The following is a 228,732-nucleotide window of genomic DNA, read 5'->3' on the forward strand; positions in this document are numbered from 1 at the left end:
CCTGGTACCACAGCGGCAGCTTGCGGTTCAGGACGATGGAGTCCGGGGCGAAGGAGGTCACGCCGCTATCCGTACCCGGCGGGCGACCTCCCGCGCAACGCCGGGCGTCACCCGCGGAAGTGCCGTTCGAGTCCCTGCCACACATCGTCGTAGCGCTGCTGGAGGTGGTCCGCCCCGGCCGCGTGCGGGGTCAGCGTCACCGGCCAGCGGGTCTCGAACATGAAGGCCAGCCCGTCGTCGACCTTGTGCGGCCGCAGCTCCGCCGCGCTCGCCCGGTCGAACGTCTCCCGGTCCGGGCCGTGCGCCGACATCATGTTGTGCAGCGAGCCGCCGCCGGGCACGAAGCCCTCCGCCTTGGCGTCGTAGGCGCCCTCGATCAGGCCCATGTACTCGCTCATCACGTTCCGGTGGAAGTACGGCGGCCGGAAGGTGTCCTCGCCCACCAGCCAGCGCGGCGCGAAGACCACGAAGTCCACACCGGCCAGGCCCGGGGTGTCCGACGGAGAGGTCAGGACCGTGAAGACGGACGGGTCGGGATGGTCGTAGGAGATGGTGCCGATCACATTGAACCGGCGCAGGTCATAGACGTACGGCACATGGTTGCCGTGCCAGGCGACCACATCCAGCGGGCTGTGGTCGTAGGTGGCCGTCCACAGGTTGCCGCAGAACTTGTTCACCACCTCCACCGGGCCCTCGACGTCCTCGTAGGCGGCGACCGGCGCCTGGAAGTCCCGGGGATTGGCGAGGCCGTTGGCGCCGATGGGCCCGAGGTCGGGCAGCCGGAACGGCGCGCCGTAGTTCTCGCACACATAACCGCGCGCGGAGTCGTCCAGCAGCTCCACACGGAAGCGCACCCCACGGGGAATCAGCGCCACATGGGCCGGCTCCACATGCAGGCGGCCGAACTCGGTGTGCAGCAGCAGCCCGCCGCGCTCGGGCACGATCAGCAGCTCGCCGTCGGCGTCGGAGAAGACCCGCTCCATCGAGGCGTCGGCGTGGTACAGGTGCACGGCCATGCCGGTGCGCTGGGTGGCGTCGCCGTTGCCGCCCAGCGTCCACAGGCCGCCGAGGAAGTCGGTGCCGGCCGGAGGCTGGGGCAGCGGGTTCCAGCGCAGCCGGTTGGGGTCGGGCACCGTCTCGGTGAACGGCGCCGTGCGCAGCGCGCCGTTGCCGGTGCGGGTGAACGGCGGATGGGCGGCCGAGGGGCGGATGCGGTAGAGCCACGAACGCCGGTTGTGCGCGCGCGGTTCGGTGAACGCCGTCCCGCTCAGCTGCTCGGCGTACAGGCCGAGCGGTGCGCGCTGCGGCGAGTTGCGGCCCTCGGGCAGGGCGCCCGGCACCGCCTCCGAGGCGTGTTCATTGCCGAACCCGGTGAGATACGGCAGCCCCTCGGCGGCCTTCCGTGCTCCCCCGCGCTCGAACACGCTCGCGCGGGAGGTGCCCCCATCGCTCATGATCGCTCCTTGTGCTCCCGATTCCTATGCATCACCGTAGGAATCGGCGGGGGCCCGCGCAAGAGGGATCCCGGTCTCCCTCTCCGGTAGGGCGCGAACCAGACTTGAGGCGGATTCGGGAGGTGGCGGCGCTGTTCTACGCTCCGGATCATGTCGTGGAAGAAATGGACGCGCGGGCGGCTCACCGCGCTCGCGGTGTGTGTCCTGCTGCCATGGGGAGCGGCGGCCTGCGCAACCGGTGAGGCGCACGAGGGCACGGTCTCGCCGTCGCCCGTGGGAAAGGTGCTGGACACCACCGACGAGACCGGCCGCAACCTGCGAGAGGTGCCCGCGCGGAACGCGCCCGCGGTCGCCGTCGAGGTCACGCCGGACCCGGCCGGCGGCTGGGACGTCCGGCTGGACCTGCGTCACTTCCGCTGTTCCGCGCCGGACGCCCGGCCGGCCGCGGTCCTCGGGCGCGGGGTGGTCCACCTCCTCGTCGACGGCCGCCGGGTCGCCCGGCTGCACACCCCCACCCACCACCTGGCCGCCGGCCGTGTCCCGCACGGCACCCACCAGATCACCGCCCGGCTGTACGCCGACGACGGCACGGTGTGGGCCGTCCACGGCAAGCCGATCGAGAACACCGCCGACATCACGGTCTCCGACGCGGAAACGACCGAGCACCCCCCGCGCACCGGGACCCCACCGACCACCCGGGGCACATGAGCCGGCCGCCCGGGCACGCGCCCGGGCGGCGAGCGGTCGGCCCCGTCGGCCCGGTGGCTGGATGGCCGGGGCCGGCCCGTCGGCCGCAGGGCACGGCGGCTGGGCAGGCCGCGTCCGTTGCCCCGTTGGCCCCGCGGCCGAAGGCGGCGTTCGTGTGTGTTCGCTTCGGCGTATGAGTGGGGCGGGCGTCCGTCTCCGTACCCTGAGGCAAGGTTCACCTGATCCCGGCGGAAAGGCATCATGAAGCCCGTGCCCCACGCGACATCGCTCCGTCGCGCGCCCGTTCAGCGGCGCAGCGCCGAGCGGCTCACCAGGATCCTGGACGCCTGTGCCGGCCTCCTCGACGAGGTCGGCTACGACGCCCTGAGCACCCGCGCCGTCGCCCAGCGCGCCGGTGTCCCCATCGGCTCGGTCTACCGGTTCTTCGGCAACAAACGCGAGATGGCCGACGCCCTCGCCCAGCGCAACCTGGAGCGGTACGCCGAGCGCGTCACCGCGCGGCTGGACAAGGCCCGTACGGGGGACTGGCGGGCCGCCATGGACGCCGTCCTGGACGAGTACCTCGCCATGAAGCGCACCGCGCCCGGCTTCTCCCTGGTCGACTTCGGCAACCAGATCCCGGTCGGCTCCCGCCACGACGAGCCCAACACCCGCGTCTCCGACCGGCTCACCGAACTGCTCGCCGGCTATCTCGGCCGCACTCCGGACGCGGAACTGCGAAGGGTCTTCCTGGTCGCCGTGGAGAGCGCCGACACCCTCGTGCAACTCGCCTTCCGGATCGACCCGCAGGGCGACGAGGCGGTCATCGCCGAGACCCGGGAGCTGCTGAGGGCCTACCTGGCACGCGTACTCGACTGAACGGCCCCATCCCTGACCTGGACTTTTGCGCTTATTGCTCGCGCGTCAACATCTTGTTAACGCCGGTTGAACGGACCTAACGTCATCGCACCGCCGACCCTCAGGTGGGATGTTCAAGGGCGAACGTTAGGTATCCACTCATGCTGACCATCCTCGGCTTCGCCATGATCGCGACCTTCCTGGTCCTGATCATGCTGAAGAAGATGTCGCCGATCGCGGCGCTCGTGCTCATCCCCGCCTTGTTCTGCGTGTTCGTGGGCAAGGGCGGCAAGCTCGGCGACTACGTCATCGACGGCGTCACCGGCCTCGCGCCCACCGCGGCGATGCTCATGTTCGCGATCGTCTACTTCGGTGTGATGATCGACGTCGGCCTCTTCGACCCCGTCGTCCGGGGCATCCTGAGGTTCTGCAAGGCCGATCCGCTGCGGATCGTGGTCGGCACGGCGGTCCTCGCCGCGATCGTCTCCCTGGACGGCGACGGCTCCACCACCTTCATGATCACCGTCTCGGCGATGTATCCCCTCTACAAGCGCCTGAAGATGTCCCTGGTCGTGATGACCGGCGTCGCCGCCATGGCCAACGGCGTGATGAACACGCTCCCCTGGGGCGGCCCCACCGCCCGCGCCGCCACCGCGCTGAAGGTGGACGCGAGCGACATCTTCGTCCCGATGATCCCGGCCCTCGCCATGGGCCTGCTGTTCGTCATGGTCCTCGCCTACGTCCTCGGCCGCCGCGAACGGGCGCGGCTCGGCGTGCTCACGCTGGACGAGGTGCTGGTGGAGGAGACCGAGACGGTGCTGGTCGGCGCCGGTGCCACCGCACGGGCCGAGGGTTCCGGCACCGGCGGTGACCCCGCCGACGAGGCAGCCGGCGACGGCTTCCAGGGCCTGGACCCGGACCGCCCCACCCTGCGCCCGAAGCTGTACTGGTTCAACGCGCTGCTCACGGTCGTCCTGCTGACCGCCATGATCATGGAGTGGCTGCCGATCCCGGTGCTGTTCCTGCTCGGCGCGGCCCTCGCCCTGACCGTCAACTTCCCGCACATGCCGGACCAGAAGGCCCGGATCGCCGCCCACGCGGAGAACGTCCTCAACGTCTCCGGCATGGTCTTCGCCGCCGCCGTCTTCACCGGCGTCCTGCAAGGCACCGGCATGGTCGACCACATGGCCGAGTGGCTGGTGGACAACGTCCCCGACGGCATGGGCCCGCACATGGCCCTGGTCACCGGCGTGCTGAGCATCCCGCTCACCTACTTCATGTCCAACGACGGCTTCTACTTCGGCGTCCTGCCGGTGCTCGCCGAGGCGGGCCACGCGCACGGCGTCTCCTCGCTGGAGATCGCCCGCGCCTCGATCGCCGGCCAGCCGCTGCACATGTCCAGCCCGCTCGTCCCGGCCGTCTACGTCCTGGTCGGCATGGCCAAGGTGGAGTTCGGCGACCACACCCGGTTCGTGGTCAAGTGGGCCGCGCTCACCTCCCTGGTGGTGCTCGGCTCGGCGCTCCTGTTCGGCATCGTCTGATCACCCGGGAAGGACCGCGCTCATGGCGCCCGGTGAAAACCGCGGCTGGCTGCTCCGCCTCGTCATCGCCTTCGGCTGCGCGCAGGGGGCGGTGTCGATGGCCCGCCCCGCCGTCTCCTACCGGGCCCTCGCGCTGGGCGCCGACGAACGGGCGGTCGGCGTCATCGCCGGTGTCTACGCGCTGCTGCCGCTGTTCGCCGCCGTACCGCTCGGCCGCCGTACCGACCACGGCCGCTGCGCGCCCCTGCTGCCCGCGGGCGTGGTCCTCATCGCGGGCGGCTGCGTCCTGAGCGGGCTGGCCGGCTCCCTGTGGGCGATGGCCCTGTGGAGCGGGGTGATGGGCCTCGGCCACCTGTGTTTCGTGATCGGCGCCCAGTCGCTGGTGGCCCGCCAGTCCGCGCCCCGCGAACAGGACCGCAACTTCGGCCACTTCACCATCGGCGCCTCCCTCGGCCAGCTCGTCGGCCCGCTCGCCGCGGGCGCCCTCGTCGGCGGCCCGGACCTGGCGCGCAGCAGCGCGCTCGCCCTGCTCACGGCGGGCGCGGGCGCCGCCGTCGCGTTCACCGCGCTGTGGCGGATCGAGGACCGTACGGCCGTCACGGCGCGTGCGCCGCGCGCCGGGCGGGTGCCGGTCGCGGGCATCCTGCGCGCCCGGGGCGTGCCCGCGGGCATTGTGATCAGCCTCTCGGTGCTGTCCGCGACCGACATCCTCACCGCCTATCTGCCGGTGGTCGGCGAGCACCGGGGCATCGCGCCCGCGGTGATCGGTGTCCTGCTCGGCCTGCGGGCCGGCGCCACCATCGCCTGCCGGCTCGTCCTCACCCCGCTGCTGCGGCTGCTCGGCAGGCCCGCGCTGCTCACCGTGACCTGTCTGCTGGCGGCCCTGCTGTGCGCGGGGGTCGCGCTGCCGGTGCCGGTGTGGGCGCTCGGCGTCATGCTCACGCTCCTCGGCTTCTGCCTGGGCGTGGGCCAGCCGCTGTCGATGACGACGGTGGTGCGGGCCGCGCCCGAGGAGGCGCGTTCCACCGCGCTCGCCCTGCGGCTGACCGGCAACCGGCTCGGCCAGGTCGCCGCCCCGGCCGCCGCGGGCCTGGTGGCCGGGATGGCGGGGGTGGCGGCGCCGTTCGTGATGCTCGGCGGGCTGCTGCTGGTCTCCTCGGGCATCGCGCTGCGCTCGCCCGGAGAGTCCCGGGAGGGGGCCGGACGGGTGGCGCGGGAGCGGCGCGAGCGCCCGGGACTGCGCCGGACGAGCGATATCTGACGGCACGCCCGGCGCCGTTGCCGGGGTTCGCGCGGGTCATGAGGCAGTGTCCAGGCGAAAGAGCGATTTGTATGAAAATCGTCTGAATCCGGAGGATCGCGCATGCCCACCCTGACACTCCCCCGTGCAGCAGGCTCCCGCGCCGGTGCCACCGTCATCCTCGCCGCCCTCGCCGCGGCGGGCGCGTCGTGGGTGGCGGCGCCGGATGCGGCGGCCCAGGGGGAGAACGGCGACATCAGGATCCACAACGCCCGCTCGACCAACCCTCCGTCGTTCATCGGCTCGGCCAAGGACGACCCCGTGGTCTGCAAGTTCTTCCTCGAGGCCGTCAACTTCGACACCCTGACCAGCATCGCGTACACGATCACGCCGCAGCCCCCGCTGCCCACCGCCGCCACCGTGACCGGCATCATCCAGCTCGCCGGCGGTGCCGGGCACACCGATCCGCTGGGACTGGCGGACGGGCAGTACAAGATCAGCTGGACCGTGGGGGCGCCCCCGGCCCTGAAGGAGAAGGTCTTCCGCGTCAACTGCCACGACGGCAAGGTGGAGGGCGCGCCCGGCGGCCAGATCGAGGACCACCAGCAGAACAACGGGGAGCACCAGGACAACGGGTCCTGGGGGCAGGGCGACCACGACGGCCCGAGAGGCGGTGTGCACGCGGGCGGCGGCGGTCTCATCGACACGGCCGCCGCGTACTCCCCGGTGGCCGCCGCCGCGGCCGTGGGCCTGGTCGCGGTCAGCGCCGCCGTGTACGTCCGGCTGATCCGCCGCCGTCCCCATGGCGCCGCGTAGACGGCGCAGGCCCTGGTACCGGACCCGCGCCTACCGGCTGGCGAGGACGGCCGTGCTGGTGGTCGTCCTGGTGACGGTCGGTTCGCGCTGCGGGGGACACGACAGACCGGCCGTGGCGGGCCGGGCGGGCGGCGCGGACGAGGAGGCGGTCCCGGCCGCGCCCGCCGCCCCGCCGCCCCGCCCGCTGTCCAGGTCCCGGCCCACCTCCTTTCGGGTGCCGTCGCTGGGCATCGCCGCCCCGATCGTCCCCCTCCGCCTGGACGCCAACCGGGAACTGGAGACGCCGCCGGTGGACCGGCCCCGGCTGGTCGGCTGGTACGAGGGCGGGCCCACGCCGGGCGAGGCCGGCACCGCGATCGCCGTCGGCCACCGGGACACCCGCAGCGGACCCGCCGTCTTCGCCGGGCTCGCCCAGGTCGCGCCCGGCAAGGCCGTCGAGGTGCGGAGGGCGGACGGTCGCACCGCCGTCTACTCCGTGGACCGGGTGAAGGTCTACGACAAGGCCGGCTTCCCCGACAAGGAGGTCTACGGCGCGACCGGGCGCCCGGAGCTGCGGGTCATCACCTGCGGCGGCCTGTTCAGCAGGCGCACCGGCTACACCAGCAACGTGGTGGTCTTCGCCCATCTGACCGCGGCGAAGTGACCGGCGGACATCCCTGAACGACCGGCTGACGTCCCGGAACGGCCGGCGGTCGCCTCCCGATGACCGGCGGACGGCCTCGAACGACCGGCGCCCGGCCCCGGACGACCGGTGGGTACGGCAGCGACCGACGGCCCGGCCGCCGCGGACTCGGCGTCCGCGGCGGCCGGGCCGTCGGCGATGATGTCCCGGTGGGGCCCATGGCCCGGGAATGTCTGGCGCAACAAAACTATCACCGCTAGTTTGTGTGCCGGACGACGCGGACCCGCCGGGAGGACACAGCATGAAGGCACACGACGCCCTGTACATCGACGGCGCCTGGCGCCCCGCCGAGAGCCGGGACCTGATCGAGGTCGTCAACCCCGCCGACGAGCAGGTCATCGGAAAGGTCCCGGCGGGCGGCGCGCTGGACGTCGACACCGCCGTACGGGCCGCGCGCGCCGCCCTGCCCGCCTGGGCCGCCACACCCCCGGCCGAACGCGCCGCACGCCTCGCCGCCCTGCACCACGCCCTCGCCGCGCGCAAGGACGAGATCGCCGAGACGGTCACCGCCGAGCTGGGCTCACCGCTGAAGTTCTCCGAGGCCGTGCACGCGGCCGTGCCCCTCGCGGTCGCGGCCTCCTTCGCCGAACTGGCCGCGCGGCACTCCTTCGAGGAGAAGGTCGGCAACTCCACGGTCCTGCACGAGCCCATCGGCGTGGTCGGCGCCATCACCCCCTGGAACTACCCGCTCCACCAGATCGTCGCCAAGGTCGCCCCGGCCCTCGCCGCCGGCTGCACGGTCGTCCTCAAGCCCGCCGAGGACACCCCGCTCACCGCCCAGCTGTTCGCCGAGGCGGTGCACGAGGCGGGCGTGCCCGCGGGAGTGTTCAACCTGGTCACCGGCCTCGGCCCGGTCGCCGGACAGGCCCTCGCCGAGCACCCCGGCGTCGACCTGGTCTCCTTCACCGGCTCCACCGCGATCGGCCGGCAGATCGGCGCGGTGGCCGGCGCGGCCGTGAAGAAGGTCGCCCTGGAACTCGGCGGCAAGTCCGCCAACGTCATCCTGCCGAGCGCCGACCTCGCCCGTGCCGTGAACGTCGGCGTCGCCAACGTGATGTCCAACTCCGGCCAGACGTGCAGCGCCTGGACCCGCATGCTGGTCCACCGCGACCAGTACGCCGAGGCCGTCGAGCTGGCCGCCACCGCCGCCGCCAAGTACGGCGACCGCATCGGCCCGGTGGTCAGCGCCAGGCAGCAGGAACGGGTGCGCGGGTACATCGAGAAGGGCATCGCCGAGGGCGCCCGGCTGGTCGCCGGCGGCCCCGACGCCCCGCGCGAACGCGGCTACTTCGTCAGCCCCACCGTCTTCGCCGACGTCACCCCCGAGATGACGATCGCCCAGGAGGAGATCTTCGGCCCGGTCCTCACCGTCCTGCGCTACGAGGACGAGGAGGACGCCCTGCGCATCGCCAACGGCACCGTGTACGGCCTCGCCGGCGCGGTCTGGGCCGCCGACGAGACCGAGGCGGCGGCCTTCGCCCGCCGCATGGACACCGGCCAGGTCGACATTAACGGCGGCCGGTTCAACCCCCTCGCGCCCTTCGGCGGTTACAAGCAGTCCGGTGTCGGCCGGGAGCTCGGCAGCCACGGACTCGCCGAGTACCTGCAGACCAAGTCCCTCCAGTTCTAAGGAAGTCTCGCGACCATGGCCGTACGAGCCGCCGTCCTGCCCGCCGTCGGCGCCCCGCTGGAGATCACCGGCATCGAGCTGCCCGACCCCGGGCCCGGACAGGTCCGGGTCCGCCTCGCCGCCGCCGGCGTGTGCCACTCCGACCTGTCCCTGTCCAACGGCACCATGCGGGTGCCGGTCCCGGCCGTCCTCGGCCACGAGGGCGCCGGCACGGTCGTCGCCGTCGGCGAGGGCGTCACCCATGTCGCGCCCGGCAGCCCCGTGGTCCTCAACTGGGCGCCCTCCTGCGGCACCTGCCACGCCTGCGCGCTCGGCGAGGTCTGGCTCTGCGCCAACGCGCTGAACGGCTCCGCCGAGGTCTACGCCCGCACCACCGACGGCACCGAACTGCACCCGGGCCTGAACGTGGCCGCGTTCGCCGAGGAGACGGTGGTCCCAGCGTCCTGCGCGCTGCCGGTGCCGGACGGGGTGGCGCCGGCCGACGCGGCCCTCCTGGGCTGCGCGGTGCTCACCGGCTACGGCGCCGTGCACTACTCGGCGCGGGTGCGGCCCGGCGAGACGGTCGCCGTGTTCGGTGTCGGCGGGGTGGGCCTCGCCGCGCTCCAGTCGGCCCGGATCGCCGGCGCGGCCCGGATCATCGCCGTCGACGTCTCGCCCGCGAAGGAGGAACTGGCCCGCGCGGCCGGCGCCACCGACTACGTCCTCGCCTCCGACACCACGCCGCGCGAGATCCGCGCCCTGACCGGCAAGCAGGGCGTCGACGTGTCCGTGGAGTGCGTGGGCCGCGCGGTCTCCATCCGCGCCGCCTGGGAGTCCACCCGCCGGGGCGGCCGGACGACGGTCGTCGGCATCGGCGGCAAGGACCAGCAGGTCACCTTCAACGCCCTGGAACTCTTCCACTGGGGCCGCACCCTGTCGGGCTGCGTCTACGGCAACAGCGACCCGTCCCGCGACGTGCCGATCCTCGCCGACCACGTCAGGAACGGCCGCCTCGACCTCTCCGTCCTGGTCACCGACCGCATCACCCTGGAGGACATCCCGGCGGCCTTCGACAACATGCTGGCGGGGAAGGGCGGCCGGGCGGTGGTGATGTTCTGAGGACGCCTCACCTCACCGCAGCGCACCGGACGGGATGCCGAGCAGGTCGGACATGACCTGCTCTCCCACGGGAGTGATCTTCACGGCCCGCCCGCTCCCGACCCGCACACACCACCCCGCCTCCAGCGCCCGCCGGCACAGCGCCGCCCCCGCCGTCCCGGCGAGATGCGGCCGGCGTTCGGTCCAGTCGAGACAGCCGCGGGCGAGCGGGCGGCGGCCGGAGAGGTCGAGCGGGATGCCGGCCGCGCCGAACCACTCCACCCCGGCGTCGGTCAGCGCGAACCCGGTGTCCTGCCGCAGCAGCCCGCGCTCGGTCAGCGCGTCGGTGACCACGATGCCCAGCCGCCCGGCGAGATGGTCGTAACACGTCCGTCCCCGGGCCATGGCGGCCCCGGCGCTCGCCTCGCGCAGCCCCCGCGGCGCACGCCGTACCTCCGCCGGAGACACCTGCGCGGCGAGATCCTCCACCAGCTGCGCCACCCGCGCGTCGGCCAGCCGTACATACCGGTGCCGCCCCTGCCGTTCCTCGGCGAGCAGCCCGCCGGCCACCAGCCGGCCCAGGTGCTCGCTCAGCGTGGAGGGAGCCACTCCGGCGTGCCGGGCCAGCTCGCCCGCCGTCCACGCCCGCCCGTCCAGCAGCGCCAGCAGGCACGCGGCCCGCGTGCGGTCGGCGATCAGTGCGGCCAGTGCGGCGAGGCCGGCGGCCCGGGGGTCTGTGGTGCTCATGGTCCCAGCATGGTGCACCGGTGTTTCGGCGGTCGCCGAAGCGTCACACCCGCGCCCGCTCGTACTGCTGCGCCAGCCCGTCCAGCAACGCGCCGAGCCCCGCCTCGAAGGCCCGCTCGTCGATCTTCTCCTGCTGCTCGGCGAGCAGATGGGCCTGCCCGAGGTGGGGATAGTCGGCCGGGTCGTACGCGCTCGCGTCGTCCACGAAGCCGCCGGCGAACGAACCGAGCGCCGAGCCCATGATGAAGTACCGCATCAGCGCGCCGATGGACGTGGCCTGCGCCGGCGGCCAGCCCGCGTCGACCATCGCGCCGTAGACCGCGTCGGCCAGCCGCAGCGCGGCCGGGCGGCGGCCGGGGCCCCGGGCGAGCACCGGGACGATGTTGGGATGGTCGCGCAGGGCGGCCCGGTAGGAGACGGCCCAGTCGTGCAGCGCGGTCCGCCAGTCGCGGCCGTCCTCGAACATCGACAGGTCGACCTGGGCGCTCACCGAGTCCGCGACGGCCTCCAGGATCTCGTCCTTGGTCCGGAAGTGGTTGTAGAGCGAGGGCCCGCTCACCCCCAGCTCGGCCGCGAGGCGCCGGGTGGAGACGGCCGCCAGGCCCTCCCGGTCCACGAGGTCCCGGGCCGTTTCGACGATCCGGTCGGGGCTGAGGAGGGGCTTGCGCGGTCGGGCCATGGCGCACATAGTAGGGCTGCGACCAGAAACTAGCAGTGCTAATTTAAATGTACGGCTTTCAAGATCCGTCGACGGATCCGTTCGGTGTGGGGTGATCTCGTGGTGAACCTGGGGCTCAGCGAGGAGCAGGCGGCCGTACGGCAGCTCGCGCGGGACTTCGTGGAGCGCGAGATCGCCCCGCACGTGGTCGCCTGGGACCGCGCCGAGGAGGTCGACCGGGGCATCGTCGAGAAGCTCGGCGACGTCGGCTTCCTGGGCCTGACCATCGACGAGGAGTACGGCGGCTCGGGCGGCGACCACCTCGCGTACTGCCTGGTCACCGAGGAGCTGGGCCGCGGCGACTCCTCCGTGCGCGGCATCGTGTCCGTCTCCCTCGGCCTCGTCGCCAAGACGATCGCGGCCTGGGGCACCGAGGAGCAGAAGCGGCGCTGGCTGCCCGGGCTGACCGCGGGCGAGTACGTCGGCTGCTTCGGCCTCACCGAGCCCGGCACCGGCTCCGACGCGGGCAGCCTCACCACCCGAGCCGTGCGCGACGGCGACGACTACGTGGTCAACGGCACCAAGATGTTCATCACCAACGGCACCTGGGCGGACGTCGTCCTGCTCTTCGCCCGCTCCACCGACGCCCCGGGCCACAAGGGCGTCTCCGCCTTCCTGATCCCGACCGACACGCCCGGCCTGACCCGCCGCACCGTCCACGGCAAGCTGGGCCTGCGCGGCCAGGCCACCGCCGAACTGGTCCTGGAGGACGTACGGGTGCCCGCGTCGGCCATGCTCGGCGCGGAGGGCAAGGGCTTCTCCGTCGCCATGTCGGCCCTCGCCAAGGGCCGGATGTCCGTGGCCGCCGGCTGTGTCGGGATAGCCCAGGCCGCGCTGGAGGCGGCCGTGGCGTACGCGGGCGAACGCGAGCAGTTCGGCACCTCCATCGCCCGCCACCAGCTGGTGCAGGAGCTGCTCAGCGACATCGCCGTGGACGTCGACGCGGCCCGGCTGCTGACCTGGCGGGTCGCCGATCTGATCGACCGCGGCGAGCCGTTCGCCGTGGAGTCCTCCAAGGCCAAGCTGTTCGCCTCCGAGGCCGCCGTCCGCGCCGCCAACAACGCCCTCCAGGTCTTCGGCGGCTACGGCTACATCGACGAGTACCCGGTCGGCAAACTCCTGCGCGACGCCCGCGTGATGACCCTCTACGAAGGCACCAGCCAGATCCAGAAGCTGCTCATCGGGCGGGCCCTGACCGGGGTCTCGGCGTTCTGAGTACCGTCTGAGTAGTTCGGCGGATGTGCCGCGGGACGCGTCCGCCGATGCTGGGGCCATGAGCGACACACCGGTCAGACAGCAGAGTACGACCGCCTTCTACGGCCAGGCCGTGGCCTCCTTCGCGGTCGCCATGGCGGCCACCGGCATCGGCATCCTCCGGCTGGAGGCGAGTGCCTGGGTCCGCGGCTTCCTGGCGATCGCCGTCCTGTACCTCGTCACCTCCGCCTTCACCCTCGCCAAGGTGATCCGCGACCGGCAGGAGGCCGGGCAGCTCGTCAGCCGGGTCGACCAGGCCCGGCTGGAGAAGCTGCTCGCCGAGCACGACCCCTTCGACAAGGTCTGAGCGGCCACGCTAAGCGCCCGCTCACCGTCGGCGGTATGGTGGTGCTCCTGTCACCGAGAGGGGCGAGCGAGCGATGAGTACGGCGGAGGAGACGACCGGCGGCGAAGTGGAGCCGTGGGAAGAGGTCACCCCGGACGCGGCCCGGCGGCTGCTCGTCGCCGCCGTGGAGGCCTTCGCCGAGCGCGGCTACCACGCGACGACGACCCGTGACATCGCGGGCCGCGCCGGCATGAGCCCGGCCGCGCTGTACATCCACTACAAGACCAAGGAAGAGCTGCTCCACCGGATCAGCCGGATCGGCCACGACAAGGCCCTCGGCATCCTGCGCACCGCGGCCCGCCGCGAGGGCACCGCCAAGGAGCGGCTGGCCGACGCGGTCGGCTCCTTCGTCCGCTGGCACGCGGGACGGCGCACCACCGCCCGGGTCGTGCAGTACGAGCTGGACGCCCTCGGCCCCGACGCCCGCGCGGAGATCGTCGCGCTGCGCCGCCAGGTGGACGCCGAGGTGCGGCGGATCATCGAGGAGGGCGTGGCCGCCGGCGAGTTCGACGTCCTGGACGTCAAGGGCACCACGCTCGCCGTGCTGTCGCTGTGCATCGACGTGGCCCGCTGGTTCAACGTGGACGGCCCGCGCACCCCCGAGGAGGTCGGCGCGCTCTACGCCGACCTCGTCCTGCGCATGGTCGGGGCCCGCTAGGGCCTGCGGGCTACAGGTAGTAGCGGGACACCGACTCCGCGACGCACACCGGCTTGTCGCCGCCCTCGCGCTCCACGGTGAACGCGACCGTCACCTGCACACCGCCGGTGACGTCCTCGACACCGGTGATCGTCGCGGTGGCGCGCAGCCGGGAGCCGACGGGGACGGGGGAGGGGAAACGGACCTTGTTCGTCCCGTAGTTGACGCCCATCTTCACGCCCTCGACCCGGATGAGCTGCGGCCCGAACAACGGCAGCAGCGACAGGGTGAGATAGCCGTGCGCGATGGTGGTCCCGAACGGCCCGGCGGCGGCCTTCTCCGGGTCCACGTGAATCCACTGGTGGTCCCCGGTCGCCTCGGCGAACAGGTCGATCCGCTTCTGGTCGACGTCCAGCCAGTCGGTGTACCCCAGCTGCTCGCCCACGGCCGCCCGCAGCTCGTCGGGGGAGGTGAAGGTCCTCGGTTCTGCCATGTTCCCGGCCTCTCGCTCGCATCTCTAAGCAACTGCTTAGCATGGTCGGGCGGCGGAGCGATGTCAACGGACGCGCGGCCGGTGGGACGGAGGGTCTCTGTAATCTCTGAGGGGTGCCCCAGATTCCCGAGAAGATCCACGAGCTGACCGTCGGCCAACTGTCCGCGCGCAGCGGAGCCGCGGTGTCCGCGCTGCACTTCTACGAGTCCAAAGGCCTGATCTCCAGCCGGCGCACCTCCGGCAACCAGCGCCGGTACAGCCGCGACACCCTGCGCCGGGTCGCCTTCGTCCGCGCGGCGCAGCGGGTCGGCATCCCCCTGGCCACGATCCGCGAGGCCCTGGCCGAACTCCCGGAGGGGCGCACGCCGACCAGGGAGGACTGGGCACGGCTGTCGGAGAAGTGGCGCGCGGAGCTGGAGGCGCGGATCCAGCAGCTGAACCGGCTGCGCGACCAGCTCACCGACTGCATCGGATGCGGCTGCCTGTCGCTGAAGACCTGCGCCCTTTCCAACCCGGACGACGTGTTCGGCGACCGGCTGACGGGGTCCCGGCTCATGGCGGAACGCCGCTGACGCGCCGCGCGCCCGTCAGCCAGTCCTCCGTACGGCCACGCCCTCCCGCGGACGCGGCCCGCGTCCGGACATCGACCCCGCGTACCCGAAGGCACGGCACTCCCGGGATCACGAGCCGGGTCTCGTCGCTCTCGGCTCTCCGCACGGGAAACGCTGGTTGCCGTCGTCCTCTCCGCCGCCGGTCCCGGCCCCGGCCCGGGACGCGCGCCGGAGCCGGGCCGCTTCGGCCGTCGCCTCCGCCACCAGCCGGGCGTTGGTCCCGGCCCGCCGTCCGTCGGGCAGCAGCAAGGTGTCCTCCAGGCCGATCCGGGTGGCCAGGCCCCGCCGCAGCGCGAGCCGCAGCACCGGCCAGGTGCCGCCCTCCTCGCCGTGCAGCAGCACCGGACGGCCGTGCGCCGGCCCCAGCTCCGCCAGCAGCGCCCGCGCCGACGCCTCGGCGGTCGCCGGGTCCGGGTCGGTCACCTCGGCCAGCACCCGCAGCACCGCCGGTCCGAGCGGCGAGACCGCGAACCGGCCCGCTCCTCCGGTACCGGACCAGAGGCCCGCCTCCACGCCCACGCCCCGGGCGAGCAGTTCCGCCGCGACCTCCTCGGCGCCCGGTTCATGCCAGTTGACCGAGGCGAAGTCGGGCAGCACCGACCAGGAGCGCACCCGGTCGAGCCGGGCCGCCGGACCGGGCTCCGTCCAGGCGCCGGTGGTCACCCCGACCGGCACCGCCACCCGCGCCCGTATCGCCTCCAGTGCCGGGCCGACGACGCGCGGCGAGAGACTCTCGCGCCCGCACGGTGTCCTGGGATGGACATGCACCGAGGTGGCGCCCGCCGCCACGGCCTCGGCGGCGGAACGGGCCAGCTCCGGCGGGGACATGGGGACGCCCGTGCCGTCGGCGGCCGACCGGCGTCCGTTGAGACACACCTGCACCATGACCCGATGGTGCCAGGCGTCACCGACAACGGTCCGAGGACGCTTCCCGGCTTCCGGCCGGGCCTCGCGCGGAAGGGGTGCGGCATCCCCTGCGCACCCCCGCGCACCGCCGCTGCCGGCGGTCAGGCCGGTGTCAGCTGGCGGCCCCGGCCCGCGTGCCGCACGGCCCGGGGAGTGAGGACGGGAGAGGGGACCAGGATGCCGCAGTCCGTGCAGACCGGGCCGGACGACGGCTCGTGGTCCAGGCCGTACCTCCAGACCAGGCGCTGCCCGCCGCACACCGGGCACGACGACCCCGGCTCCCGCTCCAGCGCGGCGATCAGCCGCCGCAGCACCTCCGCCAGCGGCGCCCGCGGGTGCACGCTGGGATCGTCGCACCAGGCGACCCCGAACCCGCCCCAGGTCAGCCGGTGCCAGTCGTCCACGCTGCCCGGCCGGCGCAGCCCGTCGTGCTTCTCTCTCCTGCGGCGCTCGGTGAAGTCCGTCTCATAGGCGAGCCAGACGTCACGAGCCTCCTCCAGCTCCTCCAGCGCGGCCACCAGCCGCGCCGGATCGGGGGAGCGGTCCTCCGGGCCGAAGCCCGCCCGGGAACACAGATGGTCCCAGGTCGCCCGATGCCCGTAAGGGGCGAACTTCTCCAGGCACTTGCGCAGCGAGTACCGCCGCAGTGCCAGATCACAGTCCGGGTCGCGTACCTGTCTTGCCAGACTCCGGAAACCGGCCATCGCCCTGCACCTCCGTCACACCTGCACCTGCACTCCGGTCACTTCGGCGTCGTCGCACGGACGTCGCCGAATAGACGTATCGACAGGCGATTCGGCTCCATCTCTTCTCCGGTTCTCCCTGCGGACTCCAGAAAGTGACGCATGTTCACCTTTAAACGTGGGGATAACCGGCGGTAACGTTCGGCCACCCCAGTCGCTAGGAGCCGCCATGCCACGGCGTACCCCACGCACCGCCCCTGACGGACTGAGAACGTCCCGCCGACTTCCCGGGTTCCTGAAGACGGCGTCCATATGCGTCCTCGTCGCCGGTCTTCTCACACCCCTCACAAGGACCGCGGTGGCGGCGACCGGCGCGACGGCCCCCAACGACTACTGCGGCGGCCGGTGTTCGGACATCCTGCCGCCCGGCGAGAACGGCAACGCCACCCTCGCGCAGATCCTGCTCAACCAGGCCTTCGGCACCCAGCCCGCGCACGCCGAGGACCAGCTCGGCCCGTATGCGGGCCTCGCCACCGGCTACAAGACCCTGACCGACGCCACGGTCGACACCTTCTTCAACGACGCCTCCTTCGGCGTCCCCGCCGACCAGGTCGCCTCCGCCGAGAAGCCGGCCGGCCGCGGCGACGTGACCATCGTCCGCGACAAGAAGACCGGCGTCCCGCACGTCACCGGCACCACCCGCTACGGCACCGAGTTCGGCGCCGGATACGCGGCGGCCGAGGACCGCCTCTGGCTGATGGACGTCTTCCGGCACGTCGGACGCGGGCAGCTCACCGGCTTCGCGGGCGGCGCGCCCGCCAACCAGGGCCTGGAGCAGCAGTTCTACCGCAACGCGCCCTACACCGAGGCCGACCTCCAGGCGCAGATCGACAACGCCACCGCGCACAACGGCGCCCGCGGCCAGCAGGCCCTCGCCGACGTCAAGGCCTACCTCGACGGCATCAACGCCTACATCGACGCCTCCGACAGCGGCCGTTACTTCCCCGGCGAATACGTCCTGACCGGCCACAAGGACTCCATCACCAACGCCGGCACCATAGACCACTTCAAGCTCACCGACCTGGTGGCGCTCGCCTCCGTCATCGGCACCCTGTTCGGCTCCGGCGGCGGCGGAGAGGTCGACAACGCCCTCTCGCTGCTCGCCGCCCAGGCCCGGTACGGCGTCGAGGAGGGCACGAGGGTCTGGGAGTCCTTCCGCGAGCGCGACGACCCCGAGGCCGTCCTCACCGTGCACAACGGCGAGAGCTTCCCCTACGGCGCCAAGCCCGCCGATCCGCAGGGCGCGGCCCTGCCCGACGCCGGCTCGGTGACCGCCGAACCACTCGTGTACGACCGCACCGGCAGCGCCGCCACCGCGAGCGCCGCGCGGACCTCGGCCACCGCGGCCGGGACCGGGCTTGGCTCCGCCCGGCGCGGCATGTCCAACGCCCTGGTGGTGAGCGGCAAGCACACCGCGAGCGGCCACCCGATCGCCGTCTTCGGCCCGCAGACCGGCTACTTCGCCCCGCAGCTGCTGCTGCTCCAGGAGATCCAGGGCCCCGGCATCAGCGCCCGCGGCGCCTCCTTCGCCGGCCTGAGCATGTACGTCGAACTCGGCCGCGGCCAGGACTACGCCTGGAGCGCCACCACCTCCGGCCAGGACATCATCGACACCTACGCGGTCGAGCTGTGCCAGGACGACTATCACTACCTGCTCCGCGGCACCTGCACCGCCATGGAGAAGGTCGAGCAGAAGAACGCCTGGAAGCCCACCGTGGCCGACGGCACGGCCGCCGGGTCGTACACCATGCGCGTCTGGCGCACCGCGTACGGACCGGTGGCCTACCGGGCGACGGTCGGCGGCAAGAAGGTCGCCTACGCCACCCTGCGCTCCTCCTACCTGCACGAGGCCGACTCCATCATCGGCTTCCAGATGCTCAACGACCCCGACTACGTCAAGGGCCCGCAGGACTTCCAGAGCGCGGCCCAGCACATCAACTACACCTTCAACTGGTTCTACGCCGACTCCGCGCACACCGCGTACTACAACAGCGGGGACAACCCGGTCCGGGCCGCCGGGGTCGACGCCGACTTCCCGGTGTGGGCGCGACCCGCCTACGAGTGGCGCGGCTGGAACCCGGCCGGCAACACCGCCGACTACACCCCGGCCTCCGCCCACCCGAACTCCGTCGACCAGGACTACTACATCTCCTGGAACAACAAGCAGGCGAAGGACTACGCCGCCGCGCCCTGGGGCGAGGGCTCGGTGCACCGCGGCAACCTGCTGGAGGACCGGGTGAAGAAGCTCGTCGCGGCCGGCGGGGTGACCCGGGCCGGGCTCACCGGGGCCATGGCCGACGCGGGCCTCGCCGACCTGCGCGCCGAGGACGTCCTGCCCAGGCTGCTCAAGGTCGTCACCTCCGCGCCGGTCACCGACCCCGCGGCCGCCGCGGCGGTGAACAAGCTCCAGGCGTGGGTGACCGCGGGCGCCCGGCGCGCCGAGACCTCGGCCGGCTCGAAGACCTACGCCGACGCCGACGCGATCCGCGTCCTGGACGCCTGGTGGCCGCTGCTGGTCAAGGCCGAGTTCGAACCCGGCCTCGGCACCGGCCTGTACACCGCGTTCACCCGCAACCTGCCCGTGGACGAGGCCCCGTCCGCCGGACACGGCCCGACCGGCTCGCACGCCGGCAGCGCCTTCCAGTACGGCTGGTGGTCCTACGTCGACAAGGACATCCGGGCGGTGCTCGGGGAGCCCGTACGGGGCCCGCTGGCGCGCACGTACTGCGGTGACGGCAGCCTCGCCGCCTGCCGCGACCTGCTGACCGGCACCCTGAAGCAGGCGGCCGCACTGACCGCCGCCCAGGTCTACCCCGGCGACGACCAGTGCGCGGCGGGCGACCAGTGGTGCGCCGACTCCATCGTCCAGCGCACCCTGGGCGGCATCAAGCACGGCCGGATCGGCTGGCAGAACCGGCCGACCTACCAGCAGGTCGTGGAGTTCGCCTCCCACCGCTGAGCCGGCCGGGACGCCGGAGGCGGCGGGTCAGGCGATCCGGCCCGCCGCCAGCACCAGCCGCGCCAGTTCGGGGTGCACGATGTCGCTGTGCGCCCCGACCGGCGCGCCTCCGCGCCGGACCACGGCCGACGCGTCCACGTTCACACAGCCCGACGCCGGCAGCTCCCCGCCGAGGGCCGCCGCCAGGTCCAACCGGGCGGTGTCCGGCACCGCCTGCACCCCGTCGTGCCCCAGGGCGCCCCAGCGCCGGCCCAGCACGGCCGCGATCTCGTTCCCGGTGCAGGAGCGGTCGTCCCCGGCGAGCCGCGAGGCCAGCGGATAGATCGTGCCGAGGGCCGTGTCGAAGTGCGAGTGGCTGCACACCACGGGTCCGTCGACGCGCCGCTGAGCGTCCTTCAGCGCCCCCGACCGGTCCGCCGCGTGCGGCAGCCGGGCCGCGAACACATAGTGCGAGAACGCCCCTTGGAGCACGGTCACCGACTTCACCGTGCGCACCGGTCCGGGCAGCCCGCGCAGCGCGAACGCCACCAGCCGGCCGCCGAAGCTGTGCCCCACCAGATGCACCCGCACCCCGGGCGCCGCCTTCGCCAGCCGCCCGAGCAGCGGCCCGAGCCCGTGCTCGCCGACCGTGCCGGCCCGCCGCTTCATCTGGTAGTACGTCGCCTGCCGCAGCAGCTCCTTCGCCCCGTCCCACGGGTCCGGCAGACCGAACGCGGCGCTGTCCGCGGCCGGTTCGAGCGCGGCCAGCGCCTCGGCGAACTGCTCGCAGGCGGTCACCGGATCGCAGGTGAACACGGCGGGCTCGCCGGCCTCGTCCGTGTCGGCCACCGTCTGCCGTCCGTCCGGCTCCGGCAGCAGCCGCACCAGCCGCCCGAACTCCGCCGTGCCCTCGTCGCCGGCCGGCCGCTCGTCCAGCAGCCGGGCCAGCCGGTCCAGCACGGCCGTCCGGCCCGGGAAGGTCTTCGACAGCGCGCGCCGGGTCTCCTCGTCCAGTGCCGAGCGGGGCGCCGCCCCGGCCGCCGGGGACCGCGGGAAGTCGGGGATCGGCTCGTCGCCGAACCGCATCGACGGCCAGATCACCCCGGCGTACCCGATCCGGGCCTTCGGCGCCAGCTTCGGGACGGGCGCGAAGAACCGCCGGTACAGCGCGGTCGCGTCCGAACGGTCGTTGTTCCAGCCGTGCGAGAAGACGATCAGGTCCCGGACGCCGCGCTCGGCGACCTGCGTCAGCAGCCGGTCGCGTTCGGAGCCGTCCACGTCCCCGTCGGCGTCGAAGGTCAGCTCCCAGTAGGGAGTCACGCTCATCCCAGGATCCGCCATGCCGGGCTCCCTCGCCCCGAAAAACGTGCTACTTGTACAGGAGATACCCCTTTCGCACCCGCCGGAACGCGGCCAGCTCCTCCTGCCAGGCGCCCGTCACCTCGTCGGTGTCCGCCCCCGCGTCGATCATCGTGCGCACCCGGTCCGAGCCGGTGAGCCTGTCGATCCAGTGGTCGGACCGCCAGGCGAACCCGTCCCACGCCTTCCTGGCCGTCACCAGCAGCGCGATCCCGGTGCGTACGGGGTCGAAGGCGGCCCGGTCGGTCACGTGGATCTGCACCCCGCCGACGGTCTTCCCCTGGAACTTGGAGAACGTGGGCGCGAAATACGCCTCCCGGAACCGCACGCCCGGCAGCCCCAGCCCGTTCACGGCGGCGGCCCAGCGCCCGTCCACGCCCTCGGCGCCGAGCAGTTCGAAGGGCCGGGTCGTGCCGCGCCCCTCGGAGAGGTTGGTGCCCTCGAACAGACACGTCCCCGAGTACACCAACGCCGTGTCCGGTGTCGGCATGTTGGGGCTCGGCGGCACCCAGGGCAGGCCCGAGGCGTCGTGGAACGCGGTCCGTCTCCAGCCCGTCATGCGTACGGTCTCCAGCTCGACCGGTGTGTCCAGGAACTCGCCGTTGAACAGGCCGGCCAGCTCCGCGACCGTCATGCCGTGCGCCTGCGCGATCGGGCGCCGGCCGACGAAGCTGGCGAACTCCTCGTGCAGCACCGGGCCCTCGGCCGCGCGGCCGGTCACCGGGTTCGGGCGGTCCAGCACGACGAAGCGCTTGCCGGCGAGCGCCGCCGCCTCCATGCAGTCGTACAGGGTCCAGATGTACGTGTAGAAGCGGGCGCCGACGTCCTGGATGTCGAAGACGACCGTGTCCACGCCGGACGCGGTGAAGATGTCGGCGAGCGACCGGCCGCTCTTCAGGTACGTGTCGTACACCGGCAGGCCGGTCGCCGGGTCGTCGTGGCGTCCCTCCGAGCCGCCGGCCTGCGCGGTGCCGCGGAAGCCGTGCTCCGGGCCGAAGACCGCGGTCAGCTCGACCCGGGGGTCCCGGTGCATCACGTCGACGATGTGCTCGGTGGTCCTGGTGATGCCGGTGGGATTGGTGACGATGCCCGCCTTCCGGCCGGAGAGGAGCGCGTAGCCGTCGGCGGCGAGGTTCTCGAAGCCGGTGCGGACAGGGCCGCGGTGGTGGTGTCGCATCGGAGTGGCCGCCAGTGCGGTCGAGGCGAGCAGGTTTCTTCGGGACAGGTCCATGAGTCCTCCAGTCACCTAGAGGTTGGCGCGGTCACCCTTTCTTTTACACATACCGACTGGTTAGTCTGGCGTCGCTGAGCCGAGTCGCGTCGTGTCGTGCCGAAGGAGACCGAGGGTGGAAGCCGTGCGGGATGCGGGAGTGGTGGTCACCGGAGCCGGTGGGGGGATCGGGGCCGCGCTGGCCCGGCGGTTCGCCGCCGGGGGGGCCCGGGTCGTGGTGAACGACCTGGACGCGGCGAAGGCGAAGGCGGTGGCCGACGAGATCGGCGGCATCGCCGTGCCCGGCGACGCCTCCGGCGTCGTCACCGAGGCGCGGGACGCCCTCGGCGGCACGGTGGACGTCTACTGCGCCAACGCCGGCGTCGCCTTCGAGGACGGCGACCTCACCGCCCTGGACGAGCACACCTGGGCGACGTCCTGGGAGGTCAACCTGATGGCCCACGTCCGCGCCGCCCACGCGCTGCTGCCCGGCTGGCTGGAGCGCGGCGCCGGACGGTTCGTCTCCACCGTCTCCGCCGCCGGACTGCTCACCATGATCGGCGCCCCCTCCTACAGCGTGACCAAGCACGGCGCCTACTCCTTCGCCGAGTGGCTGTCCCTGACCTACCGCCACCGGGGCGTCAAGGTGCACGCCATCTGCCCGCAGGGCGTCCGCACCGACATGCTGGCCGCCACCGGCAGCGCGGGCGACCTGGTGCTGCGGCCCACCGCCATCGAACCGGAGGCCGTGGCCGACGCACTGCTGAAGGGCATCGAGGAGGACCGCTTCCTGATCCTGCCGCACCCCGAGGTCGCCGGTTTCTACCAGGCGCGGGCCGGCGAGCCCGAACGCTGGCTCGCCACCATGAACCACATCCAGCAGAAGTGGGAGGCCGCCCGGTGACCGCCTCCCCCTACGCCGCCCGTCCCTGGCTCGCGCTGCTGACCGACGCCCAGCGCGCCCCGCTCGACCCCGCCGACTCCCTCGTGCACGCCCTCGGCACCGCCGTCGCCGAGCATCCGGGCCGCACCTTCCTGACCTACTTCGACGGCCGCCTGAGCTACCGCGAGACCGACGAGCTGACCGACTCCGTCGCCGCCCACCTCGCCGCGCGCGGACTCCGGCGCGGCGACCGGGTGGCCGTACTGCTGCAGAACTCGCCGCACTTCGTGCTGGCCGTGCTCGGGGCCTGGAAGGCGGGCGGCACCGTCGTCCCGGTCAACCCCATGTACAAGTCGGCCGAGGTCGCGCACGTCCTGCGGGACGGCGAGGTGACCGCGCTGATCTGCTCCGACCGGGCCTGGGAGACGTACCTGCGGCAGACCGCCGACGGCTCTCCGGTGCGGATCGTGCTCACCGCCTGCGAGCGGGACCTCCAGACCCGGGACGACCCGCGCGTGCTGGCCTTCGAGCGGCTGCCCCAGCCCCCGGACGCCGACGACCTGACGGCCGTCGCCCGGCAGGGCGGCCGGGCCCCCGAGGGCCGGCTGCCGCGCCCGCAGGACATCGCGCTGATCAGCTACACCTCCGGCACCAGCGGCACCCCCAAGGGCGCCACCAACACCCACGCCAACATCATGTACAACGCCGAGCGGCAGAGCACCGGCCTCCCGCTGCCCGACGCGCCCGTCTACTACGCGCTCGCCCCGCTGTTCCACATCACCGGCATGGTCTGCCAGCTCGGCGCCTGCCTGAACAGCGCCGGCACCCTGGTGCTCACCTACCGCTTCGACCCCGGCGTCGTTCTGGACGCCTTCGCCGAGCACCGCCCGCACTACACCGTCGGCCCCGCCACCGCCTACATGGCGCTCGCCGCCCACCCGGACGTCACCCGCGACCACTTCGCCTCCTTCACCCAGCTGTCCTCCGGCGGCGCCCCGGTGCCGCCGGCCCTGGTGGAGCGGTTCCGCGAGCGCTTCGGGCCGTACCTGTGCGTCGGCTACGGCCTCACCGAGTGCACCGCCCCCTGCGCGTCCGTCCCGCCCCACCTCGAAGCGCCCGTGGACCCGGTCTCCGGCACCCTCTCCGTCGGCCTGCCCGGCGCCGACACCCTCGTGCGGATCCTGGACGACCAGGGCGCCGAGGTGCCCATCGGGGAGCACGGGGAGATCGCCGTACGCGGGCCGCAGGTGGTGCCCGGCTACTGGCGGCGGCCCGACGCCACCGCCGAGACCTTCCCGGACGGCGAACTGCGCACCGGCGACATCGGCTTCATGGACGAGCAGGGCTGGCTGTACGTCGTGGACCGCAAGAAGGACATGATCAACGCGTCCGGCTTCAAGGTGTGGCCGCGCGAGGTCGAGGACGTCCTCTACACGCACCCGGCGGTGCGGGAGGCGGCCGTCGTCGGAGTGCCCGACGGATACCGCGGCGAGACCGTCAAGGCCTACATCAGCCTCCGTCCGGGCGCCGAGGCGGCCCCGGGTGACCTGGCCGCGTACTGCAAGGAGAGACTGGCCGCCTACAAGTACCCGCGTCAGGTGGAGATCCTGCCCGAGTTGCCCAAGACGGCGAGTGGGAAGATCCTCCGTCGGGAACTGCGTTCCCGGAACACCGACTGAACATCACGGAAAGGCAGGTGGCGGCAGTGCCCAGGACCACGGACGGAGACGGTACGCCCGTCCCGCAGCGGCTGCTGGCCGCCGCCACCCGGCTCTTCGCCGAGCAGGGATACGACCGCACCTCCGTCCAGGAGATCGTGGAGGCGGCCGGCGTCACCAAGGGCGCGCTGTACCACTACTTCGGCTCCAAGGACGATCTGCTGCACGAGGTGTACGCGCGGGTGCTGCGCCTCCAGCAGGAGCGGCTGGACACCTACGCGAACGCCGACGAGCCGGTGGAGAAGCGGCTCAGGGACGCGGCGGCCGACGTGGTCGTCACCACGATCGAGAACCTCGACGACGCGTCGATCTTCTTCCGGTCCATGCACCACCTCAGCCCGGAGAAGAACAAGCAGGTCCGCGCCGAGCGCCGGCGCTACCACGAACGCTTCCGCGCGCTCGTCGAGGAAGGCCAGAAAGAGGGCGTCTTCTCCACGGCGACCCCGGCCGACCTGGTGGTGGACTACCACTTCGGCTCCGTCCACCACCTGTCGACGTGGTACCGCCCCAACGGCCCCCTCACCCCCCAGCAGGTCGCCGACCACCTCGCCGACCTGCTGCTGCGGGCCCTGCGGCCCTGAGACCGGGCGCCCGGGGCCGGCGCCTAACCGATGATCTCCTTGAAGAACAGCACCCCGGAGACGGCGGCGCCGGCGCCCGCGCTCACCGCGACCGGCCAGGCGCTGCCGGCCAGCGCGGCCAGGACGGCCGCCCCGACGCCGGCCAGCGCGGCCAGCAGGAACACGATGGCGGCGCGCTGGGTCAGGAGCGGCCCGTCCCCGCCGGGCCGCCCGGGATCGGCCTGGGACACCGCGCCACTCCTCACCGGGCCTTGCCGGCCGGGACCGGCTCCTGCTCCGGCTCCTGCTCCACCACGCCGTCCCGGTCCGTCAGCCGCCACGGGTCCTCGGCGGCCCGCACGGGCGTGAACTCCACCCGGCCGGCCGCGTCCGTCCGGACGCCGTGCACGGCCGGCTCGGGCAGGCTGTTGTAGCGGAACGGCGTGGAGAAGTAGTAGGCGCCGGTGTCCGGCACCACGACCAGGTCGCCCGGCCGCAGCGGCGGCAGCGCCCGGTCCCGGGCCAGCAGGTCGCCCGCGAAGCAGGCCGGGCCGGCGATGTCCTGCCGGACGGGCCGTCCGCGCAGGGCGGCTCCGTCCGGGTCGTGCGCCTCGATGCGCAGCGGCCAGGCGTCGGGGCCGAACACCGTCCGGGTGGCGACCTGCACCCCGGCGTGCGTCACGGCGATCGGCCGGCCCCCGGCGCTCTTGGTGTACTCGACGTACGCGGCGAGGAACCCGTTCTTCGCCAGCACCGAGCGGCCGAACTCGGTGACCACCCGGTACCGGCCCGCGAACAGCCCCGGCGCGTGCGCCCGCAACTGCGCGACATAGTCGGCGAAGGCCGGGGAGACCTCGTCGTCGGCGAAATTCACGGGCAGTCCGCCGCCGATGTCGACGCCCTCCACCCGGCCCGCGCCGAACACGGCCGTCACCTGGTCGGCGAACTCCACCGCCTGCGCCACCCCGCGCGCCATGAGGTCCAGGGGGCAGCCCTGCGACCCGGTGTGGGTGTGCACCCAGGTCAGCCACGGATACGCGGCGAACGCCCGCAGCAACCGTTCCCGGTTGCCGGGGTCCGTCAGCGGCACACCGAACTTGGAGGTGCTCGTGGCGGTGCTCATCGCGGCGATGGCCCCGCCGCCGACCTGGCAGTTCAGCCGCACCCCGATCCGGGACGCGGAAGGGCGGTCCGCCAGCAGGGCGGCGATCCGCTCCAGCTCCTGGAAGCTGTCGGCGTTGACGGCCACGCCCAGTTCCAGCGCCAGCGCCAGCTCGGCGCGGGTCTTGGCCGGGGAGTCGAAGACGATCCGGTCGGCCGGGAACCCCGCCGCCCGCGCCCGGGCCAGCTCCCCTCCGGTCGCGACCTCGCAGCCCATCCCGAGCCGCTCCAGCTCCCGCAGCACGGGCACGAGACAGTTGGCCTTCGCGGCGAAGGCATGGGTGATGCCGGGCAGTTCGGGGGCGCCGGGAAACGCCTCGCGCAGGGCCCGGACCGTGGCCGCGACACCGTCGAGGTCCACGAAGGCGGCCAGCGGGGCCTGTTCCGGGTCGAGCAGGCCCCGCCGCACGGCCTCCCTCAGGACGTCTTCGCGGCGCGCGGCGGCACGGGACACAGCGGTCATGGTGCACCTTCCGGTGTGGGACGGCGACCCGGGGCCGTTTCCCCGGGCACACGACCAGGCTGCTCGCCGCAGCCGGGGGCCGTCTTCGTCGGTTCCGCACACGCATACCCGCCGCGACCGGGACCGCACCGGCGCGGCACACCCCCGCGCGCGGTCCCTTCGTGCGCGGCGACGAGGAACGGCCCCTTCGGTGGTGCGGGCGCACGAACGGCCGTCAGGCCCCGCCGCCCCGCCCCTGCTCCGGGTCCCCGAGAGCCAGCCGCAATTGCAGCTGCGCCAGCAGCCGCGCGTCCGGGCTGGCGAGGTCCAGCCCGGACACCGCGGTGATCCGGCCCAGCCGGTACCGCATGCTGTTGGGATGCAGCGAGAGGCTGCGCGCGGCGGCCGGCACGTCGCCGAAGTGGTCCAGGTACGCCCGCAGGGTCTCCACGAGGCGGCTGCCGGCGTGCTCGGCGTCGAACGCGGCCAGCCGCGCCACCGAGGTCCCCGGCGGCAGCTCCGCCTCCCGCAGCGCCTCCAGCACCTGGAGCACACCGATCGTGTCGGCCACGTCCTCCACCCACGCCACCGTGCGCGCGCCCCCGGTCCGGGTGAGCGCCTTCAGCGCCTGCTCGGCGCTGCGGCGCGACCGCGCGGCCCGCGCCAGCGCCGGCACCACCTCGCCCAGCCCGGCCCGCACGGGTGCGCCGGTGGCCGCCGTGAGCCGGGTGGCCAGCGCGGTGCCGAGCGCCGTGACCTGCTCGCGGGCCCGGTCCGCGTCCCGGTCCAGCGCGCTGACCAGCACCAGCGCCCGGCCGCCGGCCGGCACCACCACGATCCGGTGGCCCAGGGCCGCGCAGTGCAGGGCCAGCAGGGCGTACATCCGGGACGCTTCACCGGCCGGCTCCGGCCCGGCCGCGCCGGCCCCGGCGCCCACCGCCAGCACCGCGCAGGGCTCCCGCGCCGGCAGCGCGGCCCGCTCGGCCAGCACCTCGGCCGAACCGCGCTCCTCCAGCAGGGCGCGCGCCGCGTCCTCCACCAGCCGGCTGTCGGCGCCGCGCGTGCGGTGGTGCAGCAGATGCGGGGCGGCGGCCCGGGACGCGGCGCGCAGCGCCTCCGCCGCGTTCGGCGACAGCGGCCGGCCCGCGACCGCCGCCACCCAGACCGAGCCCAGCACCTCGCCGCCCGCGCGGACGGCGCACACCAGCCGCTCGGGGTTGTCCCCCTGGGCGCGCCGGTGCAGCACGTCGTCCGTGGTCCACAGGGCGCGGAAGAAGCCGGCGTCGCGCATCGCGGCCACCCGCCAGGCCGGCACGCGCCGCCCGAGGATCGTCAGCCGGCGCATCTCGTCCACGTTCTCCTCCGTCGAGGAGTACGCCAGTACCCGCGACTCGGTGTCCTCGATGGTCACCGAGCCGCCGACCAGGGCGGCCACCGCGTCGGCCAGCCCGTCGAGATCGCCCAGGACCAGGCCCCGGGCGGCCGGTAACGGCGGCACTCCCGCCGCGGCGAGCCCGGCCCGGAGCACCGCCACCAGCTCCTCCCACCGGTACCAGGTGCGGAACAGCACCGCCGTACCGGCCTCGTGGGCCGCCGACCGCAGGGCGCCGAGGGACCCCTCGGGGCGTTCCGGTCCGAAGACCACCCCGCAGGCCCCGGCGGCACCGGCCCGGCGCACCACGTCCACCGCCTGGGCCGACCCGGCCGCGACACCGACCGCCAGCACCAGTTCCCGGGGCCGGATCTCGGGGGCCAGCACATCGAGCACGGTGGCGCCGCCGACGGCCACGGCCGGGCCGCCGGGCGCCGTGTCCAGCTCCAGCGCCCCCGAGCCCACCACCGACAGCAGCCGTTCCAGGGTCACCCTGGGCCCGCCGGCCGCCTCCCACTCCGCGTGGTCCCGCGCCTCGGTCACGCTTCCCCCTCGTCCCGCCGGCGGCCCGGTCCCCGGCCGCTCCCGGAAGAGGTACGACACCACACACCGGGCGCGCGCTCAATGGGCTACGGCGCCACGCCCGGTGCGGGGGTCAGAGGTACTTCTTCAGCTCGCGGCGCGCCAGCGACCGCTGGTGCACCTCGTCCGGGCCGTCGGCGAGCATCAGCGTGCGGGCACTCGCGTACAGCTCGGCCAGCGGGAAGTCCTGGCTCACCCCGCCCGCGCCGTGCAGCTGGATCGCCCGGTCCAGGATGCCCACCACCGCGCGCGGAGTGGCGATCTTGATGGCCTGGATCTCGGTGTGCGCGCCCTTGTTGCCGACGGTGTCCATCAGCCAGGCCGTCTTCAGCACCAGCAGCCGCAGCTGCTCGACGGTGACCCGGGCGTCGGCGATCCAGTTCTGTACGACGCCCTGCTGGGCCAGCGCCTTGCCGAACGCCGTACGGGACACCGCCCGCCGGCACATCAGCTCGATCGCCCGCTCGGCCATGCCGATCAGCCGCATGCAGTGGTGGATCCGGCCGGGACCGAGCCGGGCCTGCGCGATGGCGAAGCCGCCGCCCTCCTCGCCGACGAGGTTCGTCACCGGCACGCGCGCGTGGTCGAAGACCACCTCGGCGTGGCCGCCGTGCGAGTGGTCCTCGTAGCCGAACACCCGCATCGCGCGCTGGACGGTGACGCCCGGGGTGTCGCGGGGGACCAGGACCATGGACTGCTGGCGGCGGATGTCGGCGCCGTCCGGGTCCGTCTTGCCCATCACGATGAAGACCGCGCAGTCCGGGTTCATCGCGCCGGAGATGTACCACTTGCGGCCGGTGACGACGTACTCGTCGCCGTCCCGCTCGATGTGCGTGGTGATGTTCGTGGCGTCGGAGGAGGCCACCTCCGGCTCGGTCATCGCGAACGCCGAGCGGATCTCGCCGGCCAGCAGCGGCTGGAGCCACCGCTTCTTCTGCTCCTCGGTGCCGAACTGCGCCAGCACCTCCATGTTCCCGGTGTCGGGCGCCGCGCAGTTGGTCGCGGTGGGCGCGAGGTGCGGTGAGCGGCCGGTGATCTCGGCGAGCGGGGCGTACTGGAGGTTGGTCAGCCCGGCGCCGTACTCGGCGTCCGGCAGGAAGAGGTTCCACAGGCCCTGCCGGCGCGCCTCGGCCTTCAGCTCCTCCACCACGGCCGGGGTGTCCCACGGCGAGGCGAGCGCGGCCCGCTGCTCCTCGGCGACCGCCTCGGCCGGATAGACGTGCTCGTCCATGAAGGCGAGCAGCCGGGCGCGCAGCTCTTCCGTACGCGCGTCGAACGCGAAGTCCATGGGGTCAGCCTTCCTGAAGGGTGGTCAGTCCGTGGTGGATGAAGACGGGAACGAGGTCGCCGATGCGGTCGAAGCCACGGCCGACCGTCTGGCCGAGCGTGTAGCGGTAGTGGATGCCCTCCAGGATCACGGCGAGCTTGAACCAGGCGAACGCCTCGTACCAGGAGACGGCCGACACGTCCCGTCCCGAGCGCTCGGCGTACCGCTCGACCAGCTCCCGGGGCGAGGGGTGTCCGGGCGCCTCGGCGGTCGTGGAGACGGGGGAGTCGGGCATGCCCAGCGGACGGCTGTACATCACCAGCAGGCCGAGGTCGGTCAGCGGGTCGCCGAGCGTGGACATCTCCCAGTCGAGGACCGCCTTGATCCTGTCGTCGTCGCCGATCAGGACGTTGTCCAGGCGGTAGTCGCCGTGCACGACGGCCGGGGCGGGGGAGGCGGGCAGGGCGCGGCCGAGCGCCGCGTGCAGCTCGTCGATGCCCGCCAGGTCGCGGTTGCGGGAGGCGTCCAGCTGCTTGCCCCAGCGGCGCAGCTGCCGGTCCAGGAAGCCCTCCGGGCGGCCGAAGTCGGCGAGCCGCACCTCCGCCGGGTCCACGGCGTGCAGGTCGACCAGCGTGTCCACCAGGGACAGCACCGCGTCGCGGGTGCGCTCCGGGCCGAGCGGGACGAGCTGGTCGGCGGTGCGGTACGGGGTGCCCTCGACGAACTCCATCACGTAGAAGGGAGCCCCGAGCACCTCCTCGTCCTCGCACAGCAGCACCGGACGCGGCACCGGCACCCGGGTGGGGTACAGGGCGCTGATCACCCGGTGTTCGCGTCTCATGTCGTGCGCGGTGGCCAGCACGTGGCCGAGCGGAGGGCGGCGGACGACCCACCGCGAGCGGGCGTCGGAGAGCGCGTAGGTGAGGTTCGACCGTCCGCCCTCGATCAGCCGTCCGGTCAGCGGACCGTGCACCAGACCGGGGCGCTCGCGGTCGAGCAGGGCGCGCAGCCGGTCCAGGTCCAGCCCGGGCGGGTGGTCGGCGCTCATACATCACTCCTAGGGACGGGTGAACAGGACCAGACTCATGATGCCGACCGGTCGGTATGCCGTCCAGTGCAGGAGGGAAGATCGCGCCCGACGTGACACGGCCCACGATAAGCCCGCGGGCTGGCGGAGGGTGGTCATGGCGCTCATCTGAGGGGGTACGGGGTGGGGACGAACGACGGCCGCGCGCCGGACGGTCCCGGTTGCGTGGCGGACGAGTACCCCGGAGGGTCGAGGGCATGAAGGGCATCAGCTACCGCCGCTACGGCGGACCCGAGGTGTTGGAGTACGGCGAGCTGCGCGACCCGAAGGTGGGTCCCGACCAGGTGCTGGTCGAGGTGCGCGCGGCGGCCGTCAACCCGGTCGACTGGAAGTGCCGCGAGGGCTACCTGGACCCGGTGCTGGACGCCGTCTTCCCGGTGGTCCCCGGCTGGGACGTCAGCGGGGTCGTGGTCCGGCCCGGCCCCTCGGTCACCGAGTTCTCGCCCGGCGACGAGGTCATCGGCTACGTCCGCGAGGACTTCCTCTCCCGGGGCACCTGCGCCGAGTACGTGGCCGCACCCGTGCGCACCCTGGCCCGCAAGCCGCGGTCGCTGTCCTTCGAGGAGGCCGCCGGACTCCCGCTGGCCGGCCTCACCGCCTACCAGGTGCTGGTCAAGGCCCTGGAGGTCAAGCGGGGCGAGACCGTCCTGGTGCACGCGGCGGCCGGCGGCGTCGGCTCGCTCGCCGTCCAGATCGCCGCCCACCTCGGCGCCCGGGTCCTCGGCACGGCGGGCGAGGCCAACCACGACTACGTCCGCTCCCTGGGCGGCGAGCCCGTGGCCTACGGCGAGGGCCTGACGGAACGGGTGCGGGGGCTCGCGCCGGAAGGGGTGGACGCGGTCTTCGACACCGTCGGCGGCGACACGCTGAAGGTCTCGGCCAACCTGCTCGCCCCGGAGGGCCGGCTCGCCTCGATCGCCGACCAGGAGGTGCGGGAGTACGGCGGCCGGTACGTCTTCGTCCGCCCGGACCCCGAGGACCTCGCGTGCCTGTCGGAGTGGGCCGACCAGGGCGTCCTGTCCGTCCACGTCCAGGAGACGTTCCCCCTGGACCGCACGGCGGACGCCCACCGCCTGAACCAGGAGGGCCACACCCGCGGCAAGATCGTGGTCACGGTGGAACGGGAACCGGGGCGGGGCTAGAGCACCAGCACCGCCGCGCACACCGCGAGCGCGACCGCGCACAGGACCGCCGCCGTCGCCTGCCGGGGGGTCAGCGCGGGCGGGCGGGGCGTCGTGGACAGGGCGCGCAGGCGGGAGTGGGCCACCGCGAGGAAGCCCAGCCACAGCGCGCAGCACACCGCGCACGCGAGGACGCCGGCCGCCGACGGCCCGCCGTGCAGCGCGGTCTTCAGGGCCAGCACCGTGGCCACGGCGGACGACAGTGTCGTACGCCGCCAGGCCAGCCGGGTGCGTTCGGGCTGGAGCCCGGGATCCCGGACCACCGCCTCCGGGGCCGCCGTCACCCCTCCCACCCCACCAGCACCACCACGACCATCGCGACCGCCACCGCCGCCACGACCAGGCTCAGCAGCACCGGGAACCGGGAGGCGGGCAGGTCCTCGCCGCGCCGCATCGCCCGCTCGCAGCGCACCCAGTGGTTCACCGCCCGAAGAGAGCACAGCACCCCGGCGGCGAGCAGCGCGAGCGCCAGCCCGGCCCGCCAGGCCCAGCGCAGGTCGGGCAGGAACTGGTCCACCGCGAATCCGCCGCCGATCAGCGCCAGCGCGGTGCGCAGCCAGGCGAGGAAGGTCCGCTCGTTGGCGAGCGAGAACCGGTAGTCGGGCGTGCCGCCTTCCTCCCGCACCCGCTCCGGCGCGAACCACAGCCGGATGTTCCGTACGAATCCGCTCACCAGGCCGACCTTACCGGTCGGTCACCCGGCCGCCCGGAACGCCCGCAGCCGCTCGTACGCCGCCAGTCCGTCCGGCACCCACTCCCAGCTGCCGAGCCGCCGCTCGACCTCCTCCTCGGGCAGGAAGGCGTGCCACTGGACCTCCTCCGCCTGCGGGCGCACGGGCAGGTCGCAGCGCACCTCGTACACCGCCGACCACCAGCTGTTCCCGGCGCCGTCGTCGTAGAGGAACTTGAACAGGTACGCCGGCCGCGGCAGCCCGCCGACGCCCAGCTCCTCCTCGGCCTCGCGCAGCGCCGCCTCGTCGTAGGACTCGCCCGCGCCGACGACTCCGCCGACGAACATGTCGTACAGGGAGGGGAACACCAGCTTGGTCGCCGTGCGCCGGTGCACGAAGAGCCGGCCGGCCGCGTCCCGGGCCTGGACGAACACGCAGCGGTGGCGCAGCCCGCGGGCGTACACCTCGCCGCGCGGACGCCGGTCGACGACCCGGTCGTGCTCGTCGACGATGTCGAGGATCTCATCAGCAGGATTCACACCCGCCATCCAAGCAGGGCTGCCGAGGAAGGGCGGGACGTGTTCGGGCAGGGGGGCGGGTCAGCGCCGTTGGAGGTCGGGGGTCTCCGGTTCCGGCTCGCCCGTGCCGCACGGCATCGCCGGATGCAGGCCGAGCAGCACGATGCCGGCCACCACGGCCGCGAGCCCGGCCGCCTCCCAGGCCAGCGCCCCGGTGTCGGTGCGCAGCCGGTCCCCGAGGAAGCCCACTCCGCACAGGATGCCGGCCAGCGGCTCCGCCGCGGTGAGCGCGGGCAGCGACATGCGCAGCGGGGCCGTCTCGAACGCGCTCTGCACCAGCACCAGCCCGGTGACCCCGCAGGCCACCACGCCGTACGGCTGCCAGCCGGTGAGCAGCCCGGTCAGGCCGCCGTCGGAGAAGCGGGTGCCGCTCACCCGGGTGAGCGCGTCCTGGACGCCGTACAGCAGCCCGGCCGCCAGCGCCAGCAGCACCGGGCCGCCGCTCAGCCGGGAGCGTTTGCCGTACGTCGTCAGGAGCAGGGCCGTACCCACCACCACGCCGATGATCAGCCAGTGCCGCAGCGGATCGGTGACGGCCGTGCCGGAGCGCGGCTCGCCCGCCATGATGAACGCGCTGACCCCGCCCGCGAGCAGCAGCAGACCGGCCCAGCCCTGGCGGCCGAGCGGCTGTCCGCTCTGGTGCCGGGAGAGCGCGAGGGCGAACAGCAGGTTGGTCGCGAGCAGCGGCTCCACCAGCGAGATCTCGCCCTTGCCGAGGGCGACGGCACCCAGCACCATGCCGGCCACCATCAGCGCGAGGCCGCCCAGCCAGCGCGGTATCCGCATCAGGTCGAGCAGCAGCCGGAAGGAGAGGAAGTCGTTGAGCGGCGCCCGCTGCGCCGCGTTCTGCTGGAGTACGAATCCGAAGCCCAGGCAGCAGGCCGCGCTCACGGCGAGAAGCAGAACCAGAACGGACACGCTGTGTACCTCGATCATCCGGCCGGACCACGGGCGGGTAGTGGCCGACTGTAGCGGTAAGGGGACAGCAATGCCCCGGAAGTACCCGGAACCGGGCGGTTGCACGCCATGGTCCGCAACCCGGGCGCGGAGCGCCATGGCGCACGCCACATCCGCGCCACCGATCCCGGGGCGCGCGGCCCGGTACGGCGGGGCGCGAGGGCATGGCATACGCCACAGGGAATTCCCCGCGTTCACACCCGTGACGGGGCCCACCTGCGCGGGAGGGTCCAAGTGGCCCTCCGGTCAGGGAAGTTGAAGGTGTTACCAGCCTCGTTCCGCTTGACGCGACCCTTGGTGGGGGGTTTGCTGTGCGTGATCGGTCGATGGCAGCCCGAGAAACAGGAAGCCCGCGGTGCCCCCTTCCCCGCCTCTGCTCGGCGCACGCCGGGCCGCAACGGTCCCGTCCGGCGACGGTGTCCCCGGCGCCCGCGATGCCTTCGACGCCGCCCTCGACGACGCCGAACTGCGCACCGCCCGCGCGGCCCTCGCCCAGGGCCGCCGGCAGGCCGCCCGCTCCCTGCTGGTGCACACCGGCGACGACTGGGACCGCCGCGGCCACCGCCTCACCGTCCTCGCCCGGGACCCCCGGGCCACCGCCTGGGCGGACGACTGGCTGGCCGCCGAGCCCGGCTGCGCCGACGCCGCCGCCCTGAGGGCCCTGGCCCTGGTCCACCGGGCCGTACGCGGCGAGGAGGACCCCGGCCGGGCCCGCGACTCCTGCGCCACGGCCGCCGCGCTCGCCCCCGCCGACCCCACCCCCTGGTTAGGGCTGCTCCTGCTCGCCCGCGCCGTCGGCCCGGAGAGCGCCCTGCTCGGCGCGTTCGCCGAGCTGCGCCACCGCCACCCCGAGCACCACCACGCCCACCACCTGCTGATCGCCTGCCTCGCCGAACGGCCCGGGTGCGACGCCCGCGCCGAGGCCCACGAGGTGTACGACGCCGCCGAACTGGCCGCCGCCGAGGCCCCCGCCGACTCCCCGCTGGCCGTCCTGCCGGTGATCGCCTACGCCGAGCGGTACCGGGTCCTCGCCGCCACCGGCCTGGCCCCCGCCGACCCGGCCGCCTCCCGGCACTGGTGCGGCCCGAGGGCCCGGAGCGTGCTGTGCGCCTCCTTCGACTGGTGGCTGGAGTGGGAGCACGACGAGCACCCGCGCCGCCTCATCGACCTCAACCACCTGGCCTTCGCCCTGTCCTGCGCCGGCCGCCCGGCCGAGGCGGCGGCCCTGTTCCAGCGCATCGGCGACCACGCCACCCCGGCCCCCTGGTCCTATGCCCACCGGGACCCGCTGACGGCCTTCCGCACCGCCCGCGCCCACGCGCTCGGCCACCGCTGACGAAGCGGAGAGCGCGAGCGCGGACGACGAGGCGGAAAGCGCGAAGGCCGGCCCGCCGGCCGCGGGGAAGCCCCGCGGCCGGCGAGCCGGCACTCCGTGGCGCGCCCGGCCGGCGGGCGCCGTGGCGACCCGGACCGACGCGCTTCTGGACGATCGCGTCCCTAGACGATCAGGGACAGCAGCAGCACCAGACCGCCCGCGACCACCGAGATGATCGTCTCCATCAGCGACCAGGTCTTGACGGTCTGCCCGACCTTCAGCCCGAAGTACTCCTTCACCAGCCAGAAACCGGCGTCGTTGACATGGCTGAAGAAGAGCGAGCCCGCGCCGATGGCGAGGACCAGCAGGGCCGTGTGGGCGGTCGACATGTCGGCCGCGAGCGGTGCCACCAGGCCGGCCGCCGAGACCGTCGCCACCGTCGCCGAGCCGGTCGCCAGCCGGATCGCCACCGCGATCAGCCAGGCCAGCAGCAGTGCCGGGATCGACCAGTCCCGCGAGATGTCCAGGATCATCTGGCCCACGCCGGAGTCGATCAGCGTCTGCTTGAAGCCGCCGCCCGCGCCGACGATCAGCAGGATGCCGGCGATGGGCATCAGGCCCTTCTCCACGGTCTGCTGGAGCCGGTCCCGGGTGAACCCGGCGGGCCGGCCCAGCGTGAAGAAGCCGACGATCACGGCGGCGAGCAGGGCGATCAGCGGGGAGCCGACGACGTCGAAGACGCGCTGGGTGTGGTCCGCGGGGTCGTCGACGACGATGTCCACCAGCGCCTTGGCCAGCATCAGCACCACCGGCAGCAGCATGGTGGCGAGCGTCGGACCGAAGCCCGGACGGCGCTCCACCTGCTCCGAGGCGCGCTGCGGCAGCATCCGGTCGGGGGCGGGCACGTCCACCCAGCGGGCCGCGACCTTGGAGAACAGCGGGCCGGCGATGATCACGGTCGGGACGGCGACCACGATGCCGAGCGCCAGGGTCACGCCCAGGTTGGCCTTCACCGCGTCGATGGCGACCAGCGGACCGGGGTGCGGCGGGATCAGGCCGTGCATCACGGACAGACCGGCCAGCGCCGGGATGCCGATGCGCATCAGGGAGTAGTTGCCGCGCTTGGCGACCATCAGCACCACCGGGATCAGCAGCACGATGCCGACCTCGAAGAACAGCGGCAGGCCGACCACGGAGGCGATCAGCACCATCGCCCACGGCATCGCCCGCCCGCCGGCCCTGGCCAGGATCGTGTCGACGATCTGGTCCGCGCCGCCGGAGTCGGCGAGCAGCTTGCCCAGGATCGCCCCGAGCGCGATCAGGACGCCCACGCCGGCCACCGTGGAGCCGAGCCCGGTGGTGAAGCTGGTGATGGCCTTGTCGAGCGGTGCCCCGGCGACCGCCCCGAGCGCCAGCGACCCGATGGTCAGCGCCAGGAAGGCGTGGAGCTTGAACTTGGTGATGAGCAGGACGATGAGGGCGATGCCCACCAGGACGGCGATGCCCAGCTGGGCGTGTCCGGCGGAGGTGATCGGCGGAGGGGCGTCCGCTGCCAGCATCTCGACGCTGAGTCTGGTCACGGGGGTTTCCTTGCGGTTACAGGGGTTTCTGAGGGTGCTACTTGGAGCTGCCCGCGGGGTCGGGAAGCGTCGCGAGGGCCCGTACGGCGCGCTCGGTGATCTCCTCGGGGCCGCCGGCGACGTCCACGGCGACTCCCGCCTCGTCCGCCTGGAGCGGCTGGAGGGTGGCGAACTGCGAGTCCAGCAGCGCGGTCGGCATGAAGTGGCCCTGGCGCCGGGACATGCGTTCCTCGATCAGCCGCCGGTCGCCCGTCAGGTGCAGGAACACGATCCCGGGCGCCACGGCCCGCAGCCGGTCGCGGTACGACCGCTTCAGCGCGGAGCTGCTGACCACTCCGCCCAGGCCGGCCCTGCCGTGCGCCCAGTGCCCGATGGCGTCCAGCCACGGCCACCGGTCGGCGTCGTCGAGCGGGATCCCGGCCGACATCTTGTCGATGTTGGCCTGCGGGTGGAAGTCGTCGCCCTCGGCGTACGGGACACCCAGCCGCGCGGCGAGCAAGGGACCGATCGTGGTCTTGCCCGTCCCCGCGACGCCCATCACGACGACGACCTGGGGGGTTCGCATCACTGCCTCGCTGTCTTCCTCGACATCCGACGCCACTGCGGCGTCGCCACACTGAAACCCATTAGGTACGACGAATTCAAGAGACTGTGATGTATAAGTCTGACTTTTTATCTCTGTGATCCAAGTCGTACGCTGAGTGCATGAGCACACCGGGCCGGGGGCTGCACGGCCATGTACTGGACACCCTCGGCCCCGCGATCACGTCCGGCGCATACCCGCCGGGCAGCGTGCTGCGGACCGACGAACTGGCCCAGCACTTCGAGGTGTCCCGCTCCGTGATGCGCGAGGCGGTCCGCGTGCTGGAGTCCATGCACCTGGTCGAGTCCCGCCGCCGGGTGGGCGTCACCGTCCGCCCCAAGGCCGAGTGGAACGTCTACGACCCGCAGGTCATCCGCTGGCGCCTGGCCGGCGCCGACCGCCCGCACCAGCTGCGCTCGCTCACCGTGCTGCGCTCCGCCGTCGAACCCGTCGCGGCGGGCCTGGCCGCCCGGCACGCCACGGCCGAGCAGTGTGCCGAACTCACCGAGTGCGCGCTCGGCATGGTCGCCAACTCGCGTGGCCACCGGCTCCAGGAGTACCTGCTGCACGACGTGGCCTTCCACCGGGTCATCCTCAACGCCTCCGGCAACGAGATGTTCGCCCGCCTCGGCGACGTCGTCGCGGAGGTGCTGACCGGCCGCACCCGGCACGAGGTCATGTTCGAGGACCCCGACCCGGCCGCCGTCACCCTGCACGTCCGGCTCGCCGAGGCCGTCCGCGCCCGGGACGCGGCCCGCGCCGAGGACCTCACCCGGGAGATCACCGCGGGCGCCCTCCAGGAGCTGGAGATCCTGGTGCCCTGAACGACGGCCGGGCGCCGTGGGCCCTAGTCCTGCGGGAACTCCCCGTCCACGTACACCCACGCCCCGTCCACCCGCTCGAACCGGCTCCGCTCGCGCAGCGCGCCGCCCCGGTAGGAGGCGCGGAACTCCACCGTGCCCGTGGTGTGGAACGCCGACCCGCCGGCCGTGTCCAGGATCTCCAGCCCCGTCCACCGCATCCGCGGGTCCAGGTCCAGCCGCTCCGGCCGGGTCCGCGGATGCCAGGTGCGCAGCAGATACCCCGCGTCCCCCGTGACGAACGCGCTGTACCGCGAGCGCATCAGCGACTCCGCGGTCGGCGCGGCGGCCCGCCCCGTGTGGAAGCGCCCGCAGCAGGCGTCGTAGGTCGCGGGGAGTCCGCAGGGGCAGGTGCGCGAGGTCATGGCGCCCATTGTGCCCGCCGGCAGCGGAGGCGTCCGGCACGGGCCGGGTGCACAGTGGAAGAGCTGGACCGCACGCCGGCACAGGGAGGAGAGGTCGAGAATGACCGGACCGTTGAGCAGCCGGCCTCCCGCCGTCAAGGAGTGGCGGCTGAACCTGTACCTGTCCGAGCACGATCCGGACACCACGGCCCGGATCGTCCTGGACACCGGGGACAACGTCCTGGAGAGCCACGCCGAGGCCCGCCGCAACCCCTACGACCGGGCGATGCCGGACATCGGCGACGAACTCGCCGCCGGGCGCGCCCTCATCGCCATGGGACGCCTGCTGCTGCGCGCCGCCGACGGCGACATGAGGGCCACCGGAGCGGCCGGCACGGACGGCCCGGCCCCGCTCTGGCTGTCCCGCGAGTGAAGGAGTGCCGCCGTGCGTTTCGCGAACCGTCTGCAAGCCGGACGGCGGCTGGGCGAGCGCCTGGAGTACCTCCGGGGCCAGGACGTGGTGGTGCTCGGACTGCCCCGCGGCGGGGTTCCGGTCGCCGCGGCGGTCGCCGAGGCGCTCGACGCGCCGCTGGACGTCCTCCTGGTGCGCAAACTCGGCGTCCCCTACCAGCCCGAGCTGGGCATGGGCGCGATCGGCGAGGACGGCGTCCGTGTGATCAACCAGGAGGTGCTGCGCGCCACCGGCGTCGGCCCGGACGATCTCGCGGCGGTCGAGGAGCACGAGCGTCGGGTCCTCGCCGAGCGCGGCGCGCGCTACCGCGGCGCGGCACCCCCGGCCTCCGTCGCCGGCCGGACCGCCGTGGTGGTGGACGACGGCGTGGCCACCGGCTCCACCGCCCGGGTCGCCTGCCGCATCGCGCGTGCCCGGGGCGCGGCCCGCATCGTGCTCGCCGTCCCGGTCGCCCCGCGCGACTTCGCCCGCCGCCTCGGCGAGGACGCCGACGACCTGGTGTCCTTGGACACCCCCTGGGACTTCGCCGCCGTGGGCCAGTTCTACGCCGACTTCACCCAGATCCGGGACGAGGAGGTCACCGCCTGTCTGCGGCGGGCCACCGAACGCCACCGGCACACCGCCGGCGCCGCGTCCGGCGCCCGGGAGGTCACGGTGACCGCCGGCGGCGTCCGGCTCGGCGGCCGGCTCACCGTGCCCGACGGCGCCACCGGCGTCGTGGTCTTCGCCCACGGCAGCGGCAGCAGCCGGCACAGCCCGCGCAACCGGTTCGTCGCCGAAGGACTGCACCGCGCCGGGCTCGGCACACTGCTGTTCGACCTGCTCACCGACGCGGAGGAGGCCGACCGCGGCAACGTCTTCGACATCGGACTGCTGGCCGGCCGGCTGCTGGACGCCACCGCCTGGCTGCGCGAGGAACCCGACGTCGAAGGGCTCGCCCTCGGCTACTTCGGCGCCAGCACCGGTGCCGCGGCCGCCCTGTGGGCCGCCGCCGACCCCGCCGCGCGACCCGCCGCCGTCGTCTCCCGCGGCGGCCGGCCCGACCTCGCCGGCGCCCGGCTGCCCGACGTGACGGCACCCACCCTGCTCATCGTCGGCGGCGCCGACCCGGTGGTCCTCGACCTCAACCGCGACGCGCAGGCCCGGCTGCGCTGCGAGAACCGGCTCGCGGTCGTCCCGCGCGCCACCCACCTCTTCGAGGAGCCCGGCACCCTGGAGCGGGTCACCGAACTGGCGTGCGCCTGGTTCACCGACCACATGGCACCCGCGCACGTATAGGCCGCCGCCGTGCCCGAGGCGCCCGTCACCCTGTTCCTCGCCGGGGACGTCATGCTCGCCCGGGGCATCGACCAGATCCTCCCGCACCCCGGCGACCCGGCGCTGCGGGAGACCTGCGTCCACGACGCCCGGGACTACGTCGCCCTGGCCGAGGCCGTGAACGGCCCGGTGCCCCGGCCCGTGGACCCCGCCTGGCCCTGGGGCGCGGCCCTGCCCGTCCTGGAGCGGGCCGCGCCGGACGCCCGGGTGGTCAACCTGGAGACCGCCGTCACCGCCGACGGCGACTTCGCGCCCGGCAAGGGCATCCACTACCGGATGCACCCGGCCAACCTGCCCTGCCTCACCGCCGCCCGCCCCGACGTCTGCGTCCTCGCCAACAACCACGTCCTCGACTTCGGTCCCGCCGGCCTCGCCGAGACCCTTCGCCGGCTGGCCGCGGCCGGGCTGCGCACCGCCGGGGCCGGCCCGGACGCGCGTGCCGCCTGGCGCCCGGCGGCCGTCCCGCTGCGCACCGGCGGACGCGTCCTGGTCCTCGCCTTCGGCATGCCCTCCAGCGGCATCCCGCACGGCTGGGCCGCCACCGCCGAACGCCCCGGCGTGGCCCTCGTCACCGGTCCGACCACGGCCGCCGCCGCGGACGTCGCCGACCGCCTGCGGCAGGCCCGGCGGCCCGGCGACATCGTCGTCGCCTCCGTCCACTGGGGCCCCAACCACGGCTACGCCGTCACCCGCGACGAGGCCCGCTTCGCCCACGCGCTCGTCGACGCGGGCGCCGACATCGTCCACGGCCACTCCTCGCACCACCCGCGCCCGCCGGAGGTCTACCGCGGCCGGCTCGTCCTGTACGGCTGCGGCGACCTCGTCAACGACTACGAGGGCATCGACGGCCACGAGAGCTACCGCGACGACCTCAGGCTGCTGTACCTGGTCCGCGTCGAGCCCGGCACCGGCCGGCTGACCGGACTGCGGATGGTCCCGCTGCGGCCCCGCCGGATGCGCCTGGAACCCGCCGCGCCCGAGGACACCGCCTGGCTGCGCGCCACCCTGGACACCCACGCCCGCCGGCACGCCACCCGCGTCGACGCCGCGCCCGACGGCACACTCACGGCACGGCCCCTGTCCTGAGACGGCCGGCCTTCCGCAGGACGCCTCGCAGCCGGGCCGGCGGCCAGGCGCCGATCACCTCGTCCACCGGCGCACTCCCGCGGCAACGCCCCGGCCTCGCCGTCGCCCCGGGCCACGCCTCCAGCCCGGAAACCGCCCCGGAGCACGCGAAAGGCCCCTGCGGAGCAGGGGCCTTGCTGGTGTCCGAGGGGGGACTTGAACTCTCCTCTCGGGCACCAGCCCATAACTACTCTGACCTGGGGAAACGCCCGTCGATCGGCTTCATTTCGGCGGGCGCTTCTCCTCTTCTTTCCTGCCGTTTCAGGCCCTCTCGGGCGCCTGTTGGTCATGCGTTGGTCACGTGACCAACCCTCGGGCCCTGGCCCTGATCAGGACTTTTCGATGACCTCGAAGATATCGGCGTCCGTCTCCTGCTGCCATGCCGGGAGGTCGGGCCAGTCGGCGACGTACCCCGGCTTGGGGCTCTCGAAGTGCTTGAACATCTGCGCCGTCCAGCACACCGCCACGAACCGGCCCTTCTGCTCACGAGACAGCTTCGCCGTGTGACCGTCACTGATCTCGATGAACCGGCGGACCTGGTCATACACGGCGCCTGCGGCCTCGCGCTCCCACTGGGGCGTGTCCTCCCAGGGAGTGACGTAGCCGGGCTTCGGCTCCCCCGGGAAGTGGCGGTGCACTCCTTCGATCCAGGCTTCCCGGAACACTCGTGCGCCTTCGACCTGCGACATGCCAACCCCTTCTCGTCACGGCGTGCTCAGCGTGGCGATCTCCGCCCCCAGCTCCGCTACCCGGCGGTCCCTGCCTAGGGGGCCGAGCTCATCACACAGGGCTTGGAGTCTACGGGCGACGAACCCGGACGATGATGCTTGGGCCAACCGGATGGCCTCCCGTCCGTACGCGACGACTTGTTCTGGGTCACGCCGCTTAGCCCCGACGGCGGCCAGGTCGGCCAGTACGGCGCCCCTGCGCCGGTACGACTGACCGGAGGCAAGGGCGGTCTGGGCCAGTGCCTGCTTCAAGGCTTCCTCTGCCAGATCGAGGCGGCCAAGCTGTACGTAGCGCGCGCCCCGTTCCTCGGCCAACCGCGTGCCATCGAAGCGCAGCCAGCCCCCGTTGGCGCTGTCCGTGCCCAGTTCCAACACCCGCTCCGCCTCGTCCAGTGCGCGCTCACACGAGGCCAGGTCGCCAATGCCGGCGTACGCCTCGGCCTGGACAGCGGCGACCCAATGACGGGTGGCGAGGCTGCTGTCTCCGCGCTGGGCCAGTCTCTCCGCCGCTTCCAGGATCTGCGCGGCCTGCTCGTATCGGTGCTCGTACACGTCCACGTAGGCGTGCCGCACGAGGGCGCACGCCCACAGGTCGAAGGCTCGGGCGTCCTTACTGACGGACGCCGCCAGGGAGTAGGACGCTGCCGCGTCGGTGTATCGGTTGGCGTCGAAGGCGACTTCCCCCGCGAGCTGGAAGAGGTCGGCTGCCGCGTTCAGGAGAGGGCGGGAGTTGCCTCGGGTGTCCGCCAGGGCTTCGTTCAGTGTCGAGAGCTGGTCGCGGACGATGGGGTAGACGGAGCCCTTGGAGCGGGCTAGCTGGTAGACCTGCCACAGGTGGCTGTTCATCCGCATGAAGTCGGCAGGTGCGCCCCTGCGTACTCCGTCGGTGAGGGCTTCCGCCTCATCCAAGGGCAGCGTGGTCAAGGCTCCGCTGACGGTGAGTATGCGGAGGAATTCGCGGCGAATCATTTCGTCAGGGTCTCCCGCGCCAGGATGGTCATCGGACTGCTGCCCTGGAATTCCCTGGCTGACTCCTCGTGACTGCGCCAGGAGGGCGTCAAGCTCGGTGAGGCTGACTTCGAGGGCATCGGCCAAGCTCGGTCGCTGGGGCGGCTGAGGGGTGCTTCTGCCGCTCTCCCAACGCCCGATGGTCGTGCGGTCCACTCCGAGTAACTCGGCCAGTTGCTCCTGACTGTAGCCCAGAGCTTTACGCCGTTCGGCCATGCTCATGGCTGCCCCTCTCCGTGACCCGCGCCGCCCTGCCCCGTGCACGGAAGTGCATCAAGACTGCCCCATTGATGCCGTGGGATGAACGGCCCTCCGGCGCTTTTCTTGGAGTTGTTGCCGAACGGCAGTCGCCCCTGGCTGACCGCTCGGCGCCGGACCAGGAAGCGACCGACTGACGAGCGCGGATCACCTAGTGATCCGCCCCAAGCCCACCCGGAACGGAGACACAGGTGACCAACGTCGACACCGCGACGATCACGGTCGAACTGCCCGACGCGTTCGACCCGCGCTGGAACCGCCTGCCCGGCATCACCGTGGACGGCAAGAAGATCACCCTCGACCCGGCCGAGTACTTCTTCCGGTTCGAGGCCAACACCTGGCTGGTCATCGACTGGCAGACCGTGACGGACGGCCTGCTGAACGCGGACGAGACCGAGACCGCCACCGTCGAACAGATGGCGCTGGAGTTCGTGAAGGCCCACGGCCGCTCGACCAGCGACGCGGGCGAGGTCCTGGCCATCGCCTACCAGGTGTACTCGTACCTGTTCCGAGACGAGCACCTCGCCACGCTCGGCCTGCCGGACGTCACGGCCGAGCACCTGAAGATGCTCCGCGAGGCGGCCACGTTCATGGCCCTGAACAAGGTCGAGCTCGACGGCCACATCTCCAACGTGGGCCCGTGCTGGTTCTTCCCCTCCGCGACCGGCGTGGTCTTCGACCTCTCCGACGAGGGCGGCCAGATGCTGGACGAGGTCTACCACGGCGGGTGGTTCAACGAGCACCGCCGCATCGAGGGCATCAAGGCCCACGCCGCGCTCGGCGGGCGACTGGTTCACGGCTGCCAGTCCAAGCCCGACCAGACCGGCGGCGTCGTCGCCCCCTACGGCGCGTCGATGGCCACGTTCGGCAAGGAGCTCGCCGAGATGAAGGCCGAGTGGATCGAGCAGGTCAACTCCTACCGGGTGACCGCCGCCTGATCCCACCGTTGATCCACGGCCCGGGGCGGCAAGCGCGCTGTCGCCCCGGGCCTGGCCCCCGACCCACCCCTGAACGAACGGAACCGCCCCCGTGGACAGCAAGCTCACCGCCGCCATCCTCGCCGACATCTGCGCCCGCACCGGCCAGCCGATCCCCGCCCGCGAGGAGATGCGGGTGTGGGACATGTCGGGTGTCGAGCGCTTGCGCTTCCCCCCGCACATGCGCACCGCGATCTACAAGTACGCCGTCGAACCGTTCGCCAACGAGGACGAGATCCTTCGGGCCGCCCGCCTGTCCGGCATCCCCGTGCCGGAGGTCATCGGCTCCATCGTCCGAGACGGAACCCTCGGCATGGTCATCGAGGACCTGGGCGAAGAGGTCCGCGAGGCACAGGACACGGATGGCATCGTGGCCGCTGCCGCCCTGCACCAAGCGCCCGCCGCCCCGTCGCTCCGGGAGATGGACGAGGACGCGCTTGCCGCCCTGCCCGAGCTGGCGCTCGGTCATCTGCGCCGCCTGCGTGATGCCGGCCGCTGGAACGAGGACACCGCCGAGCTGTCGTTTGCGCTTGGCTCCCTCGCAGCGTCGGCGGAGAAGCGGGCAACTGGTGCTGAGCTGGCCCCGTACGGCTGGGTGCACTCGGAGTTCCACCCGACCAGCCTCCACATCGGCGAGGACGGCTGGCGCTTGCTCGACTTCGCCCGCGCGTTCACCGGTCCCGGCCTGCTCGACCTCGCGTCCTGGCACGGCACCACTGGTGACCCGGACCCAGCGAGGCTGCGCGCCTTCATCGAGGCGTACGTGAACGCTGGCGGTGACAAGGACGCGCTTGCCGAGCGCGGCGGCTTGCCTGCGGAACGGTGGGCGCTGGGCTGGCATCGGGTGTGGGCGAGTGAGTGGTTCATGGAGCAGTCGCTTCGCTGGATCAACAACCCCGAGGATGACCCGCTCTACATCAAGGTCGTCCGTAAGCACCTCCTCGCGGCCGTCAGGCTGCTGGAGGCGTGACGTGGATGCCTGGGATGCCCACGCTGCCCAACGCTTGGCAGAGGGCCCGCTACGCCCCCTCGAAGCGCCCGCTCGGATGGAGTGGACACAGCGCCCCGGCATCGGTCCTAGCGCCGAGATCCTCGGCGACGAACTGGCAGGGCGACGGGTCATGGAATTGGGCTGCGGACCCGGCCACAACGCCGCCCACCTGACCAGCCTCGGCGCGAAGGTCACTGGAGTGGACCGCTCGGAGGGGCAGATCCAACGAGCGCTCGCCCACTACGGACACCACGGAACCGAGTTCGTTCACTCCCGAGCGCTGGGCTACCTCACCCGCGAGAACGGGCGCCTGGACGCCATCGTCTCGGTCTTCGGAGCGATCGGCCTGGACGAACCGTCGAAGCTGCTCAGCGCCTGCTCCCGCCGCCTCGGGCGCAAGGGCGTGCTCGCCTTCTCGGTACCGCACCCGCAGCGAACCGGCACCATCCCCGTCAGCCCTCGCACGCGTGACCGGATGACTCTGCCGGACGGCACCGCCACCACGGTGGACCGATGGGACATCGACCCGGCCGCGTGGGTGCGGGCACTCAACCGCGCCGGACTGCTGATCACCGGCGTGCAAAACCTGTTCGCCCCGGCTGATGCCCGCTGGCCGACCACCTTGCTCATCACCGCACGGAAGCCCTGACACCCGACCGAACCCGGGAGGCACCGATGCACCAAGCCCCGTTCCTGCTGTTGGACATAGACGGCGTCTTCATCCCGTTCCCCGGACCGGACGGCGCCACCCCGGCTACTCACCCCCGCCACACGGTGAGCACTGACGACGTGGCCAAGCCCTTCGATGTCTGGCTCAACCCGGACCACGGCAAGCTCATCATCGACGCCATCGGCACCGGACTGGTCCGCCCCGTGTGGTGCACGAGCTGGCGACGCGACGCCCGCCGCATCATCTCCCCGCTCATGGGGTTGCCCGACTTCGATCACATCGAGCTGCCCAACCTGCCCATCAAGACCAGCCACCCCGACGGCTACCTGTGGAAGCGCAACCACGTCGCGGACTGGCTGGCCACCGCTCCGGCCGTGTGGATCGACGACGACTTCACCCGCCTCGATCACCAGTGGGCGGCCGACCGTACCGCGTTCGGAAACCCGACGCTGTTGATCGAGCCCGACCCGCACGAGGGCATCCAGCCCGAGCACATCGCGGCTGCGCTGGAGTGGGCCGCCGACCACGTGACCATGAAGGAGGCGGCTTGATGTCGGCTCGACATGCGGCCCCACCGGACCGTGACCGACTCGGCACGGTGCTCACCGCGAGTTGGGCCGTGCTCCACCTGCTCGGATTCGCCACGCTCGGCCTGCTATTCCATGAGCGTCCGGCTGTCGCCGACCATCGGGCGACTCCTGCCGATTCCGTCCCGGACTCGGAGCCTGCGCCCGCCTGACCTGCTGTGCGCCCCTGTGCTTGCCTCTCTCGGTCCTCGCGTGGGCTGGGCGGCCGGGGGCCGTCCGAGCCTCTCAGGTAGGTGCACAGGCCCGTGCATGACAGCGGCCCCCAACTGTTGCTGGGGGCCTGTCTGTGTCCGTGTGCGCCTGTCTCAGGCGCTCTCACCGATGTGCCGGTACAAGGTGGCCCGAGAGATCCCCAGCGCCTTGGCGATGGCGGTGACGCTCTCTCCCTTGGCGTGCCGGGCACGGGCCACGGCTAGCTTGTCGTCGTCCACGACGGAGGGGCGTCCACCGTGGTTGCCCTTGCGGGCCGCAGTGTCCAGCCCCTCCAACGTCTTCTCCCGGATGCCTTCCCGCTCTACCTCTGCGGCCACGGCCAGGACGGCGAACACGATCGCGCCTGCCCCGTTCGGGTCGTACACACCCTGCAAGGGGCCGGAGAGGAGTTCCAGTTGGATGCCGTCCGCTTGCAAGGTGGACGACAAGGTCATGAGCTCTGCCGCGTTGCGGGCAAGGCGCTTCATCTCGACCACGGTCAGGATGACGGGCTGGTTGGGTGCGGCTGTCCTGATCTCCCGAGCGAGGGTGAGTGCCTTGTCCAGTTCCGGCCGTTCCTTCACGCGGGTACTGATCTTCTCGGAGAAGACGCGGTGACAGTCGGCACGGGCCAACAGGTCCAACTGGCTGTCTAGTTCCTGCCCGACCGTGGAGCAACGGGCGTAGCCGATTCGTATTGCTGCGCCCGGTATCGCCTCGGGTGCCTGCACCACAGGGGCGCCTTGCGTCCATGCCTTGCCGGGGTTGCGGTCGGCCGGAGTCTTCACGGCGAGTTCCGCCTTCAAAGACGGCACGAGGGCGAAGCGGCCCGTGTGGTAGCTCGCTGCCACCTTGCCCGCACTCGTACGGCAGGGGCTACCGGCAGGGGCTTCGCACTTCGGGCAGGGGTGACGCTCGACCTGATCGGCCGGGGTGTTCGTGATCATGACCAGACAGTCTCATAAACGCGTCTCGAAAGCCAGTCGCGAGACGAATCTTTTGAGACGGGTTTCGAGACGCTGGAGTGAGGGCGAAACGGACACACCCCGGAGTCCGGCGGATCGTCTCACTATCGAAGGTTATTGAGACACCCTGTCGTGATCACTCTCCGCGTTGCCCGTGGTCCTGGTGCTCATGCTCGCGACCCCGGACAGTGGGGCGCTGCCGCGCCCCGGCTCGCGCTTGCTCTCTGCCCTGACTGCCTGCCCTGTCGTGAGGCTGTGCGCCTGCCTGAGCGCCCGCCGCTTCGCTCTCGTCACCTCGGGAGTCGTGCGGCCTGTCGGCCGCTCACAGAAGCGCACGGCCGTTCGCCTGCCATACGGCACGGGCAAGCCTGCCAACGACGGAGGGAAGGGCAGGGCTCACACCTGCCAGGGCGACGGCGAGACGGAACAGCCGAGACGTACGAGGCGACGGCGAAGGGGGTGGGGTATGACCCCTAGAGCGGAAAGTCGAGGACCGCCATGTCTTAGCCGCTCAGATCCTGCCACGGTTCCAGACCTCGTCAGGGCTGCGGCGACCGTAGGCAGCGGCGGAGAAGTAGCAGGTGGGAGCGCTGCGCCTAGCCTGGCCGGCACTCGGAGCCTGCATGAGAATGACGGCTTTCGAGGCTTACCGTAAGTGGCTTGGCTCTTTGGCCGCGTGAGCGGCCCACGTCCCTTGCCGCAAGTCGGAGGGGGCTTCCCGCTGCGGGGGCGCGCAGCGCCCCACCTGGCTGGCTTCTTGGCCTTCCTGATGTGCGGCCGGAGGCCGCCCCTGTCGCCTACCTGTTCGCCGTCGCGCTTGCCGTTTGATGGGGGCGCTGCGCGCCCTACTTCCCTTCGCCGCTGCACGTGAGTGCGTACTTGGCTTCCCGCTGTCGGCCCCCTTGGGGCCGCCTTGTCGAAGCGGCTTTCGACTGTGCGGCCGGAGGCCGCGACTACTGCTTACCTCTTCGCCGCTGAACGTACGTAAGTGTCTTCGTCCGTCGGCCCCGAGAGGGGCACAGGCTCGTAGGGCTTTGAACCTACTGAGATAGATAAAGAGGAGACGAACGTTTGCCCAGGTCAAGGCATAGACCACGACACGCGGGGCGTGTCCCTCCGCCACGCCTGACGTGTACTTTTCGGGAGTTTGTACACGTGGCGCGTGTCGGCCTGCGCGGGCGCTCGCTCAGGCCGCGCGTGTCCAAGGTCTGGCGTCGCCGTGCACGCTGCACCTGCGGCCCCCTCGGCCGCCCTTCTGGAAGTGGTGATGGGGCAGGGTGAGGCACCGGACAGTTGAGTCGTGCCCGACGAGGGTCAGCGCTTTCGCTCGGCCGACCGCGTTCGTGACGCTCTGCCTGGACGGAATGACCCCGTCATCACTGGCGAGGATTCCGGCTAGCTCACCGATGCGGAACTCGGCGTGACCTATCTGGTTCGCCCTCCACAGGGCGGCGAAGTAGACGCGGTAGGTCAGGGGGTGCCGATCGTCCCTGGCCATGCATTCGCACTGCGCCTGAGAGAGGCCGCCCCACTCGATGCCGGGTCCGAAGTCGATGCGCACTGAGTCGTGGTCCTTCCCGTGTGGCGCGGTGTGCGCCGGTAGTCGGTGGTTCGCATGTGCTCCCTTCTGGTAGGCACGGCCAGCCGTCAGGCTGGCTTGGGAGTGGGACTCAGGTCAGGCGGCTTCCCGGCAGTCCCGCTCGATCCAGCGGTCTACGTCGGCGGGCCGGAAGCGGAGGTGTCCGCCGATCTTGCAGGCGGGGATGTTGAGCGCTCGGTGGTTGTTGTAGACCCACGCGGGCGTCACGCCCAGGTACTCGGCCAGGTCGGCGACGCTCATCAGGCGGGCGTTCTGCAAAGGACGGCTCCTCGGTTAACGGAGGGGAGGGTTCCCCTCGGGCTGCTCATCCTGAGCTATCAGTCTGGTTCAGTCAAACCCGGATGCGTCACACCTTGACTTGCCTGATGCGGTTCAGTTCCGTACGTTGTCGACCATGACGAAACCCAACGACCACGAGGGCGGCGCTGCGCCCCGTCCGGGCCTCACGCATGTCCAGCGCATCGGGGCGTGGAAGGTCACCATGTGGCTTCCGCTCGACTCCACATCGGCCAACCCCCGCGACATCCGGATCGAGCCGCACGAGGATGCCGACCTGCAAGAGGTGGCGCGCGGCATCACCAGCACGATCCTGCGGCAGATCGACACGACCGCCTTCGCGGAAGAGGTGGGGCCGCTGGCGGAGCTGGCCCGTGCTGGCCAACGGGAGGCCGAGAAGTTCCGGCGGGAGCTGGCCGGCCTGCCCAAGGGGGTGTCGGACGAGTACCTCGCGGTGATCTCCGCCCTCTACGTGCGCTTCGTGAACGCCGGGCGGACCGCTCCCGCCCAAGACCTTGAGTGGTGGACGAGGACGAAGCAGGCCACGTTGAAGGGCCACCTCCGGGCAGCGCGACAGCGCGGCTTCCTGACCAAGGTCGAAGGCAAGGCGGGCGGGCAGCTCACCGACAAGGCGATCGAGATTCTGAAGAGGACCAGTGTCAGTAACGTGCGACTGCCGTAGCGGACAGGGCAGAGGGAGGGGGAACTAGCCGGGTGGCAAAGCGCGGCAACGGGCTCGGTGGGACTCCGGTGGAGATCCCGCGTACGGGCCGACCGAACACCTGGGGCGTGCGTACGCCCCTGCACTTCAATCCGGCAACAGGTAAGAGGGAGCGCTACTGGATAGGCCGGGAGTACAAGAACAAGACCGAGGCGGAACGGGCGCTGCGCAAGTGGCACACCGACCACGAGGCAGGCACCCTCACGCCCCGCTCCGACATGACCATGGGACAGCTCATGGACGGCTGGCTTGCCAAGCATCGGGGCGAGGACACCACGAAGGAGGGGTACGAGCCGAAGATCCGGCTGCACATCAAGCCGCACATCGGCAGGGCGAAGGTGGTGGAGGTGACGGACGAGCGGCTGGACGAGCTGTACCGGCTCCTGGAGAGCACGCCCATCGAGGCGAACGGCAACAAGCCGCTCGGACCCAAGAGCGTCCGCCACATCCACAACATCATCTCGGCCGCGCTGGACTCGGTGACCGGACCGAGGAAGCTCCTCGCGGTCAACCCCGCCCACACTGCCAATCCGCCCACGGAACGGCAGATCAAAGCGGCACAGCCGGACTTCCCCACGCTCAACGATCACGAGACGGGGCGGTTCCTGGCGGACATCTGGAAGCCATGCGGCAACCGGGCCTGTGACGGCGGGCTGACTCACCACTGCCTTCGGGACGCCCCGCTGTGGACCTCGTACGCGGCCACCTCATGCCGACGCAGCGAAGTGCTGGGGTGGAAGTGGTCGCTCATCCACTGGGATGAGTGCGCCATCGAACTGGCCTGGGTCGTAGTCGAAGAGGGCAACACCTACCGGCTGCGCAAGCTCACCAAGGATGGAGACGACAACGCGATCATCTACGTAGACCAAGCCCTGATGAACGTCCTCAAGTGGCAGAAGGAACGCCAGGACGCGGAGCGGGAACGCCTCGGGGATCTCTGGGTGGACCATGATCTCGTCTTCGCCCGCGACGGCTTCAAGCTGTACCGGGGCGAAGCAGGCGGACCACAGGACCCCGAGAAGGTGTCGGCCCGCTGGCGGACGGCACGCAACCGTCTGCACCTGCCGGAGAACTTCCGGCTGCACGACTGGCGGGCATCGAAGATCACGAACGATCTCGACAATCACGAGAACCCGGTAGAGGTCTCGGCCAACGCCCGGCACCACTCGCCGGGCTACACCATGGCGCGCTACGGCAGGCGTCGCGCCGAAGGGGCGAAGAAGCTGGCCGCTTCCAGCGCTGCCCGAATCGGCCTGTCATCCCTGGTCTGACCAGGAAGTTCGCTCGGCTGTTGGTCACGTGGTTGGTCACGCCACAGCCGGAGAAACAGAAAAACCCCAGATCAACTGGGGTCTCTGCTGGTGTCCGAGGGGGGACTTGAACCCCCACGCCCGATAAAGGGCACTAGCACCTCAAGCTAGCGCGTCTGCCATTCCGCCACCCGGACAAGGTGTCTGTCGTGCGAGATCTTCCCTTTCGGCGGGGTTTCCCTCGCGGCGACGAAGGAAACATTACCAGGCTTTCGAGGGTGTCCGATCACCCCCTGTCCCCGCGGCCGGCGCACGTGAACGGCGTGTCACAGGCCGGGTCCGGTCTTGGGTACCGGGCGGGGCCGGAGAGAGGATGAGGGGGACCACCAGCAGCGACAGCGGGAGGAAGCATCGTGAGCGAGACGGGCGCGGCCAGGACCGTCACCGGCGAGGACGAGGTCGTGGACCTCTGCCGCGAGCTGATCCGGTTCGACACCAGCAACTACGGCGACCATTCCGGCCCCGGCGAGCGCAAGGCCGCCGAGTGGGTCGCCGAGAAGCTCGCCGAGGTCGGGCTGGAACCGAAGATCTACGAGTCGCATCCCGGCCGCGCCTCCACGGTGGCCCGGATCGAGGGCGAGGACCCGTCCCGGCCCGCCCTGCTCATCCACGGCCACCTGGACGTCGTACCGGCCAACGCGGTCGACTGGACCCACGACCCGTTCTCCGGGGAGATCGCCGACGGGTGCGTGTGGGGACGCGGCGCCGTCGACATGAAGGACATGGACGCCATGACCCTCGCGGTCGTCCGCGACCGGCTGCGCAGCGGGCGCCGGCCCCCGCGGGACATCGTGGTCGCCTTCCTCGCCGACGAGGAGGCGGGCGGCACGTACGGCGCCCGCCACCTCGTCGACCACCATCCCGAGCTGTTCGAAGGCGTCACCGAGGCCATCAGCGAGGTCGGCGGCTTCTCCTTCACCATCGACGACCAGCGGCGGCTGTACCTGATCCAGACGGCCGAGAAGGGCATGCACTGGATGAAGCTGACCGTGGCCGGCACCGCCGGGCACGGGTCGATGATCCACCGCGACAACGCCATCACCGAGCTGTCCGAGGCGGTCGCCCGGGTCGGCCGGCACACGTTCCCGGTGCGGGTGACCAAGACCACCCGGGCCTTCCTCGACGAGCTGGGCGACGCGCTCGGCACCGAGCTGGACCCGGAGGACATGCAGGCCACCATCGCCAAGCTCGGCGGCATCGCCAAGCTGATCGGCGCGACCCTGAGCAACACCGCCAACCCCACCCAGCTGAACGCCGGCTACAAGGTCAACGTCATCCCGGGCGAGGCCACCGCGCACATCGACGGACGGTTCCTGCCCGGTCACGAGGAGGAGTTCCTCGCCGACCTGGACCGGCTGCTCGGCCCGCACGTCCGCCGCGAGGACGTGCACTCCGACAAGGCGCTGGAGACCGGCTTCGACGGCCCCCTGGTGGAGGCCATGCAGGCCGCGCTGCTCGCCGAGGACCCGACCGCCAAGGCGATCCCGTACATGCTCTCCGGCGGCACCGACGCCAAGTCCTTCGACGACCTCGGCATCCGGGGCTTCGGCTTCGCCCCGCTGAAGCTGCCGCCGGAGCTGGACTTCGCCGGCATGTTCCACGGCGTGGACGAGCGGGTGCCGGTCGACGGGCTCCGGTTCGGGGTGCGGGTGCTGGACCGGTTCATCGACGCGTCGTGAACACCGGGCGCATGGCCTGATATTCGGGCAGTCGTACGAGACGCGCTGAGACGAGTGAATGCGACGATCAGTTCGTAGCTTCATTGGTTCCTCCTCGTTGCATCTGATGTGATCCCGCGCCTTGGGGTCGCCTTGCCAACTAGGAGGAACAATGTTCAAGAAGGTCGTCGCCGCTGCGGCCGCCACCGGTGGTCTGGTCCTCGCGGGTGCGGGTCTCGCCGTCGCCGACTCCGGCGCCCAGGGTGCCGCCGTGAACTCCCCGGGCGTCGTGTCCGGCAACGTCATCCAGGCGCCCATCCACGTCCCGGTGAACGTGTGCGGCAACACGATCGACGTGGTCGGCGTGCTCAACCCCGCCTTCGGCAACGCCTGCGTCAACAAGTGACGCCGGCTCCCTGAGGGGCGTCCTTTTACGAGCCGTCGGCCCCGGAACGCGCGCCGCGCGCTCCGGGGCCGACCGGCTTTTCCGAGAACGAAAGCACGGAAGGCAGGGGGGAATCCAGCATGCGACAGGGCACGCGCAAGGGCCTGATGACCATGGCCGCCGCGACCGGCGTGATCGCCGCCGCGAGCGGCTACGCACACGCCGACTCGGGCGCGACGGGCATCGCCGGGGGCTCACCGGGCGTACTGTCCGGCAACACGGTGCAGGCGCCGGTGCACGCTCCGGTGAACATCTGCGGCAACACGGTGAGCGTCGTCGGACTGCTCAACCCGTCGGCGGGCAACAGCTGCGGCCACCACGCCGGCACCCCGGCGGACCGGCCCGGCGGCACCGGCGGCTCGCGCGCGCACGGCCACACCGGCGGCTCGCCGGGCGTCGGCTCCGGCAACACCGTCCAGGTGCCGGTCGACGTCCCGGTGAACGTGTGCGGCAACAGCGTCGACGTCATCGGCGTGGGCAACGCCACGACGGGCAACGACTGCGCCGACGACGGGGGCTACGGCAACCCGCCCGGCAGGCCGGGCGGACCGGGAGAGCCGGGGCGTCCCGGACAGCCGGGCCGGCCCGGTCAGCCCGGCAAGCCCGGAGAACCGGGCCACCCCGGCCTGCCGGGAAAGCCCGGCAACCCCGGTCACCCCGGCGAGCCGGGTCACCCGGTCGAGCCCGGACAGCCCGCTCACCCCGGCCCGGCCACCCCGCCCCGCGACCACGCCCCCGCTCACCACGGCGGGTCCCGGGTGACGGCTCACGCGAGCCACTCCGCGCAGCCGGTGGCCGACGGTCGGCTCGCGCACACGGGCGGTGACGTGCCGCTCGGCATCGCGCTGCCGGCCGGCGCGGGCGCGCTGCTCGCGGGCACCGTCCTCTACCGCAAGGCCCGCGCCACGCGCTGAGGCACGGCGCCGAGCGGACGGACGTGAGCGGAAAACGGAGCGGGCCCTGCCATGCCGGCGGGGCCCGCTCCGTTCGTGCCCGATCACATCCCCGGGCTCACCATGTGGCTCGCACCTGGCGGATGATCCGCCGGCGCAACCGCACCCTGCGACTGCCGTCGCGCAACAGACTCAGTCGGTCCAACTCCCAGTGTCCGTACTCGGCATGATCCGTCAGCAGACGTGTCGCCTCCTTGCGGGAGACCCCGCGCGGCACGTACACGTCGACAAATTCGTATTCCGGCATCGCATCTATTGTGCGGGCTGGTGCCTGGTACGGATAGCGTCTGCACTATGTCTGATGCTGCGCAGCCCACCGCTGCCGAGGTACGCGCCGCCGCCGAGGCGGTCAAGACCGCGCTCGACCGTCATCTCGCTGCGATCGAACGCAGGTCGGGGGAGGACGATCCGGCCGTCTCCGAGGCGTTCAACCAGTTGGCCGCAGCCGCCGAGGCGTACGACGAGCTGCTCTACGACCGTTTCGACGAGGTCACGCCCTTCGAGATCCCCGGCGCGGAGGACACGCTGCCGCCGTACGCCGGGCCCGAGGAACCCCATGCGATCAGTGTGCTGATCCGCCGCGACTACACCGTGGCGGAGCCCCACCGGCTGCTGGCGCAGGCCCAGCGGGTCGAGGCGGCGGACTACGACGACGGCGGGGACGACGAGGCCGCCGGGTCCGTCCCCGGCGCGCTGGGCATCCTGTTCGGCGAGTTCGAGCCGGACGAGATCGCCTCCCGGCACAAGGAATTCGGCTTGGAGGAGGGCGACTCCACGCTCTGGGTCACGGCGACGGAGGAACCGCCCGAGGCCGGGGAGTGGCTCGCGGCTCCCTTCGAGCACATCGATCCGCAGGCGGTGGTGTGCCGCTTCGACGTGAGCGCGGTCTTCGACGACGACGCGACCTCCGACGACGAGGACGACGACGAGCTGGACTTCGTCGAGGACGACGAAGAGGAGCTGGAGCCGCTCGACGCCGACAAGTGAGGCGGGCCCGGCGGTGCCGTGCGGGCCGGGCCCGGTACGGCACCGCCGGGCCCGGCCGACGGAGGACGGGGTCAGCTCGCCGGGACCTGCGGGCGCAGCAGGGTCTCCAGACGCGTGGTCCGGGGCTTGGCCGGGACCTCCGCGACCGCCCTCGGCAGGGCCTGCTCCACGCCGTGGACCACGGACAGATGCCGTTCCGCCCGGCCGAACGCCGTGTACACCCACGGCCGGCTGAGCGCCTGGCCGGCGTCGCCGGGCAGCACCACGACCGCCGCCGGCCAGCGGGCGCCCACCGCCTGGTGCGCGGTCAGCGCCCAGCCGTGCCGCACCCCGCCCTCCACCCGCTCGCGCGGTACGACGACGGGCGCGCCGGCGCACGACAGGTGCAGCCCCTCGGCGTCGGCCTTCACCACCACGCCCGGCACCGCGCGCCCCGGCGCCGGGGAGTAGACGATCCGGTCGCCGGGGTCGAAGCCGCCGAACCGGCCGGGGCCGGGGTTGAGGCGTTCCTTCAGGGCGGCGTTCAGCGCGCGGGTGCCCGCGGCGCCGCCGTGGCCCGGGGTGATCACCACGGTCTGGTCGGCCGGGACGCCGAGCGCCCGCGGCACCGAGTCCGCCACCAGCTGCACCGTCCGGTGCACGGCCTCGCCCGCGTCCCGCACCGGCACGATGACGATCTCCTTGCCGGGCGCCGCGACCTGGTTCAGCTCGCCGACACCGATACCGGAGACCAGCTCGCCGAGGGGACCGGGGTCGGGGACGCGGGAGACGGCCTGCGGGCAGACGCGGGCCGCGAGCACGTCGGCGAAGACCCGGCCCGGCCCGGCCGACCACAACACCCCCGGATCACCGCTGAGCACCAGCCGGGCGCCGTCGGGCAGCGACTCCACCAGCATCGCGGCACTCTCCACGTCGAGCTGCGGCGCGTCCAGCACGATCAGCAGATCGAGCTCCAGAGCCCCGTCGGCGTCCCGCCCGGGCCCCTCCGCCCCGGCCAGCAGCCCGGCCACGGTGACGACACCTCGCGCGGCGGGGCCGACGGCCGGCCACGCGGGCTCCGCGACCGGCCGCTCGGCGGTGTCCGTGGGGTGTCCGCCGTGCGGCGCGGGCTCCGTGTCCTGGTCAGCGGAGGCTTCGCCGGGCCACCCGGCGTCCGTGCCCCGCCGTACGGGCCCTTCCTCCTGCCGACCGCTGTCTCCGCCCGGCCGGCGCGGGTCTCCGTCCTGTCGCCCGGCGGCTTCGTCCACGTAGGCGGTCAGGCGGTGGCGGCCGTCCGGTGTGTGGCAGGCGGCATAGGCCCGCAGGCCCGCCGCGCGGGCGGCGGCGAGCAGCGCGGCCGGTTCGGCGCGGGCCGCCTCGCCGCCGATGTGCAGCACCAGGCCGTGTCCGGCGACCGCGCGGGCCAGCTCGCCCGCGCCGCCGGACAGTTCGGCCGCGACCGCCTCCCACGCCTGTCCGGCCTCCTCGGGCACGGAGCCGGCCAGCCGGGCCAGACCGTCGGCGAGACTCTCCTCGGCCAGGGCGTACCGCTCCAGACCGACCAGGACCCGGACCGGCCGCTCCTGCTCCTCGCCGGTGTCCTCGGGCGCCGGCGCGCCGGGCTCCTCCAGGGCGTCCTGGAACGCCAGCGCCTCGCCCTCGGCGAGCGCGCCCTGCACCGCCGCGTCCGGGTCCGGCACGCTCTGCCGGCCGAGCGCCGCGATGAGCGCGGGCAGCTCCAGCGCGGTGTGCCCGGCGACGGCCGCCTGCTCCAGCAGCCAGACCGTCAGCGCGCGGCCCCGCCGCTCGTCGCCCGGGCCGCACTCCGCTCCGAGCAGCGCCCGCGCGAAGCCGTCGGCCTGCTCCGGCCGCACGCCGCCGACCCGGAGCAGCTGCCAGGGGTCCTCCCGGAGCGCGGTGCCGGCGGCCTCGCCGAGCACCGCCGCCACCTGCGGGGCCATGCTGTCCGGCGCGCCGCCCTCGGCCAGCACCCGGCGCACGGCGTCGACGGTCTCCGGCGCGGGGCGCCGGGCGCGACCGGGGCGGGGGCGGGCCGGGGACGGCGTACCGGCTCCGGGGCGGGACGGCGCGGTGCCGGCGCCGGCTCGGCGAACACCGCGGCCGGCGGCTTCTCGCCGCTCTCCACCGCCCGGACCGCCGCGAGCAGGTCGGCCGCCTTGCCGCTGAGCTTGGCGCCGCTGGTGATGGGGGCCTTCTTTTCGGCCTTGCGCCGCTCGATCCGCTCCCGCTCGATCCGCTGCGCGGCCAGCTCGGCCTCCACCTCGGACAGCCCGGCCGCACCACCTTCGCCGACGACGTCCCCGGCCTCCTCCGAGGCGTCCGTACCCTCGGCAGCCTCCGTACCCTCGGCCGTATCCGCACCGTCGGCCGTCTCCGTACCCGTCTCCGGGCCCTCGGCCGTCACGTCCTCGGTACCCGTGCCGGTGTCCCCCTCGTGTGTCTCACGGGTGTCCGGCGTCCCCGGCCCGGCTTCCTCCGTGGTCTCCGGCTCCGTGCTCACAGCGTGCTCCAGTCGTGATCGGGATAGCGGTGCACGGGCGCCGACACATCGTCCAGCGCCCGGCAGATCTCGTCAGGAAGACTAAGGGTCTCCACTGACAATGCCGCCGTGAGCTGCTGCGCCGTGCGCGCGCCCACGATCGGCGCGGCCACCCCGGGCCGGTCCCGCACCCACGCCAGGGCCACCTGGAGCGGGGTCACCGCGAGCCCGTCGGCCGCCGTCGTCACCGCGTCCACGATGCGCGTCGCGGTGTCGTCCAGATACGGCTCGACGAACAGGGCGAGGTGCTCGGAGGCGCCGCGCGAGTCCGGGGGAGTGGTGTGCCGGTACTTGCCGGTCAGCACGCCCCGGCCGAGCGGGGAGGACGGCAGCAGGCCCACGCCGAGGTCGAGCGCGGCCGGCAGCACCTCGCGCTCCACACCGCGCTGGAGCAGCGAGTACTCCATCTGGGTGCTGGCCAGCCGGGTACGGGTGCCCGGCGCCGCGAGCTGCCAGGTGGCCGCCTTGGCCAGCTGCCAGCCGCAGAAGTTGGAGACGCCCGCGTACCGGGCCCGGCCGCTGCTCACCGCGAGGTCGAGGGCCTGGAGCGTCTCCTCCAGCGGGGTCCCGGGGTCGTAGGCGTGGACGTGCCACACGTCGACGTACTCCGTGCCCAGGCGGGCCAGGGAGGCGTCGAGCGCGGCCAGCAGATGGCCCCGGGAGCCGTCGAAGCGGCGGTCGGGGTCGGGCACGCTGCCGGCCTTGGTGGAGATGACCAGATCCCGGCGGGGCACCAGCCCGTCCATGAGCCGGCCGAGCAGATACTCCGCCTCACCGTCGCCGTACACGTCGGCGGTGTCGACGAGGGTGCCGCCGGCCTCCCAGAACGTCTTCAGCATGTCAGCGGCGTCGTGCTCGTCGGTGTCCCGCCCCCAGGTGAGGGTGCCGAGTCCGATCCTGGACACGCGCAGGCCGGTACGGCCGAGATGCCTCTGCTCCATGCGGGCGAGATTACTGGCCGGAACCGGTGTGGTGGGTGGCCTGTGGACAACCGCGCCCGAAGGGGCACGGGGCCGCGTTCTCCACAGGGCCCACGCGGGAGCGGAACCAGCCGCCGCTCTGCCGTCTCCCGCCGTCCCCGCGCTAAGGTCTGCCCCACAGGCACGTTACTCACGGGTAAGGGGAATCGCGCATGCAGCTCGGGATCAACCTCGGTTACTGGGGTGCCGGAATGGACGGCGACAACCTGGCCGTGGCACAGGAGGCCGACCGGCTCGGCTACGCGGTGTGCTGGGCCGCCGAGGCCTACGGCTCCGACGCGGCCACCGTGCTCAGCTGGGTCGCCGCGCAGACCGAGCGCATCGACGTCGGATCGGCCATCTTCCAGATCCCCGCCCGCCAGCCCGCGATGACGGCGATGACCGCGGCCACGCTCGACTCGCTCTCCGGCGGCCGGTTCCGGCTCGGCCTCGGCGTCTCCGGCCCGCAGGTGTCCGAGGGCTGGTACGGCGTCACGTTCGACAAGCCGCTGGCCCGCACCCGCGAGTACGTGGAGATCGTCCGCAAGGCGATGACCCGGGAGCGGCTGACGTACGACGGCGAGCACTGGACGCTGCCGCTGCCCGGCGGCCCCGGCAAGCCGATCAAGCTGACCGTGCACCCGCAGCGCGAGCACATCCCGCTCTACATCGCGGCCATCGGCCCGAAGAACCTGGAGCAGACCGGTGAGATCGCCGACGGCGCGCTGCTGATCTTCCCCTCCGCCGAGCACCTGGAGGAGACCACCGTCAGGCACCTGCGGGCCGGCCGGGAGAAGGCGGGCCTGACGCTGGACGGGTTCGACGTGTGCCCGACGCTGCCGATCGCCGTCGGCGACGACCGGGACGTGGCCCGGCTCGCCGACACCTTCCGCCCCTACACCGCCCTGTACGTGGGCGGCATGGGCAGCGCCAAGCAGAACTTCTACAACCGGCTCGCCCAGCGCATGGGCTACGAGGAGGAAGCCGCCGAGATCCAGCGGAAGTACCTCTCCGGGGACAAGCAGGGCGCCGCCGCCGCGATCCCGCAGGACCTCATCGACCAGACCACCCTGCTCGGCTCCGTCGACCGCATCGCCGACCGGATGCGGGCCTACGCCGCCGCCGGCGTCACCACCCTCAGCCTGTCCCCGGCCGGCTTCACACTGGAGGAGCGGCTCGCCTCGCTGCGGGCCGGCAGCGAGGCCCTGGAGCGCGCCGGGCTGGCGTAAGGAGAGTTCCACGGCCGTGGTGGGGGCTCGGGGGTCTTCCCCGCCACGGCCGTCACCGGGAACAACGCGCCCGGCGCCGCACGGTTACGACCCCCGGCGCCCTTCTTCCGCACCGCCGCACCCGTCCGTCCGAGCCGGCCCACGGCCCCGCCGCGGCCGGCCCCGCACGACCGCCCTCCGCGTGCCCGGACGCCGCGACACCCACGGCGGCGCGCACCCGGCCGCCGGGCCCAGCGGCGCCCCTCACAACCAGCCGCGCCGTTTGAACAGCCCGTACAACAGCACCTCCAGCACGGCCATCAGCACGATCACCACCGGATACGACCACAGCCAGTGCAGCTCGGGCATGTGGTCGAAGTTCATGCCGTAGATCCCCGCGATCATCGTGGGCACCGCGGCCATCGCCGCCCACGCGGAGATCTTCCGCATGTCGTCGTTCTGCCGGACGCTCATCTGCGCCAGATGGGCCGACAGGATGTCCGACACCAGCCGGTCCAGGGCCTCCACGGACTCGTTCACACGCGTGAGGTGGTCGCCCACGTCCCGGAAGAAGGGCCGCGACTTGTCGTGCACGAACGGCACCGTCGTGCCCAGCGGACCGTTTCCCGCCAGCCGGGTCAGCGGCAGTGTCAGCGGCCCGGTGGCCCGGCGGAACTCCAGGATCTGCCGCTTGAAGGTGTAGATCCGGGACGCGGTGTTGCGGGAACCGCCGGAGTCCGGCCGGAACACCTCCGCCTCCAGCTCGTCCAGGTCGTTCTGCAACTCCGTCGCCACCTCCAGATAGTGGTCGACGGTGGCGTCGGCGATCGCGTACAGCACGGAGGTGGGGCCCTTGCCGAGCATCTCCGGCTCCTCCTCCAGCCGCTGCCGCACGGCCTTCAGCGGCGCACCCTCGCCGTGGCGGACCGTCACCACGAAACTCTCACCGACGAAGACCATCACCTCGCCGGCCGAGACCGCGTCGCTCTCCGGCTCGTACACCACCGGTTTCAGCACCATGAACAGCGAGTCGTCGTACACCTCCAGCTTGGGCCGTTGATGTGCCTTCAGGGCGTCCTCCACCGCCAGCGGATGCAGTCCGAACTCCTGGGTGACCAGGTCGAACTCCCGCTCGGAGGGCTCATGCAGGCCGATCCACACAAAGCCGCCCCCGGCCCGCGCCCCGGCGAGCGCGTCGGACAGGTCCGAGGGCCCCTCGGTGCGGTGCCCGTGCCGGTAGACGGCGCAGTCGACGATCACGGAGCGCATTCTCCCTTCGACCGGTCATCGGCGCACTTCCCGATGCGCCTACCCTTGCCGCATGCCCACGCTGATCCTCGTAAGGCACGGACGTTCCACCGCCAACACCTCGGGACTGCTCGCCGGCCGCACGCCCGGCGTCGCCCTGGACGAGCGCGGCGCCGCGCAGGCCGCCGCCCTGCCCGGCCGGCTCGCCGGACTGCCGATCTCCGAGGTCGTCACCAGCCCCCTCCAGCGCTGCCGGGAGACCGTGGCCCCGCTGCTGCGGGACCGCCCCGGCCTGCGCTCCCACACCGACGAGCGGATCGAGGAGTGCGACTACGGCGACTGGTCCGGCCGCAAGCTCGCCGAGCTGAACGACGAGCCGCTGATGGAGGTCGTACAGGCCCACCCGTCCGCCGCGGCCTTTCCCGGCGGCGAGTCCATGCGGGCCATGCAGACCCGCGCCGCCGAGGCCGTACGCGAGTGGAACGCGCGCGTGGAGCGCGACCACGGCGCCGACGCCGTCTACCTGATGTGCTCCCACGGCGACATCATCAAGTCCCTCGTCGCCGAGGCCCTCGGCCTGCACCTCGACCTCTTCCAGCGGATCTCCGTCGAGCCGTGCTCCGTCACCGCGATCCGCTACACCCGGCTCAGGCCGTACCTCGTCCGGCTCGGCGACACCGGCGATTTCGCTTCGCTCGCGCCGCGCGAGGAACCCGGCGAGGGCGACGCACCGGTCGGAGGCGGTGCGGGCGCACCGTGATCGTCGGCCGCAGTAGGGTGAAGCGACCCTTCCCGTTCGCTTTCCCGTACGGCCAACCGCCGAACCTCTGGAAACCACGACTCAATGGAGACAGGACGTGTCCCGTCAGGTGTTCCTCTACGACCAGCCGGACCGCTTCGTGGCCGGCACGGTCGGACTGCCCGGGCGCCGTACGTTCTTCCTCCAGGCCATCGCAGGCTCCCGGGTGACCAGCGTGGCCCTGGAGAAGACCCAGGTGGCCGCGCTCGCCGAGCGCATGGACGAACTGCTGGACGAGGTCGTACGGCGTAGTGGCGGCAGCGCCGCCGTCCCCGCCGTCGCACCCGCCGAGATCAGCGACACCGCACCGCTCGACACTCCCATCGAGGAGGAGTTCCGCGTCGGCACCATGGCCCTGGCCTGGGACGGCGAGGACCAGCGCATGATCGTCGAGGCGCAGGCACTGGTCGAGCTGGACGCGGACACCGAGGAAGACCTCGCCGAGGCCGAGGAGCGCCTGCTCCAGGACGAGGAGAACGGACCCCCGATGCTGCGGGTCCGGCTGACCGGCGCGCAGGCCCGGGCCTTCGCCAAGCGCGCCCTCGACGTCGTCAACGCCGGGCGGCCGCCGTGCCCGCTGTGCAGCCTCCCGCTCGATCCGGAAGGACACGTATGTCCGCGCCAGAACGGATACCGCCGCGGAGCGTGACGGCCGATCCGAACCCGGCCGAGCTGCTCGCGCACGGTGAGCTGACCGTACGCGGGCGGATCCGCGAGGCGTCCAACGCGGCCCTGTTCTGCACGGTCGCCCTCGACGGCCGCCAGGCCTCCTGCGTGTACAAGCCGGTCGCCGGGGAGCGCCCCTTGTGGGACTTCCCCGACGGCACCCTGGCCGGCCGCGAGGTGGCCGCCTACGAGGTCTCCGAGGCGACCGGCTGGGGGCTGGTGCCGCCCACCGTGCTGCGCGAGGGGCCGTACGGCGAGGGCATGTGCCAGCTGTGGATCGACGTCCACGCGGAGGCCGAGCTGCTCGCCCTGGTCGACGGCGAGGAGCCGGAGCCGGGCTGGAAGGCGGTCGGGCTCGCCGACGTCGGCGAGGGCCGCACCGCGCTGCTGGTGCACGCCGACGACGAGCGGCTGCGCCGGCTCGCCGTCCTGGACGCGGTCATCAACAACGCCGACCGCAAGGGCGGCCATCTGCTGCCCACCGCCGACGGCCGGCTCTACGGCATCGACCACGGCGTCACCTTCAACGTCGAGAACAAACTGCGCACCCTGCTGTGGGGCTGGGCCGGCGAACCCCTCCCGGACCAGGCCGTCGGCGTCCTCAAGAGGCTGCGGGACGCCCTGGACGGCCCGCTGGGCGCGCGGCTGGCCGCACTGATCACGGCGGCCGAGATCGACGCCACGCGCGCGCGGGTCGACGCGCTGCTCGCCTCCGGCCGGCACCCGGAGCCCGGCGGCGACTGGCCGGCCATCCCCTGGCCACCCGTGTAGACCCGTCCGGCACCCGGGCGCGTCCGGCCTCCCAGCACATCCGGCGCCGATGTTCAAGAACGCCGAACCGGTCATCCGGCCCGATCCCGTTCGTATACGCGGCCGGGTGCCGGTTAGGCTCATGTACATGCATGCCTGGCCCGCTTCCGAGGTCCCCGCCCTGCCTGGTCAGGGCCGCGACCTGAGGATCCACGACACCGCGACCGGCGGTCTGGTCACCCTCGACCCCGGTCCCGTCGCCCGTCTGTACGTCTGCGGCATCACGCCGTACGACGCGACCCACATGGGTCACGCGGCGACCTACAACGCGTTCGACCTCGTCCAGCGCGTGTGGCTCGACACCAAGCGGCAGGTTCACTACGTCCAGAACGTCACCGACGTCGACGATCCGCTGCTGGAGCGGGCCGTGCGGGACGACCTCGACTGGACCGCCCTCGCCGAGCGCGAGACGGCCCTCTTCCGCGAGGACATGACCGCCCTGCGAATGCTCCCGCCCCGGCACTACATAGGCGCGGTCGAGGCCATACCCGGCATCGTCCCGCTCGTGGAGCGGCTGCGCGACCTCGGCGCGGCGTACGAACTGGACGGCGACATCTACTTCTCCGTCGAGTCCGACCCGGACTTCGGCAAGGTCTCGCACCTGGACGCCGCCGCCATGCGGCTGCTGTCGGCCGAACGCGGCGGCGACCCGGACCGCCCGGGCAAGAAGAACCCGCTGGACCCGATGCTGTGGATGGCGGCCCGCGAGGGCGAGCCCAGCTGGGACGGCGCCTCGCTCGGCCCGGGCCGGCCCGGCTGGCACATCGAGTGCGTGGCCATCGCCCTGGACCACCTCGGCATGGGCTTCGACGTCCAGGGCGGCGGCTCGGACCTCGCCTTCCCGCACCACGAGATGGGCGCCTCGCACGCCCAGGTGCTCACCGGCGAGTTCCCGATGGCCAAGGCGTACGTCCACGCCGGCATGGTCGCCCTGGACGGCGAGAAGATGTCCAAGTCCAAGGGCAACCTCGTCTTCGTCTCGCGGCTGCGCCGCGACGGCGTCGACCCGGCCGCGATCCGCCTCGCCCTGCTGGCCCACCACTACCGGGCCGACTGGGAGTGGACCGACCAGGTCCTCCAGGACGCCGTGGCCCGCCTCGGGCGCTGGCGCGCGGCGGTCTCCCGCCCCGACGGCCCCTCCGCCGACGCCCTGGTCGAGGAGATCCGCGAGGCCCTCTCCCACGACCTGGACGCCCCCACGGCCCTCGCGGCCGTGGACCGCTGGGCGGCCCGGCAGGAGGAAGAGGGGGGCACGGACACGGGCGCACCCGGCCTGGTCACCAGGGCGGTGGACGCTCTGCTGGGCGTGGCCCTGTAAACACCCCGAGCAGAGCAGCCTCGGCGCGACGGTCCAACGCGGCAGTCGCTCGAACGGAAGAAGAGGGGCGGTTCCCGTGAAAGGGAACCGCCCCTCTTCCGTGCCGGTCCTCAGTCCTCCGGACCGTCCTCGTCCTCCTCCTTGCCCCCGCCGCCGGAGGCGGGCGGCCTGGGCTTCCCGCCCGGAGGGCCCACGTCCCGGCGCCGCAGATACCGCTCGAACTCCCGGGCGATCGCCTCGCCGGACGCCTCCGGCAGCTCCGCGGTGTCCCGCGCCTCCTCCAGCGTCTGGACGTACTCGGCGACCTCGCTGTCCTCGGCCGCCAGCTGGTCCACGCCCACCTGCCAGGCCCGCGCGTCCTCCGGCAGCTCACCCTGCGGGATCCGCAGGTCCAGCAGATCCTCCAGGCGGTTGAGCAGCGCCAGCGTGGCCTTCGGGTTCGGCGGCTGGGAGACGTAGTGCGGCACGGCCGCCCACAGCGAGACCGCCGGGACGCCCGCGTGCGTGCACGCCTCCTGGAGGACGCCGACGATGCCCGTCGGACCCTCGTACTTGGTCTCCTCCAGGTCCATGCGGCGGGCCAGGTCAGGGTCGGACGTGACCCCGCTGACCGGGACCGGCCGCGTGTGCGGGGTGTCACCGAGCAGGGCACCCAGGACGACCACCAGTTCCACGCCCAGCTCGTGTGCGAAGCCGAGCAGTTCGTTGCAGAACGAACGCCACCGCATGGACGGCTCGATGCCGCGGACCAGCACCAGATCGCGCGGCTTGTCGCCGCCGACCCGGACCACCGACAACCTGGTCGTCGGCCACGTGATCTTGCGCACACCGCCGTCCATGAACACCGTGGGACGGTTCACCTGGAAGTCGTAGTAGTCCTCGGCGTCGAGCGCCGCGAACACCTCGCCCTTCCATTCGCGTTCCAGATGCGCGACCGCCGTGGAGGCGGCGTCGCCGGCATCGTTCCAGCCCTCGAACGCGGCCACCATGACTGGGTCGATCAGCTCGGGAACCCCCTCCAGCTCGATCACCCAGTGCCTCCTTCCGACGTGCCCTCGCTTGACCCACCAACCTTACGGCGTCCCGCGGGGGCGCCCGCAGCCCCCTTGCACGGGGGAGTGAACGGATCACTGCCCCGTTCGCCGCCGTGGGACACGCGCGCGGCACGGACTCACAGCGTGGAGCGCAGCCACTGCTCCACGCTCGCGATGTGCACGGTCGCCCAGGACCGCGCCGCCTCCGCGTCCCGGTCGCGCAGCGCGCCCAGGATCGCCCGGTGTTCGCGCAGGGTGCGGCCGACCGCGTCCTCCTGGGTGAGACCCCGCCAGATCCGGGCCCGCGTGGTGGGCCCGGACAGCCCGTCGAGCAGCGAGCACAGCACGGAGTTCCCGGCGCGGCGCACGATGCTCCGGTGGAACTCCAGGTCCGCCGCGACCAGTTCCTCCACCGACGGCGCCTCGCCCAGGGCGTCCAGCCCGGCCGACAGCGCGTCCAGTTCCGCCTCGCCGATCCGGAAGGCCGCCATCGCCGTCGCGGCCGGCTCCAGGATCCGGCGCACCGCGAGGAACTCCAGCACCGTGTCGTCGCGGTGGAAGTCCACGACGAAGCTCAGGGCCTCGAGCAGCAGTTGTGGATCGAGACTGCTGACGTAGGTTCCGTCGCCCTGCCGCACGTCGAGGATGCGGATCAGCGACAGCGCCCGTACGGCCTCCCGCAGCGAGTTGCGCGAGAGCCCCAGCCCGGCGGCCAGCTCGCTCTCCCTGGGCAGCCGGTCGCCCGGGCGCAGCGCACCGGAGACGATCATGTCCTTGATCTTCTCGATCGCCTCGTCGGTGACTGCCATCAACCGGCCTCCCGTCGCCCGGACATCGGATGTCCCGGCACATTATGCGGGCGCGCGAAGGGGACGCCCGCCCGCGGGCGGCGGCGCCCCCTTCCTGCGCGGTCCTTGCGGTACCGGCCTACTTCTCGTCCAGGACCTCCTGGACCTTCGTCCGGACCTCGTCCGTGGCCAGGCCCCGGATGGTCAGCGTGGTGCGGCGGCGCAGCACGTCGTCCGCCGTCTCGGCCCACTCGTGGTCACGGGCCCAGACCACCTGCGCCCAGATCTCGGGGGCGTCGGGGTGGACCCGCTCGCCCAGCTCCGGGTTCTCGTTCGCCAGACGGGCGATGTCGAAGGCCAGGGAGCCGTAGTGGGTGGCCAGGTGCCTGGCGGTGTCGGCGGCCATGCGCGGGCCGGGCGCCGGGCCGTCGGACAGCAGCCGGTGGGCGACCGCGCGCGGGTTGGCGACACCGGGCAGCGGCAGCTTCTTCGGCAGCGAGGAGATCGGCTCGAAGTCGTCACCGAGCGGGTGGCCCGGCAGCGCCTCCAGCTTCTTCATGATGGTGCGGCCGATGTGGCGGAACGTCGTCCACTTGCCGCCGGCGACGGACAGCATGCCGCCCCTGCCCTCGGTGACCACGGTCTCCCGCTTGGCCTTGGCGGTGTCCCCGGGGCCGCCCGGCAGCACCCGCAGACCGGCGAACGCGTAGGTGATCAGGTCGCGCCGGAGCTGCTGGTCCCGGACGGAGAACGCGGCCTCGTCCAGGATCTGGGCTATGTCCTTGTCGTTGACGGACACGTCCGCCGGGTCGCCCTCGTACTCCTCGTCGGTGGTGCCGAGCAGCAGCATGTCCTCCCAGGGGAGGGCGAAGGTGATGCGGTACTTGTCGATGGGCGTGGCGAGCGCGGCCTTCCACGGAGAGGTGCGCTTCAGGACCAGGTGCGCGCCCTTGGACAGGCGGATGGACGGCGCCGCGTTCGGGTCCTCCATCCTGCGCAGGTGGTCGACCCACGGGCCGGTCGCGTTCAGCACCAGACGGGCGCTGACGCCGAACTCCTCGCCGGACAGGCGGTCCTTCAGCTCCGCGCCGGTCACCCGGCCCCGGGTGAAGCGCAGCCCGGTGACCTCGGCGTGGTTCAGGACGACCGCGCCCGCCTCGACGGCCGCGCGGACCGTCATCAGCGCCATGCGCGCGTCGTTCATCTGGTCGTCGCCGTACACGGCCACGGCCTTGAGGTTCTCGGTGCGCAGCTCGGGCACGTCCTGCGCCGCCTTGGCCGGCGACAGCAGGTGGCCGACGCCGTCGCCGAACGCCGACAGCGCGGAGTAGGCGAAGACACCCGCGCCGAGCTTGGCCGCGCCGTGCGGGCCGCCCTTGTACACGGGGAGGTAGAAGGTGAGCGGGTTCGCCAGGTGAGGGGCCACCTGGCGGGAGACCGCACGGCGCTCGAAGTGGTTCTCCGCCACCAGCTTCACCGCGCCCGTCTGCAGGTAGCGCAGACCGCCGTGGAGCAGCTTGGAGGAGGCGGAGGAGGTGGCACCGGCGAAGTCGCCGGCGTCGACCAGCGCCACCCTGAGCCCGGACTGCGCGGCGTGCCAGGCGGTGGAGATGCCCAGGATGCCGCCGCCGATCACAAGAAGGTCGTACGACGCCTTGGCGAGCTGCTCCCTGGTCTCGGCCCGGCTCGGGTTCGAGCCGGAGGCCGGGTGCGTCCCCAGGGCAGGTACGGACTGCAGGGTGGACTGACTGGTCATGTGGGGTACTTACTCCTCGTCAGAGCTGACTGAGCCGGTCGGACCGCTCAGCTCTCGTCCTCGAGCCAGCCCATGGTCCGGTCGACGGCCTTGAGCCAGTTCTTGTACTCACGGGCGCGGGTCTCCGCGTCCATGCGGGGGGTCCACTCGGCGGCCCGGCGCCAGTTGGCGCGCAGGTCGTCGGTGCTGGACCAGAAGCCGACGGCGAGACCGGCGGCGTAGGCGGCGCCGAGGCAGGTGGTCTCGGCGACCATCGGCCGCACCACCGGTGCGTCCAGGACGTCGGCCAGGGTCTGCATCAGCAGGTTGTTGGCGGTCATGCCGCCGTCGACCTTGAGGGTCACCAGCTCGTCGCCGGAGTCCTTCACCATGGCGTCGGCGATCTCCCGCGTCTGCCAGGCGGTGGCCTCAAGGACGGCGCGCGCGAGGTGCGCCTTGGTGACGTACCGGGTCAGGCCGGCGATCACCCCGCGCGCGTCGGAGCGCCAGTGCGGGGCGAACAGGCCGGAGAAGGCCGGCACGAAGTAGGCGCCGCCGTTGTCCTCGACCGAGAGCGCGAGCGTCTCGATCTCGGCGGCGGTGGAGATCAGGCCCATCTGGTCGCGCATCCACTGCACCAGCGAGCCGGTGACGGCGATCGAGCCCTCCAGGGCGTACACGGTCGGCTGGTCGCCGATCTTGTAGCCGACGGTGGTGAGCAGACCGGCGTAGGAGTTGATGATCTTCTCGCCGGTGTTCATCACCATGAAGGTGCCGGTGCCGTAGGTCGACTTGGTCTCGCCCTCGGAGAAACAGCACTGGCCGAACAGGGCCGCCTGCTGGTCGCCGAGCGCGGAGGCGACCGGGATGCCGCCGAGCAGCTCGCCCAGCCGGCCGCCGGTGATCTCGCCGTAGACCTCGGCGGAGGAACGGATCTCGGGCAGGATCTGCTCCGGCACGCCGATGGACTCGCAGATCTTGTCGTCCCACCGCATCGTGTGCAGGTTCATCAGCAGGGTGCGGGAGGCGTTGGTGACGTCGGTGACGTGCCGGCCGCCGTCGACACCGCCGGTCAGGTTCCAGATGACCCAGGTGTCCATGGTGCCGAAGAGGATGTCGCCGGCCTCGGCGCGCTCGCGCAGGCCCTCGACGTTGTCGAGCAGCCAGCGGGCCTTGGGCCCGGCGAAGTACGACGCGAGCGGCAGGCCGGTCTCCCGGCGGAAGCGGTCCTGGCCGACGTTGCGGCCCAGCTCCCGGCACAGGGCGTCGGTGCGGGTGTCCTGCCAGACGATGGCGTTGTGGACGGGCTCACCGGTGTTCTTGTCCCACAGCACGGTGGTCTCGCGCTGGTTGGTGATGCCGATGGCCTTGATGTCGTCCCGGGTGATGCCGGCCTTGGCGATGGCACCGGCGACGACCTCCTGGACGTTGGTCCAGATCTCGTTCGCGTCGTGCTCGACCCAGCCCGGCTTGGGGAAGATCTGCTCGTGTTCCTTCTGGTCGACGGCGACGATCCGGCCGTCCCGGTCGAAGACGATGCAGCGGGAGGAGGTCGTGCCCTGGTCGATCGCCGCGATGAAGGGGCCTGCGGTGTGGGCGTCGGTCACTGTGTGCTCCTGGAAGTCCGTGGTGAGGGGGCTGTGCGTACGGCGTGTGCGCGAAGACTCGGTGCTTTCCGCACGCTTCCTAGGCGAAGGCGAGGTTGTAGACGCCTGCTGCGATCGCGCCGCCGGCCAGCGGGCCGACCACCGGGATCCAGGCGTAGGACCAGTCGGAACCGCCCTTGTTGGGCAGCGGCAGCAGGGCGTGCACGATGCGCGGGCCCAGGTCGCGGGCCGGGTTGATCGCATAGCCCGTCGGACCGCCCAGCGACAGACCGATCGACACCACCACGAGCGCCGTGATCAGACCGCCGAGGACGCCGAGGCCGTTGCCCTGGTCGTTCAGGCCCTGGGTGAGGATGGCGAGGACCAGCACGAAGGTGCCGATGATCTCCGTGGCGAGGTTCTGCGCCACGTTGCGGATCTCCGGACCGGTGGAGAAGATCCCGAGGACCGGTCCGGCCCCCTTCTCCTGGGCCTCGACGGCCTTGGCCGAGGTGGCCTGCGCGCCCGGACCGCCGACGATCTCCTTGTCGGTCAGGTGGGCGAGGAACTGGCCGTAGTAGGTGACCCAGACCAGGACCGCGCCGATGAGGGCGCCCAGCAGCTGGCCGGCGAAGTAGGTCGGAACGTTGCTCCAGTGGCCGTCCTTGATGGCCAGGGCGACGGTGAGGGCCGGGTTGAGGTGCGCGCCGGACAGCGGTCCGGAGAGGTACGCGGCCGTCATGACGGCGAAGCCCCACCCGAAGGCGATGGCGAGCCAGCCGGCGTTACGGGCCTTGGAGGCCTTCAGCGTGACGGCGGCGCAGACACCGCCGCCGAGCAGGATGAGTATGGCGGTACCGATGGTCTCGCCGATGAAGATGTCGGAGCTGGACACCCGCGACTCCTTTGTCCTTCGTCCAGGGGTAGCCGAACCCCGGGTCCCTCCGGTGGTTCTGGCGCCCTCGTGGGTGAGAGCGATGCCGGCCCTTGGCGTTGTCACACTCTAGCGCGTATTGCCGGTAGGTGTTCGACAATGCCGACCGATGGACGGGAGTCTCGCTTCGGCGTTACGCGTGCGTCAAGAGTTCTTCTATCCAAAACAGGATCGTTATTGATCGCTGCGGGTTATCGACCTTCGTGGCTGGACGTACGATATCGAGATTTTTGTCCGTTTTAGGGTAGGTCGGCAGCCGGAACGCCGCCCGGCGCTCCGGCTGTTTTCCGTCGTCCTGTCACTCGTCCCGGCCACGACCCGCCGCGGTGCCTGCGGAGGTGCGCGGGGCGCTGCCCGCGGGGCGCCTGCCGCGCTTGCCTGCCGGATGCGACGCCTGCCGGCGGCGCCTCAGAACCGCCCGGCGCCCAGGTCCCGGGAGACCGCGCGGGCACAGTCCCGCACCGCCGCGATCAGCTCCGGACGCAGCTCGCCCTCCCGGCACAGCCGTTCCACCGCGCCGGTGATCCCGACCGCGCCCACCGGCATGCGGCGCCGGTCGTGGATCGGCGCGGCGATCGACGCCACGCCCTCCCAGGTCTCCTCCACGTCGGCCGCGTAGCCCCGCGCGCGCGTGAGGTCGAGAAGGCGCTCGAAGCCGGCGGCGTCGCACACCGTACGGTCGGTGAACGGCTTCCGCTCGGCCTCCAGCGCCTCGCTGTGCGCCACCGGGTCGTACGCGGAGAGCACCTTGCCCAGCGCCGTGGAGTGCAACGGCTGCATGACCCCGATCTCCAGCACCTGGCGGCTGTCGTCGGGCCGGAAGACGTGGTGCACGATCAGCACCCCCTGCTGGTGCAGCACCCCCAGGTGCACGCTCTCCCCGCTGGAGCGGGCCAGGTCGTCCGTCCACACCAGGGCCCGCGCGCGCAACTCGTGCACATCGAGATAGGTGGTGCCCAGGCGCAGCAGCTCCGCGCCCAGCTGATAGCGGCCGGAGGTGTCGTCCTGCTCCACGAACCCCTCCTGCTGGAGAGTGCGCAGGATGCCGTGGGCGGTGCCCTTGGCGAGGCCCAGCGACGAGGCGATGTCCGACAGCCCCAGCCGCCGCTCGCCGCCCGCGAGCAGCCGCAGCATCGCCGCCGCCCGTTCGAGCGACTGGATGTTCCGTGCCATCGCCGTCCTGCCTCCGTCCCCTTCGACTGCGTACACAGCAGTCACCGTTCGGCAATGCCGAACACTACCGGTCCATGCCGACCTCCCGCTAATGGTCGGACGGCACCTGTTACATCACACGAGGTCCAGGCGTCGCACCAAGGCCACGCACGTCCGTCTCGTGGACGTGGTGCCCATCCAAGCCCACTCCCGGTTACCCTGACGCCGTGCGGCAAGCCCCGCCCGTCGGGGGAAGCTGCATAGCCGACAGCCGTCGCATCCCAGGGAGCCCTTACATGGCCTCGTCGCCAACGTCCCCTTCCGCCGACAGCCGGGCCCGTGTGTCCGCGCTCCGTGAGGCGCTCGCCACTCGTGTGGTGGTCGCCGATGGAGCCATGGGCACGATGCTCCAGGCCCAGGAGCCCACTCTTGAGGACTTCGAGAACCTCGAGGGCTGCAACGAGATCCTGAACGTCACCCGTCCCGACATCGTCCGTTCCGTGCACGAGGCGTACTTCGCCGTGGGTGTGGACTGCGTGGAGACCAACACCTTCGGGGCGAACCATTCCGCGCTCGGTGAGTACGACATCGCCGGGCGGGTGCACGAGCTGTCGGAGGCGGGTGCCCGGGTGGCGCGTGAGACCGCCGACGCGTTCACCGCGCGGGACGGCCGGCCGCGCTGGGTGCTGGGCTCCATGGGCCCGGGCACCAAGCTGCCCACCCTCGGCCACGCCCCCTACACCACCTTGCGCGATGCCTACCAGCGCAACGCCGAGGGCCTGCTCGCGGGCGGTGCCGACGCGCTGCTGGTGGAGACCACGCAGGATCTCCTCCAGACCAAGGCGGCCGTCCTGGGTGCCCGGCGCGGTCTGCAAGCCCTGGGCCTGGATCTGCCGGTGATCGTGTCCGTGACGGTGGAGACCACCGGCACGATGCTGCTGGGGTCGGAGATCGGTGCGGCGCTGACCGCGCTGGAGCCGCTGGGTATCGACATGATCGGGCTGAACTGTGCCACCGGTCCGGCGGAGATGAGCGAGCACCTGCGCTACCTGGCCCGCAACGCGCGTGTCCCGTTGTCCTGCATGCCCAACGCGGGCCTGCCGGTCCTGGGCAAGGACGGCGCGCATTATCCGCTGTCGGCGCCGGAGCTGGCCGACGCGCAGGAGACCTTCGTGCGCGAGTACGGCCTTTCCCTCGTCGGCGGCTGCTGCGGCACCACCCCGGAGCATCTGCGCCGGGTCGTGGAGCGTGTGCGGGGTCTGACGCCGCCGGAGCGTGATCCGCGTCCCGAGGCCGGTGCCGCTTCCCTGTACCAGTCGGTGCCGTTCCGTCAGGACACCTCCTACCTGGCCATCGGCGAGCGCACCAATGCCAACGGGTCGAAGAAGTTCCGTGAGGCGATGCTGGAGGGCCGCTGGGAGGACTGTGTGGAGCTGGCGCGGGAGCAGATCCGCGAGGGCGCGCACATGCTGGATCTGTGTGTGGATTACGTGGGCCGTGACGGTGTGGCGGACATGGAGGAGCTGGCGGGCCGTTTCGCGACCGCTTCCACGCTGCCGGTCGTGCTGGACTCCACCGAGGTGGAGGTGATCCGGGCGGGCCTGGAACGGCTGGGCGGCCGTGCGGTGATCAACTCGGTGAACTACGAGGACGGCGACGGGGCGGACTCGCGGTTCGCCCGGGTCGCCGGGCTGGCGCGGGAGCACGGTGCGGCGCTGATCGCGCTGACCATCGACGAGGAGGGCCAGGCCCGCACCCCGCAGAAGAAGGTCGCAATCGCCGAGCGGCTGATCGCGGACCTGACGGGGAACTGGGGCATCCGCGAGGAGGACATCCTCATCGACACCCTCACCTTCACGATCTGCACGGGCCAGGAGGAGTCCCGCAAGGACGGTGTCGCCACGATCGAGGCGATCCGCGAGCTGAAGCGGCGGCATCCGGCGGTGCAGACCACGCTGGGCTTGTCGAACATCTCCTTCGGCCTGAACCCGGCCGCGCGGATCCTGCTGAACTCGGTGTTTTTGGACGAGTGCGTGAAGGCGGGACTGGACTCGGCGATCGTGCACGCGAGCAAGATCCTGCCGATCGCCCGGTTCAGCGAGGAGGAGGTCACCACCGCCCTCGATCTGATCTACGACCGCCGCTCGGAGGGCTATGACCCGCTGCAGAAGCTGATGCGGCTGTTCGAGGGTGCCACGGCGAAGTCGCTGAAGGCGGGCAAGGCCGAGGAACTGGCGGCGCTGCCGCTGCGGGAGCGGCTCAAGCGGCGGATCATCGACGGTGAGCGCAACGGCCTGGAGGCCGACCTCGACGCGGCGCTCGAGGACCGGCCGGCGCTGGACATCGTCAACGACACCCTGCTGGACGGCATGAAGGTCGTCGGTGAGCTGTTCGGCTCCGGGCAGATGCAGCTGCCGTTCGTGCTGCAGTCGGCGGAGGTGATGAAGAGCGCGGTGGCCTATCTGGAGCCGCACATGGAGAAGTCGGACGCCGAGGGCAAGGGCACGATCGTGCTGGCCACCGTGCGCGGGGACGTGCACGACATCGGCAAGAACCTGGTCGACATCATCCTGTCCAACAACGGCTACAACGTGGTCAACCTCGGGATCAAGCAGCCGGTCTCGGCGATCCTGGAGGCCGCCGAGGAACACCGCGCGGACGTCATCGGCATGTCCGGCCTGCTGGTGAAATCCACCGTGATCATGAAGGAGAACCTCCAGGAACTCAACCAGCGCAACCTGGCCGCCCGCTTCCCCGTCATCCTCGGCGGCGCCGCACTGACCCGCGCCTACGTCGAACAGGACCTGCACGAAATCTACGACGGCGAGGTCCGCTACGCCCGCGACGCCTTCGAGGGCCTGCACCTGATGGACGCCCTCATCGGCGTCAAACGCGGCGTCCCCGGCGCGAAACTCCCCGAACTACGCCCCCGCCGGGTCCGCGCCACGGCCGTCGTCGAAGCCGAGGAGAGCCCGCGGCAGGGCGCCGTCCGCTCCGACGTCGCCACCGACAACCCGGTACCGGAGCCTCCCTTCTGGGGATCTCGCGTGAGCAAGGGCATCCAGCTGAAGGAGTACGCGAGCTGGCTGGACGAAGGCGCGCTGTTCAAGGGCCAGTGGGGGCTGAAGCAGGCCCGCACCGGGCAGGGCCCGAGCTATGAGGAACTGGTGGAGAGCGAGGGCCGGCCCCGGCTGCGGGGCCTGCTGGACCGCCTCCAGAGCGAGAGCCTCCTCGAAGCGGCCGTGGTCTACGGCTACTTCCCGTGCGTGTCCAAGGACGACGACCTGATCATCCTGGACGAGCACGGCAACGAACGCACCCGCTTCACCTTCCCGCGCCAGCGCCGGGGCCGGCGGCTGTGTCTGGCCGACTTCTTCCGCCCCCAGGAGTCCGGCGAGAGGGACGTCGTCGGTTTCCAGGTCGTCACCGTCGGCTCGCGCATCGGCGAGGAGACCGCGAAACTGTTCCAGGCCAACGCCTACCGCGACTACCTCGAACTGCACGGCCTGTCCGTGCAGCTGGCGGAGGCACTGGCGGAGTACTGGCACGCGCGGGTACGGGCCGAACTCGGCTTCGCCGGCGAGGACCCCGCCGGCATCGAGGACATGTTCGCCCTGAAATACCGCGGCGCCCGGTTCTCCCTCGGCTACGGCGCCTGTCCCGACCTGGAGGACCGCGCCAAGATCGCCGCCCTCCTCCAGCCCGAACGCATCGGCGTCCACCTCTCCGAGGAATTCCAGCTCCACCCCGAACAGTCCACCGACGCCATCGTGATCCACCACCCCGAAGCGAAGTACTTCAACGCACGGTGAGGCACGTCTCACTCGGCACACTGATCGGATAAGTCGTAGACTGGTCGGTCCACCGCAGGCCGGTTCCCCGCCGGGGAACCGGCCTGGCCGTCCCTCAAGGAGGTGCGCCCGGATGACCAGTACGGTCCCCGCGCCAGGAACCCGTACGGCCGAAGGATCCGCCCTGCAGGCGGTGCTGCTCGACATGGACGGCACCCTGGTGGACACCGAAGGCTTCTGGTGGGACGTCGAGGTGGAGGTCTTCGCCTCCCTCGGGCACACCCTGGACGACACCTGGCGCCATGTCGTGGTCGGCGGTCCCATGACCCGCAGCGCCGGCTTCCTCATCGAGGCGACCGGCGCCGACATCGGCCTCGCCGAACTCACCGTGCTGCTCAACGAGGGCTTCGAGAGCCGGATCGACCGGGCGCTGCCGCTGATGCCGGGCGCCGCCCGGCTGCTCGCCGAACTGCACCGGCACGAGGTCCCCACCGCCCTGGTCTCCGCCTCCCACCGGCGCATCATCGACCGCGTGCTGTCCGTCCTCGGCCCGCACCACTTCGCCCTGTCCATCGCCGGCGACGAGGTCTCCCGCACCAAGCCCTTCCCGGACCCGTATCTGCTCGCCGCCGCCGGACTCGGCGCGGAACCCGCCCGCTGCGCCGTGGTCGAGGACACCGCGACCGGGGTCGCCGCGGCCGAGGCCGCGGGCTGCCGGGTGGTCGCCGTCCCCTCCGTCGCCCCCATCGGCCCGGCCCTGGGACGCACCGTCGTCTCCTCGCTGGAAGAGATCGACCTGGCATTTCTGCGCGGCATGATGACGGCAGCGCGCTAGCCCTTCACCCCAGGTGTTCCCCGCCCGCGGAACCCGGCGAGCGCGAAGCGCGCCGACCGCCCGGACACAATTCCCGGGAACGTACACCCGGACGGAATGCGCCCGGCGCCGTCCGGCCGAATTCAATCGCCCGGCACCACCGCCGCAAGTGTGACGTTCGACACTCCAAAGGGTCTCGACAACGTTGACCACACGTGCTGACCGGCCCCGGTCGAGCGGTCCGGGCGGGACCTTGTGTCCCGATTGATGGGAAGCTGCACTAATCCTGCCGCTGTCGGGTTTTCGGTGTGTCCGCGACCGGCTCCCCTGCGTGATGACGGGTCAACTCACGCGGCCGTGAACCCCCCTGCGGGTGCGGACTAATCTCATCGCGAGAACACCGCCGAGAACCCCCGTGATCCCTCGCACCACCCCTGCATGCGGGATACACGGACCCCGAACAGCTCTGGAGAAACTCCCGCATGAACCGCAAGACTTTGGTGCTGCCGGCGGTGGCCGGCCTGCTCACCCCGGTTCTCGCCGCGTGCGGCGGATCCGACAGCGGGAGCAAGAGCGGTGACGCCATCGTCGTCGGTACCACGGACCAGTTCACGGCCACCCAGGCGGCCCCCGCGCCCCTCGACCCGGCCTACGCCTACGACGTCGGCACCTGGAACATCCTGCGCCAGTCCGTGCAGACCCTGATGGCGCAGCCCAAGGGCGAGGGCGAGCCCGTCCCGGACGCCGCCGAGAGCTGCTCCTTCACCGACAGCGGCAGCGAGCGCTACGCCTGCAAGCTGCGCGAGGGCCTGAAGTTCGCGAGCGGCGACCCGGTGACCGCCGAGGACGTGAAGTACTCCATCGAGCGTGCGCTGCGCATCGACGCCGACAGCGGTGTGTCCGCCCTGCTGAACACCATCGACACCATCGAGACGCAGGGCGACCGTGACGTCGTCTTCCACCTGAAGACCGCCGACGCCACCTTCCCCTACAAGCTGTCCACTCCGGTCGCGGGCATCATCAACCCGAAGGACTACCCGAAGGACAAGCTCCGCGAGGGCTTCGAGATCGACGGTTCCGGCCCGTACACCTTCAAGGCCGACGTCAAGGACGACGCCATCGCGACGGCCACCTTCACCAAGAACCCTTCGTACAAGGGCAATGTGACGGTGAACAACAGCCAGGTCGAGCTGCGCTCCTTCGCCGATGCCGACGCCATGGGCGACGCGATCGACAAGGGTGACATCGACGTCATGACCCGCACCATGTCGCCCGCGCAGATCCAGAAGCTGGACACCGGCGACGACGGCAAGGTCGACCTGGTCGACATGCCCGGCCTGGAAATCCGCTACCTGGCCTTCAACACCGACGCCACCAGCGTCAAGTCCAAGGCCGTACGCCAGGCCATGGCCCAGCTCATCAACCGCGGCGAACTGGTCTCCAAGGTCTACGGCACCCAGGCCGAGCCGCTGTACTCGATGGTCCCGGCCACCGTCACCGGCCACTCCAACTCGTTCTTCAACAAGTACGGCAACCCCAGCGTCGCCAAGGCCAAGGACCTGCTCGAGAAGGCCGGCATCTCCACCCCGGTGAAGCTGACCCTGCACTACACCACCGACCACTACGGTTCGGCCACCAAGCAGGAGTTCGAGATCCTGCAGAAGCAGCTCAACGACAGCGGCCTGTTCGACGCCACCATCGAGGGCCACCCCTGGAAGACCTTCCGGCCCGCCGAGCAGAAGGGTGCGTACGACGTCTACGGCATGGGCTGGTTCCCCGACTTCCCCGACGCCGACAACTTCCTCGCGCCCTTCCTGGACAAGGACAACTTCCTCGGCTCGCCGTACAACAACAACACCGTCCAGCGCTCGCTGATCCCGCAGTCCCGCCGTGAGGCCGACCGGCTCGGCGCTTCCAAGAGCCTGACCGAGATCCAGGACCGCGTCGCCGACGACGTTCCGATCCTGCCGCTGTGGCAGGGCAAGCAGTACGTCGCCGCGCGCGACGACATCACGGGCGCCGCCTACGCCCTCAACTCCTCCTCGACGCTTCAGCTGTGGGAGCTCGGCCGCGGCGTGAGCGGCTGACGGCTCCCGACACCCGGGGCCGCGGAGCACGCGGCCCCGAGGCCCGGGACCAGGGACGGACGGACCCGGGCTGACGAACCGACGACAAGGCACTTCGAGTGAACCTGCGCAACCAGTGGCCGGTCCTGCCCCTCGCGGCGGGGCTGGCCTCCGGCCTGTTGACCGGCTGCGGATCCGAGACCGGTGACTCCGGGGGCACCGGCGCCTCCGTGGTGGTGGGGATGTCCGACGACGTCCTCGCCACGGACCCGGCGGCCGGCTACGACCCCGGCTCATGGCTGTTGTTCAACAACGTCTTCCAGTCGCTGCTCGGCTTCCCCAAGGGCGCGACCGAACCCGAGCCCGAACTGGCGAAGCAGTGCGGCTTCACCGACACCCGGGCCATGGTCTACAAGTGCGAGCTGAAGGACGGCCTGAAGTTCAGCAACGGTGACGACCTCACCTCCGCGGACGTGAAGTTCTCCTTCGACCGCATGCTGAAGATCGACGACCCGGCCGGTCCCGCCCTGATGTTCCCGATGCTCGACAAAGTCGAGACACCGGACGCCCGGACGGCCGTCTTCCACCTGAAGGTGCCCGACGCCACCTTCCCCAGCAAGATCGCCTCCGGCGCCGGCTCCATCGTGGACCACCGCCAGTACGACGCGAACGCCCTGCGCACCGACCACCAGGCGGTCGGCTCCGGCCCCTACAAGCTGGACTCCTTCGACAAGGACCAGGCCGTCTTCTCCGTGAACGGCAACTACCAGGGCACCGCCAAGATCAACAACTCCGGCGTCACCCTGAAGTTCTTCCACGGCGACCGCACCGCGCTGAAGGACTCCCTCCTCGACGGCGGCGTCGACATCGCCTACCGAGGCCTGACCGCCACCGACATCGCCCAGCTCGACCAGCAGGACGACAGCAAGGGCGTCGAGGTCATCGAGGGCACCAGCGCCGAGGTGCAGCACCTGGTCTTCAACATGAAGGACCCGGTGGCCGGCAAGCTCGGCGTCCGCAAGGCCATCGCCTACCTCATCGACCGCGACGCCCTGATCAAGGACGTCTACCAGGGCACCGCCACCCCGCTGTACTCGATCGTCCCGGCCGGTGTCGCGGGCCACAACACCGCCTTCTTCGACACCTACGGCGCCCGCCCCTCCCAGGCCAAGGCCGCCGCCGCGCTGCGGGCCGACAACATCACCGGCAAGGTGAAGCTCACCCTGTGGTCCACGCCGTCCCGCTACGGCCCCGCCACCGACGAGGAGCTGAAGGCCATCGCCGAACAGCTCAACGCCAGCGGCCTCTTCGACGCCGACGTCAAGTCCGTCGCCTTCGACCAGTACGAGAAGGACATCGCCGCCGGCAAGTACGGCGTGTACGTGAAGGGCTGGGTGCCGGACTACCCGGACGCCGACAACTTCACCGCCCCCTTCTTCGGCAAGGGCAACGTGCTGGACAACCACTACGACAACCGCGCCATCACCGGCTCCCTGCTGCCCGGCACCGCCGCTCAGAGCGACCGCTCGGCCACCGACAAGGACTTCGGCAGGCTCCAGGACATCGTCGCCGACGAGCTGCCCGTCCTGCCGGTCTGGCAGGCCAAGCAGTACGCGGTCGTCCACGACGGCGTCTACGGCCTGGAGTACTGCCTGGACGCCTCCACGGTGTTCCGGTTCTGGGAACTCAGCAAGAGCAGCTGACACCCCACACGACGAGGGCGCCCCGCTCCAGCAGGAGAGGGGCGCCCTTCAGTCGTTTCCGCCGGCATTTCCGTCGTCCGCCGGCTCTTCCGGCGTCTACTGCGCGCCGGGGCGCACCAGTCCGCTCTCGTACGCGTACACCGCCGCCTGCACGCGGTCCCGGAGCCCCAGCTTGGTCAGCACATGACCCACATGCGTCTTCACCGTCGTCTCACTGACGAACAGGTCCGCCGCGATCTCCGCGTTGGACAGCCCGCGCGCCACCAGCTTCAGCACCTCCACCTCACGGTCCGTGAGCGTGTGCAGGGTGTCCGGCACCGGCTCCTCACCGGACGGCAGATGCGTCGCGTACTTGTCCAGCAGCCGCCGGGTGATGCTCGGCGCGAGCATCGCCTCGCCGTTCGCCACCACCCGGATCGCCTGCACCAGCTCGTTGGCGGGCGCGTCCTTCAGCAGGAAGCCGCTCGCCCCGGCGCGCAGCGCCTCCACCACGTACTCGTCCAGGTCGAACGTGGTCAGCACCAGCACCTTGGCCGGACCGTCCCGGCCGGGCCCGGTGATCTGCCGGGTGGCCTCCACCCCGTCCATCCGCGGCATCCGGATGTCCATGAGCACCACATCCGGCTGCAGCGCTCGCACCTGGTCGAGGGCCTGGAGACCGTCACCGGCCTCGCCGACGACCGCGATGTCCTGCTCGGCCTCCAGGATCATCCGGAAACCCGTACGCAGCAGGGGCTGGTCGTCGACCAGTAGGACACGGATGGCCACCTGACACTCCTTCGCTAGTCCGGGCCCATTCTGCCCTGCCCCCGTTTCCCGCTTCACCCCGCCCGGGACCCCGCCGCGCGGACCGGCAGCGGATAGGGCGGGGGAGTGCCGCCGAACTCCGGGCAGTGCGCCCGGTGGTCGCACCAGCCGCACAGCTTGGTCGGCCGGGGCCGCCAGTCCCCGCTCTCCGTCGCCTGCCTGATGGCCTCCCACAGCGCGTGCAGCCTGCGCTCCACCCGCTCCAGATCGGCCGGCACCGGGTCGTACGTCAGCACGTCCCCGCTGCCGAGATACACCAGCTGGAGCCGGCGCGGCACGACGCCCTTCAGCCGCCAGACGACCAGGGCGTAGAACTTCATCTGGAAGAGCGCGCCCTCGGCGTACTCCGGGCGCGGGGCCTTGCCCGTCTTGTAGTCGACGATCCGCACCTCGCCGGTCGGCGCCACGTCCACCCGGTCGATGATTCCGCGCAGCCGCAGCCCCGAGTCCAGCTCGGTCTCCACGAACAGCTCCCGTTCGGCCGGCTCCAGCCGCGTGGGGTCCTCCAGCGTGAACCAGCGCTCCACCAGCCGCTCCGCCTCGGCGAGCCAGCCGGCCAGCCGCTCGCCGTCCGGATCGTCGGCGAACAGCTCGGTCAGCTCCGGCCGGCTCTCCCGCAGCCGTTCCCACTGCCCCGGGACCAGCGCCTTCGCCCGCGGCGCGGTCCGCTCCCCGGCGGGCGCGTCGAACAGCCGCTCCAGCACGGCGTGCACCAGCGTGCCCCGGGTCGCCGCCTCGCTCGGCTTCTCCGGCAGCCGGTCGATCACCCGGAACCGGTACAGCAGCGGACACTGCATGAAGTCGCCGGCCCGGGACGGCGACAGCGAGACCGGCGCGGCGGCGCTCCGCCCCCCGGCGGCCCCGCCCGGGCCACCACTCGCCGCGGGGCCGGCCCCGGCCCCGTCTCCCGCGTCCGACGTCACTGCCTCGTCGATGCTGCTGTCCATGTCCCAGACCATACGGCCCACCACTGACAGTGACCCAGTCGCGGCCCCCGCCACGGGGCGTCCGCCAGGCGAACACAAGGGGTGCCGGGGCGGAACGCGCCACCACGGGCGCATACCATCGACCAGAGACCTTCCGTCCGGCAGGTGCGGAAGACGCTTCGAACGAGGGGACACCGTGGACGTGAGCGGCGGGAGCGGGCAGCCGCGGTCCGGCAACGACAGGCCGGCGGCCGGGGCCTCCGCGGATCCTACGACCCCGGCGGCCGGACCCACCGATCCCCCGGGGAACACGTTCGACGACGACCGGACCGAGCACGAGGCCGAGAGCCGGCCCGGGACGACGGCGGAGGAGAAGGCGGAACACGGGGCGGAGAACACGGCCGGGGAAGAGGCCGAGGACTCCGCCCCGACCACAGCCCGCCCGACCCCGCCGCCCGCCCCGGCACCGACCGCCGACGCGAACGGCACGCCCACCGAAGACGGCCGATCCGACGCCGACGCCGAGGCCACGCACCGCCGGCCCGCCGGCCCCGGCACGGACGCCTCCGGCTCCCGGCCCGCCGGACACGGCACACCCCCCGCCGCGCACACCCCGACCGAGCCGCCCCAGAGCCCCGCCGCATCACAGCAGAGCCCCGCCGAGCCGTCGTCCCCGGTTCCCGCCGAGCAGCACCCGGCCCCGGCCCGCCCCGACCAGCGCGCCCCCGGCCCCGGCACCGGCCCCCACGCCGCCCCCGACCAGCACCGCCCGTTCGCCCACTCCGGCATCGCCAAGGGCCGGCCGCCCGGGCCGCGACCCAAGGAGCCCGGTCCCGGCGGAGGCATCCTCATGGGCCGGCCCTTCGGCGTGCCCGTCTACGTCGCGCCGAGCTGGTTCCTCGTCGCCGCCCTGATCACCTGGGTCTTCGGCGGACAGCTCGACCGCGTGCTGCCCGAGCTGGGCGCCGCCCGCTACCTGGTCTCCCTCTTCTTCGCGGTCGCCTTCTACGCCTCCGTACTGGTCCACGAACTGGCCCACACGGTCGCCGCGATCCGCTTCAAGCTCCCGGTCCGCCGCATCCAGCTGCAGTTCTTCGGCGGCGTCTCGGAGATCGAGAAGGAGGCCGAGACCCCGGGCCGGGAGTTCGTGCTCGCCTTCGTCGGCCCGCTGCTGTCCCTGGTGCTGGCCGGCGTCTTCTACCTCGCCATGAAACCGGTCGAGCCCGGCACCGTACCGGGCGTCCTGCTGGCCGGGCTGATGATCTCCAACCTCATCGTGGCCATCTTCAACTTCCTCCCGGGCCTGCCCCTGGACGGCGGCCGCATGCTCCGCGCCGTCGTCTGGAAACTCACCGGCAAGCCGATGAGCGGCACCGTCGCCGCCGCCTGGGTGGGCCGCGCCCTCGCCGTCTCCGTCCTGATCGGCCTGCCGCTGCTGAACTCCTCCGGCAGCCTCGGCGGCGGCGGAGAGGAGGTCGGCGGCATGGACACCGTCACCGACGCCCTGCTCGCCGCCATCCTCGCCGCGATCATCTGGACCGGCGCCGGCAACAGCCTGCGCATGGCCCGGCTGCGCGAACACCTCCCCGAACTGCGCGCCCGCACCCTCACCCGGCGCGCCGTACCCGTCGAGAACGACACCCCGCTCTCCGAGGCGCTGCGCCGCGCAAACGCCGCCGGTGCCCGCGCCCTGGTCGTGGTCGACCCCGACGGCACCCCGCTCTCCCTCGTCCGCGAGGCCGCCATCGTCGGCGTACCCGAGCACCGCCGCCCCTGGGTCGCCGTCAGCGGCCTCGCCCAGGACCTGACCGACGGCATGCGGGTCTCCGCCGAGCTGGCCGGCGAGGAACTCCTGGACGTCCTGCGCGCCACCCCGGCCACCGAGTACCTCGTGGTCGAGGAGACCGGCGAGATCTACGGCGTCCTGTCGGCGGCCGACGTCGAGCGGGCCTTCGTCAGAGCGATGGCCAGGCCGGCGCCCTAACGCCCCGAAGGGCCCCGGCCCCGCCCCCGCCCCCGCCCCTCCGTCGGTCAAGCCCTCCGCGGAGACCCGGTAGGCTGGTCACATGTCCGAACCGACCGGTGCCGCCCGCAGGCGCGGGCCCTTCAAGGTCGGGGACCAGGTACAGCTGACCGACCCCAAGGGTCGCCACTACACGTTCACGCTCGAAGCCGGAAAGAACTTCCACACCCACAAGGGTTCCTTCCCGCACGACGAACTGATCGGCGCTCCCGAGGGCAGCGTTGTCCGGACCACCGGCAACGTGGCCTACCTCGCGCTGCGCCCCCTGCTCCCCGACTACGTCCTCTCCATGCCCCGCGGGGCAGCCGTCGTCTACCCGAAGGACGCGGGGCAGATCCTCGCCTTCGCCGACATCTTCCCCGGCGCCCGCGTCGTGGAGGCCGGCGTCGGCTCCGGTTCGCTCAGCAGCTTCCTGCTGCGGGCCATCGGCGACCAGGGCATGCTGCACTCCTACGAGCGCCGCGAGGACTTCGCGGAGATCGCCAAGCAGAACGTGGAGCGCTACTTCGGCGGCCCGCACCCCGCCTGGCAGCTCACCGTCGGCGACCTCCAGGACAACCTGTCCGACACCGACGTCGACCGCGTCATCCTCGACATGCTCGCCCCCTGGGAGTGCCTGGAGGCCGTCTCCAAGGCGCTCGTCCCCGGCGGCATCCTCTGCTGCTACGTGGCCACCACCACCCAGCTCGCCCGGACCGTGGAGTCCATCCGGGAGATCGGCTGCTTCAACGAGCCGACCGCCTGGGAGACCATGATCCGCAACTGGCACATCGAGGGCCTGGCCGTCCGCCCGGACCACCGGATGATCGGCCACACCGGCTTCCTGCTCACCGCCCGCCGCCTCGCGGACGGCGTCGAGCCGCCCATGCGCCGCCGCCGCCCCGCCAAGGGCGCCTACGGCGAGGACTACGCCGGCCCCAACGCCGACGGCGGCGCCGGCCGCTGACCGGCCCCGCCTCCCCGCAACGCGAGGGCGCCGTGCCCGAGTTCCCCTCCACCACGGGAACTCGGGCACGGCGCCCGTCCGTTGACCCGGCACCGGCACAGGTGCCTCCCGCGCGGACGGACCGCCGGCGGACCCCGCCGTTCCCCCGCACTGTGACGTGTGGCACGATGCAGGCCATCCCACCGGCACCGCCCTCGCAGGAGACACTCCTCGTGCAGCAATCCGCCGTTCCGGAACTCGCGCACACCCGGACCCGGCCCATCCACTGGGTCGCCACCGCCACGGCCCTCGCGGGCGTCGTGGCGCTCTCCTCCGTCGTCCGGCCCGGACCGGCCACGGCCGCCCAGCCCGTCCCCGGCACCCGCACCGGGCCCGCCGCCGCGGCGCCGAGCACCACCGGCGTCGACTTCCCCCTGGACTGCGGTCCGGTCAAAGCCGTGGTCGTCAAGAAGTCCACCGGCGACCTGGACGGCGACGGAAGGCCGGAAACCGTCGCCGTGGTCCACTGCGACGCCCCCATGGGCACCCCGCCCGACGGGGTCTACGTCCTCACCCGAGGCGCCGGCGGCCGCACCGCACGCGTGGTCGCCACCCTGGTCCAGCCCAGGGAACGGCTCACCGTCACGGAATTCGGCATACGCGAACGCGGCGTTTCCGCCACCCTGCTCGGCTACTCCTCGGACGCCGTGCCCAGTTGCTGCCCCGACACGCGCACCCCGGCCACCTGGCGGTGGAACGGCAAGGCCTTCCTCCGCTCCACCCCGGCCGGGGCGCACAGCGTCTGAACCGGACTCACTCCGCCTCGGGGCCGTACACCTCGACCTTGTCCGAAACCCGGCGGACGTGGATGCACTCGCCGGGACACTCCTTGGCGGAGTCCACCACGTCCGTCAGGAGCGGCAGCGGCACCGGCACGGTCGCCCCCGGGGCCTGGAGCAGTTCGTCGTCCGCGCCCTTCACATACGCCAGCCCGTCGATGTCCAGCTCGAACACCTCCGGGGCGTACTGGGCACAGATCCCGTCGCCGGTACACAGGTCCTGGTCGATCCAGACCTCCAGTGCCTCGCCGCCCGGGGCCTCCTGCTGCACGGTCATCTCTCCTGCCTTCGGTTCGCCGGACGTCCCGGCGCCCCGAGGGCCGGCCGGGTCCGCACCAGCGGTCGTTGAACACCCCCGACCCTACCTCCGCCCGGTTCCCGGCCACGGGGCCCCGTCCCGGGTTTCCGGCCCGGCCCGCCCGGGTACCAGCGCCGGACCGGGAGAGGCAGGCACCGGCGGCCGGACCGATCGTCCCCAACCGCCGCGGCAGTGACACCGTCCGTTTGAACCATCGCTCTGCGTGATGATCGTACGAGCGCTCCGAGTGCTGCCCGCATCCCGGCCGAACGATCCCCATACGGACAACTCCGGCCAGTCACGGAGGGTTTCGACCACAGCATGCGTGGAACAAGCTGCTTTCCCCTCACGTTGAGTGGGTATCCCCTCCGTGCGAGGGAGTGTGCAGCGGGTGACCGACGACACACCTTGACAGTCTTTGTGATCTAGGGGTTTCAATCGACACCCACCCAGGTAGGGTCTGGAAGCGTCCAGCTCCCCTTGGAGGAGGTGAGGACCGTGGCAGCCCACGACGACGACATGAACCGCGGCATCCGCCCGGGACGCGGGTCCGACGACCCGGCCGGGCAGATCGCCTACCTTGAGCAGGAGATCGCCGTCCTGCGCCGCAAGCTCGCCGACTCTCCGCGTCACACGAGGATTCTCGAAGAGCGGATCGTCGAGCTGCAGACCAACCTGGCCGGCGTATCCGCCCAGAACGAACGGCTGGCCAACACCCTGCGCGAGGCCCGCGACCAGATCGTGGCCCTCAAGGAGGAGGTCGACCGGCTCGCCCAGCCGCCGGCCGGCTTCGGTGTCTTCCTGCAAGCCAACGAGGACGGCACCGCCGACATCTTCACCGGCGGCCGCAAACTCCGGGTGAACGTCAGCCCCAGCGTCGAACTCGACGTGCTCAGGCGCGGCCAGGAGGTCATGCTCAACGAAGCGCTCAACGTGGTCGAGGCCATGGCATTCGAGCGCGTCGGCGACATCGTCACCCTCAAGGAAATCCTCGAGGACGGCGAGCGCGCCCTCGTACTGGGGCACACCGACGAGGAGCGGGTGGTCCGGCTCGCCGAGCCACTGCTCGGCACCACCATCCGCGCCGGTGACGCCCTCCTGCTCGAACCCCGCTCCGGATACGTCTACGAGGTCGTGCCCAAGAGCGAGGTCGAGGAACTGGTCCTCGAAGAGGTCCCCGACATCGGCTACGAGCAGATCGGCGGCCTCGGCAACCAGATCGAGGCCATCCGCGACGCGGTCGAGCTGCCCTACCTCTACCCCGACCTCTTCAAGGAGCACGAGCTGCGCCCGCCCAAGGGCGTCCTGCTCTACGGCCCGCCCGGCTGCGGCAAGACACTCATCGCCAAGGCCGTCGCGAACTCGCTCGCCAAGAAGGTCGCCGAAGTCACCGGCCAGGCCGCCGGCAAGAGCTTCTTCCTGAACATCAAGGGCCCCGAGCTGCTCAACAAGTACGTCGGCGAGACCGAGCGGCAGATCCGCCTGGTCTTCCAGCGGGCCCGTGAGAAAGCCAGCGAGGGCACCCCCGTCATCGTCTTCTTCGACGAGATGGAATCCCTCTTCCGCACCCGTGGCTCCGGTGTCAGCTCGGACGTGGAGAACACCATCGTCCCCCAGCTGCTCGCCGAGATCGACGGTGTCGAAGGCCTGCAGAACGTGGTCGTCATCGGCGCCTCCAACCGCGAGGACATGATCGACCCCGCCATCCTGCGCCCCGGCCGGCTCGACGTGAAGATCAAGATCGAGCGTCCCGACGCCGAGGCCGCCAAGGACATCTTCGGCAAGTACCTCACCGAACGCCTCCCGCTGCACGCCGACGACCTCACCGAACACGGCGGGGACAAGGGCGCCACGGTCCAGGGCATGATCCAGACCGCGGTCGAGCACATGTACGCGGAATCCGAGGAGAACCGCTTCCTGGAGGTCACCTACGCCAACGGTGACAAGGAAGTCCTCTACTTCAAGGACTTCAACTCCGGCGCCATGATCGAGAACATCGTGGGCCGCGCCAAGAAGATGGCGATCAAGGACTTCCTGGAAAAGAGCCAGAAAGGCCTCCGCGTCTCCCACCTCCTCCAGGCCTGCGTGGACGAGTTCAAGGAGAACGAGGACCTGCCCAACACCACCAACCCGGACGACTGGGCCCGCATCTCCGGAAAGAAGGGCGAACGGATCGTGTACATCCGTACCCTCATCACCGGAAAGCAGGGCGCGGACACCGGACGCTCCATCGACACGGTGGCGAACACCGGTCAGTACCTGTAACGGCAGGGCGGCTGCGGGTGCCCTCGACGGGTACCCGCAGCCGCCTGTTTTTCCGGCCACGACCGGAGCAGCCAATGACGCAAATGATCTCCCCACCAGCGCAAAGGCGTTCTAGGCTCGTTCCTGCCGCCGAGTCGCGCCGTGCGGGGACGGGCACCGCACACGCACCGGAGCGCCAGCGCACTTGAGCGGCGCCCATGACCGAGGGTGCCGCCGGGCAAGGAGGGCCGCATGACCGTACGGCGAGTAATGGGCATCGAGACGGAGTACGGGATCTCCGTCCCCGGCCACCCCAACGCCAATGCCATGCTCACCTCGTCCCAGATCGTCAACGCCTACGCGGCGGCGATGCACCGGGCCCGCCGGGCCCGCTGGGACTTCGAGGAGGAGAACCCGCTGCGGGACGCGCGAGGCTTCGACCTCGCCCGGGAGGTCGCCGACTCCAGCCAGCTCACCGACGAGGACATCGGCTTGGCCAATGTGATCCTCACCAATGGCGCGCGCCTGTACGTCGACCACGCCCACCCCGAATACAGCGCCCCCGAGGTCACCAACCCCCGCGACGCCGTCCTCTGGGACAAGGCCGGCGAGCGGATCATGGCCGAGGCCGCCGAGCGGGCCGCACAGCTCCCCGGCGCCCAGCCGATCCACCTCTACAAGAACAACACCGACAACAAGGGCGCCTCCTACGGCACGCACGAGAACTACCTGATGAAGCGGGAGACCCCCTTCTCGGACATCGTGCGCCACCTGACGCCCTTCTTCGTCTCCCGCCAGGTCTTCACCGGCGCCGGCCGCGTCGGCATCGGCCAGGACGGACACGAACACGGCTTCCAGATCAGTCAGCGCGCGGACTACTTCGAGGTCGAGGTCGGCCTGGAGACCACGCTCAAGCGCCCCATCATCAACACCCGCGACGAGCCGCACTCGGACGCCGAGAAGTACCGCCGCCTCCATGTGATCATCGGCGACGCGAACCTCTCCGAGATCTCGACGTACCTCAAGCTGGGCACCACGGCCCTGGTCCTGTCCATGATCGAGGACGGCTTCATCGCCGTCGACCTCGCCGTGGACCAGCCCGTCCGCACCCTGCACCAGGTCTCCCACGACCCCTCGCTGAAGCGGCTGGTCACCCTCCGCAGCGGACGCACACTCACCGCCGTCCAACTGCAGATGGAGTACTACGAACTGGCCCGCAAGTATGTCGAGGAGCGCTACGGCGCCGACGCCGACGACCAGACCAAGGACGTCCTCAGCCGCTGGGAGGACACCCTCACCCGGCTGGAGAACGACCCCATGAGCCTGGCCGGCGAACTGGACTGGGTCGCCAAGCGCGAGCTGATGGAGGGCTACCGCCGCCGCGACGACCTCGACTGGGACGCCGCCCGGCTGCACCTGGTCGACCTCCAGTACGCCGACGTACGCCCCGAGAAGGGCCTCTACAACCGTCTGGTGGCCCGCGGACGCATCAAGCGCCTCCTGGACGAGTCCGAGGTCGACAGGGCCCGTACGAAGCCGCCGGAGGACACGCGGGCGTACTTCCGCGGCCGGTGCCTGGAGCAGTACGCCGACGACGTCGCGGCCGCCTCCTGGGACTCGGTCATCTTCGATCTCCCGGGCCGCGACTCCCTCCAGCGCGTCCCAACCCTGGAACCACTACGCGGAACGCGAAATCACGTCAAGGAGCTGCTGGACCGCTGCCGGACGGCGGAAGACCTGGTCAGGGTCCTGTCCGGGAACTGAGCACGGTCAGCGGGCACTGGTACGGCCCCGGGCGGGCGGGGTGGAAACCCCACCGCCCGGGAATCATCGAGGTGGGCCCCGCACGTTGTGGAAACTGCGGGGCCGATGTCGGACCCGGCCTATAGGGTCTGATCATCACCGATCGGCAGGCGAACTGAGCGGGGTGAGGTTATGGCGACCAAGGACACCGGCGGCGGCCAGCAGAAGGCCACCCGGTCCACCGAGGAGGTCGAGGAGCAGGCGCAGGACGCGCAGGCTTCCGAGGACCTCAAGGAACGACACGAGAAGCTGTCGGACGACGTGGACTCGGTACTGGACGAGATCGACGACGTACTCGAGGAGAACGCCGAGGATTTCGTGCGCTCCTTCGTGCAAAAAGGCGGAGAATAAAGGCGGAATGGTCACTCTGCCTTCGAAGTGAAGGTTGCGGGGGAACTCGGTGGCTGAGGAGCCGAACGCGAAGGAATGCAGGAAGTGCGGGCGTGAACTGCCCCTCGCCTCCTTCGCCAGGGACAGGCACAGGCGTGACGGCCTCCAGGTGCACTGCCGGGAGTGTGTGGCGCGGTACAGCGCCGCGCACTACCGGCGTCGCCGGGAGGCGGAGGGCAAGCCGGTCCGGGAGAAGGCGGATGTTCCGGTCGGGCACAAGCTCTGCCGGACGTGCGGGGAGGTCGGACCGCACAGCGAATGGCATCGCAACGCCACCGCTTCCGACGGACTGTCCACGCGCTGCAAAGTGTGCCGGGCGGCGCTCGGGCGGGAGGACCACCTGAGGCGCAGGTACGGCCTTACCAGAGCCGAGCGTGACGAGTTGATCGCCTCCCAGGGGGGCGTCTGCTGTATCTGCCTGGCCGCCGTGCCGGCGCATGTGGATCACTGCCATCAGACGGGTAGGGTCCGTGGCGTACTGTGCTTCAGCTGCAATGCCGCACTGGGGCAGTTCAAGGATCAGCCCGAGGTCATGAGGCGGGCTGCTGCTTATGTGGAAGGAATCGCGTGGAAGCCAACACTCGTAGCACCGGGCGTCTACCAGCTGCCTTCCTGACGCCAGGATCCTCTTCGTTCATGGACTTCCTCTCCGAGCACCAGCCCGAGCTGCTGCCCGGCAACCGGCAGCTGCCGCCCACACAGGGCGTGATCGAGGCGCCGCACGGCACGACCATCGTGGCCGTGACGTTCCCCGGCGGGGTCGTGCTCGCCGGTGACCGCCGGGCCACGATGGGCAATGTGATCGCCCAGCGGGACATCGAGAAGGTGTTCCCGGCCGACGAGTACTCGGCGGTCGGCATCGCCGGCACCGCCGGCCTGGCCGTGGAGATGGTCAAGCTCTTCCAGCTGGAGCTGGAGCACTTCGAGAAGGTCGAGGGCGCCCAGCTGTCGCTGGAGGGCAAGGCGAACCGGCTGTCGACGATGATCCGTTCCAACCTCGGCATGGCCATGCAGGGCCTGGCCGTGGTCCCCCTGTTCGCGGGGTACGACGTGGACCGCGAGAAGGGGCGCATCTTCTCCTACGACGTCACGGGCGGCCGTTCCGAGGAGCACAACTTCGCGGCGACGGGTTCGGGCTCGGTCTTCGCCCGGGGCGCGATGAAGAAGCTGTTCCGGGCCGACCTGACCGAGGAGCAGGCCACCACACTGGTGGTGCAGGCCCTGTACGACGCGGCTGACGACGACTCGGCGACCGGTGGTCCCGATGTCGCCCGCCGGATCTACCCGATCATCACCGTGATCACCGAGGACGGCTACCGGCGGCTCACCGAGGAGGAGTCCTCGCAGCTCGCCCGCGCGGTGCTGCAGAAGCGTCTGGAGGAGCCGGACGGCCCGAAGGCCGCTCTGCTCTGAGCGCGGGCCCGGTTCTTATCAAGGTGATCCAGTGACCATGACAGAAAGGGACGGATAACCGGTGTCGACGCCGTTCTATGTCTCACCCCAGCAGGCCATGGCCGACCGGGCGGAGTACGCCCGCAAGGGCATCGCCCGTGGCCGCAGCCTGGTCGTGCTGCAGTACGCCGACGGCATCGTGTTCGTCGGCGAGAACCCGTCCCGCGCGCTGCACAAGTTCAGCGAGATCTACGACCGGATCGGCTTCGCGGCGGCCGGCAAGTACAACGAGTACGAGAACCTGCGGATCGGCGGTGTGCGCTACGCCGACCTGCGCGGTTACACCTATGACCGCGACGACGTCACCGCGCGCGGCCTGGCCAACGTCTACGCGCAGACGCTGGGCACGATCTTCTCCTCGGCGGCCGAGAAGCCGTACGAGGTGGAGCTGGTGGTGGCCGAGGTCGGGGAGACCCCGGAGGGCGACCAGATCTACCGGCTGCCGCACGACGGCTCGATCGTGGACGAGCACGGCTCGGTCGCGGTGGGCGGCAACGCGGAGCAGATCAGCAGCTTCCTGGACCAGCGGCACCGCGACGGCATGAGCCTGGCGGAGGCCCTGAAGCTGGCGGTACAGGCGCTGTCCCGGGACACCAACGGCAGCGAGCGGGAGATCCCCGCCGAGCGGCTGGAGGTGGCGGTGCTGGACCGTACGCGTCCGCAGAAGCGGAAGTTCAAGCGGATCGTCGGCCGGCAGCTGGACCGGTTGCTCGCGGTGGACGGTGCGAGCACGGAGGCGGAGAGCTCCGCGGAGGAGGGCTCCGAGGAGGACTGATCCTCCTTCCGCGCACGACGGAGAACGCCCCGGCCCGGCATGGGCCGGGGCGTCGCGCGTCCTAGGAGGTGCGGGGCGGGGCCGTGGAGCCGCGGACGACGAGGTGGACGGGGATGTCGCCGCTCTCCGGCCGGCGGCCCTCCAGGACGGCCAGCAGGGCCCGCATGCCGCGTTCGCCGAACAGTTCGGCGTCCAGTCGGACCGTCGTCAGCTCGGGGTCGATGGCGGTGGCGAGGGCCAGGTCGTCGAGGCCGGTGACGGAGATGTCGTCGGGGATGCGCAGGCCGAGGCGGCGCAGGGCCTTGTAGGCGCCGGCGGCGAGTTTGTCGTCGTCGCAGACGATGGCGGTGGGCCGGGGGCCGGCCGCGGTGAGGGCGGTCTCGGTGGCGGCGAGCGCGCCGTCGATGGAGATCGGGGCGCGTGCGGTGCGGACCTCGGTGCCGGGGACGGCGGCCATGCGGGCGGCGAGTTCCGCCGCGCGGATCTCGAAGGTCCAGGAGGGTACGTCGGCGGCCAGGTGGAGCACGCGGCGGTGGCCGAGGCCGAGGAGGTGTTCGGCGACCTGGCGGACGCCGTCGGTGATGTCGAGGTTGACGGTGGCGGCGCCGAGGCTGCCGGCCGGGTCGCTGTCGAGCATGACGAGGGGGAGCTGGTCGCCGCGGATGGCGGTGAGGGCGTCGGCGGCCATGGAGGAGGCGATGACGCCGTCGAGGGCGGCCTGGGCGGAGGCGAAGGGGTCGCGGGCGGGGCCGATGCCCTCGGGGGAGGGGTAGAGGACGACGCCGAAGCCGTGCGCGGCGGCCACGCGGGCGGCGCCGGTGTAGACGCCGGCGAAGAACTCGGTGGTGAGGGCGGGCACCACGAGCAGGACGGTGCGGGTGCGGCCGAGGCGGAGGTTGCGGGCGGCGAGGTTGGGGCGGTAGCCCAGTTCGCGGGCGGCCTGGCGGACGCGTTCGGCGGTGGTCTCGGAGACCCGGCCGCGCCATTTGTCGCCCAGCACGAGGGAGACGGCCGCCTGGGAGACCCCGGCCGCGTGGGCGACGTCCCGGCTGGTCGGGCGCGTGCTGCTGCGTGCCACGGTGGGCGTGCTCCTTCGTGTGGACGTGCGAACAGCGCTCATGGTACGTATGAAGAGAGACGTTATACGTAACACTTGGAGGCAGGCATGGCCGCGGGATACGTGGAGATCCTGAGGGCGAGGCATGCGCTGCGGCTGCTCGCCGGGACCTTGGTGGGCCGGCTGCCGAACGCGACCGCGGCCATCGCCCTGGTGCTCTTCGTCCGCGCCGAGGGCGGCAGCTACAGCCTGGCCGGCGGCCTCGCGGCCGTGTACGGCGTCGCGAACGCCGTGGGCCAGCCGGTGCTGGGCCGGCTCGTGGACCTGTACGGCCAGCCGCGCGTGCAGCTGCCCGCGGCCGTCCTGGCGGCCCTGGCGATGACGGTCTTCGCGTTCTGCGGCACCGACCCGCTGCCGCTGGCGTACGCGGCGGTCGCGGTGTCCGGCCTGTTCGCGCCGCCGCTGGAGGGCGGCCTGCGGGCCCTGTGGCCGTCCGTGCTGCGCCGTGAGGACCAGGTGCACACCGCGTACGCCATGGACGCCATCGCGCAGGAGGTCATGTTCACCGTCGGCCCGCTGCTGGTGACCTTGTGCGTGTCCGTGTGGGACGAGCGGGCCGCCCTGCTGGTGCTGAACCTGCTGGGTGTGCTGGGTGCCCTGTCCGTGGTCGTCTCGCCGCCCTCGCGCGCGTGGCGCTCGGCCCCGCGCGAGGCGCACTGGCTGGGCGCGCTGCGCTCGCCCGGCCTGCTCGCGCTGCTCGCCGCGTTCCTGTTCGTCGGCATCGCGCTGGGCTCCATCACGGTCGCCGCGGTGTCGTACGCGGACGGTCACGGCGGCGACGCGGTCTACGGCTGGCTGATGGCCGGGCTCGGTCTCGGCGCGCTGGCCGGCGGCACGGTGTACGGCGCCCGCCGGTGGGCCGGCCCGCCCGAGCGGCGACTGCGGGTCCTGGTGGCTCTGCTGGCGGTGTGTTACCTGCCGCTCACGCTGACGCCGGGCACGGTCGCCATGGTGCTGCTCAGCGTGGTCTCCGGCGTCTTCCTGGCACCTTGCATCGCCTGCGCGTTCATCATCGTGGACCGGCACGCCCCGCGCGGCACGGTCACGGAGGCGTTCTCCTGGCTCGTGACGACGTTCACCGTGGGCGCGTCGGTGGGAACGGGCCTGGCGGGGCCGGTGGTGCAGGTCGGCGGAACCGTGTGGGGCTTCGGCCTGCCGAGCGTGGCCGGAGCGGTGTCGTTGCTGGTCCTGCTCGCCACCGGAGGGGTCCTCGCGGCTCCCGCGCGGGGCGCGGTCGTTGCGGCTTCATCGGAAAATGATCCAGATCGTGCCGCCGAACCCCGTTTCAGCTCGGGGGATCGGGCGTAATGTTCCTTCATGGACCGCCGCATTTTCGGGCTGGAGAACGAGTACGGCGTCACGTGCACGTTCAGGGGACAGCGCCGCCTGTCTCCTGACGAGGTGGCGCGATACCTCTTCCGCCGTGTCGTGTCATGGGGCCGCAGCAGCAATGTCTTTCTGCGAAACGGCGCCCGGCTCTATCTCGACGTGGGCTCACATCCGGAATACGCCACACCCGAATGTGACAACGTGATCGAACTGGTCACCCACGACAAGGCCGGCGAGCGCATTCTCGAAGGACTCCTGGTGGACGCGGAACGACGCCTGCACGAGGAGGGAATCGCGGGCGACGTCTACCTCTTCAAGAACAACACCGACTCGGCGGGCAACTCCTACGGCTGCCACGAGAACTACCTCGTGGCCCGGCACGGGGAGTTCTCCCGGCTCGCGGACATCCTCATCCCCTTCCTGGTCACCCGGCAGCTGCTGTGCGGCGCCGGCAAGGTGCTCCAGACCCCGCGCGGGGCCGTCTACTGCGTCAGCCAGCGCGCGGAGCACATCTGGGAGGGCGTCTCCTCGGCGACGACCCGCTCCCGGCCCATCATCAACACCCGCGACGAACCGCACGCGGACGCGGAGCGTTACCGCCGGCTGCACGTCATCGTCGGCGACTCGAACATGTCCGAGACCACCATGCTGCTGAAGGTCGGCGCCACCGACCTGGTGCTGCGCATGATCGAGGCGGGCACGGTGATGCGCGACCTCACCCTGGAGAACCCGATCCGGGCGATCCGCGAGGTCAGCCACGACATCACCGGCCGACGCAAGGTGCGCCTGGCCAGCGGCCGGGAGGCCTCCGCGCTGGAGGTGCAGCGCGAGTACTTCGACAAGGCGCTGGACTTCTGCGACCGCCGGGGCATCCGCACCGGCACGGTGGCGCGGGTCCTGGAGCTGTGGGGCCGCACGCTGGAGGCCATCGAGACCGAGGAACTGGACCGGGTCGAGACCGAGATCGACTGGGTCATGAAGTACAAGCTCATCGAGCGGTACCGGGCCAAGCACAACATGACGATGTCGCATCCGCGGGTCGCCCAGATAGACCTCGCCTACCACGACATCCACCGTCGTCGTGGTCTGTACTACCTGCTGGAGAGGAAGGGCCAAGCCGCCCGGATCTGCAACGACTTGAAGATCTTCGAGGGCAAGTCGGTTCCTCCGCAGACCACTCGGGCCCGACTGCGCGGCGACTTCATCCGGCGGGCGCAGGAACAGCGCCGGGACTTCACGGTCGACTGGGTGCACCTGAAGCTCAACGACCAGGCGCAGCGCACCGTCCTGTGCAAGGACCCGTTCCGTTCGGTGGACGACCGGGTGGAGAAGCTGATCGCGGGTATGTAGCGGCACCGGGCGGATCGTCCGTCCGCCGCGACATGCCGGGACGCCACACGGGCGCCGTACGTTTTCCGTACGGCGCCCTTCCCGCGTCGTAGAGTTGCGCGCACGTCCTCCGCAAGATCGACCGATTACGAGGCTCTTCCGTGCGCCGACGCTCGCTTCTCCTCGCCGCCGTACCCGCAGGACTTCTCACGCTCGCCGGCTGCGGTGACGACTCGTCCGACTCCGGCGGGACAGGCCCCTCGCCATCGGGTTCGGCGTCCTCCGCGCCGCCGCCGAAGCTGGTGCGGGGGCCGTTGCCGGCGGTCACGGCGGGCGAGAGGTTCGGCGAGAAGCCCACGGTCGCCAAGGGGCCGGGCGAGCCGTCGAAGAACATCGCGGTCCGGACGCTGATCGCGGGCGGCGGGCGGACGGTCGCGGAGAACGACTTCATCCGCGCGGACTATCTCGGACAGATCTGGGACACCGGCAAGGTGTTCGACAACTCCTACGACCGCAAGCGCCCGCTGGTCATCCAGCTCGCCCAGGGCAGCATCGTCGACGGCTGGCGGTACGCCCTGCAGGGCAAGAAGGCCGGCTCACGGGTGCAGATCGCCGTCCCGCCGGCCTGGGGTTACGGCAAGGGCGGCAACCCGCAGGCGGGCATCAAGGGCACCGACACCCTGGTCTTCGTCATCGACCTGATCGAGTCCTTCAACTCCGGCAGTTCCGCCAAGGGCACCGCGGTCCCGCAGGACGACGCCGCCCTGCCGAAGGTGGGCACCAACACCGACGGCAAGCCGCCGAAGGTGACCGTGCCCAGGACGGACCCGCCGAAGAAGCTCGTGTCGCAGTACGTCCTGGAGGGCGACGGGCCCGGGCTGAAGGCGGACCAGACGGTGCTGTGCCAGTTCCAGGGCCTGGTGTGGGACGGCGGCAAGACGTTCGAGCGGACGTACGGCTCGAACCGGCTCAGCCAGTTCTCGCTGAAGCAGATGCAGGAGGTGGTGAAGGGCCTGGCGCAGGGACTGACCGGCAAGAAGGTGGGCAGCAGGGTCCTGATCGTCGTCCCGCCGGAGCTGGGCTACGGCGACAAGCCGCCGGGCGGCGGGGTCATCGAGAAGGGCTCCACTCTGGTGTTCACGGTGGACATCCTCGCGGCGATGTAGCCGGGGCCCGGGGCGGGCGGGGGACCGGCGGGGATGAAAGACTGTCGGCGATTCCATGCCGTACACACGCAGGAGCTTTTGACGTGAGCATCGAGAAGCCCGAGATCGACTTCCCTGAGGGCCCGCCGCCGGCGGACCTCGAGATCAAGGACATCTGGGAGGGCGACGGGCCGGTCGCGCAGGCGGGCCAGACGGTCACCGTCCACTACGTGGGCGTCGCCTTCAGCACCGGCGAGGAGTTCGACGCCAGCTGGAACCGCAACTCTCCGTTCCGCTTCCCGCTGGGTGCCGGCCGTGTCATCGCGGGCTGGGACCGCGGCGTGCAGGGCATGAAGGTCGGCGGCCGCCGCCGGCTGACCATCCCGGCCCACCTCGCCTACGGCGACCAGAGCCCGACCCCGGCGATCAAGCCCGGCGAGACCCTCATCTTCGTGGTGGACCTCCTCGGCGTCTGATCCCCACCGGGGCGTCCGGAACTGACCGGACGTGATCACCTGGGGCCCATGCCTGTCCGGGCATGGGCCCTCGGCTTTTGCCCGCGCCCCGCGGAGCGGTACGGTCATCGGTCGGAAGCACCATAGGGAAGGCGAAGGGCGTCGATGGCCATTGCCAAGGCCGAGCGGCTGATGAACCTCGCGCTGTGTCTGCTCGGCGCACGCCGGCCGCTCAGCAAGCGCGAGCTGCGCGAGTCCATCGAGGCCTATCTGGAAGCGGGCTCCGACGACTCCTTCAACCGCATGTTCGAGCGGGACAAGGACGATCTGCGCGAGCTGGGGCTGGTCATCGCGACCGTCGAGAACCTCGACGGCGAGGTCGGCTACCTCGCCCGCCGCGACAGCAACCGGCTGCCCCCCATCACCCTGGACGCCGAGGAGGCCGCCGCCCTCGGTCTCGCCGCCAAGGTCTGGCAGCAGGCCCGGCTGGCCGGCGCGGCCAGCGGGGCCCTGCAGAAGCTGCGCGCCGCCGGCCTGCCCGAGGACGTCGACCCGTACGAGGCGCACGGCGCCCTGGAACCGCGCATCCCGGTGCACGAGGCCGCCTTCGAACCGCTGATGCTGGCCTGCCGCGACCGCCGCCCGGTCCTCTTCGACTACCGCAAGGCGAACGCCGCCCGCCCCGAGCCCCGGCACGTCGAGCCGTGGGCACTGGAATGCTGGCGCGGCCACTGGTACCTGGCCGGTTTCGACCGTGACCGGGGCGCCGAACGCGTCTTCCGGCTGTCCCGGATCACCGGCAAGGTCCGCTCCCGGGGCACGGGCTTCACCGCGCCGGTGCCGGACGTCGTCACCGTGCGCGAGACCGTCGCGAGCTGGGCCGGCGAGATCGCCGACCGCTCGGCGCTGATCCGGCTGCGTTCCGGCGCCGGCTACCCCCTTCGGGCGAAGGCCGCCAAGGTCCGGGAACTGGGTGACGGCTGGGACGAGCTGGAGATTCCGTACGGGCACGGCCTGGACGCCTGGCTGGTGGAGTTCGGACCGGACGTGGTGGTCCTGGAGCCGGCCGAGCTGCGGGCCGACGTGGTGGACCGGCTGCGCGCCGTGGCGAAGGACTGAGGGGGAGCGGGACAGTGGCAGGCAGACCGGCCAGGACCGGCAACGCGATCGACCAGACCCGGCGGATGCTCTCCCTGGTGACGTATCTGCGCGAGCGCCCCGGCGCCCGGATCGCCGACGTCGCGCGCGCCTTCGGCATCAGCGAGGACGAGCTGGTCGCCGACCTCGATGTGCTGCCCATGTGCGGCACCAGCTTCCGCGGCGGCGATCTGCTGGACATCGACACCGACGGCGAGCGCATCTGGTGGCACAACCCGGCCGCGCTCGGCGAGGAGGCGGCCGAACCGCTCCGGCTGGCCGCCGACGAGGCCACCGCCCTGCTGGTCGCCGCCCGCGCCGTGGCCACCCTGCCCGGCCTGCGGGAGAGCGACCGCCAGGCCCTGCTGCGCGCCACCGCCAAGGTGGAGACCGCGGCCGGGGAGGCGGCCGGCGCCAGCTCCCGGCTGTCGGTGACCTTCGAGTCCGAGGGCGGTGTCTTCGCCGACGTCGACCGGGCGATCTCCGAGCGCCGCCGGCTGTGGATCCGCTACTACTCACCGGCCCGCGACGAGGTCACCGAGCGTGAGATCGACCCCATCCGGCTGGTCAGCGTCGGTCACACCTACGTCGAGGCGTGGTGCCGCCGCTCCGAGGCCCGGCGCACCTTCCGGCTGGACCGGGTCGCCGAGATCAAGATCCTCGACGCGCCGTCGGCCCCGCCCGAGATAGAACTGCGCGACCTCTCCGAGGGCCTGGTGCAGCCGGCCGCCGAGGACCCGGAGGTCGTGGTCGAGGTCGGCCCCGGCGGTCGCTGGGTCGCCGAGTACTACCCGCACGACAGCGCCGAGGAACTGCCCGACGGCGGGCTGCGCATCACGCTGCGCACCCCGGACCCGGCCTCGCTGCGCCGGCTGGCGCTGCGGCTCGGCCGCGACGGCCGGATCGTCTCGCCGCCCGAGCTGGCCGAGAGCGCCCGCCGTGCGGCCCGCGAGGCCCTGGCGGCGTACGACGTCCCGGCCGGCGCGGCGCGGCTGTCGTAGGCGGCGGGGGCCGAGCGGCCCGCGGGACCGGGGCCGTACGGCCCTGACCGTGAACGACCAGGTGTGATCGGCTACGACCAGAGGATTCGGCGGCACCGGAAAAACGACCAGAGGAACGACCAGAGGAAGAGGGAGCGAGGGCCTGTGAGCGAGTTTCCGGTATCCGGTGCGGGTGAGATGACGGTGGCGACCGCCTTCGCGGGGATGAGAAGGGTGGCTCCCGTGGTGTTCAAGGCCGGCTGCCCGGACTGCCGGGGCCGCTTCGAGCTCGCCGCGAGCGCGCTGCGGCTCGCCATCGGTGCCAGCAGCAGGACGACGTTCTACTCCTTCACCTGCCCCGACTGCGGCGCCGCGGTCCGCAAACCGGCCGGGGCGCGGATCGTGGAACTCCTCACCGGCGGCGGCGTGCGGACCCTGCGCCTGCACTCCAGGGTGTAGCGGGCGGGCCGGCCGGTGAGGGGCCGGCGCGAGGCAGGGTGCGGACCGCGGCGGGCGACCGTCTAGTCTCGTCGTCATGTTCTGGCCGATGTTCGCCGTAGCCATGGGATTCCTGGGTCTTGCCGTGCTGGGGGTGCTCGCCGTCCGGGTGTTCGTGGCGGCCCGTCGCCTCGGACAGCAGGTGACGGACTCGGCACGCCGTATCAACCGGGCCGCCGAGGACCTGGAGCGGGCGACCGCGAGCGCGGCCCGCGCCGTGGACACGCTGTGAGCCGCGCCCGGCGGTGGGCGTGAGACCAGCGATACAAGCGATTTGAGTCGCTTCGCCCTGTCATGCTGCCCTGCCGGACAGGTACCCTGCTGGTCGCGGTGCGGAGAACGAGGCCCGCATCGTGGACCGGGAGTACGCACGGGGATTGCCTCACGTTTACCCCTGAGCGTTACGATCGCTGCCAGCACGACCATCGGACACATGTCCGACTGGTCGGACAGCACCCCACCCAGCCGCCTCGGTGAGAAGGTAAAGATTCATGTTCGGTGGAAAAATCGGAGCTCCCGAGATCATTCTGATCCTCGTCGTCATCATCCTGCTGTTCGGCGCGAAGAAGCTTCCGGACATGGCCCGCTCGCTCGGCAAGTCCGCCCGCATCCTCAAGAGCGAGGCGAAGGCGATGAAGGAAGAGGGCAAGACCTCCACCCCGGCGCCCGGTACCACCGACCAGTCCTCGGCCCAGCGCACCATCCAGGCGGCCCCCGGTGACGTGAACAGCTCGCGGCCGGTCAACGAGCCGACGGATTCCACCCAGCGCTGACACAAGGCCGGAAAGCCCCGGCCTGCCGCACGAGATGAGGACGTGGGTTGCTCAAGCCTGCCCGCAAGAAGGAGAGAGATCCCGAGGGGCGGATGCCTCTCGCGGATCACCTTCGTGAGCTCCGCAACCGGCTCGCGAAGGCGATGCTGGCCATCGTCATCGTGACGATCGTCGCGGCCTTCTACTACAACGACATCATCAACTTCCTGACGGAGCCGATCCTGGATTCGGTCGGCTGCCGGGAGACCTTCGCTGAGCTGGCCAAGTCCAATGGCAAGACCCAGTGCGCGGAGATCACGATCAATGGTCTTCTCGCGCCGTTCACGCTGGCCCTCCAGGTCTCGCTGATGGCCGGCGTCGTGGCCGCCTCGCCGATCTGGCTCTACCAGCTCTGGGCGTTCGTCGCGCCGGGTCTGCACAGGCACGAGAAGAAGTACGCCTACGCCTTCGTCTTCACCGGCGCCCCGCTGTTCTTCGGCGGCGCCTTCTTCGCGTACAAGCTGCTGCCGACCACGGCCAAGGTGCTGATCGACTTCACACCGAACGGCAACATCAAGAACCTGCTGCCGCTCGACGACCTGCTCCAGCTGGTCACCCGCATGGTGATCGTCTTCGGCCTCTCCTTCGAGCTGCCGCTGCTGCTGGTCATGCTCAACCTCACCGGAGTACTGACCGGCAAGCGCATGCTGAGCTGGTGGCGTGCCATGATCCTCGGCATCACGGTCTTCGCGGCCGTGGCCACCCCGAGCACCGACCCGCTGTCCATGCTGGCCCTGGCCGGGCCGATCTGGGTGCTGTACTTCGCGGCGGTCGCGTTCTCGCTCCTCAACGACAAGCGCCGGCGCGTCCGCGAGGCCGCGGGCCCCGACGACGACGAGGCCTCCGAGCTGGACCTCACGCCCGAGGAGATCGACGAGGTCGAGCCGGTCGCGGCCAGCCGCGCCCTGCCCGAGCAGAAGAGCACCGACCGGGTCAACGGCTACGACGACGTGACCTGACCGGTCCGCCCCGGCCCCGAGGGGCCCGGCCGGCACCGAGCCGCTGGACGTCCTGCCCCCGCCTCCTGAATCCGCTCAGGGGCGGGGGCATCCGTCTGTGCCGCCGCAGGACCCGGTACGGCCGGGGCCACGGTCCGCCCGTCCGCCGCCCGCCCGTCCGCGATCCGGATAATGATCGTCCTGTTGTCAGTGGGGCCCGGTACGCTCGAAAGTACGATGACAGAGGATCTCTCACCGGCCGAGCGGTACGCGGCAGCCCGCAGGCGGGCAGCCGAGCAGGCCACCGCACTCGCCTCCTTCCGCGAGATGTACGACTTCGGCCTCGACCCCTTCCAGATCGAGGCCTGTCAGGCACTCGAAGCGGGCAAGGGCGTGCTGGTGGCCGCCCCCACCGGCTCGGGCAAGACGATCGTGGGCGAGTTCGCCGTCCACCTCGCCCTGCGGCAGGGCAAGAAGTGCTTCTACACGACACCCATCAAGGCGCTGTCGAACCAGAAGTACGCCGACCTGTGCCGTCGCTACGGCACCGACAAGGTCGGCCTGCTCACCGGCGACAACAGCGTGAATTCCGACGCCCCGGTGGTCGTGATGACCACCGAGGTGCTGCGGAACATGCTCTACGCCGGCTCGCAGACCCTCCTCGGCCTCGGTTATGTGGTCATGGACGAGGTGCACTACCTCTCCGACCGCTTCCGCGGCGCCGTCTGGGAGGAAGTGATCATCCACCTCCCGGAGTCGGTGACCCTGGTCTCGCTCTCCGCGACCGTGTCCAACGCCGAGGAGTTCGGCGACTGGCTGGACACCGTCCGCGGCGACACCGAGGTGATCGTCTCCGAGCACCGGCCCGTGCCGCTGTTCCAGCACGTGCTCGCCGGCCGGCGGATGTACGACCTGTTCGAGGAGGGCGAGGGCCACAAGAAGGCCGTCAACCCCGACCTGGCCCGCCTCGCCCGCATGGAGGCCACCAGACCGTCGTACCAGGACCGCAGGCGCGGCCGGGCGATGCGCGAGGCCGACCGGGAGCGGGAGCGCAGGCAGCGCTCGCGGGCGTGGACGCCGGGCCGCCCCGAGGTCATCGAGCGCCTGGACTCCGAGGGCCTGCTGCCCGCCATCACCTTCATCTTCAGCCGCGCCGCCTGCGAGGCCGCCGTCCAGCAGTGCCTGTACGCGGGCCTCAGGCTCAATGACGAGGAGGCGCGGGAACAGGTCCGCGCGCTGGTCGAGGAGCGCACCGCCCACATCGCCCACGAGGACCTGCACGTCCTCGGCTACTACGAGTGGCTGGAGGGTCTGGAGCGGGGCATCGCCGCCCACCACGCGGGCATGCTGCCGACCTTCAAGGAGGTCGTGGAGGATCTGTTCGTCCGCGGCCTGGTCAAGGCGGTGTTCGCCACCGAGACGCTCGCGCTCGGCATCAACATGCCGGCCCGCTCGGTGGTGCTGGAGAAGCTCGTCAAGTGGAACGGCGAGCAGCACGCCGACATCACGCCCGGCGAGTACACCCAGCTCACCGGCCGTGCCGGCCGCCGGGGCATCGACGTCGAGGGCCACGCCGTGGTCCTGTGGCAGCGCGGCATGAGCCCCGAGCACCTGGCGGGTCTCGCGGGCACGCGCACGTACCCGCTGCGCTCCAGCTTCAAGCCGTCGTACAACATGGCGGTCAACCTGGTCGAGCAGTTCGGCCGGCACCGCTCGCGCGAGCTGCTGGAGACCTCCTTCGCGCAGTTCCAGGCCGACAAGTCGGTCGTCGGCATCTCCCGCCAGGTGCAGCGCAACGAGGAGGGCCTGGCCGGCTACAAGGCGTCCATGACCTGCCACCTCGGCGACTTCGACGAGTACGCGCGGCTGCGCCGGGAGCTGAAGGACCGGGAGACCGAGCTGGCCCGGCAGGGCGCCTCCGAGCGCCGGGCGGAGGCCGCCGTCGCCTTGGAGAAGCTGAAGCCGGGCGATGTCATCCACGTGCCCACGGGCAAGTACGCGGGCCTCGCGCTGGTGCTGGACCCGGGCCTGCCCGCGGGCCGCTCCGGCGGACACCGCGCCTTCGACCACCACGACGGTCCGCGCCCGCTGGTGCTGACCGCCGAACGGCAGGTCAAGCGGCTGGCGACGATGGACTTCCCGGTGCCGGTGGAGCCGCTGGACCGGATGCGGATCCCGAAGTCCTTCAACCCGCGCTCGCCGCAGTCCCGCCGGGACCTCGCCTCCGCGCTGCGCACGAAGGCCGGGCACATCCCGCCGGAGCGGGCCCGCAAGAAGCGCTCGCAGGCCGCCGACGACCGCGAGATCGCGCGGCTGCGCACGGCGATCCGGGCGCACCCCTGCCACGGCTGCGACGACCGTGAGGACCACGCCCGCTGGGCCGAGCGCTACCACCGGCTGCTGCGCGACACCTCGCAGCTGGAGCGGCGCATCGAGGGGCGTACGAACACCATCGCGCGCACCTTCGACCGGATCGTGGCGCTGCTGACCGAGCTGGACTATCTGCGGGGCAACGAGGTCACCGAGCACGGCAAGCGGCTGGCGCGGCTGTACGGCGAACTGGACCTGCTGGCCAGTGAGTGCCTGCGGGAGCGCGTCTGGGAAGGGCTGAGCCCGGCCGAACTCGCCGCGTGCGTCTCGGCGCTGGTGTACGAGGCGCGGGCCGCGGACGACGCCATGGCGCCGAAGCTGCCCTCGGGCAAGGCCAAGGCGGCGCTCGGCGAGATGGTCCGGATCTGGGGCCGGCTCGACGCCCTGGAGGAGGACTTCCGGATCAGGCAGACCGAGGGCGTCGGCCAGCGCGAGCCCGACCTCGGCTTCGCCTGGGCCGCCTATATGTGGGCCTCCGGCAAGGGGCTGGACGAGGTGCTGCGCGAGGCGGACATGCCGGCCGGTGACTTCGTGCGCTGGTGCAAGCAGGTCATCGACGTGCTCGGGCAGGTCTCGGCGGCCGCGCCCGCGGAGGGCTCGACCGTGGCCAAGGCCGCGCGGAAGGCCGTCGACCAACTGCTGCGGGGAGTCGTGGCCTACTCGTCCGTGGGCTGAGCCGCCCGAGGACCGCGAAGACCGCTCGCCGGGGGAAACCGAGGCCGCACCTGTCCGGGTGCGGCCTCGCGTGCTATATCACTCGTTACGGTGAGTGACATTCGCACGCCTGTACGTCGATACTTTCTGTGTGCGAATGACAGCGGAACGTGTGAAGAGAGTCGAGCGTACTCCTGTCGCCGGGTCGATTTCAGGTGCTTGCCGAAGATGACACGGCGTTGATCCGCTCGGGCTAAGCTCGCCCGCGGCGCACCGAGTTGAGGCAATTCGCGCGCCTGTTCCCTTGTGGGAAGTACGTCCTGACAGTTCCCCATATCTTCCCCCGCAAGCCCCGCCCCACACCCAGCCGATTCGTCACAGAAGGCATCCATGGTGAGTGTTCAGAAGCCTCCAGGCCGCCGTGAACGTCCCTATGCGCGCGTGCTGTTGCCGCCGACCATAGTGATGGCCGCCGCGGCCGGAGCCGCCGTCGCCCTGGTACCGCCCGCGGCCCGGACGGCCGTCGGCGTCTGCGGAGCACTGGCCGTGCTGCTGGTCCTCTGCACCGCCGGGGAGGCAGCCCGGCGCGGCCGGCTGCTGCGCGAGGCCCGGGCCGAACACTCCCGCCACGCCGCCTCTCTGCACCAGCAGATCGCGCTGCACCACCACCTGATGGAGCGCTTCGCCAAGGACGTGCTGCCCCTCGGCTTCATCCGGCTGCGCCGCGGCGAGGCGCTCCGGGACACCGTGCGCTACGTCTTCGACGAGGACCCGGAACTGCACGGCCTGCCCGACGGTTACCGCGAGCTGGTACGCGTCTCGCTGACCGGCGCCGACCACGAGATCTCGATGCGCGACGCCACCGAGCGCTCCTACGTGAGCATCGCCCGCCGCGTCCAGGCCATCGTCCACCAGCAGGCCAAGGAACTGCGGGAGATGGAGGAGGACCACGGGCGCAACCCCGAGGTCTTCGACGACCTGCTGCGCATCGACCACGGCACCTCGCTGATCGGCCGCCTCGCCGACACCATCTCCGTCCTCGGCGGCGGCCGGCCCGGCCGCCAGTGGCCCCTGCCGGTCTCCCTGTACAGCACGCTGCGCGGCGCGATGTCCCGCATCCTGGAGTACCGCCGCATCGAACTGAGTTCCATCGTCAACATCAACATCAAGGGCACCGCGGTCGAGCCGGTCATCCACGCCGCCGCCGAACTCCTCGACAACGCCACCCGCTACTCGCCGCCCACGACCAAGGTGCACGTCACCGCCTCCGAGGTGCAGGCCGGCATCGCCATCGAGATCGAGGACGCGGGCGTCAGCCTCAGCGAGGAGTCCCGCGCCCGGATCGAGAAGGCCATCGAGGACGCCAGGAACCTCGACGACGCGGACAACCTCGGCGAGAACCCGCGCCTCGGCCTCGCCGTCGTCGGCCGGCTCTGCAAGCAGTTCGACATGGAGGTCTCGCTGCGCTCCTCCGCCTACGGCGGTGTCCGCGCGATCCTCATCGTGCCGCGCGTCATGACGACCACCGAGCCCGGTGTCGGCGTCGCCCACGGCATCGGCGCCACCGGAATCCCCAAGCCCGAACTGGGCGCCGTGGAGGGCCCCAAGCGCCCGCCCAAGACCCGCCGCCCCACCAGCCCCAAGATCCCCGCCGGAATCTCCCTGGAGGACGACATCCCGGAGGTCACCGAGTGGACCGCGACCGGGCTGCCGCAGCGCCGCAGCCGGGTGAAGGTCCCGCTCAGCCAGCGGATCGCGGAACAGGCCGCCATCGAGCGGGCCGAGCGCGAGGGCAGGCCCACCATCTGGTCCCGGACCCGGTCCGAACCGGAACCCGCGCCCGAGATCGACCCCGAGCGGCAGAAGCTCCTGGACCGGCCGATCGGCTCCGGGATCGAGGCCTTCTGGAAGGGCCTCAGGGAGGGCATGCCCCCGGACGCCACCGGCCCCGAGCTGACCGACTTCACCCGTAACCCGACCAAGTACCTGCATCTGCTCAAAGATCCGGCCGAATACGCCCAGGGTGCCATCGGGGCCGACGACGAGGGGGACCTCAAGTGATCCAGCAGCGAGCGAACCTGGACTGGATGCTCAAGCAGCTCAACGACGGCGTCCCGGGTATCGAGATGATCGTGGTCCTGTCCGCCGACGGCCTGCGCATCGCCCGCTACGGCGGCGACCCCGACGCCGCCGACCGGGTGGCCGCCGCCTGCGCGGGCGTACAGAGCCTGGCCGGCGCCATCATCCAGGAACTGCCGGGCGCCGGCGCCATGAAGCTCGTCGTGTTCGAGATCGAGGGCGGCTACTTCTACCTGATGAACGCCGGCCCCAACGCCTTCCTCGCCGTGCTCGCCGACGTCACCTGCGAACCCGGCCGGATGAGCGGCATGATGCGCGACCTCGTCGTCCGGATCGGCGCCCACCTCACCAGTCCGCCCCGGCGGAACGGGCAGACCGTATGACCCCTCCACGACGCAAACGGCGCCGGCCGCAGCACCAGCCGCTCCCGTCGCTGACGGTCGCGAAACCGGCGGGCGGCGCGCAGAAGCCCGGCAATCCCGAACGGCTCTACACCATCGCCGGATCGGCGGACGGCAAACGCGCCGAACTCGACCTGGTGACCCTGATCGTGGCCCGCTCCACACCCCCCTTGTCCGCCTCCCCCGAGGTGGCGGCTGTGCTCCGGCTGTGCACCGCCCCCCTGTCCATGGCCGAGCTGTCGGCCTACCTCCAACTGCCGTTCAGCGCGACGACCGTACTGATCACCGAGTTGATCCAGGCGGAACTGGTGCAGGCGCGCGCCCCGATCATCCGCAAGGCGGCATTCGACCGTTCACTCCTCGAAGCGGTGATGCATGGACTTCAAAGGCTCTGACACGATCCCCGGCCCGCGCACCGAGGATCATCTGCCGCACACGGCCCAGGCCGCGGCGAAGATCGTGATCGTGGGCGGATTCGGCGTCGGCAAGACCACCATGGTCGGCTCCGTCAGCGAGATCAGACCGCTGACCACCGAGGAGACCATGACCCAGGCCGGCATCGGCGTGGACGACGACTACGGCTCCGACTCCAAGACGGCCACCACCGTGGCCATGGACTTCGGCCGTATCAGCATCACCGGCGAACTGGTGCTCTACCTCTTCGGCACCCCCGGCCAGGAGCGCTTCTGGTTCCTGTGGAACGGCCTGTTCGAAGGCGCCCTCGGCGCGGTCGTCCTCGTCGACACCCGGCGCCTGGAGGTCAGCTTCGACGTCATGGGCCGGCTGGAGGAACGCGGCGTGCCCTTCGTCGTCGCCGTGAACTCCTTTCCCGACGCCCCTCACTACCCGGTCGAGGAGCTGCGCTCCGCGCTGGACCTGGGCCCGGAGATCCCGATCATCGAGTGCGATGTGCGCCGCCGGGCCTCCAGCAAGGACGTGCTGCTGACCCTGACCCGCTTCCTGCACTCCCTCGCCCTGTCCGGCGCTCTCACCTGACCCACCGCCGGCCCGCCTCCCATCCGTTCCGGAGCGACACCACCGTGACGTCTGAAACCCCCTCCCCGACCGGCACAGACCCCCTCGTCCCACCGCCGGGCTGCCCCGCGCACGGTCTCGGCCCCGGGACACCGCGACGGCTCTACGGCCCCGATGCCGAGGACCTGGCCGGCCTCTACGAACGCCTGCGCGAAGAGTACGGCCCGGTGGCCCCCGTGCTGCTCCACGGCGACGTACCCATGTGGGTCGTCCTCGGGCACGCCGAGAACCTGCAACTGGTGCGCAGCCCCTCGCAGTACACCCGGGACAGCCGGATCTGGTCCCCGCTGGAGGACGGCCGGATCAAGCCCGACCACCCGCTCATGCCGCACATCGCCTGGCAGCCCATCTGCTCGCACGCCGAGGGCGCCGAGCACGAGCGGCTGCGCGACGCGGTCACCGCGGCCATGGTCACCATCGATCACCGCAGCGTCCGCCGGCACATCGGCCGCCACACCCAGGCCCTCGTCAACGGCTTCTGCGAGTGCGGGCGGGCCGACCTGGTCTCGCAGTTCGCCGAGCACCTGCCGATGGCCGTGATGTGCGAGATCCTCGGCATGCCCGAGGAGTACAACGACCGGATGGTGCAGGCCGCGCGGGACGCCCTGAAGGGCACCGAGACCGCCATCCAGAGCCACACCTACGTCATGGACGCGCTCAACCGGCTCACCACCCGGCGGCGCGCCCGGCCCGAGGACGACTTCACCAGCCACCTCCTCGGCCACCCGGCCGGGCTGACCGACGACGAGGTGCGCGAACATCTGCGGCTCGTGCTGTTCGCCGCCTACGAGGCGACGGCGAACCTCCTCGCCAACGCGCTGCGCATGGTCCTCACCGAGCCGGGCTTCCGGGCCCAGCTCAACGGCGGCCAGATGACCGTCCCGGAGGCGATCGAGCAGTCCCTCTGGGACGAGCCGCCGTTCAGCACGGTCTTCGGCTACTACGCCAAGCAGGACACGGAGCTGGGCGGCCGGCGCATCCGCAAGGGCGACGGGCTGCTGTTCGCGCCCGCTCCCGGCAACGTCGACCCGAGGGTGCGGCCGGATCCGTCGGCGAGCATGCAGGGCAACCGCTCCCACCTCGCCTTCGGCGGCGGCCCGCACGAGTGCCCCGGGCAGGACATCGGCCGTGCCATCGCCGACGTCGGCGTGGACGCGCTGCTGACCCGGCTGTCCGACATCCAGCTCGACTGCGCCGAGGAGGACCTCCGCTGGCGGTCGTCCATCGCCTCCCGGCACCTGGTGGCCCTGCCGGTCCGCTTCGAACCCAAGGCGCAGCAGGACGTGGACCTGCCGCCGCGGGCCATGCCGGTCCCGCCGCAGCGCTCCGGCTGGCAGGTCGGCGCCCTGAGCAGCGACCCGGACCCGGCCGGCCCGCCCCGGCCGGCCGCCACCGACCCGCTGCCCGCACCTAAACCCGTGCCTCCGGCCCCCGAACCGGCCGGCCCGAGCGGCCCGTGGCGGCGGCTGCTGCGCTGGTGGCACGGCGGCTGACACCCGGCGGCCGGGCGTCAGCCGGGAGGCCCGGCCGCGCCGGACCAGTCGGTGTACGACGTCCAGGCCCGCAGGTGACGGCCGCTGGTGAAGGCGTGGTGCGCGCCGGTGACCGGGTCGGTGAACTCCAGGCGCCGGGCGAGCAGTTGCAGCGGGCGCCGGAAGTCGCCGGCCGGCACCGGGTCGGTCACCTCGGGATACAGCGGATCGCCGAGGATGGGCACGCCCAGCGCGGCCAGATGCACCCGTAGCTGGTGGGTCTGGCCGGTCGCCGGGACCAGCCGGTAGCGGCCCAGCCCGGACCGGTGTTCGACCAGCTCCACCCGGGTCTCGGCGTTCGGTTCGCCCGCGACCTCCCGGGCGGCCGGCACCCCGCGCTCCTTCAGGATCCGGCTGCGCACGGTGCGGGGGAGGGCGAGCGCGGGATCGTACGGGGCGACGGCCTCGTACTCCTTGTGCACGCGCCGGTCCCGGAACAGGTTCTGGTAGGCGCCGCGTTCCCCGGGGCGCACCGTGAACAGCACCAGTCCGGCGGTGAGCCGGTCCAGGCGGTGCGCCGCCGTCAGCGCCGGCAGATCCAGCTCGTGCCGGAGCCGGGCCAGCGCGGTCTGGGCGACATGCGAGCCGCGCGGGGTGGTGGCCAGGAAGTGCGGCTTGTCGGCCACCACGATGTGCTCGTCCCGGTACAGCACCTCCACCGGGAACGGCACCGGCACCTCGGCGGGCAGCTCGCGGTGGAACCAGACGAACATGCCGGGCCGGTAGGGGGCGTCCGGCGTCACGGGCCGCCCGTCGGCGCCGACCACCTGGCCGGCGGCGAACATCGCCTCCACCATTGCGGGCCCGGCCCCCGTGAGCCGCTCCACCAGATGCTCCCGCACGGTGGCCCACGCCCCGCCCACCGGCAGCCGCACCCGTACGGGATCGACTCCGTCGCGCTGGGGGAGCGGGGCGGGCGGGGGCGGCGTGCGGCGTCTCATCGGCGTCAAGGGTACGGCGGCGTCAAGGAGGTGGTCGTACGGTCACCCGGGGACGGTCGAAAACCGGTGGGTCGTGCGGCCGTGCACCCGGCAGGATGTGGATCATGCCGTTTCTCATCAAGCCGGTCCTCACCCCCGGTGCCCTCGCCCGCGGTCCGCAGCCCGCCCTTCCCGCCGCCGACGGCCTGGTCCTGCGCCCGTGGCGGGCCGAGGACGCCCCCGCCGTGCACGCCGCCTTCCAGGACCCGGCGATGCACCAGTGGCACATAAGGGCCTGCGACTCCGAGGAGGAGGCCGCCGGCTGGATCGCGCAGTGGCAGGCGTCCTGGACGCGCGAGAGCGAGGCCCAGTGGGCCGTCGTGGACGAGCGGACGGACGAGCTGCGGGGCCGGGTCGCGCTCCGGCAGATACTGCTCGGTGACGGTGTCGCCGAGGTGGCGTACTGGACGGTGGCGCGGGCGCGCGGGCAGGGTGTCGCCGCCCGGGCCGCCGCCGCCCTGTCCCACTGGGCCTTCGAGGAGATCGGCTTCCACCGCCTCGAACTCTTCCACGCCACCGCCAACGAGGCGTCCTGCCGGGTCGCGGCCAAGGCCGGTTTCGTGCTGGAGGGCACCAAGCGCAGCGCCCTCCTCCACCAGGACGGCTGGCACGACATGCACTTCCACGCGCGTGTGCGGGGAGACTGAGCGGGGCCCGGCCCGGCCCCGCTCGCTCAGGCCGCCGCCGTCGTCGTGTCGCCCTCCTGCTCGGCCTCCACCCGGGCGTTCCACTCGCGCTTGGAGGCCTGCCAGCCGTCCTCGTTGTGGCCGAGGCGCCAGTAGCCGGAGATCGACAGGTCCTCGCGCGGGACCTGGTGCTCGATGCGCAGCAGCCGGCGCAGTTCCTTCACGACGCCCGCCTCGCCGTGCACGAAGGCGTGCACCCGGCCCTGCGGGAACTCCAGGCCCCGCACGGCCTCCAGCAGGGCCTCGCCGACCGGCCGGTCGCCGCGGTGCAGCCAGACGACCCGCACGCCGGTGTCGATCTTCTGCTCCTCCTCGGGGCCGGAGACCTCGACGAAGGCGTGCGCGCGGGCGCCGGCGGGCAGCTTCTCCAGGGCGCGGGCGATGGCCGGCAGCGCGCTCTCGTCGCCGGCGAGCAGATGCCAGTCGGCCGCCGGGTCGGGCGTGTAGGCACCGCCGGGGCCCATGAAGCGCACGGTCTCGCCGGGCTGTACGCGGGCGGCCCAGGGGCCGGCCAGGCCCTCGTCGCCGTGGATCACGAAGTCCAGGGTCAGCTCGCGCCGCTCCGCGTCCCAGTCGCGCACGGTGTACGTCCGGGTCACCGGCCACTGCTCGCGCGGGAACTCGGCGCGGATCCGCTCCAGGTCGAAGGGTTCCGGGTAGCTGACGCCGGCGGCGCCGAACAGCAGCTTCACGTAGTGGTCGGTGCAGGTGTCCGCGGCGAATCCGGCGAGACCCGCGCCGCCGAGCACCACACGCTGCATGTGCGGGGTCAGCCGCTCGGTGCGTACCACCTGGGCGGTTTGGGCCTTGCGCGGCTTTCGTCCCGGGCGCTCTGCCATGACGGCCTCCTGCGGGGTTGGTTAGGTTTACCTAAGTTAGCACCTCTGTCGATTCAACACCCCTTCCGTGAGACGGTCATGAGAGCCTTTTGCCGGAATCTTTCCCTCGGCGCCCGCCGGACCGGCCTCCCGGCCCGGCCGGATCAGCCCGTCAGAGTGGTCAGCAGCCGCTGAAGCGAGCCGCCCAGTCCCCAGCGTCGTCCCAGCCCGGCCAGCGCCGCCGGGTCGTGCGGAGTGCGCGGCACGGCCGTGCCGACCTCCGGCAGCGGGACGTCGCCGGCCACCCGCACCACCTTCGGCGCGACCGCCAGATACGGCCGGGCCTCGGTCAGCCGCTTGCGCTGCGACGGCGTCAGCTTCGCCGCCGGATCGTCCACCGCCGCCATGATCCCGGCCAGGTCGCCGAACTCGGCGAGCAGCTTGGCGGCCGTCTTCTCGCCGATCCCGGCCACGCCCGGCAGGCCGTCGCTGGGGTCGCCGCGCAGCAGCGCCAGGTCCGCGTACCCGCGCCCGTCGACGCCATACTTCTCGCGCAGCACCGCCTCGTCGGTCAGCTGGAGCGTGCCGACGCCCTTCAGGGGATAGAGCACCCGGACCCCGCGCTCGTCGTCCACCAGCTGGTACAGATCGCGGTCGCCGGTGACGATGTCGACCGGGCCCCGGGCCCGCGCGGTGAACGTGCCGATCACGTCGTCCGCCTCGTACCCCGCGACGCCCACGCGCGCGATGCCGATCGCGTCGAGCACCTCCTCGATCACCGGCACCTGCGGGGCGAGGGTGTCCGGCACCTCTTCCGCGTCCGGCGCGTCCGTGTGCTCCTCGGCGACCCGGTGCGCCTTGTAGGTGGGGACGAGATCCACCCGCCACTGCGGGCGCCAGTCGGCGTCCATGCAGGCCACCAGGTGGTCCGGCCGGTGGTCCTTGACCAGCCGGTCGATGAAGTCCAGCAGCCCGCGCACCGCGTTGACGGGCGTGCCGTCCGGTGCCCGCACCGAGTCCGGGACGCCGAAGTAGGCGCGGAAGTACAGCGAGGCGGTGTCGAGAAGCATGAGTCGTCCGGTCACGCACGCATCATGCCGCACACCACCGACAGCGCCCCGTCATCCCGCGCGGCACCGACCGCGCCCCGCGAGCCGGGAACGCGTTGCGTGACGCGCACTGCCGTGAACCGGGCCACTTGCGGGTTTGCCCCGCCTTGACCTGGGGAGGCGCGGCCTCTGTCCTGTCCCCGGAGACGAGAGGTGCGCGTGTCACCCAGGCTTGAGGCAGAACATCTGTTCAAGGTGTTCGGAAGACGACCCGACGACGCGGTGGAGCGGCTGCGGCGCGGCGCCGACCGGGCGGAGCTGCGCGCGGACGGCGCGACGGCGGCCGTGATCGACGCCTCCTTCCGCGTCGAGGCCGGCGAGATCTTCGTCGTGATGGGACTGTCGGGCTCCGGCAAGTCCACCCTGCTGCGCATGCTCAACGGGCTGCTGGAGCCGACCGCGGGCAGCGTGCGCTTCGACGGGCAGGACCTGGCGGCGCTCGGCGACCGGGAGCTGCGCGAACTGCGCTCCAAGAAGATCAGCATGGTCTTCCAGCACTTCGCGCTGTTCCCGCACCGCAGTGTCCGGGACAACGCCGCCTACGGCCTGGAAGTGCAGGGCGTGCCCCGCGCCGAGCGCGAGCGCCGCGCCGACGAGGCGCTCGCCCTGTGCGGCCTGGCCGGCTGGGAGACGTCCTGGCCCGACGAGCTGTCCGGCGGCATGCAGCAGCGCGTCGGCCTCGCCCGCGCCCTCGCCACCGACGCGGACCTGCTGCTGATGGACGAGTCCTTCAGCGCCCTGGACCCGCTGATCCGCCGCGACATGCAGGACCAGCTGCTGGAGCTGCAGAAGACCCTGAAGAAGACGATCGTCTTCATCACCCACGACCTCAACGAGGCCATGCGGCTCGGCGACCGCGTCGCCGTGATGCGCGACGGCCGCATCGTGCAGACCGGCACCGCCGAGGACATCCTGCTGCGCCCCGAGAACGACTACGTGGCCTCCTTCATCCAGGACGTGGACCGCTCCCGGGTGCTGACGGCGGGCGCGCTCATGGACACCTCGGTGACGGCCGACGCCCCCCTGTGCCGCTGCGAGACGGCGACCCGGCAGACGCCGTTCACGGAGCTGTGCGCGATCAGCGCCCGGCTCTCCCACCGCGTCTCGGTGGTGGACGAGGCGGGCCGGGTCGTCGGGGTGGTGCCGCGGCAGCGCCTGCTCGGCTTCCTCGGCGACGAGACGGCCGCTCCCGCGGCCTGCGACAACCCCGAAGGGAAGGTGATCAGCCGTGCCTAGGATCCACCTCGGCGACTGGGTCGACTCCGGCGTGGACTGGCTGGTCGCCCACCTCTCCTGGCTGTTCGACGCCGTCAAGGCCGTCATGGAGGGCATGTACGACGGCATCGACACCGTGCTCGCCGCCCCGCAGCCGCTGCTGATGGCCGGCATCCTCGCCGTGCTCGCCTGGTGGCTGCGCGGACTGCTCGCCGGCGTCCTCGCCTTCGCCGGATTCGCCCTGGTCGACTCGCTCGACCTGTGGGACCGGGCCATGTCCACCCTGGCGCTGGTCCTGGTGGCGACCGTGATCGCCCTGCTGATCTCCCTGCCGCTGGGCATCTGGGCCGCCCGTTCCAAGGCGGTCAGTGCCGCCGTACGGCCGGTCCTGGACCTGCTCCAGACCATGCCCTCCATGGTGCTGCTGATCCCGGCCATGCTCTTCTTCGGGCTCGGCACCGCCGCGGGCGTCGTCGCCACCCTGATCTTCGCGCTCGCCCCCGGCGTCCGCATGACCGAGCTGGGCATCCGCCAGGTCGACGCCGAACTGGTCGAGGCCGCCGAGGCCTTCGGCACCGCCCCGCGCAACATCCTGTGGCGGGTGCAGCTGCCGCTGGCCCTGCCGACCATCATGGCCGGCGTCAACCAGGTGATCATGCTGGGCCTGTCCATGGTCGTCATCGCGGGCATGGTCGGCACCGGCGGCCTCGGCGGCGCGGTCAACGAGGCCATCGGCCAGCTCGACATCGGCTACGGCTTCGAGGCGGGCGTCGGCATCGTCGTCCTCGCCGTCTACCTGGACCGGGTGACCGGCGCGCTCGGCACCCAGCTCTCCCCGCTGGGCCGCAGGGCCGCCGCGAAGGCACGCACGCGCGCGTGGTCGTACCGCCCGCGCCCGGCCGTCGCGCTGGCCGGAGTGGTCGTCCTCGCCCTCGTCGCGGGCGGACTCGGCGTCTTCGGCTCCACCGCGGGCACCTCCGAGGCCTCCGGCACGGACGTCGGCAAGGGCAAGGAGATCAGGATCGGCTACATCCCGTGGGACGAGGGCATCGCCTCCACCTTCCTGTGGCAGGAGATCCTTCGCGAGCGCGGTTTCAAGGTCAGCACCACCCAGTACGCGGCCGGCCCGCTCTACACCGGCCTCGCCACCGGCCAGCTCGACTTCCAGACCGACTCCTGGCTGCCCACCACGCACGCCGAGTACTGGGCGAAGTACGGCAGGCAGCTGGACGACCTCGGCAAGTGGTACGGCCCCACCTCCCTGGAGCTGAGCGTGCCCTCCTATGTCAAGGACGTGAACTCCCTGGCGGACCTGAAGGACCACGCCTCCGAGTTCGGCGGGAAGATCATCGGCATCGAGCCCAGCGCGGGCATGATGAGCCTGCTCAAGAGCAAGGTGCTGAAGGAGTACGGCCTCGAAGGCGACTACGACGTGGTCGACGGCTCCACCCCGGCCATGCTCGCCGAACTGAAACGCGCCTACGCCCGGCACCAGCCGGTGCTCGTCACCCTCTGGTCGCCGCACTGGGCCTACAGCGACTACGACCTGAAGAAGCTCGGCGACCCCAAGGGCGCCTGGGGCAAGGGCGACGGCGTGCACACCCTCGCCCGCAAGGGCTTCGCCGCCGACAACCCGCGCGTCGGCCAGTGGCTGAAGGACTTCTCCATGACCGAGGAGCAGCTGACCGGCCTGGAGGCGCGGATCCAGAAGGCCGGCAAGGGCAAGGAGCAGGACGCCGTCCGCGGCTGGCTGCGCGACCACCCCGGTCTGGTCGACAAGTGGGCTCCCGTCGCCAAGGACGGCACCCGCAGCGAGGCGGCCGGGTGACCTGACCGTCCCGGACCGCCTCCCGAGGGGCGGGCGCCGCCGGACGCCGACACGCGTCCGGTGCCGCCCGCCCCTCGGCTGTCGTGCCCACGACTCACTTCAGGCCAATCACCCCCCGTGACGAGCCCTGGCCCGGACCCGGGCCGGGACCGGCCGGCCGGCGGCCTCATCCGCCCGGCGGACCCGCTCGGAGGCCCGCCGCGCACCCGGCACACTGGCGCGAACAGTAAGGGTGGGGGAACAGGGAGACGTCGGGGATGTGACAGGCACGTGAAACGGTTTGCCGAACATGCGTAGGGTGCAGAGAAGTCATCGGAAGAGGGACGCCCCGAGAGGGGCACCCGGACAGCGGTACGACGAGCGAGGGAGGGAGCCGGAGCGATGGGCGACCACAAAGAGCAGCCCGTGCGCGTGGGCGCGGCCGTCCGGCGGCGCCGCCGCGCGCTGGAGCTGACCCTCGCCGTCGTGGCCGAGCGCAGCGGCCTGTCGGTGCCCTTCCTCAGCCAGGTCGAGAACGACCGGGCCCGCCCGAGCCGTACGTCCCTGGAGAAGGTGGCCGACGCCCTGCGCACCACGGCCGTCGAACTCCTCGCCGCCGCCGACCCGGCGGCCAGCGTGGACGTGGTGCGCGCCGAACCGGTCGACGAGGGCGACTTCGACCCGCGCACCCGCGCCCTGGTGCGCGGCCACCACCAGCTGCACGCCTCCGAGTTCACCGGCGACCACGACGCCGGCCGCGAGTTCCGGCACCGCAACGACGAGCTGATGTACGTCGCCGACGGCGCGGTGGAGATCGAGGCCGAGGGCCGCGCCTACCGCCTCGGCCGGGGCGACACCCTGTATCTGACCGGCGGCGTCCGGCACCGCTGGCGGGCCACGGTCCCGGACACCCGGATCATCGTGGTGGCGGTCGCCGAGCACATCGAGGCCGTCCAGGACAGGTCCCGCTGAGCGGCGGGCGTGCGGGCGGCGCCGTGACGCGGGTGGTCTCCCTCGTCCCGTCCCTGACCGAGGCCGTCGCCGTGACGCTGCCCGGCGCCCTCGCCGGCGCCACCGACTGGTGCACCCACCCGGCCGGCCTCGACGTCCCGCGCGTCGGCGGCACGAAGAACCCCCGGGTGGACCGGATCGTCTCCCTCGCCCCCGACCTGGTGATCGCCAACGAGGAGGAGAACCGCGCCCCCGACCTGGACGCCCTGCGCGCCGCCGGCATCGAGGTGCTGGTCACCGAGGTGCGCGGCGTGCCGCAGGCCCTCACCGAGCTGGACCGGATGCTCACCGCGTGCGGCGCCCGGAGCCGGCCCGCCTGGCTGGACGCGGCGGAGACGGCCTGGACCGCCCTGCCCGCGCCCGAGGTGCGGACGACGGCGGTCGTGCCCGTCTGGCGCCGGCCCTGGATGGTCCTCGGCCGGGACACCTTCGCCGGCGACGTCCTGGCCCGCCTCGGCGTGGACCACGTCTACGCCGGCCACCCCGACCGCTATCCGCGCGTCGACCTGGACGAGCTGCGCGCCCGCGCTCCCGACCTGGTCGTCCTGCCCGACGAGCCGTACCGCTTCACCGCCGGCGACGGCCCCGAGGCCTTCCCCGGCCTGCGCTGCGCCCTGGTCAGCGGACGGCACCTGACGTGGTACGGCCCGTCGCTGGCACGAGCACCACGGACGCTGGCCGCGGCCCTGCGAGCAGCTCGCCGCTGACCAGGCCGCGCACGGTGCCGCGGGCCGCCGCGAGCCAGGCCGCCACCAGCACGGCGTACAGGCCGACGGCCAGCGCCTCGTACACCGCCAGACCGGTGTGCCGGGCCAGGACGGCGGCGCCGGTGACGCAGGTGCCCACCGGGAAGGTGAACGCCCACCAGGTCAGCGCGAACCCCATGCCGTGCCGCCGGGCCCGCACCACGTGCGCGGTCGCCCAGGCCAGCCAGAGCAGCGCGAACCCCATCACCGGCACGCCGTACAGCACGGCGAAGACCGCGAGGCCACGGTCGTAGGGAGCGGGTACGACGCCCGGGGCGGCGTCCGCGATCAGGCCGGTGGCGGTGGCGGACTGCCCGAGCGGGCCGAGCACCAGGAACAGGGTCGGGGTGAGCGCGAGCGGCAGCGGCCCGCAGGTGATCAGCCGGGCGAAGACCAGCGGCAGTGTCAGCAGCACGGCCAGCAGGCTCAGCCCGAACAGCGCGAGACACGCCAGCAGCAGTGTCTCCCGGGGCTGTCCCGGCGGCAGGTGCGGCACCAGCAGCGGGCCGAGCGCGGCCGACACCATGGGCGCGACCAGCGGCAGCAGCCACACCGGGCTGGCCTGGGCGGGCTCGACGCGGTGCCGTACGGCCATCAGGTACGGCACGGCGACGGCGGCCGCGAGCCCGGCCGCCGTACCGGCGGTGAACAGCACGGTGTCCAGGGCGACGGCCGCGCGGGTGCCGATCAGGTCCCGGCCGGTCGTCAGGGCGCCGCCGCCGACCGACAGCAGGGCCATGGCCGGACAGCCGTGGAAGGGGGCCATGGCCGGGTCGAGGAGATGGGCGCGGGCCTGGTCGCGGTGGCGGGCCCAGTGCAGGGCGCGGGCCGCCAGCAGGGCCACGAGCAGCAGCAGCGACAGCAGCCACACGGCCGCGAAGACCCCGCGCGGCCCGTTCGCCGGTGCGGGCAGCGCGACACCGGCCGAACCGAGGATCGCGGTGCCCATCACGGAGGCGTACCAGTTGGGGCCGAGGTGTCTGAGCGGGAGCGTACGAGGCGGGGCTGCGGTGACCATGCCCTCACCGTTTCCCATCGGTTCGCCCCTGACCAGGGAGTTCCGGTCTATGAGGGCATAAGCTGGTCTTATGAGCAGGGCCGAGGGACAGCAGGAACGCACGGGATCTCTGGCGCACCGGGTGCCGGACCTCGCCGCGCTGGAGCTGCTGCTCGCGGTGGCGCGGCTGGGCAGTCTGGGCGCGGCGGCCCGCGAGGTCGGCATCACCCAGCCGGCCGCGAGCAGCCGGCTGCGCTCCATGGAACGGCAGCTGGGAGTGGCCCTCGTCGACCGCTCTCCGCGCGGCTCCCGGCTCACCGACGCGGGCGCCCTGGTCACGGACTGGGCCCGCCGGGTGGTGGAGGCGGCGGCGGTCTTCGACGCGGGCGCGCGGGCGCTGCGGGACCGGCGGGACTCCCGGCTCAGGGTCGCGGCCAGCATGACCATCGCCGAGTACCTGCTGCCCGGCTGGCTGCTGGCGCTGCACGCCGAGCGGCCCGACACGGCCGTCTCGCTGCTCGCGGGCAACTCGGCGAAGGTCGCGGAACTGCTGCTGGCCGGGGAGGCGGACCTCGGGTTCGTGGAGGGGCTGTCCGTGCCCACGGGTCTGGAGTCGACGGTCATCGCCCACGACCGGCTGATCGTCGTCACCGCTCCCGGCCACCCGTGGGCCCGGCGCCGGCGGCCCCTGACGGCGGCGGAGCTGGCCGCCACCCCGCTCATCCTCCGCGAGCGCGGCTCGGGCACCCGCCAGGTCCTGGACGCGGCGCTCGGCGGCCTGGCCCGCCCGCTGATCGAGCTGTCCTCGACCACGGCGGTCAAGGCGTCCGCGGTCAGCGGCGCGGGCCCCTCCGTCCTCAGCGAACTGGCGGTGGGCGAGGAACTGTCGCTGCGCCGCCTGGTCAGCATCCCCATAGAAGGCGTCCCGTTGCGCCGAGCCCTCAGAGCGGTCTGGCCCACCGGCCACCGCCCCACGGGCCCGGCCAGAGAACTCCTGTCGCTCACCCGCGCGTGAGCCCCGAGAGACGCGCGGGACCGCGCGCCCGGCCGCGACGCACCCGCACCCGGCGCACGACGACCGCCCCGTGGCGTGATCCCCGAAAAACCGTTGGCAGGTCCGCGGCAGCGCCCGGCAGGATGCTCCGCATGACCCTCACCGCCCCGCCCGCCGCGGGCGTCCGCGCCGCCTGGGACACCCTCCCGGCCGTCGTCCGCGCCGCCGTCGGTGACGTGCTGGGCGCGCCGGTCGTGCGCGCCGTGACCCAGCCCGGCGGCTTCTCCCCGGGCGTGGCCGCCCGGGTCCGCACCGCCGCCGGCCGCACCGGTTTCGTCAAGGCCGTGAGCGCCGAGACCAACCCGCACAGCCCCGGCCTGCACCGCAAGGAGGCCCGGCACGCCGCCGCGCTGCCGGGCGGCGTGCCCGCGCCGCGGCTGCTCGGCTCGTACGACGACGGCACCTGGGTCGCGCTGGTCTTCGAGGAGGTGCCGGGCCGCCAGCCGCACGTGCCCTGGCGGCCGGCGGAACTGCGCCGCGTGCTCGGCGCCGTGACCGTCCTCGCCCGCACCCCCGCCCCCGAGGTCGACGCCCCGCCCGTCGCCGAGGACCTCGCCGACGCCTTCTCGGGCTGGCGGCGGCTGGCCGACGGCGAGGCCGGTGACGTCCGGGACCGGCTCGGCGAGTGGACCGCCGGCCGGCTGCCGGAACTCGCCGCGCTGGAGGCCGGGTGGGCCGACGGCGCGTCCGGCGACACCCTGGCCCACGGCGACCTGCGCGCGGACAACATCCTGCTCACGGACGACGGCGGCGTCGTCTTCGTGGACTGGCCGCACGCCCTGCGCGCCGCGCCCTGGTTCGACCTGCTGGTGATGCTGCCGTGCGTGCGCGCCCAGGGCGGACCGGACCCCGAGGAGGTGTTCACCGCGCATCCCGTGGGCCGGGCCGCGGACCCGGCCGCCGTGACCGCGGCGCTGACCGCCCTCACCGGCTACTTCCTGCACAGCTCGCTGAAGCCGGCCCCGTCCGGCCTGCCCACCCTGCGCCCCTTCCAGCGGGCCCAGGGCGAGGCCGCTCTGGCCTGGCTCAGGACGCGGCTGTCACCAGGGCGCGCATGACCCGTAGGTCCTCGGACTGCTCGGGATGCCACTGCACGCCGAGCACCCAGCCCCGGTCCGCCGGCAGCTCCACGGCCTCCACGGTGCCGTCCGCCGCGTAGGCCGACGGCACCAGGCCGGCGCCGAGCCGCTCCACCGCCTGGTGGTGGTACGTCGGCACGGTCAGCTCCTCCGGGACGATCCCGCCGTACAGCGTCCCCGGCACCGGCTTCACCGGGTGGCCGCCGAACACGCCGACCGTCTCCGCGTGCCCGTCCAGGTGCTGGACCAACGTGCCGCCCAGGGCGACGTTCAGCAGCTGCATGCCCCGGCAGACGCCGAGCAGCGGCACGCCCGCCGCCAGCGCGGCCTCGATCAACGCCAGCTCCCAGGCGTCCCGCTCGTGCGCGGGCGGTCCGGTGCGCGCGGAGCGCTCGGCGCCGTAGCGGGCCGGGTCGACGTCCGGGCCGCCGGCGACGACCAGCCCGTCCAGCCGGGCCACCGCGGCGGCGGCCCGCTCCGGCGCGTCCGGCGGCAGCAGGAACGCCAGCCCGCCGGCCCGCTGCACCAGCCGCGGATACGCGGCCGGCAGCAGCACCGCCTCCAGCTCCCACACCCCCCAGCGCGCACCGGACTCCAGATACGTGCTCACGCCGATCAGCGGCCGTGCCGTCATGCTGCCCTCCCGGGTACCCGGCGGTCCTCGTCCACCGTGCTCCGTCGCGGCGCCCGCTTCAAGAGCGCCTCCCATAAAGGTTTACTTCCGAACCTTTGTTTGCCCGTTCACGCCAGGAAGCCCCGCAGCAGGGCCGCCGTACCCGCGCAGTGCTCGCGCATCATCTCCCGGGCCCCGTCCGCGTCCCCCTCCAGCACCGCCTCCACCAGCGCGGTGTGCTGCCGCTGGGAGTGCTCCAGGTTGCGCACCAGCAGCGGGATGCAGTCCAGCAGGCCGTTGACCGTGGCCCGGACCGCCGCGTACCGCGCGGCCAGCGACGGCGAGCCGCACAGCTCGGCCAGCGTCAGGTGGAGCAGCGTGTCGGCCCGCCGGTAGTCCGCGAGCGGGACCTCGTGGGTGCGCTCCAGCGCCTGCCGCAGCCGCTCCGCGCGCTCCCCGGCCAGCCCGTGCGCCGCGCACAGCCCGGCCGCGCCCACCTCCAGCACCTCCCGGAAGCGCAGCACGTCCTCGATGTCCACGCCCGCCACCCGGCGGCGCAGCTCGTCCTCGCCGCCCGCGTCCGGCCGCGGCAGCACGAACGTTCCGCCGTACCGCCCGCGCCGCGGCCGGACCAGCCCCTGGTCCTGGAGCACCTTCAGCACCTCGCGCAGCGTCACCCGGCTGATCCCGAGCCGTTCCGCCAGCTCCCGCTCGGCCGGCAGCCGCCCGCCGGCCGGCACCAGGCCCAGCCGGACGACCTGGAGTATCTGCTCCAGCGCCTCCTCGAAGCCGTTGCCCGCCCGCACCGGCCGCAGCACCGCGGCGAGCCGGTCCTCCGGCCCGCCCGGGCCCCCGTCCCGCGCCATCGGCTGTGCCCCCTTCCCAAGCAATGGTTCCCGGCAATACCTTATGGCTCCCGGCTCGGCCGAAGAAAGCGCGATGGCGCCGAAGGAGGCTCACCCGTGGCAGACCGCACAGCCCCGCTCAGCGTCGAGGAACTGCACGCCCTCGTCGCCGGCGGTGAGATCGACACCGTCGTCCTGGCCTTCCCCGACATGCAGGGACGGCTCCAGGGAAAGCGGTTCGCCGCCCGCTTCTTCCTCGACGAGGTCCTGCACCACGGCGCCGAGGGCTGCGACTACCTGCTCGCGGTCGACCCCGAGATGAACACCGTCGACGGCTACGCGATGTCCTCCTGGGAGCGCGGCTACGGCGACTTCGCCATGCGCCCCGACCCCGCCACCCTGCGCCGCGTCCCCTGGCACCCCGGCACCGCCCTGCTCCTCGCCGACCTCGCCTGGCAGGACGGCAGCCCGGTCGCCGTCGCGCCCCGCCAGATCCTGCGCCGCCAGCTGGAGCGGCTCGCCGCCCTCGGCTACACCGCCCAGGTCGGCACCGAGCTGGAGTTCATCGTCTTCAAGGACAGCTACGAGGCGGCCTGGGACGCGGGCTACCGCGGCCTGACCCCCGCCAACCAGTACAACGTCGACTACTCGATCCTCGGCACCGGCCGCGTCGAGCCGCTGCTGCGCCGGCTGCGCAACGACATGGCCGGCGCCGGCCTCACCGTGGAGTCCGCCAAGGGCGAGTGCAACCCCGGCCAGCACGAGATCGCCTTCCGCTACACCGAGGCCCTGCGCACCTGCGACCAGCACGCCCTGTACAAGACCGGCGCCAAGGAGATCGCCGCCCAGGAAGGCGTGTCGATCACCTTCATGGCCAAGTACAACGAACGCGAGGGCAACTCCTGCCACATCCACCTCTCGCTCGCCGACGCCGACGGCCGCAACGCCATGGCCGGCCCCGACGGCATGTCCGACGTGATGCGGCACTTCCTCGCCGGACAGCTCGCCGCCCTGCGCGACTTCTGCCTCCTGTACGCCCCGAACATCAACTCCTACAAGCGGTTCCAGCCCGGCTCCTTCGCGCCCACCGCCGTCGCCTGGGGCCACGACAACCGCACCTGCGCCCTGCGCGTCGTCGGCCACGGCCGCTCCCTGCGCTTCGAGAACCGCCTCCCCGGCGGGGACGTCAACCCCCACCTCGCCGTCGCCGCACTGGTCGCGGCCGGGCTGTACGGCGTGGAGCGGCAACTCGAACTGCCCGAGCCCTGCGCCGGCAACGCCTACACCGCCGGGTTCGAGCACGTCCCGACCACCCTGCGCGAGGCCGCCGGGCTGTGGGAGAACAGCGAGATCGCCCGGGCCGCCTTCGGCGAGGAGGTGGTCGCGCACTACCGCAACATGGCGCGCGTCGAACTGGACGCCTTCGACGCCGCGGTCACCGACTGGGAGCTGCGCCGCTCCTTCGAACGCCTGTGAAAGGTCACCCCGTGTCCGACCCGAACGAGCTGACCGTACTCAACCCCGCCACCGAGGAGACCGTCGCCGTCGTCCCTGCCGCGAGCGAGGAGGACGTCGCCGCCGCCGTCGTGCGGTCCGTACGGGCCCAGCGGGCCTGGGCCGCCCTCGCCCCCGCCGACCGGGCCCGGCTGCTGCGCCGCTTCGCGGACGCGGTCGACGCCCACACCGAGGAACTCGCCCGGCTGGAGGTCCGCGAGGCCGGCCACACCCTCGGCAACGCCCGCTGGGAGGCCGGCAACGCCCGCGACCTGCTGCTCTACGCGGCCGGTGGTGCCGAACGCCTGCTCGGCAGCCAGATCCCGGCGCCCGGCGGCTGGGACGTCACCTTCCGCGAACCGCTCGGCGTGGTCGGCGTGATCGCCCCCTGGAACTTCCCCATGCCGATCGCCGCCTGGGGCTCCTTCCCGGCACTCGCCGCGGGCAACACGGTCGTCCTCAAGCCCGCCGAGGCCACGCCGCTCACCGCGCTCCGCCTCGCCGGCCTGGCCCTGGAGGCGGGCCTGCCCGAAGGCGTCCTCCAGGTGCTGCCCGGCTACGGCACCACCGCCGGGCGCGCCCTGGTGGACCACCCGGACGTCGCCAAGATCGTGTTCACCGGCTCCACCTCCACCGGCCGCGAGGTCATGGAACGCTGCGCCCGCCAGGTCAAACCCGTCACCCTCGAACTCGGCGGCAAGAGCCCCAGCGTCGTCTTCGCCGACGCCGACCTCACCGCCGCCCTCGACCCCTTCTCCTTCCTCGACAACGCCGGCCAGGACTGCTGCGCCCGCACCCGCATCCTGGTCCAGGAGAGCGTGCTGGAGGAGGCCCGGGCCCTGCTCGCCGACGCGCTGGCCGCCGTGGTCGTCGGCGACCCGGCCGACGAGAAGACGCAGATGGGCCCGCTGATCTCGGCACGGCAACGCGAGCGCGTACGGTCCTGCGTCCCCGACGACGCCCCGGCCCTGCGCGGCAGCGCACCCGACGGCCCCGGCTTCTGGTTCCCGCCGACCGTGCTCACCGGCGAACGGCCCGACAGCCGGGCGGCCCGCGAGGAGATCTTCGGACCCGTGGCCGTCCTGCTGCCCTTCACCGACGAGCAGGACGCCGTCCGCCTCGCCAACGACACCCCCTACGGCCTGTCCGGCTCGATCTGGACCCGGGACGTGGGCCGCGCCCTGCGCGTCTCCCAGGCCGTCCGCGCCGGCAACCTGTCCGTCAACTCCCACTCCAGCGTCCGCTACTGGACCCCGTTCGGCGGCTTCAAGCAGTCCGGCCTCGGCCGCGAACTCGGCCCCGACGCCCTGGCCGCCTTCACCGAGACCAAGAACGTCTTCATCAGCACGGAGGGCCCCGCACTGTGACCGACACCCCTGTCTGCCGCCGCCTGGCCGGCCGTACCGCCGTCGTGACCGGAGCCGGCAGCGGCATCGGACTCGCCACCGTCCGCCGCCTCGCCTCCGAGGGCGCCCGCGTCGTCTGCGCGGACGTCGACGAGACCCGCGGCAAGGCCGCCGCCGACGAGGCCGGCGGACTCTTCGTCCACACCGACGTCACCGACCCCGAACAGGTCGAGGCGCTGTTCAAGACGGCGTACGACACCTACGGCAGCGTGGACATCGCCTTCAACAACGCCGGCATCTCCCCGCCCGACGACGACTCCATCCTGGAGACCGGCCTGGAGGCGTGGAAGCGTGTCCAGGAGGTCAACCTCACCTCCGTGTACCTGTGCTGCAAGGCCGCCATCCCCTACATGCGGCGCCAGCGCAAGGGCTCCATCATCAACACCGCGTCCTTCGTGGCCCGGATGGGCGCCGCCACCTCGCAGATCTCCTACACCGCCTCCAAGGGCGGGGTCCTCGCCATGTCCCGCGAACTCGGCGTGCAGTTCGCCCGCGAGGGCATCCGGGTCAACGCGCTGTGCCCCGGCCCGGTCAACACCCCGCTGCTCCAGGAGCTGTTCGCCAAGGACCCCGAGCGCGCCGCGCGCCGCCTGGTGCACATCCCCGCCGGCCGGTTCGCCGAGGCCGAGGAGATCGCCGCCGCCGTCGCCTTCCTCGCCAGCGACGACTCCTCCTTCGTCAACGCCACCGACTTCCTGGTGGACGGCGGACTCACCGGCGCCTACGTCACCCCCCTGTAGAAGGCGTCACAGGAACGCGCGCCCCTCGCCCCGGTAGGTCGGCACGGTCGCGGTCACCGTGTCGCCCTCGATCAGGTGCAGTGCCTCGAACCGCTCGCACAGCTCGCCCGCCTTGGCGTGCCGGAACCACACCTTGTCGCCGATGAGCAGGTCGTCGGCGGGCGAGCCGAGCAGCGGGGTCTGCACCTCCCCGGGACCCTCCTGCGGGTCGTACCGCAGCCCCTCGGGCAGATACGGCACCGGCAGCCGGTCCGGTCCCGCGACGCCGGAGGCCGGATAGCCGCCGCCCAGCACCGTGACCACACCGACGCCGGGCCGCCGGACCACCGGCTGCGCGAACAGGGCGGCCGGGCGGCCGGTGAAAGAGGTGTAGTTGTCGAACAGACGCGGCACGTACAGCCCCGAACCGGCGGCGATCTCGGTGACCGCGTCCTCGGCCGCGGTGTGCTGCACGCTGCCGGTGCCGCCGCCGTTGACGAACTCCAGGTCCGGGACGACGGCCCGTACCGCCCGGACGACCGCCGCCCGCCGCTCGGCCAGCTCCCGCCGGGCCGCCGCCTGCATCAGCCGGACCGCCCGGGACCGCACCGGCCGGCCCGCGACCGCGTCCCCGACCCCGGCGACATGACCCTCGTACGCCATGATCCCCACCAGCCGGAAGCCCGGCCGCCGGGCCACCGAGCGGGCCAGCTCGGCGAGTTGGGCGGGGGAGCGCAGCGGCGAGCGCCGGGCGCCGATCCGCACCCGGCCGCCCAGCAGCCGCAGCGAGGTGTCCAACTCCAGGCAGACCCGCACGACTTCGCGTCCGCCGTCGCGGGCGGCGTCGACGAGATCCAGGTGCGCCGGGTCGTCGATCATCACGGTGACGGCACCGGCGAGCTTGGGATCGGCGGCCAGCTCGGCGAACCCGGCCCGGTCGGCGGACGGATAGGCCAGCAGGACGTCCTCGAACCCCGACCGCGCGAGCCACAGCGACTCGGCCAGGGTGAACGACATGACGCCCTGGAAGCCCTCCCTGGCCAGGACCCGTTCCAGCAGGGCCCGGCAGCGCACCGACTTGCTGGCGACCCGCACGGGCTTGCCTCCGGCCCGGCGCAGCAGGTCGTCCGCGTTGGCGTCGAACGCGTCCAGGTCCACGATCGCGAGAGGGGCGTCGAGATGGGCGGTGGCCCGGTCGTAACGGGCCCGGGCGGCGGCAGGCGCAGTCATGGCGGAAGCCTGCCAGAGAGGATTACCGCAGGGTAGGGGGACGTTCCGGGCAGATGCCCCGGGCGCGCGGACCGGTTCCGTCCCGGTGCCCGACAAGCCGTAGAGTGACGCGCACGTACGGCGGAGCGCGGCGCACCAGGTGAACCGGGATGCCCGTCCGGCCGTACGGGTATGCGTGCCCGGGAGGAACCTGCGCGCCGGGCGCGGCCGGGCGACGGACGGCCCGCGGACGAGGAGACGGCCCGGGCACGAGGAAACGGGGGGTGCATGAGCACGGAAGCGCGGCACACCCCCGTACCGCCCCGCCCCTCGGCCCCACCGCCCACCGCGGCCGCGGTCCGCCCCGACGGCGGCCCGGCCGACGATCCCGACGACGAGCCGTCGGTCTTCACCCCGCGCGCCGTACGGCCCCCGCGCCCGCCGGTGGTGCCCGGGCCCCCCGACCCGGTGAGCCCGCCGCCGCCACCGGCGTCGGCCCGCTTCCCCGACGTACCGCCGAGCACGGCCGGCACCCCGTCCGATCCCACCGCCCGCCCCCGGCCCACTGACAACCCCGGCGCCCTGCCCCACCAGGGCCATCCGGCCGCGACCCCGGCGGCAATGGCCGGACCTGGTGCGGCTTCCGGGCAGGGCGACCCGACCGTGGCCCGGGCCGCATCCGGTGCGGCTTCCCGGCAGGGCGTGCCGGCCGCGGCCCCGGTGTTCCCGGTCGGACCTGGCGCGGCTTCCGGGCAGGGCGTGCCGGCCGCGACTCCGGCGGGCCCGACCGGTCCCGGTGCGGTTTCAGGGCAGGGCCGCCCGACCCCGGCGGGAACGGCCGGTTCCGGCGCGGCTTCCCGGCACGGCGTCCCGACCGTGGCCCCGGCCGGTCCCGGCTCCGCCTCCCGGCAGGGCCATCCGGCCGCGGCCCCGGCGTTCCCGGCCGGTCCCGGCTCCGCCTCCCGGCAGCACGACCCGGCCGCGACCCCGACGGGAACGGCCGGTCCCGGCGCGGCTTCCCGGGAGGGCCGCCCGACCGCGACCCCGGCCGTACCCGGCGCCGCCTCCCGCCAGGGCCATCCGGCCCCGCCCCCGGCGGCCCCGGCCGCATCCGGCGTGGCCTCTCGGCAGGGCGTCCCGGCCGAGATGCCTGCGGAGACGACCACGCGGCTCCGGCCCGTTCCCTCCGCTCACCCCGCCTCCGGCGGCGGTCCGGCCGCCGGACAGCCGGTGGCCGGGGCGCGGTCCTGGATTCCGCCAGCGGCCGGCGGGCCCGGCCCCGGCCGCTTCCGGAGCGCCGCGCCGGCCGGCCGGCCGGTCGTGTCGTTCGCGGAACCCGAGCTGTCCGGCGCGCGCACGCGCTCCCGGGTCGGGCCGCGTACCGCCGCGGCCGCCACCTGCCTCGTGCTCGGACTCGGCCTCATCGGCGGCGCCGCCGCCGGCAGCTGGTTCACCGGGGACGGCGGGGACGACGACGGCCGCACCGCCTACAGCGCCGCCGGCGCGCTCTGGCACAGCGTGCCCGTGGACCAGCTCTTCCCGTCCACCGTGCAGGGCACCGGCGCCGGCCCCGGCGGAGCCGACCGCACCTGGACCCGGATCGCCGTGGCCCCGGACGGCGGCTGCGCACACGCCTTCGACCCGCTGCTGGCCCGGGCCCTCGCCCCGGCCGGCTGCCGGCGGCTGCTGCGCGCCACCTACACCGACGCCACCCAGACCTACGTCACCACCGTCGGCCTGCTGTTCACCAAGGCCGACCCCGCCGCCATGGCCGCCCTCGCCGCCCGCTTCCGCGACGAGCGCCTGGACCGGCGCGCCGACCTGATGCCCCGGCCGTACGCCGCCGCCGGCACGGCCGCCGCCGGCTTCGGCGACCGGCAGCGGGCCTCCTGGACCCTCTCCGTCCTCACCGACGCTCCCGTCGTGGCCTACGCCGTCACCGGCTGGGCCGACGGCCGCGTCGTCGACGCGCCCCAGCCCGCCGCCGACGCGGTGCGGGCCGGTGCCGGCACCGCGCCGGCTCAGGCCGGGCTCGGCAACGAGGCCAAGGGGCTGGCCGATCGCATCGAACGACGGCTGCGCAAGACTGTCGGTACGGCCACGGAGAGGCCCGCATGACCCGATCGGCCGGCGGCCGTCACCGCCACCGGGCCTTCGCCGCCGCGGCGAGCCTGCTGCTCACCGGCTCCCTCGCCCTGCTGCCCGCCACCACGGCCCACGCCGACGGCCTGCGCGCCCAGCAGTGGGCGCTGTCCGCGCTCCATCTGGACGAGGCCTGGCAGACCACCAAGGGCCGCGGCGTCACCGTCGCCGTCCTGGACACCGGCGTGGAGGCCGAGCACCCGGACCTCGCCGGCAACGTCCTGCCCGCCCAGGACATGATCGGCTTCGGCGCCGGCCCCGGTGACCGCCTCTGGGCCCGGCACGGCACCGCGATGGCCGGCATCATCGCCGGGCACGGCCACGGCCCCGGCGGCAACGACGGCGTCCTCGGCGTGGCTCCCGAGGCGCGGATCCTGCCGGTCCGCGTGATCCTGGAGGACGGCGACCCCGCCCGCGCCAAGGCCCGCACCACGCGCGGCACCGCCCTCGCCGACGGCATCCGCTGGGCCGCCGACCACGGCGCCGACGTCATCAACCTCTCCCTCGGCGACGACTCCAGCTCGGCCCACCCCGAACCCGGCGAGGACGAGGCCGTGCAGTACGCCCTGAACAAGGGCGTGGTCGTCGTCGCCTCCGCGGGCAACGGCGGCGACAAGGGCGACCACGTCTCCTACCCGGCCGCCTACCCGGGCGTCATCGCCGCCACCGCCGTGGACAAGTACGGCATCCGCGCCGCCTTCTCCACCCGCCGCTGGTACGCGGCCGTCAGCGCGCCCGGCGTCGACGTCGTCATCGCCGACCCCGACCACAAGTACTACGCGGGCTGGGGCACGAGCGCCGCCTCCGCCTTCGTCTCCGGAGCGGCGGCCCTGATCCGCTCGGTCCACCCGGATCTGGCCCCGGCCCAGATCAAGAAGCTGCTGGAGGACACCGCCCGCGACGCTCCGGCCGGCGGCCGGGACGACTCCCGGGGCTTCGGCATGATCGACCCGGCGGCGGCCCTGAAGGCCGCGGCCCGCCTGCAGCCGCGCCGCCTGCGCGCCGCGTCGTACGGCGAGAAGTACTTCGGCCCCGGCCCGGACACCCCCGGACCCGGCACCGGCACCGCCGACTGGACGGCCCCGCTGGCCGGCGGCGCGGGCGCGGTCCTCCTGGTGGCCGGGGTGGTCCTCTGGCGCGGCCGCGGACGGCCGCTGTGAGAACGCGCTACCCGGCGATGTACCCGATCTCCGGGTAGCGCGCCGAAGCGCCCCGCAGCAGCCGTCCGGTGTCGGGCCGGCCGCGCAGCCAGAGGTCGAAGAAGGCCCGCACCGTGGCCCGGACGGCCGCGACCGCCCGGTCCGCGGGCACCGTGCCGACGTCCAGCGGCAGCCCGGGCGGAAGCTGCGGCGCGAGGGCCACGATGTCGGTGAAGGACAGGTGCCCGGCGTCCGCGAGCCGCAGGCAGCGCCGCCAGCCGCGCAGGTTCCGCCAGAACTCGGGCCAGTGCGGGTCCTTGACCAGACCGTCGTGGCCCGCCGTGTCCATCAGCAGGAACGGCCGGTCCAGACCGCGCCCGACCACCGGTCCGAACACCGTGCCGTCCAGGTCGGCGCCGGCCCGCACCCGGTCGTCCAGGTCCATCAGGGCCGCCGCCGCGGCACCGCCCCGGGAGTGGCCGAAGGCTCCCACGCGCGTCAGGTCCAGGGCGCCGCGCAGTCCGCGCGGGAGCCGGCCCGGCCCGGCGCCCGGGGCGCCGCCCCGGGCCAGGACGGTGAGGTGGTCGAGCACGAACCGCAGGTCGGCGGCGCGCACCGCGACCGCGGCGACGACCTCCTCCTCGCTGTCCTCGCCGACCGAGCGCACCACACGGCCGTCCGGGAACTCCACCTCGCCCGAGTCGTGGGGATGGTCGACCGTGACCACCACATAACCCCGGGACGCCAGCTCCTCGACCACCAGGGTGTTGAACGTGCGGTCCGAGCCCGCGCCCGGCGAGTACAGCAGCACCGGCCGGCGGCCCGGCCGGGCCGGAGCCCGGTCCGCGCTGTGCGTCAGGGGGAGCGCGTAGCCGTCGAGCACACCGCCGTAACGGGCCTTCAGCGCCCGCTCGGCGCCCGGCGACAACCACGGCAGCAGCGGGCGGTCCCGGACCTCGGCGGCCGGATAGGCGACGGTCGCCATCAGCTCGCGCGGCCCGCCCGCCCACGGGTCGGTCCGCGACCGGTCGACCAGGTGCAGCTCCACCGCGCCCACCGGGAGCGGCCCGGTGGGACCGGCCAGCCGGACGGGGACGAGGCCGGACGCCGAGGCGTAGGCGGGCGGCGCCGGCGCGACCGCGGCGGCGGCGGCCGCGAGGCCACCGAGGACGAGGGAACGGCGAGTCGGGTGTACGGGAGGCATCCCGCTCCTTCCACGACCGGCCCGGCACCCCGTGCGCGGAACGCCGCGATCCGGCCTGCTGTTGGTCAACTTCCCCGCAGTCTAGGACGGTTGACGCGGCGAGCCGGTCGCGCGCCGGCGCACGCTGACAGCGCCCAGCCCCGGTCGCGTCCCCGTCCGCCACCAGACAGCCGCTCCCGTCCGCCCCCACCCGTCCGCCGCCGACGCCCTCGACGTCCACGGCGTCCACGGCCCCGCCCGTGCCGCCTGCCGGTTCCCGGCGGCCCGGCACCGGCCCGGCGGCCTCTTCCCACGCGGCCCGCTATAGGGTCGGTGACCGTGGCGAACAAGAACATTCCCGACCCCGGCTTCTCCGACGACGACGGCTCCGCCGACCCCCGGCTGAGCGCCGCGCTCGCCGCCTGGGCCGAGGACCGCGGCGCCCTCGGGCCCGTCCTGGAGGCGCTCAAGGGCGCCCGTCTGCTGGTTCCGGTCGTCGCCGTGCTCGGCGAGGTCGAGGAGGACGGGAACGGTCTGCGCCGCGAGAAGACCAGCGACATGGCCGTCCCCACCCTGAAGGCCGGCGACCGCACCGCGCTGCCCGCCTTCACCTCCACCGACTCCCTCGCCCGCTGGGACCCCGAGGCCCGCCCGGTCGCCGTCCCCCTGCACCAGGCGCTCCAGGCCGCCGCGCACGAGAAGGCGGACACGATCGTGCTGGACCTCGCCGGACCGGTGCCGTTCGAGCTGACCGGCCCGGCGCTGCTCGCCCTCGCCGAGGGCCGCACCAGCACCGATCCGCTCGCCGACCCGGCCGTGGTGGCGGCCGTCCGTACGGCGGTGGCGGCGGAGCCCGCCGTGCTGCGCGCCCATCTCGGGCCCGGGCGGGCCGACGGCACCCTCGCCCTCGTCCTCGACCCGGCCGCGCCGCCCGCCGAGGCCGCCCGCGCGGTCGCCGGACGGCTCGCCGCCGACGAGACACTGCGGGCCCGCCTGGTGCGCGGCCTCGACCTGGCACTGCTGCCGGCCGGGACCACGCCTCCTGGCGAGCCCTTGTACGTGAAGGAACAGACCCCCTGAAAGAAGGGGGAGCGGGTCAGCCGTAGACCGGGCCGGTGTACTTCTCGCCCGGTCCCTGGCCCGGCTCGTCCGGGACGACCGACGCCTCGCGGAACGCCAGCTGGAGGGACTTCAGGCCGTCGCGCAGCGGGGCCGCGTGGAAGGAGCTGATCTCGGTCGTGCTCGCGTCCAGCAGGCCGGCGAGCGCGGTGATCAGCTTGCGGGCCTCGTCCAGGTCCTTGAACTTCTCGCCCTCCTCGCTCAGCCCGAGCTTCACGGCGGCGGCGCTCATCAGGTTGACGGCGACCGTCACGATCACCTCGACGGCGGGGACCTCGGCGATGTCCCGGGTCATCGCGTCGAAGTCGGGGGACTCAGGAGGGGTGTCACTCATGCCCCACACGATAGGCCCCGCCGGGCGCGCCCCGACCCGCGGGAGCCCGCCCCGCACGGCCCGCGGCGCACGGTTTGGCACCCTCTGTGGCAACCCTGTAGTCTGGGGGAAACGACCGGCCGGACACCTGCGTGTTCGGCCCACAAGTGGAGGCTCCGATCTCCCACCTGCTCCGTCCTCAGGGACGGCGGGTCCGGTCAGGCGACCGCCATCGTTCCGTACGGGCGATGGAGTCGCCCGAAAGCGCGCCCCGCGACATCGCGGCGGTGCTCCGGACGTATGGGAGCCCCGCATGTGATCGTCCGGGGCATTTTTGTTGCCTCGGCGCGGTTAGGTCTAACGAACACAGACGTTACGCGGCTGTCCGCCAGACCGTCGCGTGGTGCTACCGAGGAGGATCCATCAGCGCCGAGCCCCGCATCAACGACCGGATTCGCGTTCCCGAGGTGCGACTTGTCGGTCCCAGTGGCGAGCAGGTCGGCATCGTGCCGCTCGCGAAGGCACTGGAGCTTGCGCAGGAGTACGACCTGGACCTGGTCGAGGTCGCGGCGAACGCCCGTCCGCCCGTGTGCAAGCTCATGGACTACGGGAAGTTCAAGTACGAGTCGGCCATGAAGGCCCGTGAGGCGCGCAAGAACCAGGCGCACACGGTCATCAAGGAGATGAAGCTCCGGCCGAAGATCGACCCGCACGACTATGACACCAAGAAGGGTCACGTCGTCCGGTTCCTCAAGCAGGGCGACAAGGTCAAGATCACGATCATGTTCCGTGGCCGTGAGCAGTCCCGCCCCGAGCTGGGCTACCGACTGCTGCAGCGGCTCGCGGAGGACGTCCAGGACCTCGGCTTCGTGGAGTCGAACCCGAAGCAGGACGGCCGCAACATGATCATGGTCCTCGGTCCGCACAAGAAGAAGACCGAGGCGATGGCCGAGGCCCGTCAGGCGCAGGAGGCCCGCAAGGCCGAGGCGAAGGCGAACCCCGGCAAGTCGCAGAACCCTGCCGAGGCCGAGGCGTCAGAGGCGCCGTCCGAGGAGCCGGCCGAGGCGTGATCCCCGGGGGATGTGCACCTGTGCGTCCCCGAGGATGTAACCGATAGAAGAGAGCGACGCTCCACCGTGCCCGGTTTTCACGACCGGGCACCGGAGCGCCACCGACGAGGAGATAACGGCGCTATGCCGAAGAACAAGTCGCACAGCGGTGCCAGCAAGCGCTTCAAGGTCACCGGCTCCGGCAAGGTGCTCCGCGAGCGCGCCGGCAAGCGCCACCTGCTCGAGCACAAGTCGTCCCGCGTCACGCGTCGCCTCACCGGCAACGCCGAGATGGCCCCGGGCGACGCCGCGAAGATCAAGAAGCTTCTCGGCAAGTGACGCGGCGGCGCTCTGCGAGCGCCGTGCGTCGGGACCGGGACCGAATCGTTTCCGGGTCGTGTGAGGACCCCCACGACCCCGCTACAAGGAGTTAACAAGTGGCACGCGTCAAGCGGGCAGTCAACGCCCACAAGAAGCGCCGGGCGATCCTGGAGCAGGCCTCCGGCTACCGCGGTCAGCGTTCGCGCCTGTACCGCAAGGCCAAGGAGCAGGTCACCCACTCGCTGGTCTACAACTACAACGACCGCAAGAAGCGCAAGGGCGACTTCCGTCAGCTGTGGATCCAGCGCATCAACGCCGCTGCCCGCGCCAACGGCATCACCTACAACCGCTTCATCCAGGGTCTGAAGGCCGCGAACGTCGAGGTCGACCGCAAGATCCTGGCCGAGCTGGCCGTGAACGACGCGAACGCCTTCGCGGCGCTCGTCGAGGTCGCGCAGAAGGCGCTGCCGTCGGACGTCAACGCGCCGAAGGCCGCGTGACGCCGCGCTGGCTCTGAGCCGACGTTCACTTCGGGACCCGCAGGCTGTATGGCTTGCGGGTCCTGTTGTTGGGGCCTCGGGGCAGTCGTCCGGCTGCCGGCCGGTGGGGGCTGGTCGCGCGGTTCCCCGCGCCCCTCGCCGGGCGCCGTAGCCGCCCAGCACAGAAACAAGAGCACTCTCTCGAAGGTGAAGAACAACATGCCCCCCGTCAGCCCCGAGCTGATCTCCCCCCGGTCCGCGCGTGTCTCTGCTGCCCGGCGGCTTGCCAAGCGGAACTTCCGGGGCAAGGACCGGCTGTTCCTCGCGGAGGGGCCGCAGGCCGTGCGGGAGGGCGCCGGGCACCGGGGAGCGGACGGCGGCGCGACGCTCGTGGAACTGTTCGCCACCGTCGAGGCCGCGGAGCGGTACGCCGACATCGTGGGGGAGGCCCGCGACGCCGGTGCCCGGGTGCACCTGGCCTCCGAGGAGGTCATCGCCGAGATCTCCACCACCGTCACCCCGCAGGGCCTGGTCGGGGTCTGCCGGTTCCTGGACACCCCCTTCGAGGACATCCTCGCCGCACGGCCGAAGCTGGTCGCCGTCCTCGCCCATGTGCGCGACCCCGGCAACGCCGGCACCGTGCTGCGCTGCGCCGACGCCGCCGGCGCGGACGCCGTGATCCTCACCGACGCCTCCGTCGACCTGTACAACCCCAAGGCCGTCCGGGCCTCCGTCGGCTCCCACTTCCACCTGCCCGTCGCCGTGGGCGTGCCCGTGGAGCGGGCCGTGGCCGGTCTGAAGGAGGCCGGCGTGCGCATCCTCGCCGCCGACGGGGCCGGCGACCGCGACCTGGACGAGGAACTGGACAAGGGCACCATGGGCGGCCCCACCGCCTGGGTGTTCGGCAACGAGGCCTGGGGACTGCCCGAGGAGACCCGCGCCCTCGCCGACGCCGTCGTACGCGTCCCCATCCACGGCAGGGCCGAGAGCCTGAACCTCGCCACGGCCGCCGCCGTATGCCTCTACGCGTCGGCCCGCGCCCAGCGCGCCCCGGGAGGATGCCGCTCCGTCACCCGGAGCTAGGTCCTGGCCGCCGCATTTCCGTCCGTCCGGCACCGGCCGGGCGCGGCGGACGCCACGGGACCCGCCCTTCGGGCGGACGACGGGAATTCGGCGGCGGGCCCTAGTAGGGTGACCAGCGCGGGGCCCTGCGCCGTCTGAGAGGTGGGGTACGGGGATGAGAGTGTCCGGCACGAGCGCCGCGCCGGAGGGACGGGACGCGCGGGACACCTCCGTGCCCGGGCCGGGCGGACACCGGGGCCTCGACCCGGACCAGCTGCCCGACGGCCTGGTCATCGCCGACGGACACGGCCGCGTGACCTGCTTCAACGCCGCCGCCGCGCGCATCACCGGGGTACGGCCCGCCGACGCCCTCGGACAGCCGCTGGAGAAGGCGCTGCCGTTAGAGGACCTGGAGGGCCGCCGCTGGTGGCAGCTCACCGACCCCTACGGCGGGCTCGCCATCCGGGTCCGGCAGCCGGAACGCAACCTGCTGCTGCCGGGCGGCCGGGAGGTGCTGGTCTCCGCCCGCTATGTGCGTGACGAACCGCTGGGGCCGGTGCGTTCCGTCGTCGTCTCCCTCCGGGACACCGAGGCCCGCCGCCGCACCGAGCGCAGCCACGCCGAGCTGATCGCCACCGTCGCCCACGAACTGCGCTCCCCGCTGACCTCCGTGAAGGGCTTCACCGCCACCCTGCTCGCCAAGTGGGAACGCTTCACCGACGACCAGAAGCGGCTCATGCTGGAGACCGTCGACGCCGACGCCGACCGGGTCACCCGGCTCATCGCCGAACTGCTGGACATCTCCCGCATCGACTCCGGGCGCCTGGAGGTGCGCCGCCAGCCCGTCGACATCGGTGCCGCCGCCTCCCGGCACATCCAGGCCTACGTGGCCGCCGGCCAGCCCGCCGAGCGCTTCCTGCTCCGCGTCGAACAGCCGCTGCCCGCCCTGTGGGCCGACCCGGACAAGATCGACCAGGTGCTCGGCAACCTCATCGAAAATGCCGTGCGGCACGGTGAGGGAACCGTCACCATTGACGTCACGCCCTCGGCGTCCCCGCGCGAGGGCGAGGAAACCGGCACGTCGGTCACGGTGAGCGACGAAGGGTCCGGCATCCCGGAGGAGTCCATGAATCGCGTCTTCACCCGCTTCTGGCGGGGCAGCAAGCGCGGCGGCACCGGGCTCGGGCTGTACATCGTCAAGGGCATCGTGGAGGCCCACGGCGGCACCATCACGGTGGGCCGCGCCCAGCGCGGCGGCGCCGAGTTCCGATTTATCCTGCCCGTGTCGGCCCCGGCGTATCTCGCCTGACGGCCCACGGGCTCTTCGTACACCTCCGCCCCGTTAGACTCGGCCTTTGGCACCTTTGTGTCCTTCACACGGGCCGGCGGGCACGCAGAGCCGGTCACGGGGACCATCCGCCAGGGGGCACCTCCCAGCGTCAGCTGGGGGACAAACGGAAGCACGGGAAGAGATGTCGGCACCCAATAAGTCGTACGACCCTGTCGAGGTCGAGGCGTTGAAACCGGAAGAGATCGAGCGCATGCGGGACGAGGCGCTCGCCGCCTTCGCCGCCGCGGACTCCCTCGACGCGCTCCACGAGGCCAAGGTCGCCCACACCGGCCCCGCCTCCCCGCTGGCCCTCGCCAACCGGGAGATCGGCGCCCTGCCCCCGCACGCCAAGGCCGAGGCCGGCAAGCGCGTCGGCATGGCCCGCGGCGCCGTGAACAAGGGTCTCGCCGCCCGCCAGACCGAACTGGAGGCCGAGCGCGACGCCCGGGTGCTGGTCGAGGAGGACGTCGACGTCACGCTGCCGTACGACCGCGTCCCGGCCGGCGCCCGCCACCCCCTCACCACGCTCTCGGAGCGCATCGAGGACATCTTCGTGGCCATGGGCTACGAGGTCGCCGAGGGTCCGCAGGTCGAGGCGGAGTGGTTCAACTTCGACGCGCTCAACATCGGCCCGGACCACCCGGCCCGCGGCGAGGCCGACACCTTCTTCGTCCAGGGCCCGGACGGCGGCGCCGAGTCGGGTGTGGTGCTGCGCACCCACACCTCGCCCGTGCAGATCCGCTCGCTGCTCGACCGCGAGCTGCCGGTCTACGTGATCTGCCCCGGCCGCGTGTACCGCACCGACGAGCTGGACGCCACCCACACCCCGGTGTTCCACCAGGTCGAGCTGCTCGCCGTGGACGAGGGCCTGACCATGGCCGACCTCAAGGGCACCCTGGACCACATGGTCCAGTCCCTGTTCGGTGAGGGCATGAAGACCCGGCTGCGCCCGAACTTCTTCCCCTTCACCGAGCCGAGCGCCGAGATGGACATGCTCTGCTACGTCTGCAAGGGCGAGTCCGTCGGCAACTCCGACCGGCCCTGCCGCACCTGCTCGTCCGAGGGCTGGATCGAGCTGGGCGGCTGCGGCATGGTCAACCCGCGGGTGCTCACCGCCTGCGGCGTCGACCCGGAGAAGTACAGCGGCTTCGCCTTCGGGTTCGGCATCGAGCGGATGCTGATGTTCCGCCACAACGTCGAGGACATGCGAGACATGGTCGAGGGTGACGTCCGGTTCACCCGGCCGTTCGGGATGGAGATCTGATGCGGGTCCCGCTTTCTTGGCTGCGGGAGTACGTCGACCTGCCGGCGACGGAGACCGGCCGCGACGTCCAGGCCAAGCTCATTTCGGCAGGCCTGGAGGTCGAGACCGTCGAGCAGCTCGGCGCCGACCTCAAGGGCCCGCTGGTCGTCGGCCAGGTGCTGACCATCGAGGAGCTGGAGGGCTTCAAGAAGCCGATCCGCTTCTGCACGGTCGACGTCGGCCAGGCCAACGGCACCGGCGAGCCCCAGGAGATCGTCTGCGGCGCCCGCAACTTCGCGGTCGGCGACAAGGTCGTCGTGGTCCTCCCCGGCGCCACGCTCCCCGGTGGCTTCTCCATCGCCGCCCGCAAGACCTACGGCAGGGTCTCGCACGGCATGATCTGCTCCGGCGACGAGCTGGGCATGGGCGACGACGGCACGCACGGCATCATCGTGCTGCCGCCGGAGACCGAGGTCGGCAAGGACGCCATCGAGCTGCTGGAACTGGTCGACGAGGTCCTGGACATCGCCGTCACCGCCAACCGCGGCGACTGCCTGTCCATCCGCGGCGTGGCCCGCGAGACCGCCATCGCCTACGGCCTGCCGCTGCGCGACCCCGCCCTGATCGACGTACCGGCCCCGAACGCCTTCGGCCACCCGGTCCAGGTCTCCGAGCCGTACGGCTGCGACCGCTTCACCGCCCGCACGGTCACCGGTCTGCGAGCCGAGGCACGCTCCCCGATCTGGCTCCAGCGCCGGCTGCAGAAGGTCGGCATGCGCCCGATCTCGCTCGCCGTGGACATCACGAACTACGTGATGATGGAGCTGGGCCAGCCGCTGCACGCCTACGACCGGAAACTGGTCCAGGGCACCATCGGCGTGCGCCGGGCCGAGGAGGGCGAGAAGCTCGTCACCCTCGACGGCGTCGAGCGCACGCTGCACGGCGAGGACCTGGTCATCACCGACGAGCGGGGCCCGATCGGGCTCGCCGGCGTGATGGGCGGCGCCGACACCGAGATCGCCGACCACGAGGACGCGGAGAACGCGACGACCGAGGTGGTCATCGAGGCCGCCCACTTCGACGCCGTCTCCATCGCCCGTACGGCCCGCCGGCACAAGCTGCTGTCCGAGGCGTCCCGCCGCTTCGAGCGCGGTGTCGACCCGCAGGCCGCCGCCGCTGCCGCGCAGCGCACCGTGGACCTGCTGGTCCTGCTCGCGGGCGGCACGGCGGAGGCCGGTGTCACCGAGGTCATCGCGCCCTCGGCGCCGCACACCATCACCCTCCCGGCCGACCACCCCGACAAGGTCGCGGGCGTCACCTACGGCCGCGAGACGGTCGTCCGCCGCCTCCAGGAGGTCGGCTGCGACGTCTACGGACAGGACGAGCTGATCGTCACCGTCCCGTCCTGGCGGCCCGACCTGGCCGACCCGAACGACCTCGCCGAGGAGGTCATCCGCCTGGAGGGCTACGAGAACCTGCCCTCCACGCTGCCCAAGCCCCCCTCCGGCCGCGGTCTGACCCACCGCCAGCGGCTGCACCGCCGGGCCGGCCGCGCGCTGGCCGGCGCCGGGTACGTCGAGGCGCCGAACTACCCCTTCGTCGGCGAGCAGGTCTTCGACCAGCTCGGGCTGGCCGCCGACGACCCGGCCCGCCGGGTCGTCAGGCTGGTCAACCCGCTCAGCGACGAGGAGCCCGCGCTGCGCACCACGCTGCTGCCGGGCCTGCTCGGCGCCCTGCGGCGCAACGCGGGCCGGGGCTCGCACGACCTCGCGCTGTTCGAGACCGGCCTGGTCTTCCACCCGCGCGAGGAGAACGGTGCCGCCGCGCACCTGCCCGTCGACCGGCGTCCCACCGACGAGGAGATCGCCGCGCTGAACGCCGTGCTGCCCGAGCAGCCGCGGCACGCGGCCGTCGTCCTCGCCGGCGCGCGCGAGCAGGCCGGCTGGTGGGGCAAGGGCCGCCCGGCGGACTGGGCCGACGCCGTCGAGGCGGCGCGCGCCCTCGCCCGCGAGGCCGGTGCCGAGCTGGTCGTGCGCAAGGGCCAGTACGGTCCCTGGCACCCCGGCCGGTGCGCCGAGCTGGTGGTCGCCGCCGACGGCACCGAGAAGGTCGTCGGCCACGCCGGCGAGCTGCACCCGCGGGTCGTCAAGAGCCTGGGCCTGCCCGAGCGCACCTGCGCGATGGAGCTGGACCTGGACGCCCTGGAGGCGGCCGGCGACGGCGTGCCGCAGGCTCCGGGCATCTCCACCTTCCCGGTCGCCACGCAGGACGTCGCCCTCGTCGTCGACAAGCCCGTACCGGCCGCGGAGGTCGAGGCGGCGCTGCGCGAGGGCGCGGGTGAACTGCTGGAGTCCATCCGGCTGTTCGACGTGTACGAGAACGCGGAGCAGCTCGGCGACGGCCGCAAGTCGCTCGCGTACGCGTTGCGGTTCCGCGCCGGTGACCGGACGCTGACCGTGGACGAGGCGTCCGCGGCGCGCGACGCGGCGGTCGCCCTCGCGGGCGAGCGGACGGGTGCGGTGCTGAGGGGCTGAACGCCGCTCGGTGCATAAATGCGGATTGGCTGACGGTCGGATCACTCATTCGAGTGGGGACTCGGGGTGATCCGGCCCCTTCGGGGTCTGCCGTCGACAGAATCGGACCGGCCTTTCGGGGCCGGTCCGTCTGCTCTGTCAGGCCCACATGGGGGACCACAGGCATGATTCGCATCAAGGCACGGGCGCCCACCGGGCGGACAACCGTCCTGCCCACGGTCTGGGGAGCCGCCGCGGTCGGCTACAAGTTCGGCTGCCCGCTCGCCCAGCAGAACGGGCTCGGGGCGCGCATCGTGACCAGCGCCGTGTTCTTCGCCGTCGGCACCGGCCTCATACTGCACGTCCGCCGCACCCTGCTGAGGGAGCTGCGGCTCGCCCGGCGGGTGGCGCGCGCCGCGCAGAACGTCGTCCTGCGCCCGCTGCCGCCGCGTCTCGGCGGGATCGACGTCGCCGCCGCGCAGCTCTCCGCCGACCGGGGCGCGAGCGTGGGCGGCGATCTGTACGAGGCCGTCGCCACCGAGCACGGCGTGCGGGTGGTGATGGGCGACGTGCGGGGCCACGGCCTGGCCGCCCTCGGCACCGTCGCCGCCCTGCTCGGCAGCTTCCGCGAGGCCGCGCACGACGAGGTCCGGCTGGACCGCGTACTGCGCCGGCTGGACCGGGCCCTCGCCCGCCATCTGCGCGACCGCGCCCGTACCGGACACCCGGCGCACGCCGGCGCCGAACCGGACCCGGTCTCCGAGGAGTTCGTCACCGTGCTGCTCCTGGAGATCGGCCACGACGGCGAGGTGCGTGCCCTCAACTGCGGCCACCCCTGGCCGTATCTGCTCAGCGGTACGACGGTCGGTCCGCTCTCGCGCCTCGATCCGCTGCCGCCGCTCGGGCCGTTCCCGCTGCCAGCCGAGCCGGCGGTCCGCTCCTGCGGCCGGCTGCTGCCGGGGGAGTTGCTGGTGCTGTTCACGGACGGGGCGGAGGAGGCGCGGGACGCGCGAGGGCGGTTCTTCCCGCTGCCGGAGGTGCTGGCGGACGCGGTGCGCGGGCAGCCGGTCACCCCGCAGACGGTCCTGCGCACGGTCTTCGGCGCCCTCCTCGACCACACCGGCGGCACCCCGGACGACGACGCCGCCCTCCTGGTGCTGTCCAGCGCGCGCGGACCCGGCCCCGAGGCGGCGGCGGACCCCGGCGCCCGGTTCACACCCCGTGTGAAGGCGGAGCCACTACGCTGACCGCATCAGGCCATCCGGGGGTCATCCCATGCAGCCCAACACTCTGCTCGACGCCATCCTGGACGAGGCGGGCATCTCGCACGCCGGCCTCGCCGCCCACGTCAACCAGGCGGGCCGCGGACGCGGTCTCGCGCTGCGCTACGAACACACCGCCGTGGCACGGTGGCTGAAGGGCCAGCGGCCCCGCGGCCAGGTGCCCGACCTGATCTGCGAGGTGCTGGCGGCGCGGCTCCAGCGGCCCGTCACGCTCGACGACATCGGGCTCGGCGTGCCCGGCGAACCCGCCGGCTCGCACGCCGGTTCGCTCGGCCGGTTCGTGGAGCGGGCCACCGCCCTGTGGCGGTCGGACGAACAGCAGCGGCCCCACGTGCTCGGCGCCTGCGCGGTCACCGGGACGCCCGCCGTGATGCCGGTGTGGGAGTGGGAGAACCCGCCCGAGGACGTCGACGTCTCCCGGGGCGGCCGGCAGCAGGTGACCGCGGCCGACATCGAGGTGCTGCGCGCCGCCCGAGCGCACTACGAGCAGATGTACCGCAAGGCCGGCGGGATCGCGACCCGGACCCGCGTCGTCGGCTTCCTCAACGCCGAGGCCGCGCCGCTGCTGCGGGGCAGTTACACCGACGCCACCGGACGCCAACTGCACCGGGCCACCGGCGGCTTGGTGGCGATCGCGGGCATCTGCGCGTACGACTCCGACGCCCACGGACTGGCCCAGCGCTACTTCCACCAGGCGCTCAGGCTCGCCAAGGCCAGCGGGGACCGGGGGCTCGGGGCGTATGTGATCGCGCTGCTGGTCAACCAGTCGCTGTTCATGCGGGAGTACCGGCAGGCCGTCGCCTTCGCCGAGGCCGCGCTGCGCACCGCCGGCCGGCACATCACCCCCGCGCTCGCCTCCGACCTGTACGCCATGCAGGCCAAGGCGTACGCCCACCTCGGCGACGGCGGCGGCGCGCTGTCCCGCATCCGGCGCGCGGAGACGGCGGCCGAGCGGATCCGGCGCGGCCACGAGCCCGACGAGACCGGCTATGTGCAGCCGGGACTGGTCCATGTGCAGGTGGCCGAGGCGCTGCTCAGCCTCGGCGACCTGACCGCGGCCCGGGAGCACGCGGCGGCGGCCGTCGGCACCCCCGCCCACGACCGGGGACGGGTGCACCGGCTGGCCATGCTCAGCACCATCGAGCTGCGCCGGGGCAACGCCGACCGGGCCGTCGCCACCGCGGTGCAGATGGCGGAGCAGGCCCGCGGCATGGAGTCCCAGCGGCTGCGCGACCGGCTCCGCGCGGTGCGCGAGCATCTGGTGCGCTGCGGCTCGGCCGGCACCGCCGAGGCCGCCGAACTGATCGACGGAGCGCTGCGCGTGCCGTTGTAGGCCCACTGTGGGGTACACGGTCCCTGCTGCGATATTGCCACTCCCCGACGGAAGGTGGCATACCGTGCAGTGGACGAAACACTGTGAAAAAACCGTGTATGAGAACCGCTGGTTCCGTGTCAACCTCGCGGATGTCGAGCTGCCGGACGGCCGGCACCTCGACCACTTCCTCATCCGGATGCGCCCCGTGGCCGTGGCGACGATCGTCAACGAGGCGAACGAGGTGCTGCTGCTGTGGCGGCACCGCTTCATCACCGACAGCTGGGGCTGGGAGCTGGCGGCGGGCGTCGTCGAGGACGGCGAGGACATCGCGTGCGCGGCGGCCAGGGAACTGGAGGAGGAGACCGGCTGGCGGCCGGGGCCCCTGCACCACCTCATGAGCGTGGAGCCGTCCAACGGCCTCACCGACGCCCGGCACCACGTCTACTGGTCCGACCGGGGCGAGCACGTCGGACATCCCGTGGACGACTTCGAGTCGGACCGGCGGGAATGGGTCCCCCTCAAACTCGTCCCCGACCTCATCGCCCGTGGGGAGGTCCCGGCCGCCAACATGGCGGCCGCGTTACTGCTGCTGCACCACCTCAGGCTCGCCGAGGGCTAATGGGCCTTCAGCGCCTGCCACAGCGTCACCACGAGCGCGCCGACCGCGGTCAGCGCGGCGAGCGAGGGCAGCGGCCAGCGCGCGTGTTCCAGCGAGGCCATCCGGGAGTTCAGGTCGTCCAGTTCCTTGGCGGTCTCCTCGGTGCGGTGGCGGAGCAGTGCCAGGCCTCCCTCGACTCGGGCGTACGCCACATCAAGGCGGCGCCGTAACTCTGCGAGTTCTCCATGGACCACGGGATGCTCCGGTTCGACGGTCACGGGTCCGCTCCTCTCGGTAGTCGAAATGAATGGTTCCGCATCCCTTGCATGCGCATCATGAGTCAACTCGCCTGGTGGGCGCGTGGGGAGCGTGTGCGGCGGGCATCTGTGTGCCCGGCGCGCACACGGTGTGTGAAACGGTCGGGCCCGGCACCGTACTCCGGTGCCGGGCCCGATGGCGTCGCTCTTCGTAATCAGCCGTAGGTGTAGAAGCCCGAGCCGGTCTTCCGGCCGAGCCGGCCCGCCTCCACCATGCGCTGGAGCAGCGGGGGAGCGGCGTACAGCGGCTCCTTGTACTCGGCGTACATCGAGTTGGCGATGGAGACGATGGTGTCCAGGCCGATCAGGTCGGACAGCTTCAGCGGGCCCATCGGGTGGGCGCAGCCCATCTCCATGCCGTTGTCGATGTCCTCGCGGCTGGCGATGCCGGACTCGAACATCCGGATCGCGGAGAGCAGATAGGGCACCAGCAGCGCGTTCACCACGAATCCGGAGCGGTCCTGGGCGCGGATGGCGTGCTTGCCGAGCGCCTTCTCGGCGAAGACCTGGGCACGGCTCAGCGTGCCCTCGGAGGTGGTGAGCGCCGGGATCAGCTCGACCAGCTGCTGCACCGGGGCCGGGTTGAAGAAGTGGATGCCGACCACATGGTCCGGGCGGGAGGTGGCGACGGCCAGCTTCACCAGCGGGATCGAGGAGGTGTTGGAGGCCAGGATGGCGTCCGGCCGGGTCACCACCTGGTCGAGCACCTGGAAGATCTCGGTCTTGACCTGCTCGTTCTCCACGACGGCCTCGATCACCAGGTCCCGGTCGGCGAACTCGCCGAGGTCGGTGGTGAAGCTCAGCCGGGCCTGGGCGGAGTCCCGCTCCGCCTCGGTGATCTTGCCGCGCTCGGCGGCCTTGGCCAGGGAGTTGTACAGCCGGGTACGGCCGAACTCCAGGGCCTCGCCGGTGGTCTCGGCGACCTTCACGTCCAGTCCCGCGCGGGCGCACACCTCGGCGATGCCCGCGCCCATCTGGCCGCAGCCCACGACTCCGACGCGCTCGATGTCGGTCACATCGTCCCCTTCGCTGGTCTTCCGGCTGGCTGGCAGGACCTCCGGGTTTCGGCGCCTGCTCCGATCGTGCACGTTACCGCCAAGTATCGATGATCGATCGCCCGGGTGGGGGCATGCTGGAGCGCGGAACGATCCGTGAGCGAGCGGATCCGGAGCGTACGGGAGGTACCCGGTGGCACGCGTCTCGCGGCGGGTCCTGGCCCGGGCCGCACTGTCCGCACTGGCCGTGCCGGCCCCCGCCCCGGGCGCGCCGCCGCCCGGAACCGCCGCGGTCGCCGCCGCGGGCCCGCGCCGTCCGCCGCGGGCCGCCGGCGAGCTGCGGGGCGTCTGGATCGCGACCGTCGCCAACCGGGACTGGCCCTCGCGGCCCGGCCTCACGGCGGCCCGGCAGCGCGCCGAGCTGACCGCGCACCTCGACCGCGCGGTCCGCGCCCGGCTCAACACGGTGATCCTCCAGGTGCGGCCGGCCGCCGACGCGCTGTGGCCGTCGCCGTACGAGCCCTGGTCCGAGTGGCTCACCGGCACCCAGGGCCGGAACCCGGGCTGGGACCCGCTGGGCACCGCCGTCGAGGAGGCCCATGCCCGGAGCCTGGCACTGCATGCCTGGTTCAATCCGTACCGGGTCGCGAACCACACCGATCCCACCCGGCTGGCCCCTTCCCACCCGGCCCGCAGGCACCCCGGCTGGGTGGTGCCGTACGGCGGCCGGCTGTACTACAACCCGGGGCTGCCCGAGGTCCGCGCCTTCGTGCGGCGGGCGATGCTGGACGCGGTCGCCCGCTATCCGGTCGACGCCGTCCACTTCGACGACTACTTCTACCCCTATCCGGTCGCCGGGCAGACCTTCGACGACGACGAGGCCTACGACCGCCACGGCGGTGCCTTCCCGCACCGGGCCGCCTGGCGCCGGGACAACATCGACACGCTGGTGCGGGAGACGGCCGCCGGGATCCGCCGGGTCCGGCCCGGCACCCGGTTCGGGATCAGCCCGTTCGGCGTCTGGCGCAACGCCGCCACCGATCCGCGCGGCTCCGGGACCCGGGCGGGCGTCCAGACGTACGACGACCTGTACGCGGATACCCGCACCTGGGTCCGCGAGCACTGGATCGACTACGTCGTCCCGCAGCTGTACTGGCACATCGGCGACCCCGCCGCCGACTACGCGGCCCTCGTCGCCTGGTGGTCCGAGGCCGCCCGGTCCACCGCGACGCACCTGTACCTCGGCGAGGCGCTGTACAAGGCGGGCGCGGCCGGGCAGCCGGCGGCCTGGCAGGACCCGGCCGAGCTGTCCCGGCATCTCACGCTCGCCGCCCGGTATCCGCAGGTGCGCGGGCATGTGTTCTTCGCCGCCGGGGACCTGGCGGCCGACCCGGCCGGCGCGATGGCGCGTGTGGTCGCCGACCACTACCGGGGGCCGGCGAGACCACCGCGCTGACTACGGCTGCCGCTCGTTCCTGTGCTCGACCTGGCAGTCGGGCCCGGGAGACATGATCGTCTCGTGTCCGTTCTCGGCGCGGACGCGGTACGGCGGATTGCCCTCGGAACCGAGTACTTCGACCACTTCCACGACATGGTCCTGCTGGCCCACCACCCTGCCGTGCTGGACCAGCCTGTCGCCCTTGGACGCGTGCATCGGGGCCCTCCTTGCGCTCACGACCGCTGCGTGACGGCGATGCACACGAGCACGGCCACGGCGGTCAGCGGTGCGGCCACCGTGAAGTGCTCGCCCAGCAGCAGCGCCGACCACACCAGTGTGAGCAGGGGCTGGGCCAACTGCAACTGGCTGGCCCGCGGGACGCCGATGGCGGCCATGCCCCGGTACCAGACGACCAGACCGAGGAACTGCGAGCCGAGGGTCACCCACAGCAGCCCGGCGACGCCGTGCCCGGTCAGGTGCGCGGGCTCGTACGCCAGCGCCACCGCGGCGGCCGGCACGCTCAGCGGCAGACACAGCGCCAGCGCCCAGCCGATGACCTGCCAGCCCGGCATCACCCGGGCCAGCCGGCCGCCCTCGGTGTAGCCGGCCGCGCAGACCAGCAGGGCCGCGAAGAGATAGCCGTCGGCCGGGGTGAGGGCGCCGCCGCTCTGGGCGAGGGTGAAGGCGATCACGGCCGCCGCGCCCGCCACGGCCGCCAGCCAGAACCGGCGGGAGGGCCTGACGCCGGTGCGCAGGGCCGAGAACACGGCCGTGGTCAGCGGCAGCAGCCCCACCACGACGGCCGCGTGCGCGGTGGTGGACGTCTGCAGGGCCAGCGTGGTCAGCATCGGGAAGCCCAGCACCACTCCGGCGGCGACCACGGCCAGCCCGGCCAGATGGCGGCGCGCCGGCAGCCGTACCCGCAGCGCCAGCAGACAGCCTCCGGCGACGAGGGCGGCGAGGACCGCGCGCACCGCCACCAGCGACCACGGGCCGAAGCTCTCCAGTCCCCAGGCGGTGGACGGGAAGGTCAGCGAGAAGGCGATCACACCGAGACCGGCCTGGAGGGTGCCCAGGCCGCGGAGGTCTCCGGGAGTGGTGACCGCTATCGGGCTCGCGGTAGTAGCGCTACTCTGTGTTCTCATGCAACAGCGTAGCAGTGTGGGTGAATTGGTCGAACAGCTGCGACAGGAGCTGGACCGCTACTCTCCTGGTGGAAAGCTGCCGTCCAGCAGGGCCCTGGTCGCGCGGTTCCGGGTGAGTCCGGTGACCGTCTCCCGGGCCCTCGCCCGGCTCGCCGCCGAGGGCCTGGTGGTCACCCGCCCCGGTGCCGGTGCCTTCCGGGCCCGGCCGCACCAGTCGGCGGGACCCGCCGGGGACACCTCCTGGCAGGAGGTCGCCCTCAGCGCCGACGGCGCGGCCGACCTCGTCCCGCGCACGGTGGACGCCTCGGGCGTCACGGTCTCGCTGGCCGCCCCGCCGCCCGGAGTGCTGGAGTTCAGCGGCGGCTACCCGCACCCCTGTCTGCAACCGGAGCGGGCCATGGCTGCGGCCCTGGCCCGGGCCGGCCGGCGGCCCGGCGCCTGGGAGCGACCGCCGCTGGAGGGGCTGCCCGAGCTGCGGGAGTGGTTCGCGCGCGGGATCGGCGGCGCCGTCACGGCCGCCGAGGTGCTGATCGCCGCGGGCGGCCAGGCGGCCCTGGCCACCGCGCTGCGCGCGCTCGCCCCGCCCGGCGCCCCGGTGCTGGTGGAGTCGCCCACCTATCCGGGCATGCTGGCCCTCGCCCGCGCGGCCGGGCTGCGGCCCGTCCCGGTGCCCGTGGACCCCGACGGAGTCCGTCCCGGCCTGCTCGCGGACGCCTTCCGCGCCACCGGCGCCCGGGTCTTCGTCTGCCAGCCGCTGTTCCAGAACCCGACCGGTGCCGTGCTGGCCCCCGCCCGGCGCGCCGAGGTGCTGCGCATCGCCCGCGAGGCCGGCGCGTTCGTCGTCGAGGACGACTTCGTGCGCCGTCTCGCGCACGCCGACGCCGGGCCGCTGCCCCGGCCGCTGGCCGCCGACGACCCCGACGGCGTGGTCGTCCACGTCGGCTCGCTGACCAAGGCGACCTCGCCGAGCTTCCGGGTGAGCGCGCTGGCCGCGCGCGGGCCGGTGCTGGAACGCCTGCGCGCGATCCAGGTCGTGGACAGCTTCTTCGTGCCCCGCCCGCTCCAGGAGGCCGCTCTCGAACTCGTCGGCTCTCCGGCCTGGCCGCGCCATCTGCGCGCGCTGTCGGCCGAGCTGAAGACCCGCCGTGACGCCATGACGGGCGCGCTCGCCCGGGAGCTGCCCGAGCTGGCCCTGCCGCACATCCCGGCCGGCGGCTACCACCTGTGGCTGCGGCTGCCCGAGGGCCTGGACGAGGCCGCGCTGACGGCGGCGGCGCTGCGCGCGGGCGTCGCCCTCACTCCCGGCCGCCCCTACTTCAGCGCCGAACCGCCCGCCGCCCACCTGCGGCTGAGCTTCGCCGCGGTGGCCGGCACCGGGGAGATCGCGGAGGGAGTGCGGCGGCTGCGCGCGGCGTGCGACGAGGTGCGGTGAAAACCGCTCGTGAGTACCGGGTGCGAACTGTGAGGATCATCGTATGAGTGATGCACCCGACCTCCCCGAGGGCTACGAGTTCTCCGCCGACCCGGCCCGCGTCGACGTCGACCGTGTGTACGGCTGGCTGTCGACCGACACGTACTGGGCGCTCGGCCGCCCCCGCGAGAAGCACGAGCGGGCGATGGCGTCCTCGCTGAACTTCGGGGCCTACGACACGGCCTCGGGCGAGCAGGTGGCGTACGCCCGTGTGGTCACCGACCGGGCGATGTTCGCCTGGCTCGCCGATGTGTACGTCGACCCGTCGGTGCGCGGCAAGGGTGTCGGCACCGCGTTCGTCGGCCGGATCCGCGACCACCTCGCGCCCTTCGGGCTGCGCCGGCTGCTGCTCGCCACGGAGGACGCGCACGGGGTCTACGCCAAGCTGGGTTTCCGGCCGCTCGACCGGCCGGACCAGTGGATGGTGCACCTCTTCGAGTGAGCGCGCGGCTCAGGTCCCGCGGGTGTAGTCGGTGGTGAGCACCAGGTCCTTCGCCGGCCCGCCGACCCGCCACACCGTGCGCCAGCGGCCGGCGTCCAGGACGGTGAACTCGCCCCGGTAGAGGTCGGCCGCGCACGGGTGGTCGGCGACGTACCGGCCCGTGGTCAGGTCCAGGTCGTGGAAGGGCCGCCCGTCCGCGAAGCGCACGTCCGCCCGGCCCGGCGCGGGCCCCGGCAGGAACCGCAGCGTCCGGGTGGCCGGCCGGGCCACCCCGCGCCAGGTGAAGACGCCGGACTCCTCGTGCAGCAGCCCGCCGCCCTCCAGCGGGCCGAAGACGGTGACCCCGGTGAAGTGCCCGTCGTCCCCGCTCGCCAGGTCCCGCACCGCGCGCTCGACGCGCCAGCGCCCGGACAGATAGGCCGGCAGATCGGCCACCGGCCAGAACTCTTCCTCACGCATCCCTCGCGGCCTGCCCCTCTTTCCGTCCCGTCTCGGTCCACCCCATTGACGTGCTCATACCCCTTCCCTATCTTGCCGTTCGAAGTGCTGACCAATGTCTGATATTTCGAACAACGAGCCGCGGAGTATCCATGTCACGCACCACCCGCCTCGGACTCGGCCTGGGAGCGAGCGCCGTCCTGCTCGCCACCACCGCCCTCCCCGCCCCCGCCCACGCCGAGGAGGCCACCGACTACGCCATCACCGTCGACCCCTCCGCCACCGGTCCCGCGATCCCACGGAGCATGTACGGGGTCTTCTTCGAGGACATCAACCGCGCCGCCGACGGCGGCCTGTACGCCGAACTCGTCCAGAACCGTTCCTTCGAGTACTCCGCCGCCGACAACGCCTCGTACACCCCGCTGACCGCCTGGACGGTCTCCGGCACCGCCCGGGCGGTGAACGACCCGGGCCGCCTCAACGACCGCAACCGCACCTACCTGGCGCTGGGCGCCGGCTCGTCCGTCACCAACTCCGGCTACAACACCGGCATCGCCGTACGGGACGGCGAGCGGTACGACTTCTCGGTGTGGGCCCGCGCCGAGGCCGGCAGCACGCTCGCCGTCACCCTCCAGGACTCCGGCGGCACGCTCGCCACCGCCCGGCGGATCGCCGTCGGGAAGAACGGCTGGGCCCGCTACAAGGCCACGTTCACCGCCACCCGCACCAGCACCACGGGTCGGCTCGCCGTGGCCGCCGACGCCGCCACCGCCCTGGACATGGTGTCCCTCTTCCCGCGCGACACCTACAAGCACGAGCCCAACGGCCTGCGCAAGGACCTCGCCGAGAAGGTCGCCGCCCTGCACCCGGGCTTCGTCCGCTTCCCCGGCGGCTGCCTGGTCAACACCGGCTCCATGCGGGACTACAGCGAGGCGTCCGGCTGGCAGCGGGCGCGCTCCTACCAGTGGAAGGACACCGTCGGCCCGGTCGAGCAGCGCGCCACCAACGCCAACTTCTGGGGCTACAACCAGAGCTACGGACTCGGGTACTACGAGTACTTCCGGTTCGCCGAGGACATCGGAGCCATGCCGCTGCCCGTCGTGCCGGCCCTGGTGACCGGCTGCGGCCAGAACAAGGCCGTGGACGACGACGCCCTCCTGGAGCGGCACATCCAGGACACCCTGGACCTCATCGAGTTCGCCAACGGACCGGCGACCTCCGCCTGGGGCAGGGTCCGGGCGAGGATGGGCCATCCCAGGCCCTTCCACCTCACCCACATCGAGGTCGGCAACGAGGAGAACCTGCCCACCGAGTTCTTCGCCCGCTTCCAGCGCTTCCGCGCGGCCGTCCAGGCGAAGTACCCGTACATGAAGGTCGTCTCCAACTCCGGCCCGGACGATTCCGGCCCGGTCTTCGACACCGCCTGGAAGCTCAACCGGGACGCGGGCGTCGACATGGTCGACGAGCACTACTACAACAGCAAGCGGTGGTTCCTGCAGAACAACGACCGCTACGACTCCTACGACCGCTCCGGTCCGAAGGTCTTCCTCGGCGAGTACGCCTCCCAGGGCAACGCCTTCGAGAACGGCCTCGCCGAGGCGGCCTTCATGACCGGCCTGGAACGCAACGCGGACGTGGTCGAACTCGCCTCCTACGCCCCGCTGTTCGCCAACGAGGACTACGTCCAGTGGCGCCCGGACCTGGTGTGGTTCAACAACCACGCCTCCTGGGGCACGGCCAACTACGAGGTCCAGAAGCTGTTCATGACCAACGTCGGCGACCGCGTCGTACCGAGCACGGCGACCGGCACCCCGGGCGTCAGCGGGCCCATCACCGGCGCGGTCGGCCTGTCCACGTGGAACACCAGCGCCGCCTACGACGACGTACGGGTCACCGGCGCCGACGGCTCCGCGCTGCTCGGCGACGACTTCTCCGGCGACGCCTCGAAGTGGACCCACACCGGGGCCGGCAGCTGGACCGTCCAGGACGGCCGGTACGTCCAGACGGACGACACCGCCGAGAACACCCTGGTCCAGGCCGGCGACCCGTCCTGGCACGACTACGACCTGCATGTGAAGGCCACCAAGAAGTCCGGCAAGGAGGGCTTCCTCGTCGCCTTCGGCGTCAAGGACACCGGGAACTGGTTCTGGTGGAACCTCGGCGGCTGGAACAACACCCAGTCGGCCGTCGAGCAGGCCGTGGACGGCGGCAAGTCCACGCTGATGACCAAGGCGGGCTCGGTCGAGACCGGCCGCGCCTACGACATCGACGTCAAGGTGCGCGGCCGCCAGGTCACCCTCTACCTCGACGGCGAGGAGTGGGGCAGCTTCACCGACGACAAGCCGGCCGAGCCGTTCCGCCAGGTCGTCACGCGCGACGCGAAGACCGGCGAGCTGATCGTCAAGGTCGTCAACGCCCAGTCCGCCGCGGCTCGCACCAGCATCGACCTGGGCGGCGCGAAGGTCGCCTCCCGGGCGAAGGCCGTCACGCTCGCCGCCGCGCCGGACGCGGTGAACTCCGAGACGTCCACGGCGGTCGCCCCGCGCACGTCCACCGTCGACGGGGTCGCGGGGACGTTCACGTACACCTTCCCGGCGAACTCCGTCACCTTCCTGAGGATCAAGCAGAAGTAGGACGGGCGGGCGCGCTCAGACACCGAAGAACCGCTGGGCCGCCCGCACCCCCGCCACCAGCGCGTCCACCTCGTCCGGCGTGTTGTAGACGTAGAAGCTCGCCCGGGTGGTCGCCGGGACGCCGAGGCGTCTGGCGAGCGGCCGGGCGCAGTGGTGGCCGACCCGGACGGCGACGCCCCGCTCGTCCAGCACCTGCCCGACGTCGTGCGGATGGACGCCGTCCACGGTGAAGGAGACGGCCGAGCCCCGGTCGGTGAGGTCGCCCGGGCCGACGATCCGCACCCCCGGCACCTCCGCGAGCAGCTCCAGGGCGCGCGCGGTGAGCGTGTCCTCGTACGCCGCGACCTCCGCCATGCCGAGCCGCTCCAGGTACTCCACCGCCGCCGCGAGCCCCACCGCCTGCGCGGTCATCGGCACGCCCGCCTCGAAGCGCTGCGGCGGCGGCAGGAAGGTGGTGCGGTCCATCTCCACGATCTCGATCATCGAACCGCCGGTGAGGAACGGCGGCAGGCCGGCCAGCAGCTCCGCGCGGCCCCACAGCACGCCGATGCCGTTCGGGCCGAGCATCTTGTGCCCGGAGAAGGCGAGGAAGTCCGCGCCCAGCTCCGTCACGTCCACCGGGCGGTGCGGCACGGACTGGGCGCCGTCCACCACCACCAGCGCGCCCACCGCGTGCGCCCGGTCGGCCAGCTCCCGCACCGGGTTGAGGGTGCCGAGGACGTTGGACTGGTGGGTGAGGGCCAGGACTTTGGTGCGCTCGTCCAGCAGCTCGTCCGCCCGGGTCAGGTCCAGCCGGCCCTCGTCGGTCAGGCCGAACCAGTCCAGCGTCGCGCCCGTCCGTTCGGCCAGCTGCTGCCAGGGCACCAGGTTCGCGTGGTGCTCCATCTCCGTCACCACGATCCGGTCGCCGGGCCCGACCCGGCCGGCGTTGCCGAGCGCGTACGCGACGAGGTTGACGGCCTCGGTGGTGTTCTTGGTGAAGACCACCTCGTCGTCGGCGGCGCCGATGAACCGGGCGACCGTGTGCCGCGCCTGCTCGTACGCCTCCGTCGCCTCGCCGGCCAGCTGGTGCGCGCCGCGGTGCACGGCGGCGTTACGGGTCAGGTAGAAGTCCCGCTCGGCGTCCAGGACCTGGAGCGGCTTCTGCGTGGTGGCCCCGGAGTCCAGGTAGACCAGCGGCGCGCCGCTCGCCACCGTCCGGCCGAGGATCGGGAAGTCCTTGCGCAGCGCGTCCACATCGAAGGCCACGACAGCTCACCTCTCACGGTTTCATCTTCGCTTCTCCGTGAGGCACGCTAGGTCATTCTCACGGAGAACCGCAAGGAATACCATGAGAGGCGTGGATTTTGAGACACCCGTCTACCTGCACCGGCTCCCGGTCCCCGGCGAGGACCGGTACGCCTCGCTGGCGCTGGTCAACACCCGGTTCACCGTCAGCCACGGCCCGGTCGACCTGCTCGACGGCACCGGGGCCGCGCACCTGTGGCTGGTCCGCCGCGCCCTGCTGCCCGACCGGGCGGACCTGAACGGCCGCCAGTCCGGCCGGCTGCGGGCCCTGCGCGAGGCGCTGCGGACCCTCTTCGCGGCCCGCGCCGCCGGGGCCCGGCCGCCAGGCGACGCCCTCGACACCCTGAACGCCGCCCTCGCCGCCGCCCCCGTCACCCCCCACCTCGTCTGGAACGCCGACGGTCCCCGCCGTGCCGACCTGCCCGACGCCGGCAACCCGGTCGCCGCCGCGCTGTTCCTGCTCGCCGAGGACGCCACCGACCTGCTCACCGGCGCCGACGCGGCCCAGCTCGCCGAGTGCGCCGCCCAGGGCTGCGCCCGCTGGTTCCTGCGCTCCCACGGCGCCCGCCGCTGGTGCACCACCAAGTGCGGCAACCGGGTGCGGGCGGCCCGGGCCTACGCGGCCCGGAAGGCCGGTTCACCCTAAAAACACCTGCCGTAAATCCAGCGTTTCCCATTCGGTCATCAAATTCACGCGGCGTTTCCCCGGTCCGGAGGAAGTCGCCCGATTTTTCGGTGAGCACACAACCATTCGGAATGGTCCTCCGTCTAAGTCCGCGAATAGACGGGGTACGCATTCTGTGAGGACACCGAAAATGCATCGCAGCACTCCACCGGACGCCCCCGGCAATGCCGGGAGGAACGCGCGGCCGCGCCCGGACGGGAACCGGATGTGAAAGCGGTGTCCCGGCCGGGGCGGGCCGCCTGCCTGCTCGCCGCCGCCCTCACGGTCACCGCGTTCTGCGCCGGTGACGCCCTCGCGCGCAGCTACCCCTTCGGACCGCGCACCCGCGCCGTCAACGACCTGGGCAACCAGTTCGTGCCCTTCCACGCCCACCTGTGGGACCTGCTGCACGGCAGGGCCGAGGGCGGCCTCCTCGTCAACTGGCAGTCCGGCTACGGCGCCTCCTTCCTGCCCGACCTCGGCACCTACCTCGGCAGCCCCTTCGCCCCGCTGGTCGCCCTCTTCCCCCGCGACGAGATCGACCTCGCGGTGTACGTGATCACCGTCCTGAAGATCGCCTGCGCCGCCGCGGCCATGACCGGGCTGCTGCTCGCCTTCCGGCCCGGCCGCTGGTGGGCGGCGGGCCTGCTCGGCGCCTCCTACGCGCTGTGCGGCTGGACCCTCGCCGACGCCGACTACAACCCGATGTGGCTCGACGGGCTGATCGCCCTGCCCCTGCTGTGCCTGGTCGGCGAGTGGGCGCGCACCGGACGCCGGCGCCTGCCCGGCGCGCTGATCGTCGCGCTCGCCTGGACGGCCAACTTCTACACCGCCTACATGGCCACCCTCGGCGCCGCCCTGGTGCTGCTGCTCCGCCTCGTCCTTATCGGGCCGTCCCGCCGGCAGGCCCTCGCGGCGGCCGGCCGCGCCGCCCTCACCACCGCCCTCGGCGTGGGCCTCGCCGCCCCGCTGGTGCTGACCGTCTACTTCGGCACCCGGCACGCCTACCCGGGCCGGGTGACGGCCTTCACCCCGGTACCGGCCGAGGACGTGCTCGCGCGGCTGCTGCCGACGGCGTACGGCTGGGGCTCGCCGGCCCTCTACACCGGCACCACCACCCTGCTGCTCGCCCTCGCCCTGCCCTTCCACCGGGCGGTCCCCGGCCGGGTCCGGGCCGGCTGGACGGCCCTGGTGCTCCTCGCGGTCCTGTCCCTGCAGTGGACGCCCACCCACCTGCTCTGGCACGCCTTCGCCACTCCGCAGGGCAGCCCCTACCGGCAGACCTTCGTCGTGTGCGGACTGCTCGTCATCGCCGCCTGGCACACCCTGTCCCACGGCCCGCCCGGCCCGCGCGCCCTCGGTCTCGCCGCCGCGCTGTTCGCCCTGATCACCGCGCTCGCCGGCCGCAGCGGCGTGCTGCGGCCCCTCACCTGGCCGGTGCTGCTGCTCGCCGTCGCCGGCGCGCTCGGCGGACTGGCGCTGCTGGCCCGCGCCGGGCGGCGCCCGGGACTCGCCGGGCTGGCCGTCGTCCTGCTGCTCGGCGCCCAGACCGGGGAGAGCGCCGCCACCACGGCCGTCACCACCCGGCTGCACCTCGCGCACCTGGACGACTACGCGCCCTGGGGCGAACGGCAGCAGCGGCAGTCCGCGCTGATCGCCGAGGCCGACGACTGGCCCCGCCACCGCACCGACCCCGGCCGCGAACAGACCGTCGGCAACGACCCGCTGCTGGTGGGCGGCGAGGGCGCCCAGTACTACAGCAGCCTGACCTCCGACGTCCTCAGCCGCACCCTGACCGCGCTCGGCGGCGGCTGGACCTCGCGCGGGCGCAGCGTGCAGAGCCTGGACAACGCCGTCACGGACGTGCTCTTCTCCGTCGGCGCCCGGGTGCACTCACCGTCCGACCCGCACCAGAAGCACACGCCGCCGCACCAGCGCCCGGCGCGCCTGACCCGGCGGGACGTCCCGCCCCTGGTGACCGTGCGGTCCCGCCCGGACACCCGGCCCTTCGGCGACTCGCCCTACCGCAACCAGGAGATCCTGCTCGGCAGCCGCGTCTACACCGTCCCCGCCCTCACCGTGCGGGACGACTCCGGCAGGCCGCTGCCGGATCGCCGGGTCGGCTCCGGCACCGCCCGCACCCGGCCGGAGATCACCGCCCGCTGCCCGGCCGGCACCCAGGTACACCTGTGGGCCCCGCACTACTCCGGCACCGCACGGCTCGCCGGCGGCACCGCCACGCTCTTCACCGCCAAGGACACGCGCAACCGCGCCGCCATGGCCCCGCTCGGCACCGCCCCGGCCTCCGGCCGGCTGACCATCCGGCTCCGGCCGGTACGGCCCGGCAGCGTCCCGACCGGCGCGATCGGCTGCCTGGACACCGGCCGGCTGCGCGCCGCCGCCGCGCGCCTGACGGCCGGCGGGGCCACCGGCGTCACCGTCTCCGACGGCACCGTCCACGCCCGGCTGCCCGCCGGGAGCCGGGGCCTCGCGGTCCTCGCCGCGCCCCGCATCGCCGGCTGGCGGTGCGCCGCGGGCGACGGCCCGGCCCGGCCGGCGGGGGAGTACCACGGCCTGATCGCCGTCCCCATCGGTCCCGCGACGACCAGCCTGACCTGCACCTATCACCCACCGGGCCTGCGGCTGGGCACGGCGGTCGGGGGAGCCTCGCTGCTCGTCCTCGTCGCGCTGACCGCCGTCACCGCCCTGCGCCGCCGCCGCGCTCCGGCGCCGCCCACGACCACATCACCGCGCGAGCGGGTGACCACCGCTCACTGACCGCGCCCAGGGGGAATCCACCATGCTGATATCCATCGTCGCGCCCTGCTACAACGAGGAAGACGTCCTCGCCCGCTTCCACGAGGAGGTGCAGAACGTCGCCGAGGAGCTGCTGCCCCTCGGCCACGACATGGAGTTCGTCTACGTCGACGACGGCAGCCGGGACCGCACGCTCACCGTCCTGGAGGAACTGGCCGGGCGCGACTCCCGGGTCCGCTACGTCTCCTTCAGCCGCAACTTCGGCAAGGAGGCGGCGCTGCTCGCCGGCCTGCGGTACGCCGCGGGCGACGCGGTGATCGTCATGGACGCCGACCTCCAGCACCCGCCGCGGCTGATCAAGCGCATGGTCGAACTGCGCGAACAGGGCCACGACCAGGTCATCGCCCGGCGCACCCGCACCGGCGACCGGCTGACCCGGACCCTCACCGCGCGCCTGTACTACCGGCTGGTCAACCGCCTGGTCGACGTCGAACTCGTCGACGGCGTCGGAGACTTCCGGCTGATGTCGCGCCGGGTGGTCGACGCGGTGCTGGGCCTGACCGAGTACAACCGCTTCTCCAAGGGGCTGTTCGCCTGGGTCGGCTTCCCGAGCACCACCTTCGAGTACCAGAACGCCGTCCGCGAGGCCGGCCGCAGCTCCTGGAACCTGCGCGGACTGCTCAACTACGGCCTCGACGGCCTGCTGTCCTTCAACAACCGCCCGCTGCGCGCCGCCCTCTGGCTCGGGGTGACCCTGCTGCTGTGCGCGGGCCTGTACACCGCCTGGATCGTGGGCGCGGCGCTCGCCCACGGCGTCCAGACCCCCGGCTATGTGACCATCATCACCGCCGTGACCGCCCTCGCGGGCGTGCAGATGGTCATGCTGGGAGTCATCGGGGAGTACACCGGCCGCATCTACTACGAGGTGAAGGGGCGCCCGCACTTCCTGGTGAAGGCGACCAACGTGGAACGGACGAAGGACCTCATTCCCTGATGCGGCAGATACTGACCTTCGCGGCGGTCGGTGTCGTCAATACGGCGACCTACTACTGTCTTTACCTGTTGTTCCTGACCGGCCTGCCTTATCTCGCGGCGCACATCCTGGCTTTCGCGTTCGCCATGGTCGGCTCCTTTTTCCTGAACGCCCGATTCACCTACCGGACCCGGCCCACCTGGCGGAAATTCCTGCTGTTCCCGCTGACCAACCTCACCAACTTCCTGATCACGACGGCCGGGGTGTACCTGATCGTGGACGTCCTGCACGCCGGGAGCCGCTTCGCCCCGCTGCTAGCCTCCGCCGCGGCGATCCCGGTCACCTTCGTCGTCTCCCGCTGGGTGATGCTGCCCAAGTCCATTGCATAAACGTGCATCCATACGTATAGTCATGCCATCCAGAGGAGGGTGGACATGGCGGTACGTGCGGCGGTGGCCGGAGCGAGCGGATACGCGGGCGGAGAGGTCCTGCGACTGCTCCTCGCGCACCCCGAGGTAGAGATCGGTGCCCTGACCGGCAACTCCAACGCCGGGCAGCGGCTCGGTGCGCTCCAGCCGCACCTGCTGCCGCTGGCCGACCGGGTGCTGGCCGAGACCACGCCCGAGGCCCTCGCCGGGCACGACGTGGTCTTCCTCGCGCTGCCCCACGGACAGTCCGCCGCCGTCGCCGAGCGGCTCGGCCCCGATGTCCTCGTGGTCGACATGGGCGCCGACTTCCGGCTGAGGGACCCGGCCGACTGGGAGGCCTTCTACGGCTCCCCGCACGCCGGCACCTGGCCCTACGGCCTCCCCGAACTCCCGGGCGCCCGCGCCGCGCTCACGGGGTCCAAGCGCATCGCGGTGCCCGGCTGCTATCCGACCGCCGTCTCCCTCGCCCTGTTCCCGGCCTACGCGGCCGGACTCGTCGAACCCGAGGCGGTGATCGTCGCCGCGTCCGGCACCTCCGGCGCGGGCAAGGCCCCCAAGCCGCACCTGCTGGGCAGCGAGGTCATGGGCTCCATGTCGCCGTACGGCGTGGGCGGCGGCCACCGGCACACCCCCGAGATGATGCAGAACCTCGGCGCCGTCGCCGGGGAACCGGTGAAGGTCTCCTTCACCCCGACCCTGGCCCCGATGCCGCGCGGGATCCTCGCCACGTGCAGCGCGTCCGCGGTCGCGGGAGTGACGGCCGACAGCGTCCGCGCCGCCTACGAGAAGGCGTACGCCGACGAGCCCTTCGTCCACCTGCTCCCCGAGGGCCGGTGGCCCGCCACGGCGTCCGTCCACGGCTCCAACGCCGTCCAGGTGCAGGTCGCCTACGACGCGGCCGTGGGCCGCGTCATCGCGATCAGCGCCATCGACAACCTGACCAAGGGCACCGCCGGCGGTGCCGTCCAGAGCATGAACATCGCCCTCGGTCTCCCCGAGACCACCGGGCTTTCCACGATCGGAGTCGCACCGTGAGCGTCACGGCAGCCAAGGGATTCACGGCGGCGGGGATCGCCGCCGGGATCAAGGAGAACGGCAACCCCGACCTGGCCCTGGTGGTCAACAACGGGCCCCGCCGTGCCGCCGCCGGCGTCTTCACCTCCAACCGCGTCAAGGCGGCGCCGGTGCTGTGGTCCGAGCAGGTCCTCAAGAGCGGCCTGCTCTCGGCCGTCGTCCTCAACTCCGGCGGCGCCAACGCCTGCACCGGACCGAAGGGCTTCCAGGACACGCACGCCACCGCCGAGAAGACCGCCGAGGTGCTCGGCCGGGGCGCCATCGAGGTCGCCGTCTGCTCCACCGGCCTGATCGGCGTGCTGCTGCCCATGGACAAGGTCCTCAAGGGCGTGGAGACGGCCGCCGCCGCACTGAGCGAGCACGGCGGCGAGAAGGCCGCCCTCGCCATCAAGACCACCGACACCGTCCACAAGACGTCCGTGGTCACCAGGGACGGCTGGACCGTCGGCGGCATGGCCAAGGGCGCGGGCATGCTCGCGCCCGGTCTCGCCACCATGCTGGTCGTCCTCACCACCGACGCCGACCTGGAGAGCGAGGTGCTGGACAAGGCGCTGCGCGCGGCCACCCGGGTCACCTTCGACCGCGTCGACTCCGACGGCTGCATGTCCACCAACGACACCGTGCTGCTGCTCGCCTCCGGCTCCTCCGGCCGCACCCCGGACTACGACGACTTCGCCGAGGCCGTCCGCCGGGTCTGCGACGACCTCGGCCGGCAGCTCATCGGCGACGCCGAGGGCGCCAGCAAGGAGATCAAGGTCGAGGTGATCAACGCGGCGACCGAGGAGGACGCCGTCGAGGTGGGCCGCTCCATCGCCCGCAACAACCTCCTCAAGTGCGCGATCCACGGCGAGGACCCCAACTGGGGCCGTGTGCTCTCCGCGATCGGCACCACCCGGGCCGCCTTCGAACCCGACCGGCTCAACGTCGCCATCAACGGCGTCCGGGTGTGCGAGAACGGCTCCTTCGGCGAGGACCGGGACCTGGTCGACATGCGCTACCGCGAGGTCCACATCGTCGCCGACCTGGCCGCGGGCACCGAGACCGCGACCATCTGGACCAACGACCTGACCGCCGACTACGTCCACGAGAACAGCGCCTATTCCTCATGACAACCCGTAAGCACACCGCGCTGCCCAAGGCCCGCATCCTCATCGAGGCGCTGCCCTGGCTCACCCGGCACCACGGCAAGGTCGTCGTCATCAAGTTCGGCGGCAACGCCATGGTGGACGAGGAGCTGAAGGCCGCCTTCGCCCAGGACGTCGTCTTCCTGCACCACGCCGGTCTCAAGCCGGTCGTCGTGCACGGCGGCGGCCCCCAGATCAGCGCCGCCCTCGACCGGCACGGCATCGCCAGCGAGTTCAAGGCGGGCCTGCGCGTCACCACCGAGGACGCCATGGACGTCGTACGGATGGTGCTCGCCGGACAGGTGCAGCGCGAGCTGGTCGGCCTGCTCAACCGGCACGGCCCGCTCGCCGTCGGCCTCACCGGCGAGGACGCGCACACCATCAGCGCCACCCGGCACCTGCCCGAGATCGACGGGGAACCGGTCGACATCGGGCGGGTCGGCGAGATCACCGCCATCGACGCCGGCGCCATCGAGGCCCTGCTCGCCGACGGCCGTATCCCGGTCGTCTCCTCCATCGCCCGCTCCGCGGACGACGGACACGTCTACAACGTCAACGCCGACACGGCCGCCGCGGCCCTCGCCGCCGCCCTCGGCGCCGAGACCCTCATGGTCCTCACCGACGTCGAGGGGCTCTACGAGGACTGGCCGAACTCGGACGAGGTGATCAGCCGCCTCACCGCCTCCCAGCTGGAGAAGCTGCTGCCGGACCTCGGCTCGGGCATGGTGCCCAAGATGCAGGGCTGCCTGCACGCCGTGCGCAACGGCGTGCACACCGCCCGGGTCATCGACGGCCGGGTCCAGCACTCGATCCTGCTGGAGATCTTCACCGACGAGGGCATCGGCACCATGGTCGTACCGGACGGACAGGGGGAGTCATGAGCAACCAGGAAATGACCGCGCGGTGGCAGGGCGCGCTGATGAACAACTACGGCACCCCGCGCCTGCCCCTCGTCCGCGGCGAGGGCACCCGGGTGTGGGACGCCGAGGACCGGGAGTACCTCGACTTCGTCGGCGGCATCGCCACCAACGCGCTCGGCCACGCCCACCCGGCCGTCGTCGCCGCCGTCAGCGGCCAGATCGCCTCCCTCGGCCACATCTCCAACTTCTTCATGGCCGAGCCCACCATCGCCCTCGCCGAACGGCTCCTGCGCCTCTTCGGCCGGGACGGCCGGGTCTTCTTCTGCAACTCCGGCGCCGAGGCCAACGAGGCCGCCTTCAAGATCGGCCGGCTGACCGGGCGCAGTCATGTGGTCGCCACCGACGGCGGCTTCCACGGCCGGACCATGGGCGCCCTCGCGCTCACCGGCCAGCCCGCCAAGCAGGACCCGTTCCGGCCGCTGCCCGGCGACGTCACCCACGTTCCCTACGGCGACGCCCAGGCGCTGGCCGCCGCGGTGACCGAGGACACCGCCCTGGTGGTCATCGAGCCGATCCAGGGCGAGAACGGCGTGGTGGTGCCGCCGGCCGGCTATCTCAAGGCCGCCCGCGCGATCACCGCCGCCACCGGCGCGCTGCTGGTCCTGGACGAGGTGCAGACCGGCATCGGCCGGACCGGCACCTGGTTCGCCTACCAGGCCCACGAAGGCGTACTGCCCGACGTCGTCACCCTCGCCAAGCAGCTCGGCGGAGGGCTGCCGCTCGGCGCGACCGTGGCCTTCGGCCGGGCCGCCGAGCTGCTCCAGCCCGGCCACCACGGGACCACCTTCGGCGGCAACCCGGTCGCCTGCGCCGCCGGACTCGCCGTGCTCGACACCATCGAGGGCGAAGGCCTGCTGGACAACGTCAAGCGGCAGAGCGAGCGGCTGCGGGAGGGAATCGAGGCGCTGGGCCACCCGCTGGTCCACGGTGTCCGGGGCGGTGGCCTGCTCCTGGGTATCGTGCTCACCGGGCCGCGCGCGCCACAGGCGCAGGCGGCGGCCCAGGAGGCCGGGTTCCTGGTGAACGCGCCCGCCCCCGACGTCGTACGGCTCATGCCGCCGCTGAATCTGCGCGACGACGAGGTGGACGCGCTGCTCGGGGCGCTGCCCGGCATCCTCGACGCAGCGAGCCCTGTGGATGGGGACGGACGATCCGGAGAATGAGACGACGATGAGCGAGGCGCAGGACCACGAGCAGAGCCTGGGGGCCGGGCCCGCCGTACCGCAGACCCGCACCGCACGGCACCGCCGGATCGTGGACATCCTCAACCGGCAGCCGGTGCGGTCGCAGAGCCAGCTGGCGAAGCTGCTCGCGGACGACGGGCTGAACGTCACGCAGGCGACGCTCAGCCGGGACCTCGACGAGCTGAACGCGGTCAAGATCCGCAACACCGACGGCGACCTGATCTACGCGGTGCCGAGCGAGGGAGGGTTCCGTACGCCGCGTGCTCCGCTGGGAGAGTCGGCGAAGGAGGAGCGGATGCGGCGGCTCTCCCAGGAGCTGCTGATCTCCGCGGAGGCCTCGGCGAACCTCGTGGTCCTGCGCACGCCTCCCGGGGCCGCGCAGTTCCTCGCCTCCGCCATCGACCAGGCCGAACTCCACGACATCCTCGGCACGATCGCCGGTGACGACACGTTGCTGCTGATCAGCCGGGAGCCCACGGGAGGCCAGGCCCTGGCGGACCATCTGCTGCGGCTGGCGCAGAACGGCCACTGAAGGGGGGCGGCGGGATCAGGTGCCGGCCCGGTCCAGGGCCGACTGCAAGGACCGGCGGTAGCCGGTGCTGGTGTAGGTGGCGCCGGACACGGCGTCGATGTCCGCACTCCCCGCCGCCACCGCCTCCCGGTTCAGCCGCGGGACGGCCAGTCGCGTCCTGCGGTCGCTGAGGCCGCCCGAGGGCGCCTGGACCGCCTCCGCCCGGGTGATCCTGCCGCCGGCGACCGTGATCCGCACCCGCACCGGCCCGTACGGCGTCCGCACCGCCTCCCCGGTGACCGTGCGCGCCCCGGCCGGCCCCGGCGCCCCGGCCGCCGGACGGCGCGCGTCCGCGCCCGCCGCCGGGGCCGGATCCGACGCCGGATCCGAGGCCGGTTTCAGCGACAGCAGCAGGACGACACCGGACACGGTCGCGGCGGTGGCCAGCACGGTCCGCCGGACGGGATGGCTCTTCCTCATCGTTCTCCCGGCTCCGCTCACATCTCGAACGACTCGTGGTGGATACGGCGGGCCGGCACTCCGGCCCCGCGCAGCGCCTCGTACACCGACCGCGCGAACCCGGGCGGCCCGCACAGGAAGACGTCGTGCCGGTCGAGGTCCGGGATCTTCCGCCGGAGGGTCTCCGCGGAGATGTCCGGACGCGCGCCGTCGGGGCCGTTCACCGCGTACATCAGCCGGGCGCGCCGCTGCTCGGCGATCGCCGCCAGCTCGTCCCACAGTGCCAGGTCCCGGGTCGAGCCCGCCCGGTACAGCAGGGTGAGGTCCCCGGCGGCCCCCGGCAGCGTCTCGAACAGGGCGCGCATCGGCGTGATCCCCACCCCGCCCGCCACCAGCAGCACCTTGCCCCGGCTGCGGCGCCGCGCGGTCAGCGCGCCGTACGGACCCTCCGCCCACACCCGGGTGCCGGGCGTCAGCTCCCGCAGCCGGGCGCTGTGGTCACCGGCCGCCTTGACCGTGATCCGCAGCGTGTCCGGGCGCGGCGCGGCCGACAGGGAGTACGGGTGCGAGCTGAAGCGCAGCCCCGGGGCGAGGAAGCGCCAGCGGAAGAACTGGCCCGCCTCCGCGCCCATCCGGTGCAGCCTGCGCCCGCCGATCAGCACCGACACGATGCCGGGCGCCTCCTCGACGACCTCCGTCACGCGCAGCCGGTGCCTGAGGTTCAGCCGGACCGGGGTCAGGACGCGGTACCAGAGCACCAGCGCGCTGACCGCGCCGTACAGGCCGTACCAGAAGGTGCCGGCGGCGGGCTCCACCGCGAAGTCGTTGCCGGTGGCGATCTGGTGCCAGAACGTCAGGAACACCGCCGCGTAGGTCAGCAGGTGGACGTGGTACCAGGTGTCGTACCGCAGCCGGCGGCGGACCGGGCCGGCCGAGACCAGTCCGATGACCGCCAGCAGACCGGTGCCGAGGGCCGCCTTGCCGAGGTCCGGCAGCCGGCCGACGGACTCCGCGGTCTGTGCCGGAACGCCGCCGAGCGACCTGCCGGCCTGGCGCGCGTACGCCCACATGGTGAGGAAGACGTGCGCCGCGACCAGGCACAGCGTGTACCGGCCGGTCATGGCGTGCCAGCGGGTCACCCGGTCGGAGCCGACCCGCCGCTCCAGCGCCGGCACCCGCGCCGTCTGGAGCACGACCAGCGCCATCAGATAGCCGGCCAGCAGACCGGTGATCCGGCCCGCGCCCAGGATCCGGCCGGTGTCGTCGGCGACGGCGGGCGTGGTGTGCCACCACAGCCACAGCACGGCCGCCGCGCCCGCCCAGACGGCGAGCAGCAGCAGGACGGCCGGGGAGCGGCGCGGGCGGATGCGGCGCGTCGTCTGACGGCGGGCGGCGCGTCCGCCCGCGAGCGTGGTGGTCACGGTTCCTCCGTGGGGACTCGGCCCTTGGCCCACGGATACGTGCCGGGCGCGCGCGGTGTTCAGCTCCGCGCGGGCGCGGATGCCTCAGTAGCGGGTGACGGCGGTGGCCCCGGCCTCGGTCCCCACCGCGATGTGCGGCCGGCGGTCCGGCACCGCCCAGCGCAGGATCCGCTCCATCGCGTCCCTCGGCACCGACACACAACCGGACGTCGCTCCCTGCCCGTTGACGTGCAGGAAGATGCCGGCGCCGCGACCGCGCACGGGCCGCTCGTAGTTGAAGCCGATGACCAGGACGTAGGCGTACTGCTCCCGGTAGTCGGCCAGGTGCTCGGACTCGGCGGCGCGGCAGTCGGCGGGCAGCGGGTCGACCCAGCGGTTGTAGGAGCGGGAGTCGTTGTCCTGGCACCACCAGGAACCGTCCGTGACCGCCCGGTACTCCACGCTCGTCCCGGCCGGCGCCCGCTCGGTGCCGAAGCCGAAGGGGAGGTCGTACAGGCCGGTCGGTGTCGTCCCGGTGCCCTGGACGCGGGCGGTGCCCTCCACCAGTCCTCCGGCGCCGAAGCGGGCCGGCGCGGAGCCGGCCGGAACCCACTGCCCGTCCCGCAGGTCCCACCAGGTGAGCGTGCCCTCGGTGGCGCCGGTGTCCGGGGCCTGCGCGACGATCAGCTGGCTGCCGCCGCCGGTGTCCGCCATCCCGGCCGGCAGCGGTGCCGGGTCCCGGCCGGAGGCGGCGCCGGGCAGGGCGAGGCAGGAGACGCAGACGAGGGCGAGGACCGCGGCGGGGCGCATGGCTCAGACGCTAGAGGGAGGCAGCGGCAACGGCAGCCCGGGCAGTCCGTCCAGGCTGGTCGCGATGTGCTCCTTCTTGGTGAAGTAGGCGTCCAGCGAGGCGTCGTCCTCGCGGGCGAAGCGCCGGGCGTGCAGATCGCGGTCCGCCTCGTAGGCCATGAAGGGGACGGCGTACCCGCAGGTGTCGCGGACCAGGCCGGCGTGCACCACGATGATCGCGCGCAGCCCGTGCCGCGTGGGGTCGATGTCCGGGAAGCGGGCGAGGAGGTCCGCGAAGCGCGGGTCGTCACGGAAGACGGGTTCGCCCCGGCCGTGTACGCGCACGATGTCGGGCGGGCCCTGGAAGGCGCACCACATCAGTGTGATCCGCCCGTTCTCCCGCAGATGGGCGATGGTCTCGGCGTTGGACCCGGCGAAGTCCAGGTAGGCCACGGTGTGTTCGTCCAGCACCACGAGGGAGCCCTTGAGGCCCTTGGGGGAGAGGTTGACCGTGCCGTCGCCGGAGAGCGGGGCGGTCGCGGTGAAGAAGAGGGGCTGGTCCTCGATGAAGGCGCGCAGCCTGCCGTCTATGCGCTCGTACGTCTTTCCCATGTCCGGCGATTATCGACGAATTTTCTTCGCCTGTCTAAGTACTTCTCACTCTCAAGGCTGATTGACGAATCATGCGGAGCACTGCATACTCATGCATGTCAGCGAATGCACTGTGAGGAGAAACCCGTGACCGAGCGCGTCGTACTCGCCTACTCAGGCGGTCTGGACACCTCCGTCGCCATCGGCTGGATCGCCGAGGAGACGGGCGCCGAGGTCATCGCCGTTGCGGTCGACGTCGGCCAGGGCGGCGAGGACCTGGACGTCATCCGCAAGCGCGCCCTCGCGTGCGGCGCCGTCGAGGCCGAGGTCGCGGACGCCAAGGACGAGTTCGCCGACGAGTACTGCCTCCCGGCGATCAAGGCCAACGCCCTGTACATGGACCGCTACCCGCTGGTCTCCGCCCTGTCCCGGCCGACGATCGTCAAGCACCTGGTCGCCGCCGCCAAGAAGCACGGCGCCACCACGGTCGCCCACGGCTGCACCGGCAAGGGCAACGACCAGGTCCGCTTCGAGGCCGGCATCGTCGCCCTCGCCCCCGACCTCAAGTGCATCGCCCCGGTCCGTGACTACGCCATGACCCGGGACAAGGCGATCGCCTTCTGCGAGGCCAAGCAGCTCCCGATCGCCACCACCAAGAAGTCCCCGTACTCCATCGACCAGAACGTCTTCGGACGCGCCGTCGAGACGGGCTTCCTGGAGGACATCTGGAACGCCCCGATCGAGGACATCTACGAGTACACCTCCAACCCGGCCACCCCCCGCGAGGCCGACGAGGTGATCATCACCTTCAAGGAGGGCGTCCCGGTCGCCGTCGACGGCAAGCCCGTCACCGTCCTGCAGGCCATCCAGCAGCTCAACGAGCGCGCCGGCGCCCAGGGCATCGGCCGGATCGACATGGTCGAGGACCGCCTGGTCGGCATCAAGTCCCGCGAGGTCTACGAAGCCCCGGGCGCCATCGCCCTGATCACCGCCCACCAGGAGCTGGAGAACGTCACCGTCGAGCGCGAGCTGGCCCGCTACAAGCGCCAGGTCGAGCAGCGCTGGGGCGAGCTGGTCTACGACGGCCAGTGGTTCTCCCCGCTCAAGCGCGCCCTGGACGGCTTCATCGACGAGGCCAACCAGCACGTCTCCGGCGACGTCCGGATGACGCTGCACGGCGGTCGCGCGGTCGTCACCGGCCGGCGCTCCCAGGAGTCGCTGTACGACTTCAACCTCGCCACCTACGACACGGGCGACACCTTCGACCAGTCGGCGGCCAAGGGCTTCATCGACATCTACAGCCTGTCGTCGAAGATCGCCGCCAAGCGCGACCTGGTCTGACACGCGGGGGTCACCTCGCCCGCACCGGCCCGACAGCCGCCTCCCCGCCCGGACGTGCGGGGAGGCGGTGGCACATCACGAGCTTCGAGGAGCAACGCAAGTGAGCAGCAACAGCGGTGACGTACGGCTCTGGGGCGGCCGTTTCGCCGACGGACCCGCCGAGGCCCTGGCGAAGCTGTCCGCGTCCGTCCACTTCGACTGGCGGCTCGCCCCCTACGACATCGCCGGCTCGCGTGCCCACGCGCGCGTGCTGCACCGGGCGGGGCTGCTCACCGAGGACGAGCTGACCCGGATGCTGGCCGGCCTCGACCGGCTCGAAGCGGACGTGGCGTCGGGCGCCTTCGTGGGCACCATCGCCGACGAGGACGTGCACACCGCCCTGGAGCGCGGCCTGCTGGAGCGCCTCGGCCCGGACCTCGGCGGCAAGCTGCGGGCCGGCCGCTCCCGCAACGACCAGGTCGCCACCCTCTTCCGGATGTACCTGCGCGACCACGCCCGGATCATCGGCGGCCTGATCGCCGACCTCCAGGAAGCCCTGATCGGACTCGCCGAGGCCCACCCCGACGTGGCGATGCCCGGCCGCACCCACCTCCAGCACGCCCAGCCGGTGCTCTTCGCGCACCACGTCCTCGCCCATGTGCAGTCCCTGTCCCGGGACGCCGAGCGGCTGCGCCAGTGGGACGAGCGGACGGCCGTGTCGCCGTACGGCTCCGGCGCCCTGGCCGGCTCCTCCCTGGGCCTGGACCCGGAGGCGGTCGCCCGGGACCTCGGCTTCGAGCACGGCAGCGCCGGCAACTCCATCGACGGCACCGCCTCCCGGGACTTCGTCGCGGAGTTCGCCTTCATCACCGCGATGATCGGCGTGAACCTCTCCCGGATCGCCGAGGAGGTCATCATCTGGAACACGAAGGAGTTCTCCTTCGTGACCCTGCACGACGCCTTCTCCACGGGCTCGTCGATCATGCCGCAGAAGAAGAACCCGGACATCGCCGAGCTGGCCCGTGGCAAGTCCGGCCGTCTGATCGGCAACCTCACCGGACTGCTGGCCACCCTCAAGGCGCTGCCCCTCGCCTACAACCGCGACCTCCAGGAGGACAAGGAGCCGGTCTTCGACTCCTGCGACCAGCTGGAGGTGCTGCTTCCCGCCTTCACCGGCATGATCGCCACCCTCACCGTCCACCGCGAGCGCATGGAGGAGCTGGCCCCGGCCGGCTTCTCGCTCGCCACCGACATCGCCGAGTGGCTGGTGAAGCAGGGCGTGCCCTTCCGGGTGGCGCACGAGGTCGCGGGGGAGTGCGTCAAGACCGCCGAGGCCGAGGGCAAGGAACTGGACGACCTCACGGACGAGCAGTTCGCGAAGATCTCCCCCCACCTCACGCCCGAGGTCCGCTCGGTCCTCAACGTCCCCGGCGCCCTCGCCTCCCGCGACGGCCGCGGCGGCACGGCGCCGAGCGCGGTGGCGGTCCAGCTGGCGGAGGTCAAGGCGGACGTGGCACGTCAGCAGGAGTGGGCGGCGGCCAAAAAGAAGCGGTAGGGGAGTGCCCGGCCAGGGGTGCGGGCCGTGCGGACGTGCGGCTGCCGCCGCGCGGGCGCGACGAGCCGCGGCGGCGCCCGCACCCGCCGGCGCACGGCAAGCCGCGGCGCACCCGCACCCGCCGGCGGCTCTAGCCCCGAGCCGTACCGCGAACGCGGAGGTCATCACGGGTTACGTTGGTCGCGAGCCCATCGGAGCCGACCGAACGGACCCGCGATGCCCTTCGCCCGACTGGCCACAGCGACCACCCCCACCTGCCACATCGGCCTCGGCCTCGCCGCGGTGGGCCGCCCCGGCTACATCAACCTCGGCCGCGACGAGGACCTGGGCGAGAACCGCAGCGTCGAAGCACTGCGCACCCGGACCCACGACCTCCTCGACGCCGCCTACGCCCAAGGCGTCCGCTACTTCGACGCCGCCCGCTCCTACGGCCGCTCCGAGGAGTTCCTCGCGGACTGGCTGCACGCGAACCCCGGCGTCGACGACGTGGTCGTCGGCAGCAAATGGGGCTACACCTACACCGCCGGCTGGTCGGCGGACGCCGGGACGCACGAGGTCAAGGACCACAGCCTCGCCGCCTACGACCGGCAGCGCGCCGAGACCGACGCCCTGCTCGGCGACCGGCTCGACCTCTACCAGATCCACTCGGTGACCCCGGACAGCCCGGCCCTGACCGACAAGGACCTGCACGCCAGGCTGGCGGAGGCCGCCGCACGGGGCCTGACCGTCGGCTTCTCCACCAGCGGCCCCGCCCAGGCCGATGCCATCCGCGCGGCCCTCGCCGTCACGGTCGGCGGCGAGCCGCTCTTCCGTACCGTCCAGTCGACGTACAACCTCCTGGAGACCTCGGCCGGCCCCGCTCTCGCCGAGGCGCACGAGGCCGGGCTCACCGTGATCGTCAAGGAGGGCCTGGCGAACGGACGGCTGGCCGCACCGCACGCCCCGGACGCGCTCCGGGCCGTGGCCGCCGCCACCGGACTCGGCTGCGACGCGGTCGCCCTCGCCTGGATCCTGCGCCGGCCCTGGGCGGGCGTGGTCCTCTCCGGTGCCGCGACCGTCCCGCAGCTCCTGTCCAACCTGCACGCCCCCGCCGTCGACCTCGACGAGGACCGGATGGCGTCTCTCGCCACGCTGCGGGAGGACCCGGGCGCCTACTGGGAGCGGCGCCGGCAGCTGCCCTGGCACTGACGCGCACCCTGGACGACCTGCGGAAACGAGTCACGCATGCCCGCGATGAGACATCAGTGTCTCATTTGGGCTACTCTTGTCTCATGGCCCTCGACCGTGACCAGGTGCTGCGCAGCGCGGCCGCCCTGCTGACCCGCAGATCCACCGCGACCATGGACGAGGTCGCCAAGGCCGCCGGGATCAGCCGGGCCACGCTGCACCGCCACTTCGCCGGCCGCGACGCGCTCGTGCGGGCGCTGGAACAGCTCGGCATCGCGGAGTGCGCGGGCGCGCTGGACCGGGCCCGGCTCGAGGAAGGGCCCGCGGCCGAGGCCGTGCGCCGGCTGGTCCGCGAGATCCAGCCGGCCGCCGGACTGCTCTCGTTCCTCTACGGCGAAAACCAGCTGTGGGAGGGCGAGGGGCTGAACGAGGGCTGGCAGCGCCTGGACGCCCGGATCGGCGCCCTGTTCCAGCGCGGTCAGCGCGCCGGCGAATTCCGTATCGATCTCAGCCCGGTCTGGCTCACCGAGGCGCTCTACGGGCTCATCGCCTCGTGCGCCTGGGCCACCCTGGACGGCCGGGTGGCCTCCCGGGACTTCCCGACCGTGATCGCCGAGCTGCTGCTCGGCGGCGCTCTGCGAAGAGAGGAACCATGACCAGCACCCTGCGGCCGGCCCCGACGACCGAGGCGGTGAAGCGCCCGGGCCGCTGGCTGGCGCTGTCCGTCCTGGTCCTGGCCGTGCTGCTGGTGGCCGTCGACGCCACCGTCCTCGGCCTGGCGACCCCGTACATCAGCGAAGACCTCGACCCCTCCGGCACCCAGCTGCTGTGGATCGGCGACGTCTACTCCTTCGTCATCGCCGGTCTGCTGGTCTCCATGGGCAACCTCGGCGACCGCATCGGCCGCAAGCGGATCCTGCTCGTCGGCGCCACCGCGTTCGGCGCGCTGTCCGTGCTCAACGCCTACGCCACCACGCCCGAGCTGATGATCCTCGCCCGGGCGCTGCTCGGCGTCGCGGGCGCGACCCTGATGCCCGCCACCCTGGCGTTGATCCGCAACATCTTCCACGACCCGCGCGAGCGCAGCCTGGCCGTCGGCATCTGGGGCGCCGCCGCCTCCGCCGGCATGGCCGTCGGCCCGATCGCCGGCGGATTCCTCCTGGAACACTTCTGGTGGGGCTCGGTCTTCCTGATCAACCTGCCGGTGATGGCCGTCCTGGTGCTGGTCGGCGTCCGCACCCTGCCCGAGTCCCGCAACCCGCATCCGGGCCCGTGGGACCTGGCCGGCGTGCTGCTGTCGCTGGTCGGCGTCATCGCCCTCGTCTACGCGGTCAAGGAGGCGGCGGCGCACGGCTTCTCCTGGCCGGTCCTCGGCTCCGGCCTGCTGGGCGCGGCGGCGCTGTACGGCTTCGTGCGCCGCCAGCTGACCATGCCGGTGCCGCTGCTGGACATGCGGCTGTTCAGGCGCCGCGGCTTCAGCGGGGCCGTGCTCGCCGACCTGCTGACCGTCCTCGGCCTGTCCGGACTGGTGTTCTTCCTCTCCCAGTTCCTGCAACTCGTCCAGGACCGCCGCCCGTTCGAGGCGGGCCTCGCCGAACTGCCCGCCGCGGTGGGCGCGGTGGCGGCCGGTCTGGTCGCGGGCCGGGCCGCCCGGCGCTTCTCGGTCCGCGCGGTGGTCGCGGGCGGCCTGGCGGCGGTCGGCATCGCCCTGGCGGTCCTGACCACGATCGGCCGGTCCACCGGCTACCCCGTCCTCGGCGCGACCCTGCTGGTGGTCGGCGCCGGCGCGGGCCTCTCCTTCACCGTGACCGCCGACGTCATCCTCTCCAGCGTCCCGAAGGACCAGGCGGGCGCGGCCTCGGCGGTCTCCGAGACGGCGTACGAACTCGGCGCGGCCCTCGGCATCGCGCTGCTGGGCTCCGTCGTGACCGGCGTCTACCGCGACTTCACGGGCCCGGCCGGCACCCCGGCCGGGGCCCACGAGTCGCTCGGCGCGGCGACGGAGACCGCCGCGCACCTGCCCCCGCACCAGGCCCGGGCACTGCTCGACGCGGCCCGCGAGTCCTTCGTCCACGGTCTCCACCTGGCCTCGGCGGTGGGCGCGGTGGTCCTGCTGACGGCGGCGGCGGCGGCGTGGTTCCTGCTGAGGAACCAGGAACTGGAGAGCGCCGGGAGCTGATCGGGCCCTCGGGTCACTTCTTGTAACCGAGCACCGTCATCATCCCGCTCTCCGAGTGGTACTGGTTGTGGCAGTGCAGCATCCACAGCCCCGGGTTGTCGGCGTCGAAGTCGAGCACCAGCTTCCGGTGCGGCAGCACCAGCGCGGTGTCCTTGCGGGCGCCGGAGGAGTCCAGCCCGGTCACCGCGAAGGTGTGCCCGTGCAGATGCATGGGGTGCCACATGTCGGTGGCGTTGACGAGGGTCAGCCGTACCCGCTCGCCGGCGCGGACCGGATGGCGCTGCTGCGGGGTGTAGGTCCGGTGGTCGAACCCCCAGTCGAACTTCGCCATCGTCCCGGTGATCCGGATGCGCACCTCGCGGTCGGGGACCCGGTCGTCCAGGGTCACGGACTCATGGGGCAGCAGGCGGCGCGCGGGCACGGTGTTGCCGTCGAGCTCGCGGGGGTGGACGTCTCCCGGCGGCAGGGACTTGCGCGTCTTGCCGGTGTGCAGCACGGCGAGGCCCCTGCCCTTCTTGCCCTCGGGGAGCGCGACCAGCGGGAACATGCCGTCCCGGGCGGTGATCAGCACGTCGTACCGCTCCGCCATGCCGACGAGGAGGGAGTCGGTCTCCTTGTGCCGCACCGGGTAGCCGTCGGTGTGCGTGATGGTCATCTTGTGGTCGCCCAGCGCCACCCGGAAGGCGGTCTCGGAGCCGGCGTTGACGATGCGCAGCCGCACCCGCTCGCCGGGCCGGCAGCGGAACACCGACGGGCTGGCGGGCAGCCGGCCGTTGACGAGGTAGTGCGGGTAGGCGACGCTGCCGCCCTCTCCGTGGAGCATGCGGCTGTAGGACTTGTGCAGCACCCGGTCGGGGCCGGTGGACTTCCCGGACGGCGCCGGGTGAGCCTTCGTCGGGTGGCCGGGGCCCCTGGCCATGCCGCCCATGTCCATGGCGCCGCCGGGCTTGAGCTGTTCCAGGACGTTGTCGGGCGTGGAGCCCTCCACGCCGTCCAGCCAGTCGTCCAGGACCACCACCCACTCCTTGTCGTAGGAGAGGGGTTCCCTGGGGTCCTCGACCACGAGCGGCGCGTACAGGGCCCGGTCGGGCTGCATCCCGACATGGGAGTGCAGCAGATAGGTGCCCGGGTGCTCGACGGCGAAGCGGTAGCGGAAGTCGGCGCCGGAGTGGATGGCCCGCTGGGTGAGGTCGGGGACGCCGTCCATGTCGCAGCGCAGCCGCACCCCGTGGGAGTGCAGGGTGGTCGTCGCGGGGAGCCGGTTCGCCAGCGTCAGATCGAGCACGTCGCCGGCGGTGACCCGCACCAGCGGGCCCGGCACCTCCTCGTTGTACGCCCAGGTCCGGACGGAGCGTCCGCCGATGTCCAGCTCGGACTCCGCCGCGGTGAACCGGAAGACGCGCTCACGGCCGGCTCCGCGTCTGCGCTCGGCGGCCAGGACCTCCGGGTCCGAGGGGTTGACGTATCCTCTGGGCCCGGCCGGGACGAACCTCTCACCGCCGCCGGGGTTCAGGGGGCCGGAGCCGGACCGCGGTCCGGAGCTGGTGCAGGCTGCCAGGAATCCCGCGCCCGCGGCGGCGAGGGGAGTGCGGAGCAGGGTACGCCGAGAAGGTGTGGACATGTCTGAATAAGACATGTTGGTCGGTCATATAGCCCGGTAATACGGCTGAATGCCCGATGTGTCGGGGGCAGATTCCACCGGCAGGCGGAGGGGCGCGGTCGCCGCGCCCGCCGTCCGCGAGGTCTCAGGCGGCCTTGGCCTTCGTGGCGTACATGTCCACGTACTCCTGCCCGGACAGCCGCATCACCTCGGTCATCACCGAGTCCGTCACCGCCCGCAGGACGTACCGGTCGCGGTCCATGCCGTCGTAGCGCGAGAACTCCATGGCCTCGCCGAACCGCACGGTGACCCGGCCCGGCCGCGGGAAGCCCTTGCCGCCCGGCTGGAGCTTGTCCGTGCCGATCATGGCGAACGGCACCACCGGCGCGCCGGTCATCAGCGTCAGCCGCGCGATACCGGTGCGCCCCCGGTACAGCCGGCCGTCGGGGGAACGGGTGCCCTCCGGGTAGATCCCGAAGATCCGGCCCTCCTCCAGGATGCGACGACCCGTCATCAGCGCCGCCACACCGCCGTTCGCCCCGTCCCGGTCCACCGGGACCATGCCGACGCCGGTGAAGAACCAGGCCATCAGCCGCCCCTTGACGCCCTTTCCGGTGACGTACTCGTCCTTGCCGATGAAGTGCACCTGCCGCTTGGTGACCAGCGGCAGCACGACCGAGTCGATGAAGGTGAGGTGATTACCGGCCAGAATCACCGGACCGTCGCCCGGAATGTGCTCCGCGCCCTCCACCTGGGGGCGGAACATCAGGCGCATGATCGGTCCGAGCACTGCCTTGATGAGCGCGAAGCGGGACAACGGGTCCTCCGATGTCAAGGGGGCGATATGAGTCTGTGCAGGTGAGGACATTACTCGCGGCGCACGTCCGCGCGCACATCGAGGACACCCGCTTCGCCGAGGTCTTACGAACTGTTGACACGGGTTTACCTGCGGTGCCGTGGCCAGGACGGCGTGTAACAGCCTTGTGCGCATGTGACGGACATCGCGCGCCGACGCCCCGTCACCCGCCGCCGCCCGCCGGACATCCGACGGCACCCCGGTGTTCGAACGAGAGCCTCCCTTCGGACATGTGTGCGCCCCTACGATCGGCGCGCACCGGAGAAGCGAACGGCAGGAGGGCGCTCATGGGCGGCGACCAGGACAACGGGCGGACGCAGGCGACGGGACGGCGGGCACTGCTCGGCGCCGCCGTGCTGGGCGCGGGCGGAGCGGTCCTCGGACTGCCCGGCACCGCGCGGGCCGAGGAGACCCGGGCGGCCGGGCGCGCGGGCCGCGGGCTGAAGAGCCTGCCGGTGCCCACGATCATCGGCCACCGCGGAGCCAGCGGCTACCGCCCCGAGCACACCTTCGGCTCCTATGACCTGGCGCTGGACCTGGGCGCCGACGTGGTCGAGGCCGGCGACCTGGTGCCGACCAGGGACGGCCATCTGGTCTGCCGGCACGAACCGGAGATCGGCGGCACCACCGACGTCGCCGACCACCCCGAGTTCGCCGGCCGCAGGACCACCAAGCTGCTCGACGGCGTCCCCACCACCGGCTGGTTCACCGAGGACTTCACGCTCGCCGAGCTGAAGACGCTGCGCGCCGTCGAGCGCGTTCCCGCCAACCGGCCGCACAACACCCTGTACAACGGCCGCTGGGAGATCCCCACCTTCGAAGAGGTCCTGAAGTGGCAGGACGAGCAGACCCGCAGGCGCGGCCGGCAGGTCTGGATCTACCCGGAGACCAAGCACCCCACCTACTTCCGCAAACTGGGCCTCGGCCTGGAGGAGCGGGTGGCGAAGCTGCTGCGCAAGTACGGCAAGGACGGCCGCCACTCCCCGGTGATCCTCCAGTCCTTCGAGCCGACCAGCATCCAGCGGCTGAACCGGCTGGTCGACAATCCCCTGGTCGTCCTGCTCTCCTCCGCGAACAGCCGGCCCTACGACTTCGTCGAGGCGGACGACCCGCGCACGGTCGCCGACCTCGTCACCCCCAAGGGCCTGCGGGAGATCGCCGGCTACGCGCAGGGCATCGGGCCCACCGTCGACCTGGTCATCCCGAAGAAGGCGGACGGCACCCTGGCCGAGCCCACCACGCTGGTCTCCGACGCGCACCGGGTGGGCCTCCTCGTCCACCCCTACACCCTGCGCAACGAGAACCCCTTCCTGCCCGCCGAGTACCGCAAGGGCGGCGCCGCCGACGGCTACGGCGATGTCTTCGGCGCCTTCGGGAAGTACTTCGCGACCGGCATCGACGGCGTCTTCACCGACAACGCCGACACCGGACTGCTCGCCCGCGCCGACTTCCTCGCCGGCTGACGCCGTCAACCACCGCACCGGCCGGCCCCCCGTTCGAGGTGACTGTGCGCCGCCCCGGCAACCCGCCGCCGGGGCGGCGCGTCGTTCCGCGTATGACGTACGACCTGGTAGCCGCCCTGCGCCCGCTGCTGGCCGCCGAGGCCTCCGCCGAGGCATATGCCTGCGGAAGCGAGCCGGGCGATCTGGAGCAGGCCGTCTGGCTGCGGCTCTTGGAGCGGCTGGAGAGCGACGGCCCGCCGCCGGACCCGCCCGGCTGGCTGCGCGAGGCCGTGCGCGCCGAGGCCCGCCGCAGCCGGCACGCCGCCTGGCGGGAGGCGCCGTACGACGGGGAGCCCGCCGACGTCCTCGGCCCCGGGCCCGAACAGCACGCCCTGACCGCCGCCCGGCACCGGGCACTGCGCCAGGCCGTCCGCCGCCTGCCCGGCCGCTGCCCGCGCCTGATGGACGCGCTGCTCTCGCCGAAGGACCTCACCTACCGCGAGATCGCGGGGGAGTTGGGTATCTCACAGGGCAGTCTGGGACCGGAACGTTCCAGATGTCTGGGTTGTCTGCGCAGATTGCTCGCACCGGAGGTTGCGACGTGCCAAGCACGGGGATAGGAGTGGGGGACGACAGGTGATCAGGTGAGCGGGAGGCGTGCGCACATGGGCATGAGCGTGACCATCTCGGCGGCGACCGAGCAGGACGCGGAGCAGATCTTCAGGCTCCAGTACCTGTGCTTCCAGGGCGAGGCCGCGTTGTACGGCAACTACCGCATCGACCCGCTCGTGCAGACCCTGGACTCCGTCCGCCGGGAGGTCGCCGTTGACTGCGTCTTCGTCGCCCGGCTCGGCGAGGAGGTGGTCGGCTCGGTGCGCGGCAAGGTGACCGAGGACGGCGCGGCGGCCATCGCCAAGCTCTGCGTCCACCCCCGCCTCCAGGGCCACGGCATCGGCGCCCGGCTGCTGCGCGCGGCCGAGTCCGCGCTGGGCGAGCGGCACGGCGCCACCAGGTTCCGCCTCCGCACCGGCCACCGCAGCGAGGGCAACCTCCGCCTCTACCGCAAGGCGGGTTACCAGGCGGTGGGCCGGGTGAAGGGCGAGGACGGGGTGGAGCTGATCATCCTGGAAAAGGAAGCGGACGCCTTCGCCGCCACGGCGTGAGGACGCGTCCCGCAAGGGGCGCGGGGAACCGCGCGACGGGCCACGGACGACCCGCGGCCGCCGCGTTCCTCAGGCTCCCGCGCGCTGCCGCGCCCTGCGCAGCCAGTACATCGCGGACAGCGGCAGCAGCACGGGAATGAACACGTATCCCATCCCGTACTCCGACCACACGGTTGCGTCCGGGAACGCCGACGGCTCGACCAGCGTCCACGTGCCGACGACCAGCACACCCGCCAGCTCGGCGGCGCAGCACACCAGCGCCGCCCTGCGCGCCGTCTCGCCGCCCCGCACCAGCGTGTACGTGATGAACGCGTACACCACACCCGCCACGGCCGACAGCGTGTACGCCAGCGGCGCCCGGTCGAACTCCGTGGCGATCTGGTACGCGGAACGCGACAGCGCGCCGACCACCATCACGCCGTAGAACCAGACCAGCAGCATGCCCGGCCCGCTGATCAGCCGGGCCGGCTTCTCCTGCACCGCCGTCACCTCAGCCTCCCCAGATGTCGTAGAGCCGTACTTCCAGGACGGCCAGCACCACCCCGGCCGCGGCCACCGTCACCGAGCCCCAGCGGGTCCGCTCGGCCAGCGACATGAACCCCGCGGCCGGCACACACGCGAACGCGCCCAGCAGATACGCCACGAAGATCGTCGTGCCCTGCTCCGGCTTCTCGCCCCGCGCCAGCTGCACGATCCCGGCCACCAGCTGGACCGCGGCCAGCAGCGACACCACGGCCATGCCGATGAAGTGCCAGTCCTTCGTCGGCTGGTCCCGAGAGGCGGCCCAGCCGCACCAGGCGGCGAGCAGGAGCGCGGCGACCCCGGTCACCAGCATCAGGGCGTTGAGCATGCCGTGACCCTATTACGGCGCAAACCCGCCGCGGCCGCCGCCCCCGCCGAACGCCGTAGGGTCGAGGCCATGACGATCCACGCGCACGCCCTCCTGTTCGACAACGACGGCACCCTCGTCTCCTCCCTCGACTCCGTCGAGCGCTGCTGGGCCCGCTGGGCCGGGGAGTACGGGATCACCGCGGAGGAGTTCGGCCGCGTGGAGCTGCACGGACGCACGGCCGTCGAGATCGTCGCCGACCTGCTGCCCGCCCGCCTGGTGCCGGAGGCGGTCGCCCGGGTCGAGCAGCTGGAGGTCGAGGACGTGCCGAACGGGGGCGTGCGCCTGCTGCCGGGCACCCGGGACCTCCTGGACGCCCTGCCCGCCGACCGCTGGGCCGTGGTCACCTCCGCCACCCGCCGTCTCGCCGAGGCCCGCCTCGGCGCCGTCGGCATCGCGCCGAAGGCCCTGGTCGCGGCCGACGACGTCACCCGCGGCAAGCCCGATCCCGAGCCCTATCTGCTCGCCGCCCGGCAGCTCGGCGTGGACCCCGCGCACTGCGTCGTCTTCGAGGACGCGCCCGCCGGACTGCGGGCCGGACGCGCGGCCGGCATGACCACCGTGGCGTTGGCCACAACCCACCGTGCCGCCGAGCTGGACGCCGACCTGGTGGTGGGCGACCTGTCGGCCTTGTCCGTACTGGTCACCGGCCGGGGCGTGGAAATATCCCGCCACGGCTGAGACCCCGGCCCGCGCTGTCCGCCGCTGTCCACCATCCGGACAGCGGCGACCGACCGGGACCGTCCGTCTGGTTTACTGATCGCATGACCACGACGAGCTGCCGCACCCTTGCGACCGAGGCGACCATGACGCCCGGTGCTCGTTGTATGTGTTGCCTGATGTGTCGAATGTGCGCCTTCTAGAGGGCCCCCGCATCAGCTGAGCCTCGCGCCCCGAAGCGAGAGACCCGTGGCATGTCCGTGCGCCGTAGGCCGTACGAACCGCACGAACCGCTCCCATGCCGCAACCGCATGCACCCGTGCCCGGGCACACCCACGCCCGCGCACTCGACAGTGACGGAAACCCACGTGATCACCACCTCGGGCCTGACCAAGGTCTACCGCTCCCGCGGCCGTGAGGTCACCGCCCTCGACGGCGTCGATCTGCACGTCCGCGAAGGCGAGGTCTACGGCGTCATCGGCCAGTCCGGCGCCGGCAAGTCCTCCCTCATCCGCTGCGTCAACCTGCTGGAGCGCCCCACCTCCGGCACCGTGACCGTCGCCGGGCAGGACCTCACCGCCCTGGCCGGCCGCGGCCCGCGCGCCGGCCGGGAACTGCGCCGCGCCCGCAGCCGGATCGGCATGGTCTTCCAGCACTTCAACCTGCTGTCCACGCGGACCGTCCAGGACAACGTCGAACTGCCGCTGGAGATCCTCGGCAAGTCCGGCAAGGAGCGCTCGCGCAAGGCCCTGGAGCTGCTGGACCTCGTCGGCCTCGCCGACAAGGCCAAGGCCTACCCCGCCCAGCTCTCCGGCGGCCAGAAGCAGCGCGTCGGCATCGCCCGCGCCCTGGCCGGCGACCCCAAGGTGCTGCTCTCCGACGAGGCCACCAGCGCCCTGGACCCGGAGACCACCCGCTCCATCCTCCAGCTGCTGCGCGACCTGAACCGGCAGCTGGACCTGACCGTCCTGCTCATCACCCACGAGATGGACGTCGTCAAGTCGATCTGCGACTCCGCCGCCCTCATGGAGCGCGGCCGGATCGTGGAGTCCGGCACCGTCAGCGAGCTGCTGGCCACCCCGGGCTCCACGCTGGCCGCCGCGCTGTTCCCGGTGGGCGGCGAGGCCACCGGTCCCGACCGGACCGTCCTCGACGTCACCTTCCAGGGCGAGAGCGCCACCCAGCCGGTCGTCTCCCAGCTCGCCCGCACCTACAACATCGACATCTCCATCCTCGGCGCCGCCATCGACACCGTCGGCGGCCTCCAGGTCGGCCGGATGCGCATCGAACTGCCCGGCCGCTACGAGGAGAATGTGGTCCCGATCGGCTTCCTGCGCGAACAGGGACTGCAGATAGACGTCGTGGGCCAGGACGCCCCGCTGGTGAAGGAAGGTGCCAAGTGACCTGGTCGGAGATGCAGCCGCTGCTGTCGGACGCGTGTAGTCAGACACTCACCATGGTGCTCTGGTCCACCGTGATCGCCGTCGTCGCCGGCCTGCCGCTCGGCATCCTCCTCGTCCTCACGGACCGGGGCGGCCTGCTGCAGAACGTGCTCGCCAACAAGGTGATCGGCCAGATCGTGAACGTCGGCCGGTCCATGCCGTTCATCATCCTGATGGTCGCGCTGATGAGCTTCACCCGCTGGGTCACCGGCACCACCATCGGCACCACCGCGGCGATCGTGCCGCTCGCCATCGGCGGCATCCCGTTCTTCGCCCGCCTGGTCGAGACGGCCGTGCGCGAAGTGGACCAGGGCCTCGTCGAGGCCGTGCAGTCCATGGGCGGCAACACCTGGACGATCGTCCGCAAGGTCCTCGTTCCCGAGGCCCTGCCCTCGCTGATCGCGTCCACCACCACCACGATCATCGCGCTCATCGGCTACTCCGCCATGGCCGGCACGGTCGGCGGCGGCGGCCTCGGCGACCTCGCCGTCCGCTACGGCTACCAGCGCTTCGAGACCGAACTGATGTGGATCACCGTGGCGATCCTCGCCGTCGTCATCTCCCTCATCCAGTTCGCCGGCGACTTCGCCGCCCGCTCCCTGCACCGCCGCGGCGGCCGCTCCGGCCCCGCGCCGAGGCTCCGCCTGCTGAAGGCCAAGGAGCCCGCGGCGGCCGAGATCAGCAAGGTCGCGTAAGGCACCCAGGCTCCCCGGTCACCCGTACACGGGGTCGCACCACCCATAAGGAAAGGCACTTTTCGTGCGTAACACCGCCAAGCTCACCACCGCCGTCCTCGCCGCCTCGGCCCTCACCCTCGGGCTGAGCGCCTGCGGCTCCGACAAGGACTCCGGCTCCTCCGACACCAGCGGCCCGCTGATCGTCGCCGCGAGCCCGACCCCGCACGCCGAGATCCTGAACTTCGTCAAGGACAAGCTGGCGAAGAAGGCGGGCCTCGACCTCGAGGTCAAGGAGTTCACCGACTACATCGCGCCGAACACGGCGACCGAGGACGGGTCGGTGGGCGCCAACTACTTCCAGAACCAGCCGTACCTCGACGACTTCAACAAGAAGCGCGGCACCCACATCGTGCCCGTCGTCACGGTCCACCTGGAACCGCTCGGCCTGTACTCCCACAAGGTCAAGAAGGCCGACGAGCTGAAGAGCGGTGCGACCGTCGCCGTGCCCAACGACGCCGTCAACGAGGCCCGCGCCCTGAAGCTGCTCGCCGACAACGGGCTGATCACCCTCAAGGACGGCGCCGGCAACGAGGCCACCCCGCGGGACATCACCAAGAACCCCAAGGACCTCAAGTTCAAGGAGGTCGAGGCGGCCCAGACCCCGCGCTCCCTGGACGACGTCGACGCGGCCGTGGTCAACGGCAACTACGCCATCTCCGCCGGCCTGAAGCCCGCCAAGGACGCCCTCGTCCTGGAGTCCCCGAAGGACAACCCCTACGGCAACTTCCTCGCCGTCAAGGAGGGCAACGAGAAGGACCCGCGGGTGACCAAGCTCGCCAAGCTCCTCACCTCGCCCGAGGTCAAGAAGTTCATCGAGGACAAGTACCAGGGCTCGGTCATCCCCTCCTTCTGACCCGCCGAGGAGGACTGAAGCCATGCGCGCGTCCGTCGTCGCCGCGGCGGCCCTGGCCCTCGGCCTCGGCCTCACCGCCTGCGGCTCCGGCACGGACTCCGGCAAGGGCGGTGGCAAGGACGACACCCTCGTCGTCGGCGCCACCGCCGTCCCGGCCGGCGAGGTGCTCACCTACGTCAGGGACCACCTCGCCGCCAAGGCGGGCCTGAAGCTGGAGATCAAGGAGTTCACCGACTACGTCCTGCCCAACACCGCCCTCCAGGAGGGCGAGCTGGACGCCAACCTCTACCAGAACCAGCCCTACCTGGACGACTTCAACAAGTCCAAGGGCACCGACCTGGTCTCGGTCGTCAAGCCCTATCTGCCGCCCATGGGCGTCTACTCGCACCGGACCGAGGACGTCACCAGGCTCGCCGACGGCGCCACCGTCGCCGTACCCAACGACGTCACCAACGAGGGCCGCGCCCTGAAGCTGCTCGCCGCCGGCGGCGTCATCGGGCTCAAGGCGGGCGCCGGCGCCGACGCGTCCCCCGCGGACGTCACGGACAACCCCTGGCACCTGAGGTTCAAGGAACTGGAGGCCGCCCAGCTGCCGCGCTCGCTCGACGACGTGGACGCAGCGGTCATCAACAACAACTACGCCCAGGACGCGGGCCTCAGCCCCACCAAGGACGCGATCCTGCTGGAGTCGGCGAAGAACAACCCGTACGCCAACCTCCTCGCCGTCAAACGCGGCCACGAGGACGACCCACGGGTGAAGAAGCTCGCCGGCCTGCTCGTCTCACCCGAGGTACGCGCCTTCATCAAGGACAAGTACCACGGCTCCGTCCTGCCCGCGACCGGCGGCTGACGGCACGCACACCGCGTCCGACGACGCACGGGGTCCGCTCCCTCGCCGGGAACGGACCCCGTCGTGCGTTTCGGTGGTTTCATGCTGCATGCTGGGCAGTTCAGCGGACCTGACGGCCCGGACGGTCTTCCGAGGAATCTTCCGAAGGTTACGGAGCGGCGCATGACGAGCACCTTCCCCAACATCTCCATCAGCACGGAGCGGTTGGTGCTGCGTCCCCTCGACGAGGACGACGTGCCAGCCCTGGCCGAGATGATGAACGACGAGCAGGTCGTCGCCTGGACCACCGTCCCGCACCCCTACACCGACGCCGACGCCCGCCACTGCATCACCCGGCTCGCCCCCGCCGAACGCACCGGCGGCCACGGCATCGTCCTCGCCGTCACCGAGTTCCTCACCCAGCGGCTCGTCGGCCTCGTCCACCTGAAGAACACGGACTGGCGCGTGCGCTCCAGCGAACTGGCCTACGTCATCGCGCCCTGGGCCCGCGGCGAGGGCTACGCCTCCGAATCCGCCCTCGCCATCGCCCAGTGGCTCTTCCACGACCAGGAGTTCGAGCGGCTAGAACTGCGCACCGCCGCCGACAACACCGCCTCCCAGCAGGTGGCCCAGAAGATCGGCTGTATCAGCGAGGGCGTGCTGCGCAACGCCTGGATAGCCCGCGCCAGGACCGAGGACGGCGGCTGGGCCCGGGTACGCACCGACGTCATCGTCTGGAGCCTGCTGCCCGAGGACCTCGCCGGGGTCGGCGAGCAGCTGGCCGACGCGAGTGGTTTCACCTCGTACTCGGACTGGAACTGAGTCCTCCGAGCTTCACCAGGTACGCTCACGGAGCCCGCGAACGGGCTCCCTCCCCCGAAGACCCGCGCAGAACCACTGGAGACTGACGACGATGGCCGACCGGGTCACGGTGATCGGCTGGGACGGCTCGCCGCTGACCGCCGCGGCACGCGGCGCCCTCGGCGCCGCCACCCTCGTGGCCGGTGCCGCCCACCACCTGGCGCTGCCCGAGGTGCCGCCCGCAGCCGAACGCGTCCGCCTCGGCAGCCTCCCGCTGGCCGCCCGCCGCATCGCCGCCCACCGCGGCACCGCCGTCGTCCTCGCCGACGGCGACCCCGGCTTCTTCGGCGTCGTACGCACCCTGCGCGCGCCCGAGTTCGGCCTGGAGGTCGAGGTCGTCCCCGCCGTCTCCTCCGTCGCCGCCGCCTTCGCCCGGGCCGGCATGCCCTGGGACGACGCCCAGGTGGTCGTCGCCCACCCGCGCACCCTGCGCCGCGCCGTGAACGTCTGCCGCGCCCACGCCAAGGTCGCCGTCCTCACCGCGCCGGGCGCCGGCCCGGCCGAACTCGGGCTGCTGCTGGAGGGCGTGCACCGCACCTTCGTCATCTGCGAGGAACTGGGCACCGACCGCGAACAGGTCAGCGTCGTCACCTCCGACAAGGCCGCCGACCACACCTGGCGCGACCCCAACGTCGTCATCGTCATCGGCGGGCGGGCCGGCGCGGGAGAGAGCGGCGGCTGGATCGCCGGCCGCGACCCGGGCACCGGCCCGCGGGGCTGGGTGCAGCCGGACGCGAGCTACGGCCTCCAGGCCGACGCGGGCTACGGCGACGCACCGGGAGGAGGCCCGGCCGGCGGTCTCGGCGAGGGGGAGAGGGAACTGCTGCGCGCCGCTCAACTCGCCCGCCTCGGGCCCCGGACCGGCGACCTCGTGTGGGACATCGGCTGCGGCGCCGGCGCGTTCGCCGCCGAGGCCGCCCGCGCCGGCGCGGCCGTCATCGCCGTCGACCACGACCCGAGCGCCTGCGCCCGCACCGACGGGGCCGCCCGGCGCTTCGGGGTCCAGCTCCAGATCGTCCACGGCAGCGCCCCGCACGTCCTGGAGGACCTGCCCGAGCCGGACGTCGTACGGGTCGGCGGCGGAGGCCCGGCCGTCGTCTCCGCGGTCGCCGACCGGCGCCCGCAGCGCATCGTCACCCACGCCGCCACCCGGGACGCCGCCGAACGCGTCGGCCGCGACCTGACCGAGCACGGATACCGGGTCCAGTGCGCCCTGCTCCAGTCCGTCGAACTCGACACCCGGGCCTGGACGGAGACCGAGCGGAACGTGGCGTTCCTGCTCAGCGGGGTACTGCCCGATCGCGCCCCGTGATCCTGTTGTCGTACCGCGCGCGGTAGGCTGGCCGATCGTTGTACCGCACCGGTGGCCCGGACTTCGTTCGCCAATGTCCGGATCGCACGCCCGTCTTGGGGCGGGTGTGGTACGGCGGAACCGGAGGACGCGCAACGTGGCGCAGTCCACAGCGTGCTGTCGCGGATCATGCTGTCGCGACGGCCGAACGGCCGGGACAATGCCACTGAATGGCTTTGTCGCCTTTTCCGGCGGGTCGTTCGTGCCGCTGGGCACGGACGCTCGTTCTTCACTGCGGGGCGGTCGGTGCGCCGTTCCGGGTGAGCTGGTCGTAGGAGCACTAACCGATGGGCGAGGGGTACGCATGACGGACACCGGCCAGGTCCCGGGCGAGGGGCAGCCGGAGAGCGCAGGCATGGTGGAACAGCCGGGCGTCCCCGCGCACGGCGCGTACACCTACCTGTCCGAGGCGCCCGCCGAGGACGAAGACCTGCTGCTGCCGGGTGCCCAGGGAGCGTGGGGCAACGAGGTGCCGCCACCCGCTCCGGAACCGGTGGTGGAGGCCGTCCACGAGCCGGGCCCGCACGAGACGGCCGGCCGTGACACCGGCTCGGTCGACCTCGGCGGCGTCCGCCTGCCCGACTCCGGTCCTGCGTCGGTGCCGCCGTCGCCCATCCTCTCGGCGCCGCACGACCCGGTGGCCGCGCCGCAGCCGCCGCGCCGTCCGCTGCATCTCGGCCCGCCGATCCCCGACGCCTCCGCGAGCCCGGTCCGTTCCCTCGCCGACCGCGGTCCCGCCGGAGCACCGGTACGACAGCCCGCGCCGCCGTCCTCCGGCCCCGAATACCTCGACGCCCAGCCCCAGCCGGCCCCCCAGAACGCGGTTCCCTGGGGCGCGGCGCCCGGAACTCCGGGTGCGGCCGAGGGCCAGGAGCAGGCTGACGCGCAGGCGCAGGCGCAGGCCGGGGGACCGGTTCCGGCGCCGGGTGAGCCGCAGGTACAGGAACCGGCCGAGGCACACGTCGAGACTCAGGGCCAGGCTCCGGTCGCGGCCGAGGTCCCGGTTCAGCGGGAGGCGCAGGCTCCGGTTCAGGCCGATGTCCAGGCCCCGGCTCCGGTCGGCGCGCAGGCACCGGCTGCCGAAACGGTTGGCCCGGCCGCGCCCGCCCCCGCCGAGCCGGCCGACGCGGCCCAGGCAGCGATGGCCCGCCTCGCGAGCCAGGCGACGGCCCACAGCGCGTCCGGCGAGATCCACACCGCCCCGGCGGAGGCGCCGGGCATCGAAGGTGCGGCCCCGGACGCGACTCCCGAGGATGCCGAAGCCGTCGTGGAGGCGGTGGAGACGGCGGAACCGGGTGCTCCGGCGCAGGCCGTGCGGATCGCGCAGGCCGCCGAGGCCGCGGAGGCCGCCGCGGCGACCGTCGAGGTCGCCGCCGCTGCCGCCGGGACCGCTGAGGCAGCGGCGACCGCCGCGGCGAGCGGTGTGGCGGGCGCGCCGGAGACCGCGGCGACCGCCGCCGAGGCGACCGACCCCGTGGTCGAGGCGGTACAGCCGAGCGCGGACGCCGAGCAGACCGAGGACGCGCAGCTCACCCCTCAGGCCACCGACCCCGCCCAGCCCCAGCCTGCCGCCGACACCCCGGAGCCCGCGGCGCCCACCGACCCGGCTCCCGCCGAGGCCCCGGCCGCCGTCCAGGAGACGGCGCAGCCCGTTGACCCGGCTGCGATCCAGCAGGTGGCCCAAGACGTGGCTCCGGCCGCTGTCCCGGCTCCCGCCGAGGTTCCGACCGCTGTCCAGGAGGTGGCGCAGGCCGCCGCCCCGGACATGGCTGAGGCGCCCGTCCCGGCTCCCGCCGAGGCCCCGGTCGTTGTGCAGGAGACGGCGCAGCCTGTTGACGCGGCTGCGATCCACCAGGTGCCCCAAGAGGTGGCTACGGCTGCCGTCCCGGGTCCGGCCGAGGCCCCGGCCGCTGTCCAGGAGGTGGCGCAGGCCGCCGCCCCGGACATGGCTGAGGCGCCCGTCCCGGCTCCCGCCGAGGCCCCGGCCGCTGTGCAGGAGATGGCGCAGCCGGTTGACGCGGCTGCGATCCACCAGGTGGCCCAAGAGGTGGCTCCGGCCGAGGCCCCGGCTCCGGCCGAGGCCCCGGCTCCGGCCGAGACCCCGGCCGCTGTCCAGGAGGTGGCGCAGGCCGCCGCTCCGGTCGCCGGCCAGGACATGGCTCAGGCGCCCGTCCCGGCTCCCGCCGACGCTCCGGCCGCGGTTCATGAGACGGCCCAGGCCGCCGCCCCGGTCGCCGGCCAGGACGTGCCCCAGGGCGCCGCCCCTGAAGCCCCGGCCGGCCCCGCCGCCCCGGCGGTCGAGCCCACCGCTCCGATCGCCGACCCCGCTCCGGCCCAGCCGGCCCCGGCCGCCTCCGACGCCGTACCGGCCGCCCAGCCCGCCGCGCCGCAGGCCCCCGAGGCGCCGCAGCCCCAGGCACCCGTCGAGGCACCCGAGCCGGCCGTGCTCCGGACGCAGGGACCGCAGCTCGCCGAGCAGGCCCCGCACAGCACCGAAGCCGGACCCGAGGCCGACGCCCCGGTGACCCCCGCCGCGCCCACCCCCGAGCAGCAGCCGCAAGCGGCACCGGCCGCCGCCCCCGAGCCCCACCCGGACCCGCAGGCGTCGGCGCCGGACACCGCCGTACCGGACACGACGCAGCCGCTCGGGCAGTTCGTGCCGGTGCAGGGCCAGGTGCCCACCACCCCGCACCTGGCACCCGCTCCGCAGCAGCCCGCAACGGCGCCCGCGGCCGGACCACAGGGCCCGCAGGAGCAGCCGGAGCCGGTGGCCACGGTGCCCGCGCCCCGCGAGGGCGAGCCGGCCGGGGCGGACGCGCAACCCGCTCCCGAGGCCGTACGGCACGCGGAGGACCCGGAGACCGGGGCCGCCGAGCAGGAAGAGAGCACGGCCGAGGCGGCGCGAGCACGACGGTCCACCGGCCCGGCCGCGCCCGCCTACGCCGACGCCGAGCGCGAGGCCGTCCTGAAGGTGATGCGCGAGCGCCGCGACATCCGCAACGGCTTCCGCGACGACCCCATCCCGCACGAGGTACTGCTCCGGGTCCTGGAGGCCGCGCACACCGCGCCGTCCGTGGGCCACTCGCAGCCCTGGGACTTCGTCGTCATCAGATCCGCCGAGACCCGGCGGACGATGCACGAACTGGCGATGCGGCAGCGCGAGGCCTACGCCAAATCGCTGCCGAAGGGCCGGGCCAAGCAGTTCAAGGAACTGAAGATCGAGGCCATCCTCGACACCCCGGTCAACATCGTCGTCACCGCGGACCCCACCCGCGGCGGCCGGCACACCCTCGGCCGTCACACCCAGCCGCAGATGGCGCCCTACTCCTCGGCGCTCGCGGTGGAGAACCTCTGGCTCGCCGCCCGCGCCGAAGGCCTCGGCGTCGGCTGGGTCAGCTTCTTCGACGAGCGGGAGATGGTCCGCGCGCTCGGCCTGCCCGAGCACCTGGAAGTCGTCGCCTACCTGTGTGTCGGGTACGTCGACGAGTTCCCGGACGAGCCCGAGCTGATGCAGGCCGGCTGGTCCAAGCGACGCCCCCTGTCCTGGGTGGTGCACGAGGAGACATACGGCCGCCGCGCCCTGCCCGGAGAGGAACCCCACGACCTGCTCGCCGAGACCGTCGCACAGATCCGCCCGCTCGACGCCAAGGCGCTCGGCGAGGCATGGGAGCGCCAGAAGCGCATGACCAAGCCGGCCGGCGCGCTCGGCATGCTGGAGATCATCTCCGCACAGCTGTGCGGGTTGTCCCGCCAGTGCCCGCCGCCGATCCCGGAACCCGCCGCCGTCGCGATCTTCGCCGGCGACCACGGCGTGCACGCCCAGGGCGTCACTCCCTGGCCGCAGGAGGTGACCGCCCAGATGGTGGCCAACTTCCTCGGCGGAGGAGCCGTCTGCAACGCCTTCGCCGCCCAGGTCGGCGCCGAGGTGTGCGTGGTGGACGTGGGCGTGGCCGCCGACCTGCCCGCCACGCCGGGCCTCCTGCCGCGCAAGATCCGCGGTGGTACGTCCGACATGACCACCGGCCCCGCGATGACCCGCGAGGAGGTCAAGGCGGCCATCGAGGTGGGCATCGAGACCGCCCGCGACCTGGTGGCGGCCGGCAACAAGGCGCTGCTCACCGGTGAGATGGGCATCGCCAACACCACCGCGTCCGCCGCGCTGATCTCCGTCTTCACCGGCGCCGACCCGGCCGAGGTGACCGGGCGCGGCACGGGCATCAACGACGAGACGCTGGCCCGCAAGACCGACGTCGTCCGCCGCGCGCTGGAATTCCACCAGCCGGACCCGGCCGACCCGATCGGGGTCCTCGCAGCCGTCGGCGGCTTCGAGCACGCGGCCATGGTCGGCCTGCTGCTCGGCGGCGCGTCGCTGCGCACGCCGGTGATCCTGGACGGCGTCAGCGCCGGCGCGGCGGCCCTCGTCGCCCGTGCGATCGCCCCCGAGGTCCTCGCGGCCTGCATCGCCGGCCACCGCAGCGCCGAGCCCGGCCATGTCGCGGCGCTGAACAAGCTGGGCCTGCGTCCTCTGGTCGACCTCGACCTCCGCCTCGGCGAGGGCACGGGCGCGCTGCTGGCGCTCCCGCTCGTCCAGAGCACGGCGAGGGCGATGCACGAAGTGGCCACGTTCGATTCGGCGGGCGTCACCGAGAAGTAGCGTCACCGAGAAGTAAGGGACGGGCGCCCGGTACCGCGGTGCCGGGCACCCGCAGGCGCCCGTGGGCCCGTCCCCGCACCGGCACCCGTACCGGCCGCCCTGCCCAGCCACCGGACACCCGCCCCACCCGCGCCGCCGCCACCGTAAAATCCGCACGTCAGCGCCACCGCAAAGCCACCGGAGGACGCCCTCATGGCCGAACACCCCGCCTATCCCGTAGGCCTCCGCCTCTCCGGCCGCCGCGTGGTCGTCCTCGGCGGCGGCACCGTGGCCCAGCGCCGCCTGCCGGCCCTGATCGCGGCCGGCGCGGACATCACCGTCGTATCCCCGGAGGCGACCCCCTCGGTCGAGGCCATGGCCGAGGCGGGCGAGATCGCCTGGGAGCGGCGGGCCTACGCCGAGGGCGACCTCGCCGACGCCTGGTACGCCCTCATCGCCACCAGCGACCCCGACGCCAACACCCGCGCCTCCGCCGAGGCCGAGCGGCACCGCGTCTGGTGCGTCCGCTCCGACGACGCCGACCAGGCCACGGCGTGGACCCCGGCGACCGGCCACAGCGAGGGCGTCACCGTCGCCGTGCTCACCACGCACGCGCGAGGCCGCGACCCGCGCCACACCGCGGCCATCCGCGACGCGGTCGTGGAGGGCCTGCGCGACGGCACCCTCGTCGCCCCGCACCACCGCACCCGCAGCGCCGGCGTGGCCCTGGTGGGCGGCGGCCCCGGCGACCCCGACCTGATCACCGTCCGCGGCCGGCGCCTGCTCGCCGAGGCGGACGTCGTCATCGCCGACCGGCTGGGCCCGCGCGATCTGCTCGCCGAGCTGCCGCCGCACGTCGAGGTGATCGACGCGGCCAAGATCCCCTACGGCCGTTACATGGCCCAGGAGGCCATCAACAACGCGCTGATCGAGCACGCCAAGCAGGGCAAGGCGGTGGTCCGGCTCAAGGGCGGCGACCCGTTCGTCTTCGGCCGGGGCATGGAGGAGGTCCAGGCGCTCGCCGAGGCCGGCATACCGTGCACGGTGGTCCCCGGCATCTCCAGCTCCATCTCGGTGCCGGGCGCGGCCGGCGTCCCGGTCACGCACCGGGGGGTCGCGCACGAGTTCACCGTGGTCAGCGGGCATGTGGCGCCCGACGACGAGCGCTCCCTGGTCGACTGGCCCTCGCTGGCGAAGCTCACGGGCACCCTGGTGATCCTGATGGGCGTCGACAAGATCGGGAAGATCGCCGAGACGCTCGTCGCGCACGGCAAGCCGCCGACGACGCCGGTGGCCCTGGTCCAGGAGGGCACGACGGCCGCCCAGCGCAGGGTGGACGCCACCCTGGCCACGGTCGCCGAGACGGTCCGGGCCGAGGACGTGAGGCCCCCGGCCGTCATCGTCGTCGGCGAGGTCGTACGGGTCGGCCCGGAACCCGTCGCCTGAGCCCGCACGACCGGATAACCTCGGGTAGCCAACCCGGGGTGACGCAAGCACGACCCAGCCGTTGGCAGCACCTCCAGGACAAGGCAGTAACATCCCGTGGCCGATCTCATCACCGTCGAGGACCCCGACGACCCGCGCCTGAGCGACTACACGGGCCTCACCGACGTCGAACTGCGCCGTCGGCGGGAGCCCGCGGAGGGCCTGTTCATCGCCGAGGGCGAGAAGGTCATCCGCAGGGCCAAGGAGGCGGGCTACGAGATGCGGTCGATGCTGCTCTCGGCCAAGTGGATCGACGTCATGCGCGACGTCATCGACGAACTCCCGGCACCGGTGTACGCCGTCAGCCCGGAACTCGCCGAACGGGTCACCGGCTACCACGTGCACCGCGGCGCCCTCGCCTCCATGCAACGCAAGCCGCTGCCGACGGCCGCCGAGCTGCTCCGCGCCGCCCGCCGCGTGGTGATCATGGAGTCGGTGAACGACCACACCAACATCGGTGCGATCTTCCGCTCCGCGGCGGCCCTCGGCATGGACGCGGTGCTGCTGTCGCCCGACTGCGCCGACCCGCTGTACCGGCGGAGCGTCAAGGTGTCCATGGGCGCGGTGTTCTCCGTGCCGTACGCCCGGCTGGAGACCTGGCCGAAGGGGCTGGACTCGGTCCGCGAGGCCGGTTTCACGCTGCTCGCGCTCACCCCGGACGAGAAGGCCGGCAGCCTGGACGAGGCCGCTCCGCACCGCATGGACCGGGTGGCGCTCATGCTCGGCGCGGAGGGCGACGGCCTGTCCAGGCAGGCCCTAGCCGCCGCCGACGAATGGGTCCGCATCCCGATGGCCCACGGCGTCGACTCGCTCAACGTGGGCGCGGCGGCGGCGGTGGCGTTCTACGCGGTGGCGACGGGCCGCCCCGCATCCTGACCGGCGCAACGACACCCGACGTCCCGCCCGGTATCCGCCACCGCCGGCCCCGGCCGGCTGTTCCGGCCGCGGGCCGCGGCCCGGCGACTACGCCGGCCGGTCCGCCGCGGGCACGTCCTCGCCCGTCAGGGGAGTCACACCGCGCACCGCATGGCCCGGCTGCGCGTGCCGCTCCCACCGGACCCCGCCGTCGCCGCCCAGCCCGCGCGCCGGTCCCTGGCAGCCCTGGGCCACCGCGATACCGAGCGCCACCAGCAGCGTCACCACCACGAACACGAACAGCCGCTGCCGCAGCAGCCGCGGATTCGCCGGCCGCCGCACACCTCCCGCCGGACGCCGTCCCGGACCGCCGCGCGGAGCCGGACGGCCGCCGCCGGACCGCGGGCCGCCGCCGCGAGGCGCCGGCGTGGGCCGTACCGTGCCCGGCCGGGCGGAGCCGGCACCGCCGCGCCCGCCGCCACGCACGCCCGCGCCCCCACGGGACGGCACGTCCCCGCGCGCGGAGACCCCGCCCCTGGACGGCACACCGCCCCGGGCCGGAGCGCTCCCGCGCGGCGGCGGCGTACCGGGGGAGCCGCGCCGCTGGGCGCGCTGCGGCTCGGGATAGGTGTCGGCGAGCCGTCCGGTGGGCCGGTCGGCCTCGGCGGCACGCGGGTGGGGCGGCCGTACGTCGTTCAGTCCCTGCGCCTCCCGGGCGGCGATCTCCTTCAGGCGCAACGACAGCTGGAGCGTGCTGGGCCGCTCCTCGGGGTCCTTCGCCAGACAGGCCCGGATCAGCGGAGCCAGCGCGTCCGGCACGCCCGCCAGGTGCGGCTCCTCGTGCACCACCCGGTACAACATCACCTCGGAACTGCCGTGCCCGAAGGGCGAGTCGCCGGTCGAGGCGTACGCCAGGGTCGCGCCCAGCGAGAAGACGTCGGTGGCCGGAGTGACCGCCGCGCCGCGCACCTGCTCGGGGGCGAGGAAGCCGGGGGAGCCGACCGCGGTGCCCACATGGGTGAGCGTGGAGGCGCCGGTGGCCCAGGCGATGCCGAAGTCGATGATCCGCGGGCCCTTGGGGGACAGCAGGATGTTGGAGGGCTTCAGGTCCCGGTGGACGACACCCGCCTCGTGGACCGCGACCAGCCCCTCGGACAGGGCCGCGCCGATCGCCGCCGTGTCCGCGGCGCCGAGCGCGCCCTCCTCGGCGACCTTGTCGTGCAGGGAGGGGCCGGGCACGTACTGGGTGGCGAACCAGGGCCGCTCGGCCTCCAGGTCGGCGGCGACCAGCCGGGCCGTGCAGCCGCCGCGGATCCGCCGGGCCGCGGACACCTCGCGCGCGAACCGCGACCGGAACTCCTGATCCTCCGCCAGGTCCGGCCGGATCACCTTCAGCGCGACCCGCTGCCCCTTCTTGTCGGAGCCGAGATAGACCACGCCCATCCCGCCCGCGCCGAGCCGTCGGTGAAGCCTGAACGAGCCGACGACGCGCGGGTCCTCGCGCCTCAGGCGCATCATCGCCATGTCCATCCCCGCTGCCCGGTCCCTGTGACGTGGCACAGCTTACGTTTCCACGGCCGCCCGCGCGCAGAGGCCGCGCCCTCTCGGCGGAACGGATTGTGCGGGCGGCCCGGAGGAGGTGAAACCCGGTCAGCACCCCGCGCGTTACGGCGACTTCGAGCCACCGTGACCCTCAACCCGCGTGCCGCTCCGGGAGGTTGAGCTCGCGGAGAGCGACGGCACCCCCGGTGCCGGCCCCGCCGGCCACCGGGCACGGACCGTCCGCGGGCGGGCCCGCGCCCCGGATCACGGTCCGCTCCCGGACCCCCTCCCGACACCGGTCCGAGTGATCGAAGTCACTCCACCCGGTGAGCGGGATGCTTCCGAAATGACCGGACAGAGCGGGCGCCCTCTCCGGGAAGACCCCGATACCCGGGCCCGCTTCTCCACCCAGGGGAGTACTTCGCGGCTCGGGGCTCATCCTCGCGGAGGCCCGGCAATCGGTACGAGGGCATGACGTCACCCGCGGGGGCCGCGCCTAGATTGGGGACAAGCGGTGGGTGCGGTACTCGTCCCCCGAGATCGGACGCCCGCCGCTGCCGACGACAACCGAACAGTCAGGAGAGGGACCATGGCCCACACGGCACCGCGACGCACGGCGTTCGCTCACCGCCGCACGGGCCGCCGCCACCCCTTGGTGGCGACGCTCTTGGCCCTTCCCCTCGCGGCCCTGCTCCTGCTCGTCTTCGACGGCTGGGAGACGGTGGCCACACAGGCGTCGTCCGTGGGTGCGATGCTGGGGCGCTGAGCGGCGACCCCAGGCCCGGAAGAGCGGTCCGGGCGGGGACATCGATCCATGAAACCCCGTGGGGACGGGGGTGCGGCGGACGGCAACAATGCCGGCGCAGCTGGGGAGCTGCGCCGGCATTAGCCGTTTCACACCCCTCCACCACGACGCCGCGGCCCGCCGTACAAGAGCAGCGGGCCTCCGCCGTCACGCGGTGCCGAGTCCGTGAGCCCGGCCGGCGCGGTGTCCCGTGCCTCTTCGGGAGCTGTGGCGCCGCCCGGCCGTCGTACGGGACAGTGGGTTTCCGCCGTCGTGGCGCGGTGCCGAGTCCGTGACCCGGCCCGCGCGGTGGACCGAACCCCTTCAGGCGCTGTGGCGCCGCCCGGCCCGCCGTACCTCGCCGGCGCGGGCGGGCGACCCTCCCCGCGGCCACCCCCGGTACCCTCGGCCGAACAGCCACCCTTCCCCGAGGCAGCCTTGACCGCAGACCCGGCCACCACCACGACCGCGGGCACCCCCGCGGACCCCGTCATATCCGCCCTGACCGCCCAGGCCGAGGCGGCGGCCCACCCCCACGGCGTCCCCGCCCCCTGCCCCTGCGCGACCGCCTCGCTCGCCACCCGTCCCGACGCCACCGTCGTCCGCCACGCCGGTGTCGTGGCCAAGGCCCACGCTCCCGGCACCGACCCCGCCGCGCTGGCCCTCCGCGTCGCCAGGGCCGCCCGGCTCCCGGACGTGCTGCTGCCGCCCCTCGCCCCCGTCCCGGCCCCGCTGCGCGACCCGCACGACCGCCTGGTCACCCTCTGGCCGTACGGCGCCCCCGTCGACCCGGACGACCCGGACGCGGCCCCCTGGGAGGCCGTGGCCACCCTGCTGGCCCGGCTGCACCGCGCCCCCGTACCCACCGGCCTGCCCCCGATGCGCGGCCCCGCCAAAGCCGCCCGCGCCCTCCACCGGCTCCGCTCGGCCCTGCGCACCACGCCCCACGCGCCCGCCCGCCCCGCCGCCCGCCCGGTCCTCGCCGCCTGGGCCGCCCTGCCCGCCTGGGCCCGGGCCGACGCCCCGATGCCCGGCCCGGCGGTCCTCTGCCACGGCGATCTGCACCTCGGCCAGCTCGTCCGGCATCCCGCCCCGGACGGCCCGTGGCGGCTCATCGACGTGGACGACCTCGGCGCCGGCGTCCCCGCCTGGGACCTCGCCCGCCCCGCCGCCTGGTACGCCTGCGGACTCCTCCCGCCCGACGAGTGGACCCGCTTCCTGAGCGCCTACCGGCGCGCCGGCGGCCCGGCCGTGCCCGCGGACGGCGACCCCTGGCCCGTCCTGGACGTCCCGGCCCGCGCGCTCACCGTGCAGACGGCCGCCCTGGCGATCACCAAGGCGCTCGCCGCCGGCCGCCCGCTGGACGAGGTGGAGCAGGCCGTGGCGGACGCCTGCGCGCGCATGCCGTCCGCCCCCGCACACCCTCCCGAGCCGGCGCCGGGAATCCCGGACTAGGCTGCAACCGCCCGGGGCCGGACGGAGTCTGTCCTGGGGAAACACGAAGCGGTACCGACCGGCGAGGAGTTGAGCCGAGCATGCAGTGTCCGAAGTGCCATGCGCCGATGCACACCTACAACCGCAACGGCGTCCAGATCGAGCAGTGCAGCGGCTGTCGCGGCATATTCCTCGACTACGGCGAGCTGGAGGCGCTGACCCGTCTGGAGGCCCAGTGGTCGCAGCCGGCCCCGCCCCCGCCGCCCGCCCCGCAGGCCTACCCGGCGGCCCCGCCCGCGCCCGCCTGGGGAGCCCCGCACGGCGGCCACCACGGCGACCACGGTCACTACGGCCACCAGCGCCACAAGAGTTTCGGCCGCATGCTGTTCTCCAGCTGAGCGCACGAAGAAGCCCCCGGCCGTACGAGACGGCCGGGGGCTTCTTACTGTGTGGACGATACTGGGATTGAACCAGTGACCTCTTCCGTGTCAGGGAAGCGCTCTCCCGCTGAGCTAATCGTCCGCGGACCGTGACCCGAGAGTCACAGGCGGTGCGCGATACTGGGATTGAACCAGTGACCTCTTCCGTGTCAGGGAAGCGCTCTCCCGCTGAGCTAATCGCGCGGGGGACCTTCGAGAAGATCCGGGATCCGAAGATCCAGTGGACGATACTGGGATTGAACCAGTGACCTCTTCCGTGTCAGGGAAGCGCTCTCCCGCTGAGCTAATCGTCCTTGGAGGTGGAGACGGGATTTGAACCCGTGTAGACGGCTTTGCAGGCCGTTGCCTCGCCTCTCGGCCACTCCACCAGGAGTGTAGGGGATCGGGATGACCCCTACTTCCTTCGAGCGGACGACGAGGCTCGAACTCGCGACCTCAACCTTGGCAAGGTTGCGCTCTACCAACTGAGCTACGTCCGCTTGTCGTTTCGGTCCGCTTCCGCGTCCCGGCGACGTGTTGAACTCTAGCGGATTCCTGGGCCAGCACAAAAACGCGTTTGCGCAGCGTGCTGCGGTGCGCTCCGCGTACCCCGTGGTCAGCGCCCCCTCCGGGACATCCCTGGGCCACCCGCGGGACCCCCGACCTAGACTCGACCACGTGCTCCACCACCCCCTCGCGCTCCCTCCTCTGGCCCGCTTCGGCGACCGTGTCGCCACCGGTCTGCTCGACGTCACCGGCGACCCGGCCGCCCTGGACTCCACCGGCTTCTGGGCCGTGTGCGCGGACTTCGAGGGCCGGCTGACCTGCGCCCGCTTCGCCGACGTACGCGAGGAGCCGGTGCCCGCCCCGCGCCCCGGCCGGTGGCGGGGCCCGCGGCCGGGTGAGTGGACCTCCTCCCTGGACCGCGCCGCGTACACGGCGGCCGTCCGCCGCGTCCGCGAGCACATCGCGGCCGGCGAGGTCTACCAGGCCAACCTCTGCCGGGTGCTCAGCGCGCCCGTCGCCCCCGGCGCCGACGTGGACGCGCTGACCGCCGTACTGGCCCGCGGCAACCCCGCGCCGTACGCGGGCACCATCCGCCTGCCGGAGCACGGCGTGGAGATCGCCACCGCCTCGCCCGAGCTGTTCCTGCGCCGGAACGGCCGTACCGTCGAGTCGGGGCCGATCAAGGGCACCGGGCGCACCGAGGCGGACCTCCTGGAGAAGGACTACGCCGAGAACGTGATGATCGTGGACCTGGTCCGCAACGACATCGGGCGGGTGTGCGCGACCGGCAGCGTGACCGTCCCGGACCTGTGCGCGGTGGAGAAGCACCCGGGGCTCGTCCACCTCGTCTCCACCGTGCGCGGCGAACTGCGCGCGGACGCCGGCTGGCCGGAGCTGCTGGCCGCGGCCTTCCCGCCCGGCTCGGTCACCGGCGCCCCCAAGTCGAGCGCCCTGAGGATCATCGAGGCGCTGGAGACGGCACCGCGCGGACCGTACTGCGGCGGCATCGGCTGGGTGGACGCCGACCGGGGCACCGCCGAGCTGGCCGTCGGCATACGCACCTTCTGGATCGACCGCGCCGCGGGCGTCCTGCGCTTCGGCAGCGGCGCCGGCATCACCTGGGGGTCCGACCCGGAGGGGGAGTGGCGGGAGACCGAGCTGAAGGCGTCCCGGCTGCTCGCCGTGGCGTCGGGCGCGTACGAGGAGACCGGGGAGGTGCTCGGATGAGGATCTGGCTGGACGGCGGGCTGCGCGAGGCGGAATCCGCCCTGGTCTCCGTCCTCGACCGCGGCCTGACGGTCGGCGAGGGCGTCTTCGAGACCGTGAAGACGGTCCACGGCGAGCCGTTCGCGCTCACCCGGCACCTCGACCGGCTGACCCGCTCCGCCCGCGTCCTCGGCCTGCCCGACCCCGACCACGACGAGATCCGCCGCGCCTGTACGGCCGTACTGGAGGCCAACGCGATGCCGCTCGGCAGGCTGCGGATCACCTGCACCGGCGGCCGGGGCCCGCTCGGCACCGGCCGCGGCGGGCAGGGACCCACCCTGGTGGTCGCCGTCGGCGAGACCGTCCGCCGCCCCGACTCCACCACGGCGGTCACCGTCCCCTGGACCCGCAACGAGCGCGGCGCCCTCGCCGGCGTGAAGAGCACGTCGTACGCCGAGAACCTCGTCGCCCTCGACCGCGCCCGCCGGCTCGGCGCCTCCGAGGCCCTGTTCGGCAACACGGCCGGACGGCTCTGCGAGGGCACCGCGACGAACGTCTTCGTCGTCCTGGACGGCGAGATCCACACCCCGCCGGTCGCCTCCGGCTGTCTGCCCGGCATCACCCGGGCCCTGGTCCTGGAGTGGACGGGCGCCCGGGAGACCGACCTGCCGCTGGACGTCCTCCAGCGCGCCGACGAGGTCTTCCTCACCTCCAGCCTCAGGGACGTGCAGGCCCTGCACCGGATCGACGGACGCGAACTGCCCGGCACCCGGGGGCCGGTGACCGCCGAGGCCATGCGCGTCTTCGACGAGCGGTCCGGTCGGCACCCGGACCCCTGAGCCGGGCGGCATGCCCCTACGGCGGCGGGCCGCCGCGCGGTCCCGGTGGCCGGCGGTACCGAAAACCGGCTGACTCGGCGGGCCGGCGCGGGTAGAACACCTGTGATGACGACGACCCTGCGGCCGGCCGAGCCGCTCCGGCACAACCCCGACGGGACCCGCTCACGGCGCTACGCGGTGTGCGTGAACAGCCGTCCCGTCGGCGAGATCCACCTCGGTACCTCACCGTCCCTCGGCGACCCGGTGGCCCGCATCATCGACCTGCGGATCGCCGAGCCCGACCGGCGGCGCGGACGGGGCACCGTGGCGGCGCTCGCCGCGGAGGAGGTGGCCCGCGGCTGGGGCTGCGTCCAGCTGGAGGCCCTGGTGCCCGCCACGGCCGACGCCGCCCTGGGCCTGTTCCGCACCCTCGGCTACACCGTCCGCAACCGCGGCATGGACAAACGCCTCGGCGCCGCCCCGCCCGCGCTGCCACCGGGCAGCCGCGCGCGGCCCATGACGGAGGAGGAGTACGACGCCTGGATGGCGGACGAGAGCGAGCGGTTCGCCCGCACGTGGATCGACCTCGGCGTCCCCGAGGCCGCCGCCCGCGCCAAGTCCCGCAACGACCACGCCAGGCTGCTGCCGCACGGCCTCGCGACCGACGGCGTGCTCTTCAGCGTGCTGGAACACGAGGGCGTCCCGGTGGGCACGCTGTGGGTGGCGGTGGGGGAGCCCAAGGCGTACGTGTTCGACGTCGAGACGTACCCGGCCCACCGGGGCCGGGGACACGGCCGCACGCTCATGCTCCTGGCGGAACGCCAGGCGATCGAGTCCGGCCGCCCGGTCCTCGGCCTCAACGTCTTCGCGGGCAACACTCCCGCCGAGCACCTGTACGCGTCACTCGGCTACGAACCGGTGCTCCACTGCCTGAGCAAGCCCTTGCTGTAGCAGGCGCCCCGGGGCGGCCCTGTGGCCGGGCACGCCGCGGGACCGGCCGTCCTGGCCCGGCCGGTGCTCAGGCCTGCCCGGCGGTGCGGCCGGCCAGCAGGCGGTCCGCGACGTCCTCGACGCGTGCGCGCAGGCCCTCCTGGCTCTTGCCGCCGTCGAGGCGCTCGCCGCCGATGACGTACGTCGGCGTACCGGTCACGCCGATCGCCTTGCCCTCGGCCTGGTCGGCGTCCACGGCCAGGATGTGCCGGCCGTCGATCAGCGCGGTGTCGAACTCCTCCGCGTCCAGACCCAGTTCGCGCGCCACCTCGACCAGGAAGGGTTCTCCCTGACGGTCCAGCTCCGCGACCCGCTCCAGCACGGCCTCCACGTACGGCCAGCCCTTGCCCTGCTCCAGCGCCTCCTCGGCGGCCTGCGCGGCGGCGAAGGAGTGCTTGTGCTTCTCCAGCGGGAAGTGCCGCAGCCGCAGCTCGATCCGGTCGCCGTAGCGGGCACGCAGGGCGCGTACGTCGTCCAGGGCGGTACGGCAGTCGGGGCACTGCAGCTCGCACCAGACGTCGAGGACGAGGGCATCGGCGCGTGCGGGGGAGGAGTCGCTCATACCCACCAGTCTTCCAGGCCGGACAGGGGCGGCCCAACCGGGACCTCGGCGTACGCCGCCGGACGCGCACCGGCACTCCCGTAGGAGAGGACCCGGAGATGTCCCTGATGTCCGGCTGGACCATGGCCTCGCGGGGAGCCGGCGGTGCACGATGGAGGCGACGAACCGAGCCCGCCAGGAGGACCGGATGCTTGCCGAGACAGTCTGCTCCGCCGTTTCCGTGGCGGGCCTGGGGATCGCGGTGGTCACGGCCTACCGCAGACGCTTCCTGACGGCGGCCCGCCTCGCGGCCTACTCACTCGTGCCGATCGGCCTGGTGATGACCGGGGTCGTCGGCTGGCTCGCCGACACCGCGCTGAGCCCCACCGCCTGGGCGGGCTTCGCCGTGCTGGGCGCGGCCTGGCTCCTGTTCGCCGGTACGCGCGCGGTGGAGCGCCGGCGCGGTACCGCCGGCGCCGGACGCAAGGCGGCCGCACGCGCGGCGCGGGAGGCGGCGGCACCCGCCGCCTCGGCGCCGCCCCTGGGCGCGGCCACCGGTCCCTCGGCACGCCCCGCCGGCCCCCGGTCCGCCGGTCCCCGTTCCACCGGCACGGCGGAGGATTTCAGCGACATCGAGGCCATCCTCAAGAAGCACGGCATATGACAGTCACATAACTGGCCGAAGGGACACAGTCGGTTCCCGGCGCGGCCGGAACCGTTCACCATCCGAACGAGACCTCACGGTATTCGGTGCACTCCCGCAAGATCCCCGAGCGTTGATCGCGGCCGGGCGCCGGGTGCGCCATGATCTGCCGCGAGATGCTGGACACTACGCAGAGCGAGGCCGCGCCGCCGGAGGACGAGCCCCGCGGGTGCCTCTTCGCCCTTTCCCAGCCACCGCTGATGATCTTCCTGGCGGTGATCGGGTGTCTGCTGCTCATGGCTGCGCTGCACGACCTGCTGCTGCTGTGAGCCGTACACGTCCGTCCCGGCGCCACCCGCCGGGACAGACGTCGCATCGGCGCACCGCTCGGCCGTCGCGGGCGGCCGGTCCCGGACCGTCCCCGCTCAGCCCGCCGCCTCCTTGCGCCGGGCCCGGTAGGCGGCGACATGCAGCCGGTTTCCGCAGGTGCGGCTGTCGCAGTAGCGGCGCGAGCGGTTGCGGGAGAGATCCACGAAGGCACGCCGGCAGTCCGGCGCCTCACAGCGCCGCAGCCGTTCCCGCTCTCCGGCCACCACGAAGAAGGCCAGCGCCATCCCGCAGTCGGCGGCGAGATGATCGGCCACGGAGGCGCCCGGCGCGAAATAGTGCACATGCCAGTCGTAGCCGTCGTGGTCGGTCAGCCGGGGAGTGGTGCCCGCGCCGGCGACCAACTCGTTGATCAGCACGGCCGCGGACCGGGAGTCCGGGGCCGCGAAGACCGCCGCGAACCGGCCCCTGATCCTGCGCACCGCCGAGAGGTCCAGCTCCGACAGCACACCGACATCGCTGATTTTGTGGCTTCGCACGAAATCCGTGAGTGCCTGGACATCGGGCAGGCCGTCCGCCGCCGCGTCGTCCTCGGGCGCGGAGTTCACCAGATCCACCACGGTGTCGAGGGCGCACCGGGTGTCGTGGGTGATCAGCACGTTTCGCTCCCTGGCCTGGGGGTCGGGCGGGCGCCCGCCGATGCTGGCCGATCGTAGCGACAACCGAGCCGGCCGCACCCCTCCTTCCCCGGACCCCGATCGCACGGGAGGAACACCACGCCGCGCACCCGACCGTGCCCGCGCGAGCGACGCGACACCTGCCGCACACAGGCGCCCGGCGGCCCGCCCGGGCGTCGCACCCAGGTCCGCGCGGGCCGCCGGACTCAGGCCCGCCGCGGCGGGCACACCGGCGGACCGCGCGGGTACGCGGCTCGGCCGGACCGCGCGGGTACGCGGCTCAGTCCAGGGCGTCGCACACCCACGGGAGTCGACCGCTCGCGCGGCGCGACCGGCGGCGGCAGGCCGGCGCCGCCCCGTGAAGGCTCACGACGGCGGCGCCGGTCCGTTGCCGTATGCGGTTGTCTTGGCCCGAGCCGTCTCCCCGAGTGGACGGCGCCGGGCTGCTCGGAAGGGCCGCGGCCTAGCTCTCCGCCAGGATGTGCGACAGCTCCTGATCCAGGTCGAAGTGGCGGTGCTCCGTGCCGGGCGGCACGGCGGCGTCGGTTCGCTTCAGGAAGGACTCCAGGGCCCGCGCGGGGGCCTCCAGCAGCGCCTCTCCCTCCGGGGAGCTGAGGGCGATGCACACGACGCCCTGACCATGGCTGCGGGATGGCCAGACGCGGACGTCGCCGGTGCCGGTGGGCCGGTGCAGGCCCTCGGCGAGGAGGTCACGGGCGAACACCCACTCGACGGTCTCCTCGGCTCCGGTGTGGAAGGTGGCGTGCACGGCGTAGGGGTCGGCCGTGTCGTACCGCAGGCCTGCGGGGACAGGCAGGGAGGACTCGCTCGACACAACGAGGCGCAGGTGCAGCTCGCAGCTGACCGTGGTGTTCATAAGCGCCAGGGCCTTTCGCTCAGTGTGCGCTCGGGGATTCGCACGTCGGCGAAATCGACATGCCACCTACGGTGCCGTTGTAAACCCCTCTGAGGGTTTTGCGTGTGTTTACGTAACTCTTCCGGCCGAGAACTCGTACCGGATCGACCGCCATTCCGGTGACTGGATTCACTCGGGTAGGGTTTGTCTGTATGAATACGGGGAGTGACGAGCCTGGTGAGGTCGCCGTGACGGCAGACAAGGCGAAGGCGGACCGGCCGGAGGCCGGCGAGGGAGCGGAGAGCGGGCTCGGCTCGCGGGCGCCGGAATTCATCAAGTCCCGCAGGCTCCTGCACCTCAGCTGGCAGGTCGGGATCTTCGTGGTCGGCCTGGCCGTGGTCGTCGCGGGCATCATCATGCTGCCGCTGCCCGGACCAGGCTGGGTGGTGATCTTCGGCGGCATGGCGATCTGGGCGACCGAGTTCGTCTGGGCCCAGCTCGTGCTGCGCTGGACCAAACGCAAGGTCACCGAGGCGGCCCAGCGGGCCCTCGACCCCAAGGTGCGCCGCCGCAACATCACCCTCACCGTGATCGGACTGGTCGTCATCGGTGTGCTCGCCGGGATCTACCTCTGGAAGTTCGGCCTCGTCATGCCCTGGAAGATCAAGGACCAGTGACACGGCCGCGGGGGCCGGTCGCGCCCGCCGCCCGGCCCCTGGTCGGAAGCACCCCCTGACATGCGGTAATGTTCTTCCTGCGCCCGGGCGATTAGCTCAGTGGGAGAGCGCTTCGTTCACACCGAAGAGGTCACTGGTTCGAACCCAGTATCGCCCACCCGGACCGACGGCCCACCTGTGACATGCAGGTGGGCCGTCGGCGTGTTCCCGTACGCCGATACGCGGTGCGGGCGGCCCCTCAGCGGCGGCGTAAGGCTCCGCGGAGCCGGGCCGGGCTTCCCCCGCGGCAGGGTGGTCAGGGACGCTCCCAGAGACCCGTGGGGCGGACGGGGGCGGTGGGGTCCGAAGCGGGGCCGGACAGTCCCGTGGGCGCCCGGGCGGCCGGCGGGCCGGACCGGAGGCCCCGGCCGGGGCGGGCTCGCCGTGTACGGCGTCCGGCCCGGCGCCCGGCGACCGGCCTGCCGGGCGTGCCGGCGTCCGGCCGAGCCCCACGGGCACGTTTTGCCGAAACGGCAACAACCCTCGTCCCGGCCCGGCACCTACTGGATCATCGTGACGAGCGCCCCCGGCCGCCTTCCCACCTGCCCCCACAGGCAGCGCATCGTCCCGCACCCGCCCGCCCGGCAGGCGCCCCGCTCACCTGCCCGCTCACGGCCGCCCCGCGACCCCGCACCCCCTCACCCCAGGAACACCGCTCGTACACCACCCCCAGCTCTCGCAAGCTCCAGCAGACCCAGGAGGCCCCCATGCCAGCCACCACCGACTCCGGCCCCGCCGCCGTGCCGGCCCCCACCCACCGCCTCCTCCCTTCCCCGGCCGGCCGTATCCACCTGGTCGAGCAGGGCAGCGGCCCCTTGGTGCTGCTGCTGCACGGCTTCCCGGAGACGTGGTACGCCTGGCGGCACCAGTTGCCGGTGCTCGCCTCGGCCGGGTACCGCGCGGTGGCGATCGACGTCCGTGGGTACGGTCGCTCCTCGAAGCCGGAGGCCGTGGAGGCGTACCGGATGCTCGACCTGGTCGAGGACGCCGTCGCCGTCGTGGAGGGGCTGGGCGAGCGCTCCGCCGTGGTCGTCGGGCACGACTGGGGCGCGACGATCGCCGCCATGTCCACGCTGACCAGGCCGGACGTGTTCCGTGCCGTGGGCCTGCTCGGAGTGCCGTACACCCCGCCGGGCGGCCCCCGCCCCAGCGAGGTCTTCGCCCTGATGGGCGGAGCCGTCGAGGGCGAGGAGCCCGGCACCACCGAGGGGCCCGGCGCGGAGCGGCGACACCTCCCGCAGGAGTTCTACGTCTCCTACTTCCAGCGCCCAGGCCGGGCCGAGGCCGAGATGGAACCCGATGTGCGCGGATGGCTCGCCGGTTTCTACGCGGCGCTGTCCGCCGACACCATGCCCGCCCCCGGCGCCCCCGACCCGCACTTCATCGGAGCCGGCGGGACCCTGCGCGAGCGCTTCCCCGTCGGCGTGCTGCCCTCCTGGCTGACGGAGCGGGACCTCGACGTCTTCGCCGGCGAGTTCGAGCGGACGGGGATGACCGGGGCGCTGAACCGGTACCGGAACATGGACCGGGACTGGGCCGACCTGGCCGGTCACGCGGGGGCGCCGATCACGCGGCCCTCGCTGTTCATCGGAGGCGAGCGGGACGCCTCCCTGGCCTGGCTGGCCGACGCCGTCAAGGCGTACCCGGAGACCCTGCCCGGTCTGCTCGGTTCGCACATCCTGGACGGTTGCGGGCACTTCGTCCAGCAGGAGCGTCCGCAGGAGACGAACCGCATCCTGCTCGACTGGCTGGCCTGCCTGCCCGCCTGATTTCCCGTCCGGTCCGTTCGGCCCGTCGGCCACGCTTCCCTCACCAGTGGGAACGGCCGGCGGGCCGGTCCGTTTCGCCGGCGGGACGGGACGGCGGCGCGGGTCCGTCGCGTCCGCCGCCCGCAAGAAAATCCTGTCCGGGTCATTGACGCACCCCGGGCCCCTTCGTACCTTGTGCCAGCAAGCGCTTACTTGAAACGATTCATGCGCGTGGCGGAGATGCTGCGGGGAGGGCCCGACTGTGGGAACCAGGAATCTTGACAGGCGTACGATCCTGAAGGCGGCCGGGGCGTCGGCGGCCACGCTCGGGCTGGCCGCGACCACCGGCTGCGGTGGCGGAAGCGGCTCCGGGAACGGCACGGTGACGATCCGTTACTCCTGGTGGGGCGCCGAGGAGCGGGCCAAGAAGATCAACCAGTCCATCGCCCTCTTCGAGCGGAAATACCCGAAGATCAAGGTAAAAACCGACTTCCAGACGTATGAATCGTTCTGGGAGAAGTTCCAGACCCAGGCCGCCGGCGGAAACCCCCCGGACGTTTTCCAAAGTGCCGTCACTTTCCTCAGGAAGTACGACAAGCGCGGAATTCTTCTCGATCTCAAGCCTCAGGTGGAGGCCGGCCATCTGAGCCTGGATCACTTCCGCACGGGTGTCACGAAGGTCGGCGAGGTCGACGGCAAGCAGCTCGGAATTCCGGTCGGTTCCAACACCATGTCGCTCGTCATCGACAAGAAGGTCTTCCGCGAGGCGGGCGTCGAGCCGCGGCCGGGCTGGACCTGGGACGAGTACTTCAAGGCCCTGAAGACCATCCACGACAAGACGAAGGTCCCCGGGGACACCGGCTACTTCACCATCATGTACCTGTACGACCTCTACCTCCGCCAGAACGGCAAGGCCTTCTTCACCGACGACGGTCTCGGCTTCGAGCAGGCCGACCTGACGGAGTGGTGGACCGACGGCCTGAACCGGGTCAAGGCCGGCCTCGTCACCGATCCGAAGGTCGTCCAGCAGGACAGGCCCAAGTCCTCCCTCTCCGCCGGCCACGGCGCCTCGGAGTTCACCTGGGACAACTTCACCGTCCGTTACTCGACGGAGGGCGACAGCGAGTACGGCCTCGCGCCCATCCCCACCACGGACGGCAAGCACACCGGCCAGTACCTCGCCTCCCTGATGCTCAGCGCCTCCGCCCGCACCTCGCACCCCAAGGAGGTCGCGCAGTTCATCGACTTCATGGTCCACGACCCCCGGGTCGGCAAGATCATGGGCTACGACCGCGGCATTCTCGCGAGCACCGAGCAGTACGGGGCCTACCAGCCCACCGACACGATCAACAAGGAGATCGCGCGGTACGAGGAGGACACCGCCAAGGCCGGCGTCCTCGGCACGATCACCCCGCATCCGTCCGGTGCCGACACCATCGAGGCCGCCTTCATGCGCCTCGGCGGTGACCTCGGACAGGGCAAGACCAAGGTCTCCGACGCGGTGAAGCAGTTCTTCACCGAGGCCGAAGCCGCCTTCCAGGCCTGATGGGAAACGCCGTGACGCTCGTCAAGGACTCCGTGCCCGCGACCCGCGGCGCGCGCCGGGCCGCCACCGCGAGGACGGGGCGGCCGGGCCGGCGGCGGGAGAACCTCGCCGGCTATCTGTTCATGTCCCCCTGGATCGCCGGCTTCCTGCTGCTGACCGCGGGCCCGATGATCGCCTCGTTCTACTTCGCGTTCACCGACTACAACCTCTTCACCAGTCCCCGGTGGGTCGGCCTCGGCAACTTCACCAGGATGTTCGAGGACCCGCGCTGGCAGAAGTCGGTGGAGGTGACGGCCAAGTACGTCGTCATCGGCACCCCGCTCAAGCTGCTGCTCGCCCTCGGCGTCGCCCTGCTCCTCGCGCAGAGCCGCCGCGGCCAGGCCTTCTACCGAGCCGCCTTCTACGCCCCCTCGCTCATCGGCGCGAGCGTCTCGGTCGGCTTCGTCTGGCGCTCGCTGTTCTCCGACGGCGCCGTCGTGGACCGTACGCAGACCGTCCTCGGCTTCCACGTCGGCGGCTGGGTCGGCAACGCCGACTGGGTGCTGTACTGCCTGGTCGCGCTGACCGTCTGGCAGTTCGGGGCGCCGATGGTCATCTTCCTTGCCGGACTCAAGCAGGTCCCCAGGGAGCTGTACGAGGCGGCCGAGATGGACGGCGCCGGTCCCTTCCGCAGGTTCTGGAACATCACCCTGCCGATGATCTCCCCGGTGCTGTTCTTCAACGTGCTGCTGGAGACCATCCACTCCTTCCAGATCTTCGGCTCGGCCTACGTCGTCTCCAACACCGCCTGCGGACCGGCCGACGCCACGCTCGTCTACACCTGCTACCTCTACCAGCAGGGCTTCAAGAACGCCCAGATGGGCTTCGCCTCCGCCATGGCCTGGATGCTGCTGCTCGCCGTGGCCCTGGTGACGGCCGTCCTCTTCTGGTCCCAGAAGAAGTGGGTGCACTACGAGGAGGACGCCCGATGAGCGCGACCACCACCGAGGCCCCGGTGAGCGGGGCCGCCGTCCGGACGCCGGGCCCGGGCCGCCGGCGCGCCGGCTCCCTCGCCTGGCACCTCGGCGCCCTGCTGATCCTGGCCGTCATCCTCTACCCGGTCGTCTGGGTGCTCGGCGCCTCGTTCAAGCCGAGCAAGGACATCATCAACAGCCTCACGCTGTTCCCGTCCCACCCCGTCCTGTCCAACTTCAAGGGTCTCGCCGACGGCATAGCGGACATCAGGATCTGGACGTTCTTCCAGAACTCCCTGCTCTACGCCGGCGGCGCGGTCGTCGGCGTCCTGATCTCCTGCTCGCTGACCGCCTACGCCTTCGCGCGCATCAAGTTCGCCGGCCGCAACCTGCTGTTCTCCCTCATGATCGGCACGCTGCTGCTGCCGTACCACGTGCTGCTGATCCCGCAGTACGTGATGTTCCAGAAGCTGGAGCTGGTCAACACCTACGTTCCGCTGCTGATCGGCAAGTACCTCGCCACCGAGGCCTTCTTCGTCTTCCTCATGGTGCAGTTCATGCGGGCCCTGCCCCGGGAACTGGACGAGGCCGCCCGCCTCGACGGCTGCGGACACCTGCGCACCTACTGGTCGATCGTGCTGCCGCTGTGCCGGCCCGCGCTCATCACCAGCGCGATCTTCACCTTCATCAACGCCTGGAACGACTTCATGGGCCCGCTGATCTACCTGAACGAGCCCGGCAAGTACACCGTCTCCCTGGGCCTGATGATGTTCCGCGACTCCGACGGCGTGGCCGCCAACTACGGCGGCATGATCGCCATGTCGCTGGTGGCGCTGCTGCCGGTGCTGCTGTTCTTCCTCGCCTTCCAGCGCTATCTGATCGACGGCATGGCGACCTCCGGACTGAAGGGCTGACCATGTCCTCAGCACGGGTGAGGCCGCGTCGGGAGTCCGGGTTCGCGGAGCGGTACGGCGTCTTCGCCGAGTCGCTGCTGACCGGCGTGTGGATCGCGGTGGCCTGCCTCGGCGTGGTCACCTACCCGGCCGCGTTCGCCGCCGGCGCCCGGCACCTGCGCCGGCGCACGGCCCACCAGGGCGGCGGCTGGCGGGAGTTCGCCGCCGACTTCCGCTCCGCGCTGCACGGGGGCTGGATCGTCGGCGCCGCCGGCTGGGCCGCCGCGGCGGTCGCCTGGCTGGACGTCCGGGCCGTGCACGCCGGACTGCCCGGCGGGCCGCCGGCCGGTGCCGTGGGACTGTTCGCACTGCTCGGGCTCGCGGTGGCCGGGCTGCGGGCGGCGGCGGTGTGGAGGCCCGGGGAGCGCTGGCGGGCCCTGCTCGCCGACGCCGGGCGCCGTACCGTACGAGACCCGGCGGGCTCCTTCCTGCTGGTCGGCGGAGCCGTGCTGACCTGCTGCTCCGCTCTGCTCATCGCGCCACTGGCGGTCCCCGTGCTGGGGGCCGTGGCCGCGGCGGCCGTCGCCGTCGAGGAACGCTACCGCCGCCGCTGACGCCGGCCCCGCCGGACCGGCCCCCTGAAACCGACGGCGCCCCCTCCGGTTGCCGGCCGCGCCCGGCAGCGGCGGCCCGTGGAGCACGGCCTCACCGAAAGACCGGCCACGCCCCGGACCCCGGCGCCGCCGAAGCAGGCGGCCACCGAGGACCGGCGCCCTGGAACCCGCGGCCCCTCAAGACTCCGGCGCCGCGGCTCTCTCCTCCGGGAGCCGCGCCCTGAGGGCCGGCCATACACACCTGTCATGCCCCTGACCGCACCGCTCCTGGAAGGAACGGCCATGTCCCCCATCCCCCGCAGGTCCCTCCTCAAGGCCGCCGCCGTCGCCGGCGCGGCCGCCCAGTTCAGCTGGGCCCTGGGCGCCCAGGACGCCGGAGCCGCGCCCGCCGCCGCTCCCGACGGCGCCGAACCGGTGACCCTGGACTGGCTGGAGGACGGCGGTCTCGGCGCCGCGCCCGGGGCCACCGTCGGCGTGCCCTGGCCGATGGGCGCCCACCGGGAAGGCCAGTCCTTCGCGGTCACGGACGCCGACGGCAAGGACGTCCCCGTACAGACCTGGCCGCTCGCCTACTGGCCCGACGGCTCCCTGAAGTGGACCGCCCACGCCGTCGGCACCGGCACCGGCACCGGCAGGCTCACGCTGGCCGCCGGCACCCCCGCCGCGCCCGCGAAGAAGGTCACCGTCGACCGGAGCGGCGGCACCGTCGACGTCTCCACCGGCGTCATCACCGCCAAGATCGGCAAGAACGGCTCCACGCTGATCAAGTCCGTCAGCCGCGGCTCCACCGAGATCGCCAGGAACGGCCGGCTCGTCCTCCTCCGCCAGCCCGAGATCGAGGACGAGGACCAGGGCACGGTGAAGACCGAGCGCTTCGACGGCGCGATCTTTGAGGTCACCGTCGAACAGGACGGCCCCGTCCGGGCCGTCGTCCGCATCGACGGCAGGCACCGCAAGGGCGACCGGGAGTGGCTGCCGTTCTCCCTGCGCCTGTACTTCTACGCCGGCTCCGACTCCTTCCGCATGGTGCACACCCTCACCTACGACGGCACCCAGGAACCCGGCAAGGCGAGCGGCGACTTCATCCGCGGCCTCGGCGTCCGCTTCACCGTCCCGATGCGCGACGCGGCCTACGACCGGCACATCCGCATCGGCGGCGAGGGCACCGGCCTGCTGCGCGAGGCCGTCCAGGGCGTCACCGGACTGCGCCGCGACCCCGGCGCCGCCGTCCAGGCCGCCCAGTACGAGGGCAGGAAACTGCCCGACCCGGCCACCTGGGACCAACGGGTGACCACACGCCTGAAGTACATCCCGCACTGGGGCGACTACACCCTCGCCCAGCTCTCCGCCGACGGCTTCACCGTCCGCAAGCGCACCAAGAAGGGCCACGGCTGGATCACCGCCGGCGGCGGCCGGCGCGCCTCCGGCTTCGGCTACGTCGGCGGCGCGAGCGGCGGCCTCTCCTTCGGCCTGCGCGACTTCTGGGAGAAGTTCCCCGCCCAGCTCGACATCCGCGACGCCCACACCGACCAGGCCACCGTCACCCTCTGGCTCTGGTCGCCCGAGGCCCAGCCCATGGACCTGCGCTTCTACCACGACGGCATGGACCAGGACACCTACGCCGAACAGCTCGAAGGCCTCAACATCACCTACGAGGACTACGAACCCGGCTTCGGCACCCCCTACGGCATCGCCCGCACCAGCGAACTCCTCTTCTGGGCCAACGACACCACCCCCACCGCCGACACCCTCGCCCGGCAGGCCCGTGCCGTACGCGTCCTTCCCCAGCTCGCCGCCCCGCCCAGGCAGCTCGTCAAGGCCAAGGTCTTCGGCCCCGGCCTGTACTCCGAGCCCGACCGCTCCACCCCGGCCAAGGCGAGGATCGAGGACCACCTCGACTTCCTCTTCACCTACTACAGGGACCAGGTGGAGAGCCGCCGCTGGTACGGCTTCTGGGACTACGGCGACATCATGCACACCTACGACTCCGCCCGGCACGTATGGCGCTACGACATCGGCGGCTACGCCTGGGACAACTCCGAACTCTCACCCGACCTGTGGCTCTGGTACGCCTACCTCAGAAGCGGCCGCTCCGACATCTTCCGCTTCGCCGAGGCCATGACCCGGCACACCGGCGAGGTCGACGTCTACCACCTCGGCAAGTGGGCCGGCCTCGGCACCCGGCACGGCGTCCAGCACTACGCCGACAGCGCCAAACAGCAGCGCATCGCCAACACCACCTACCGCCGCTTCTACTACTTCCTCACCGCCGACGAACGCGTCGGCGACCTCATGCACGCCAACGTCGACTCCGACGAGACCTTCCTCGTCCTCGACCCCCAGCGCAAGGTCCGTACCGACCCCTACACCCCCGACCGGCACGCCCTGTCCATCGGCTTCGGCACCGACTGGAGCGGCCTGGTGTCGGCCTGGCTCACCGAGTGGGAACGCAAGGGGCCCAAGTGGGAGAAGGCCAAGGCGCGCGTGCTGTCCACGATGGAGGGCATCGCCGCCCAGCCCAACGGCTTCGTCCAGGGCAGCGGGCTGTACGACCTCGACACCGGGAGGTTCGCCGTCGCCGACAAGCCGGCCGTCTCCGTCTCCCACCTCTCGGCCGTCTTCGGGCTCAACGAACTGTGCGCCGAACTCATCCACCTCGTCGACATGCCGAAGTTCAAGGAGGCATACCTGGACTACTGCCGCTACTTCAACGCCACCAAGGCCGAACAGGCCGCGCGCTACGGCACCGACTTCGGCAGCCTGCTGCTCTTCCAGGGCCACTCGCGCCTCGACGCCTACGCCGCCGTACAGACCGGGGACGCGGCCCTCGCCAAGCGGGCCTGGGCCAAGTTCTACCACTCCGACGGCTACACCGAGTCCTCCCCCTGGAAGACCGAGAAGCTCACCGGACCGGCCACCCTGGTCGAGGGCAGCGAGGCGGCCTGGGTGTCCACCAACGACACGGCCCTCTACGGCCTCGCCGCCATCGAGAACCTCGCCCTGCTCGGCGACCGCATGCCGGCTTAGCGGGACCGGAACAGCGGAGCGCCGCGGCACGGGCGGCGGCGCTCGCCCTCAGAGTGTGCCCCGGCCCGCGCCGCGGCGCGTGAGTACGCGTACTCAAGGGAGTGCGCTCCTTGCGGGCACACTCGCCCCATGGACCTCCACCACTACCGCTTCCGCAGCCTGTGGCCCCTGCCCGCCCCGCCGGCCGCCGTCTACACGGCGCTGGAGAAGGTCGAGGACTACCCCCGCTGGTGGCCCCAGGTGCGGTCGGTGACCCGCCTGGCCGAGCAGACCGGCGTGATCGTCATCCGTTCCGCGCTGCCCCTCGCCCTCACCTCCACCCTGCGGCAGACCCGCCGCGACCCGGCCGCCGGCGTCCTGGAGGCCGCCCTCTGCGGAGACCTCCACGGCTGGGCCCGCTGGACGATCACCGCCGACGGCCCCGGCACCCTCGCCCGCTACGACCAGGAGGTGCACGCCGCAAGGCCGCTGCTCAGGCGGCTCGCCCTGCCCGGACGGCCCCTGTTCCACCTCAATCACCGCCTGATGATGCGGGCCGGACGGCGCGGGCTGCTGCGCCGGCTGGAGACGGTTTGAACGAAGGGCGCCCGGACCTGTATTGTTCAGTGCGTTCCCGGGCGATTAGCTCAGTGGGAGAGCGCTTCGTTCACACCGAAGAGGTCACTGGTTCGAACCCAGTATCGCCCACCGGGAAAGGCCGGTCCGCTGCGGCGGACCGGCCTTCTTCATGCCGCCTTGCCGCCGGCGCCCGGGTCACGCCGCCGCGGGCAGCTCCGGCCGCAGCGGCCACTGCGTGCACACCGTCTCCTCCGAACCGCTGCGCGCGAACCACGCCTGCAACCCACGTGCCTGCGCCGCGTGCCACTCCACCTGGAGCGCGTGCAGCTCGGCGGGGGACAAGCGCTCCAGCCGGGTCGCGAACCGCCGCCCCAGCGCCCGTACGACCTCCAGCGCGGCCAGCGCGTCCGCCGCCGCGTCATGCGCGCCCTGGAGCGGCACGCCGTAGTGCGCGCACAGGTCGGTCAGCGTGCGGCGGCCCTTGCGGTACCGGTCCAGCTGCCGGTCCAGCACCCGGGGGTCCAGCACCTTCAGCGGCACCGAGTCGAACCAGCGCGCCAGCGACGACGCCCGGTGCCGGCGCAACTCCCTGTCCAGCAGCGTCAGGTCGAACGGCGCGTTCATCACCACCAGCGGACGTCCCAGCGTCGCGTGCTCCGCCAGCTGCTCCGCTATCTCGTACATCACCGGCGCCGGCCAGCGCCCGTTGTGCTGGAGGTGCTCCTCCGTCAGCCCGTGCACCGCCGTCGCCGACTCCGGCACCGGCACTCCCGGATTCACCAGCCACCGTGACACCCGGGGCCGGGTCCCCGGCGCGTCCTGGACGACGACGGCGGCCGACACGATCCGGTCGGTCTCCACGTCCACGCCCGTCGTCTCCGTGTCGAAGGCGGCCAGCGGCCCCTCGAACCAGTTCGTCATCCCGACTCCTCGCTCACCCACGGCATTTGACTTCCGTCTTCTGCCCGTTTGGTGATACCCGGGCCGTTTGCGCCGTACGCCGCCGGAGAGCAACAGGGGTGCGGCACAGTGGAGTTCGGTAATGTGTCGTAACAACGTGCGCTTACCAGGCGCCAGTTGGCCACCGACGCGACGCGCTCGCGCCCGGCGGCGAGATCCGCCGGTGGCGCGACGCCCCCGCCGGACCCGCCGGCGCCGTCCCCCGGGCCGCCGACGACCGCTCCCGCCGCCTTCGTGTCCGCCGTCCGCCGTCCGCCTCCACCGGGCTCTCCACCCGCGAGGCCGTCGACCGCCGCGTCGGGCCACCGGCGGCCGCGCCACCTCGGCTCGGCCGGCCCCGTCGAGCCCCACGGCGACCCGCCCGCCACCCGCGCGCCGGACCCTTCGTCCCGGTCCCGGAAACCTCGCGGAACGCGTAGCCGGACGCGGACGGAGGGTGACCGTTTCGCGGTCGGTGCCGTCGGGTCGGTACGATCGCCTGTGCGCGCGCTCCTGGTATGGCGCCGCACCCCACCTTCAGTCAGGAGAGACCGGTGTCAGACGTCCGTGTGATCATCCAACGCGATTCCGAGCGGGAAGAACGCGTGGTGACGACGGGCACTACGGCCGCCGACCTCTTCGCGGGCGAGCGCTCGATCATCGCCGCACGCGTGGGCGGCGAGCTGAAGGACCTCACCTACGCACTGTCCGACGGCGACGAGGTCGAGGGCGTCGAGATCTCGTCCGAGGACGGCCTGAACATCCTGCGCCACTCCACCGCGCACGTCATGGCGCAGGCGGTGCAGGAGATCTTCCCCGAGGCCAAGCTGGGCATCGGCCCGCCCGTCAAGGACGGCTTCTACTACGACTTCGACGTCGAGCGGCCGTTCACGCCCGAGGATCTCAAGGCCATCGAGAAGAAGATGCAGGAGATCCAGAAGCGGGGCCAGAAGTTCTCCCGCCGCGTCGTCACCGAGGAGGCGGCCCGTGAGGAGCTGGCGAACGAGCCGTACAAGCTGGAACTGATCGGCCTCAAGGGCTCCGCCTCCAGCGACGACGGCGCGGACGTCGAGGTCGGCGCCGGCGAGCTGACGATCTACGACAACCTGGACGCCAAGACCGGCGAGCTGTGCTGGAAGGACCTGTGCCGCGGTCCGCACCTGCCCTCCACCCGGCTCATCCCGGCGTTCAAGCTGATGCGCAACGCCGCCGCCTACTGGCGCGGCAGCGAGAAGAACCCGATGCTCCAGCGCATCTACGGCACCGCCTGGCCGTCCAAGGACGAGCTGAAGGCGCACCTGGACTTCCTCGCCGAGGCCGAGAAGCGCGACCACCGCAAGCTCGGCACCGAGCTGGACCTCTTCTCGATCCCCGAGCAGATCGGCTCCGGCCTGGCCGTCTTCCACCCCAAGGGCGGCATCGTCCGCCGCGTGATGGAGGACTACTCGCGCCGTCGCCACGAGGAAGAGGGCTACGAGTTCGTCTACACCCCGCACGCCACGAAGGGGAAGCTCTTCGAGACGTCCGGGCACCTGGACTGGTACGCCGAGGGCATGTACCCGCCCATGCAGCTCGACGAGGGCGTGGACTACTACCTCAAGCCCATGAACTGCCCGATGCACAACCTGATCTTCGACGCGCGCGGCCGGTCGTACCGCGAACTGCCGCTGCGCCTGTTCGAGTTCGGGACGGTGTACCGGTACGAGAAGTCGGGCGTCGTGCACGGCCTGACCCGCGCCCGGGGCTTCACGCAGGACGACGCGCACCTCTACTGCACCCGTGAGCAGATGGCCGGGGAACTGGACAGGACGCTCACCTTCATCCTCGGCCTGCTGCGGGACTACGGCCTGACCGACTTCTACCTGGAGCTGTCGACCAAGGACCCGGAGAAGTTCGTCGGTTCCGACGAGGCCTGGGAGGAGGCGACCGAGACCCTGCGCCAGGTCGCCGAGAAGCAGGGCCTGCCCCTCGTTCCCGACCCGGGCGGCGCCGCCTTCTACGGCCCGAAGATCTCCGTCCAGGCGCGCGACGCCATCGGCCGGACCTGGCAGATGTCGACCCTCCAGCTCGACTTCAACCTGCCCGAGCGGTTCAACCTGGAGTACACCGGCCCGGACGGCTCCAAGCAGCGCCCGGTCATGATCCACCGTGCGCTGTTCGGCTCCATCGAGCGGTTCTTCGCCGTCCTCCTGGAGCACTACGCGGGCGCCTTCCCGGCGTGGCTGGCCCCGGTCCAGGCGATCGGCATCCCGATCGGCGACGCGCACGTGGAGTACCTGGAGAAGTTCACGGCCGCGGCCCGGAAGAAGGGCCTGCGCGTCGAGGTGGACTCCTCCTCGGACCGCATGCAGAAGAAGATCAGGAACGCGCAGAAGCAGAAGGTGCCGTTCATGGTCATCGCCGGCGACGAGGACATGTCCAACGGTTCGGTGTCCTTCCGCTACCGCGACGGCTCGCAGGAGAACGGCATCCCGTTCGACGAGGCCATCGCGAAGATCGCGAAGGTCGTCGAGGAGCGGACCCAGATCTGATCCGTCCGGGCTTCTAGGCCCCCGGGACCACCGTCCCGGGGGCCCGCTCGTGCGCACGGCGGCCGGAGTCCGCCCCGGCGGCACGGTGGGCCGGGGTGACGCCATATGCTGCCTAGCATGACGAGTGAGCCGGAGCAGCAGATCGGAGTGGGGACGCAGGACGCGTTCCAGCGCCTGTGGACGCCCCACCGGATGGCCTACATCCAGGGCGAGAACAAGCCGAGCGGTCCCGGGGCCGACGACGGCTGCCCCTTCTGCTCGATCCCGGCCAAGTCGGACGAGGACGGGCTGATCGTACGGCGTGGTGAGCAGGTGTACGCCGTCCTCAACCTGTACCCGTACAACGGCGGCCACCTGATGACCGTGCCCTACCGGCACGTCGCCGACTACACCGAGCTGACCGGGCCGGAGACCGCCGAGCTGGCGGAGCTGACCAAGCAGGCGATGACGGCCCTGCGCACCGCGTCCGGCGCGCACGGGTTCAACATCGGCATGAACCAGGGCGCGGTCGCGGGCGCCGGCATCGCCGCGCATCTGCACCAGCACATCGTGCCGCGCTGGGGCGGGGACACGAACTTCATGCCGGTGGTGGGCCAGACGAAGGTGCTGCCGCAGCTGCTGGCCGACACCCGGAAGATGCTGGCGGAGGCCTGGCCGGCCTAGGGCCTGTCTGACAATTCCCGTCTGCCGCGCGACGCCGTGCACGCACTAGGCGGACGGCGGGTGCCCTCCGGCGGAGGGCACCCGGTCACGCGTCGTAGAGGTCGGCCTTCTTCGGCATCGGGTCCTGGACGTTGCCGCTGAGGAACGCCGAGCGGGCGCCGAACTTCTCGGTGTTCACACCGTTCTCCTCCAGCACCTTGATCGCCGCCGAGTGCACCACGCGCAGCACCGGCGTGGCCGCGCGCAACGCGTCGTCGGCCATGAAACGATGCCGCCAGGGCTGGTCGGCCCAGGCGTGCCGCAGACCGAACGGCTCGGGCAGGCCGAGGGAGCCGCCGAGCCAGTTCAGCAGCGGCGGGTACCAGGTCAGCGGGGCGCGCACGGCGAGCCGTACGACCTCGTCGGTGGTGACCAGCGGCAGCTTGATGGTGCGGTTCTCCCAGGGCTTGAGGGACTTGGCGACTTCCTTGGTCGGGGCCTCCGGCTTGCTGGTGAACAGCGGGTTCACCGGACCGAGCGCGTGCCCGGTGACCTCGATGCGCAGGGTCTGGTGCAGCACGGTGACGGTGATCAGCATGGTGATGACCAGCTGTCCGTCCCACAGGGTCCACTGCACGCCCAGATAGTGCCGGTCGCCGCTGCCGAACTGCTGCTTGTTGCAGATCTCCTGTATGGCGTGCGGCTTGATCTGGAACGCCTCGACGTCGGTGCCCTCGGGGCGGGAGACCGCCGTGGCCTTCTCACCGATCGGCGTGACGATCCAGTGCCGCACGGACGGCTTGGGGAAGCCGCCGGTGTGCAGCGGGCCGCGCTCCAGGAGGGCCAGCTGGTCGTGGATCGCGCGTATCACGTCCCAGCTGCGGAAGGGATGGATCTCCCGGCCCGGGTCGGCGGACACCAGGTCCTCGGCGAGCTGCCAGGCGCCCCAGCGGGTGCCCATGCCGAGTATGCCCTTGGGGCCGGCGTAGAAGACCGAGTTGGACTGCTGCTCGGCGCTCAGCCGGGCCAGGGACTGGCGCAGTTCCTCGGCGGCGGTCTGGCCGGGGCCGCGCGGCACGGCCTCCGGGATCTTGGCGCCGACGCTGGTGCCGGAGAGCAGGCCGTCCCAGCGGGCGCGCAGGTCGTGGGCGGTGCGCTCGCACAGGCGCTTGGCCCAGAACCAGCCGAGCACGGGAGCGATGACACACGCGCGGGCGTACCAGGCCCAGAAGCCGCCGAACGGCATCTTGACCAGGAACAGCGCGGCGAGCAGGCCGACGCCCAGCAGGAGCGTGGTGGCCAGTGTCCCGGCCCGCTTGTCGTCGCGCCGGGCGACGAAGGAGCGCAGCAGGAAGACGAGCAGCCAGGCGATGAACCCGGGCAGGAAGACGAGGCCGCAGACGACGGTGATGAGGCTCAGCTGGTTGTCCCGCTCCCGGCGGATGTTGTTGGCGGCCAGGGCGTGTTCCACCACGAACTGCGGTTCCGTGCCGAAGGACTGGATCAGCGGTTTGCGGCCGGCGGACAGCATCCGGTCCACGAGGGCCCGGGAGAACGCCTCGCCGAGATTGGGCCGGAACATCTTGATCCGGCCGGCCTTCACGGTCGACTGGTGCCACTCGTTGTCGGCCTTCTTGATCTCCTCGATCGGGCTGTCCCGGTACGCCGCGGAGGCCAGCGCGGCGGTCGCCGCCTGTCCCTCGCCGACCGAGACGGGTACCTGGGGCCCGTCCCACTCCGTTCCTATCGACATTCCCGCCCCCATCGCCGCCGGTGCCGTGCCTGCGGCCTTCCCGACTTACCTGCTCCGCACACCTGTTGGACCGGTCGTCGTGCCGCCGCCGGCACGACGTCATCAGGTGATCAGCGTATCGGCCGGCACCGACAGTCGTGGGCGGACGGCCGAAGCCGCCCGCCCGTGCGCCGGTCCGGTGCTTCCGTGCTACCCCTCCTCCCCGGCCTGTTCGCGCAGGCGTGCGGCGATCTGCGGCGGCATCGGCTCGTGCCGGGCGTAGGCGCGGTCGAAGCGGGCCGTGCCGTGCGAGAGCGAGCGCAGGTCGACGGCGTAGCGGCCGATCTCGAACTCCGGTACCTCGGCGCGGATCAGGGTCCGTCCGGAGCCCATCTGTTCGGTGCCGAGCAGCCGGCCGCGGCGGCCGGAGAGGTCGCTCATCACGGCGCCCACGTACGCGTCGCCGACGAGCACGGTGACCTCGGCGACCGGCTCCAGCAGATGGATCTTCGCTTCGGCGGCGGCTTCGCGCAGGGCGAGTGCGCCGGCCGTCTGGAAGGCGGCGTCGGAGGAGTCCACCGAGTGGGCCTTGCCGTCCAGCAGCGTGACCCGCACGTCCACCAGCGGGTAGCCGGCGGCGACGCCCTTGGCGGCCTGCGCGCGGACGCCCTTCTCGACGGACGGGATGAACTGCCGGGGCACCGCGCCGCCGACCACCTTGTCCACGAACTCGATGCCCGAGCCGCCCGGCAGCGGCTCCACCTCGATCTCGCAGATGGCGTACTGGCCGTGGCCGCCGGACTGCTTGACGTGCCGGCCCCGCCCGGCCGCCCTGGTGCCGAACGTCTCCCGGAGCGAGACCTTGTGCGGAACGGCGTCGACCTGGACGCCGTAGCGGCTGCGCAGCCGTTCCAGGGCGACGTCGGCGTGCGCCTCGCCCAGGCACCACAGGACCACCTGGTGGGTGTCCTGGTTCTGTTCCAGGCGCATCGTCGGGTCCTCGGCGACCAGCCGGGCCAGACCCTGGGAGAGCTTGTCCTCGTCGGCCTTGCTGTGCGCCCGGATGGCGACCGGCAGCAGCGGGTCGGGCATCTGCCAGGGCTCCATCAGGAGCGGGTCGTCCTTGGCGGAGAGGGTGTCGCCGGTCTCGGCGCGGCTCAGCTTGGCCACGCACACCAGGTCGCCGGCGACGGCGTGGGTCACCGGGCGCTGCTGTTTGCCGAAGGGCATGGACAGGGCGCCGACCTTCTCGTCCACGTCGTGGTCCTCGTGGCCGCGGTCGGCGAGGCCGTGCCCGGAGACGTGCACCGTCCGGTCCGGGCGGAGGGTGCCGGAGAAGACCCTGACGAGCGAGACGCGGCCCACGTAGGGGTCGGAGGAGGTCTTGACGACCTCGGCGACCAGCGGGCCCTCGGTGTCGCACGGTGTCAGCTCGCGCGGCCGGCCGTCGAGGGTGGTGACGCCGGGCAGCGGGTGCTCGAAGGGGGTGGGGAAGCCGCCGGTGATCAGCTCCAGCAGCTCCACCGTGCCGAGCCCCTGCCGCGCGCCCCCGGCGGCGGGGGCGGCGGCGAGCACGGGGAAGAAGGACCCGCGCGCCACCGCCCGTTCCAGGTCCTGGACCAGGGTCTTGACGTCGACCTGTTCGCCGCCCAGGTAGCGGTCCATGAGGGTCTCGTCCTCGCTCTCGGCGATGATTCCCTCGATGAGCCGGTTGCGGGTCTCCTCGATGCCGGGCAGCTGGTCCTCGCCGGGCTCGGACTCCTTGCGCTCCCCGGAGGAGTAGTCGAACAGCTTCCGCGACAGCAGCCCCGTCAGACCGGTCACCGGCGCGTGCCCGTCCGGGCCCTCGGGGCCGCGCAGCGGCAGGTACAGCGGCAGGACGGCGTCGGGGTCGTCGCCGCCGAAGGCCTCCGCGCAGACGCGGGTCGTCTCCTCGAAGTCCGCGCGGGCGGCCTCCAGGTGGGTGATCACGATCGCGCGGGGCATGCCGACGGCCGCACACTCCTCCCACACCGTCCGGGTGGAGCCGTCCACCCCGTCCGAGGCCGAGACGACGAAGAGGGCCGCGTCCGCGGCGCGCAGCCCGGCCCGCAGCTCCCCGACGAAGTCCGCGTACCCGGGGGTGTCCAGCAGGTTGACCTTGATGCCGTCCCACTCGACGGGCACCAGGGACAGCTGGACCGAGCGCTGCTGGCGGTGCTCGATGTCGTCGTAGTCGGAGACGGTGCCGCCGTCCTCCACGCGGCCCGCCCGGTTCACCGCCCCCGCGGTCAGCGCGAGGGCCTCCACCAGGGTCGTCTTGCCCGAGCCGGAGTGGCCGACCAGCACCACGTTCCGTACGGAGGTGGGCCGGTCGGCCGTGAGAGCCCTGCCGGCGGCCCCGGGGTGGTGTGTCTGTGCCTTGTCGCCCATGATCCTGCCTCCCGTGCACGGTGAGGTCACTGTGGGCGCGGACACGCGGGATCCGCGTGCTGTGGCGGCTCCGGCGACGCCCGCGGTCATTCGAGCTTTCCACTCCCGTCACGCCGCGTCCATACGAAGGACTACGAAGAGTGCGCACCGGTGTCCGTTTGCGTCACGACCGCCTCGTGGAACGCCGTGCGCGCCGCTTCCGGGCGCCGGCCGCGGGTGCCCGCCCGTCGGCCACGCCCACGCGTGGCTACGATGGGCCAGCCGGCGGCCAGCAGGGGCCGCGGCGTCACCGACCGTCGGGAAGGCCATGCTGAACAAGTACGCGCGTGCATTTTTCACGCGTGTCCTCACACCGTTCGCCGCGTTTCTCATCCGGCGGGGGGTGAGCCCCGACACGGTGACGCTCCTCGGCACCGCCGGGGTGGTCGCGGGGGCTCTGGTCTTCTACCCCAGGGGCGAGTTCTTCTGGGGCACGGTCGTGATCACCCTGTTCGTCTTCTCCGACCTGGTCGACGGCAACATGGCCCGCCAGCTGGGCCGCTCCAGCCGCTGGGGCGCGTTCCTGGACTCCACCCTGGACCGGGTCGCGGACGGCGCGATCTTCGGCGGGTTCGCGCTGTGGTACGCGGGCCGGGGCGACGACAACGTGCTGTGCGCGGTGTCGATCTTCTGCCTGGCCAGCGGGCAGGTGGTGTCGTACACCAAGGCGCGCGGCGAGTCGATCGGGCTGCCGGTCGCCGTCAACGGGCTCGTCGAGCGCGCCGAGCGGCTGGTGATCTCGCTGGTCGCGGCCGGTTTCGCGGGCCTGCACAAGTTCGGTGTGCCGGGCATCCAGTGGCTGCTGCCGATCGCGCTGTGGATCGTCGCGGCGGGCAGCCTCGTCACCCTGATCCAGCGGGTGGTCACCGTCCGCCGCGAGTCCGCGGAGGCCGAGGCGGCGGCCGGACAGCAGGCCGGCGGGGCCGCGCGGTGAGCGCCGCCGACCGGTTCGCCGACGGGCTGTACGGCCTCGGCTGGAGCACCGTGAAGAAGCTCCCCGAGCCGGTCGCCGCGCGCCTGGGCCGGTCCATCGCCGACGCCGTCTGGAAGCGGCGCGGCAAGGGCGTACGGCGGCTGGAGGCGAACTACGCGCGCGTGGTGCCCGGCGCGTCGCCGGAGCGGCTGGCGGAGCTGTCGCGCGCGGGCATGCGCTCGTACCTGCGGTACTGGATGGAGTCGTTCCGCCTGCCGGCCTGGAGCGCCGAGCGCGTGCGGACCGGCTTCGAAGCCAAGGGCCTGCACCATCTGACCGAGGGGCTGGCCTCCGGCCGGGGCGTGGTCCTCGCCCTGCCGCACCTGGCCAACTGGGACCTGGCCGGGGCGTGGGTCACCACCAAGCTTCAGACGCCGTTCACGACGGTCGCCGAGCGGCTGAAGCCGGAGTCGCTGTACGACCGTTTCGTGGCCTACCGCGAGGGCCTGGGCATGGAGGTGCTGCCGCACAGCGGCGGCGCCGCCTTCGGCACCCTGGCCCGGCGGCTGCGCGACGGCGGCCTGGTCTGCCTGGTCGCCGACCGCGACCTGTCCGCCACCGGGGTGGAGGTCGACTTCTTCGGCGAGCCGGCCCGTATGCCCGCCGGACCGGCCCTGCTCGCCCAGCAGACCGGCGCGCTGCTGCTGCCCGTCACCCTCTGGTACGACGACTCGCCCGTCATGAAGGGCCGGGTCCATCCCCCGATAGAGGTACCCGGGTCAGGTACGCGGGCGGAGAAGACGTCCGTCATGACACAGGCACTGGCCGATGCCTTCGCCACCGGGATCGCCGAGCATCCGGAGGACTGGCACATGCTCCAGCGCCTGTGGCTCGCCGACCTCGACCCCGCGAAGGGACCCTCGTGAGAATCGGGATCGTCTGCCCGTACTCCTGGGACGTGCCCGGTGGCGTCCAGTTCCACATCCGCGACCTCGCCGAGTACTTCCTGCGGCTCGGTCACGACGTCTCCGTGCTGGCCCCGGCCGACGACGACACCCCGCTGCCGCCGTACGTCGTCTCGGCCGGCCGCGCCGTGCCGGTGCCGTACAACGGCTCGGTGGCCCGGCTGAACTTCGGCTTCCTGTCGGCCGCGCGGGTGCGGCGCTGGCTGCACGAGGGCGCCTTCGACGTGGTGCACATCCACGAGCCGACCTCGCCCTCGCTCGGCCTGCTGACCTGCTGGGCGGCGTCCGGCCCGATCGTGGCCACCTTCCACACCTCCAACCCGCGCTCGCGGGCGATGATCGCCGCCTACGCGATCCTCCAGGCCGCGCTGGAGAAGATCAGCGCGCGGATCGCGGTCAGCGAGTACGCCCGGCGCACGCTGGTCGAGCACCTCGGCGGGGACGCGGTGGTCATCCCCAACGGCGTCGACGTGGACTTCTTCGCCAAGGCCGAGCCCAGGCCGGAGTGGCAGGGCGGCACGATCGGGTTCATCGGCCGCATCGACGAGCCGCGCAAGGGGCTGCCCGTACTGATGCGGGCGCTGCCGAGAATCCTGGCGGCCCGCCCGGAGACCCGGCTGCTGGTGGCCGGCCGGGGCGACGAGGAGGCCGCCGTCGCCGGCCTGCCCGAGGAGCTGCGCTCGCGCGTGGAGTTCCTCGGCATGATCAGCGACCAGGACAAGGCCCGTCTGCTGCGCAGCGTCGACCTGTACGCGGCGCCCAACACCGGCGGGGAGAGCTTCGGCATCATCCTGGTCGAGGCGATGTCCGCGGGCGCGCCCGTGCTCGCCTCCGACCTGGACGCGTTCGTGCAGGTGCTCGACCAGGGCGAGGCCGGCGAGGTGTTCGCCAACGAGGACGCCGACGCGCTGGCCGAGGCCGCCGTACGCCTGCTCGGCGACCCCGACCGCCTGGCCGAGCTGCGCGAGCGGGGCAGCGCCCATGTGCGGCGCTTCGACTGGTCGACGGTCGGCGCGGACATCCTGTCGGTCTACGAGACGGTGACGGCGGGCGCGGCGGCGGTCGCCACGGACGAACGCACCACGGGCCTGCGCGCCCGCTTCGGCCTGGCCCGCGACTGACACCACCGACCTCGCCGGGGGCCGCGCGATACCGGCCCGGATACGGCGAGGCGGGTACGGGGCCGATCCGGTTCCGGGGCGGTGCGGGGGTGGTCCGGGCCCGGCTGGGGGCCGGTCCGGGGCGGTACGGGGTCGGCCCGGGTTCGTGAGTCCGTGGGGGACCGACGCGGTGGTGGACTCGGCGGGTCGGGGACGGGTCCGGGAAGAGGTCTGGCTCGGGATGGTGCGGGGGCGGCCCCGGGTCGTACGGGGTTGGCCCGGGGTCCGTCGGAATCGGGTGAGGCGGGGCGGTCCGGGGCTGGTTCGGGGGCGGCTTGGGGCCGTACCGGACGGGGGCGGGGCCCGGGGGTCCGGACGACGCGGTGGTGGACTCGGCGGGCCCCGGCGGCTTGGAGGAGGCCGTGCGGGGGCCGATAGCCTTCGGGCGTGACCGCAACCCTCATCTGGATCCTCGTCGTGCTCGTCGCCGTCGGCGTGTACCTCAGCTGGACGGCCGGGCGGCTGGACCGGCTGCACGTGCGGATGGACGCCGCCCGGGCCGCGCTCGACGCCCAGCTGCTGCGGCGCGCCTCGGTGGCCCAGGAGCTGGCGACCTCCGGCGTGCTGGACCCGGCCGCCTCGATCGTGCTCTACGAGGCCGCGCACGCGGCCCGGCAGGCCGAGGAGGAGCAGCGGGAGGTCGCCGAGAGCGAGCTGAGCCAGGCGCTGCGGGCGGTCTTCGAGCACGCGGCCCAGGTGGAGGCCGTGCGCGAGGCCCCCGGCGGCGACGCGGCGGCCCGTGAACTGGCCGAGGCCGTCCGCAGGGTGCCGATGGCCCGTCGCTTCCACAACGACACCGTGGGAGCCGCCCGCAGACTCCGCGAACACCGCAAGGTCCGCTGGTTCCGGCTGGCCGGCCACGCCCCGTTCCCGCTGGCCTTCGAGATGGACGACGAGCCGCCCGCGGCCCTCGTCGAGCGCGCCTCGTGAAGCGCGGGTGAACGAAAAGGATCCACCGGCTTGTCATTGGCCCTTGCTGTGGCCTGGCCCGTTCCCGTTTCCTCGGAAGTGCAGTCACCCTCTTTCACTTCAGCG

Annotated in this window: 210 protein-coding genes, 8 tRNA genes and 1 pseudogene (1 of these 219 cut by a window edge); 144 read left to right on the plus strand and 75 right to left on the minus strand. The window is 72.5% G+C overall.

Annotated features, from left to right (window positions below):
• Both SCK26_RS29340 and hmgA read right to left on the minus strand, forming a co-directional pair.
• Window positions 1-61 carry the 5' end (the start) of a GntR family transcriptional regulator gene (locus tag SCK26_RS29340; protein WP_318204348.1) on the minus strand. 689 nt of this gene lie to the left of the window's left edge, so 61 of the gene's 750 nt are visible here — the first part of the coding sequence; the start codon lies at window positions 59-61; its stop codon lies off the left edge, out of view.
• A 46-nt stretch (window positions 62-107) separates the two neighbouring features.
• Complete coding sequence (hmgA, locus tag SCK26_RS29345; RefSeq protein ID WP_318204349.1) at window positions 108-1,454, minus strand: homogentisate 1,2-dioxygenase; 1,347 nt, start codon at window positions 1,452-1,454, stop codon at window positions 108-110.
• A gap of 150 nt (window positions 1,455-1,604) precedes the next feature.
• Between hmgA and SCK26_RS29350 the strand changes: the two genes are divergently transcribed.
• From SCK26_RS29350 to SCK26_RS29385, 8 genes are all read left to right on the plus strand, one after another.
• On the plus strand, window positions 1,605-2,162 hold the full coding sequence (locus SCK26_RS29350; protein ID WP_318204350.1) for a hypothetical protein: 558 nt from the start codon (window positions 1,605-1,607) through the stop codon (window positions 2,160-2,162).
• Between the two features lie 240 nt (window positions 2,163-2,402).
• Complete coding sequence (locus tag SCK26_RS29355) at window positions 2,403-3,020, plus strand: TetR/AcrR family transcriptional regulator (RefSeq protein ID WP_318204351.1); 618 nt, start codon at window positions 2,403-2,405, stop codon at window positions 3,018-3,020.
• A 140-nt stretch (window positions 3,021-3,160) separates the two neighbouring features.
• Window positions 3,161-4,540, plus strand: a complete 1,380-nt coding sequence (locus SCK26_RS29360; RefSeq protein ID WP_318204352.1) for a citrate:proton symporter — start codon at window positions 3,161-3,163, stop codon at window positions 4,538-4,540.
• Between the two features lie 22 nt (window positions 4,541-4,562).
• Window positions 4,563-5,801, plus strand: a complete 1,239-nt coding sequence (locus SCK26_RS29365) for an MFS transporter (protein ID WP_318204353.1) — start codon at window positions 4,563-4,565, stop codon at window positions 5,799-5,801.
• A gap of 102 nt (window positions 5,802-5,903) precedes the next feature.
• Entirely contained in the window at window positions 5,904-6,596 is a 693-nt protein-coding gene (locus tag SCK26_RS29370) for a hypothetical protein (protein WP_318204354.1), read from the plus strand.
• On the plus strand, window positions 6,583-7,239 hold the full coding sequence (locus tag SCK26_RS29375) for a class F sortase (RefSeq protein ID WP_318204355.1): 657 nt from the start codon (window positions 6,583-6,585) through the stop codon (window positions 7,237-7,239). Before SCK26_RS29370 ends, SCK26_RS29375 begins: the two co-directional genes overlap by 14 nt.
• 280 nt (window positions 7,240-7,519) lie before the next feature.
• Window positions 7,520-8,908: an aldehyde dehydrogenase family protein gene (locus tag SCK26_RS29380; protein WP_318204356.1), complete on the plus strand. Its 1,389-nt coding sequence runs from the start codon at window positions 7,520-7,522 to the stop codon at window positions 8,906-8,908.
• 15 nt (window positions 8,909-8,923) lie between these two features.
• Window positions 8,924-10,006 (plus strand): Zn-dependent alcohol dehydrogenase, encoded by a 1,083-nt coding sequence (locus tag SCK26_RS29385; protein WP_318204357.1) that lies wholly within the window; start codon window positions 8,924-8,926, stop codon window positions 10,004-10,006.
• A gap of 12 nt (window positions 10,007-10,018) precedes the next feature.
• Here SCK26_RS29385 and SCK26_RS29390 read toward each other — a convergent pair whose 3' ends face one another.
• A complete protein-coding gene (locus SCK26_RS29390; protein WP_318204358.1) occupies window positions 10,019-10,732 on the minus strand; it encodes a winged helix-turn-helix domain-containing protein in 714 nt (237 codons plus the stop codon).
• Between the two features lie 43 nt (window positions 10,733-10,775).
• Window positions 10,776-11,411, minus strand: coding sequence for a TetR/AcrR family transcriptional regulator (locus SCK26_RS29395; RefSeq protein WP_318204359.1), 636 nt, complete (start codon window positions 11,409-11,411; stop codon window positions 10,776-10,778).
• Between the two features lie 102 nt (window positions 11,412-11,513).
• Between SCK26_RS29395 and SCK26_RS29400 the strand changes: the two genes are divergently transcribed.
• The 3 genes from SCK26_RS29400 to SCK26_RS29410 all read left to right on the plus strand — a co-directional run bounded on the left by SCK26_RS29400 (window position 11,514) and on the right by SCK26_RS29410 (window position 13,708).
• On the plus strand, window positions 11,514-12,665 hold the full coding sequence (locus SCK26_RS29400) for an acyl-CoA dehydrogenase family protein (RefSeq protein ID WP_318206122.1): 1,152 nt from the start codon (window positions 11,514-11,516) through the stop codon (window positions 12,663-12,665).
• 58 nt (window positions 12,666-12,723) lie between these two features.
• Window positions 12,724-13,011 (plus strand): YiaA/YiaB family inner membrane protein, encoded by a 288-nt coding sequence (locus SCK26_RS29405; RefSeq protein WP_318204360.1) that lies wholly within the window; start codon window positions 12,724-12,726, stop codon window positions 13,009-13,011.
• A gap of 73 nt (window positions 13,012-13,084) precedes the next feature.
• Entirely contained in the window at window positions 13,085-13,708 is a 624-nt protein-coding gene (locus tag SCK26_RS29410; protein ID WP_318204361.1) for a TetR/AcrR family transcriptional regulator, read from the plus strand.
• A gap of 10 nt (window positions 13,709-13,718) precedes the next feature.
• Here the strand turns inward: SCK26_RS29410 and SCK26_RS29415 are convergent, their stop codons facing one another.
• The gene (locus SCK26_RS29415) at window positions 13,719-14,180 is read right to left on the minus strand and encodes a MaoC family dehydratase (RefSeq protein WP_318204362.1); all 462 of its coding nucleotides are present in this window, start codon (window positions 14,178-14,180) and stop codon (window positions 13,719-13,721) included.
• Window positions 14,181-14,293: 113 nt separating this feature from the next.
• On the opposite strand from SCK26_RS29415, the gene soxR reads away from it, so the two are divergent.
• Window positions 14,294-14,752, plus strand: coding sequence for a redox-sensitive transcriptional activator SoxR (gene soxR / locus SCK26_RS29420; protein WP_318204363.1), 459 nt, complete (start codon window positions 14,294-14,296; stop codon window positions 14,750-14,752).
• Window positions 14,753-14,860: 108 nt separating this feature from the next.
• On the opposite strand, the gene SCK26_RS29425 is transcribed toward soxR, so the two are convergent.
• Entirely contained in the window at window positions 14,861-15,676 is an 816-nt protein-coding gene (locus SCK26_RS29425; protein ID WP_318204364.1) for a 3-keto-5-aminohexanoate cleavage protein, read from the minus strand.
• Between the two features lie 122 nt (window positions 15,677-15,798).
• The gene (locus SCK26_RS29430) at window positions 15,799-16,401 is read right to left on the minus strand and encodes a hypothetical protein (RefSeq protein WP_318204365.1); all 603 of its coding nucleotides are present in this window, start codon (window positions 16,399-16,401) and stop codon (window positions 15,799-15,801) included.
• A gap of 208 nt (window positions 16,402-16,609) precedes the next feature.
• Here SCK26_RS29430 and SCK26_RS29435 point away from each other — a divergent pair, with 208 nt between their 5' ends.
• Window positions 16,610-19,399, plus strand: a complete 2,790-nt coding sequence (locus tag SCK26_RS29435) for a penicillin acylase family protein (protein WP_318204366.1) — start codon at window positions 16,610-16,612, stop codon at window positions 19,397-19,399.
• 27 nt (window positions 19,400-19,426) lie between these two features.
• Here SCK26_RS29435 and SCK26_RS29440 read toward each other — a convergent pair whose 3' ends face one another.
• Together SCK26_RS29440 and SCK26_RS29445 are read right to left on the minus strand one after the other, a co-directional pair.
• Window positions 19,427-20,719 carry a serine-threonine protein kinase gene (locus SCK26_RS29440; protein WP_318204367.1) on the minus strand — a complete coding sequence of 431 codons (1,293 nt, stop codon included), beginning with the start codon at window positions 20,717-20,719 and terminating at the stop codon, window positions 19,427-19,429.
• 28 nt (window positions 20,720-20,747) lie between these two features.
• The gene (locus tag SCK26_RS29445; protein WP_318204368.1) at window positions 20,748-21,968 is read right to left on the minus strand and encodes a DUF1343 domain-containing protein; all 1,221 of its coding nucleotides are present in this window, start codon (window positions 21,966-21,968) and stop codon (window positions 20,748-20,750) included.
• Window positions 21,969-22,083: 115 nt separating this feature from the next.
• Between SCK26_RS29445 and SCK26_RS29450 the strand changes: the two genes are divergently transcribed.
• Genes SCK26_RS29450 through SCK26_RS29460 form a run of 3 tightly spaced genes read left to right on the plus strand, consistent with a single transcriptional unit; the run spans window position 22,084 to window position 25,129 of the window.
• Window positions 22,084-22,851, plus strand: coding sequence for an SDR family oxidoreductase (locus SCK26_RS29450; RefSeq protein ID WP_318204369.1), 768 nt, complete (start codon window positions 22,084-22,086; stop codon window positions 22,849-22,851).
• The gene (locus SCK26_RS29455; protein ID WP_318204370.1) at window positions 22,848-24,509 is read left to right on the plus strand and encodes a class I adenylate-forming enzyme family protein; all 1,662 of its coding nucleotides are present in this window, start codon (window positions 22,848-22,850) and stop codon (window positions 24,507-24,509) included. The genes SCK26_RS29450 and SCK26_RS29455 overlap by 4 nt, the downstream gene beginning before the upstream one ends.
• A gap of 26 nt (window positions 24,510-24,535) precedes the next feature.
• On the plus strand, window positions 24,536-25,129 hold the full coding sequence (locus SCK26_RS29460; protein ID WP_318204371.1) for a TetR/AcrR family transcriptional regulator: 594 nt from the start codon (window positions 24,536-24,538) through the stop codon (window positions 25,127-25,129).
• Between the two features lie 23 nt (window positions 25,130-25,152).
• Here SCK26_RS29460 and SCK26_RS29465 read toward each other — a convergent pair whose 3' ends face one another.
• The 5 genes from SCK26_RS29465 to SCK26_RS29485 form a co-directional block, all read right to left on the minus strand.
• A complete protein-coding gene (locus SCK26_RS29465; RefSeq protein ID WP_318204372.1) occupies window positions 25,153-25,359 on the minus strand; it encodes a hypothetical protein in 207 nt (68 codons plus the stop codon).
• A gap of 11 nt (window positions 25,360-25,370) precedes the next feature.
• Window positions 25,371-26,732, minus strand: a complete 1,362-nt coding sequence (locus tag SCK26_RS29470) for a diaminopimelate decarboxylase (RefSeq protein ID WP_318204373.1) — start codon at window positions 26,730-26,732, stop codon at window positions 25,371-25,373.
• A gap of 214 nt (window positions 26,733-26,946) precedes the next feature.
• Window positions 26,947-28,626 carry a PucR family transcriptional regulator gene (locus tag SCK26_RS29475; RefSeq protein ID WP_318204374.1) on the minus strand — a complete coding sequence of 560 codons (1,680 nt, stop codon included), beginning with the start codon at window positions 28,624-28,626 and terminating at the stop codon, window positions 26,947-26,949.
• A gap of 112 nt (window positions 28,627-28,738) precedes the next feature.
• Entirely contained in the window at window positions 28,739-29,953 is a 1,215-nt protein-coding gene (locus SCK26_RS29480; RefSeq protein ID WP_318204375.1) for an acyl-CoA dehydrogenase family protein, read from the minus strand.
• 4 nt (window positions 29,954-29,957) lie between these two features.
• Window positions 29,958-30,980: a phosphotransferase family protein gene (locus SCK26_RS29485; RefSeq protein WP_318204376.1), complete on the minus strand. Its 1,023-nt coding sequence runs from the start codon at window positions 30,978-30,980 to the stop codon at window positions 29,958-29,960.
• Between the two features lie 236 nt (window positions 30,981-31,216).
• On the opposite strand from SCK26_RS29485, the gene SCK26_RS29490 reads away from it, so the two are divergent.
• Complete coding sequence (locus SCK26_RS29490) at window positions 31,217-32,161, plus strand: NADP-dependent oxidoreductase (RefSeq protein ID WP_318204377.1); 945 nt, start codon at window positions 31,217-31,219, stop codon at window positions 32,159-32,161.
• Here the strand turns inward: SCK26_RS29490 and SCK26_RS29495 are convergent.
• From SCK26_RS29495 to SCK26_RS29510, 4 genes are read right to left on the minus strand one after another with little or no spacing between them, the layout of a single operon-like run.
• A complete protein-coding gene (locus tag SCK26_RS29495) occupies window positions 32,158-32,484 on the minus strand; it encodes a DUF202 domain-containing protein (RefSeq protein WP_318204378.1) in 327 nt (108 codons plus the stop codon). The genes SCK26_RS29490 and SCK26_RS29495 overlap by 4 nt on opposite strands.
• The gene (locus tag SCK26_RS29500; protein WP_318204379.1) at window positions 32,481-32,873 is read right to left on the minus strand and encodes a YidH family protein; all 393 of its coding nucleotides are present in this window, start codon (window positions 32,871-32,873) and stop codon (window positions 32,481-32,483) included. The genes SCK26_RS29495 and SCK26_RS29500 overlap by 4 nt, the downstream gene beginning before the upstream one ends.
• A gap of 21 nt (window positions 32,874-32,894) precedes the next feature.
• Window positions 32,895-33,410 (minus strand): NUDIX domain-containing protein, encoded by a 516-nt coding sequence (locus SCK26_RS29505; RefSeq protein ID WP_318204380.1) that lies wholly within the window; start codon window positions 33,408-33,410, stop codon window positions 32,895-32,897.
• A 60-nt stretch (window positions 33,411-33,470) separates the two neighbouring features.
• A complete protein-coding gene (locus SCK26_RS29510) occupies window positions 33,471-34,367 on the minus strand; it encodes a DMT family transporter (protein WP_318204381.1) in 897 nt (298 codons plus the stop codon).
• A 394-nt stretch (window positions 34,368-34,761) separates the two neighbouring features.
• Between SCK26_RS29510 and SCK26_RS29515 the strand changes: the two genes are divergently transcribed.
• Window positions 34,762-35,742 carry a hypothetical protein gene (locus tag SCK26_RS29515; RefSeq protein WP_318204382.1) on the plus strand — a complete coding sequence of 327 codons (981 nt, stop codon included), beginning with the start codon at window positions 34,762-34,764 and terminating at the stop codon, window positions 35,740-35,742.
• Window positions 35,743-35,903: 161 nt separating this feature from the next.
• On the opposite strand, the gene SCK26_RS29520 is transcribed toward SCK26_RS29515, so the two are convergent.
• Window positions 35,904-37,301, minus strand: coding sequence for a gluconate:H+ symporter (locus SCK26_RS29520; RefSeq protein WP_318204383.1), 1,398 nt, complete (start codon window positions 37,299-37,301; stop codon window positions 35,904-35,906).
• A 37-nt stretch (window positions 37,302-37,338) separates the two neighbouring features.
• Window positions 37,339-37,866 carry a gluconokinase gene (locus tag SCK26_RS29525; RefSeq protein WP_318204384.1) on the minus strand — a complete coding sequence of 176 codons (528 nt, stop codon included), beginning with the start codon at window positions 37,864-37,866 and terminating at the stop codon, window positions 37,339-37,341.
• A gap of 140 nt (window positions 37,867-38,006) precedes the next feature.
• Here SCK26_RS29525 and SCK26_RS29530 point away from each other — a divergent pair, with 140 nt between their 5' ends.
• Window positions 38,007-38,708 (plus strand): FadR/GntR family transcriptional regulator, encoded by a 702-nt coding sequence (locus SCK26_RS29530; protein WP_318204385.1) that lies wholly within the window; start codon window positions 38,007-38,009, stop codon window positions 38,706-38,708.
• Between the two features lie 23 nt (window positions 38,709-38,731).
• Here the strand turns inward: SCK26_RS29530 and SCK26_RS29535 are convergent, their stop codons facing one another.
• Window positions 38,732-39,109: a YchJ family protein gene (locus tag SCK26_RS29535; protein ID WP_318204386.1), complete on the minus strand. Its 378-nt coding sequence runs from the start codon at window positions 39,107-39,109 to the stop codon at window positions 38,732-38,734.
• 100 nt (window positions 39,110-39,209) lie between these two features.
• Here SCK26_RS29535 and SCK26_RS29540 point away from each other — a divergent pair, with 100 nt between their 5' ends.
• From SCK26_RS29540 to SCK26_RS29550, 3 genes are read left to right on the plus strand one after another with little or no spacing between them, the layout of a single operon-like run.
• Window positions 39,210-39,521 carry a dsRBD fold-containing protein gene (locus SCK26_RS29540; RefSeq protein WP_318204387.1) on the plus strand — a complete coding sequence of 104 codons (312 nt, stop codon included), beginning with the start codon at window positions 39,210-39,212 and terminating at the stop codon, window positions 39,519-39,521.
• Window positions 39,522-39,533: 12 nt separating this feature from the next.
• Window positions 39,534-40,838, plus strand: a complete 1,305-nt coding sequence (locus SCK26_RS29545; protein WP_318204388.1) for a phosphoribosyltransferase family protein — start codon at window positions 39,534-39,536, stop codon at window positions 40,836-40,838.
• Between the two features lie 51 nt (window positions 40,839-40,889).
• On the plus strand, window positions 40,890-41,963 hold the full coding sequence (locus tag SCK26_RS29550; RefSeq protein WP_412080869.1) for a CapA family protein: 1,074 nt from the start codon (window positions 40,890-40,892) through the stop codon (window positions 41,961-41,963).
• A 368-nt stretch (window positions 41,964-42,331) separates the two neighbouring features.
• On the opposite strand, the gene SCK26_RS29555 is transcribed toward SCK26_RS29550, so the two are convergent.
• Entirely contained in the window at window positions 42,332-42,691 is a 360-nt protein-coding gene (locus tag SCK26_RS29555) for a hypothetical protein (protein ID WP_318204390.1), read from the minus strand.
• 15 nt (window positions 42,692-42,706) lie between these two features.
• The gene (locus tag SCK26_RS29560) at window positions 42,707-43,960 is read right to left on the minus strand and encodes a helix-turn-helix transcriptional regulator (RefSeq protein WP_318204391.1); all 1,254 of its coding nucleotides are present in this window, start codon (window positions 43,958-43,960) and stop codon (window positions 42,707-42,709) included.
• 227 nt (window positions 43,961-44,187) lie between these two features.
• On the opposite strand from SCK26_RS29560, the gene SCK26_RS29565 reads away from it, so the two are divergent.
• The 4 genes from SCK26_RS29565 (at window position 44,188) to SCK26_RS29580 (ending at window position 47,185) form a co-directional block, all read left to right on the plus strand.
• Window positions 44,188-44,934 carry a hypothetical protein gene (locus SCK26_RS29565; RefSeq protein WP_318204392.1) on the plus strand — a complete coding sequence of 249 codons (747 nt, stop codon included), beginning with the start codon at window positions 44,188-44,190 and terminating at the stop codon, window positions 44,932-44,934.
• Between the two features lie 91 nt (window positions 44,935-45,025).
• Window positions 45,026-45,943 (plus strand): aminoglycoside phosphotransferase family protein, encoded by a 918-nt coding sequence (locus SCK26_RS29570; protein ID WP_412080791.1) that lies wholly within the window; start codon window positions 45,026-45,028, stop codon window positions 45,941-45,943.
• A gap of 76 nt (window positions 45,944-46,019) precedes the next feature.
• Entirely contained in the window at window positions 46,020-46,613 is a 594-nt protein-coding gene (locus tag SCK26_RS29575; protein ID WP_318204393.1) for a class I SAM-dependent methyltransferase, read from the plus strand.
• Window positions 46,614-46,639: 26 nt separating this feature from the next.
• The gene (locus SCK26_RS29580; RefSeq protein WP_318204394.1) at window positions 46,640-47,185 is read left to right on the plus strand and encodes an HAD domain-containing protein; all 546 of its coding nucleotides are present in this window, start codon (window positions 46,640-46,642) and stop codon (window positions 47,183-47,185) included.
• Window positions 47,186-47,526: 341 nt separating this feature from the next.
• Here SCK26_RS29580 and SCK26_RS29585 read toward each other — a convergent pair whose 3' ends face one another.
• Both SCK26_RS29585 and SCK26_RS29590 read right to left on the minus strand, forming a co-directional pair.
• The gene (locus tag SCK26_RS29585) at window positions 47,527-48,360 is read right to left on the minus strand and encodes a recombinase family protein (protein ID WP_318204395.1); all 834 of its coding nucleotides are present in this window, start codon (window positions 48,358-48,360) and stop codon (window positions 47,527-47,529) included.
• A gap of 1,693 nt (window positions 48,361-50,053) precedes the next feature.
• Window positions 50,054-50,236, minus strand: a complete 183-nt coding sequence (locus SCK26_RS29590; RefSeq protein ID WP_318204396.1) for a helix-turn-helix domain-containing protein — start codon at window positions 50,234-50,236, stop codon at window positions 50,054-50,056.
• A gap of 136 nt (window positions 50,237-50,372) precedes the next feature.
• Between SCK26_RS29590 and SCK26_RS29595 the strand changes: the two genes are divergently transcribed.
• Together SCK26_RS29595 and SCK26_RS29600 are read left to right on the plus strand one after the other, a co-directional pair.
• Complete coding sequence (locus SCK26_RS29595) at window positions 50,373-50,936, plus strand: hypothetical protein (protein WP_318204397.1); 564 nt, start codon at window positions 50,373-50,375, stop codon at window positions 50,934-50,936.
• Between the two features lie 107 nt (window positions 50,937-51,043).
• Window positions 51,044-52,246, plus strand: a complete 1,203-nt coding sequence (locus tag SCK26_RS29600) for a hypothetical protein (RefSeq protein WP_318204398.1) — start codon at window positions 51,044-51,046, stop codon at window positions 52,244-52,246.
• Window positions 52,247-52,334: 88 nt separating this feature from the next.
• On the opposite strand, the gene SCK26_RS29605 is transcribed toward SCK26_RS29600, so the two are convergent.
• Window positions 52,335-52,422 (minus strand) — tRNA-Leu (locus SCK26_RS29605).
• Window positions 52,423-52,638: 216 nt separating this feature from the next.
• Between SCK26_RS29605 and SCK26_RS29610 the strand changes: the two genes are divergently transcribed.
• From SCK26_RS29610 to SCK26_RS29620, 3 genes are all read left to right on the plus strand, one after another.
• A complete protein-coding gene (locus SCK26_RS29610; protein WP_318204399.1) occupies window positions 52,639-53,964 on the plus strand; it encodes a M20/M25/M40 family metallo-hydrolase in 1,326 nt (441 codons plus the stop codon).
• Window positions 53,965-54,115: 151 nt separating this feature from the next.
• The gene (locus SCK26_RS29615) at window positions 54,116-54,349 is read left to right on the plus strand and encodes a chaplin (protein ID WP_318204400.1); all 234 of its coding nucleotides are present in this window, start codon (window positions 54,116-54,118) and stop codon (window positions 54,347-54,349) included.
• 119 nt (window positions 54,350-54,468) lie between these two features.
• Window positions 54,469-55,302 carry a chaplin gene (locus SCK26_RS29620; protein WP_318204401.1) on the plus strand — a complete coding sequence of 278 codons (834 nt, stop codon included), beginning with the start codon at window positions 54,469-54,471 and terminating at the stop codon, window positions 55,300-55,302.
• Window positions 55,303-55,399: 97 nt separating this feature from the next.
• On the opposite strand, the gene SCK26_RS29625 is transcribed toward SCK26_RS29620, so the two are convergent.
• Window positions 55,400-55,588, minus strand: a complete 189-nt coding sequence (locus SCK26_RS29625) for a DUF5703 family protein (protein WP_014671721.1) — start codon at window positions 55,586-55,588, stop codon at window positions 55,400-55,402.
• A 47-nt stretch (window positions 55,589-55,635) separates the two neighbouring features.
• Between SCK26_RS29625 and SCK26_RS29630 the strand changes: the two genes are divergently transcribed.
• The gene (locus SCK26_RS29630) at window positions 55,636-56,328 is read left to right on the plus strand and encodes a hypothetical protein (protein ID WP_318204402.1); all 693 of its coding nucleotides are present in this window, start codon (window positions 55,636-55,638) and stop codon (window positions 56,326-56,328) included.
• Window positions 56,329-56,399: 71 nt separating this feature from the next.
• Here SCK26_RS29630 and SCK26_RS29635 read toward each other — a convergent pair whose 3' ends face one another.
• Entirely contained in the window at window positions 56,400-58,268 is a 1,869-nt protein-coding gene (locus SCK26_RS29635) for a helix-hairpin-helix domain-containing protein (protein WP_412080870.1), read from the minus strand.
• A 556-nt stretch (window positions 58,269-58,824) separates the two neighbouring features.
• A complete protein-coding gene (locus SCK26_RS29640) occupies window positions 58,825-59,808 on the minus strand; it encodes an aldo/keto reductase (RefSeq protein WP_318204404.1) in 984 nt (327 codons plus the stop codon).
• Between the two features lie 191 nt (window positions 59,809-59,999).
• Between SCK26_RS29640 and SCK26_RS29645 the strand changes: the two genes are divergently transcribed.
• Window positions 60,000-61,055 (plus strand): LLM class F420-dependent oxidoreductase, encoded by a 1,056-nt coding sequence (locus SCK26_RS29645; RefSeq protein WP_318204405.1) that lies wholly within the window; start codon window positions 60,000-60,002, stop codon window positions 61,053-61,055.
• Window positions 61,056-61,298: 243 nt separating this feature from the next.
• Here SCK26_RS29645 and corA read toward each other — a convergent pair whose 3' ends face one another.
• The gene (gene corA, locus SCK26_RS29650) at window positions 61,299-62,294 is read right to left on the minus strand and encodes a magnesium/cobalt transporter CorA (RefSeq protein WP_318204406.1); all 996 of its coding nucleotides are present in this window, start codon (window positions 62,292-62,294) and stop codon (window positions 61,299-61,301) included.
• Between the two features lie 61 nt (window positions 62,295-62,355).
• Between corA and SCK26_RS29655 the strand changes: the two genes are divergently transcribed.
• From SCK26_RS29655 to mshC, 4 genes are all read left to right on the plus strand, one after another.
• A complete protein-coding gene (locus SCK26_RS29655; RefSeq protein WP_318204407.1) occupies window positions 62,356-63,042 on the plus strand; it encodes a histidine phosphatase family protein in 687 nt (228 codons plus the stop codon).
• Between the two features lie 97 nt (window positions 63,043-63,139).
• The gene (locus tag SCK26_RS29660; protein ID WP_318204408.1) at window positions 63,140-63,730 is read left to right on the plus strand and encodes a DUF3090 domain-containing protein; all 591 of its coding nucleotides are present in this window, start codon (window positions 63,140-63,142) and stop codon (window positions 63,728-63,730) included.
• Window positions 63,694-64,518, plus strand: coding sequence for an SCO1664 family protein (locus SCK26_RS29665; RefSeq protein WP_318204409.1), 825 nt, complete (start codon window positions 63,694-63,696; stop codon window positions 64,516-64,518). Before SCK26_RS29660 ends, SCK26_RS29665 begins: the two co-directional genes overlap by 37 nt.
• A 127-nt stretch (window positions 64,519-64,645) precedes the next feature.
• Window positions 64,646-65,875 (plus strand): cysteine--1-D-myo-inosityl 2-amino-2-deoxy-alpha-D-glucopyranoside ligase, encoded by a 1,230-nt coding sequence (mshC, locus tag SCK26_RS29670; protein ID WP_318204410.1) that lies wholly within the window; start codon window positions 64,646-64,648, stop codon window positions 65,873-65,875.
• Between the two features lie 110 nt (window positions 65,876-65,985).
• Here mshC and SCK26_RS29675 read toward each other — a convergent pair whose 3' ends face one another.
• The 6 genes from SCK26_RS29675 to SCK26_RS29700 all read right to left on the minus strand — a co-directional run bounded on the left by SCK26_RS29675 (window position 65,986) and on the right by SCK26_RS29700 (window position 73,125).
• Window positions 65,986-66,906, minus strand: coding sequence for a PAC2 family protein (locus tag SCK26_RS29675; protein WP_318204411.1), 921 nt, complete (start codon window positions 66,904-66,906; stop codon window positions 65,986-65,988).
• Window positions 66,907-67,046: 140 nt separating this feature from the next.
• Window positions 67,047-67,718: a FadR/GntR family transcriptional regulator gene (locus SCK26_RS29680; RefSeq protein ID WP_318204412.1), complete on the minus strand. Its 672-nt coding sequence runs from the start codon at window positions 67,716-67,718 to the stop codon at window positions 67,047-67,049.
• A gap of 118 nt (window positions 67,719-67,836) precedes the next feature.
• Window positions 67,837-69,453, minus strand: coding sequence for a glycerol-3-phosphate dehydrogenase/oxidase (locus SCK26_RS29685; RefSeq protein WP_318204413.1), 1,617 nt, complete (start codon window positions 69,451-69,453; stop codon window positions 67,837-67,839).
• 47 nt (window positions 69,454-69,500) lie between these two features.
• Window positions 69,501-71,039, minus strand: coding sequence for a glycerol kinase GlpK (gene glpK, locus SCK26_RS29690; protein WP_318204414.1), 1,539 nt, complete (start codon window positions 71,037-71,039; stop codon window positions 69,501-69,503).
• A 79-nt stretch (window positions 71,040-71,118) separates the two neighbouring features.
• Window positions 71,119-71,913, minus strand: coding sequence for an MIP/aquaporin family protein (locus tag SCK26_RS29695; RefSeq protein WP_318204415.1), 795 nt, complete (start codon window positions 71,911-71,913; stop codon window positions 71,119-71,121).
• A 447-nt stretch (window positions 71,914-72,360) separates the two neighbouring features.
• Window positions 72,361-73,125 carry an IclR family transcriptional regulator gene (locus SCK26_RS29700; protein ID WP_318204416.1) on the minus strand — a complete coding sequence of 255 codons (765 nt, stop codon included), beginning with the start codon at window positions 73,123-73,125 and terminating at the stop codon, window positions 72,361-72,363.
• A gap of 275 nt (window positions 73,126-73,400) precedes the next feature.
• Between SCK26_RS29700 and metH the strand changes: the two genes are divergently transcribed.
• From metH to SCK26_RS29720, 4 genes are all read left to right on the plus strand, one after another.
• Complete coding sequence (gene metH / locus SCK26_RS29705; protein ID WP_318204417.1) at window positions 73,401-76,916, plus strand: methionine synthase; 3,516 nt, start codon at window positions 73,401-73,403, stop codon at window positions 76,914-76,916.
• 112 nt (window positions 76,917-77,028) lie between these two features.
• Complete coding sequence (locus tag SCK26_RS29710; RefSeq protein ID WP_318204418.1) at window positions 77,029-77,730, plus strand: HAD family phosphatase; 702 nt, start codon at window positions 77,029-77,031, stop codon at window positions 77,728-77,730.
• 461 nt (window positions 77,731-78,191) lie between these two features.
• Window positions 78,192-79,796, plus strand: coding sequence for an ABC transporter substrate-binding protein (locus SCK26_RS29715; protein WP_318204419.1), 1,605 nt, complete (start codon window positions 78,192-78,194; stop codon window positions 79,794-79,796).
• Between the two features lie 98 nt (window positions 79,797-79,894).
• Entirely contained in the window at window positions 79,895-81,478 is a 1,584-nt protein-coding gene (locus tag SCK26_RS29720; RefSeq protein ID WP_318204420.1) for an ABC transporter substrate-binding protein, read from the plus strand.
• 96 nt (window positions 81,479-81,574) lie between these two features.
• Here the strand turns inward: SCK26_RS29720 and SCK26_RS29725 are convergent, their stop codons facing one another.
• Together SCK26_RS29725 and SCK26_RS29730 are read right to left on the minus strand one after the other, a co-directional pair.
• Complete coding sequence (locus SCK26_RS29725; protein WP_030608351.1) at window positions 81,575-82,246, minus strand: response regulator; 672 nt, start codon at window positions 82,244-82,246, stop codon at window positions 81,575-81,577.
• A gap of 53 nt (window positions 82,247-82,299) precedes the next feature.
• The gene (locus SCK26_RS29730) at window positions 82,300-83,232 is read right to left on the minus strand and encodes a RecB family exonuclease (protein ID WP_318204421.1); all 933 of its coding nucleotides are present in this window, start codon (window positions 83,230-83,232) and stop codon (window positions 82,300-82,302) included.
• A gap of 175 nt (window positions 83,233-83,407) precedes the next feature.
• On the opposite strand from SCK26_RS29730, the gene SCK26_RS29735 reads away from it, so the two are divergent.
• The 3 genes from SCK26_RS29735 to SCK26_RS29745 all read left to right on the plus strand — a co-directional run bounded on the left by SCK26_RS29735 (window position 83,408) and on the right by SCK26_RS29745 (window position 86,965).
• A complete protein-coding gene (locus SCK26_RS29735; RefSeq protein ID WP_318204422.1) occupies window positions 83,408-85,195 on the plus strand; it encodes a site-2 protease family protein in 1,788 nt (595 codons plus the stop codon).
• An 82-nt stretch (window positions 85,196-85,277) separates the two neighbouring features.
• A complete protein-coding gene (locus tag SCK26_RS29740) occupies window positions 85,278-86,180 on the plus strand; it encodes a tRNA (adenine-N1)-methyltransferase (RefSeq protein WP_030608343.1) in 903 nt (300 codons plus the stop codon).
• Between the two features lie 212 nt (window positions 86,181-86,392).
• Window positions 86,393-86,965 (plus strand): hypothetical protein, encoded by a 573-nt coding sequence (locus SCK26_RS29745; RefSeq protein ID WP_318204423.1) that lies wholly within the window; start codon window positions 86,393-86,395, stop codon window positions 86,963-86,965.
• 7 nt (window positions 86,966-86,972) lie between these two features.
• Here the strand turns inward: SCK26_RS29745 and SCK26_RS29750 are convergent, their stop codons facing one another.
• Window positions 86,973-87,275 carry a ferredoxin gene (locus tag SCK26_RS29750; protein ID WP_030781352.1) on the minus strand — a complete coding sequence of 101 codons (303 nt, stop codon included), beginning with the start codon at window positions 87,273-87,275 and terminating at the stop codon, window positions 86,973-86,975.
• Window positions 87,276-87,794: 519 nt separating this feature from the next.
• Here SCK26_RS29750 and arc point away from each other — a divergent pair.
• The 6 genes from arc (at window position 87,795) to prcA (ending at window position 93,960) form a co-directional block, all read left to right on the plus strand.
• A complete protein-coding gene (gene arc, locus SCK26_RS29755) occupies window positions 87,795-89,561 on the plus strand; it encodes a proteasome ATPase (RefSeq protein WP_318204424.1) in 1,767 nt (588 codons plus the stop codon).
• A 231-nt stretch (window positions 89,562-89,792) separates the two neighbouring features.
• Entirely contained in the window at window positions 89,793-91,304 is a 1,512-nt protein-coding gene (dop, locus tag SCK26_RS29760) for a depupylase/deamidase Dop (protein WP_412080792.1), read from the plus strand.
• Window positions 91,305-91,475: 171 nt separating this feature from the next.
• Window positions 91,476-91,694 carry a ubiquitin-like protein Pup gene (locus SCK26_RS29765; RefSeq protein ID WP_020939002.1) on the plus strand — a complete coding sequence of 73 codons (219 nt, stop codon included), beginning with the start codon at window positions 91,476-91,478 and terminating at the stop codon, window positions 91,692-91,694.
• 49 nt (window positions 91,695-91,743) lie between these two features.
• Window positions 91,744-92,349, plus strand: a complete 606-nt coding sequence (locus SCK26_RS29770) for an endonuclease VII domain-containing protein (protein ID WP_318204425.1) — start codon at window positions 91,744-91,746, stop codon at window positions 92,347-92,349.
• Window positions 92,301-93,146 (plus strand): proteasome subunit beta, encoded by an 846-nt coding sequence (gene prcB / locus SCK26_RS29775; RefSeq protein ID WP_318204426.1) that lies wholly within the window; start codon window positions 92,301-92,303, stop codon window positions 93,144-93,146. The genes SCK26_RS29770 and prcB overlap by 49 nt, the downstream gene beginning before the upstream one ends.
• Window positions 93,147-93,207: 61 nt before the next feature.
• A complete protein-coding gene (gene prcA / locus SCK26_RS29780) occupies window positions 93,208-93,960 on the plus strand; it encodes a proteasome subunit alpha (protein WP_318204427.1) in 753 nt (250 codons plus the stop codon).
• Window positions 93,961-94,021: 61 nt separating this feature from the next.
• On the opposite strand, the gene SCK26_RS29785 is transcribed toward prcA, so the two are convergent.
• Entirely contained in the window at window positions 94,022-95,038 is a 1,017-nt protein-coding gene (locus SCK26_RS29785) for a LacI family DNA-binding transcriptional regulator (protein ID WP_318204428.1), read from the minus strand.
• 87 nt (window positions 95,039-95,125) lie between these two features.
• Here SCK26_RS29785 and SCK26_RS29790 point away from each other — a divergent pair, with 87 nt between their 5' ends.
• The 16 genes from SCK26_RS29790 (at window position 95,126) to SCK26_RS29865 (ending at window position 111,732) form a co-directional block, all read left to right on the plus strand.
• Window positions 95,126-96,385, plus strand: a complete 1,260-nt coding sequence (locus tag SCK26_RS29790) for an MFS transporter (RefSeq protein ID WP_318204429.1) — start codon at window positions 95,126-95,128, stop codon at window positions 96,383-96,385.
• A 9-nt stretch (window positions 96,386-96,394) separates the two neighbouring features.
• Window positions 96,395-97,756 carry a Pup--protein ligase gene (pafA, locus tag SCK26_RS29795; RefSeq protein ID WP_318204430.1) on the plus strand — a complete coding sequence of 454 codons (1,362 nt, stop codon included), beginning with the start codon at window positions 96,395-96,397 and terminating at the stop codon, window positions 97,754-97,756.
• A gap of 140 nt (window positions 97,757-97,896) precedes the next feature.
• A complete protein-coding gene (locus SCK26_RS29800) occupies window positions 97,897-98,901 on the plus strand; it encodes an FKBP-type peptidyl-prolyl cis-trans isomerase (RefSeq protein ID WP_318204431.1) in 1,005 nt (334 codons plus the stop codon).
• An 83-nt stretch (window positions 98,902-98,984) separates the two neighbouring features.
• Window positions 98,985-99,356: an FKBP-type peptidyl-prolyl cis-trans isomerase gene (locus tag SCK26_RS29805; RefSeq protein WP_318204432.1), complete on the plus strand. Its 372-nt coding sequence runs from the start codon at window positions 98,985-98,987 to the stop codon at window positions 99,354-99,356.
• Between the two features lie 144 nt (window positions 99,357-99,500).
• Window positions 99,501-100,454 (plus strand): helix-turn-helix transcriptional regulator, encoded by a 954-nt coding sequence (locus SCK26_RS29810; protein ID WP_318204433.1) that lies wholly within the window; start codon window positions 99,501-99,503, stop codon window positions 100,452-100,454.
• Between the two features lie 14 nt (window positions 100,455-100,468).
• A complete protein-coding gene (locus SCK26_RS29815; protein WP_318204434.1) occupies window positions 100,469-101,473 on the plus strand; it encodes a helix-turn-helix transcriptional regulator in 1,005 nt (334 codons plus the stop codon).
• Between the two features lie 177 nt (window positions 101,474-101,650).
• Entirely contained in the window at window positions 101,651-101,911 is a 261-nt protein-coding gene (locus SCK26_RS29820; RefSeq protein ID WP_318204435.1) for a hypothetical protein, read from the plus strand.
• Window positions 101,912-101,987: 76 nt separating this feature from the next.
• Complete coding sequence (locus SCK26_RS29825) at window positions 101,988-102,182, plus strand: hypothetical protein (protein WP_318204436.1); 195 nt, start codon at window positions 101,988-101,990, stop codon at window positions 102,180-102,182.
• A gap of 259 nt (window positions 102,183-102,441) precedes the next feature.
• Entirely contained in the window at window positions 102,442-102,723 is a 282-nt protein-coding gene (gene tatA / locus SCK26_RS29830; protein ID WP_318204437.1) for a Sec-independent protein translocase subunit TatA, read from the plus strand.
• Between the two features lie 47 nt (window positions 102,724-102,770).
• Entirely contained in the window at window positions 102,771-103,721 is a 951-nt protein-coding gene (gene tatC, locus SCK26_RS29835; RefSeq protein ID WP_318204438.1) for a twin-arginine translocase subunit TatC, read from the plus strand.
• Between the two features lie 171 nt (window positions 103,722-103,892).
• Window positions 103,893-106,745: a DEAD/DEAH box helicase gene (locus tag SCK26_RS29840; protein WP_318204439.1), complete on the plus strand. Its 2,853-nt coding sequence runs from the start codon at window positions 103,893-103,895 to the stop codon at window positions 106,743-106,745.
• A gap of 369 nt (window positions 106,746-107,114) precedes the next feature.
• A complete protein-coding gene (locus SCK26_RS29845; protein WP_318204440.1) occupies window positions 107,115-108,785 on the plus strand; it encodes a sensor histidine kinase in 1,671 nt (556 codons plus the stop codon).
• Window positions 108,782-109,186, plus strand: a complete 405-nt coding sequence (locus SCK26_RS29850) for a roadblock/LC7 domain-containing protein (protein ID WP_318204441.1) — start codon at window positions 108,782-108,784, stop codon at window positions 109,184-109,186. The genes SCK26_RS29845 and SCK26_RS29850 overlap by 4 nt, the downstream gene beginning before the upstream one ends.
• A complete protein-coding gene (locus tag SCK26_RS29855) occupies window positions 109,183-109,599 on the plus strand; it encodes a DUF742 domain-containing protein (RefSeq protein WP_318204442.1) in 417 nt (138 codons plus the stop codon). The genes SCK26_RS29850 and SCK26_RS29855 overlap by 4 nt, the downstream gene beginning before the upstream one ends.
• On the plus strand, window positions 109,580-110,200 hold the full coding sequence (locus tag SCK26_RS29860) for a GTP-binding protein (RefSeq protein ID WP_318204443.1): 621 nt from the start codon (window positions 109,580-109,582) through the stop codon (window positions 110,198-110,200). Before SCK26_RS29855 ends, SCK26_RS29860 begins: the two co-directional genes overlap by 20 nt.
• 44 nt (window positions 110,201-110,244) lie before the next feature.
• Window positions 110,245-111,732, plus strand: coding sequence for a cytochrome P450 (locus SCK26_RS29865; RefSeq protein ID WP_318204444.1), 1,488 nt, complete (start codon window positions 110,245-110,247; stop codon window positions 111,730-111,732).
• Between the two features lie 17 nt (window positions 111,733-111,749).
• Here SCK26_RS29865 and SCK26_RS29870 read toward each other — a convergent pair whose 3' ends face one another.
• Window positions 111,750-112,712, minus strand: a complete 963-nt coding sequence (locus tag SCK26_RS29870) for an RluA family pseudouridine synthase (RefSeq protein WP_318204445.1) — start codon at window positions 112,710-112,712, stop codon at window positions 111,750-111,752.
• A gap of 104 nt (window positions 112,713-112,816) precedes the next feature.
• On the opposite strand from SCK26_RS29870, the gene SCK26_RS29875 reads away from it, so the two are divergent.
• Window positions 112,817-113,398: a GNAT family N-acetyltransferase gene (locus SCK26_RS29875; protein ID WP_318204446.1), complete on the plus strand. Its 582-nt coding sequence runs from the start codon at window positions 112,817-112,819 to the stop codon at window positions 113,396-113,398.
• A gap of 26 nt (window positions 113,399-113,424) precedes the next feature.
• Here the strand turns inward: SCK26_RS29875 and SCK26_RS29880 are convergent, their stop codons facing one another.
• Complete coding sequence (locus SCK26_RS29880) at window positions 113,425-114,276, minus strand: siderophore-interacting protein (RefSeq protein WP_318204447.1); 852 nt, start codon at window positions 114,274-114,276, stop codon at window positions 113,425-113,427.
• Window positions 114,277-114,419: 143 nt separating this feature from the next.
• Window positions 114,420-115,340 (minus strand): 5'-3' exonuclease, encoded by a 921-nt coding sequence (locus SCK26_RS29885; RefSeq protein WP_318204448.1) that lies wholly within the window; start codon window positions 115,338-115,340, stop codon window positions 114,420-114,422.
• A 183-nt stretch (window positions 115,341-115,523) separates the two neighbouring features.
• Here SCK26_RS29885 and SCK26_RS29890 point away from each other — a divergent pair, with 183 nt between their 5' ends.
• From SCK26_RS29890 to SCK26_RS29905, 4 genes are all read left to right on the plus strand, one after another.
• Window positions 115,524-116,600: a glycine betaine/L-proline ABC transporter ATP-binding protein gene (locus SCK26_RS29890; RefSeq protein ID WP_318204449.1), complete on the plus strand. Its 1,077-nt coding sequence runs from the start codon at window positions 115,524-115,526 to the stop codon at window positions 116,598-116,600.
• Window positions 116,593-118,407 (plus strand): ABC transporter permease/substrate binding protein, encoded by a 1,815-nt coding sequence (locus SCK26_RS29895; RefSeq protein WP_318204450.1) that lies wholly within the window; start codon window positions 116,593-116,595, stop codon window positions 118,405-118,407. The genes SCK26_RS29890 and SCK26_RS29895 overlap by 8 nt, the downstream gene beginning before the upstream one ends.
• A gap of 381 nt (window positions 118,408-118,788) precedes the next feature.
• The gene (locus SCK26_RS29900; protein WP_318204451.1) at window positions 118,789-119,358 is read left to right on the plus strand and encodes a helix-turn-helix domain-containing protein; all 570 of its coding nucleotides are present in this window, start codon (window positions 118,789-118,791) and stop codon (window positions 119,356-119,358) included.
• Between the two features lie 23 nt (window positions 119,359-119,381).
• Window positions 119,382-120,104 carry a helical backbone metal receptor gene (locus SCK26_RS29905; RefSeq protein ID WP_318204452.1) on the plus strand — a complete coding sequence of 241 codons (723 nt, stop codon included), beginning with the start codon at window positions 119,382-119,384 and terminating at the stop codon, window positions 120,102-120,104.
• Here SCK26_RS29905 and SCK26_RS29910 read toward each other — a convergent pair.
• The gene (locus tag SCK26_RS29910) at window positions 120,016-121,161 is read right to left on the minus strand and encodes a TDT family transporter (RefSeq protein WP_318204453.1); all 1,146 of its coding nucleotides are present in this window, start codon (window positions 121,159-121,161) and stop codon (window positions 120,016-120,018) included. The two genes, SCK26_RS29905 and SCK26_RS29910, sit on opposite strands and share 89 nt — an antisense overlap.
• Window positions 121,162-121,231: 70 nt before the next feature.
• Here SCK26_RS29910 and SCK26_RS29915 point away from each other — a divergent pair, with 70 nt between their 5' ends.
• Window positions 121,232-122,155: a LysR family transcriptional regulator gene (locus SCK26_RS29915; protein ID WP_318204454.1), complete on the plus strand. Its 924-nt coding sequence runs from the start codon at window positions 121,232-121,234 to the stop codon at window positions 122,153-122,155.
• 131 nt (window positions 122,156-122,286) lie between these two features.
• Window positions 122,287-123,252: an aminoglycoside phosphotransferase family protein gene (locus SCK26_RS29920; RefSeq protein ID WP_318204455.1), complete on the plus strand. Its 966-nt coding sequence runs from the start codon at window positions 122,287-122,289 to the stop codon at window positions 123,250-123,252.
• Here the strand turns inward: SCK26_RS29920 and SCK26_RS29925 are convergent.
• Window positions 123,221-123,907, minus strand: coding sequence for a gamma-glutamyl-gamma-aminobutyrate hydrolase family protein (locus SCK26_RS29925; RefSeq protein ID WP_318204456.1), 687 nt, complete (start codon window positions 123,905-123,907; stop codon window positions 123,221-123,223). The genes SCK26_RS29920 and SCK26_RS29925 overlap by 32 nt on opposite strands.
• 107 nt (window positions 123,908-124,014) lie before the next feature.
• Window positions 124,015-124,752: a FadR/GntR family transcriptional regulator gene (locus tag SCK26_RS29930; protein ID WP_318204457.1), complete on the minus strand. Its 738-nt coding sequence runs from the start codon at window positions 124,750-124,752 to the stop codon at window positions 124,015-124,017.
• Window positions 124,753-124,848: 96 nt separating this feature from the next.
• Here SCK26_RS29930 and SCK26_RS29935 point away from each other — a divergent pair, with 96 nt between their 5' ends.
• Genes SCK26_RS29935 through SCK26_RS29945 form a run of 3 tightly spaced genes read left to right on the plus strand, consistent with a single transcriptional unit; the run spans window position 124,849 to window position 128,371 of the window.
• Window positions 124,849-126,207, plus strand: coding sequence for a glutamine synthetase family protein (locus SCK26_RS29935; RefSeq protein ID WP_318204458.1), 1,359 nt, complete (start codon window positions 124,849-124,851; stop codon window positions 126,205-126,207).
• A gap of 11 nt (window positions 126,208-126,218) precedes the next feature.
• Window positions 126,219-127,592 (plus strand): aldehyde dehydrogenase family protein, encoded by a 1,374-nt coding sequence (locus SCK26_RS29940; protein ID WP_318204459.1) that lies wholly within the window; start codon window positions 126,219-126,221, stop codon window positions 127,590-127,592.
• Window positions 127,589-128,371, plus strand: a complete 783-nt coding sequence (locus tag SCK26_RS29945) for a 3-oxoacyl-ACP reductase (RefSeq protein WP_318204460.1) — start codon at window positions 127,589-127,591, stop codon at window positions 128,369-128,371. Before SCK26_RS29940 ends, SCK26_RS29945 begins: the two co-directional genes overlap by 4 nt.
• Before the next feature lie 6 nt (window positions 128,372-128,377).
• Here the strand turns inward: SCK26_RS29945 and SCK26_RS29950 are convergent, their stop codons facing one another.
• Window positions 128,378-129,580 carry an amino acid deaminase/aldolase gene (locus tag SCK26_RS29950; RefSeq protein WP_318204461.1) on the minus strand — a complete coding sequence of 401 codons (1,203 nt, stop codon included), beginning with the start codon at window positions 129,578-129,580 and terminating at the stop codon, window positions 128,378-128,380.
• 267 nt (window positions 129,581-129,847) lie between these two features.
• On the opposite strand from SCK26_RS29950, the gene SCK26_RS38040 reads away from it, so the two are divergent.
• Both SCK26_RS38040 and mycP read left to right on the plus strand, forming a co-directional pair.
• On the plus strand, window positions 129,848-131,677 hold the full coding sequence (locus tag SCK26_RS38040; RefSeq protein ID WP_412080793.1) for a hypothetical protein: 1,830 nt from the start codon (window positions 129,848-129,850) through the stop codon (window positions 131,675-131,677).
• On the plus strand, window positions 131,674-132,861 hold the full coding sequence (mycP, locus tag SCK26_RS29960) for a type VII secretion-associated serine protease mycosin (RefSeq protein WP_318204462.1): 1,188 nt from the start codon (window positions 131,674-131,676) through the stop codon (window positions 132,859-132,861). The genes SCK26_RS38040 and mycP overlap by 4 nt, the downstream gene beginning before the upstream one ends.
• A gap of 7 nt (window positions 132,862-132,868) precedes the next feature.
• Here mycP and SCK26_RS29965 read toward each other — a convergent pair whose 3' ends face one another.
• Window positions 132,869-134,044 (minus strand): lipase, encoded by a 1,176-nt coding sequence (locus SCK26_RS29965; RefSeq protein ID WP_318204463.1) that lies wholly within the window; start codon window positions 134,042-134,044, stop codon window positions 132,869-132,871.
• A 318-nt stretch (window positions 134,045-134,362) separates the two neighbouring features.
• Here SCK26_RS29965 and SCK26_RS29970 point away from each other — a divergent pair, with 318 nt between their 5' ends.
• Window positions 134,363-135,103: an SseB family protein gene (locus SCK26_RS29970; protein WP_318204464.1), complete on the plus strand. Its 741-nt coding sequence runs from the start codon at window positions 134,363-134,365 to the stop codon at window positions 135,101-135,103.
• Window positions 135,104-135,119: 16 nt separating this feature from the next.
• Here SCK26_RS29970 and SCK26_RS29975 read toward each other — a convergent pair whose 3' ends face one another.
• Window positions 135,120-135,476: a DUF1844 domain-containing protein gene (locus SCK26_RS29975; protein WP_318204465.1), complete on the minus strand. Its 357-nt coding sequence runs from the start codon at window positions 135,474-135,476 to the stop codon at window positions 135,120-135,122.
• Between the two features lie 401 nt (window positions 135,477-135,877).
• Here SCK26_RS29975 and infC point away from each other — a divergent pair, with 401 nt between their 5' ends.
• The 10 genes from infC (at window position 135,878) to SCK26_RS30025 (ending at window position 146,669) form a co-directional block, all read left to right on the plus strand.
• Entirely contained in the window at window positions 135,878-136,525 is a 648-nt protein-coding gene (gene infC / locus SCK26_RS29980) for a translation initiation factor IF-3 (protein ID WP_078844373.1), read from the plus strand.
• 123 nt (window positions 136,526-136,648) lie between these two features.
• Window positions 136,649-136,843, plus strand: a complete 195-nt coding sequence (rpmI, locus tag SCK26_RS29985; protein ID WP_004933563.1) for a 50S ribosomal protein L35 — start codon at window positions 136,649-136,651, stop codon at window positions 136,841-136,843.
• Window positions 136,844-136,941: 98 nt separating this feature from the next.
• The gene (rplT, locus tag SCK26_RS29990) at window positions 136,942-137,325 is read left to right on the plus strand and encodes a 50S ribosomal protein L20 (RefSeq protein WP_006141703.1); all 384 of its coding nucleotides are present in this window, start codon (window positions 136,942-136,944) and stop codon (window positions 137,323-137,325) included.
• A gap of 198 nt (window positions 137,326-137,523) precedes the next feature.
• Window positions 137,524-138,387, plus strand: coding sequence for an RNA methyltransferase (locus tag SCK26_RS29995; protein WP_318204466.1), 864 nt, complete (start codon window positions 137,524-137,526; stop codon window positions 138,385-138,387).
• A 154-nt stretch (window positions 138,388-138,541) separates the two neighbouring features.
• A complete protein-coding gene (locus SCK26_RS30000; protein WP_318204467.1) occupies window positions 138,542-139,675 on the plus strand; it encodes an ATP-binding protein in 1,134 nt (377 codons plus the stop codon).
• Between the two features lie 163 nt (window positions 139,676-139,838).
• Entirely contained in the window at window positions 139,839-140,960 is a 1,122-nt protein-coding gene (pheS, locus tag SCK26_RS30005) for a phenylalanine--tRNA ligase subunit alpha (protein ID WP_318204468.1), read from the plus strand.
• A complete protein-coding gene (gene pheT / locus SCK26_RS30010) occupies window positions 140,960-143,473 on the plus strand; it encodes a phenylalanine--tRNA ligase subunit beta (protein ID WP_318204469.1) in 2,514 nt (837 codons plus the stop codon). The genes pheS and pheT overlap by 1 nt, the downstream gene beginning before the upstream one ends.
• A 164-nt stretch (window positions 143,474-143,637) precedes the next feature.
• On the plus strand, window positions 143,638-144,699 hold the full coding sequence (locus SCK26_RS30015; protein ID WP_318204470.1) for a PP2C family protein-serine/threonine phosphatase: 1,062 nt from the start codon (window positions 143,638-143,640) through the stop codon (window positions 144,697-144,699).
• 28 nt (window positions 144,700-144,727) lie between these two features.
• Window positions 144,728-146,068, plus strand: coding sequence for a transcriptional regulator (locus SCK26_RS30020; RefSeq protein WP_318204471.1), 1,341 nt, complete (start codon window positions 144,728-144,730; stop codon window positions 146,066-146,068).
• A gap of 64 nt (window positions 146,069-146,132) precedes the next feature.
• Window positions 146,133-146,669, plus strand: a complete 537-nt coding sequence (locus tag SCK26_RS30025; RefSeq protein WP_318204472.1) for an NUDIX hydrolase — start codon at window positions 146,133-146,135, stop codon at window positions 146,667-146,669.
• Here SCK26_RS30025 and SCK26_RS30030 read toward each other — a convergent pair.
• Complete coding sequence (locus SCK26_RS30030) at window positions 146,666-146,926, minus strand: hypothetical protein (RefSeq protein ID WP_318204473.1); 261 nt, start codon at window positions 146,924-146,926, stop codon at window positions 146,666-146,668. The two genes, SCK26_RS30025 and SCK26_RS30030, sit on opposite strands and share 4 nt — an antisense overlap.
• A gap of 194 nt (window positions 146,927-147,120) precedes the next feature.
• Complete coding sequence (locus tag SCK26_RS30035; protein ID WP_318204474.1) at window positions 147,121-147,981, minus strand: 3-hydroxybutyryl-CoA dehydrogenase; 861 nt, start codon at window positions 147,979-147,981, stop codon at window positions 147,121-147,123.
• Between the two features lie 172 nt (window positions 147,982-148,153).
• On the opposite strand from SCK26_RS30035, the gene SCK26_RS30040 reads away from it, so the two are divergent.
• On the plus strand, window positions 148,154-149,416 hold the full coding sequence (locus tag SCK26_RS30040; RefSeq protein ID WP_318204475.1) for a glycoside hydrolase family 10 protein: 1,263 nt from the start codon (window positions 148,154-148,156) through the stop codon (window positions 149,414-149,416).
• On the opposite strand, the gene SCK26_RS30045 is transcribed toward SCK26_RS30040, so the two are convergent.
• Entirely contained in the window at window positions 149,417-149,614 is a 198-nt protein-coding gene (locus SCK26_RS30045) for a DUF1918 domain-containing protein (RefSeq protein WP_318204476.1), read from the minus strand. It lies immediately after the preceding gene.
• Window positions 149,615-149,631: 17 nt separating this feature from the next.
• Entirely contained in the window at window positions 149,632-150,543 is a 912-nt protein-coding gene (locus tag SCK26_RS30050; protein ID WP_318204477.1) for a DMT family transporter, read from the minus strand.
• On the opposite strand from SCK26_RS30050, the gene SCK26_RS30055 reads away from it, so the two are divergent.
• The gene (locus SCK26_RS30055; protein ID WP_318204478.1) at window positions 150,542-151,975 is read left to right on the plus strand and encodes a PLP-dependent aminotransferase family protein; all 1,434 of its coding nucleotides are present in this window, start codon (window positions 150,542-150,544) and stop codon (window positions 151,973-151,975) included. The two genes, SCK26_RS30050 and SCK26_RS30055, sit on opposite strands and share 2 nt — an antisense overlap.
• A 43-nt stretch (window positions 151,976-152,018) precedes the next feature.
• On the plus strand, window positions 152,019-152,456 hold the full coding sequence (locus tag SCK26_RS30060) for a GNAT family N-acetyltransferase (RefSeq protein WP_318204479.1): 438 nt from the start codon (window positions 152,019-152,021) through the stop codon (window positions 152,454-152,456).
• A gap of 9 nt (window positions 152,457-152,465) precedes the next feature.
• On the opposite strand, the gene SCK26_RS30065 is transcribed toward SCK26_RS30060, so the two are convergent.
• Window positions 152,466-152,915: a DUF6314 family protein gene (locus SCK26_RS30065; RefSeq protein WP_318204480.1), complete on the minus strand. Its 450-nt coding sequence runs from the start codon at window positions 152,913-152,915 to the stop codon at window positions 152,466-152,468.
• Between the two features lie 131 nt (window positions 152,916-153,046).
• Between SCK26_RS30065 and SCK26_RS30070 the strand changes: the two genes are divergently transcribed.
• A complete protein-coding gene (locus SCK26_RS30070; RefSeq protein ID WP_318204481.1) occupies window positions 153,047-155,527 on the plus strand; it encodes an alpha-L-arabinofuranosidase C-terminal domain-containing protein in 2,481 nt (826 codons plus the stop codon).
• A 15-nt stretch (window positions 155,528-155,542) separates the two neighbouring features.
• Here SCK26_RS30070 and SCK26_RS30075 read toward each other — a convergent pair whose 3' ends face one another.
• A complete protein-coding gene (locus tag SCK26_RS30075; RefSeq protein WP_318204482.1) occupies window positions 155,543-156,775 on the minus strand; it encodes a cysteine desulfurase in 1,233 nt (410 codons plus the stop codon).
• An 82-nt stretch (window positions 156,776-156,857) separates the two neighbouring features.
• On the opposite strand from SCK26_RS30075, the gene SCK26_RS30080 reads away from it, so the two are divergent.
• The 9 genes from SCK26_RS30080 (at window position 156,858) to SCK26_RS30120 (ending at window position 166,470) form a co-directional block, all read left to right on the plus strand.
• Window positions 156,858-157,460, plus strand: a complete 603-nt coding sequence (locus SCK26_RS30080) for an ABATE domain-containing protein (protein ID WP_318204483.1) — start codon at window positions 156,858-156,860, stop codon at window positions 157,458-157,460.
• Window positions 157,461-157,706: 246 nt separating this feature from the next.
• Window positions 157,707-160,256, plus strand: a complete 2,550-nt coding sequence (locus tag SCK26_RS30085) for a YfhO family protein (protein ID WP_318204484.1) — start codon at window positions 157,707-157,709, stop codon at window positions 160,254-160,256.
• 22 nt (window positions 160,257-160,278) lie between these two features.
• A complete protein-coding gene (locus SCK26_RS30090) occupies window positions 160,279-161,229 on the plus strand; it encodes a glycosyltransferase family 2 protein (RefSeq protein ID WP_318204485.1) in 951 nt (316 codons plus the stop codon).
• Window positions 161,229-161,597 (plus strand): GtrA family protein, encoded by a 369-nt coding sequence (locus tag SCK26_RS30095; protein ID WP_318204486.1) that lies wholly within the window; start codon window positions 161,229-161,231, stop codon window positions 161,595-161,597. The genes SCK26_RS30090 and SCK26_RS30095 overlap by 1 nt, the downstream gene beginning before the upstream one ends.
• Before the next feature lie 45 nt (window positions 161,598-161,642).
• Complete coding sequence (gene argC / locus SCK26_RS30100; protein WP_318204487.1) at window positions 161,643-162,671, plus strand: N-acetyl-gamma-glutamyl-phosphate reductase; 1,029 nt, start codon at window positions 161,643-161,645, stop codon at window positions 162,669-162,671.
• Window positions 162,668-163,819, plus strand: coding sequence for a bifunctional glutamate N-acetyltransferase/amino-acid acetyltransferase ArgJ (gene argJ / locus SCK26_RS30105; RefSeq protein ID WP_318204488.1), 1,152 nt, complete (start codon window positions 162,668-162,670; stop codon window positions 163,817-163,819). Before argC ends, argJ begins: the two co-directional genes overlap by 4 nt.
• Window positions 163,816-164,715 carry an acetylglutamate kinase gene (gene argB, locus SCK26_RS30110; RefSeq protein WP_318204489.1) on the plus strand — a complete coding sequence of 300 codons (900 nt, stop codon included), beginning with the start codon at window positions 163,816-163,818 and terminating at the stop codon, window positions 164,713-164,715. Before argJ ends, argB begins: the two co-directional genes overlap by 4 nt.
• The gene (locus SCK26_RS30115) at window positions 164,712-165,917 is read left to right on the plus strand and encodes an acetylornithine transaminase (protein WP_318204490.1); all 1,206 of its coding nucleotides are present in this window, start codon (window positions 164,712-164,714) and stop codon (window positions 165,915-165,917) included. Before argB ends, SCK26_RS30115 begins: the two co-directional genes overlap by 4 nt.
• A gap of 7 nt (window positions 165,918-165,924) precedes the next feature.
• The gene (locus SCK26_RS30120) at window positions 165,925-166,470 is read left to right on the plus strand and encodes an arginine repressor (RefSeq protein WP_318204491.1); all 546 of its coding nucleotides are present in this window, start codon (window positions 165,925-165,927) and stop codon (window positions 166,468-166,470) included.
• Window positions 166,471-166,494: 24 nt separating this feature from the next.
• Here SCK26_RS30120 and SCK26_RS30125 read toward each other — a convergent pair.
• The 4 genes and pseudogenes from SCK26_RS30125 to SCK26_RS30140 form a co-directional block, all read right to left on the minus strand.
• Window positions 166,495-166,929 (minus strand): annotated as a pseudogene (locus SCK26_RS30125) (FMN-binding protein); the annotation flags it as partial.
• 17 nt (window positions 166,930-166,946) lie between these two features.
• On the minus strand, window positions 166,947-168,329 hold the full coding sequence (locus SCK26_RS30130; protein ID WP_318204492.1) for a ferredoxin reductase family protein: 1,383 nt from the start codon (window positions 168,327-168,329) through the stop codon (window positions 166,947-166,949).
• Window positions 168,330-168,413: 84 nt separating this feature from the next.
• Entirely contained in the window at window positions 168,414-169,118 is a 705-nt protein-coding gene (locus SCK26_RS30135) for a L,D-transpeptidase family protein (RefSeq protein WP_318204493.1), read from the minus strand.
• A gap of 3 nt (window positions 169,119-169,121) precedes the next feature.
• Window positions 169,122-169,709, minus strand: a complete 588-nt coding sequence (locus SCK26_RS30140) for a pyridoxamine 5'-phosphate oxidase family protein (RefSeq protein ID WP_318204494.1) — start codon at window positions 169,707-169,709, stop codon at window positions 169,122-169,124.
• A 126-nt stretch (window positions 169,710-169,835) separates the two neighbouring features.
• On the opposite strand from SCK26_RS30140, the gene SCK26_RS30145 reads away from it, so the two are divergent.
• The 5 genes from SCK26_RS30145 to SCK26_RS30165 all read left to right on the plus strand — a co-directional run bounded on the left by SCK26_RS30145 (window position 169,836) and on the right by SCK26_RS30165 (window position 175,909).
• Complete coding sequence (locus SCK26_RS30145) at window positions 169,836-171,029, plus strand: argininosuccinate synthase (RefSeq protein ID WP_318204495.1); 1,194 nt, start codon at window positions 169,836-169,838, stop codon at window positions 171,027-171,029.
• Window positions 171,030-171,129: 100 nt separating this feature from the next.
• Window positions 171,130-172,563, plus strand: a complete 1,434-nt coding sequence (argH, locus tag SCK26_RS30150) for an argininosuccinate lyase (protein WP_318204496.1) — start codon at window positions 171,130-171,132, stop codon at window positions 172,561-172,563.
• 216 nt (window positions 172,564-172,779) lie between these two features.
• A complete protein-coding gene (locus tag SCK26_RS30155) occupies window positions 172,780-173,751 on the plus strand; it encodes an aldo/keto reductase (RefSeq protein ID WP_318204497.1) in 972 nt (323 codons plus the stop codon).
• Window positions 173,752-173,834: 83 nt separating this feature from the next.
• Complete coding sequence (locus SCK26_RS30160) at window positions 173,835-174,386, plus strand: helix-turn-helix domain-containing protein (RefSeq protein ID WP_318204498.1); 552 nt, start codon at window positions 173,835-173,837, stop codon at window positions 174,384-174,386.
• On the plus strand, window positions 174,383-175,909 hold the full coding sequence (locus SCK26_RS30165) for an MFS transporter (RefSeq protein WP_318204499.1): 1,527 nt from the start codon (window positions 174,383-174,385) through the stop codon (window positions 175,907-175,909). Before SCK26_RS30160 ends, SCK26_RS30165 begins: the two co-directional genes overlap by 4 nt.
• A gap of 13 nt (window positions 175,910-175,922) precedes the next feature.
• Here the strand turns inward: SCK26_RS30165 and SCK26_RS30170 are convergent, their stop codons facing one another.
• Together SCK26_RS30170 and SCK26_RS30175 are read right to left on the minus strand one after the other, a co-directional pair.
• Entirely contained in the window at window positions 175,923-177,530 is a 1,608-nt protein-coding gene (locus SCK26_RS30170; protein WP_318204500.1) for a multicopper oxidase family protein, read from the minus strand.
• A 124-nt stretch (window positions 177,531-177,654) separates the two neighbouring features.
• Window positions 177,655-178,326, minus strand: coding sequence for a lysophospholipid acyltransferase family protein (locus tag SCK26_RS30175; protein WP_318206126.1), 672 nt, complete (start codon window positions 178,324-178,326; stop codon window positions 177,655-177,657).
• Between the two features lie 326 nt (window positions 178,327-178,652).
• Here SCK26_RS30175 and SCK26_RS30180 point away from each other — a divergent pair, with 326 nt between their 5' ends.
• The 3 genes from SCK26_RS30180 to SCK26_RS30190 all read left to right on the plus strand — a co-directional run bounded on the left by SCK26_RS30180 (window position 178,653) and on the right by SCK26_RS30190 (window position 180,970).
• Entirely contained in the window at window positions 178,653-179,828 is a 1,176-nt protein-coding gene (locus tag SCK26_RS30180) for a glycerophosphodiester phosphodiesterase (RefSeq protein WP_318204501.1), read from the plus strand.
• Window positions 179,829-179,920: 92 nt separating this feature from the next.
• Window positions 179,921-180,427, plus strand: coding sequence for a sigma-70 family RNA polymerase sigma factor (locus tag SCK26_RS30185; protein ID WP_318204502.1), 507 nt, complete (start codon window positions 179,921-179,923; stop codon window positions 180,425-180,427).
• Between the two features lie 45 nt (window positions 180,428-180,472).
• Window positions 180,473-180,970 (plus strand): GNAT family N-acetyltransferase, encoded by a 498-nt coding sequence (locus tag SCK26_RS30190; RefSeq protein WP_318206127.1) that lies wholly within the window; start codon window positions 180,473-180,475, stop codon window positions 180,968-180,970.
• Window positions 180,971-181,039: 69 nt separating this feature from the next.
• Here the strand turns inward: SCK26_RS30190 and SCK26_RS30195 are convergent, their stop codons facing one another.
• Together SCK26_RS30195 and SCK26_RS30200 are read right to left on the minus strand one after the other, a co-directional pair.
• Window positions 181,040-181,459, minus strand: a complete 420-nt coding sequence (locus SCK26_RS30195; protein WP_318204503.1) for a hypothetical protein — start codon at window positions 181,457-181,459, stop codon at window positions 181,040-181,042.
• 1 nt (window position 181,460) lies between these two features.
• On the minus strand, window positions 181,461-181,820 hold the full coding sequence (locus tag SCK26_RS30200; protein WP_318204504.1) for a hypothetical protein: 360 nt from the start codon (window positions 181,818-181,820) through the stop codon (window positions 181,461-181,463).
• A 69-nt stretch (window positions 181,821-181,889) separates the two neighbouring features.
• Between SCK26_RS30200 and SCK26_RS30205 the strand changes: the two genes are divergently transcribed.
• The 10 genes from SCK26_RS30205 to SCK26_RS30250 all read left to right on the plus strand — a co-directional run bounded on the left by SCK26_RS30205 (window position 181,890) and on the right by SCK26_RS30250 (window position 195,586).
• Window positions 181,890-182,540, plus strand: coding sequence for an HAD family hydrolase (locus tag SCK26_RS30205; RefSeq protein ID WP_318204505.1), 651 nt, complete (start codon window positions 181,890-181,892; stop codon window positions 182,538-182,540).
• Between the two features lie 290 nt (window positions 182,541-182,830).
• A complete protein-coding gene (locus tag SCK26_RS30210; protein WP_318204506.1) occupies window positions 182,831-183,922 on the plus strand; it encodes a methionine ABC transporter ATP-binding protein in 1,092 nt (363 codons plus the stop codon).
• Window positions 183,919-184,656, plus strand: coding sequence for a methionine ABC transporter permease (locus SCK26_RS30215; protein WP_318204507.1), 738 nt, complete (start codon window positions 183,919-183,921; stop codon window positions 184,654-184,656). Before SCK26_RS30210 ends, SCK26_RS30215 begins: the two co-directional genes overlap by 4 nt.
• Before the next feature lie 64 nt (window positions 184,657-184,720).
• A complete protein-coding gene (locus SCK26_RS30220; protein ID WP_318204508.1) occupies window positions 184,721-185,551 on the plus strand; it encodes a MetQ/NlpA family ABC transporter substrate-binding protein in 831 nt (276 codons plus the stop codon).
• Between the two features lie 22 nt (window positions 185,552-185,573).
• Window positions 185,574-186,401, plus strand: a complete 828-nt coding sequence (locus SCK26_RS30225) for a MetQ/NlpA family ABC transporter substrate-binding protein (protein WP_318204509.1) — start codon at window positions 185,574-185,576, stop codon at window positions 186,399-186,401.
• Window positions 186,402-186,563: 162 nt separating this feature from the next.
• Window positions 186,564-187,202, plus strand: a complete 639-nt coding sequence (locus SCK26_RS30230) for a GNAT family N-acetyltransferase (RefSeq protein ID WP_318204510.1) — start codon at window positions 186,564-186,566, stop codon at window positions 187,200-187,202.
• Window positions 187,203-187,293: 91 nt separating this feature from the next.
• Complete coding sequence (cbiE, locus tag SCK26_RS30235; protein ID WP_318204511.1) at window positions 187,294-188,553, plus strand: precorrin-6y C5,15-methyltransferase (decarboxylating) subunit CbiE; 1,260 nt, start codon at window positions 187,294-187,296, stop codon at window positions 188,551-188,553.
• Window positions 188,554-188,896: 343 nt separating this feature from the next.
• Window positions 188,897-193,246 (plus strand): nicotinate-nucleotide--dimethylbenzimidazole phosphoribosyltransferase, encoded by a 4,350-nt coding sequence (cobT, locus tag SCK26_RS30240; RefSeq protein ID WP_318204512.1) that lies wholly within the window; start codon window positions 188,897-188,899, stop codon window positions 193,244-193,246.
• A gap of 192 nt (window positions 193,247-193,438) precedes the next feature.
• Window positions 193,439-194,671, plus strand: coding sequence for a uroporphyrinogen-III C-methyltransferase (gene cobA / locus SCK26_RS30245; protein WP_318204513.1), 1,233 nt, complete (start codon window positions 193,439-193,441; stop codon window positions 194,669-194,671).
• Between the two features lie 96 nt (window positions 194,672-194,767).
• A complete protein-coding gene (locus SCK26_RS30250) occupies window positions 194,768-195,586 on the plus strand; it encodes an RNA methyltransferase (RefSeq protein ID WP_318204514.1) in 819 nt (272 codons plus the stop codon).
• An 87-nt stretch (window positions 195,587-195,673) separates the two neighbouring features.
• On the opposite strand, the gene SCK26_RS30255 is transcribed toward SCK26_RS30250, so the two are convergent.
• Window positions 195,674-197,095: a serine/threonine-protein kinase gene (locus tag SCK26_RS30255; protein ID WP_318204515.1), complete on the minus strand. Its 1,422-nt coding sequence runs from the start codon at window positions 197,093-197,095 to the stop codon at window positions 195,674-195,676.
• 601 nt (window positions 197,096-197,696) lie between these two features.
• Here SCK26_RS30255 and SCK26_RS30260 point away from each other — a divergent pair.
• From SCK26_RS30260 to SCK26_RS30270, 3 genes are all read left to right on the plus strand, one after another.
• Entirely contained in the window at window positions 197,697-197,873 is a 177-nt protein-coding gene (locus SCK26_RS30260) for a hypothetical protein (RefSeq protein ID WP_318204516.1), read from the plus strand.
• A gap of 456 nt (window positions 197,874-198,329) precedes the next feature.
• Entirely contained in the window at window positions 198,330-199,346 is a 1,017-nt protein-coding gene (locus SCK26_RS30265) for an aminoglycoside phosphotransferase family protein (protein WP_318204517.1), read from the plus strand.
• Window positions 199,347-199,426: 80 nt separating this feature from the next.
• Entirely contained in the window at window positions 199,427-199,723 is a 297-nt protein-coding gene (locus SCK26_RS30270) for a zf-TFIIB domain-containing protein (RefSeq protein WP_318204518.1), read from the plus strand.
• 52 nt (window positions 199,724-199,775) lie between these two features.
• On the opposite strand, the gene SCK26_RS30275 is transcribed toward SCK26_RS30270, so the two are convergent.
• From SCK26_RS30275 to SCK26_RS30295, 5 genes are all read right to left on the minus strand, one after another.
• Window positions 199,776-199,847, minus strand: a tRNA-Val gene (locus SCK26_RS30275).
• A gap of 29 nt (window positions 199,848-199,876) precedes the next feature.
• A tRNA-Val gene (locus SCK26_RS30280) sits at window positions 199,877-199,948 on the minus strand.
• A gap of 38 nt (window positions 199,949-199,986) precedes the next feature.
• Window positions 199,987-200,058: transfer RNA gene (locus tag SCK26_RS30285), tRNA-Val, on the minus strand.
• Window position 200,059: 1 nt separating this feature from the next.
• Window positions 200,060-200,133, minus strand: a tRNA-Cys gene (locus SCK26_RS30290).
• A gap of 38 nt (window positions 200,134-200,171) precedes the next feature.
• Window positions 200,172-200,244 (minus strand) — tRNA-Gly (locus SCK26_RS30295).
• A gap of 178 nt (window positions 200,245-200,422) precedes the next feature.
• Between SCK26_RS30295 and SCK26_RS30300 the strand changes: the two genes are divergently transcribed.
• From SCK26_RS30300 to SCK26_RS30310, 3 genes are all read left to right on the plus strand, one after another.
• Complete coding sequence (locus tag SCK26_RS30300; RefSeq protein ID WP_318204519.1) at window positions 200,423-201,478, plus strand: chorismate-binding protein; 1,056 nt, start codon at window positions 200,423-200,425, stop codon at window positions 201,476-201,478.
• Window positions 201,475-202,296: an aminodeoxychorismate lyase gene (locus SCK26_RS30305; protein WP_318204520.1), complete on the plus strand. Its 822-nt coding sequence runs from the start codon at window positions 201,475-201,477 to the stop codon at window positions 202,294-202,296. Before SCK26_RS30300 ends, SCK26_RS30305 begins: the two co-directional genes overlap by 4 nt.
• 105 nt (window positions 202,297-202,401) lie before the next feature.
• Window positions 202,402-203,226, plus strand: a complete 825-nt coding sequence (locus tag SCK26_RS30310; RefSeq protein ID WP_318204521.1) for a GNAT family N-acetyltransferase — start codon at window positions 202,402-202,404, stop codon at window positions 203,224-203,226.
• 67 nt (window positions 203,227-203,293) lie between these two features.
• On the opposite strand, the gene SCK26_RS30315 is transcribed toward SCK26_RS30310, so the two are convergent.
• Complete coding sequence (locus SCK26_RS30315) at window positions 203,294-203,827, minus strand: DsbA family protein (RefSeq protein WP_318204522.1); 534 nt, start codon at window positions 203,825-203,827, stop codon at window positions 203,294-203,296.
• Between the two features lie 187 nt (window positions 203,828-204,014).
• Here SCK26_RS30315 and SCK26_RS30320 point away from each other — a divergent pair, with 187 nt between their 5' ends.
• Together SCK26_RS30320 and SCK26_RS30325 are read left to right on the plus strand one after the other, a co-directional pair.
• Window positions 204,015-204,470 (plus strand): hypothetical protein, encoded by a 456-nt coding sequence (locus SCK26_RS30320; protein ID WP_318204523.1) that lies wholly within the window; start codon window positions 204,015-204,017, stop codon window positions 204,468-204,470.
• Between the two features lie 155 nt (window positions 204,471-204,625).
• A complete protein-coding gene (locus tag SCK26_RS30325; protein WP_167414194.1) occupies window positions 204,626-204,778 on the plus strand; it encodes a hypothetical protein in 153 nt (50 codons plus the stop codon).
• 96 nt (window positions 204,779-204,874) lie between these two features.
• On the opposite strand, the gene SCK26_RS30330 is transcribed toward SCK26_RS30325, so the two are convergent.
• A complete protein-coding gene (locus SCK26_RS30330) occupies window positions 204,875-205,435 on the minus strand; it encodes a CGNR zinc finger domain-containing protein (RefSeq protein ID WP_318204524.1) in 561 nt (186 codons plus the stop codon).
• Window positions 205,436-205,916: 481 nt separating this feature from the next.
• Window positions 205,917-206,330 carry an SsgA family sporulation/cell division regulator gene (locus SCK26_RS30335; protein ID WP_004002642.1) on the minus strand — a complete coding sequence of 138 codons (414 nt, stop codon included), beginning with the start codon at window positions 206,328-206,330 and terminating at the stop codon, window positions 205,917-205,919.
• A gap of 191 nt (window positions 206,331-206,521) precedes the next feature.
• Between SCK26_RS30335 and SCK26_RS30340 the strand changes: the two genes are divergently transcribed.
• The 10 genes from SCK26_RS30340 (at window position 206,522) to SCK26_RS30385 (ending at window position 216,493) form a co-directional block, all read left to right on the plus strand.
• Window positions 206,522-206,986, plus strand: a complete 465-nt coding sequence (locus SCK26_RS30340) for a TIGR02611 family protein (RefSeq protein WP_318204525.1) — start codon at window positions 206,522-206,524, stop codon at window positions 206,984-206,986.
• Between the two features lie 85 nt (window positions 206,987-207,071).
• Window positions 207,072-207,143: transfer RNA gene (locus SCK26_RS30345), tRNA-Val, on the plus strand.
• A gap of 589 nt (window positions 207,144-207,732) precedes the next feature.
• The gene (locus SCK26_RS30350) at window positions 207,733-208,794 is read left to right on the plus strand and encodes an alpha/beta hydrolase (protein WP_318204526.1); all 1,062 of its coding nucleotides are present in this window, start codon (window positions 207,733-207,735) and stop codon (window positions 208,792-208,794) included.
• Window positions 208,795-209,035: 241 nt separating this feature from the next.
• The gene (locus tag SCK26_RS30355) at window positions 209,036-210,319 is read left to right on the plus strand and encodes a substrate-binding domain-containing protein (protein WP_318204527.1); all 1,284 of its coding nucleotides are present in this window, start codon (window positions 209,036-209,038) and stop codon (window positions 210,317-210,319) included.
• Entirely contained in the window at window positions 210,319-211,290 is a 972-nt protein-coding gene (locus tag SCK26_RS30360) for a carbohydrate ABC transporter permease (protein WP_412080794.1), read from the plus strand. Before SCK26_RS30355 ends, SCK26_RS30360 begins: the two co-directional genes overlap by 1 nt.
• The gene (locus SCK26_RS30365) at window positions 211,287-212,186 is read left to right on the plus strand and encodes a carbohydrate ABC transporter permease (protein ID WP_318204529.1); all 900 of its coding nucleotides are present in this window, start codon (window positions 211,287-211,289) and stop codon (window positions 212,184-212,186) included. The genes SCK26_RS30360 and SCK26_RS30365 overlap by 4 nt, the downstream gene beginning before the upstream one ends.
• Window positions 212,187-212,188: 2 nt before the next feature.
• The gene (locus SCK26_RS30370; RefSeq protein ID WP_318204530.1) at window positions 212,189-212,779 is read left to right on the plus strand and encodes a hypothetical protein; all 591 of its coding nucleotides are present in this window, start codon (window positions 212,189-212,191) and stop codon (window positions 212,777-212,779) included.
• A 282-nt stretch (window positions 212,780-213,061) separates the two neighbouring features.
• Window positions 213,062-215,806 carry a Tat pathway signal sequence domain protein gene (locus tag SCK26_RS30375; RefSeq protein ID WP_318204531.1) on the plus strand — a complete coding sequence of 915 codons (2,745 nt, stop codon included), beginning with the start codon at window positions 213,062-213,064 and terminating at the stop codon, window positions 215,804-215,806.
• Between the two features lie 129 nt (window positions 215,807-215,935).
• A complete protein-coding gene (locus SCK26_RS30380; protein ID WP_318204532.1) occupies window positions 215,936-216,382 on the plus strand; it encodes an SRPBCC family protein in 447 nt (148 codons plus the stop codon).
• 39 nt (window positions 216,383-216,421) lie between these two features.
• Window positions 216,422-216,493: transfer RNA gene (locus SCK26_RS30385), tRNA-Val, on the plus strand.
• A gap of 66 nt (window positions 216,494-216,559) precedes the next feature.
• On the opposite strand, the gene SCK26_RS30390 is transcribed toward SCK26_RS30385, so the two are convergent.
• A complete protein-coding gene (locus SCK26_RS30390; RefSeq protein ID WP_318204533.1) occupies window positions 216,560-217,285 on the minus strand; it encodes a 3'-5' exonuclease in 726 nt (241 codons plus the stop codon).
• Between the two features lie 572 nt (window positions 217,286-217,857).
• On the opposite strand from SCK26_RS30390, the gene thrS reads away from it, so the two are divergent.
• Both thrS and SCK26_RS30400 read left to right on the plus strand, forming a co-directional pair.
• Entirely contained in the window at window positions 217,858-219,834 is a 1,977-nt protein-coding gene (gene thrS, locus SCK26_RS30395; RefSeq protein ID WP_318204534.1) for a threonine--tRNA ligase, read from the plus strand.
• Between the two features lie 105 nt (window positions 219,835-219,939).
• The gene (locus tag SCK26_RS30400; RefSeq protein WP_318204535.1) at window positions 219,940-220,497 is read left to right on the plus strand and encodes an HIT family protein; all 558 of its coding nucleotides are present in this window, start codon (window positions 219,940-219,942) and stop codon (window positions 220,495-220,497) included.
• Between the two features lie 85 nt (window positions 220,498-220,582).
• Here the strand turns inward: SCK26_RS30400 and SCK26_RS30405 are convergent, their stop codons facing one another.
• Together SCK26_RS30405 and SCK26_RS30410 are read right to left on the minus strand one after the other, a co-directional pair.
• Entirely contained in the window at window positions 220,583-222,229 is a 1,647-nt protein-coding gene (locus tag SCK26_RS30405; protein WP_318204536.1) for a hypothetical protein, read from the minus strand.
• Between the two features lie 189 nt (window positions 222,230-222,418).
• Window positions 222,419-224,620, minus strand: coding sequence for an elongation factor G-like protein EF-G2 (locus SCK26_RS30410; protein WP_318204537.1), 2,202 nt, complete (start codon window positions 224,618-224,620; stop codon window positions 222,419-222,421).
• A 307-nt stretch (window positions 224,621-224,927) separates the two neighbouring features.
• Here SCK26_RS30410 and pgsA point away from each other — a divergent pair, with 307 nt between their 5' ends.
• From pgsA to SCK26_RS30430, 4 genes are all read left to right on the plus strand, one after another.
• A complete protein-coding gene (gene pgsA / locus SCK26_RS30415; protein ID WP_358693036.1) occupies window positions 224,928-225,593 on the plus strand; it encodes a phosphatidylinositol phosphate synthase in 666 nt (221 codons plus the stop codon).
• On the plus strand, window positions 225,590-226,498 hold the full coding sequence (locus SCK26_RS30420) for a phosphatidylinositol mannoside acyltransferase (protein WP_318204539.1): 909 nt from the start codon (window positions 225,590-225,592) through the stop codon (window positions 226,496-226,498). The genes pgsA and SCK26_RS30420 overlap by 4 nt, the downstream gene beginning before the upstream one ends.
• A complete protein-coding gene (locus SCK26_RS30425; protein WP_318204540.1) occupies window positions 226,495-227,658 on the plus strand; it encodes a glycosyltransferase family 4 protein in 1,164 nt (387 codons plus the stop codon). The genes SCK26_RS30420 and SCK26_RS30425 overlap by 4 nt, the downstream gene beginning before the upstream one ends.
• A 426-nt stretch (window positions 227,659-228,084) precedes the next feature.
• Entirely contained in the window at window positions 228,085-228,627 is a 543-nt protein-coding gene (locus tag SCK26_RS30430) for a hypothetical protein (protein WP_318204541.1), read from the plus strand.
• The last annotated feature ends 105 nt before the right edge of the window (window positions 228,628-228,732 follow it).

The sequence above is a fragment of the Streptomyces sp. SCL15-4 genome (assembly GCF_033366695.1).
In the GTDB taxonomy this organism is placed as follows: Bacteria; Actinomycetota; Actinomycetes; order Streptomycetales; family Streptomycetaceae; genus Streptomyces.

Bases quoted from the DNA above. Each gene is read 5' to 3' on its own strand.
- SCK26_RS30305 (WP_318204520.1), top strand. From the start codon at position 201,475: ATGAGGATCTGGCTGGACGGCGGGCTGCGCGAGGCGGAATCCGCCCTG.
- SCK26_RS29965 (WP_318204463.1), bottom strand. From the start codon at position 134,044: ATGCCTCCCGTACACCCGACTCGCCGTTCCCTCGTCCTCGGTGGCCTC.
- SCK26_RS30225 (WP_318204509.1), top strand. From the start codon at position 185,574: ATGCGCGCGTCCGTCGTCGCCGCGGCGGCCCTGGCCCTCGGCCTCGGC.
- SCK26_RS29375 (WP_318204355.1), top strand. From the start codon at position 6,583: ATGGCGCCGCGTAGACGGCGCAGGCCCTGGTACCGGACCCGCGCCTAC.
- SCK26_RS30410 (WP_318204537.1), bottom strand. From the start codon at position 224,620: ATGGGCGACAAGGCACAGACACACCACCCCGGGGCCGCCGGCAGGGCT.
- SCK26_RS29615 (WP_318204400.1), top strand. From the start codon at position 54,116: ATGTTCAAGAAGGTCGTCGCCGCTGCGGCCGCCACCGGTGGTCTGGTC.
- SCK26_RS29385 (WP_318204357.1), top strand. From the start codon at position 8,924: ATGGCCGTACGAGCCGCCGTCCTGCCCGCCGTCGGCGCCCCGCTGGAG.
- SCK26_RS29750 (WP_030781352.1), bottom strand. From the start codon at position 87,275: ATGACCGTGCAGCAGGAGGCCCCGGGCGGCGAGGCACTGGAGGTCTGG.
- argC (WP_318204487.1), top strand. From the start codon at position 161,643: ATGGCGGTACGTGCGGCGGTGGCCGGAGCGAGCGGATACGCGGGCGGA.
- SCK26_RS30185 (WP_318204502.1), top strand. From the start codon at position 179,921: ATGACGTACGACCTGGTAGCCGCCCTGCGCCCGCTGCTGGCCGCCGAG.
- SCK26_RS29525 (WP_318204384.1), bottom strand. From the start codon at position 37,866: ATGCGAACCCCCCAGGTCGTCGTCGTGATGGGCGTCGCGGGGACGGGC.
- SCK26_RS30135 (WP_318204493.1), bottom strand. From the start codon at position 169,118: ATGCGCCCCGCCGCGGTCCTCGCCCTCGTCTGCGTCTCCTGCCTCGCC.
- pgsA (WP_358693036.1), top strand. From the start codon at position 224,928: ATGCTGAACAAGTACGCGCGTGCATTTTTCACGCGTGTCCTCACACCG.
- SCK26_RS30065 (WP_318204480.1), bottom strand. From the start codon at position 152,915: ATGCGTGAGGAAGAGTTCTGGCCGGTGGCCGATCTGCCGGCCTATCTG.
- dop (WP_412080792.1), top strand. From the start codon at position 89,793: ATGACCGTACGGCGAGTAATGGGCATCGAGACGGAGTACGGGATCTCC.
- SCK26_RS29585 (WP_318204395.1), bottom strand. From the start codon at position 48,360: ATGATCACGAACACCCCGGCCGATCAGGTCGAGCGTCACCCCTGCCCG.
- SCK26_RS29665 (WP_318204409.1), top strand. From the start codon at position 63,694: ATGTCCGCGCCAGAACGGATACCGCCGCGGAGCGTGACGGCCGATCCG.
- SCK26_RS30255 (WP_318204515.1), bottom strand. From the start codon at position 197,095: ATGGACATGGCGATGATGCGCCTGAGGCGCGAGGACCCGCGCGTCGTC.
- SCK26_RS30190 (WP_318206127.1), top strand. From the start codon at position 180,473: ATGGGCATGAGCGTGACCATCTCGGCGGCGACCGAGCAGGACGCGGAG.
- SCK26_RS29360 (WP_318204352.1), top strand. From the start codon at position 3,161: ATGCTGACCATCCTCGGCTTCGCCATGATCGCGACCTTCCTGGTCCTG.
- SCK26_RS29860 (WP_318204443.1), top strand. From the start codon at position 109,580: ATGGACTTCAAAGGCTCTGACACGATCCCCGGCCCGCGCACCGAGGAT.
- SCK26_RS29630 (WP_318204402.1), top strand. From the start codon at position 55,636: ATGTCTGATGCTGCGCAGCCCACCGCTGCCGAGGTACGCGCCGCCGCC.
- SCK26_RS30325 (WP_167414194.1), top strand. From the start codon at position 204,626: ATGCTGGACACTACGCAGAGCGAGGCCGCGCCGCCGGAGGACGAGCCC.
- SCK26_RS30200 (WP_318204504.1), bottom strand. From the start codon at position 181,820: ATGCTCAACGCCCTGATGCTGGTGACCGGGGTCGCCGCGCTCCTGCTC.
- SCK26_RS29915 (WP_318204454.1), top strand. From the start codon at position 121,232: ATGAGCAGGGCCGAGGGACAGCAGGAACGCACGGGATCTCTGGCGCAC.
- SCK26_RS29485 (WP_318204376.1), bottom strand. From the start codon at position 30,980: ATGAGCGCCGACCACCCGCCCGGGCTGGACCTGGACCGGCTGCGCGCC.
- mycP (WP_318204462.1), top strand. From the start codon at position 131,674: ATGACCCGATCGGCCGGCGGCCGTCACCGCCACCGGGCCTTCGCCGCC.
- SCK26_RS30180 (WP_318204501.1), top strand. From the start codon at position 178,653: ATGGGCGGCGACCAGGACAACGGGCGGACGCAGGCGACGGGACGGCGG.
- SCK26_RS29950 (WP_318204461.1), bottom strand. From the start codon at position 129,580: ATGACTGCGCCTGCCGCCGCCCGGGCCCGTTACGACCGGGCCACCGCC.
- SCK26_RS29820 (WP_318204435.1), top strand. From the start codon at position 101,651: ATGACGGTGGCGACCGCCTTCGCGGGGATGAGAAGGGTGGCTCCCGTG.
- SCK26_RS30165 (WP_318204499.1), top strand. From the start codon at position 174,383: ATGACCAGCACCCTGCGGCCGGCCCCGACGACCGAGGCGGTGAAGCGC.
- SCK26_RS29355 (WP_318204351.1), top strand. From the start codon at position 2,403: ATGAAGCCCGTGCCCCACGCGACATCGCTCCGTCGCGCGCCCGTTCAG.
- SCK26_RS29490 (WP_318204377.1), top strand. From the start codon at position 31,217: ATGAAGGGCATCAGCTACCGCCGCTACGGCGGACCCGAGGTGTTGGAG.
- SCK26_RS29440 (WP_318204367.1), bottom strand. From the start codon at position 20,719: ATGGCGGATCCTGGGATGAGCGTGACTCCCTACTGGGAGCTGACCTTC.
- metH (WP_318204417.1), top strand. From the start codon at position 73,401: ATGGCCTCGTCGCCAACGTCCCCTTCCGCCGACAGCCGGGCCCGTGTG.
- SCK26_RS29880 (WP_318204447.1), bottom strand. From the start codon at position 114,276: ATGGCAGAGCGCCCGGGACGAAAGCCGCGCAAGGCCCAAACCGCCCAG.
- SCK26_RS30400 (WP_318204535.1), top strand. From the start codon at position 219,940: ATGCTGCCTAGCATGACGAGTGAGCCGGAGCAGCAGATCGGAGTGGGG.
- SCK26_RS29680 (WP_318204412.1), bottom strand. From the start codon at position 67,718: ATGGCAGTCACCGACGAGGCGATCGAGAAGATCAAGGACATGATCGTC.
- SCK26_RS29435 (WP_318204366.1), top strand. From the start codon at position 16,610: ATGCCACGGCGTACCCCACGCACCGCCCCTGACGGACTGAGAACGTCC.
- SCK26_RS30370 (WP_318204530.1), top strand. From the start codon at position 212,189: ATGTCCTCAGCACGGGTGAGGCCGCGTCGGGAGTCCGGGTTCGCGGAG.
- SCK26_RS30045 (WP_318204476.1), bottom strand. From the start codon at position 149,614: ATGCACGCGTCCAAGGGCGACAGGCTGGTCCAGCACGGCAGGGTGGTG.
- SCK26_RS29580 (WP_318204394.1), top strand. From the start codon at position 46,640: ATGCACCAAGCCCCGTTCCTGCTGTTGGACATAGACGGCGTCTTCATC.
- SCK26_RS29700 (WP_318204416.1), bottom strand. From the start codon at position 73,125: ATGGCACGGAACATCCAGTCGCTCGAACGGGCGGCGGCGATGCTGCGG.
- SCK26_RS30390 (WP_318204533.1), bottom strand. From the start codon at position 217,285: ATGACGAACTGGTTCGAGGGGCCGCTGGCCGCCTTCGACACGGAGACG.
- SCK26_RS30070 (WP_318204481.1), top strand. From the start codon at position 153,047: ATGTCACGCACCACCCGCCTCGGACTCGGCCTGGGAGCGAGCGCCGTC.
- SCK26_RS30270 (WP_318204518.1), top strand. From the start codon at position 199,427: ATGCAGTGTCCGAAGTGCCATGCGCCGATGCACACCTACAACCGCAAC.
- SCK26_RS30205 (WP_318204505.1), top strand. From the start codon at position 181,890: ATGACGATCCACGCGCACGCCCTCCTGTTCGACAACGACGGCACCCTC.
- SCK26_RS29380 (WP_318204356.1), top strand. From the start codon at position 7,520: ATGAAGGCACACGACGCCCTGTACATCGACGGCGCCTGGCGCCCCGCC.
- SCK26_RS30020 (WP_318204471.1), top strand. From the start codon at position 144,728: ATGCAGCCCAACACTCTGCTCGACGCCATCCTGGACGAGGCGGGCATC.
- cbiE (WP_318204511.1), top strand. From the start codon at position 187,294: ATGGCCGACCGGGTCACGGTGATCGGCTGGGACGGCTCGCCGCTGACC.
- SCK26_RS30320 (WP_318204523.1), top strand. From the start codon at position 204,015: ATGCTTGCCGAGACAGTCTGCTCCGCCGTTTCCGTGGCGGGCCTGGGG.
- SCK26_RS29550 (WP_412080869.1), top strand. From the start codon at position 40,890: ATGCTCGCCCGGGGCATCGACCAGATCCTCCCGCACCCCGGCGACCCG.
- SCK26_RS30335 (WP_004002642.1), bottom strand. From the start codon at position 206,330: ATGAACACCACGGTCAGCTGCGAGCTGCACCTGCGCCTCGTTGTGTCG.
- SCK26_RS30360 (WP_412080794.1), top strand. From the start codon at position 210,319: ATGGGAAACGCCGTGACGCTCGTCAAGGACTCCGTGCCCGCGACCCGC.
- SCK26_RS29560 (WP_318204391.1), bottom strand. From the start codon at position 43,960: ATGAGCATGGCCGAACGGCGTAAAGCTCTGGGCTACAGTCAGGAGCAA.
- SCK26_RS29790 (WP_318204429.1), top strand. From the start codon at position 95,126: ATGGCCGCGGGATACGTGGAGATCCTGAGGGCGAGGCATGCGCTGCGG.
- mshC (WP_318204410.1), top strand. From the start codon at position 64,646: ATGCATGCCTGGCCCGCTTCCGAGGTCCCCGCCCTGCCTGGTCAGGGC.
- SCK26_RS29685 (WP_318204413.1), bottom strand. From the start codon at position 69,453: ATGACCAGTCAGTCCACCCTGCAGTCCGTACCTGCCCTGGGGACGCAC.
- SCK26_RS30050 (WP_318204477.1), bottom strand. From the start codon at position 150,543: ATGAGAACACAGAGTAGCGCTACTACCGCGAGCCCGATAGCGGTCACC.
- tatA (WP_318204437.1), top strand. From the start codon at position 102,442: ATGTTCGGTGGAAAAATCGGAGCTCCCGAGATCATTCTGATCCTCGTC.
- SCK26_RS29405 (WP_318204360.1), top strand. From the start codon at position 12,724: ATGAGCGACACACCGGTCAGACAGCAGAGTACGACCGCCTTCTACGGC.
- SCK26_RS29825 (WP_318204436.1), top strand. From the start codon at position 101,988: ATGTTCTGGCCGATGTTCGCCGTAGCCATGGGATTCCTGGGTCTTGCC.
- SCK26_RS30230 (WP_318204510.1), top strand. From the start codon at position 186,564: ATGACGAGCACCTTCCCCAACATCTCCATCAGCACGGAGCGGTTGGTG.
- SCK26_RS29425 (WP_318204364.1), bottom strand. From the start codon at position 15,676: ATGGTGCAGGTGTGTCTCAACGGACGCCGGTCGGCCGCCGACGGCACG.
- SCK26_RS30340 (WP_318204525.1), top strand. From the start codon at position 206,522: ATGAATACGGGGAGTGACGAGCCTGGTGAGGTCGCCGTGACGGCAGAC.
- SCK26_RS30155 (WP_318204497.1), top strand. From the start codon at position 172,780: ATGCCCTTCGCCCGACTGGCCACAGCGACCACCCCCACCTGCCACATC.
- SCK26_RS29900 (WP_318204451.1), top strand. From the start codon at position 118,789: ATGGGCGACCACAAAGAGCAGCCCGTGCGCGTGGGCGCGGCCGTCCGG.
- pafA (WP_318204430.1), top strand. From the start codon at position 96,395: ATGGACCGCCGCATTTTCGGGCTGGAGAACGAGTACGGCGTCACGTGC.
- SCK26_RS29655 (WP_318204407.1), top strand. From the start codon at position 62,356: ATGCCCACGCTGATCCTCGTAAGGCACGGACGTTCCACCGCCAACACC.
- SCK26_RS29855 (WP_318204442.1), top strand. From the start codon at position 109,183: ATGACCCCTCCACGACGCAAACGGCGCCGGCCGCAGCACCAGCCGCTC.
- SCK26_RS30310 (WP_318204521.1), top strand. From the start codon at position 202,402: ATGACGACGACCCTGCGGCCGGCCGAGCCGCTCCGGCACAACCCCGAC.
- SCK26_RS29840 (WP_318204439.1), top strand. From the start codon at position 103,893: ATGATCGTCCTGTTGTCAGTGGGGCCCGGTACGCTCGAAAGTACGATG.
- SCK26_RS29930 (WP_318204457.1), bottom strand. From the start codon at position 124,752: ATGGCGCGGGACGGGGGCCCGGGCGGGCCGGAGGACCGGCTCGCCGCG.
- SCK26_RS29645 (WP_318204405.1), top strand. From the start codon at position 60,000: ATGCAGCTCGGGATCAACCTCGGTTACTGGGGTGCCGGAATGGACGGC.
- SCK26_RS29370 (WP_318204354.1), top strand. From the start codon at position 5,904: ATGCCCACCCTGACACTCCCCCGTGCAGCAGGCTCCCGCGCCGGTGCC.
- SCK26_RS30365 (WP_318204529.1), top strand. From the start codon at position 211,287: ATGAGCGCGACCACCACCGAGGCCCCGGTGAGCGGGGCCGCCGTCCGG.
- SCK26_RS29765 (WP_020939002.1), top strand. From the start codon at position 91,476: ATGGCGACCAAGGACACCGGCGGCGGCCAGCAGAAGGCCACCCGGTCC.
- SCK26_RS29445 (WP_318204368.1), bottom strand. From the start codon at position 21,968: ATGGACCTGTCCCGAAGAAACCTGCTCGCCTCGACCGCACTGGCGGCC.
- SCK26_RS30090 (WP_318204485.1), top strand. From the start codon at position 160,279: ATGCTGATATCCATCGTCGCGCCCTGCTACAACGAGGAAGACGTCCTC.
- argB (WP_318204489.1), top strand. From the start codon at position 163,816: ATGACAACCCGTAAGCACACCGCGCTGCCCAAGGCCCGCATCCTCATC.
- SCK26_RS29920 (WP_318204455.1), top strand. From the start codon at position 122,287: ATGACCCTCACCGCCCCGCCCGCCGCGGGCGTCCGCGCCGCCTGGGAC.
- SCK26_RS29995 (WP_318204466.1), top strand. From the start codon at position 137,524: ATGCCCCCCGTCAGCCCCGAGCTGATCTCCCCCCGGTCCGCGCGTGTC.
- SCK26_RS29810 (WP_318204433.1), top strand. From the start codon at position 99,501: ATGGCCATTGCCAAGGCCGAGCGGCTGATGAACCTCGCGCTGTGTCTG.
- SCK26_RS29395 (WP_318204359.1), bottom strand. From the start codon at position 11,411: ATGGCCCGACCGCGCAAGCCCCTCCTCAGCCCCGACCGGATCGTCGAA.
- SCK26_RS29730 (WP_318204421.1), bottom strand. From the start codon at position 83,232: ATGGACAGCAGCATCGACGAGGCAGTGACGTCGGACGCGGGAGACGGG.
- SCK26_RS29575 (WP_318204393.1), top strand. From the start codon at position 46,020: ATGGAGTGGACACAGCGCCCCGGCATCGGTCCTAGCGCCGAGATCCTC.
- SCK26_RS29595 (WP_318204397.1), top strand. From the start codon at position 50,373: ATGACGAAACCCAACGACCACGAGGGCGGCGCTGCGCCCCGTCCGGGC.
- SCK26_RS30080 (WP_318204483.1), top strand. From the start codon at position 156,858: ATGAGAGGCGTGGATTTTGAGACACCCGTCTACCTGCACCGGCTCCCG.
- SCK26_RS29875 (WP_318204446.1), top strand. From the start codon at position 112,817: ATGCCGTTTCTCATCAAGCCGGTCCTCACCCCCGGTGCCCTCGCCCGC.
- pheS (WP_318204468.1), top strand. From the start codon at position 139,839: ATGTCGGCACCCAATAAGTCGTACGACCCTGTCGAGGTCGAGGCGTTG.
- SCK26_RS30405 (WP_318204536.1), bottom strand. From the start codon at position 222,229: ATGTCGATAGGAACGGAGTGGGACGGGCCCCAGGTACCCGTCTCGGTC.
- SCK26_RS29470 (WP_318204373.1), bottom strand. From the start codon at position 26,732: ATGACCGCTGTGTCCCGTGCCGCCGCGCGCCGCGAAGACGTCCTGAGG.
- SCK26_RS29620 (WP_318204401.1), top strand. From the start codon at position 54,469: ATGCGACAGGGCACGCGCAAGGGCCTGATGACCATGGCCGCCGCGACC.
- SCK26_RS29410 (WP_318204361.1), top strand. From the start codon at position 13,085: ATGAGTACGGCGGAGGAGACGACCGGCGGCGAAGTGGAGCCGTGGGAA.
- SCK26_RS29350 (WP_318204350.1), top strand. From the start codon at position 1,605: ATGTCGTGGAAGAAATGGACGCGCGGGCGGCTCACCGCGCTCGCGGTG.
- SCK26_RS30315 (WP_318204522.1), bottom strand. From the start codon at position 203,827: ATGAGCGACTCCTCCCCCGCACGCGCCGATGCCCTCGTCCTCGACGTC.
- SCK26_RS30095 (WP_318204486.1), top strand. From the start codon at position 161,229: ATGCGGCAGATACTGACCTTCGCGGCGGTCGGTGTCGTCAATACGGCG.
- hmgA (WP_318204349.1), bottom strand. From the start codon at position 1,454: ATGAGCGATGGGGGCACCTCCCGCGCGAGCGTGTTCGAGCGCGGGGGA.
- SCK26_RS30170 (WP_318204500.1), bottom strand. From the start codon at position 177,530: ATGTCCACACCTTCTCGGCGTACCCTGCTCCGCACTCCCCTCGCCGCC.
- SCK26_RS30060 (WP_318204479.1), top strand. From the start codon at position 152,019: ATGAGTGATGCACCCGACCTCCCCGAGGGCTACGAGTTCTCCGCCGAC.
- SCK26_RS29540 (WP_318204387.1), top strand. From the start codon at position 39,210: ATGACCGGACCGTTGAGCAGCCGGCCTCCCGCCGTCAAGGAGTGGCGG.
- cobT (WP_318204512.1), top strand. From the start codon at position 188,897: ATGACGGACACCGGCCAGGTCCCGGGCGAGGGGCAGCCGGAGAGCGCA.
- SCK26_RS38040 (WP_412080793.1), top strand. From the start codon at position 129,848: ATGAGCACGGAAGCGCGGCACACCCCCGTACCGCCCCGCCCCTCGGCC.
- SCK26_RS30015 (WP_318204470.1), top strand. From the start codon at position 143,638: ATGATTCGCATCAAGGCACGGGCGCCCACCGGGCGGACAACCGTCCTG.
- SCK26_RS29715 (WP_318204419.1), top strand. From the start codon at position 78,192: ATGAACCGCAAGACTTTGGTGCTGCCGGCGGTGGCCGGCCTGCTCACC.
- SCK26_RS30115 (WP_318204490.1), top strand. From the start codon at position 164,712: ATGAGCAACCAGGAAATGACCGCGCGGTGGCAGGGCGCGCTGATGAAC.
- SCK26_RS30140 (WP_318204494.1), bottom strand. From the start codon at position 169,709: ATGGGAAAGACGTACGAGCGCATAGACGGCAGGCTGCGCGCCTTCATC.
- SCK26_RS29710 (WP_318204418.1), top strand. From the start codon at position 77,029: ATGACCAGTACGGTCCCCGCGCCAGGAACCCGTACGGCCGAAGGATCC.
- SCK26_RS30375 (WP_318204531.1), top strand. From the start codon at position 213,062: ATGTCCCCCATCCCCCGCAGGTCCCTCCTCAAGGCCGCCGCCGTCGCC.
- SCK26_RS29740 (WP_030608343.1), top strand. From the start codon at position 85,278: ATGTCCGAACCGACCGGTGCCGCCCGCAGGCGCGGGCCCTTCAAGGTC.
- SCK26_RS30120 (WP_318204491.1), top strand. From the start codon at position 165,925: ATGAGCGAGGCGCAGGACCACGAGCAGAGCCTGGGGGCCGGGCCCGCC.
- SCK26_RS29975 (WP_318204465.1), bottom strand. From the start codon at position 135,476: ATGAGTGACACCCCTCCTGAGTCCCCCGACTTCGACGCGATGACCCGG.
- SCK26_RS29415 (WP_318204362.1), bottom strand. From the start codon at position 14,180: ATGGCAGAACCGAGGACCTTCACCTCCCCCGACGAGCTGCGGGCGGCC.
- SCK26_RS29365 (WP_318204353.1), top strand. From the start codon at position 4,563: ATGGCGCCCGGTGAAAACCGCGGCTGGCTGCTCCGCCTCGTCATCGCC.
- pheT (WP_318204469.1), top strand. From the start codon at position 140,960: ATGCGGGTCCCGCTTTCTTGGCTGCGGGAGTACGTCGACCTGCCGGCG.
- SCK26_RS29430 (WP_318204365.1), bottom strand. From the start codon at position 16,401: ATGGCCGGTTTCCGGAGTCTGGCAAGACAGGTACGCGACCCGGACTGT.
- SCK26_RS29530 (WP_318204385.1), top strand. From the start codon at position 38,007: ATGAGCACACCGGGCCGGGGGCTGCACGGCCATGTACTGGACACCCTC.
- SCK26_RS29870 (WP_318204445.1), bottom strand. From the start codon at position 112,712: ATGAGACGCCGCACGCCGCCCCCGCCCGCCCCGCTCCCCCAGCGCGAC.
- SCK26_RS29555 (WP_318204390.1), bottom strand. From the start codon at position 42,691: ATGTCGCAGGTCGAAGGCGCACGAGTGTTCCGGGAAGCCTGGATCGAA.
- SCK26_RS30160 (WP_318204498.1), top strand. From the start codon at position 173,835: ATGGCCCTCGACCGTGACCAGGTGCTGCGCAGCGCGGCCGCCCTGCTG.
- rpmI (WP_004933563.1), top strand. From the start codon at position 136,649: ATGCCGAAGAACAAGTCGCACAGCGGTGCCAGCAAGCGCTTCAAGGTC.
- SCK26_RS30055 (WP_318204478.1), top strand. From the start codon at position 150,542: ATGCAACAGCGTAGCAGTGTGGGTGAATTGGTCGAACAGCTGCGACAG.
- SCK26_RS29925 (WP_318204456.1), bottom strand. From the start codon at position 123,907: ATGACGGCACGGCCGCTGATCGGCGTGAGCACGTATCTGGAGTCCGGT.
- SCK26_RS29635 (WP_412080870.1), bottom strand. From the start codon at position 58,268: ATGGCCCCGCAGGTGGCGGCGGTGCTCGGCGAGGCCGCCGGCACCGCG.
- SCK26_RS29480 (WP_318204375.1), bottom strand. From the start codon at position 29,953: ATGGACTTCGCGTTCGACGCGCGTACGGAAGAGCTGCGCGCCCGGCTG.
- SCK26_RS29845 (WP_318204440.1), top strand. From the start codon at position 107,115: ATGGTGAGTGTTCAGAAGCCTCCAGGCCGCCGTGAACGTCCCTATGCG.
- SCK26_RS29535 (WP_318204386.1), bottom strand. From the start codon at position 39,109: ATGACCTCGCGCACCTGCCCCTGCGGACTCCCCGCGACCTACGACGCC.
- SCK26_RS30000 (WP_318204467.1), top strand. From the start codon at position 138,542: ATGAGAGTGTCCGGCACGAGCGCCGCGCCGGAGGGACGGGACGCGCGG.
- SCK26_RS30260 (WP_318204516.1), top strand. From the start codon at position 197,697: ATGGCCCACACGGCACCGCGACGCACGGCGTTCGCTCACCGCCGCACG.
- SCK26_RS29390 (WP_318204358.1), bottom strand. From the start codon at position 10,732: ATGAGCACCACAGACCCCCGGGCCGCCGGCCTCGCCGCACTGGCCGCA.
- SCK26_RS30380 (WP_318204532.1), top strand. From the start codon at position 215,936: ATGGACCTCCACCACTACCGCTTCCGCAGCCTGTGGCCCCTGCCCGCC.
- SCK26_RS29625 (WP_014671721.1), bottom strand. From the start codon at position 55,588: ATGCCGGAATACGAATTTGTCGACGTGTACGTGCCGCGCGGGGTCTCC.
- SCK26_RS29910 (WP_318204453.1), bottom strand. From the start codon at position 121,161: ATGGTCACCGCAGCCCCGCCTCGTACGCTCCCGCTCAGACACCTCGGC.
- cobA (WP_318204513.1), top strand. From the start codon at position 193,439: ATGGCCGAACACCCCGCCTATCCCGTAGGCCTCCGCCTCTCCGGCCGC.
- SCK26_RS29640 (WP_318204404.1), bottom strand. From the start codon at position 59,808: ATGGAGCAGAGGCATCTCGGCCGTACCGGCCTGCGCGTGTCCAGGATC.
- SCK26_RS30210 (WP_318204506.1), top strand. From the start codon at position 182,831: ATGCACCCGTGCCCGGGCACACCCACGCCCGCGCACTCGACAGTGACG.
- SCK26_RS30350 (WP_318204526.1), top strand. From the start codon at position 207,733: ATGCCAGCCACCACCGACTCCGGCCCCGCCGCCGTGCCGGCCCCCACC.